This window comes from Streptomyces sp. NPDC059897, from assembly GCF_042730865.1.
In the GTDB taxonomy this organism is placed as follows: Bacteria; Actinomycetota; Actinomycetes; order Streptomycetales; family Streptomycetaceae; genus Streptomyces.
Genome location: NZ_JBHWKQ010000014.1, coordinates 1 through 208,739, shown reverse-complemented (window position 1 = coordinate 208,739; position 208,739 = coordinate 1). Strand labels below are relative to the sequence as shown.

The 208,739-nt window shown below is 71.5% G+C and carries 208 protein-coding genes; 96 read left to right on the top strand and 112 right to left on the bottom strand.

Annotation, left to right across the window (positions count from 1 at the left end):
• Positions 1 to 588: 588 nt before the first annotated feature.
• Genes ACFV9W_RS18530 through ACFV9W_RS18520 form a run of 3 tightly spaced genes read right to left on the bottom strand, consistent with a single transcriptional unit; the run spans position 589 to position 2,989 of the window.
• The gene (locus tag ACFV9W_RS18530; RefSeq protein WP_385761903.1) at positions 589 to 1,164 is read right to left on the bottom strand and encodes a transcriptional regulator; all 576 of its coding nucleotides are present in this window, start codon (positions 1,162 to 1,164) and stop codon (positions 589 to 591) included.
• Between the two features lie 2 nt (positions 1,165 to 1,166).
• Entirely contained in the window at positions 1,167 to 2,744 is a 1,578-nt protein-coding gene (locus ACFV9W_RS18525; RefSeq protein ID WP_385761900.1) for a helix-turn-helix domain-containing protein, read from the bottom strand.
• Positions 2,741 to 2,989, bottom strand: coding sequence for a hypothetical protein (locus ACFV9W_RS18520; RefSeq protein WP_385761898.1), 249 nt, complete (start codon positions 2,987 to 2,989; stop codon positions 2,741 to 2,743). The genes ACFV9W_RS18525 and ACFV9W_RS18520 overlap by 4 nt, the downstream gene beginning before the upstream one ends.
• Positions 2,990 to 3,875: 886 nt before the next feature.
• Here ACFV9W_RS18520 and ACFV9W_RS18515 point away from each other — a divergent pair.
• The gene (locus tag ACFV9W_RS18515; protein WP_385761895.1) at positions 3,876 to 4,148 is read left to right on the top strand and encodes a hypothetical protein; all 273 of its coding nucleotides are present in this window, start codon (positions 3,876 to 3,878) and stop codon (positions 4,146 to 4,148) included.
• A 935-nt stretch (positions 4,149 to 5,083) separates the two neighbouring features.
• Here the strand turns inward: ACFV9W_RS18515 and ACFV9W_RS18510 are convergent.
• The 9 genes from ACFV9W_RS18510 to ACFV9W_RS18470 all read right to left on the bottom strand — a co-directional run bounded on the left by ACFV9W_RS18510 (position 5,084) and on the right by ACFV9W_RS18470 (position 10,609).
• Complete coding sequence (locus ACFV9W_RS18510) at positions 5,084 to 5,470, bottom strand: hypothetical protein (RefSeq protein WP_385761893.1); 387 nt, start codon at positions 5,468 to 5,470, stop codon at positions 5,084 to 5,086.
• A complete protein-coding gene (locus ACFV9W_RS18505) occupies positions 5,470 to 6,114 on the bottom strand; it encodes a hypothetical protein (protein WP_385761890.1) in 645 nt (214 codons plus the stop codon). Before ACFV9W_RS18505 ends, ACFV9W_RS18510 begins: the two co-directional genes overlap by 1 nt.
• Positions 6,115 to 6,125: 11 nt before the next feature.
• Positions 6,126 to 6,332: a hypothetical protein gene (locus ACFV9W_RS18500; protein ID WP_385761887.1), complete on the bottom strand. Its 207-nt coding sequence runs from the start codon at positions 6,330 to 6,332 to the stop codon at positions 6,126 to 6,128.
• Positions 6,329 to 6,538, bottom strand: coding sequence for a hypothetical protein (locus ACFV9W_RS18495; protein WP_385761886.1), 210 nt, complete (start codon positions 6,536 to 6,538; stop codon positions 6,329 to 6,331). Before ACFV9W_RS18495 ends, ACFV9W_RS18500 begins: the two co-directional genes overlap by 4 nt.
• Entirely contained in the window at positions 6,535 to 6,774 is a 240-nt protein-coding gene (locus ACFV9W_RS18490; protein WP_385761883.1) for a hypothetical protein, read from the bottom strand. Before ACFV9W_RS18490 ends, ACFV9W_RS18495 begins: the two co-directional genes overlap by 4 nt.
• On the bottom strand, positions 6,771 to 6,902 hold the full coding sequence (locus ACFV9W_RS18485; RefSeq protein WP_385761881.1) for a hypothetical protein: 132 nt from the start codon (positions 6,900 to 6,902) through the stop codon (positions 6,771 to 6,773). The genes ACFV9W_RS18490 and ACFV9W_RS18485 overlap by 4 nt, the downstream gene beginning before the upstream one ends.
• A complete protein-coding gene (locus tag ACFV9W_RS18480) occupies positions 6,899 to 7,105 on the bottom strand; it encodes a hypothetical protein (protein ID WP_385761878.1) in 207 nt (68 codons plus the stop codon). The genes ACFV9W_RS18485 and ACFV9W_RS18480 overlap by 4 nt, the downstream gene beginning before the upstream one ends.
• Positions 7,106 to 8,011: 906 nt before the next feature.
• A complete protein-coding gene (locus ACFV9W_RS18475; RefSeq protein ID WP_385761875.1) occupies positions 8,012 to 9,007 on the bottom strand; it encodes an LLM class flavin-dependent oxidoreductase in 996 nt (331 codons plus the stop codon).
• Between the two features lie 279 nt (positions 9,008 to 9,286).
• Complete coding sequence (locus tag ACFV9W_RS18470) at positions 9,287 to 10,609, bottom strand: MFS transporter (protein ID WP_385761872.1); 1,323 nt, start codon at positions 10,607 to 10,609, stop codon at positions 9,287 to 9,289.
• Between the two features lie 431 nt (positions 10,610 to 11,040).
• Between ACFV9W_RS18470 and ACFV9W_RS18465 the strand changes: the two genes are divergently transcribed.
• Both ACFV9W_RS18465 and ACFV9W_RS18460 read left to right on the top strand, forming a co-directional pair.
• The gene (locus ACFV9W_RS18465) at positions 11,041 to 11,223 is read left to right on the top strand and encodes a hypothetical protein (protein WP_385761870.1); all 183 of its coding nucleotides are present in this window, start codon (positions 11,041 to 11,043) and stop codon (positions 11,221 to 11,223) included.
• Positions 11,224 to 12,301: 1,078 nt separating this feature from the next.
• Positions 12,302 to 13,057, top strand: coding sequence for an alpha/beta hydrolase family protein (locus ACFV9W_RS18460; RefSeq protein ID WP_385761867.1), 756 nt, complete (start codon positions 12,302 to 12,304; stop codon positions 13,055 to 13,057).
• A 494-nt stretch (positions 13,058 to 13,551) separates the two neighbouring features.
• Here the strand turns inward: ACFV9W_RS18460 and ACFV9W_RS18455 are convergent, their stop codons facing one another.
• Positions 13,552 to 13,704, bottom strand: coding sequence for a hypothetical protein (locus ACFV9W_RS18455; protein ID WP_385761864.1), 153 nt, complete (start codon positions 13,702 to 13,704; stop codon positions 13,552 to 13,554).
• Positions 13,705 to 13,762: 58 nt separating this feature from the next.
• On the opposite strand from ACFV9W_RS18455, the gene ACFV9W_RS18450 reads away from it, so the two are divergent.
• Positions 13,763 to 15,409 carry an alkene reductase gene (locus ACFV9W_RS18450; RefSeq protein WP_385761861.1) on the top strand — a complete coding sequence of 549 codons (1,647 nt, stop codon included), beginning with the start codon at positions 13,763 to 13,765 and terminating at the stop codon, positions 15,407 to 15,409.
• 916 nt (positions 15,410 to 16,325) lie between these two features.
• Here ACFV9W_RS18450 and ACFV9W_RS18445 read toward each other — a convergent pair.
• The 3 genes from ACFV9W_RS18445 to ACFV9W_RS18435 all read right to left on the bottom strand — a co-directional run bounded on the left by ACFV9W_RS18445 (position 16,326) and on the right by ACFV9W_RS18435 (position 18,841).
• Positions 16,326 to 16,955: a hypothetical protein gene (locus ACFV9W_RS18445; RefSeq protein WP_385761859.1), complete on the bottom strand. Its 630-nt coding sequence runs from the start codon at positions 16,953 to 16,955 to the stop codon at positions 16,326 to 16,328.
• Positions 16,956 to 17,198: 243 nt separating this feature from the next.
• Positions 17,199 to 17,885 carry a response regulator gene (locus tag ACFV9W_RS18440; protein WP_385761921.1) on the bottom strand — a complete coding sequence of 229 codons (687 nt, stop codon included), beginning with the start codon at positions 17,883 to 17,885 and terminating at the stop codon, positions 17,199 to 17,201.
• Between the two features lie 2 nt (positions 17,886 to 17,887).
• Positions 17,888 to 18,841: a HAMP domain-containing sensor histidine kinase gene (locus tag ACFV9W_RS18435; RefSeq protein WP_385761856.1), complete on the bottom strand. Its 954-nt coding sequence runs from the start codon at positions 18,839 to 18,841 to the stop codon at positions 17,888 to 17,890.
• 364 nt (positions 18,842 to 19,205) lie between these two features.
• Between ACFV9W_RS18435 and ACFV9W_RS18430 the strand changes: the two genes are divergently transcribed.
• The 4 genes from ACFV9W_RS18430 to ACFV9W_RS18415 all read left to right on the top strand — a co-directional run bounded on the left by ACFV9W_RS18430 (position 19,206) and on the right by ACFV9W_RS18415 (position 21,483).
• Positions 19,206 to 19,532, top strand: a complete 327-nt coding sequence (locus ACFV9W_RS18430) for a TraR/DksA family transcriptional regulator (protein ID WP_385761853.1) — start codon at positions 19,206 to 19,208, stop codon at positions 19,530 to 19,532.
• 77 nt (positions 19,533 to 19,609) lie between these two features.
• Positions 19,610 to 19,984 (top strand): TraR/DksA family transcriptional regulator, encoded by a 375-nt coding sequence (locus ACFV9W_RS18425; protein ID WP_385761851.1) that lies wholly within the window; start codon positions 19,610 to 19,612, stop codon positions 19,982 to 19,984.
• Positions 19,981 to 20,787: a rod shape-determining protein gene (locus ACFV9W_RS18420; protein WP_385761848.1), complete on the top strand. Its 807-nt coding sequence runs from the start codon at positions 19,981 to 19,983 to the stop codon at positions 20,785 to 20,787. Before ACFV9W_RS18425 ends, ACFV9W_RS18420 begins: the two co-directional genes overlap by 4 nt.
• A 51-nt stretch (positions 20,788 to 20,838) precedes the next feature.
• Positions 20,839 to 21,483: a hypothetical protein gene (locus ACFV9W_RS18415; RefSeq protein WP_385761845.1), complete on the top strand. Its 645-nt coding sequence runs from the start codon at positions 20,839 to 20,841 to the stop codon at positions 21,481 to 21,483.
• Positions 21,484 to 21,582: 99 nt separating this feature from the next.
• Here ACFV9W_RS18415 and ACFV9W_RS18410 read toward each other — a convergent pair whose 3' ends face one another.
• Positions 21,583 to 22,743, bottom strand: a complete 1,161-nt coding sequence (locus tag ACFV9W_RS18410) for a DUF2993 domain-containing protein (protein ID WP_385761842.1) — start codon at positions 22,741 to 22,743, stop codon at positions 21,583 to 21,585.
• Between the two features lie 307 nt (positions 22,744 to 23,050).
• Here ACFV9W_RS18410 and ACFV9W_RS18405 point away from each other — a divergent pair, with 307 nt between their 5' ends.
• A complete protein-coding gene (locus ACFV9W_RS18405) occupies positions 23,051 to 23,365 on the top strand; it encodes a hypothetical protein (protein WP_385761840.1) in 315 nt (104 codons plus the stop codon).
• Positions 23,366 to 23,412: 47 nt separating this feature from the next.
• On the opposite strand, the gene ACFV9W_RS18400 is transcribed toward ACFV9W_RS18405, so the two are convergent.
• From ACFV9W_RS18400 to ACFV9W_RS18370, 7 genes are all read right to left on the bottom strand, one after another.
• Positions 23,413 to 23,859: a hypothetical protein gene (locus tag ACFV9W_RS18400; RefSeq protein ID WP_385761837.1), complete on the bottom strand. Its 447-nt coding sequence runs from the start codon at positions 23,857 to 23,859 to the stop codon at positions 23,413 to 23,415.
• A gap of 104 nt (positions 23,860 to 23,963) precedes the next feature.
• The gene (locus ACFV9W_RS18395) at positions 23,964 to 25,067 is read right to left on the bottom strand and encodes a DUF4037 domain-containing protein (RefSeq protein WP_385761834.1); all 1,104 of its coding nucleotides are present in this window, start codon (positions 25,065 to 25,067) and stop codon (positions 23,964 to 23,966) included.
• A 41-nt stretch (positions 25,068 to 25,108) separates the two neighbouring features.
• Positions 25,109 to 25,498 (bottom strand): hypothetical protein, encoded by a 390-nt coding sequence (locus ACFV9W_RS18390; RefSeq protein ID WP_385761831.1) that lies wholly within the window; start codon positions 25,496 to 25,498, stop codon positions 25,109 to 25,111.
• A 273-nt stretch (positions 25,499 to 25,771) separates the two neighbouring features.
• Positions 25,772 to 26,974 (bottom strand): Gfo/Idh/MocA family protein, encoded by a 1,203-nt coding sequence (locus tag ACFV9W_RS18385; RefSeq protein ID WP_385761828.1) that lies wholly within the window; start codon positions 26,972 to 26,974, stop codon positions 25,772 to 25,774.
• Between the two features lie 32 nt (positions 26,975 to 27,006).
• The gene (locus tag ACFV9W_RS18380; RefSeq protein WP_385761826.1) at positions 27,007 to 28,347 is read right to left on the bottom strand and encodes an ABC transporter substrate-binding protein; all 1,341 of its coding nucleotides are present in this window, start codon (positions 28,345 to 28,347) and stop codon (positions 27,007 to 27,009) included.
• Between the two features lie 10 nt (positions 28,348 to 28,357).
• Positions 28,358 to 29,281, bottom strand: a complete 924-nt coding sequence (locus ACFV9W_RS18375; RefSeq protein ID WP_385761823.1) for a carbohydrate ABC transporter permease — start codon at positions 29,279 to 29,281, stop codon at positions 28,358 to 28,360.
• A 16-nt stretch (positions 29,282 to 29,297) separates the two neighbouring features.
• Positions 29,298 to 30,239 carry a carbohydrate ABC transporter permease gene (locus ACFV9W_RS18370; protein ID WP_385761820.1) on the bottom strand — a complete coding sequence of 314 codons (942 nt, stop codon included), beginning with the start codon at positions 30,237 to 30,239 and terminating at the stop codon, positions 29,298 to 29,300.
• A gap of 167 nt (positions 30,240 to 30,406) precedes the next feature.
• Between ACFV9W_RS18370 and ACFV9W_RS18365 the strand changes: the two genes are divergently transcribed.
• From ACFV9W_RS18365 to ACFV9W_RS18355, 3 genes are all read left to right on the top strand, one after another.
• Positions 30,407 to 31,615 (top strand): ROK family protein, encoded by a 1,209-nt coding sequence (locus tag ACFV9W_RS18365; RefSeq protein WP_385761817.1) that lies wholly within the window; start codon positions 30,407 to 30,409, stop codon positions 31,613 to 31,615.
• Positions 31,616 to 31,645: 30 nt separating this feature from the next.
• Entirely contained in the window at positions 31,646 to 33,190 is a 1,545-nt protein-coding gene (locus tag ACFV9W_RS18360; RefSeq protein WP_385761814.1) for a purine-cytosine permease family protein, read from the top strand.
• 112 nt (positions 33,191 to 33,302) lie between these two features.
• Complete coding sequence (locus ACFV9W_RS18355; RefSeq protein WP_385761811.1) at positions 33,303 to 33,779, top strand: nucleoside deaminase; 477 nt, start codon at positions 33,303 to 33,305, stop codon at positions 33,777 to 33,779.
• 33 nt (positions 33,780 to 33,812) lie between these two features.
• Here the strand turns inward: ACFV9W_RS18355 and ACFV9W_RS18350 are convergent, their stop codons facing one another.
• On the bottom strand, positions 33,813 to 34,859 hold the full coding sequence (locus tag ACFV9W_RS18350; protein WP_385761808.1) for an enoyl-CoA hydratase/isomerase family protein: 1,047 nt from the start codon (positions 34,857 to 34,859) through the stop codon (positions 33,813 to 33,815).
• Positions 34,860 to 35,043: 184 nt separating this feature from the next.
• Between ACFV9W_RS18350 and ACFV9W_RS18345 the strand changes: the two genes are divergently transcribed.
• From ACFV9W_RS18345 to ACFV9W_RS18325, 5 genes are read left to right on the top strand one after another with little or no spacing between them, the layout of a single operon-like run.
• The gene (locus ACFV9W_RS18345; protein ID WP_385761805.1) at positions 35,044 to 35,916 is read left to right on the top strand and encodes a MurR/RpiR family transcriptional regulator; all 873 of its coding nucleotides are present in this window, start codon (positions 35,044 to 35,046) and stop codon (positions 35,914 to 35,916) included.
• 59 nt (positions 35,917 to 35,975) lie between these two features.
• Positions 35,976 to 36,845 (top strand): NAD(P)-dependent oxidoreductase, encoded by an 870-nt coding sequence (locus ACFV9W_RS18340; RefSeq protein ID WP_385761803.1) that lies wholly within the window; start codon positions 35,976 to 35,978, stop codon positions 36,843 to 36,845.
• A gap of 13 nt (positions 36,846 to 36,858) precedes the next feature.
• Positions 36,859 to 38,415 (top strand): aldehyde dehydrogenase family protein, encoded by a 1,557-nt coding sequence (locus tag ACFV9W_RS18335; RefSeq protein WP_385761801.1) that lies wholly within the window; start codon positions 36,859 to 36,861, stop codon positions 38,413 to 38,415.
• Positions 38,416 to 38,425: 10 nt separating this feature from the next.
• Positions 38,426 to 39,643 (top strand): M20 family metallopeptidase, encoded by a 1,218-nt coding sequence (locus ACFV9W_RS18330; protein WP_385761798.1) that lies wholly within the window; start codon positions 38,426 to 38,428, stop codon positions 39,641 to 39,643.
• A gap of 4 nt (positions 39,644 to 39,647) precedes the next feature.
• Positions 39,648 to 40,994: a DUF3100 domain-containing protein gene (locus ACFV9W_RS18325; protein ID WP_385761795.1), complete on the top strand. Its 1,347-nt coding sequence runs from the start codon at positions 39,648 to 39,650 to the stop codon at positions 40,992 to 40,994.
• 35 nt (positions 40,995 to 41,029) lie between these two features.
• On the opposite strand, the gene ACFV9W_RS18320 is transcribed toward ACFV9W_RS18325, so the two are convergent.
• Both ACFV9W_RS18320 and ACFV9W_RS18315 read right to left on the bottom strand, forming a co-directional pair.
• Positions 41,030 to 41,341 carry a WhiB family transcriptional regulator gene (locus tag ACFV9W_RS18320; protein ID WP_385761792.1) on the bottom strand — a complete coding sequence of 104 codons (312 nt, stop codon included), beginning with the start codon at positions 41,339 to 41,341 and terminating at the stop codon, positions 41,030 to 41,032.
• Positions 41,342 to 41,507: 166 nt separating this feature from the next.
• Positions 41,508 to 42,956, bottom strand: coding sequence for an adenine deaminase C-terminal domain-containing protein (locus ACFV9W_RS18315; protein WP_385761789.1), 1,449 nt, complete (start codon positions 42,954 to 42,956; stop codon positions 41,508 to 41,510).
• Here ACFV9W_RS18315 and ACFV9W_RS18310 point away from each other — a divergent pair.
• On the top strand, positions 42,877 to 43,854 hold the full coding sequence (locus ACFV9W_RS18310) for a LacI family DNA-binding transcriptional regulator (RefSeq protein WP_385761786.1): 978 nt from the start codon (positions 42,877 to 42,879) through the stop codon (positions 43,852 to 43,854). The genes ACFV9W_RS18315 and ACFV9W_RS18310 overlap by 80 nt on opposite strands.
• Before the next feature lie 24 nt (positions 43,855 to 43,878).
• Here ACFV9W_RS18310 and ACFV9W_RS18305 read toward each other — a convergent pair whose 3' ends face one another.
• Genes ACFV9W_RS18305 through ACFV9W_RS18285 form a run of 5 tightly spaced genes read right to left on the bottom strand, consistent with a single transcriptional unit; the run spans position 43,879 to position 48,633 of the window.
• The gene (locus ACFV9W_RS18305; protein WP_385761783.1) at positions 43,879 to 44,691 is read right to left on the bottom strand and encodes an MOSC domain-containing protein; all 813 of its coding nucleotides are present in this window, start codon (positions 44,689 to 44,691) and stop codon (positions 43,879 to 43,881) included.
• A 14-nt stretch (positions 44,692 to 44,705) separates the two neighbouring features.
• The gene (locus tag ACFV9W_RS18300) at positions 44,706 to 45,692 is read right to left on the bottom strand and encodes an aliphatic sulfonate ABC transporter substrate-binding protein (RefSeq protein WP_385761780.1); all 987 of its coding nucleotides are present in this window, start codon (positions 45,690 to 45,692) and stop codon (positions 44,706 to 44,708) included.
• A gap of 52 nt (positions 45,693 to 45,744) precedes the next feature.
• Complete coding sequence (locus ACFV9W_RS18295) at positions 45,745 to 46,524, bottom strand: ABC transporter ATP-binding protein (RefSeq protein WP_385761918.1); 780 nt, start codon at positions 46,522 to 46,524, stop codon at positions 45,745 to 45,747.
• Positions 46,525 to 46,553: 29 nt separating this feature from the next.
• Positions 46,554 to 47,366 (bottom strand): ABC transporter permease, encoded by an 813-nt coding sequence (locus ACFV9W_RS18290; RefSeq protein ID WP_385761777.1) that lies wholly within the window; start codon positions 47,364 to 47,366, stop codon positions 46,554 to 46,556.
• A gap of 19 nt (positions 47,367 to 47,385) precedes the next feature.
• The gene (locus tag ACFV9W_RS18285; RefSeq protein WP_385761774.1) at positions 47,386 to 48,633 is read right to left on the bottom strand and encodes an ROK family protein; all 1,248 of its coding nucleotides are present in this window, start codon (positions 48,631 to 48,633) and stop codon (positions 47,386 to 47,388) included.
• A 302-nt stretch (positions 48,634 to 48,935) separates the two neighbouring features.
• Here ACFV9W_RS18285 and ACFV9W_RS18280 point away from each other — a divergent pair, with 302 nt between their 5' ends.
• From ACFV9W_RS18280 to ACFV9W_RS18270, 3 genes are all read left to right on the top strand, one after another.
• Entirely contained in the window at positions 48,936 to 50,258 is a 1,323-nt protein-coding gene (locus ACFV9W_RS18280) for a family 43 glycosylhydrolase (RefSeq protein ID WP_385761771.1), read from the top strand.
• A 109-nt stretch (positions 50,259 to 50,367) separates the two neighbouring features.
• Positions 50,368 to 50,574 (top strand): DUF2180 family protein, encoded by a 207-nt coding sequence (locus ACFV9W_RS18275; protein ID WP_385761768.1) that lies wholly within the window; start codon positions 50,368 to 50,370, stop codon positions 50,572 to 50,574.
• Positions 50,574 to 51,020, top strand: a complete 447-nt coding sequence (locus ACFV9W_RS18270) for a Fur family transcriptional regulator (RefSeq protein ID WP_385761765.1) — start codon at positions 50,574 to 50,576, stop codon at positions 51,018 to 51,020. Before ACFV9W_RS18275 ends, ACFV9W_RS18270 begins: the two co-directional genes overlap by 1 nt.
• 43 nt (positions 51,021 to 51,063) lie before the next feature.
• On the opposite strand, the gene ACFV9W_RS18265 is transcribed toward ACFV9W_RS18270, so the two are convergent.
• The 4 genes from ACFV9W_RS18265 to ACFV9W_RS18250 form a co-directional block, all read right to left on the bottom strand.
• Positions 51,064 to 52,077, bottom strand: a complete 1,014-nt coding sequence (locus ACFV9W_RS18265) for an MASE1 domain-containing protein (protein WP_385761762.1) — start codon at positions 52,075 to 52,077, stop codon at positions 51,064 to 51,066.
• 91 nt (positions 52,078 to 52,168) lie between these two features.
• A complete protein-coding gene (locus tag ACFV9W_RS18260; protein ID WP_385761760.1) occupies positions 52,169 to 53,014 on the bottom strand; it encodes a PP2C family protein-serine/threonine phosphatase in 846 nt (281 codons plus the stop codon).
• A gap of 103 nt (positions 53,015 to 53,117) precedes the next feature.
• Entirely contained in the window at positions 53,118 to 54,557 is a 1,440-nt protein-coding gene (locus ACFV9W_RS18255; protein WP_385761757.1) for an MFS transporter, read from the bottom strand.
• A 67-nt stretch (positions 54,558 to 54,624) separates the two neighbouring features.
• On the bottom strand, positions 54,625 to 55,134 hold the full coding sequence (locus tag ACFV9W_RS18250; RefSeq protein ID WP_385761755.1) for a nucleoside deaminase: 510 nt from the start codon (positions 55,132 to 55,134) through the stop codon (positions 54,625 to 54,627).
• A gap of 150 nt (positions 55,135 to 55,284) precedes the next feature.
• On the opposite strand from ACFV9W_RS18250, the gene cynR reads away from it, so the two are divergent.
• From cynR to ACFV9W_RS18235, 3 genes are all read left to right on the top strand, one after another.
• Positions 55,285 to 56,226: a transcriptional regulator CynR gene (gene cynR / locus ACFV9W_RS18245; RefSeq protein WP_385761753.1), complete on the top strand. Its 942-nt coding sequence runs from the start codon at positions 55,285 to 55,287 to the stop codon at positions 56,224 to 56,226.
• Between the two features lie 87 nt (positions 56,227 to 56,313).
• Entirely contained in the window at positions 56,314 to 56,391 is a 78-nt protein-coding gene (locus tag ACFV9W_RS18240) for a 50S ribosomal protein bL37 (protein WP_370443954.1), read from the top strand.
• Positions 56,392 to 56,580: 189 nt separating this feature from the next.
• Positions 56,581 to 56,907 (top strand): hypothetical protein, encoded by a 327-nt coding sequence (locus ACFV9W_RS18235; RefSeq protein ID WP_385761751.1) that lies wholly within the window; start codon positions 56,581 to 56,583, stop codon positions 56,905 to 56,907.
• Between the two features lie 22 nt (positions 56,908 to 56,929).
• Here ACFV9W_RS18235 and ACFV9W_RS18230 read toward each other — a convergent pair whose 3' ends face one another.
• On the bottom strand, positions 56,930 to 57,748 hold the full coding sequence (locus ACFV9W_RS18230; RefSeq protein WP_385761749.1) for a phytanoyl-CoA dioxygenase family protein: 819 nt from the start codon (positions 57,746 to 57,748) through the stop codon (positions 56,930 to 56,932).
• A gap of 126 nt (positions 57,749 to 57,874) precedes the next feature.
• Between ACFV9W_RS18230 and ACFV9W_RS18225 the strand changes: the two genes are divergently transcribed.
• The gene (locus tag ACFV9W_RS18225) at positions 57,875 to 58,795 is read left to right on the top strand and encodes a helix-turn-helix domain-containing protein (RefSeq protein WP_385761747.1); all 921 of its coding nucleotides are present in this window, start codon (positions 57,875 to 57,877) and stop codon (positions 58,793 to 58,795) included.
• Between the two features lie 42 nt (positions 58,796 to 58,837).
• Here the strand turns inward: ACFV9W_RS18225 and ACFV9W_RS18220 are convergent, their stop codons facing one another.
• Both ACFV9W_RS18220 and ACFV9W_RS18215 read right to left on the bottom strand, forming a co-directional pair.
• Positions 58,838 to 60,808: an FAD-dependent oxidoreductase gene (locus ACFV9W_RS18220; RefSeq protein ID WP_385761744.1), complete on the bottom strand. Its 1,971-nt coding sequence runs from the start codon at positions 60,806 to 60,808 to the stop codon at positions 58,838 to 58,840.
• 79 nt (positions 60,809 to 60,887) lie between these two features.
• Positions 60,888 to 61,466, bottom strand: coding sequence for a TetR/AcrR family transcriptional regulator (locus tag ACFV9W_RS18215; RefSeq protein ID WP_385761741.1), 579 nt, complete (start codon positions 61,464 to 61,466; stop codon positions 60,888 to 60,890).
• Positions 61,467 to 61,742: 276 nt separating this feature from the next.
• On the opposite strand from ACFV9W_RS18215, the gene ACFV9W_RS18210 reads away from it, so the two are divergent.
• On the top strand, positions 61,743 to 63,269 hold the full coding sequence (locus ACFV9W_RS18210) for a cellulose binding domain-containing protein (protein ID WP_385761739.1): 1,527 nt from the start codon (positions 61,743 to 61,745) through the stop codon (positions 63,267 to 63,269).
• Positions 63,270 to 63,271: 2 nt separating this feature from the next.
• On the opposite strand, the gene ACFV9W_RS18205 is transcribed toward ACFV9W_RS18210, so the two are convergent.
• The 3 genes from ACFV9W_RS18205 to ACFV9W_RS18195 are packed head-to-tail and all read right to left on the bottom strand — an operon-like array spanning position 63,272 to position 66,308.
• Positions 63,272 to 64,096, bottom strand: a complete 825-nt coding sequence (locus ACFV9W_RS18205; protein ID WP_385761736.1) for a carbohydrate ABC transporter permease — start codon at positions 64,094 to 64,096, stop codon at positions 63,272 to 63,274.
• Between the two features lie 5 nt (positions 64,097 to 64,101).
• Positions 64,102 to 65,052, bottom strand: a complete 951-nt coding sequence (locus ACFV9W_RS18200) for a carbohydrate ABC transporter permease (protein ID WP_385761733.1) — start codon at positions 65,050 to 65,052, stop codon at positions 64,102 to 64,104.
• A gap of 14 nt (positions 65,053 to 65,066) precedes the next feature.
• Positions 65,067 to 66,308: an ABC transporter substrate-binding protein gene (locus ACFV9W_RS18195; protein ID WP_385761914.1), complete on the bottom strand. Its 1,242-nt coding sequence runs from the start codon at positions 66,306 to 66,308 to the stop codon at positions 65,067 to 65,069.
• A 368-nt stretch (positions 66,309 to 66,676) separates the two neighbouring features.
• Here ACFV9W_RS18195 and yicI point away from each other — a divergent pair, with 368 nt between their 5' ends.
• Positions 66,677 to 68,899, top strand: a complete 2,223-nt coding sequence (gene yicI, locus ACFV9W_RS18190) for an alpha-xylosidase (RefSeq protein WP_385761730.1) — start codon at positions 66,677 to 66,679, stop codon at positions 68,897 to 68,899.
• A 7-nt stretch (positions 68,900 to 68,906) separates the two neighbouring features.
• Here yicI and ACFV9W_RS18185 read toward each other — a convergent pair whose 3' ends face one another.
• The 3 genes from ACFV9W_RS18185 to ACFV9W_RS18175 form a co-directional block, all read right to left on the bottom strand.
• The gene (locus tag ACFV9W_RS18185) at positions 68,907 to 69,761 is read right to left on the bottom strand and encodes an aldo/keto reductase (RefSeq protein ID WP_385761727.1); all 855 of its coding nucleotides are present in this window, start codon (positions 69,759 to 69,761) and stop codon (positions 68,907 to 68,909) included.
• An 86-nt stretch (positions 69,762 to 69,847) separates the two neighbouring features.
• Positions 69,848 to 70,609, bottom strand: a complete 762-nt coding sequence (locus tag ACFV9W_RS18180) for a sulfite exporter TauE/SafE family protein (RefSeq protein WP_385761726.1) — start codon at positions 70,607 to 70,609, stop codon at positions 69,848 to 69,850.
• A gap of 58 nt (positions 70,610 to 70,667) precedes the next feature.
• On the bottom strand, positions 70,668 to 71,393 hold the full coding sequence (locus ACFV9W_RS18175; RefSeq protein WP_385761723.1) for a GntR family transcriptional regulator: 726 nt from the start codon (positions 71,391 to 71,393) through the stop codon (positions 70,668 to 70,670).
• A 276-nt stretch (positions 71,394 to 71,669) separates the two neighbouring features.
• Here ACFV9W_RS18175 and ACFV9W_RS18170 point away from each other — a divergent pair, with 276 nt between their 5' ends.
• The 3 genes from ACFV9W_RS18170 (at position 71,670) to ACFV9W_RS18160 (ending at position 74,091) form a co-directional block, all read left to right on the top strand.
• Complete coding sequence (locus ACFV9W_RS18170) at positions 71,670 to 72,464, top strand: SAM-dependent methyltransferase (RefSeq protein ID WP_385761721.1); 795 nt, start codon at positions 71,670 to 71,672, stop codon at positions 72,462 to 72,464.
• A gap of 151 nt (positions 72,465 to 72,615) precedes the next feature.
• Positions 72,616 to 73,359 carry a hypothetical protein gene (locus tag ACFV9W_RS18165; protein ID WP_385761718.1) on the top strand — a complete coding sequence of 248 codons (744 nt, stop codon included), beginning with the start codon at positions 72,616 to 72,618 and terminating at the stop codon, positions 73,357 to 73,359.
• Positions 73,360 to 73,437: 78 nt separating this feature from the next.
• On the top strand, positions 73,438 to 74,091 hold the full coding sequence (locus tag ACFV9W_RS18160; RefSeq protein ID WP_385761715.1) for a dihydrofolate reductase family protein: 654 nt from the start codon (positions 73,438 to 73,440) through the stop codon (positions 74,089 to 74,091).
• A 28-nt stretch (positions 74,092 to 74,119) separates the two neighbouring features.
• On the opposite strand, the gene ACFV9W_RS18155 is transcribed toward ACFV9W_RS18160, so the two are convergent.
• Entirely contained in the window at positions 74,120 to 75,358 is a 1,239-nt protein-coding gene (locus tag ACFV9W_RS18155; protein WP_385761712.1) for an NADH:flavin oxidoreductase, read from the bottom strand.
• A gap of 265 nt (positions 75,359 to 75,623) precedes the next feature.
• On the opposite strand from ACFV9W_RS18155, the gene ACFV9W_RS18150 reads away from it, so the two are divergent.
• From ACFV9W_RS18150 to ACFV9W_RS18135, 4 genes are all read left to right on the top strand, one after another.
• The gene (locus tag ACFV9W_RS18150; protein WP_385761709.1) at positions 75,624 to 76,592 is read left to right on the top strand and encodes an LLM class F420-dependent oxidoreductase; all 969 of its coding nucleotides are present in this window, start codon (positions 75,624 to 75,626) and stop codon (positions 76,590 to 76,592) included.
• Positions 76,593 to 76,599: 7 nt separating this feature from the next.
• On the top strand, positions 76,600 to 77,175 hold the full coding sequence (locus ACFV9W_RS18145; protein WP_385761706.1) for a cysteine hydrolase family protein: 576 nt from the start codon (positions 76,600 to 76,602) through the stop codon (positions 77,173 to 77,175).
• 198 nt (positions 77,176 to 77,373) lie between these two features.
• Positions 77,374 to 78,963: a maltose/glucose-specific PTS transporter subunit IIBC gene (malX, locus tag ACFV9W_RS18140; RefSeq protein ID WP_385761704.1), complete on the top strand. Its 1,590-nt coding sequence runs from the start codon at positions 77,374 to 77,376 to the stop codon at positions 78,961 to 78,963.
• Positions 78,964 to 78,966: 3 nt separating this feature from the next.
• Positions 78,967 to 80,133 (top strand): MalY/PatB family protein, encoded by a 1,167-nt coding sequence (locus tag ACFV9W_RS18135; RefSeq protein ID WP_385761701.1) that lies wholly within the window; start codon positions 78,967 to 78,969, stop codon positions 80,131 to 80,133.
• Positions 80,134 to 80,142: 9 nt separating this feature from the next.
• Here ACFV9W_RS18135 and ACFV9W_RS18130 read toward each other — a convergent pair whose 3' ends face one another.
• From ACFV9W_RS18130 to msrA, 3 genes are all read right to left on the bottom strand, one after another.
• Positions 80,143 to 80,325: a hypothetical protein gene (locus ACFV9W_RS18130; protein WP_385761699.1), complete on the bottom strand. Its 183-nt coding sequence runs from the start codon at positions 80,323 to 80,325 to the stop codon at positions 80,143 to 80,145.
• 71 nt (positions 80,326 to 80,396) lie between these two features.
• A complete protein-coding gene (locus tag ACFV9W_RS18125; RefSeq protein ID WP_385761696.1) occupies positions 80,397 to 82,124 on the bottom strand; it encodes an MFS transporter in 1,728 nt (575 codons plus the stop codon).
• 87 nt (positions 82,125 to 82,211) lie between these two features.
• The gene (msrA, locus tag ACFV9W_RS18120) at positions 82,212 to 82,721 is read right to left on the bottom strand and encodes a peptide-methionine (S)-S-oxide reductase MsrA (protein WP_385761694.1); all 510 of its coding nucleotides are present in this window, start codon (positions 82,719 to 82,721) and stop codon (positions 82,212 to 82,214) included.
• A gap of 252 nt (positions 82,722 to 82,973) precedes the next feature.
• Here msrA and ACFV9W_RS18115 point away from each other — a divergent pair, with 252 nt between their 5' ends.
• Both ACFV9W_RS18115 and ACFV9W_RS18110 read left to right on the top strand, forming a co-directional pair.
• Positions 82,974 to 84,338: an FAD-dependent oxidoreductase gene (locus tag ACFV9W_RS18115; protein ID WP_385761692.1), complete on the top strand. Its 1,365-nt coding sequence runs from the start codon at positions 82,974 to 82,976 to the stop codon at positions 84,336 to 84,338.
• A gap of 153 nt (positions 84,339 to 84,491) precedes the next feature.
• Positions 84,492 to 84,908 carry a 5-carboxymethyl-2-hydroxymuconate Delta-isomerase gene (locus ACFV9W_RS18110; RefSeq protein ID WP_385761689.1) on the top strand — a complete coding sequence of 139 codons (417 nt, stop codon included), beginning with the start codon at positions 84,492 to 84,494 and terminating at the stop codon, positions 84,906 to 84,908.
• On the opposite strand, the gene ACFV9W_RS18105 is transcribed toward ACFV9W_RS18110, so the two are convergent.
• From ACFV9W_RS18105 to ACFV9W_RS18060, 10 genes are all read right to left on the bottom strand, one after another.
• Complete coding sequence (locus ACFV9W_RS18105) at positions 84,905 to 86,272, bottom strand: FG-GAP repeat domain-containing protein (protein WP_385761686.1); 1,368 nt, start codon at positions 86,270 to 86,272, stop codon at positions 84,905 to 84,907. The genes ACFV9W_RS18110 and ACFV9W_RS18105 overlap by 4 nt on opposite strands.
• A gap of 94 nt (positions 86,273 to 86,366) precedes the next feature.
• Positions 86,367 to 86,963 (bottom strand): bifunctional 4-hydroxy-2-oxoglutarate aldolase/2-dehydro-3-deoxy-phosphogluconate aldolase, encoded by a 597-nt coding sequence (locus ACFV9W_RS18100; protein ID WP_385761683.1) that lies wholly within the window; start codon positions 86,961 to 86,963, stop codon positions 86,367 to 86,369.
• Positions 86,964 to 86,992: 29 nt separating this feature from the next.
• Positions 86,993 to 87,256, bottom strand: coding sequence for an HPr family phosphocarrier protein (locus ACFV9W_RS18095; RefSeq protein ID WP_385761680.1), 264 nt, complete (start codon positions 87,254 to 87,256; stop codon positions 86,993 to 86,995).
• Positions 87,253 to 88,356: a DgaE family pyridoxal phosphate-dependent ammonia lyase gene (locus ACFV9W_RS18090; RefSeq protein ID WP_385761678.1), complete on the bottom strand. Its 1,104-nt coding sequence runs from the start codon at positions 88,354 to 88,356 to the stop codon at positions 87,253 to 87,255. Before ACFV9W_RS18090 ends, ACFV9W_RS18095 begins: the two co-directional genes overlap by 4 nt.
• A 28-nt stretch (positions 88,357 to 88,384) precedes the next feature.
• Entirely contained in the window at positions 88,385 to 89,128 is a 744-nt protein-coding gene (locus tag ACFV9W_RS18085; protein ID WP_385761675.1) for a DUF4310 family protein, read from the bottom strand.
• A gap of 13 nt (positions 89,129 to 89,141) precedes the next feature.
• Positions 89,142 to 89,930 carry a DUF4311 domain-containing protein gene (locus ACFV9W_RS18080; RefSeq protein WP_385761673.1) on the bottom strand — a complete coding sequence of 263 codons (789 nt, stop codon included), beginning with the start codon at positions 89,928 to 89,930 and terminating at the stop codon, positions 89,142 to 89,144.
• Positions 89,931 to 89,934: 4 nt separating this feature from the next.
• The gene (locus ACFV9W_RS18075) at positions 89,935 to 90,270 is read right to left on the bottom strand and encodes a DUF4312 family protein (protein ID WP_385761670.1); all 336 of its coding nucleotides are present in this window, start codon (positions 90,268 to 90,270) and stop codon (positions 89,935 to 89,937) included.
• Entirely contained in the window at positions 90,267 to 90,635 is a 369-nt protein-coding gene (locus ACFV9W_RS18070) for an SFCGS family glycine-rich protein (RefSeq protein WP_385761667.1), read from the bottom strand. The genes ACFV9W_RS18075 and ACFV9W_RS18070 overlap by 4 nt, the downstream gene beginning before the upstream one ends.
• 23 nt (positions 90,636 to 90,658) lie before the next feature.
• Positions 90,659 to 91,054 (bottom strand): hypothetical protein, encoded by a 396-nt coding sequence (locus ACFV9W_RS18065; protein ID WP_385761664.1) that lies wholly within the window; start codon positions 91,052 to 91,054, stop codon positions 90,659 to 90,661.
• A gap of 45 nt (positions 91,055 to 91,099) precedes the next feature.
• On the bottom strand, positions 91,100 to 92,260 hold the full coding sequence (locus ACFV9W_RS18060) for an amidohydrolase/deacetylase family metallohydrolase (RefSeq protein ID WP_385761661.1): 1,161 nt from the start codon (positions 92,258 to 92,260) through the stop codon (positions 91,100 to 91,102).
• Positions 92,261 to 92,441: 181 nt separating this feature from the next.
• Between ACFV9W_RS18060 and ACFV9W_RS18055 the strand changes: the two genes are divergently transcribed.
• Positions 92,442 to 93,188 (top strand): IclR family transcriptional regulator, encoded by a 747-nt coding sequence (locus ACFV9W_RS18055; protein ID WP_385761658.1) that lies wholly within the window; start codon positions 92,442 to 92,444, stop codon positions 93,186 to 93,188.
• Between the two features lie 56 nt (positions 93,189 to 93,244).
• Here the strand turns inward: ACFV9W_RS18055 and ACFV9W_RS18050 are convergent, their stop codons facing one another.
• From ACFV9W_RS18050 to ACFV9W_RS18040, 3 genes are all read right to left on the bottom strand, one after another.
• Complete coding sequence (locus tag ACFV9W_RS18050) at positions 93,245 to 93,550, bottom strand: hypothetical protein (protein ID WP_385761655.1); 306 nt, start codon at positions 93,548 to 93,550, stop codon at positions 93,245 to 93,247.
• A 112-nt stretch (positions 93,551 to 93,662) separates the two neighbouring features.
• A complete protein-coding gene (locus ACFV9W_RS18045; protein WP_385761652.1) occupies positions 93,663 to 94,127 on the bottom strand; it encodes an SsgA family sporulation/cell division regulator in 465 nt (154 codons plus the stop codon).
• A gap of 287 nt (positions 94,128 to 94,414) precedes the next feature.
• Positions 94,415 to 94,621: a hypothetical protein gene (locus ACFV9W_RS18040; RefSeq protein WP_306321985.1), complete on the bottom strand. Its 207-nt coding sequence runs from the start codon at positions 94,619 to 94,621 to the stop codon at positions 94,415 to 94,417.
• A gap of 149 nt (positions 94,622 to 94,770) precedes the next feature.
• Between ACFV9W_RS18040 and ACFV9W_RS18035 the strand changes: the two genes are divergently transcribed.
• Complete coding sequence (locus tag ACFV9W_RS18035) at positions 94,771 to 95,244, top strand: peroxiredoxin (RefSeq protein ID WP_385761648.1); 474 nt, start codon at positions 94,771 to 94,773, stop codon at positions 95,242 to 95,244.
• Positions 95,245 to 95,257: 13 nt separating this feature from the next.
• Here ACFV9W_RS18035 and ACFV9W_RS18030 read toward each other — a convergent pair whose 3' ends face one another.
• From ACFV9W_RS18030 to ACFV9W_RS18020, 3 genes are read right to left on the bottom strand one after another with little or no spacing between them, the layout of a single operon-like run.
• Complete coding sequence (locus ACFV9W_RS18030) at positions 95,258 to 97,312, bottom strand: iron ABC transporter permease (RefSeq protein ID WP_385761647.1); 2,055 nt, start codon at positions 97,310 to 97,312, stop codon at positions 95,258 to 95,260.
• Positions 97,313 to 97,316: 4 nt separating this feature from the next.
• Positions 97,317 to 98,300: an ABC transporter substrate-binding protein gene (locus ACFV9W_RS18025; protein WP_385761645.1), complete on the bottom strand. Its 984-nt coding sequence runs from the start codon at positions 98,298 to 98,300 to the stop codon at positions 97,317 to 97,319.
• Complete coding sequence (locus ACFV9W_RS18020; RefSeq protein WP_385761642.1) at positions 98,297 to 99,169, bottom strand: ABC transporter ATP-binding protein; 873 nt, start codon at positions 99,167 to 99,169, stop codon at positions 98,297 to 98,299. Before ACFV9W_RS18020 ends, ACFV9W_RS18025 begins: the two co-directional genes overlap by 4 nt.
• 143 nt (positions 99,170 to 99,312) lie before the next feature.
• On the opposite strand from ACFV9W_RS18020, the gene ACFV9W_RS18015 reads away from it, so the two are divergent.
• The 5 genes from ACFV9W_RS18015 (at position 99,313) to ACFV9W_RS17995 (ending at position 104,363) form a co-directional block, all read left to right on the top strand.
• A complete protein-coding gene (locus ACFV9W_RS18015; protein ID WP_385761639.1) occupies positions 99,313 to 99,870 on the top strand; it encodes a Dps family protein in 558 nt (185 codons plus the stop codon).
• Positions 99,871 to 100,001: 131 nt separating this feature from the next.
• Positions 100,002 to 100,166 (top strand): hypothetical protein, encoded by a 165-nt coding sequence (locus ACFV9W_RS18010; RefSeq protein WP_385761637.1) that lies wholly within the window; start codon positions 100,002 to 100,004, stop codon positions 100,164 to 100,166.
• Positions 100,167 to 100,301: 135 nt separating this feature from the next.
• The gene (locus ACFV9W_RS18005) at positions 100,302 to 100,790 is read left to right on the top strand and encodes an HPP family protein (protein WP_385761635.1); all 489 of its coding nucleotides are present in this window, start codon (positions 100,302 to 100,304) and stop codon (positions 100,788 to 100,790) included.
• Positions 100,791 to 101,004: 214 nt separating this feature from the next.
• A complete protein-coding gene (abc-f, locus tag ACFV9W_RS18000) occupies positions 101,005 to 102,639 on the top strand; it encodes a ribosomal protection-like ABC-F family protein (RefSeq protein ID WP_385761632.1) in 1,635 nt (544 codons plus the stop codon).
• Positions 102,640 to 102,722: 83 nt separating this feature from the next.
• Positions 102,723 to 104,363: an ABC-F family ATP-binding cassette domain-containing protein gene (locus tag ACFV9W_RS17995; RefSeq protein WP_385761630.1), complete on the top strand. Its 1,641-nt coding sequence runs from the start codon at positions 102,723 to 102,725 to the stop codon at positions 104,361 to 104,363.
• Positions 104,364 to 104,373: 10 nt separating this feature from the next.
• Here the strand turns inward: ACFV9W_RS17995 and ACFV9W_RS17990 are convergent, their stop codons facing one another.
• On the bottom strand, positions 104,374 to 105,108 hold the full coding sequence (locus ACFV9W_RS17990; protein ID WP_385761628.1) for a nitroreductase family protein: 735 nt from the start codon (positions 105,106 to 105,108) through the stop codon (positions 104,374 to 104,376).
• A 173-nt stretch (positions 105,109 to 105,281) separates the two neighbouring features.
• On the opposite strand from ACFV9W_RS17990, the gene ACFV9W_RS17985 reads away from it, so the two are divergent.
• The 3 genes from ACFV9W_RS17985 (at position 105,282) to ACFV9W_RS17975 (ending at position 107,800) form a co-directional block, all read left to right on the top strand.
• Positions 105,282 to 105,644, top strand: a complete 363-nt coding sequence (locus ACFV9W_RS17985) for a hypothetical protein (protein WP_385761625.1) — start codon at positions 105,282 to 105,284, stop codon at positions 105,642 to 105,644.
• 72 nt (positions 105,645 to 105,716) lie between these two features.
• Positions 105,717 to 106,298, top strand: coding sequence for a carbonic anhydrase (locus ACFV9W_RS17980; RefSeq protein ID WP_385761623.1), 582 nt, complete (start codon positions 105,717 to 105,719; stop codon positions 106,296 to 106,298).
• A gap of 8 nt (positions 106,299 to 106,306) precedes the next feature.
• Entirely contained in the window at positions 106,307 to 107,800 is a 1,494-nt protein-coding gene (locus ACFV9W_RS17975; protein WP_385761620.1) for a SulP family inorganic anion transporter, read from the top strand.
• 63 nt (positions 107,801 to 107,863) lie between these two features.
• Here the strand turns inward: ACFV9W_RS17975 and ACFV9W_RS17970 are convergent, their stop codons facing one another.
• The 3 genes from ACFV9W_RS17970 to ACFV9W_RS17960 form a co-directional block, all read right to left on the bottom strand.
• Positions 107,864 to 108,271, bottom strand: a complete 408-nt coding sequence (locus ACFV9W_RS17970) for a RidA family protein (protein WP_385761617.1) — start codon at positions 108,269 to 108,271, stop codon at positions 107,864 to 107,866.
• A gap of 65 nt (positions 108,272 to 108,336) precedes the next feature.
• Positions 108,337 to 109,674 (bottom strand): lipase family protein, encoded by a 1,338-nt coding sequence (locus tag ACFV9W_RS17965; RefSeq protein WP_385761615.1) that lies wholly within the window; start codon positions 109,672 to 109,674, stop codon positions 108,337 to 108,339.
• 177 nt (positions 109,675 to 109,851) lie between these two features.
• Positions 109,852 to 110,712: a Cof-type HAD-IIB family hydrolase gene (locus tag ACFV9W_RS17960; protein ID WP_385761612.1), complete on the bottom strand. Its 861-nt coding sequence runs from the start codon at positions 110,710 to 110,712 to the stop codon at positions 109,852 to 109,854.
• Between the two features lie 221 nt (positions 110,713 to 110,933).
• Here ACFV9W_RS17960 and ACFV9W_RS17955 point away from each other — a divergent pair, with 221 nt between their 5' ends.
• The 5 genes from ACFV9W_RS17955 to ACFV9W_RS17935 all read left to right on the top strand — a co-directional run bounded on the left by ACFV9W_RS17955 (position 110,934) and on the right by ACFV9W_RS17935 (position 114,759).
• On the top strand, positions 110,934 to 111,746 hold the full coding sequence (locus ACFV9W_RS17955; protein ID WP_385761609.1) for an alpha/beta fold hydrolase: 813 nt from the start codon (positions 110,934 to 110,936) through the stop codon (positions 111,744 to 111,746).
• Positions 111,747 to 111,755: 9 nt separating this feature from the next.
• Positions 111,756 to 112,523 carry an IclR family transcriptional regulator gene (locus ACFV9W_RS17950; protein ID WP_385761606.1) on the top strand — a complete coding sequence of 256 codons (768 nt, stop codon included), beginning with the start codon at positions 111,756 to 111,758 and terminating at the stop codon, positions 112,521 to 112,523.
• A gap of 93 nt (positions 112,524 to 112,616) precedes the next feature.
• On the top strand, positions 112,617 to 113,630 hold the full coding sequence (locus ACFV9W_RS17945; RefSeq protein ID WP_385761603.1) for a Rieske 2Fe-2S domain-containing protein: 1,014 nt from the start codon (positions 112,617 to 112,619) through the stop codon (positions 113,628 to 113,630).
• Positions 113,627 to 113,800, top strand: a complete 174-nt coding sequence (locus ACFV9W_RS17940) for a hypothetical protein (RefSeq protein ID WP_385761600.1) — start codon at positions 113,627 to 113,629, stop codon at positions 113,798 to 113,800. Before ACFV9W_RS17945 ends, ACFV9W_RS17940 begins: the two co-directional genes overlap by 4 nt.
• A complete protein-coding gene (locus ACFV9W_RS17935; protein WP_385761598.1) occupies positions 113,797 to 114,759 on the top strand; it encodes a PDR/VanB family oxidoreductase in 963 nt (320 codons plus the stop codon). The genes ACFV9W_RS17940 and ACFV9W_RS17935 overlap by 4 nt, the downstream gene beginning before the upstream one ends.
• On the opposite strand, the gene ACFV9W_RS17930 is transcribed toward ACFV9W_RS17935, so the two are convergent.
• The 5 genes from ACFV9W_RS17930 to mdlC form a co-directional block, all read right to left on the bottom strand.
• On the bottom strand, positions 114,743 to 116,293 hold the full coding sequence (locus ACFV9W_RS17930) for an MFS transporter (protein WP_385761595.1): 1,551 nt from the start codon (positions 116,291 to 116,293) through the stop codon (positions 114,743 to 114,745). The two genes, ACFV9W_RS17935 and ACFV9W_RS17930, sit on opposite strands and share 17 nt — an antisense overlap.
• Before the next feature lie 125 nt (positions 116,294 to 116,418).
• Positions 116,419 to 116,904 carry a GNAT family N-acetyltransferase gene (locus ACFV9W_RS17925; RefSeq protein ID WP_385761592.1) on the bottom strand — a complete coding sequence of 162 codons (486 nt, stop codon included), beginning with the start codon at positions 116,902 to 116,904 and terminating at the stop codon, positions 116,419 to 116,421.
• Between the two features lie 67 nt (positions 116,905 to 116,971).
• Positions 116,972 to 118,201 (bottom strand): MFS transporter, encoded by a 1,230-nt coding sequence (locus tag ACFV9W_RS17920; RefSeq protein WP_385761590.1) that lies wholly within the window; start codon positions 118,199 to 118,201, stop codon positions 116,972 to 116,974.
• Between the two features lie 119 nt (positions 118,202 to 118,320).
• Positions 118,321 to 119,778: an aldehyde dehydrogenase family protein gene (locus ACFV9W_RS17915; protein ID WP_385761587.1), complete on the bottom strand. Its 1,458-nt coding sequence runs from the start codon at positions 119,776 to 119,778 to the stop codon at positions 118,321 to 118,323.
• Between the two features lie 2 nt (positions 119,779 to 119,780).
• Positions 119,781 to 121,364, bottom strand: a complete 1,584-nt coding sequence (mdlC, locus tag ACFV9W_RS17910; RefSeq protein ID WP_385761585.1) for a benzoylformate decarboxylase — start codon at positions 121,362 to 121,364, stop codon at positions 119,781 to 119,783.
• Positions 121,365 to 121,492: 128 nt separating this feature from the next.
• Between mdlC and ACFV9W_RS17905 the strand changes: the two genes are divergently transcribed.
• Complete coding sequence (locus tag ACFV9W_RS17905; protein ID WP_385761582.1) at positions 121,493 to 122,401, top strand: LysR family transcriptional regulator; 909 nt, start codon at positions 121,493 to 121,495, stop codon at positions 122,399 to 122,401.
• Positions 122,402 to 122,438: 37 nt separating this feature from the next.
• Here ACFV9W_RS17905 and ACFV9W_RS17900 read toward each other — a convergent pair whose 3' ends face one another.
• From ACFV9W_RS17900 to ACFV9W_RS17885, 4 genes are all read right to left on the bottom strand, one after another.
• Entirely contained in the window at positions 122,439 to 124,724 is a 2,286-nt protein-coding gene (locus tag ACFV9W_RS17900; RefSeq protein ID WP_385761580.1) for an FtsX-like permease family protein, read from the bottom strand.
• Positions 124,721 to 125,404, bottom strand: coding sequence for an ABC transporter ATP-binding protein (locus ACFV9W_RS17895; RefSeq protein WP_385761577.1), 684 nt, complete (start codon positions 125,402 to 125,404; stop codon positions 124,721 to 124,723). The genes ACFV9W_RS17900 and ACFV9W_RS17895 overlap by 4 nt, the downstream gene beginning before the upstream one ends.
• Positions 125,401 to 125,925: a PadR family transcriptional regulator gene (locus ACFV9W_RS17890; RefSeq protein ID WP_385761575.1), complete on the bottom strand. Its 525-nt coding sequence runs from the start codon at positions 125,923 to 125,925 to the stop codon at positions 125,401 to 125,403. The genes ACFV9W_RS17895 and ACFV9W_RS17890 overlap by 4 nt, the downstream gene beginning before the upstream one ends.
• A gap of 99 nt (positions 125,926 to 126,024) precedes the next feature.
• Positions 126,025 to 126,612, bottom strand: a complete 588-nt coding sequence (locus tag ACFV9W_RS17885) for a TetR/AcrR family transcriptional regulator (RefSeq protein ID WP_385761573.1) — start codon at positions 126,610 to 126,612, stop codon at positions 126,025 to 126,027.
• A gap of 114 nt (positions 126,613 to 126,726) precedes the next feature.
• On the opposite strand from ACFV9W_RS17885, the gene ACFV9W_RS17880 reads away from it, so the two are divergent.
• Positions 126,727 to 127,512: a glucose 1-dehydrogenase gene (locus ACFV9W_RS17880; RefSeq protein ID WP_385761570.1), complete on the top strand. Its 786-nt coding sequence runs from the start codon at positions 126,727 to 126,729 to the stop codon at positions 127,510 to 127,512.
• 21 nt (positions 127,513 to 127,533) lie between these two features.
• Here the strand turns inward: ACFV9W_RS17880 and ACFV9W_RS17875 are convergent, their stop codons facing one another.
• Positions 127,534 to 127,938: a tautomerase family protein gene (locus ACFV9W_RS17875; RefSeq protein ID WP_385761567.1), complete on the bottom strand. Its 405-nt coding sequence runs from the start codon at positions 127,936 to 127,938 to the stop codon at positions 127,534 to 127,536.
• Positions 127,939 to 128,135: 197 nt separating this feature from the next.
• On the opposite strand from ACFV9W_RS17875, the gene ACFV9W_RS17870 reads away from it, so the two are divergent.
• Positions 128,136 to 128,588: a hypothetical protein gene (locus tag ACFV9W_RS17870; protein ID WP_385761565.1), complete on the top strand. Its 453-nt coding sequence runs from the start codon at positions 128,136 to 128,138 to the stop codon at positions 128,586 to 128,588.
• A 77-nt stretch (positions 128,589 to 128,665) separates the two neighbouring features.
• On the opposite strand, the gene ACFV9W_RS17865 is transcribed toward ACFV9W_RS17870, so the two are convergent.
• Complete coding sequence (locus ACFV9W_RS17865) at positions 128,666 to 131,059, bottom strand: ATP-binding cassette domain-containing protein (RefSeq protein WP_385761562.1); 2,394 nt, start codon at positions 131,057 to 131,059, stop codon at positions 128,666 to 128,668.
• Positions 131,060 to 131,409: 350 nt separating this feature from the next.
• On the opposite strand from ACFV9W_RS17865, the gene ACFV9W_RS17860 reads away from it, so the two are divergent.
• The 6 genes from ACFV9W_RS17860 (at position 131,410) to ACFV9W_RS17835 (ending at position 138,233) form a co-directional block, all read left to right on the top strand.
• Positions 131,410 to 132,285 carry an SGNH/GDSL hydrolase family protein gene (locus ACFV9W_RS17860; protein ID WP_385761559.1) on the top strand — a complete coding sequence of 292 codons (876 nt, stop codon included), beginning with the start codon at positions 131,410 to 131,412 and terminating at the stop codon, positions 132,283 to 132,285.
• A 216-nt stretch (positions 132,286 to 132,501) separates the two neighbouring features.
• On the top strand, positions 132,502 to 134,724 hold the full coding sequence (locus ACFV9W_RS17855; RefSeq protein WP_385761556.1) for an FUSC family protein: 2,223 nt from the start codon (positions 132,502 to 132,504) through the stop codon (positions 134,722 to 134,724).
• A gap of 96 nt (positions 134,725 to 134,820) precedes the next feature.
• On the top strand, positions 134,821 to 135,588 hold the full coding sequence (locus ACFV9W_RS17850; protein WP_385761553.1) for a nucleoside phosphorylase: 768 nt from the start codon (positions 134,821 to 134,823) through the stop codon (positions 135,586 to 135,588).
• The gene (locus tag ACFV9W_RS17845) at positions 135,585 to 136,877 is read left to right on the top strand and encodes an amidohydrolase (protein WP_385761550.1); all 1,293 of its coding nucleotides are present in this window, start codon (positions 135,585 to 135,587) and stop codon (positions 136,875 to 136,877) included. The genes ACFV9W_RS17850 and ACFV9W_RS17845 overlap by 4 nt, the downstream gene beginning before the upstream one ends.
• A complete protein-coding gene (locus ACFV9W_RS17840; RefSeq protein WP_385761547.1) occupies positions 136,874 to 137,485 on the top strand; it encodes a sulfite oxidase-like oxidoreductase in 612 nt (203 codons plus the stop codon). Before ACFV9W_RS17845 ends, ACFV9W_RS17840 begins: the two co-directional genes overlap by 4 nt.
• On the top strand, positions 137,478 to 138,233 hold the full coding sequence (locus tag ACFV9W_RS17835; RefSeq protein ID WP_385761544.1) for a ferredoxin reductase: 756 nt from the start codon (positions 137,478 to 137,480) through the stop codon (positions 138,231 to 138,233). The genes ACFV9W_RS17840 and ACFV9W_RS17835 overlap by 8 nt, the downstream gene beginning before the upstream one ends.
• Positions 138,234 to 138,236: 3 nt before the next feature.
• On the opposite strand, the gene ACFV9W_RS17830 is transcribed toward ACFV9W_RS17835, so the two are convergent.
• From ACFV9W_RS17830 to ACFV9W_RS17820, 3 genes are all read right to left on the bottom strand, one after another.
• Positions 138,237 to 139,559, bottom strand: a complete 1,323-nt coding sequence (locus tag ACFV9W_RS17830) for a S28 family serine protease (protein ID WP_385761541.1) — start codon at positions 139,557 to 139,559, stop codon at positions 138,237 to 138,239.
• A gap of 163 nt (positions 139,560 to 139,722) precedes the next feature.
• The gene (locus tag ACFV9W_RS17825) at positions 139,723 to 140,214 is read right to left on the bottom strand and encodes a peptidylprolyl isomerase (RefSeq protein WP_385761538.1); all 492 of its coding nucleotides are present in this window, start codon (positions 140,212 to 140,214) and stop codon (positions 139,723 to 139,725) included.
• A 112-nt stretch (positions 140,215 to 140,326) separates the two neighbouring features.
• The gene (locus tag ACFV9W_RS17820; RefSeq protein ID WP_385761536.1) at positions 140,327 to 140,806 is read right to left on the bottom strand and encodes a DUF4188 domain-containing protein; all 480 of its coding nucleotides are present in this window, start codon (positions 140,804 to 140,806) and stop codon (positions 140,327 to 140,329) included.
• Positions 140,807 to 140,906: 100 nt separating this feature from the next.
• Between ACFV9W_RS17820 and ACFV9W_RS17815 the strand changes: the two genes are divergently transcribed.
• Positions 140,907 to 141,548: a MerR family transcriptional regulator gene (locus tag ACFV9W_RS17815; RefSeq protein ID WP_385761534.1), complete on the top strand. Its 642-nt coding sequence runs from the start codon at positions 140,907 to 140,909 to the stop codon at positions 141,546 to 141,548.
• A gap of 75 nt (positions 141,549 to 141,623) precedes the next feature.
• Positions 141,624 to 141,908: a zinc-ribbon domain-containing protein gene (locus tag ACFV9W_RS17810; protein ID WP_385761532.1), complete on the top strand. Its 285-nt coding sequence runs from the start codon at positions 141,624 to 141,626 to the stop codon at positions 141,906 to 141,908.
• A 188-nt stretch (positions 141,909 to 142,096) separates the two neighbouring features.
• Here the strand turns inward: ACFV9W_RS17810 and trpS are convergent, their stop codons facing one another.
• The 3 genes from trpS to ACFV9W_RS17795 all read right to left on the bottom strand — a co-directional run bounded on the left by trpS (position 142,097) and on the right by ACFV9W_RS17795 (position 145,699).
• Complete coding sequence (gene trpS / locus ACFV9W_RS17805; protein WP_385761530.1) at positions 142,097 to 143,167, bottom strand: tryptophan--tRNA ligase; 1,071 nt, start codon at positions 143,165 to 143,167, stop codon at positions 142,097 to 142,099.
• Positions 143,168 to 143,356: 189 nt separating this feature from the next.
• Positions 143,357 to 144,580 carry a cytochrome P450 gene (locus ACFV9W_RS17800; RefSeq protein WP_385761527.1) on the bottom strand — a complete coding sequence of 408 codons (1,224 nt, stop codon included), beginning with the start codon at positions 144,578 to 144,580 and terminating at the stop codon, positions 143,357 to 143,359.
• A 78-nt stretch (positions 144,581 to 144,658) separates the two neighbouring features.
• Positions 144,659 to 145,699 carry an NAD(P)-dependent alcohol dehydrogenase gene (locus ACFV9W_RS17795; RefSeq protein ID WP_385761525.1) on the bottom strand — a complete coding sequence of 347 codons (1,041 nt, stop codon included), beginning with the start codon at positions 145,697 to 145,699 and terminating at the stop codon, positions 144,659 to 144,661.
• 310 nt (positions 145,700 to 146,009) lie between these two features.
• Between ACFV9W_RS17795 and ACFV9W_RS17790 the strand changes: the two genes are divergently transcribed.
• Together ACFV9W_RS17790 and ACFV9W_RS17785 are read left to right on the top strand one after the other, a co-directional pair.
• Positions 146,010 to 147,008 (top strand): Dyp-type peroxidase, encoded by a 999-nt coding sequence (locus ACFV9W_RS17790; RefSeq protein ID WP_385761522.1) that lies wholly within the window; start codon positions 146,010 to 146,012, stop codon positions 147,006 to 147,008.
• 5 nt (positions 147,009 to 147,013) lie between these two features.
• On the top strand, positions 147,014 to 147,838 hold the full coding sequence (locus ACFV9W_RS17785) for a family 1 encapsulin nanocompartment shell protein (RefSeq protein WP_385761520.1): 825 nt from the start codon (positions 147,014 to 147,016) through the stop codon (positions 147,836 to 147,838).
• Between the two features lie 4 nt (positions 147,839 to 147,842).
• Here ACFV9W_RS17785 and ACFV9W_RS17780 read toward each other — a convergent pair whose 3' ends face one another.
• The 5 genes from ACFV9W_RS17780 to ACFV9W_RS17760 all read right to left on the bottom strand — a co-directional run bounded on the left by ACFV9W_RS17780 (position 147,843) and on the right by ACFV9W_RS17760 (position 152,866).
• Complete coding sequence (locus ACFV9W_RS17780) at positions 147,843 to 148,343, bottom strand: FBP domain-containing protein (RefSeq protein ID WP_385761517.1); 501 nt, start codon at positions 148,341 to 148,343, stop codon at positions 147,843 to 147,845.
• Between the two features lie 56 nt (positions 148,344 to 148,399).
• Complete coding sequence (locus tag ACFV9W_RS17775) at positions 148,400 to 149,278, bottom strand: universal stress protein (RefSeq protein WP_385761514.1); 879 nt, start codon at positions 149,276 to 149,278, stop codon at positions 148,400 to 148,402.
• 60 nt (positions 149,279 to 149,338) lie between these two features.
• Positions 149,339 to 150,649, bottom strand: coding sequence for a hypothetical protein (locus tag ACFV9W_RS17770; RefSeq protein ID WP_385761511.1), 1,311 nt, complete (start codon positions 150,647 to 150,649; stop codon positions 149,339 to 149,341).
• Between the two features lie 207 nt (positions 150,650 to 150,856).
• Complete coding sequence (locus tag ACFV9W_RS17765; RefSeq protein ID WP_385761509.1) at positions 150,857 to 152,242, bottom strand: FAD-binding oxidoreductase; 1,386 nt, start codon at positions 152,240 to 152,242, stop codon at positions 150,857 to 150,859.
• Between the two features lie 174 nt (positions 152,243 to 152,416).
• Positions 152,417 to 152,866 carry an ATP-binding protein gene (locus tag ACFV9W_RS17760; protein WP_385761506.1) on the bottom strand — a complete coding sequence of 150 codons (450 nt, stop codon included), beginning with the start codon at positions 152,864 to 152,866 and terminating at the stop codon, positions 152,417 to 152,419.
• Positions 152,867 to 153,032: 166 nt separating this feature from the next.
• Between ACFV9W_RS17760 and ACFV9W_RS17755 the strand changes: the two genes are divergently transcribed.
• From ACFV9W_RS17755 to ACFV9W_RS17745, 3 genes are all read left to right on the top strand, one after another.
• Positions 153,033 to 154,991: a hypothetical protein gene (locus ACFV9W_RS17755; protein ID WP_385761503.1), complete on the top strand. Its 1,959-nt coding sequence runs from the start codon at positions 153,033 to 153,035 to the stop codon at positions 154,989 to 154,991.
• A 92-nt stretch (positions 154,992 to 155,083) separates the two neighbouring features.
• Complete coding sequence (locus ACFV9W_RS17750) at positions 155,084 to 156,634, top strand: SDR family oxidoreductase (protein WP_385761500.1); 1,551 nt, start codon at positions 155,084 to 155,086, stop codon at positions 156,632 to 156,634.
• A 41-nt stretch (positions 156,635 to 156,675) separates the two neighbouring features.
• Complete coding sequence (locus ACFV9W_RS17745) at positions 156,676 to 158,037, top strand: cryptochrome/photolyase family protein (protein ID WP_385761497.1); 1,362 nt, start codon at positions 156,676 to 156,678, stop codon at positions 158,035 to 158,037.
• On the opposite strand, the gene ACFV9W_RS17740 is transcribed toward ACFV9W_RS17745, so the two are convergent.
• Positions 158,012 to 159,010: a MerR family transcriptional regulator gene (locus ACFV9W_RS17740; protein WP_385761494.1), complete on the bottom strand. Its 999-nt coding sequence runs from the start codon at positions 159,008 to 159,010 to the stop codon at positions 158,012 to 158,014. The two genes, ACFV9W_RS17745 and ACFV9W_RS17740, sit on opposite strands and share 26 nt — an antisense overlap.
• Before the next feature lie 158 nt (positions 159,011 to 159,168).
• On the opposite strand from ACFV9W_RS17740, the gene ACFV9W_RS17735 reads away from it, so the two are divergent.
• Together ACFV9W_RS17735 and ACFV9W_RS17730 are read left to right on the top strand one after the other, a co-directional pair.
• The gene (locus tag ACFV9W_RS17735) at positions 159,169 to 159,765 is read left to right on the top strand and encodes an RNA polymerase sigma factor (RefSeq protein ID WP_385761492.1); all 597 of its coding nucleotides are present in this window, start codon (positions 159,169 to 159,171) and stop codon (positions 159,763 to 159,765) included.
• Positions 159,766 to 159,938: 173 nt separating this feature from the next.
• Positions 159,939 to 161,171 (top strand): GNAT family N-acetyltransferase, encoded by a 1,233-nt coding sequence (locus ACFV9W_RS17730; protein WP_385761489.1) that lies wholly within the window; start codon positions 159,939 to 159,941, stop codon positions 161,169 to 161,171.
• Positions 161,172 to 161,194: 23 nt separating this feature from the next.
• Here the strand turns inward: ACFV9W_RS17730 and ACFV9W_RS17725 are convergent, their stop codons facing one another.
• The 4 genes from ACFV9W_RS17725 to ACFV9W_RS17710 all read right to left on the bottom strand — a co-directional run bounded on the left by ACFV9W_RS17725 (position 161,195) and on the right by ACFV9W_RS17710 (position 163,021).
• A complete protein-coding gene (locus ACFV9W_RS17725) occupies positions 161,195 to 161,563 on the bottom strand; it encodes a peptidase inhibitor family I36 protein (protein ID WP_385761487.1) in 369 nt (122 codons plus the stop codon).
• Between the two features lie 31 nt (positions 161,564 to 161,594).
• Positions 161,595 to 162,113, bottom strand: coding sequence for a hypothetical protein (locus ACFV9W_RS17720; RefSeq protein WP_385761485.1), 519 nt, complete (start codon positions 162,111 to 162,113; stop codon positions 161,595 to 161,597).
• Between the two features lie 7 nt (positions 162,114 to 162,120).
• Complete coding sequence (locus ACFV9W_RS17715) at positions 162,121 to 162,492, bottom strand: hypothetical protein (RefSeq protein WP_385761482.1); 372 nt, start codon at positions 162,490 to 162,492, stop codon at positions 162,121 to 162,123.
• 94 nt (positions 162,493 to 162,586) lie between these two features.
• Complete coding sequence (locus ACFV9W_RS17710; protein WP_385761481.1) at positions 162,587 to 163,021, bottom strand: hypothetical protein; 435 nt, start codon at positions 163,019 to 163,021, stop codon at positions 162,587 to 162,589.
• Between the two features lie 245 nt (positions 163,022 to 163,266).
• Here ACFV9W_RS17710 and ACFV9W_RS17705 point away from each other — a divergent pair, with 245 nt between their 5' ends.
• Positions 163,267 to 163,767: a DinB family protein gene (locus ACFV9W_RS17705; protein ID WP_385761478.1), complete on the top strand. Its 501-nt coding sequence runs from the start codon at positions 163,267 to 163,269 to the stop codon at positions 163,765 to 163,767.
• A 170-nt stretch (positions 163,768 to 163,937) separates the two neighbouring features.
• Complete coding sequence (locus tag ACFV9W_RS17700) at positions 163,938 to 165,635, top strand: chitinase (RefSeq protein ID WP_385761476.1); 1,698 nt, start codon at positions 163,938 to 163,940, stop codon at positions 165,633 to 165,635.
• Between the two features lie 40 nt (positions 165,636 to 165,675).
• On the opposite strand, the gene ACFV9W_RS17695 is transcribed toward ACFV9W_RS17700, so the two are convergent.
• Together ACFV9W_RS17695 and ACFV9W_RS17690 are read right to left on the bottom strand one after the other, a co-directional pair.
• Positions 165,676 to 166,116 carry an OsmC family protein gene (locus ACFV9W_RS17695; protein ID WP_385761474.1) on the bottom strand — a complete coding sequence of 147 codons (441 nt, stop codon included), beginning with the start codon at positions 166,114 to 166,116 and terminating at the stop codon, positions 165,676 to 165,678.
• A gap of 334 nt (positions 166,117 to 166,450) precedes the next feature.
• Positions 166,451 to 166,945 carry a hypothetical protein gene (locus ACFV9W_RS17690; RefSeq protein WP_385761471.1) on the bottom strand — a complete coding sequence of 165 codons (495 nt, stop codon included), beginning with the start codon at positions 166,943 to 166,945 and terminating at the stop codon, positions 166,451 to 166,453.
• 179 nt (positions 166,946 to 167,124) lie between these two features.
• Between ACFV9W_RS17690 and ACFV9W_RS17685 the strand changes: the two genes are divergently transcribed.
• The 4 genes from ACFV9W_RS17685 (at position 167,125) to pgm (ending at position 175,161) form a co-directional block, all read left to right on the top strand.
• Positions 167,125 to 171,465 (top strand): discoidin domain-containing protein, encoded by a 4,341-nt coding sequence (locus tag ACFV9W_RS17685; RefSeq protein WP_385761469.1) that lies wholly within the window; start codon positions 167,125 to 167,127, stop codon positions 171,463 to 171,465.
• A 128-nt stretch (positions 171,466 to 171,593) separates the two neighbouring features.
• On the top strand, positions 171,594 to 172,628 hold the full coding sequence (locus ACFV9W_RS17680) for an aldo/keto reductase (protein WP_385761467.1): 1,035 nt from the start codon (positions 171,594 to 171,596) through the stop codon (positions 172,626 to 172,628).
• A gap of 75 nt (positions 172,629 to 172,703) precedes the next feature.
• Complete coding sequence (locus ACFV9W_RS17675; RefSeq protein WP_385761465.1) at positions 172,704 to 173,447, top strand: Clp protease N-terminal domain-containing protein; 744 nt, start codon at positions 172,704 to 172,706, stop codon at positions 173,445 to 173,447.
• 88 nt (positions 173,448 to 173,535) lie between these two features.
• On the top strand, positions 173,536 to 175,161 hold the full coding sequence (pgm, locus tag ACFV9W_RS17670; protein ID WP_385761462.1) for a phosphoglucomutase (alpha-D-glucose-1,6-bisphosphate-dependent): 1,626 nt from the start codon (positions 173,536 to 173,538) through the stop codon (positions 175,159 to 175,161).
• Between the two features lie 9 nt (positions 175,162 to 175,170).
• On the opposite strand, the gene ACFV9W_RS17665 is transcribed toward pgm, so the two are convergent.
• Positions 175,171 to 175,860: a phosphonatase-like hydrolase gene (locus ACFV9W_RS17665; RefSeq protein WP_385761459.1), complete on the bottom strand. Its 690-nt coding sequence runs from the start codon at positions 175,858 to 175,860 to the stop codon at positions 175,171 to 175,173.
• Positions 175,857 to 176,645 (bottom strand): GntR family transcriptional regulator, encoded by a 789-nt coding sequence (locus tag ACFV9W_RS17660; RefSeq protein WP_385761457.1) that lies wholly within the window; start codon positions 176,643 to 176,645, stop codon positions 175,857 to 175,859. The genes ACFV9W_RS17665 and ACFV9W_RS17660 overlap by 4 nt, the downstream gene beginning before the upstream one ends.
• A gap of 127 nt (positions 176,646 to 176,772) precedes the next feature.
• Between ACFV9W_RS17660 and ACFV9W_RS17655 the strand changes: the two genes are divergently transcribed.
• The 3 genes from ACFV9W_RS17655 to ACFV9W_RS17645 all read left to right on the top strand — a co-directional run bounded on the left by ACFV9W_RS17655 (position 176,773) and on the right by ACFV9W_RS17645 (position 180,582).
• Positions 176,773 to 177,960, top strand: coding sequence for a TIGR03364 family FAD-dependent oxidoreductase (locus tag ACFV9W_RS17655; RefSeq protein ID WP_385761454.1), 1,188 nt, complete (start codon positions 176,773 to 176,775; stop codon positions 177,958 to 177,960).
• A gap of 262 nt (positions 177,961 to 178,222) precedes the next feature.
• Positions 178,223 to 180,064 (top strand): asparagine synthase (glutamine-hydrolyzing), encoded by a 1,842-nt coding sequence (asnB, locus tag ACFV9W_RS17650; protein ID WP_385761451.1) that lies wholly within the window; start codon positions 178,223 to 178,225, stop codon positions 180,062 to 180,064.
• A 128-nt stretch (positions 180,065 to 180,192) separates the two neighbouring features.
• The gene (locus ACFV9W_RS17645) at positions 180,193 to 180,582 is read left to right on the top strand and encodes a VOC family protein (protein ID WP_385761449.1); all 390 of its coding nucleotides are present in this window, start codon (positions 180,193 to 180,195) and stop codon (positions 180,580 to 180,582) included.
• 61 nt (positions 180,583 to 180,643) lie between these two features.
• On the opposite strand, the gene ACFV9W_RS17640 is transcribed toward ACFV9W_RS17645, so the two are convergent.
• The 3 genes from ACFV9W_RS17640 to ACFV9W_RS17630 form a co-directional block, all read right to left on the bottom strand.
• Entirely contained in the window at positions 180,644 to 180,988 is a 345-nt protein-coding gene (locus ACFV9W_RS17640; RefSeq protein ID WP_385761446.1) for a VOC family protein, read from the bottom strand.
• Positions 180,989 to 181,094: 106 nt separating this feature from the next.
• Positions 181,095 to 181,331, bottom strand: coding sequence for a hypothetical protein (locus tag ACFV9W_RS17635; RefSeq protein WP_385761443.1), 237 nt, complete (start codon positions 181,329 to 181,331; stop codon positions 181,095 to 181,097).
• Between the two features lie 74 nt (positions 181,332 to 181,405).
• Positions 181,406 to 181,942 (bottom strand): SRPBCC family protein, encoded by a 537-nt coding sequence (locus ACFV9W_RS17630; RefSeq protein ID WP_385761440.1) that lies wholly within the window; start codon positions 181,940 to 181,942, stop codon positions 181,406 to 181,408.
• Positions 181,943 to 182,090: 148 nt separating this feature from the next.
• Here ACFV9W_RS17630 and ACFV9W_RS17625 point away from each other — a divergent pair, with 148 nt between their 5' ends.
• Together ACFV9W_RS17625 and ACFV9W_RS17620 are read left to right on the top strand one after the other, a co-directional pair.
• Positions 182,091 to 183,062 carry a glutathione S-transferase family protein gene (locus tag ACFV9W_RS17625; protein WP_385761437.1) on the top strand — a complete coding sequence of 324 codons (972 nt, stop codon included), beginning with the start codon at positions 182,091 to 182,093 and terminating at the stop codon, positions 183,060 to 183,062.
• Positions 183,063 to 183,099: 37 nt separating this feature from the next.
• Positions 183,100 to 184,248, top strand: a complete 1,149-nt coding sequence (locus ACFV9W_RS17620; protein ID WP_385761434.1) for a dihydrofolate reductase family protein — start codon at positions 183,100 to 183,102, stop codon at positions 184,246 to 184,248.
• Here the strand turns inward: ACFV9W_RS17620 and ACFV9W_RS17615 are convergent.
• A complete protein-coding gene (locus tag ACFV9W_RS17615) occupies positions 184,162 to 185,121 on the bottom strand; it encodes a DMT family transporter (RefSeq protein ID WP_385761431.1) in 960 nt (319 codons plus the stop codon). The two genes, ACFV9W_RS17620 and ACFV9W_RS17615, sit on opposite strands and share 87 nt — an antisense overlap.
• 108 nt (positions 185,122 to 185,229) lie before the next feature.
• Between ACFV9W_RS17615 and ACFV9W_RS17610 the strand changes: the two genes are divergently transcribed.
• From ACFV9W_RS17610 to ACFV9W_RS17600, 3 genes are read left to right on the top strand one after another with little or no spacing between them, the layout of a single operon-like run.
• Positions 185,230 to 185,850, top strand: a complete 621-nt coding sequence (locus tag ACFV9W_RS17610) for a TetR/AcrR family transcriptional regulator (protein ID WP_385761429.1) — start codon at positions 185,230 to 185,232, stop codon at positions 185,848 to 185,850.
• Positions 185,851 to 185,855: 5 nt separating this feature from the next.
• Positions 185,856 to 186,284, top strand: a complete 429-nt coding sequence (locus ACFV9W_RS17605; RefSeq protein ID WP_385761911.1) for a protein phosphatase — start codon at positions 185,856 to 185,858, stop codon at positions 186,282 to 186,284.
• Between the two features lie 58 nt (positions 186,285 to 186,342).
• The gene (locus ACFV9W_RS17600; RefSeq protein ID WP_385761427.1) at positions 186,343 to 187,011 is read left to right on the top strand and encodes a DUF4230 domain-containing protein; all 669 of its coding nucleotides are present in this window, start codon (positions 186,343 to 186,345) and stop codon (positions 187,009 to 187,011) included.
• A 39-nt stretch (positions 187,012 to 187,050) separates the two neighbouring features.
• Here ACFV9W_RS17600 and ACFV9W_RS17595 read toward each other — a convergent pair whose 3' ends face one another.
• From ACFV9W_RS17595 to ACFV9W_RS17580, 4 genes are all read right to left on the bottom strand, one after another.
• Positions 187,051 to 187,791 (bottom strand): dienelactone hydrolase family protein, encoded by a 741-nt coding sequence (locus ACFV9W_RS17595; RefSeq protein WP_385761424.1) that lies wholly within the window; start codon positions 187,789 to 187,791, stop codon positions 187,051 to 187,053.
• Between the two features lie 139 nt (positions 187,792 to 187,930).
• Positions 187,931 to 188,806, bottom strand: coding sequence for a PhzF family phenazine biosynthesis protein (locus ACFV9W_RS17590; protein WP_385761421.1), 876 nt, complete (start codon positions 188,804 to 188,806; stop codon positions 187,931 to 187,933).
• A gap of 84 nt (positions 188,807 to 188,890) precedes the next feature.
• Positions 188,891 to 189,262, bottom strand: a complete 372-nt coding sequence (locus ACFV9W_RS17585; protein WP_385761418.1) for a hypothetical protein — start codon at positions 189,260 to 189,262, stop codon at positions 188,891 to 188,893.
• Positions 189,263 to 189,349: 87 nt separating this feature from the next.
• The gene (locus ACFV9W_RS17580; protein ID WP_385761416.1) at positions 189,350 to 190,153 is read right to left on the bottom strand and encodes a putative protein N(5)-glutamine methyltransferase; all 804 of its coding nucleotides are present in this window, start codon (positions 190,151 to 190,153) and stop codon (positions 189,350 to 189,352) included.
• Positions 190,154 to 190,427: 274 nt separating this feature from the next.
• Between ACFV9W_RS17580 and ACFV9W_RS17575 the strand changes: the two genes are divergently transcribed.
• On the top strand, positions 190,428 to 191,153 hold the full coding sequence (locus tag ACFV9W_RS17575) for a 2OG-Fe(II) oxygenase (RefSeq protein ID WP_385761415.1): 726 nt from the start codon (positions 190,428 to 190,430) through the stop codon (positions 191,151 to 191,153).
• Positions 191,154 to 191,264: 111 nt separating this feature from the next.
• Positions 191,265 to 192,068: a slipin family protein gene (locus ACFV9W_RS17570; RefSeq protein WP_385761413.1), complete on the top strand. Its 804-nt coding sequence runs from the start codon at positions 191,265 to 191,267 to the stop codon at positions 192,066 to 192,068.
• A gap of 12 nt (positions 192,069 to 192,080) precedes the next feature.
• On the opposite strand, the gene ACFV9W_RS17565 is transcribed toward ACFV9W_RS17570, so the two are convergent.
• From ACFV9W_RS17565 to ACFV9W_RS17555, 3 genes are all read right to left on the bottom strand, one after another.
• Positions 192,081 to 193,478 (bottom strand): MFS transporter, encoded by a 1,398-nt coding sequence (locus tag ACFV9W_RS17565; protein WP_385761908.1) that lies wholly within the window; start codon positions 193,476 to 193,478, stop codon positions 192,081 to 192,083.
• An 8-nt stretch (positions 193,479 to 193,486) separates the two neighbouring features.
• Positions 193,487 to 193,942 carry a MarR family winged helix-turn-helix transcriptional regulator gene (locus ACFV9W_RS17560; protein WP_385761410.1) on the bottom strand — a complete coding sequence of 152 codons (456 nt, stop codon included), beginning with the start codon at positions 193,940 to 193,942 and terminating at the stop codon, positions 193,487 to 193,489.
• 96 nt (positions 193,943 to 194,038) lie between these two features.
• The gene (locus ACFV9W_RS17555) at positions 194,039 to 194,665 is read right to left on the bottom strand and encodes a TetR/AcrR family transcriptional regulator (protein WP_385761408.1); all 627 of its coding nucleotides are present in this window, start codon (positions 194,663 to 194,665) and stop codon (positions 194,039 to 194,041) included.
• A 142-nt stretch (positions 194,666 to 194,807) separates the two neighbouring features.
• Between ACFV9W_RS17555 and ACFV9W_RS17550 the strand changes: the two genes are divergently transcribed.
• Positions 194,808 to 196,256, top strand: coding sequence for a cytochrome P450 (locus tag ACFV9W_RS17550; RefSeq protein WP_385761405.1), 1,449 nt, complete (start codon positions 194,808 to 194,810; stop codon positions 196,254 to 196,256).
• A gap of 54 nt (positions 196,257 to 196,310) precedes the next feature.
• On the opposite strand, the gene ACFV9W_RS17545 is transcribed toward ACFV9W_RS17550, so the two are convergent.
• Positions 196,311 to 197,057 (bottom strand): MgtC/SapB family protein, encoded by a 747-nt coding sequence (locus tag ACFV9W_RS17545; RefSeq protein WP_385761402.1) that lies wholly within the window; start codon positions 197,055 to 197,057, stop codon positions 196,311 to 196,313.
• Between the two features lie 93 nt (positions 197,058 to 197,150).
• Here ACFV9W_RS17545 and ACFV9W_RS17540 point away from each other — a divergent pair, with 93 nt between their 5' ends.
• The 10 genes from ACFV9W_RS17540 (at position 197,151) to ACFV9W_RS17495 (ending at position 208,463) form a co-directional block, all read left to right on the top strand.
• The gene (locus tag ACFV9W_RS17540; protein ID WP_385761399.1) at positions 197,151 to 197,399 is read left to right on the top strand and encodes a hypothetical protein; all 249 of its coding nucleotides are present in this window, start codon (positions 197,151 to 197,153) and stop codon (positions 197,397 to 197,399) included.
• A 250-nt stretch (positions 197,400 to 197,649) separates the two neighbouring features.
• Positions 197,650 to 198,903, top strand: a complete 1,254-nt coding sequence (locus ACFV9W_RS17535; RefSeq protein WP_385761396.1) for a cytochrome P450 — start codon at positions 197,650 to 197,652, stop codon at positions 198,901 to 198,903.
• Between the two features lie 51 nt (positions 198,904 to 198,954).
• Positions 198,955 to 199,767 carry an arylamine N-acetyltransferase gene (locus tag ACFV9W_RS17530; RefSeq protein ID WP_385761394.1) on the top strand — a complete coding sequence of 271 codons (813 nt, stop codon included), beginning with the start codon at positions 198,955 to 198,957 and terminating at the stop codon, positions 199,765 to 199,767.
• Positions 199,768 to 200,048: 281 nt separating this feature from the next.
• Entirely contained in the window at positions 200,049 to 201,215 is a 1,167-nt protein-coding gene (locus tag ACFV9W_RS17525; protein ID WP_385761392.1) for a substrate-binding domain-containing protein, read from the top strand.
• A gap of 103 nt (positions 201,216 to 201,318) precedes the next feature.
• Positions 201,319 to 202,659, top strand: a complete 1,341-nt coding sequence (locus ACFV9W_RS17520) for an ABC transporter substrate-binding protein (RefSeq protein WP_385761389.1) — start codon at positions 201,319 to 201,321, stop codon at positions 202,657 to 202,659.
• A 31-nt stretch (positions 202,660 to 202,690) separates the two neighbouring features.
• Positions 202,691 to 203,674: a carbohydrate ABC transporter permease gene (locus tag ACFV9W_RS17515; protein ID WP_385761386.1), complete on the top strand. Its 984-nt coding sequence runs from the start codon at positions 202,691 to 202,693 to the stop codon at positions 203,672 to 203,674.
• Positions 203,671 to 204,534: a carbohydrate ABC transporter permease gene (locus ACFV9W_RS17510; RefSeq protein WP_385761385.1), complete on the top strand. Its 864-nt coding sequence runs from the start codon at positions 203,671 to 203,673 to the stop codon at positions 204,532 to 204,534. Before ACFV9W_RS17515 ends, ACFV9W_RS17510 begins: the two co-directional genes overlap by 4 nt.
• A complete protein-coding gene (locus ACFV9W_RS17505; protein ID WP_385761382.1) occupies positions 204,531 to 205,538 on the top strand; it encodes a hydroxyacid dehydrogenase in 1,008 nt (335 codons plus the stop codon). The genes ACFV9W_RS17510 and ACFV9W_RS17505 overlap by 4 nt, the downstream gene beginning before the upstream one ends.
• 2 nt (positions 205,539 to 205,540) lie before the next feature.
• Complete coding sequence (locus ACFV9W_RS17500) at positions 205,541 to 207,418, top strand: DUF2264 domain-containing protein (protein WP_385761906.1); 1,878 nt, start codon at positions 205,541 to 205,543, stop codon at positions 207,416 to 207,418.
• Positions 207,419 to 207,515: 97 nt separating this feature from the next.
• Complete coding sequence (locus ACFV9W_RS17495) at positions 207,516 to 208,463, top strand: Gfo/Idh/MocA family protein (RefSeq protein ID WP_385761379.1); 948 nt, start codon at positions 207,516 to 207,518, stop codon at positions 208,461 to 208,463.
• The last annotated feature ends 276 nt before the right edge of the window (positions 208,464 to 208,739 follow it).

The following is a 208,739-nucleotide window of genomic DNA, read 5'->3' as shown; positions in this document are numbered from 1 at the left end:
CCGCAGACACGACGCGCCGTCGCTACGCGACGGATCCGGTGCTCCGCACCGGAGTAACTCGCCGACTCCGTCGGCGAGTTGGTGTCACTCCGTGACACCAAGTCAGTAACGCTCCGCGTTACTGACGGCTCGGACCGCTCCGCGGTCCGGCCTGCCGGGTCCACGCTCCGCGCGGCCCCTCAAAAGCCGCCGGCTGCAGGGGTGGGGCCGCGTATACGTCCCGTCCCCCGTTCGAGGTATGGGAACAAAAACCTATCTGGTCTATGGGAATCGGCGCTGTACTCCACTCGCTCGTGTCGGAGTGGTGCCTTCCATCAACTGCGCCTGATCTTAAGGTAGTTGACTTGCCTTTAGTTTCACACGTGTCTTACAAAACCAGGGGTCGATCATGACATGGCCGTCGTCGGCTTGGAGCCACTCCCTGGGTGCGGGGAAGGCCGCGAGAGTTCGGCCGTCTTGGTGAAGGAGTAGCGGGATGTTTGGTTCATCTTGCTTGTCATTAAGGTTGTTTGACGGTGTATCAGGCTGAGTTCAGTGTTGAGGGGCCGCTGTTGGAGGTGAGTTCGGATAGCGGGCTTTGTCAGTCCCTCACGCGGCGAAGCCGATGTTCATGACGTATTCGTAGGCGCCGTAGTCGGAGCCGAGGTCGGCGGTGATGTCGTCGAACCAGGCTGTGTCCATGGCCCGGCTGTCATCGGCGGCCCATGCTTGGATCATCCGGTCCCAGTGCCGCACGTTCAGGGTGCGGAAGGAGACGTCCCGTTGCAGGGGGCGGCTCACTTGGGACTGGTTGAGGGGGTGGAATTCGACGCGGGTGCCGCGGCCCTGGCGGTTGAGGCGCTGTACGAGGTAGCGGGCCACGTTGTGGCGGCGTACCCGTACGTACACGGTTTCCAGTTGCGTGAGGCTTTTCTTGGACGGGGTGGCTTTGCCGTCGGCCCAGCGTTTGAGGGTGCGGTCGGAGATGGTGAGGCCGGCGGCGCGGGCGGCGGCTTTGGCGTGCGGGGTGCGGGTGAGGTAGTTGAGGCGGGCGAGCATGCCGCGGCGTTGGGTGATGGGGGTGGCGATGAAGCCGGCGAGTTGGTCGAGCTGGCGGGCTGCCGCCTCGTGGCCCTTCATTCCTTGGGCGCCGTATTTGCCGAATTCTTTGTTGCGGTCGGGCATCTCTAGTCCTCCTCCCCTGCCTGTGGCGTGTCGTCGTGCTCCGCGCCTGCCGTGTAGATGTCTTTGATTTTGACCTCGGTGACGCCGCGGCCCTCGTTAAAGACACGCCGCCAGTCGCCGATGACGTGGAGTTCGTCGGTGCCCATCGCGCGGACGACGGTGAGGCCTTCTTCGTGGGCCTTGAGGGTTTTCATCCAGAGGTTGGCGAAGGCCTGGGAGCGGATGAGGTGCATCCAGTCGGGGCGGTTGAGTTCCCGGTTGTAGGTCGAGGTTCCCATGGTGGAGACGAACTTGGAGTACATGGCCTTCACGTACTCGAGGGTGACCTCGTCGTCGTCGGCGAGTGCGTGCTCGCGGGCGTCCTTGAGGGCGATGCGGAATTTTTCCAGCAGGCCTTCGGTGGCGCCCGAGGTGTAGGACTCGTGGATCGCCGGGGGCTCGCAGAGCCCGTATTTGGGGCCGGACAGGCGCAGCAGGAGGCGGAGGGTGGGTTCGGTGACCCATAGGGGGCCGGGTTCGTCGCGTTGGCCGAGTGGGTTGGGCAGTAGGTCGTTGTGGTCCCAGTGGGGTGGGGTGATGAGGTGGACGCCGGCCTTGCGGCGGTCGTGGTGGCCGTCGGTGGAGTGTTCGAGTTGGCCGATCGGCAGGTGGGTTTTGAGGGCGGACAGGTAGGCGCCGTTGATGTCGAGTGCGGTGATTTCGTGGGTGCCGGGGGGCAGGTGGGGCCGGGTCCATTTGGGGCGGGCTTCCCAGATCTGGTCGGCGTCGTGCTTGGTTTTCTTTTTGAGGATGTCCGGCAGCCAGGGGTGGGCGATGACGTCGTAGCGGCCGCCTTTGCGGGTTTCGTCCAGTAGGGCCATCGCGTCGGGGATCGCCTTTTTGAGCAGGGCTGCGGTGGCTGCTTCGATGTCGCCTGCGTGGGCGGTGAGGGCGGCCTGGACGGAGGAGGTGATGAGGCCGGCCGGTTGGTCGGCGGGCTGGAAGGCGCGTCGGGTGGGCGGTTTGGTGCTGTGGGGGGTGTGGTGCGGTGCGCGTGAGGCCGTGTCGGCGGGGCGGGTCGGTGGTGGCGTGGACGCGGGCTGCGCTGCGGCGGAGGCGGCCTGTGCGGGCGTCGTGGTGTGGCAGTCGGCCGGGTTCAGGTGTTGCGGGAAGCCGGCGACGCGTTGCGTGGCGGGTGTGCCGCACAGGACGCAGGGCTCGGGCACGGCAAGGGTTTCGACGTCGTCCCCGTCCCCGTCTCCGTCCCCGTCGACGGTGTCGGTCGTCATTGGTGGTGGCGGGGGTGTCGTCTGTGGGGTGGCGGGGGGCTGTGTTTTGTGGGCCTCGGGGGCGGGGGCCGGGGTGAGTTTCGCGGCCAGGCCGTCCAGGAGGTAGGCGTACCTGGTGCGGGTCTGTCCGGCGGGGTCGCGGCCGGCTTCCCATCCGGCGACTGTGGACGGGCCTACTCCCAGTGTGCGGGCCACCTGTGCCTTTGACAGGCCTGCCTGTTCGCGCAGTTCGCGGCGTACGGCTGTGTCGGGCAGTTCGGCTTCCGGGACGAGGGAGTCGAGCAGGGAGTCGATTGCGTCGAAGTCGCTCATCGCCGGTTCCCCGTGTCCTTGCTGTCCCGCTTGGCCCTGCGCCGTTCCGCGAGTGCCGGGGTGACCGTTTCCTTGACTCGCTGTTCTCCCCAGCCTGTCAGTTGCGCGGCGCGCCCGATCCGTCCGTGCACCGGGCGTCCCGTGACCGGGTCCCGTGCCAGGAATGCGCGCAGCGCCTCGGCGACCCGCTCTTCGGCGGCCTGCAACTCGGCCACTGCCGCGGCCAGTTCGCGTTCATCACCCACATCAGACACCATCCCATCATGGCAGATTCTGCGATCGGTAGCAAATTGCTGATGGTCGGCGATATTTTGAGTGTCTTGGATTTGATTACGGTCGCTCAGTCACTCGGTTCGCTCAGGGCACGCACCCTGCTGCCCCGTGTGCGGCGGCTGCTCCTGGTCCCGGAGGGGGGGGCGGGTCCACGGGTGCTGCTGTCGCGCCGTTCTTTGGTGGTGCTTCAACCGGCCTCGTCCGCCAGGGAATGCGAGGCGCGGGGGCAGGGGTGGAGTGCACCGGCCGGCTGTCCTCCCGTCCGCGGAGGTGGTGCCGACGGGCCGGGCGCCATTCGTACGTTCTGGCGCATGCGCACCCCGGTCGTGTGCGTGCCACGGCGGCGGAGCGGAGGTCCTGGGCGTCATCGCAGTGGGCCCCGCGCCCTGGGCCACGACTGGGCCACGACGCGAAAGACCGTCGGTGCGGGAGGATCCGCCGCAGGTGGTCGAATTGCCCGTCTCCGGTGCGGAGTTGCCCATTGTTTCAGCCTGGTGCGGGCTTGTGCTCGAAGCGGGTGCCGGTGTTCATCGGGGAGCAGGGCCGTTCCGAGGCTCGGGGCAGGGCCGAACGGTGGACGCCCGACCGCCCCGGGGCGTCCGCCGTGTGACGCCGGTTTCGCGCGGGGCGCGCTCCGGGGCGTGGCCGAGGCCGGCCGCACAGTCCGTGCGTCTTCCACGGAAGGGCGTCGCGCGCGAAGGGGCGTCGGCGCGCCCCTCGAGTCGCTACCGGTCGAACCTTCTCGCGCCCGCCCCGGCGCGCTGCCTGCGGGCGAGGACGCGCAAGCCCACTCCGGCGGCGACGAGCATCGCGGCGAGCGTCCCGAGGATGAGGGTGTGGCTTCGGGACTCCTGTCCCGTGTCGGCGAGCTGCGGACCGCGGGAGGGCGGGGCGGCCGGCGGCGTCGGCGGTGCCGTGGCCGTCGGTGTGGAGGAGGGAGCGGTGGACGGCGTGGAGGAGGGGGCGGCGGGCGGCGTCGACGGGGCGGTCGTCGGGGCGGTCGCGCTCGTACTCGGGGTCGGGGTCTGGCTCGCGGGTGGTGTGGTCGGCCCGCTCGGGGTCGGGGAGGGGGTGGTGGGTGTTCCCACCGACGAGGACGGTGTGGGCGAGGGGGTCTCCTCCTCGCCGTAGCCGGAGGGCTCCTCCCCCGGGCCGTAGCCGTGGTCCTCGTCGCCGTACCCGGTCGCGGGTCCCCAGTCTCCCGGAGCGTCCGCGGCCCCGTACCCGTACCCCCCCTCTGGTGCGCCGGCCGGGGGCGGACTCGCTTCGCCGGCGGCGCCCGGCGCCCCGGCGGCGACGGACAGTGCCGAAGCCGGGGCCGCGGCACAGCCGATCGCGGCGGCCGTCACGGCCCCCACCACCGCCCTGCGCACACCGGCCCGCAGGCCTCCGCAATCAAGATATGTGTAGTTTTCGCGCATACCGGTGATAATCGGTCGGCGGCCCGGCGCAGACAAGGCAACGCGCCGTCGGGCCACTTGGCCTGCGAGGGCAGTCGTGGCGCAGCGCGCGCCGGCATCTCCCTCGGCCGGCAGTGATCCGGTGGTGGGGAGTCTGTGGGACGAAGTCCGGTGCGCTGTTTGAGAGGCCCGGCTTCGGGTGGGCGGGTCTCTCGGGCGGGCCGGATTCGGGCGGGCGGCTTGTCGGCGGGAACGGGCTTCGGTCCGCTTCTGTGGTTGCGCACGCAGCATGGCGTGCTGTCGGCCTCTGGTTGACGGCTGACGCTGTCGCCCGGAGAACGCCTGCGGTGAGGAGGGGCCGGCCACGGGGGGCGCCGCTGACGAAGTCCGGGTCATGGCTCCACGAGGCGCGGCTCTCGCCCGCGGAGGGCGTCCATGTCGTGGTACTCGCCGCGGCCGGGCTGGTGTCGAGGTGGGGCTTGCGGACGGCCGGGGTCTCCTCCCCCGTCTGGCTACCAGTCGACGGAGTCAGCGGCACGGGACGCGGTCGGGAGGAAGGCGTTCCGCTCCGTTCCGGCAGAGCCGGGCCGGTGTGGGTCGGCGGACGGGGTGGGGGCTGAAGTTGAGTGGTGGGTGTCGTGGGTGTCGTGGGAATGTGCGTGCAGGTCAGCGTGTGTGAGGGAGGACCACGACCTGTACATCGTCCTCGTAGATCACGTGCCCTGGGTCGGTCGATTTCACCGCGTGGCAGTCCACGTCGTGCGCTGACAGGATCTCCAGGTAACCCGCCACGCGCTCGATGAGGTGGGATGCCGAGGGCTTGAACCAGGCCGTGGCTCCGGGGTTGACCGCCGGGTCGTACACACTCGGGTCCACCGTGGACGGGTCCGTATACGCGGCGTCGTACCACGCGTTGTTCTCGCTTCGGAACCGATCCTGCTCGGCCGTCAGCCGCCCGTTGCGGGCAAGGTTGTTGACCAGTCCGAACACTCCCTTGAACTGGCCCCGCTCGTCGGACATGGTCGACTGGAACCGCACATACTCGATGGACATCACCCGATCCTGCCACGCGCCTCCGGGGGCCGGGAGGGTTCCCGGGCCGTGCCGAAGCCATGCCAGGGCGAGCGGGCCCGCGGGGGACGGCTGGCGCCAGGAGGCCGCTGCTGAAGGGGTGTTGGGGCTCTGTCCCGCGGTTCGGGCGCCCGGATCCGGCCGGATCGCCGGCAAGGCTGTGCGAGGGCAACGGTGCTGAGGGCGAACTCCCCATGGCTCTCCCCCTCCCCCTGCGCTACTTGGGCCTCCGCCGTGGGCTCAGTGATGCCGTCCCGTGCACCCCGTCCACGGGCTCGTGCCTGTGCGGCTACCAGTTCATGTGGCGGGGCATACGGCACTTCCCGGCGGAGTCCGTCGAGGCAGTCGTCGTCGCCGATCGCGATGACGAGCGCCGCGCACAGCGCCAGCACGGCGAGGACGGCCACCAGGCCGGTACGGGTGAGCAGGAACCGGCTGAAGCGGGTGCCGGTGCGGCCGGGGCGCCGGTCGCGGGGCACCGTGGCCCGGCGCAGGTTCCAGACGGCGCAGCCGGTGACGGTCACGGCGCCGAAGGCCGCCGACACCCAGCCGTCGCGGAAGAGGCCCTGGGCGACGTAGGCGACCATGCCGCCGAAGATCAGCGCGTACATGCTCCGGACGAGCACCTTATTGATCATCAGTACTGGTCGCTGTCCTGGTCCGTGTACCGGTAGAGGATCGTGAGCAGGACGTGGAGGACGGCGCTGCCCACGAGGACACCCACGACGGTCTGCCGCCGCCCTGTGACCACACCGGCAATGCCGCCAAAGCGCAGGAAGCCGCCCGCTGCGGCGGTGCCACCGGCGGCGGGCATCGCTGCGAGCTTCTTCAGGCGCTTGATCACGTGGGGTCCTTCGTCCATGCGCGCCGCATGCGCCACCAGTTCCAGGCGGACGAGGCAATCAGCGCGCCCATACAGGCCTCCTGCACCGGGTAGCGCCGTACGGGGGGCTCGATGCCACCCGCGATGCAGTAGCCCACGGCGAGCCCGATCTGGACGGCGTTGCATCTCCGGCTGCGCGGCGGCCCGCTGGGCGAGATCCACTTCATCGGCGCTTCACCTCGCGGCGCATGAGGCGGTCGAGGCGGGTCAGCAGGGCCTGGCGCCCGGCGCGGTGCTTGCGGCGCTTCACGTGCCGTTCCCGGCCCCAGGCGCTGGCGGCCAAGAGGCCGAGGGCCGGCCAGAGCGCGCGGGCCCAGCCGGAGCAGTCCGCGGCGATATCGATGGTGCAGATGGCCAGCCAACCAATGGCGACGGCCTGCCACTTGTCTTCGCTCAGCTTCACCCGGGCCCCCACAAGCCCCAGGCGCAGAGGCCTGGCGCCACGCCGAGCACGAGCAGGCCGAGCGGCAACCGCGACCAGTCCGGGAGCGCGTCGATCCATTCGGTGCGGGTGTACGCCAGCTCGGTCACTTGCGCCCCCTGCTCATCTCGGCGAGGGTGCGCAGTATCTCGGCCCGCCCCATGCCCAGTGCACGGCGGGTCTTGCCGAGGCTGCGGAGGCCCGCGACCAGCCCCACGGCTGTCGCGACGAGAAATACGATCGCGAGCGGCACAGCCGGCCAGTCAGGGAGCAGCTCGCCGACGAGCCTCCCCGCCCCGCGTCCGTGTGCCACGTAGATCACTTGGGCCCCCGCGTGCCCCAGACGCAGATACCGATCAGCAGGGCCAGAAACAGCAGCGCGAACGGCAGCTCCGCCCAGTCGGGAAGCGCCTCGTCGTATCGTTCGCCGAATGCCATGGGGATCACTTGGGCCCCCGAAAGAAGTTGCCCCCGATCACGACACCGGCCCCCGTGGCCAGCAGGACGATCAGTGGCCACCCCCCGTGGCCCGCACGGCCGTATACCCCTCTCCCGGCGTATGCGTCGTGTGCCAGGTGGTTCACTGTCGCTCTCCGCTCGGTAAGCCCCCCGGCTGTCGATGTGTCCGGGGGACGCTAGGCGGCGGGCGGGGCGCGGCGGAAATTGATCATGGGGGGTTCGTTACGGGTCTCACACCGGCCCGGGACGGGCGATGTGCCGGACGGCTCCCTGCCCGAACCGGTGCCGTTGCGACTCGGCGCCGCCCTGCCCGCGAGCCCGCCTCACGGTCCGCTGCGCCATGCCGTCGGCTGCTGCGGCCTTCCGGGGGCGAACTGTCCTGGCGAGGGTGACTGCCGGCGTCTCCTGCGACACCCCGCGCGGATCGCCGCGTCGTCTGTCGCGCGGAGACGGTCATCGAGGCATCGGGCCCCATGAGTACGGCAGCCGAGCCGGGGGGCTGGGGTGGCGGTGTGCCGGGGGCTCGGGAAGGGGCGGAAGTGCGCGGCATGTCCAGGCCCCTTGAGGGTGTCCGAGGGGGCGGCCGTGGTCTCGGCGTCTGCGCCGCGGGCCTCGGTTTCCTCCGCTGTCGGACTGCTGATGCCCCCCCCCAGGGCTGCCCCTCTCGACGGTCGTCGCCGGGGAAGGGCGGGTGGCGCTCACGGATCTGCTCCAGAAACGTGTGCTGGGGATTCCTTCCGGTCCGGTGGTGGTGTGGGTGTCAGGGGGTGAGGGTGCGGGCGAGGGAGTCGAGGGACGTGTGGGCGCCGGGGCCGGCGGGGGAAAGGATCACGCTGGTCGCGCCGGCGGTGTGGCGGGCGGTGATCGCTGCGCGGGCCTGGCCGGGTGTGCCGGCGATGCTCAGCTCGCGGACCCAGGCGGCGGGCAGGGTCCGGGCGAACTCCCGGGCGTCGCGGCAGGCGGCACGGTGGGCGCGCAGCTCGGCGGCGAAGGGCAGCGGGTCGATGTGGGCCGCCCAGCCCGGCTCCCCGATCGCTTCCAGGCCGGCGCGGACGCGGGCGAGCGCCGTTTCCTCGTCGTCGTCGACGGCCGCGGCGTCGTAGGTGACGATCTCCGGGGTTCCTGTGGCGGCTTGGGGGTTCAGATGGTTCAGGGAGGCGGTGATGTAGGCGGGGGCGGCGGGTTCGGCCAGGAGGAGTCCGTCGGCGACCTCGCCCGCGGTCTGCTGGGACCGGGGGCCGCGCACGCCCCAGACGATGGGCGGGAGGGCCTCGGGGCCGGGGGGCTCGGTGAGGACGACGCCTTCACAGTGCACGTAGCGGCCGCCTGCGGGACCGGGCTTGCCTCGCAGGAGCAGGCGCAGCGCGGTGGTGTATTCCTCGAGGAGGGTCAGGGGGCTGTCGGGCCAGGCTCCGGCCTGGCGCATCCAGTCGGGCATGCCGTGGCCGATGCCGGCGATCAGGCGGCCGGGATGGAGCCGGGCGAGGGTGGCCAGCTCCATCGCGGCGAAGCACACGTTGCGGGCGCCTGCGGGCAGGATGCCGATGCCGACCGTGATGGTCTCGGTGCCGGCCAGGACGGAGGCGGCCTGAGCGATGCCGCCGCGCCGGCCGAGGTCCTCCACCACCCACAGCTGATCGAAGCCGAGCTCTTCGGCGCGCCGGGCGTAGGACAGCACCTCGCGGGCGGGCAGGTCCAGGGGCAGCAGGACACCGACCCGGCGGGCGCGGGCGGACCAGGCGTGAGGACCGGGCATCGGACTCCTTCTCCTTCGGGCACGGGGGCGGGGCAGGTTTCAGGGACCGTGGCGTACCAGCGGTCAACACGCAAGGGCGTACACGGCGTCCGCCCTGTCATCACCACCGGCGTGCGGGCCCCCCTACGGTCGAGGCCGGCCGCCGGGCGTGAGCCGAAGGAGCGTGCTCCGCCCGTCGCGGCACTGCGCGCCGTGTGATCCGTTCACTCAGACGTCCTTGCCCCTTGCCCGGCTTCGACCGGGGCGACCGTGGAGGGGCCGAGAGCTCCTGGCACCCGCTCACGGGCCCGTCCCCCGGAAGCCGCCAGTGCTGTGACCGGGAACGTTCACCGGGTTCCGGCCGAGGGCTGTCCGGAGGGGGTGTGGACGGGGGCCGCCGTCCACGGTTCGGCGGTACGCTGCCCATCGCCCCGCCGCCAGGACGGTCATCGCCGGCGAGGCCCCGAGAGTGAGGGCGAATCCACCGTTGGCGCCGTCCGCGTCCACCGCGTGTCCGGCCACCGCGGCGGCGGCCGCGGAACCCGCCGCGCTCGCCGAGTTGAGCCAGGTCAGCGCCTGAGTCAGGACGGCCCGGTGGACACCCGCCTCGGTCAGCACCGAGAACAGCACCAGGACCGGCGGGATCATCCCCTCCACCACCACCACCGCCCCGGCCAGCTGCACCGGGGACCCCGCGACCAGCAACAAAGGGCAGCCGGCCGCCAAAGCCGCCGTGGCCAACGCAAGTTGGGCGGACGGCGCCCTCCGCCACCGGCGCAGCCCGTACAGCCATCCGGCAAGCAGTGCGCCCACGCTCCCGGCCGCGAAGAGGGCCGGGGCGGCGGTGGCGGCGCCGCGCTCCACCACAAAAGCCGTCACGGACAGTCCCATGGCGCCGAAGTGCACGCCGATGGCGAGGTTCAGCGCGACCAGCACCACGAACCCGGGGCGCAGCAGGGTGCGTGCGGCACGGCCGCGTTCCGCCGCGTCGACGACGGAGCGGGGCGCGGTGCCGCGCTGAACGGCCAGGCCCAGACCGCCGGCGGTGATCAAAGTGGTGGCCACAGCGGTGGCGGCGGCGGGCCGCCCCAGCGCGCCGAGAAAGCTGACGAGTACCGGGCCGATCAGGAAGGCGGTGCCGTTGGCCATCGACTCGAGTGAGAAGGCAGTGGGCAGTGCCTGCGGGCCCGGCCGTCCAGGCTCCTGTTGCCGCAGCATGGCCGCCCACCGTGCTGCGGACAACGCCCCCAACTGCGGCACGGCGGCCCCCGCCAGTGCCCCGCAGGAGACCAGCGCCCACCGCGGCGCGGATGCCGACAGCAGCAGTCCGCCCACCGCCGCGGCATGCGCCACTACCGCCGGCGGCAACACCCGGACCTGACCGAACCGGTCGATCAGCCGGGCCAGTTGCGGTCCGGCAAGCGCCTCGGCAACGGCGAAAGCCCCCACGACCAGACCGGCCACGGCATAGGACCCGCTGCGATGGTGGACCAGCCAGACCAGTCCCAGACCCGTCATGGCGATCCCGATGCGGCCGACGGCCGCGGTGAAGAAGAAGGCAGCGGCCCCCTGGAGGCGCAGCAGCCCCCGACAGCCCGGCTGTGCCGGGGATGCGGTGCTCACGAATATCCCGGAATTCCCCGGCCGGCAGGAGCGGACCGCAGCAGGGTCGCCGGCGCCCGGACGGTGCAGGATGCCTGCACCGTGAAGAGTGCGACCCGCGGTCGACGCCCGGAGCCTTCCACCCCGGGTGCGGCGCGGGGACACACGCGGCCGCACCGGCTCCGTCACCGTCCGGCTTGGGTACTTGTCAGTGGCGGTCCGGGCGAGCGCCCGGACACCACGAGCGTAGTGAACACAACGTTTCCGGTCACCGGATTAGCCCCCGGCCGTGGGGTTGTGACGGTGCCCCGGCCGTGTCGTCACCGGCCGCCCCTGGCCGCCCCGGTTCAATGACCCTGCCAAAGCCACTGATCGGCGACGTGCTCGCCCCGCACCACCCCCCGCCCTCGGGGCCGGAGGAGAGGCGGGGCGAGCCGAGACGGGAGAACTCCATGCGTATCCGCACCCTGTTCGTGTCCACCCTGCTGGCGGCCTGCGCCGTCCTCGGCGGCGCCGGTATGGCGGCAGCCGACGACGGCCCCCAGGAACTCACCCCCAGAGAGCAGGCCGGCCTGGAAGCGGCCACGTCGATCGTCGACGCGCTGCTCGGCGGAGGCGTACCGATCGCCCGGTAGCGTCACGCGGAGCCCGGTGCCGTCACGGCCCTGCCCCCCGGCCCCTGCCCCACGCACGACCCGGGGGGCGGGGGCCCGGGGGGGCGGGGGGATGCTGGTGGCGGGGTGTCAGGAGCAGGGACGGTAGAACTGCTTCCAGCCGCCGGGGCATGCAAGGCGAGTCCGTCATGCCCTGGCCGTACGTGGCAATCACGGCGGGGCCCGGCGTCGCCCGGGCCGCCGCCCGGCCCGGACAGCAGGACCCGGCGCTCCTCGACGCCGCTTTTCCCTGCGTGGACGACGAAGACCGGGCCCGGGCGGGCATCCTTGTCACAGCCGGCGACCTGGGCCTCCTCCATCTCCCCCGCCTCGCCCCTGCCGAAGCTCACAGGCCGCCGAACGGAGGCCAAGTCGCCGCGGCCGCGCGGTCCGGGCGGTACTCCGAGACACCCGAGACACGGGAAGCCTGCGGGTCACCGATGCCGCAGGGCTCGACAACGCTGACGAACACGCCCACATGCCAACGCTGCCGACACTGCCGACGAAACCAGCCCCCTACCGCGGCGGTCTCGCCCGCAGCCGCACCGAGCAGCGGCGCCACCCAGGAGGCGGGAGGCTTCTCGCCGAACGAGCCATCCTTGGAACCCCAGCCGAACGAGCCGCCCACCGCCCCCCATCGGACACTCGCAGCGGTGCCGGTGCGGTCCGGGCCGGGGGGCCTTGTCCGGGCAGGGGCCGTCATCGAGCCGACCCACCAGGGCTGGGCCGTCGGCGAGGCAGCGCTTCTTCGCACCGGCAACCGTCAGGGCCGGCGTGGCGATGACAACCCGTGCGGCAAAGACAGCAGAGGACGCCTCCGGCAAAGCCGCAGAACCGTCCGGTGCGCGCCGGCGAAGACCGCCAAGGCCCGCTCCGGGGCGAGTGGGCGGGTCCCGGCAGGGGCCGGGCGGGGGCCGGGCGGGGTCCGGGCTGTCGAAAGTGGTGATCCGTACATGGCATGCTGCTCACCGGCCCGCGCACGGCACCCGCCGGTACCGCAGCGCGTCCGCCCGTCCCCCGACCGGTTCCTGCCTAGGTGAGCACCACAGTGAAAGAAAAAGTGAGATTCCCCAGCGTCGTCGGCCCCGAACTGGCCGGCGTGATCGACCTGCCGGAGGGCGAGGTCCGCGGCTGGGGGCTCTTCGCGCACGGGTTCACCCTCGGCAAGGACTCGCCGGCCGCCTCGCGTGTCAGCAAGCAACTGGCCCGCGAGGGCATCGGCATGCTCCGTTTCGACAACCTCGGCATCGGCGACTCCGACGGCGACTGGGGCGACGGCTCCTTCACCGTCAAAGTCCAGGACACCATCCGCGCCGCCGCCTTCATGGCCGACCGCGGCACCCCCGTCGACCTCCTCGTCGGACACTCCTGGGGCGGCGCCGCCGCCCTCGCCGCCGCCCCCGAGATCCCCGGCCTGCGCGCGCTCGCCACCATCGCCGCACCCGTCGACCCCAGCCACGTCGAGCGGCAGTACGACACCGTCCTCGACCGCGTCCTCAGCGACGGGGCACACGAATGGTTCGTCGGCGGACGCACCCTCGTCCTCAAGCGCGCCTTCGTCGAGGACGTCCGCAAGGCCCACCTGCGTGACCGGATCAGTGAGCTGGACCTTCCGCTGCTGGTCGCGCACTCCCCCACCGACTCCACCGTCGGCATCGACAACGCCGCGGAAATCTTCCAGGAAGCCCGCCACCCCCGCAGCTTCATCTCCCTCGAAGGGGCGGATCACCTGCTGACCGCGCGGGGGCAGGCGCAGCGCGCCGCACACATCATCAGCGCCTGGGCCGACCAGTACCTCGACGAACCCCGCCCCTGACCACACCACCCCGTACCGCCGTGGATGTCTGAGCCGGTGCCGGGCACGCCGGGCCCCGAAAAGGGGCCGGCGCCCGCCGGGCGAGGCGCATGGGACCGTGCACCCGCCGGGCGAAGTGCATGGGACCGTGCACCCGCCGGGCGAAGTGCATGGGACCGTGCACCCGCCGGGCGAAGTGCATGGGACCGTGCACCCGCCGGGTGAGGTACGTGAGGCCGTGCGCCGTCGTGCCGGCGCCGGCCGGCGCCCCGGATGCGGCGCGGCAACGGGCCACCGTCCGCGAACCGACTGCGAGCGGGGGCACCGGCAGCGCGGCACCCCTGGACGGTGCGTCAGTCTCCTTGGGCAGTGGCGCGGCACCGCCACCCGCGATGAGGAGACCGCACCCCTCTGCCCGGCCGGTGTTCACCTCGCGGGGATCCATCATCTTCCTGTGGCCCCCCTGCTGACCCGGGTGAGCATCCTCGGAGGCGGCCTTCAGCCCTGCGGGTTCGTCAGCCCGCCGCCGCCGTGATGACCTCGTCCAGGACCTCGCGCGTGTAACGCAGGCCCTCCATCGAGCGGTCGATCCGGCCGCGCTCCGCCACCAGTTGCCCGACCAGCCACGCCGTCGCCGACATGGCCGGGCCCCCGTCGTGGTCCCGCATGCAGGGAAACACCCTCGCGATCTGGCCGGCGCTCAGCCCGGCGGCCGGCACATGCTGAATGAGGATCACACGGCCGACAGCCGCCCCGGAGCACTCCCGGTGCCCGCCGGCCGTGCGCCCGTGCGCCCGCAGGCAAGCATGCACGTGTGCTCGCAGGAGCGCAGCGACCGCACACTCACGCCCGTACCGCGGGACAACTCACCGGTCTTCACGGGATTCCAGCCCTGCACCCGGCCCAGCGGTTGAACCTGACACCGGTGTCAGATCCTACGGTTCCCGCATGACGCACACGGCCACCTCACCACTCCTCGCCCCCTACACCACCGGCAGCCTCCACCTCCCCAACCGCCTCGTGATGGCCCCCATGACACGGTTTCGCGCACACGAGGACGGAACCCCCCTCCCCGTGGTCGCCGCCTACTACGCGCAGCGCGCCGAAGCCGGACTCCTCATCACCGAGGGCATCTGGCCACACCGCCGGGGACAGAGCGGCTGGCGCATCCCCAAACTGGAAACCCGGGCCCACATCGCCGGCTGGCGCACCGTGACCGAAGCCGTGCACGCACGCGGCGGACGCATCTTCGCCCAGCTCATGCACGGCGGACGCCAGGAACACCCGCGCTCACGGCTGCTCGGCGACATCCCGGCCGGACCGTCCGCCGTGCCGGTCCCAGGACCCGTGCACGTCAAGGACGGCAAGGCCCCCGCGCCCATGCCACGCGCGATGACCAAGCACGACATCCGCACCGCGATCGACGACCACGTCGCCGCCGCACACAACGCCCTGCAGGCAGGCTTCGACGGCGTCGAGCTCCACGGCGCCAACAGCTACCTCACCCACCAGTTCCTCGCCGACAACACCAACCTGCGCACCGACACCTACGGACACGACAAAACCCGCTTCGCCGTCGAACTGCTCACCGCACTCGCCGAAACCACCGGAGCACACCGCCTCGGGCTCCGCCTCTCCCCCGGCAACCCCCAGTCCGGCATGCTGGAGCACTCCCCCGCCCCCGTCTACCGCGCCCTGCTCCACGCGCTGAACCCACTCGGCCTGGCCTACCTCCACCTCACCGACAACGACACCTACCCCGCCCTGACCGACCTGCGACCCCACTGGAACGGCCCCCTCATCGCCAACATCGGCGAGAACCACACCCCCACCCCCCAACCCCAGGCAGAACACGTACTCACACAAGAACACGCCGACCTCGTCTCCCTCGGACGCGCCTTCCTCACCCACCCCGACCTACCCGCACGCATCGCCGCGAACGACCCCCTCACCACACCCATCAACACAGAACACCTCTACACACACGACCCACAGGGCTACACCGACTACCCCACCCTCGAAGAACAACACACGAAACAACCCACCACCACAACAACAGCAACAACAGCGGCGGCAGCAGCACAGTGCCCCCCCCCCCGGCCAGGCGCACACCGGCAACGAAAACAGCGAGGCCGTTGCAGCACGCCAGGAACGCAACCCGCTCCCCCAAACCCCTCACCGGGGAACAGCCCCACACCACAATGCAGCCCCCCGGGAGGGGAGAGGAGGGTAGCGGGCCCGCACGACGAGCACCCCGAACCCATGCCACGGCCCAGCGTGACCCCAGAGGCGCAGCAGGCCCGCGCAATGAACACCTCGAGGCAATGCCACGGTACGGCGCGATCCCAGAAGCGCAGCGAGCCCGCGCAATGAACACCTCGAGGCATTCGAGGCATGGGGACCGATGAAACATGGGGGACCGATGCGATACTGGGGACCGGAAGGTATGGACACGCGGTGAGCACCGTCACGCGGCCACCGTCATCAACTCCCCCCGCCCAGTGCCGCATTGAACGGCCGGCCGCTGCCGCTCACACCGTTCGCCGCCACCCCACGAGAGTCCGGACCAGCCCCGTGGCGTGCCGCGCGACCCGGGACATCACACCTTGTTGATGCTGCTGCCAGGCAACCACGCAGCACGACCGCCACAGAAGACACGGCAACCCTGGTACGGAAGCGGCATACGGCACCGCGCCGCCACGCCACGGGAAACCACACCCCGGCGGCGATCGATGCACTCGACCGAGACGCCGAGGCCGCCTTCCTCGAACACCGCCCGAAAGCACCCGCCCCGGCCCAGCTCTTCACAGCCCCGCGCCGGAATCCCGGCCAGGCACCGGCAGCGGTCACCGCCGGCACCGCCGACACACCGCCGCGGTCGACCGCCAGATCCACCGGCCGCTGCCGTTCACACCGTTCCACACCACACCGCACCACGAGAGTCCACACCGGCCTCGTCGCGTCCCGCGCGGCCCCCGGGACACTGCACCCTGCCGATGTCGATGCTGCTGCCAGACGGCCACGCAGCACGACCGCCACGGAAGACGCGGCGGCCGCGAAGGCGAGGCGGCCCCGCAATAGGAGCGGCATACGGCACCGAACCACCCCGGCACGGGAAGCCACACCCGCCACAAGCCGTACGCCCCGCACCGGCGCACTCCAGCAACCCCTACCGGCGCCCTCCCCAGACACCGACGAGCACACCCCCTCGGGCAGACGCACAAAAAAGGGGAGGGGCCGGCCCCGAACGGGCCGGCCCCTCCCCATCACCCCACGCCGCCCCCGGCGCCTACAGCGACGGCAGCGTCTGCACCGGGTCCACACCCGGCAGCGACGGCAGCTTCGGCAGACCCTTCAGATCCGGCGCCGGCAGATCACCACCCAGCACGATCGCCACCACCACGTTCACCGTGCCCGTCAACGCCGCCTGCAGCGCAGCCGCCGTCGCCTTCGCATCCCCCGCAGCGGACGCCTTCACCAAAGCGTCCACCTTGGCCTGCAGGTCCGCCGCCGCCTTCGCAACGAGCTCAGGCCCCGGCGCCTGCGCACGGCCACCCGGCACACCCGCCGTGCCGGCCGCACCCTTCGCGCCCGCCGCCAGAGAGTCCAGCGCCTTCTTCACCTCGGCCGCATGCTCGGCGGCCTCGTCCTTGGGCAACTTGCCGTCCGGCGCCTTCAACACCCCCGCAACCAGATCAGTCACCGGCTGCACCACCGCACCCGCCCCCGCCAGCGCCGCGTTCTGCTTCGCCAGCGCCTCAGCACCCGGCACCGGAGCAACAGACACACCGGACCCACTACCAGCCGGCACATCCCTAACCGACGAAAACGCCGCACCGGCCGGACCAGCCACACCCAACGCGAGCGCCCCACACAGGGCAGACGAAACAAACAGACCGGCTTTCCGGGAAACACGCATGAATCAATCCTTTTCCACGGTTGACGAACACTGCTCCCCACAACCCTCCAAAAACCACACACACCACGCAATCCCAACAACACAAACAGACGCACCCAAGCAGCCCAACACCACCCACACACCAGCAACACCAGCACAGGCCGCCGGACGCCAGGACACACCCACGGAAGCCCCCCCCCGGCACGCCGAACAGCACCACCACCCCGGAGAACACGCCCAACAACAACCAGCCGAATCAGCCGATCACGGCTCGATCAACCCCGACCGGATCGCGTACCGCGTCAACTCCAGGCGGTCGTGCAGGCCCAGCTTGTTCAAAAGGTTGGCCCGGTGGCGGTGCACCGTCTTGATGCTGATGAAGAGGAGTTCGGCGATCGCCTTCGAGGAGTGGCCCTCCGCCACCAATTTGAGGACCTCCTCCTCCCGCGGGGTCAGAAGTTCGGCGGAGGCCTCCTCACCCTGCCGCACCCGCTCCAGATAATTGCGGATCAAAGCCGTCACCGCCCCCGGATACAGGAACGGCTCATCACGCACCGCCGCCCGACACGCCGCCACCAGATCCCGGTCGGCGACCGACTTCAGGACGTAGCCGCACGCCCCCGACTTCAGCGCCTGGAACAGGTACTGCTCGTTGTCGTGCATCGTCAGCATCAGGATCCGCAAACCCGGGTGCCGCGCCGCCAGTTCACGGGCCGCCTGCAGACCGGTCAGGCGGGGCATGGTGATGTCCAGAACCGCGAGGTCTACGCCGTGCGTCCGCGCCATCTCGATGGCCTCCGCACCGTCACCCGCCTCCGCGACCACCTCGAGGTCCGGTTCCCGGTCGAGGATCAGGCGCACCCCGCGGCGTACCAGCGCATGGTCGTCGGCCAGCAGAATACGGATCGGTCCGGCGGGCCCGGGCGGGGTGGTACGGGACGGGTCGTGCATGGTCACAGCTGCTTCCTGGCCACAGGGGCCGTCAGCCGGACACGGGTGCCCGTACCCGGCGTGGACGTGATGTCGAGGTCGGCGCCGATCAGCAGAGCCCGCTCGCGCATGCCACGAACACCAGCACCCTCACACACCGTCTCCATGCCCCGGCCGTCGTCCGTGATGCTGAGTGTCACCGCGCCGCCACTGCTTTCCAGGGCCACCTCGAGACGCTCGGCGTCGGCGTGGCGGGCGGCGTTGGTCAGGCTCTCCTGCGCCACCCGGTACAACACCAGTTCCCCCTCGTCGTCCAGCGCCGGCAGACCGGCATCGAACCTGCGCACCACCCGCAGCCCGGTATGCGCCGCGAAATCGTTCACCAGCGAGGACAGCGCGCTGACCAGGCCGAGGTCGTCCAGGACTCCAGGGCGCAGCCGTCGCACCAGACGCCGTACCTCGTCCAGGCTCCCCCGGGTGATCTCCTGCGCCTGATGCAGTTCCTCGCGCAGCGCCCCGTCGGCCTCGTCCGCGGCCCGCCCGAGTACCAGCAGGACCGCCGTCATGCTCTGGCCGACCTCGTCATGCAGCTCCTGCGCGATCCGGCGCCGCTCCGCCTCCTGCGCCAGCAGAACACGCGCACTGCTCGCCGCCCGCTCGCTCTCCAATCGCTCGAGCATCGCGTTGAAACCACGGATCAGTTCGGGGACCTCGCCGCTGCCGGCCGCCGGCAGCCGCTGCCCCGGACGCAACAGGTCAACGGTCGCCATCAGAGCGGTCAGCCGGGCCAGCGGAGCCAGACCCAGCCGCAGCAGGGCACCGTTGGTGACCAGCATCACCCCCATGCCCACCACCAGAACGACGGCCTCCGTCAGCAGGATCGGCACCGAAACCGTCACCGGCGCCCACAGCAGCAGAGCCGTCGCCGCACCCAGCACCACCGCGTTCAGCCCGAAGATCCGCCAGAACAGCGACACCTCAAACCCCTCCCTCAACCACACACCCACCACCCCGTACCACTCCACTGTCCGTCATCGCGCGGCCGAGACGGAAACCGCGGTCCTGGCGGCCGGCGACCGAGCATCCCGACAGCCTCTCCCGACCCAGCCCTGTATGGCGATGGGGCCCAGCACCCATATTCCGGGGTGCGGTCTACCCACCCCTCCGTCGGGTGACCGGGCGCCCTCGTCGGGAGGCGGATGGATCCCGTGTTCCGGGGAAATGGGGCTCGCGCCCGATGGGTTCCATCCGGCGGCCGGGCCAGGGTGGACGGTGAACGGGCCCCGACGGTCCGGCACTCGGCATATCCACGTATCCCCGGCCCCGAAGGGACCCCGCACCGTGTCACTCGACTCATCCCGCACCGAACCCCGCCCCGAGCGGCCCGCCGCGAACGAAACCCGCCGGCGGCTCGAACACGCCCGCACCACCAGCCTCACCCAGCTCCAGGCCCTCGCCGCGGACGGTCACACCGACGAGCAGTTGATGTCCACGCAGAAGACCGCGATCGAGCAGACGCTGCAGGACATCGACGCCGCCCTCGCCCGCATCAAGGACGGCACCTACGGCACCTGCCAGAGCTGCCACACCCCCGTCCCCGAAGAACGGCTCGAGATCCTTCCCTACACCCGGTACTGCGTCACCTGTCGGCGTCGCACCACCACTTGATCCCCCGCGCATCGTCTCCCCGACCGCCCCTGTTTGTGCCGACCTGTCCCTCCCGCCCTGCCCCAAGGGGTGAAGTGGTGAATCACCAGACCATCATCAGCGACCACACCGCGCAGTTGTCGCTCCAGGACCTCGTAGCCCTGCGGGACGACCTCCACGAGCAGCGGCGCTTCCGTGAGGACCAACTACGCCTGCTCGCCGAGGCGGCCGCCTCCCGGCCCCGTCGGTCCCTCCCGCAGCACTCCCCTGCCCACTCGCAGGTCGACCAGGCGCTCGCGGCCTGCGCCCGCATGGTCCTCACCGACGTGGAGGCGGCCCTCGACCGCATCTCCGAGGGCCGTTATGGGCGTTGCCACCACTGCCGTCGAACCATCGACCGCGACCGGCTCATGATCGTGCCGCAGGCCCGCTACTGCGCCCGCTGCCCGCACACACCGGAGACCGGACCATGACCCTGCTCCGTCACCGGCCCTGGCCCGGGGCGCTGCGCCTGCAGCATCCCCGCATCGCTCTCGACATGGGCAGTGCACGCACCCGCGCCTGGATCGCCGGTCGGGGGCTGATCCTCGACGTGCCGACCGTGACGTTCCCCGGCGCCGGGGCCGTCCGTCCCATCCAGCGCGGCACCATCATCGATGTGCCCGGCACCGCGCGGATGCTCCAGCGGCTCCTCGCGCACCGGCTGCCCCGCCTGGCCCGGCCGCTGATCGTGGTGGCCGCACCGGTCCTCGACGGTCTCGCCTACCGCTCCCAGGCCCGCGCCGCCGTCCAGGCCCTGCGTCCGCGCAGCGTGCTGACCATTCCCAGCGCCCGCGCCATCGCCCACGCCGCAGGTGCCGACCTGTCCCGGCCGCTGATCGTCATCGACATCGGCGCCCACCTCACCGAGGTCACCCTCCTCGTCGACGGCGCCGTCCACGACGCGCGCCGTACCGCGCTGGGCACCGACGACACCCGCGACCAGACGGCCGGTCCCACGCGGATCGGCGAGGCGCTCGCCGACATGACCGCCTCGATGCTCCGCCAGGACCGCACCAGTCTGACCGCCGACGCCCTGGCCCTAGGTCCGCTGCTGGCCGGCGGCGGTGCCCTCCACCCCGACATCACCCACCGTCTCGCCGACCGGCTGCACGTGCCGCTGCGTCCCGTCCCCGCACCCCACACCGCTGCCGTCCGCGGCGCCGCTCTACTCCTCAAAGCCGTACACACCCATCCCACCACCGCGCACACCCACCCGTCGGACCCGCCGCGTTAGTCCGCGCCGTCGCTCCGGCTCACCACCCGCCGCCAGAAAGGAGGCACCCCCATGACCGGTGAGAATCACCCGGCCCAGCCACCACCCACCGGCCCCCGCCCCGCACACCGTCCCCGGACCCGCCGCCTCCCGCGGCAGTGGAGACGGTCGCCTCTCCGTCGGCCCAGCGACCGTCTGCACGCGTGGATCACCCTCACCCTCGCGCTCGCCGTGCTGGTCACCGCACCAGCCGCGATGTTCGCCGCCGGAAGCAGCGCCCAACGCCATTACCAGAGCACCGCCCAGTACGAGGCGCTCACCCGCACCCAGCGCCCCGCGACCCTCACCCATGACGCACCGCGTCACCCCGAGCCGGGGTCGGACGAGGCGAAGGAGGCCCGCTACCCGGTTCCCGTCCGCTACACCGACGCGCGCGGCAACACACGCACCGGAAAGGCCGAGGTCGCGCCGTCGCTGCCCGCCGGCCGCACAGTCCTCATCTGGACCGACGCCGAGGGCGCAGTCACCCGGCCTCCGCTGAGCACGGACGAGGTCCGCAACCACACCATGGGCTGGGCGCTCCTCGCCTTCTTCGCCGTCCCTCTCACCGGCCTCGCGGCCCACGCCGTGGCCGGTCGCCTCATCCACCGCCACAACCTCGCGCAATGGGACACCGCCTGGGCCCGCACCGCACCCCACTGGACCACCCACCCGTGACCCGCATAACCGCATAGCCGCATGACCGCAATCCACGACGACGCCCGGGCGCCGAAGTCACCCGGGCGTCAGCACCCGAACAGCAGGCGACAGTGCGTGTCACGTACCCAACGGCACATCCCTGCCTGCCAGTTGGGCGCGGATGCCGTCCTTCGTGACGGCGACGTCACGCAGCCGCAGGTCGCCCGGCAGGTCCTCGGGGAGCTGTGCCGAGAACTCCATCTTCTGCGCGACCTTCGGCTCCTGCAGCTTCCGCAGGCCTTCGATCAGCGACGGATCGATACCCGCGGGCTTCAGCAGCTCAGGGTGGTCGGCCAGCGCGTCCAGAGCGCCGCCCTTCACGAGCCTGTCCGGCCGGAGCGGCTGGCCCGTGGCCTGTTCGGTCTCGCGCTGGTCCATTTTGCTGATCACGGGAGCCGTCAGCTGGAGGCCTCCGCCCTCGCCCGGCGTGTAGGTGAGCAGTCCCGGCACCACGATCCGAGTGTCCTCCACCGACAGGGCCAGGCCGTGGTCCCCGGTCCGCTCCAGGTGCGCACGGCCCTGGATGGCGGCCTGCTTGCCGCCCACCGGGAGACCGCCCTTGGCCTGCACGGTGTTCGGCTGCTTGCCGGGGGCCAACTTCACCTGGGAGGCGCCGATTTCACGGTTGAGGTCGTCGAAGTCGAGGAGTACGTCGCCGCGCACCTTGCTCAGCACCGCGCCCTTCACGGAGGCCGGGACGCTTCCGACGATCCGGATGTCGTCCACGGAGCCCTTCACCTGCGCGACCGAGACGGGGCCCGCGGGCACGTGGGGCACATTGACCTCCACATGGTCGATGTTGCCCATGAGGACCTGCCCCAGGAAGGGGAAACTGTCGATGTGCACCTCGGGTTCGGCGTGCAGCTTAAGCGCTTCCTGGACCTTCTTCGCCGCCATGTTCTCCGCGTACAGCACGGCCCACCGGTCGCCCAGCGCGAGGAAGCCGAGCACCACGACGAGGGCGACGATCAGCTTCGCCGTCGTGCGCGCGGGAGAGCGGAGCACCTTGCGCGCCTCGCGTCGACGCGCCTTGCGGGCCTTGCGGTCCAAGGGGGGCCCTGAGGAGCCGGTGGCGGTCTCGCCGTCCGCGGACGTCGCGCCCGTTCCCCAGCCCTGAGTCTGGGTGCGCCCGGTCGACGGGGCGCCAGGTGTCTCGTCGTACCGGTCCTTGTCGCCGGAAGCGGTGCGGGTGCCCGGGATGTGGGCCGTGGAGTCTTCGGGAGGGCCGTTCTCAATCACCGCCACATACGAACACACGACCCCGCCCGCACCCAAGTCCCCGCTCCTCCACCGGCGCCCGCCGCGCAGACCTGCGGGAACACGTAGGTTTACGTACATCAACTTCCCTCGATGGGCTGGCCGTTGGCCACACCGGTCACGGCAGCCACCACCACGTGCACGTCGGCCCGGAGGCCTGTGCCTCACTCGTGAAGATTGCGTATCGACCCCGCGCCCAGTGGGAAGGCTCGCAGTTCACGATGCTTACCTGCCGAGGTACGGCCCACCAGCCGGCAGCAGACCGATCGCCAGAACGGGGAGCAACATCATGGCCAATCTCCACCTGAAGACGCTCAAGTGCATCGAGACCGAGGACTGGGTCGGCGACGACGACCCCCAGCTCGCCGTGAACGGCGAGAACGTCCCGCTGCCCAGGATGAGCGGTGGCCAGAAGTACCCGGTCGACACGTACCACGCCTTCGACGGCGAGGTCACCGTCGCGCTTCACGAAGCCGATCGCCTGCCCGGTAACCGTAGTGACTCCCTGGGCTCGCACACGCTGTCCGAGGAAGGCAGTGGCATCCTGAACTTCACCAAGGACGGCGCCAACTACCAGCTGTCGTACACCCTCACCCAGCGCTGACGCCTTCGGCCCGCTTCACGCCCGGGTCTCCCCGGGCGGTCGTCGTCTCAGCCCGCGTCCGTCAGTTCCAGCGCGAGGCGCGCGGCCACCGAGTCCGCGAGGGCCTGTGCGGCGTCCTCCCCGAGCCGTGCCGCGTGTGCGTGGGCGTGTACCAGGTGGCGTACGGCGTCGAGTTGGGCCGCGGTTCGGCAGCGGAGTTCGGGTGGGGGCTGGGGTGGGCGGCGGAACAGGTGGTACACGAGTGGCTTGCGGCGGGCGGCCTTGCAGGTGGTGCCGCGGGCGGCCTCGTCCAGTGCCAGCCACAGCACCGGCGTGACGGGCGCGGTGACGTCGACGTGGCCGCATTCGATCGGTTCCGAGTCCTCGACGCTCCGCGCGAACAGGCGGGTCACCCGGCCCTCGTCCAGGTTCGCCAGTCTGTCCAGCAGCAGGACCTCGTCCGGCGCCACCTCGGCGACCACGTCCCGCACCACGTCACGCACCCTCGCGCTCACGACGGCCCTCCGCGTCCGACCACCGGACCATCGTGCCCGGTGTCCGCGGGGTTCGTCAGGATCAGTTCACGCCGGTCCCGAACGGGCCCCGGTCTCCAGCGCGTTCACTGGATCGCGAGCGTCGCGGCATGCACGGCCAGGGGCCGGTGCAGCAGGTCGGTGCTGTCCGCCCATTGGTCCACGCCTCCCACCAGGGGCCGTTCGCGAAGGGCCGGGTGTGTGAGGGTGCGGGCCAGGGCCTGGGCGAAGTGTTCGGCGTGCAGCACCAGGAAGGGGCGGGAGTGGTACGGGCGTCGGGTCGGGTCCAGTGGAGGGGTGAGTCCGGTGGCGTTGTGCAGCGTGGCCACGGCCTCGTAGGCGTCGCACAAGTGGCATTCCCTGGTGGGGTGGTCCGGCGCCGTGAGCGCGCCGCGCAGCGACGGGGTCAGCGCCCGCGCCGCCGGCAGCCGGCCGAAGGCGCTGCCGAGCCACTTGCCGTACGGGGCGTAGCGTCGGTCCAGGAGCAGGCACAGGCGCATGAGGTCGCGCACGAGGCGGCCTGCGACCAGGGCTGATCCGAGGTCGTCGGCGCTCTCCGCGCAGCGTCCCACGAACGCCTCTTCCTGGGAGATGCGCTGCCACTGGCAGGCCAGCAGGTACCGCCACACCTGGTCCGGATACCAGGTCAGGGTGCGTCGCAGGGCGGTGAGGGTCCCGTGGTCGTCGTGGAAGACGGTGCCGGCAGTGGTCTCGAGGAGTCGCTGCTGGGGCATCGCCAGCCATTCGGTCACGCTCGGCTGCGCGTCGGCCGGGCGCAGTCCGAGGCGCTCGGCCGCCCAGTCGTCCACCGTGTGCACGTCGACGCGGTGGTTGACCGGGCCGTCGGTGGCCCGCATGCGGCCGACCGGGTCCAGCGGGTTCGCGCTCTCCTCGAAGTGCGTGGGCCAGCCCCGTACGTGCTTGGGCAGTCGCTCCCTGAGGACGCGGTGGATGTGCGCGCCGTGCTCGGCCCGGTCCGCGGGTGTCAGGAAGAGTTCGAGCCGCGGGCCCCATTCGTGGTCCGCGGAGCGTGGTGTGTCGAAGCCCAGGACCTCGGATCCGCCGCCGATGCGGGCGGCCGCGTGGCGCAGCCCGGGGAACGTCTCCCGCAGGATCGGGCGCACCGCCTCCTCGTACAGGGCCCTGGAGAGTTCGATGCCGGGGATGAACCGGGCGTCCGAGTGCGTCATGGCATCACTGTGCTGCACGCGGTATCGGGTGCGCGCGGGGTTTATCGCAGTGCGGAGCCCGAGCCCGCGCCTGCGTCCCGGTCACCCAGGGTGTCGGCCGTCCAGCGCGAGATCTCTTCGAGGGCGGCGGCGACATCGTCGTGCACGCCAAGGCTCAGCCGGTCCGCTCCTGCCGCGCGCAGCACGGCCTGTTCGGCGGCGTCCGCGACGACGGCCAGCGCGCTGCCGTCCGCCGCCATGGCCAGGCCCGCCTCGACGAACCGCCGTGCCCCGTCGGCGTCGCAGTGTTCGGCGTCGTGGAAGTCCACCACCAGGCCGGACTGGCCGGTGGCGTCCAGGCGCCCCATCAGCGCGCCCAATTCCGCCGCGGCGTCGGCGTCGAACCGGCCCACGACCTGTACGACCAGGACACCTCCGTCTTCCCAGCGCACAGGGAACCGCACCCGAGCCTGCCCCATAACCGTCCCTTCAGCCGTCGAGGCGCCCTTTTCGCCTCGCAGCGCCTCGGCGGCGCACCTACCCCCTCCCCGTCACTCCACGCATGCCGAAGTCCGGCCCTGCGCCGCTCCCCCGGCACACGGGCCCCATGATGCCCGCGCCGACGTGCTTTCGCGCGCCCCCGTGGCCGCCTTCTCGCAGTTCAGGCCGTCCGCGATACGGCACGGACGGCCTGACGTACGCCGCGGCAGGTGTGTCTGACGGCCTCAGGCCTCGGGCGCATCGCCGAAGTCCGGGATCTCCAGGCGCTGCCCGCCCTGGCGTGCCGAGTCGTGGGCGACGATGCCCGGCAGTGTGTAGCGTGCGGCCACCCACGCGTTCACCGAGGGCAGGGTGCGGGTGTTGACCGCGGTGACGAAGTCGTCCACCAGGAAGTGGTGGCTGCCCTCGTGGCCGTTGGGCAGACGGTCGTAGACGCGGGGCAGCCGGGAGCGGTCGTGGACGGGGGCCGAGCCCGAGGTGAACGCGGCGCGCAGGGCGGGTGCGATCTTCGCCAGTGAGGGGTCGTCGGGGCTGAGCGAGGGCTTCGGTTCGAGGAGTTCGGTGATGTCCTGCACACCCTTCTTGTCCTGCCAGAAGCTGGCCGTGGCGACCTGTTCCATGCTGGCGTCGGTGCCGAAGAACCGGAAGCGTGACTCCCTGATGTGCGAGGGGTAGCCGACCCTCCGGAACTCGTTCGTACGGAACGATCCGCCGCCTGCGACCTCGAAGAGCGCGGTGGCGTTCGAGATGTCGTTGCCGAACTGGCTGACCTCGGTGTCGAAGACACCGTCGCCGCGCTCGTCCTTCACACCGATCGCCGAGACACTGACGGCGTGGGTCCGCCAGGCACCGAGCACGCCGCCGACCGCGTGCGTGGGGTAGAGCAGCGGTGGATAGCTCGCCGTCTCCTTCCAGCGTTCGCCGCCGCTGTACTGGTACGCCTCGTAGAAGCCGAGGTCCATGTCGTGGACGTAGTCGCCCTCCGCGTAGAAGAGCCGCCCGAAGGCGCCGTCGGCGATCTGGTTGCGGGCGTGCACGGTGGCCGGGTTGTATTCGCTGGTCTCGCCCATCATGTAGGTGAGGCCGGTGCGGCGGACGGTGTCGATGATCGCGGCGATCTCGTCGCGTGTGACGGCCATCGGGACGGCCGAGTAGACGTGCTTTCCGGCTTCCAGGCCTTGCAGGACGAGTGGGCCGTGGGTCCAGCGCTGCGTGAAGACGGCGACGGCGTCGATGTCGGGGGACTCCAGCATCGCCTCGTACGAGGGGAAGGTGCCGGCGAGGCCCTCCTTCGCCGCCAGTTGTTCGGCTCGCTCCGGCAGCAGGTCGGTGACGTGGACGGCGTCGACGCCGGGGTGGGCGAGGAACAGCTTGGCGAAGCCGCCGGCGAACTGTCCGGCGCCGACGATGCCGAGGGTGAACGTCATGTGCGCATGCCTTTCGGTACGTGCTGCGGGGGTCACTGGTCGAGCAGGAGGTTGATCTGGTCGTTGGTCTCGTCGAGGCGGCTCGCGGGCGCCCCGTTGCCGAAGACGTCCTGCATGGCGGGGTGCATCAGGGCGTACACGTCGGCGGCGTAGTTGGTGAGCGGGAAGGAGAAGGTGCGGTACTGCCTTCGGTCGTCGACCGGGGTGGTGAAGGACGAGGTGTCGATGCCCTTCTTCTTGTAGGCGGCGACGGCCGCGTCGGTCCCCGACGGTGTCGCGGGGAAGACGATCCCGTACCGGCCGACCGTTTTCTGGCAGGCGTCGGAGGCCAGGTAGGAGACCCATTTCTTGGCGCCGGGCTTGTTGCGGGCGCCCTTGGTGACGGAGTCGGCGAGGCCGTTCATCATGGTGGCTCGCTTGCCGGTGGGTCCTGTGGGGTTGCGGACGGTGCCGGAGTCGATGCCCTTGAACCCGGCGTACGTGGAGAGCATCCAGGCGCCGTCGAAGGCGGTGGCGGCGCGGCCTGCGGCGAACTGGGCGTTGGACTGGTTGAGTCCGGCGTTCCAGGCGGTGAAGGGTGCCATGTATCCCTTCCTCGCGAGGCCGAAGTACCAGTCGACGACGGACTGGAAGGTCTTGTCTCCGTATTGGTACTTCTCGCCCCAGCGCTTCTTGTCCGTGTAGGACCATCCCGCCGAGCCGGTGAAGGGGCTCCACTGGGTCTGGCCGTCGCCGTCCCCTCCGCCGTTGGTGGCGAGGCCGTAGGTCTTGACGTGGTGTTTGTCGAAGCCGGGTTCGTCGCCGCGTTTGCCGTTGCGGTCGACGGTGAGGTGGGCGATGGCCTCCTCGAAGGTGCCGCCGTCCTTGGGGTTCCAGTTCAGCGCGTCGAGGTCCTTCGGCGTCAGGTCGGCGTCGTCGAGCATCTTCTTGTTGTAGAAGAGCGCGACGGTGTCCCAGTCCTTCGGCGCGCCGTAGCGGTGGCCGTCCTGGGCGACCCAGTTCGCGGCGAGGCCCGGCTGGTAGTCGGTGTCCTCGATGCCGAGGTCGTCGAGGGGCTCCAACACCTCCAGGTCGGCGAACTGGCCGAACTTCTGGATGTGGTTGGTGAAGACGTCCGGCTCGGTGCCGGAGATGAAACTGGCGGTGAGCTTGGTCCAGTAGTCCTCCCAGCCGATCTGGGTGAACCGCACGTCCAGGCCCTGGTGCTGTCTCTCGAAGTCTTTGGCGCAGGCCTCGTAGGCGGGCAGCTGGTTGGCGTCCCACAGCCAGTAGGTGACGGTGCTCGACGAGCGGGCTCCCGGGTCGCTTCCCGCGCATCCGGTCAGCGACAGTGCCAGCGCTCCGGTCAGCGCGACGAGCGTACGAAATCGCATCCGGTGCCTCCTACTTGAGTCCGGTGAAGCTGATGGAGCTGACGATCCGGCGCGCGAACACCCCGAAGAGCAGCAGCATCGGGAGGGCGGCGATGAGGGTCGCCGCCATGAGCCCGGACCAGTCGAAGCCGGACTGCGGGGTCTGCGCGCGGAACATCGCGAGGGCGACGGTGAGGACGCGGGAGCTGTCGCTGTACGACACCATCAGCGGCCAGAAGTAGTCGTTCCAGGAGGTGATGTACGTGAGGACGGCGAGGGTGATGACAGGGGTGGACGCCATCGGCAGCAGCACCCGGAAGAAGATCCGGATGCGGCCCGCGCCGTCCAGGAGCGCCGCCTCCTCGACCTCGCGCGGGATGTTCATGAAGAACTGGCGGAGGAAGAAGACCGCGAACGGGGTCATGAACATCGTGGGCAGCGCGATCCCGAGGAGGGAGTCGATGAGTCCGAGTTCCTTCACGAGGACGAAGTTGGGCAGCAGCGTGAAGATGGTCGGCACCATGAGTCCGCCGAGGAACAGCGCGAACACGGTGTCGCGGCCACGCCAGTTGAGGCGGGCGAACGCGTAGGCGGCCATGGCGGAGAACAGGATCTGGCAGACGGTGATCAGCGTCGAGACGCCGATCGAGTTGAGCAGATAGCGCCAGAAGTCGAGGCCGCCGCCCGCGCCGCCCTGGGCGACGGCCTCCTTCGTCGACTGCAGGCCGAGCGCGCGCTCGAAGCCGCCGCCCGTCGGGTCGACGGGGAGCACGGAGGTCGGGTCGGCGGCGACGCCCGGGTTGGAGGAGAGCGCGGTGCGCAGCACCCAGTAGAAGGGCAGCAGGGTGATGAGCACGATCGCACCCATCGCGGTCCAGGCGGCGGCGCGGCCGAAGGAGGGGCGGCGCCGGGCGGGCCGCCGTACGGCGTGGGCGGGTGCGGTGGTGGTGGCCATGTCGGTGCTCCTCTCCTCAGCCGAGGTCGGTGTGTCCGGCGCGGGTGATCCGGTACTGGACGATGGTGATCGCGCTGAGTACGACCAGGAGGGCCACGGACATCGCGGAGGCGTAGCCGAACTGGAAGCGGCCGAACGCCGAGCCGTAGATGTAGAACTGCAGGACGTTGGTGGCGTTGGCGGGCCCGCCTGCCGTGGTCACGGCGACGGTGTCGAAGACCTGGAAGGAGCCGATCACGGTCATGATGAGGACGACCGCGAGGACCGGCCGCAGCAGCGGCATGGTGATGCGGGTGAACATCCGCCATTCGCTCGCGCCGTCGACGCGGGCCGCTTCGTACATGTCGTGGGGTATCGCCTGGAGCCCCGCGAAGAGGAGCAGCGCGGTGTAGCCGACGTGCCGCCACACGTTGATGAGGGCGATGGTGGGTATCGCCCAGGTCTCGTCGGCGAGGAACGGGATGCGGTCGAGGCCGACGGCGGCGATGATCTCGTTGCCGATGCCGAGCTGGGTGTCGAGCATCCAGAGCCAGACGATGCCGGCGACGACGTTGGACATCAGATACGGCGTGAGGACGATGCCGCGCAGGAGCGAGGACTGGGTGAGCCGGTGGAGCAGGACGGCGATGGCGAGCGCCGACACCGTCTGTACGCCGATGTTCACGACGACGTACTCGATGGTGACCTTCAGCGAGTCCCAGAAGATGGGGTCGTCCAGCATGCGCTGGTAGTTGGCGAGGCCGACCCACTCCGGTGGGGTGAGGAGGTTGAAGCGGGTGAAGCTCAGCCAGATGCCGCGCAGGGTGGGCCACAGCAGGAAGACGGCGAAGCCGAGCATGGCCGGGGCGATGAAGAGTGCGGCGATCGCACCGTCCCCGAGGGGGCGTTTCTTCTTCTCCCGTGGTGTGCCGTCGGCGAGCGGGAGGTGTCTCGGCGGGCTGCTGGAGGCGACGGTCATCGGGGGACTCCCTCGTCCGGGTTTCGGCCTCGTCCTCGGCATGGTTACTTTCGCGGCAGAACTTTTGAACCGTCAAGACGCGTGCAACGACTACCTGAAAGCGATTGCCGCCGCCTAGAGTGGCAGCATTCCTTTCGCAACAGAAGGAATGGGGAGAGGAGTTGGCGATGGACGCGGAGACCGACACCTGGGAGCCGCTCAGTGCGGGCGAGCGTGCCGTGGCGTTGGAGGTGCTCACGCGGGGGCCGCTGTCGCGCAGCGAACTCGCGCGGCGCCTCGACCTGTCGGCGGGCAGTCTCACCCGGCTGACCAAGCCGCTGATCGAGACGGGGCTGCTGGTCGAGGCGCCGGAGGGACCGGCGCGCGCGGAGTCCCGGCAGGGCCGGCCGTCCCGGCCGCTGGACATCGTCGCCGAGTCCCGCGCCTTCGCCGGATTCAAGATCACCGAGGACACGGTGTACGGAGTCGTCACCACGCTCAAGAGCGACATCGTGGCCTGTCGCGACATCCCGCTCGCGAGCCGGGAGCCGGGCGATGTCGTTGCGGCCATCGGCGAGTTGACCGATGCGTTCGCCGACGCGTTCCCCTCGCTGTGCGGCATCGGGATCGGGCTCGGCGGCCGGGCGCAGGACCGTGCGGTCGTCGACGAGTCGGCGTTCCTCGGCTGGCGGGACGTGCCGCTCGCGCGGCTCGTGCGGGAGCGCACCGGGCTGCCCGCGGTCGTCGACAACGATGTGAGCGCCCTCGTCGAGGCCGAGCGCTGGTTCGGGGCGGGCCGTGGCCTGGACCGGTTCGCCGTGCTCACGATCTGTGCGGGGCTCGGGTACGGCCTGGTCAGCGGGGGCAGGCGGGTGGAGACCGCCGAGGACGGGCTCGGCGTGGGCCGCTTCTGGATCGTCGACCCGTCCGGTCCGCTGTCCGCCGACGGCCGGCGCGGCAGCGCCGTCGCGCTCCTCACGATCCCCAGCATCCGCTCCCAGGTGCGGGCCGCCACCGGCGAGGACGCGACGTACGAGGAGATCCTCGCGCGCGCCGTCGAGGGCGAGCCGCTTCCGGCGCGGGTCGTCGCGGAGGCGGCCCGCGCGCTCGGCACGCTGGTCGCGCAGATCGCCAACTTCGCGATGCCGCAGAAGATCCTGCTCGCCGGGGAGGGCGTGGGCCTCGTCGATGTGGCGGCCCCCGCGATCGAGGAGGCGATCCGGGCGAACCGTCACCCGCGGGCCGACCCGGTCAATCTGGAGACGAAGGTGTCCGACTTCCACGACTGGGCGCGCGGCGGGGCCGTGCTGGCGATTCAGGTCCTGGTGCTGGGGGCCGCAGAGTCCGGACCCGGCGGCCCCCAGCACCAGGAGACACGGGTACCGTCGCCCCGTTGAAGTCCGGCAAGATCCAAAAGGCGGTTACGCATGGCCGACGCGACACCCGGCGCCACAACACCCCCCGGCGTCACGGAAGTTGAGACCCACGGTGTCGAGCGGATCCCCGACGCGGACCGCACGGCAGGGCCCCTCGACCTGTTCCGGCTCGCCTTCGGCGGTGCCAACACCTTCGCCACGTGTGTGCTCGGCGCGTTCCCGATCCTGTTCGGCCTGTCTTTTTGGCAGGGGCTCGCCGCGACCGTTCTGGGTCTGGTGGCGGGTTCGCTGCTGCTGGCGCCGATGTCGGTGTTCGGTCCGGCCAACGGCACGAACAACGCGGTGTCCTCCTCGGCACACCTCGGTGTGCACGGCCGGGTGGTCGGTTCGTTCCTGTCGCTGCTCACGGCCATCGCGTTCTTCTCGATCTCCGTGTGGTCGTCGGGCGACGCGCTGATCGGCGCGGCGCACCGGCTGGTGGGGCTGCCCGAGTCCGATGTCTCGTACGCGGTCGCGTACGCGGTGTTCGCGGGGCTCGTCCTGACGGTGTGCGTGTACGGCTTCCGGTTCATGCTGTTCGTGAACAAGATCGCGGTGCTGGCCGCGTCGGCGCTGTTCGTGCTCGGTGTGTTCGCCTTCGCCGGGGACTTCGACCCCGGGTACACCGGCTCGTTCGCCTCGACGTCGACGCCGATGTTCTGGCCGTCGTTCATCGGCTCGGCGCTGATCGTGCTGTCCAACCCGGTGTCCTTCGGCGCGTTCCTCGGTGACTGGTCGCGGTACATTCCGGCGGCCACGCCGCGCGGGCGGGTCATGGGCGCGGCGTTCCTGTCGCAGATCGCGACGCTGCTGCCGTTCCTGTTCGGGCTCGGCACGGCATCCGTGATCGCCGCGAAGGCGGAGAAGTACCTCGATCCGGCGGCCCCGAACTACGTGGGCGGGCTGCTCGCCATCTCCCCCGGCTGGTACTTCCTCCCGCTGTGCCTGATCGCCCTGATCGGCGGCATGGCGACGGGCACGACCGCGCTGTACGGAACGGGCCTCGACTTCTCGTCGGTGTTCCCGCGCTTCAGCCGGGTGCGGGCGACGGTCTTCATCGGTTCGCTGTCGATCGCGTTCATCTTCGTCGGCCGGTTCGTCCTGAACCTCGCGCAGTCCATCTCCACGTTCGCCACGCTCATCATCACGTGCACGGCGCCGTGGATGGTCGTCATGGCCCTCGGATATGTGACCCGGCGCGGCTGGTACGACCCGGAGGCCCTCCAGGTCTTCAACCGGCGCCAGCGGGGCGGGCGTTACTGGTTCACGCACGGCTGGAACTGGCGGGGCCTCGCGGCGTGGCTGGTCTCGGCCTGCCTGGCGCTGCTGTTCACGAATCTGCCGGGGCAGTTCGTCGGCCCGCTCGGCGGCCTCGCGGGCGGCACGGACATCTCGCTGCCGGTCGGCCTCGCCCTCGCCGCCGTCGTCTACCTCGCCCTGCTGTTCGCCTTCCCGGAACCGCGCGCGGTGTACGGGCCGGCCGGGCCGCGTCTGGTGCGTGCCTCGGAGGCGGAGGTGCCGCCGATCACGGCGGACGCACCGGCGCCCGCGGCCTGACGGCCATGACGAGGGGCGCACTGACAGGATGGCCACGACGCGGTCGACACCTGATCCGCGACACCTGATCCGTGATACCCGATACCCGATCCCCGTAGCGAAAGAGGCCGTCGTGGAAGAGCGTGAACTGGACCATCTGCGCCGGTGTGTGGAGCTGGCCGCCGAGGCGTTGGACGCCGATGACGAACCGTTCGGCTCCGTCCTGGTGGACGGCGCCGGGAAGGTCCGGGCCGAGGACCGCAACCGGATCGCCGGTGGTGACTCGACCCGGCACCCCGAGTTCGAGCTGGCCCGCTGGGCGGCCGAGCACCTCACGCCCGAGGAGCGGGCCGCCGCCACCGTGTACACCTCCGGCGAGCACTGCCCCATGTGCTCGGCGGCGCACGCCTGGGTCGGCCTCGACCGGATCGTGTACGTGGCGTCCTCGGCGCAGCTCTCCGCGTGGCTGGCCGAGTGGGGCAGGCCCCAGGGCCCGGTGAACGCCCTGCCCATCCAGGAGGTCGCTCCGTCGGTGAAGGTCGAGGGACCGGTGGACGAGCTGGTGCCGGCGGTGAAGGAGCTGCACCGGCGGCTTGCGCAGGGCGCCTGAGGCCCGCACCCGAGCCGCCGTACGGCTGGTCGGTCAGTCGAGGCCCAGTTCCCGCTCCCCCAGCGGCGCGAAGTAGCGCTCCACGTCGGCGGCTCCGACCTCGGTCAGGGTCGCCGGGGACCACTTGGGGTCGCGGTCCTTGTCGATGATCTGGGCGCGGATGCCCTCGGGCAGATCGTGGGTGTGCAGGGCCGCGCAGCTCACCCGGTACTCCTGGTCGAGGGTCTGCTCCAGGGAGTCGAGGCGGGCCGCGCGGCGCAGGGACTCGAGCGTCGCCTTCACGGCCATGGGTGACCGGGACAGGATGAGGTCCGCCGCTTCCTTGGCCGCCACGTCTCCGGTGGCGAACAGGCGCTCCACGATCTCCTCGACCGTGTCCGCCGCGTAGCACGCATCGATCCAGGCGCGCTGCTCGGCGAGGACGCCAGGCGGCGCCTGCTCGGCGTGACGCGCGACCACTTCGTCGGGCCGCGCCCCGGCCAGTTCGCGCAGGAGCCCGGGCAGCACCGCGGACGGTACGTAGTGGTCGGCGAGGCCGCACAGGAGGGCGTCGGCCGCACCGATCGCCATGCCCGTGAGCGCGAGGTGGGTGCCAAGGTGTCCGGGCGCCCGCGTGAACAGATACGTGCCGCCGACGTCGGGGACCAGGCCGATGCCGACCTCGGGCATCGCGACCTTCGAGCGTTCGGTGACGATACGGATGCCGCCGTGCGCGGACAGGCCGACGCCGCCGCCCATGACGATGCCGTCCATGACCGCGACGTAGGGCTTCGGGTAGTGCGCGATACGGGAGTTGAGGCGGTACTCGTCGCGCAGGAAGTCCTGCGACGGGCGGTGGTCGCCGCTGCGCGCGTCGTCGTGGAAGAGCCGGATGTCGGCCCCCGCGCACAGGCCCCGCTCCCCCGCCCCCTGGAGCACGACGGCCTCGACGGCGGGGTCGTGCTGCCAGGTGTCGAGTGCCTGCGCGACGGACCGCAGCATCGGGTGGGTGAGGGAGTTCAGGGCCCGGGGCCGGTTCAGGGTGAGGTACGCGGCGCGTCCCTCCACGTCCTGGAGCACGGGGGCGGCGTCGGAGCTCAACGGTGGTTCCTTCCGGTGAAGATCACGGCAGGACCATCTCTATCACCTGGGACATGGACGGCGGCGCCGTGTACGACGGGCCGAACAAGGGGGTTCCCGCAAGTGAAATTGCGAGGTACGTTTATGCAATCGCACTTGCAGATTGCTCGCTCTCTCAGACTGGCTCTCTCAGAAAGCAACGCCCGTGCCTTCATCCCGCACCCCCAAGACCCCCGGCCAGGCCGACTGGCTGGGCGACGCCCTGCCCGATGTGCCGCTGTCGAAGGCCCAGGCCCGCGTCGTCGATGTCATCGTGCGCAATCCTCAGCTCGCCTCGTACGCCGAGATCGCGCAGATCGCCGAGCGGGCGGACGTGAACAGCTCCACCGTCGTCCGCGCCGCGCAGACCCTCGGCTACCAGGGCTGGCCCGACCTGCAGCGGGAGCTGCGGGCGCGGTACCTGGTGCAGATCTCGACGGAGGACACCCTCACTGAGCACGGCGAGCACCGCAGCCCGCTGCACGACGCGCTGACGCACGACCTGGAGAATCTGCGCCAGACCCTGGAGAGCAACTCCGCGGCGGAGGCCGAGGCCGCCATCGCGGCGCTGGCCGAGGCCCGGTCGATCCTCGTCGTCGGTGTCGGTTCCTTCGCGGGGCCCGCCACCGTGATGGCACACCTCGGCTCCACCATGGGCTACCCGATCACGCTGGAGACCCGGGCCGGTGTGCACCTGGCCTCGGCGGTGAACAGCGTCGGGCCGGGCGATGTGCTTCTGGTCGTCAACATGTGGCGCTCCACGAAGCAGGTCATCGCCGCCGCGGAGGCCGCGCGCGAGGCCGGGGCCACCGTCGTCGCGATCACCGACATGCGCCGCGGACGGCTGGCCACGTCCATCGCCGAGCACCTCCTCGTCGTGCCGTCCGAAGGCATCTCGTTCTTCCAGTCCGTCACGGCCGCCACGTCGGTCGTCTACGGGCTGCTCGCCGGCATGCAGGAGGCGCGGCCGGAGCGCAGCCGCGCCGCGATCCGCCGCACCCAGCAGCTCTGGCGCGACCTGGACATCTACCTCGACTGACACCCCGGGCGGCGGGGCTTCGCATCCTCCCCGCCGCCTCCCTCCCGCAAGGAGCACAGATGAGCAAGCACATCGCCGTCGTCGGCCTCGGGTCGATGGGCGGTGCCATGGCCACCGCGCTGGTCGGCGCCGGCTGGCAGGTGCGCGGTTACGACCCCTCCGCCGCCGCGCGGGCCACCGCCCGGGAGGCCGGTGTGGACGCCGTCGGCACACTGGAGGAGCTCGCCGGCATCCCGTACGTGGTGTTGTCCCTGCCGTCGGCTCAGGTCGTCGAGGCGAGCCTGCCCGTCCTGCTGGGCCGCCCGGGCACGGTCGCGGTCGTCGACACCACGACCTCGGAGCCGGACACCTCGGCGGCCTGTGCGGAGCTCGCGGCGTGTCATGGTGTGTCCTTCGTCGACGCCCCGGTCTCCGGTGGCCGCACCGGCGCCGTGGCCGGTCGTCTGACCGCGTTCGTCGGCGCCGAGCCGGACGCGCTCGACGCGGCGCGGCCCGTCCTCGACGCCCTCACCGGAGGCCAGTTCCGGCACCTCGGCGGTCCCGGGTCCGGCAATGTGGTCAAGCTGCTCAACAACATGCTGGCCGCCGTCAACCTGGTGGCGGTCGGCGAGGCCCTCGCCGTCGCGAAGTCCTACGGCGTCGACCCGGCCGCCTCGGCCGCCGGTATCAGCGGCGCGTCCGGTGCCAGCAGGGCGTCCGCCGCGATGTATCCGGACTGGGTGCTCAGCGGCACGTACGACTCCGGGTTCTCGCTCGGCCTGATGGCACGCGACGCCGCCCTGGCCGTCGAGACCGCGAAACAGCGCGGCGAGACACCTCAGTTGCTGGCCGCCGCGAGCGAGCGGTGGCAGGAGGCCCTGGCCGAACTGGGCCCGGCCGCCGACTTCTCCGAGATAGCCCGCACCGTCGCCCCGACCCTCACGCGTTAAGGACCGACGCACCATGAACACCACGACCTTCTCGATCGGCTCCGCCGCCTCCGGTGCCGCGACGGCCCGCGCGGCGCTGGACGCCCACTTCCCGCAGGGACTCGGCTCGTTCGTCGACGGCCGTGTCGTCCCCGGCCGCGGCGAGGCCGTCCGCCTCACCTCCGCCGCCACCTCGGAGTGGGTGGCCGACTACGCCGACGCCGGTATTGAGGGCGCCGACGCCGTCCTGGCGAGCGCGGCCCGCGGCGCCGAGGTGTGGGCCGCGACCGACCCCTTCGAGCGTGCGGCGATCCTGCGCGAGGTGTCCCGCACCGTTGCGGAGCACGTCGAGGAACTCGCCGCGCTGGAGTCCGCCACCACCGGCAAGCCGATCCGTGACACCCGCGGCGAGGCCGCGAAGGTCGCCGAGATGTTCGGGTACTACGCGGGCTGGGCGGACAAGCTGCTCGGACACACCATCCCGGTGCCGGGCAACTGGCACACGTACACCGAGCGGGTCCCGTGGGGTGTCGTCGTCGCCATCACACCGTGGAACGCGCCGCTGTTCACCGGCGGCTGGAACTCGGCGGCGCCGCTCGCCGCGGGCAACGCGGTCGTCGTCAAGCCCAGCGAGTTCACGCCCGCGTCGACCGTGCGCCTGGCGCAGCTGGCACACGGGGCGGGGCTGCCGGACGGTGTGTTCAACGTCGCCACCGGCCTCGGCTCCACCGCCGGTGCCACCCTGACCACGGACGCCCGCGTGGGGAAGGTGTCCTTCATCGGCTCGGTGGGCACGGGGCGGCGGGTGGCCGTCGCCGCGGCGGGCGCGGGCATTCCGACGGTTCTGGAGCTCGGCGGCAAGAGCGCCAACATCGTGTTCGCCGACGCGGATCTGGACCGGGCGGCGGACGGTGCGGTGTCCGCGATCTTCTCGGGGGCCGGGCAGTCGTGTGTCGCCGGTTCGCGGCTGCTGGTGGAGCGGTCGGTGCACGCCGAGTTCGTGGCACGGGTCGCGGAGCGCGCGGCCCGGCTGCGGGTCGGCGACCCCCTCGACCCGCAGACCGAGGTCGGCCCCATCATCACGGAGTCACAGTTCGCGACGGTCACCTCGCTCGTCGCGGCGGGCATCGAGGGCGGCGCCCACCGCGCGACGGCGGCGCACCTGCCCACTCAGGTCACCAACTCCGCACTTGCGGAAGGGCGTTGGGTGCTGCCCACTGTCCTCGACGGGGTCAGCCCCGCCAATGTTCTGGAGACCACCGAGGTGTTCGGTCCGGTCGTCGGCGTCGACTCCTTCTTCACCGAGGCCGAGGCCATCGACCGCGCCAACGCGACCACCTTCGGCCTGGCCGGAGCGGTGTGGACGCAGGATGTGGCACGGGCCCACCATGTGGCCCGCTCAGTGCGGGCAGGTACCTTTTGGATCAACTCGTACAAGACGATCCACGTGGCCGTGCCCTTCGGTGGCTTCGGTGACTCCGGGCACGGCCGGTCCTCCGGCCCCGGCGTGCTGGACGAGTACACCCAGACCAAGGCCGTGTGGACACCCACGCGTGCCGCCGGTTCCCCGTTCCCGTCGCTGAGCTACTGAGGAGTCCTCGATGAGCCAGACACACACCGTCGCCGAAGGCGACCGACTCAAGAAGGACACCTCGGCCGGTGTCACCGCGTGGGCAGGGAAGGTGCTGTCGCTCGCCCGCGGTCTGCACGCCCGTCCCGAGCTGTCCTTCGAGGAGACCGCGTCCGCCGCGGCGATCACCGAGCTGCTCGCCGAGGGCGGGCTCACGGTCGAGCACGGCACCGGCGGCCTGCCCACCGCGTTCACGGCGACCGCGGGCAGCGGCGAGCTGACGGTGGCCCTGTGTGTCGAGTACGACGCGCTGCCCGAGGTCGGTCATGCCTGCGGGCACAACCTCATCGCCGGTGCGTCGGTGGCAGCGGCCCTCGCCCTGGCCCCGTACGCCGACGAACTGGGCATCACGCTCAAGGCCATCGGCACCCCGGCCGAGGAGCACGGCGGCGGCAAGACACTCATGCTGGAGGCCGGCGCGTTCGACGGGGTGGGCCTGGCCCTGATGGTGCATCCGGTGCAGGACGGTGTCTCGTACAACCCGGCCGGGACCACCGCGCAGGCCGTCGGCCGCTACCGTGCCGTGTTCACCGGCCGTGCCGCGCACGCCGCTGCCGCACCCCACCAGGGTGTCAACGCTGCCGACGGTGCCACCATCGCCCAGGTCGCCATCGGTCTGCTGCGCCAGCAGATTCCCGGTGACCATCGCGTGGCGCTGTTCGTGTCCGAGGCCGGTGTGGCCACGAACATCATTCCGGAGCGCGCGGTCGTCGACTTCGAGTGCCGGGCGTTCACCCTGCCCGAGTACGAGTCACTGCTCGCCCGGGTGCGGCGCTGCTTCGAGGGCGCCGCGATGGCGAGTGGTACCGAGGTGACCATCGAGGCGACCGAGCCGCTGTACGAACCGCTCGTCCAGGACGACGCGCTGGCCGGGTACTGGACGGCCGCGATGGAGTCGTTCGGCCGTGACACCACGTCCGGCGGCCGGCTCGGCGGCGGCTCGACCGACATGGGCAACATCAGCCAGGTCATCCCGAGTCTGCACCCCTGGCTGAGCATTCCCGGGGCCGAAGTGCCCATCCACTCCCACGGCTTCGCCGCCGTCGCCGACACCGACGCGGCGTACGAGCTGATGCTCGAAGCGGCCCGCGCGCTCGCGTGGACCGTCGTCGACGCGGCGGGCGATCCCGAGCAGCGCGCCCGGTTCGTCGAGGCCGCCTTCCACCGTGACATCAGAAGGGCCGGGTGACGACATGTCGACCCTCCTCAAGCCGGACGACCGCGGCACGCGGACCCGTCAGACGCTGCCGATCGCCGGGCTCGCGCTGGTGATCGCGCTGGTCGTGCAGTTCGTCGGCGAGCTCGACATCGATCTGGGCATCGGCTCCATCATCATCTTCCCGATGGTGTGGGGTCTGCTGCTGGGCCTGCTGGTGTCGCTCCAGAAGTTCCGGCCGCTCGGCATCGATCTGCAGAAGGTGGCGGCCGCGCTCGTCGGTGTCGCCGTGATGATCCTGGTGGCCCGCCTTGCGTTCAACATCGGGCCCAGCCTGCCGACGCTCGCCGACGCCGGTCCCGCGCTGCTGCTCCAGGAGATCGGGCATCTGCTCGGCACGGTCGCCGTCGCGCTGCCGCTGGCCGTGCTGCTGCGGATGGGCAAGGCCACGGTCGGCGCGACGTTCTCGCTCGACCGTGAGCCGTCGTTCGCGATGGTCTCGGAGAAGTACGGGCCGGACTCGGACCAGTACCGCGGCGTCCTCGCCATGTATGTGTTCGGCACGATGTTCGGGGCGGTCTTCATCACGCTCCTGACCTCGCTGGTGTCGAACTGGAACATCTTCGATCCGCTGGCCCTGGCGATGGGCGCCGGTGTCGGCTCGGGGTCGATGATGGCCGCGTCGTCCGCCAGCATCGTGGCCGCCTATCCCGGCGACGAGCAGGCCATCCTGGGCATGGCGGCGGTCTCCAACCTGATCACTACAATCCTCGGCGTGTACGTCGGGATCTACCTGGCGCTGCCGCTGGCGGACCGCTTCTACCGGTTCCTGACGCGCCGTGGGCGCACGGAGACGGCGGAGGACGCGGCGGCCGAACCGGGCGGGCCGGAGAGCAGCGCGGCGGAGAACCGCGCGTTCCGCGAGCAGGTGGCGGCGGCCGGTGGCGAGATCAAGCTCCCGCTCTGGCTGTCGCTCGGGGTGCTGACGGTGCTCGGCCTCGGCACCGCATCCGTCGCGGCGGGGCACGTGAGCCTCGACATCGTCGGCGGCTACGCCGTGCTGCTGGCCCTGGTGCTCGTCGGGCTCGTGCTGGCCAAGGTCAGCCGGAAGATCTCGGCGATCGTGTGGATCACCACCGTCGGCGCGTATGTGTCCAGCCCGTGGTTCTTCGCCTCGGACACGCTGAACCGGCTGGTGTCCTCGGTGGACTTCCTGTCCATCGCGACCATCATGCTGACGCTGGCGGGGCTCTCCCTCGGAAAGGATCTGCCGCTGCTGCGCCGCATCGGATGGAAGATCGTCCCGGTCGGGCTCGTCGCCATCACCGCGTCGTTCATGCTCTCGGTCGTCATCGCCGAGTTCACGCTCGGGGCGTGGGGCTAAGGGCCTGTCCATGGGGTCAGCCCTGAGGGTGCCCCTCAGGACACCCCGACGCGGTCCGCTCGGACAGGCCGCTCGTGCTCGGCGCGGGCGGCCTCGAGCAGTCGCCGCCAGGAGGTGACGGTCGGCCGCCGGCGCAGCAGGGCTCGGCGCTCGCGCTCGGTCATGCCGCCCCAGACGCCGTGCTGGATACGCTGATCCAGCGCGTGGGCCAGGCATTCGGTCTTGATCACGCAGCCCCCGCAGATGCGCTTGGCGCTGCTCTGCGCGGCTCCCTCGACGAACAATTCGTCGGGGTCCGTCGTACGGCATGCCGCCCGGTCCCACCGTGAAGCCTGTTCGTGACGCACTGCTCCGCCCCCATTCCCGTACTCGCCTCTTAGAGTAGTCGAGTCGTCACTTTAGGCCATACGTGCAGCTCGCGCACCTCACCCCCTCTGAACACATGGTCAATTGCGGCTGCGAAACGGACAAAAGGCGCGCAACTGCGGGCAGTTGCGCGCCTTCGTACGGGAGTCAGTTCGCGGTCGTCGCCCCCACGGCCTCGCGGCGTACGACGTCGACGAGGGACCGGTCGGTGATCTTGAGGGCGGGCGAGACGGCGAGGGTCAGGGTCGACACGCTCATGAACGGGTTGAGGTGGCGCCAGCCCCAGCTCTCCAACGCGCCCCGCACCGCGGCCGCCTGGTCGGCGACGTCGCCCGCCGGGCGGGCGGACAGCACACCGCCCACGGGCAGCGGCATCCGTGCGGCGATCGTCCCGCCCTCGGGGCCGCGGACCACGGCGACGCCTCCCCCGTCCGCGACGACGGTCGCCGCGGCGGCGGCCATGGCGGCGCGGGAGGTGCCGATGGTCAGGAGGTTGTGGCTGTCGTGGGCGTACGTCGAGGCCACCGCGCCGTCGGTCAGTTCGCGGCCGAGCAGCGGGGCGAAGGCCGCGCCGTCACGTCCGTACCGGTTGCGGACCCGGACGACGGTGGCACGCCCCTCCCACTGCACCTCGCCGTCCTGGACCGGGAGTTGGAGCTCCGCGGCCTCGGTGTAGGTGTCCCGCTCGTTGACCCGCATGGCACGGAAGGTGTGCACACCGTCGGGCAGGTCGACGGTCCAGCGGAACGTGTCCGGGTCCTGCGGTTCGACGTCGACGCGACTGCCGAGCGGCGCCACGGCCGGAGCCTCGGTGTCCCCCTCCGAGCGTGCGGGCGCGCCGTCGCGGCCAGCCACCCGGCCGCCGGACAGCACCAACGCCGAGTCGAACGCGGCGAGTTCGCCGCGCAGCAGCACCAGGTCGGCGCGCTTGCCCGGGGAGACGACACCGCGGTCGTGCAGGCGCAGACGCTGGGCCGGCGTCCATGTCAGGGCCTTGAGGACGACGTGTGCGGGGAAGCCCGCGGCCACGGCCACCCGTGCGATGTGGTCGAGGTGGCCCTTGTCGACGATGTGGTCGGCGGCGAGGTCGTCGGTCACCAGGCACAGCGGCGGGAGCTGCGGCAGCGCGAGGAGGGCCTCGGCCACCTCCTCGTTCAGGCACTTCTCCTGGAGCATCATCGTCATGCCGAGGCGGGCCTTCTCCAGTACCACCTCGGTGCGGTTCTTGGTGTGGTCGGAGTCGACACCGGTGGCGAGGTAGGCGCTGAGTTCGGCGCCGGTCAGGTTCGGGCAGTGGCCGTCGAGGATGACCTCCTGCGCGCGGGCGGCGGCGGTGACCTCGTGCATGCGGCGGTCGCCCGCGACCACGGCCCGGTAGTCCATCACTTCGCCGAGCGCGATCACTCCGGGCCAGCGCAGCATCTCCGCGATGTCGTCGGCGGAGAGCGCGGCTCCGGCGTGCTCAAGCCCTTCAAGCGCGGGCACACACGAGGGCACGCCCCACAAGGGGGCAGCAGTGGCGACGCTCATGGAAGTGGCGCGGGCGGCGGGGGTGTCGAAGGCCACCGCCTCGCGGGCGCTGCACCGCCCCGACATGGTCGCGGCGGGCACCCGGCTGCGGGTGCGGGAGGCGGCGGACCGGCTCGGCTTCCAGCTCAACGCGGCGGCGCGCGCCCTGACCACGGGCCGTACGGGCCTTGTCGGGCTGATCGTGCCGACGCTCTCGAACCCCTTCTTCGCTCCCCTGGTCATCGGCGCGCAGCAGGCCGCGGAGGACACCGAGAGCCATCTGCTGATCGCCGTGTCCGAGTACGACGCGGAGCGCGAGGCCGCGCTCGCCGACCGGCTCTCCGAGCAGGCCGACGGGCTGATCATGGTGACTCCGGTGGGTACGGACGCGGCGCTGCGTGAGCGTTTCAAGCGCCAGCCGCTGGTGCTCGTCGACCGCCAGGTGGGCCGCCTCCCGGCCGTCGTGGCCGACACGGCGGCGGGGCTCGCCGAACTCCTCGGGCACCTCCTGGAGCTCGGCCACCGCGAGATCGCCTACGTGTCCGGGCCCGCGGGCTCGTGGGCGGACGAGCAGCGGCGGGCCGCGCTCACGGCGCAGGCCTCGGAGGCGGGCGCCCGCATCCATGTGCTCGGGCCGCTGCCGCCCACGTTCGACGCGGGCATCGAGGCGTCCCGGTCCCTGCCCGGCGCCGCCACGGCCGTCCTCGCGTACAACAGCTATCTCGCGCTTGGCCTGCTGCACGGGCTCGGGACGACGGGGCGGCGCGTGCCCGAGGACATCAGCCTGGCGGCGGCCGACGACCTGAGCACGCTCGGCGCGACGACCCCGCCGGTGACCGCGCTCGATGTGCCGTTGCGGGAGGTCGGCACGCTCGCCGTCAACCGGCTCCACGAACTGGTCGACGGGCAGCGCCGCACGGTGACGTCGCGGGTGCCCGCGGCGCCGGTGCTCCGTGCGTCGACGGCGCCGCCGCGGGTGTCGTGAGAGGGATCGGGTGGGCGGGCCCGCTCAGTGGCTCGACGCCACCGGGGCCGCGTCCAGCTCCAGTGTGTCGCCGACCTTGATACGGCCCGGTGTCACCACGTCCGCGTATACACCGAACAGGACACCGCGACCCAGGGTGCTCCGGCCCAGGCCCCGGTAGCCCTTGATCAGGGAGAGCGCGCGCACTCCCCCGGAGCCGTCGGCCGGGTCGCGGTTCACGGCGCCGCAGCGCTTCACCGGGCCCTCGACGCGCAGCACGGCCTCGCCGACACGTACCGTGCGGCCCTCCCAGGTGTCCTCGGCGTGGGGTTCGCCGCCGCTGAAGCCGAGTGTCATGCGGAAGCGTCGCCTGTCGACCGCGTCGAGGCCTGACCTGCGGGCCAGTTCGTCGACGGAGGCGTCGCCGAGGAGGGTGACGGGCCGCAGGTCCACGCCGCCGTTCTCGGCGTCGGGGCGCACCAGGCGCACCGGTTGGCCCACGCGGTCCGAGAAGAGTTCGGCCCACGGACCCTCGACCACGCGCCCGGGCACCTTGTGGTGCCGGAAGAAGTCGACCTCCAGCGCGTCGCCGAGGCGCACCTCGCCGGTGACCTCCGAACCGTCCGGGGAGGTCACGGTCAGGGTCCCGGACTCCTGCGCGTAGTGGGCGGTGTGTCCGGCCCATGCTCCCGTGCGGGTCATGGACAGCAGGTCGCCCTCCGCGTCCACCATGAGGAAGGCCCGGTCGCCCGCGACTCCCGTCCTCGTCAGCTCGACCTCGTCGCGCGGCACGACTCCGAGTCCCTTGATGGCGGTGCTCGTCAGCGAGGTGACCTGGAGTCCGTGAACGGGTGTCATGGGCCTGTGCTCCCCTACTTGGCGTATGTCTCCGAGTACAGATCGGCCACGTAATACTTTCCCGGGTCGGTGTTGTCGTCCAGTTGCTTGTTACGGACGAAGAAGTCGCCGAGCTTCTTCAGCCATGTGTCGACCTCGCCGCTCTTGGTCTTGGCGACCAGGTCCTTGGTGGAGAGCGTTTCGACGTGGGAGGCGTCGGCCCTGGCCTGGGCCTCGGTCACCTGGAGCATCTTGGCGGTGAGGGCGACGGTCTCGTCGGGGTGCTCCTTGCGCCAGTCGTTGGCCTGCTGGAGGACCTTGATGACCTTCTTGTTCTTGGCCTCGGGCACCTTGTTCCCGGCGACGAACGCGGTGGGGAAGGAGTCCTCGGTGTCCTTGGTGCTGGCTATCTCGTGCAGGCCGGGGACCTTCTTCTTGATGGTGTCGATGGCGGGGTAGAAGAAGCCGGCGCCGTCGATCTTTCCGGAGGAGAAGGCGGAGACGATGGTGGACGGGTCCATGTTGACCTTGGTGATGTCCTTGGTCGTCATCCCGGCCTTCGCCAGGGCGATGTTGAGGATCATGTCGCCGGAGGTGCCCTCGGGGACGCCGACCCGCTTGCCCTTGAGGTCCTTCATGGACTTCATGCCCGGCTGCCCGATGACACGGTCCGCGTACGTGAGGGTGTCGATGGCGATGACCTTCGACTTGCCGGAGGCGGGCAGCCACATGGCGCCGGGGCCGATGTAGCCGTAGTCGAGGCTGTCGGCGCTGAGCGCCTGGATCTGCACCGGGCCGTTGTTGAACGCCTTCACCTTCGCGGTGAGGTCGGCCTTCTTCCACAGGCCCTGCTTCTCTGCGATGGCGAGCAGGCTGGCGCCGTTGTAGTCGGCGATGTAGCCGAAGCGGACCGTGTTGTCGTCCCCCGAGCCGCCTCCGGAGCAGGCGGTGACGGAGAGCGAGAGCATCAGGGCGGCGGGCAGCGCCGTGCGGGCGGTGCGCCTGATCCTGCTTCTGGGCATGCTGGAGGTCCTCTCGGGGCGGTGCGCGGGAATGTATGAGCGGGGGGGTGGATCAGGCGGCGTGGGGTGGCGCGTCCTGGTGGTAGACCGAGGTCCACACGTCGTTGCGGATGCGGCGGAACTCTGGTGAGAGCCGGATCTGTTCGGTGCGCGGGTAGGGCAGGTCGACGTCGATGACACGGTGGATGCGGCCGGGCCGCGCGGCCATGACGACGGCGCGGCTGGCGAGGTAGACCGCCTCGTCCACGTCGTGCGTGATGAACAGGACGGTGCGCTTCTCCTGGCTCCAGGTAGCGAGCAGCTGGTCCTGCAACTGCACCCGGGTCAGGGCGTCGAGGGCGCCGAACGGCTCGTCCATCAGCAGGACTTGAGGGTCGACCGCGTAGGCTCGGGCGATGGCGCAGCGCTGCTTCATGCCGCCGGACAGAGTCTTGGGCAGAGCGTCGGCGAACTCGTCGAGGCCGACGAGGGCGATGGCGGCCGCGGCGCGGCGGCGGCGCTCCGCGGTGGGTACGGAGGCCAACTTGAGGCCGAATTCCACGTTCTGGCGGACCGTCAGCCACGGGAACAGCGCGTACTGCTGGAAGATCACACCTCGGTCGGGTCCAGGTCCCGACACGGGTGTGCCGTCGACGAGGACGGAGCCCGAGTCGGGTTCCTGGAGTCCTGCGGCCATGCTCATCAGGGTGGACTTGCCGCAGCCCGAGGGGCCGACGACCGTGACGAACTCCTGGTCGGCGATGTCCAGACTGATCCCGTCCAGCGCGGTGAAGGTGGTCCCCTTGAGCGGGAAGGTCTTCACCACGTCCCGAAAACTGATCTTGCTGTCCATCGTCGTCCCGTCGTGCGCTGCCTTGCCGTTCATCGACGCTCCTGCCAGCCGGTGAGCCGCCGTTCGGCCAGCAGCAACAGCCGGTCCATGACGAGTCCGAGCACACCGATGGAGATCAGGGACACGAAGATCGTGTCCATTTCGAACCAGGTGGACGCCTTCTGCATCCGGTACCCCAACCCCTCCTGCGCGCCGATGAGTTCGGCGGCGACCACGGTCGCCCAGGACGCGCCGAGACCGATGCGCATGCCGACGAGGATGAAGGGGGTGGAGGCGGGGACGACCACCTTGGCGAAGATGGTGCGGTCCGAGGCGCCGAGCACCCGGGCCGCGTTGATGAGTGTCTTGTCGACGTCGACCACCCCTTGGAAGGAGGAGACGACGCAGGCCATGAAGGACGCCAGGAAGATCACGGCGATCTTCGGCACCTCGCCGATGCCGAGCAGCACCACGGCCAGCGGGATCAGCGCGAGCGGCGGGATGGTGCGGAAGAACTGGATGTACGGCTCGACCAGGGCGCGCACCGTCGGGTACCAGCCCATGAGGAAGCCGACCGGCACGGCCGCGAGCACGCCGAGGGCGTAGCCGAACAGGACGCGGCGCAGGCTGGCGAGGGTGTCGTCGGCCAGCGTGCCGTCGGAGATCATGGTGCCGGCCTTCTCGGCCACGGCCGCCGGTGTGGGCAGGTTCTCGACCCAGCCCAGGGCGGCCACCGCGGCCCATACGGCGATGCCCGCCAGCACGGCGACGATGTTCAGGATCAGGGGTCGGCCGCGGCCGCGGCGCGGTGGCTGCCGCCGGGCCTCGGTGGTGGTCTTCTGAGCGGGGGTGATCACAGCCATGGTGTCCTCGCTGATGGCTTCACGCGTGCTCCTCGGAGACGGGCGGCGGGTAGTGGGTCAGGAGGGGGGATTCGTGGAGGACGAGGGCGATGCCGCCGAGCGCGCTGCCGGCCTCGCCGAGCGTCGCGCGGCGCAGGTCCACGTGGTGGTGGGCCATCGGCATCAGGTGCCGGCGCAGGGTGCGTTCGACCGGGTCGAGGAGGGCGGCTCCCGCCTCGGCGAGTTCGCCGCCGACGACGATGACGCCCGCGCCGACGACGTGGCAGACCGCGGCGAGCACGGTGCCGACGTCGGTGCCGACGCGCTCCAGTACCGCGAGGGCCGTCGGTTCGGCGGCGGTGACCGCTTCGAGGAATCCGGCGTGATCCTGGGCGCGGCCGCCGGATTCGCGGTAGCGGCACAGGACGGCGTCGAGTGCGGCGCGGGTCTCCAGGCATCCGGTTCCGCCGCACTCGCAGGTACGGCCCATGGGGTCCACGGTGATGTGTCCGAACTCGCCGGACAGGCCGTACCGGCCGCGGTGCAGTGCGCCGCCGACGACGAGTCCGCCGCCGACGCCGTGCGAGAGGCGCAGGTAGAGCACGTCGCTGCTGTCGGCCGCCGCGCCCCAGACGGCTTCGGCGAGGGCGGCGAGCCGGGTGTTGTTGTCCAGCAGGACGGGCACCCCGAACCGTTTGCGCAGCAGGTCGGGGAGGCCGTCGATGCCCTGGGCGTGGGCGTGTTCGCTGCCGGGGTCGGCGATCGGTCCGACGACGCCCACACCGATGGCGCTGAGCGCGTCGAGGTGCACGCCGCGGGAGCGGCCCTGACCACCGGCCGCGCCCGTATCGGCAGCGGGCGGGCCGGTGGCCAGGGCGTCGAGGAGCCGTTCCGCGAGGTCGACGCGTTCGGGCCAGGAGAGATCCGGGGCGTGCGGCTCGCTCGCCGAACCGACCACCTCGTGGGCGAAGTTGACGGCCGCGACGTGCACGGCGCGGCGCGCGAAGTCGATGCCGACCGCTTCACCGGCGGCCGGGTTGAGGCTGAGCTTCTCCACCGGGCGGCCGCGCTTGCGTGTCTCGACCTGCGCGGGGGCGGCGACCACGGCGCCGCTGGCCAGCAGGTCGGCGACGATGTCGTGGAGCGTGGTGCGGGAGAGTCCGCTGCGGATGCCCAACTCGGCGCGGCTCAGGGGGCCTTGTTTGCGCAGCAGTTCGAGGACGGACTGCTCGTGGCCGCGCCGGAGCCGCGTCAGCGGGCCGTCGTGTTCGTGCATGCCGGACAGCATGTGAGGGCCGACGATTTTCGTCAATGAGTCGGACCGAAATACTCGCGACGCTCCCTTCCCCCAACACCTCTCCCCCGCACTGCACTTGACCTGCGGCAACGCGACGACGCCCCACGGGCAGCCGGTACGGGGCACAGTCCCGGAACGCCATACGACTGCAACATTCGGCGCTGACCAGCCCCCTCTCGGCCACCGGCCCGCCCCTCACGCGTTCATTTATGTAGGAACTCTTGACTTAAATCCCGGGCACGCTGAAGCATGCTGCGCACACACCGGACCGTCCAGCCGAGGAGCCACGCCTGATGCCCCGGGAAGAGACCAACGCAGCGCACATCGGCCGCCGCGGAGTGCTGGCCGGCCTCGCCGGAACCATGGGAGCGGTGGCGCTCCCCTCGGGTTCCGCGCTCGCGGAACCCGCCCGCCCCGCCACGAGAAGGCCTTATCCTCCCAACTGGCCGACGCTTGAGCCGTACGGGCTCGCGGACACCCGCGAGGATCTGTGGCCGCGCGAGGACAACTCGTTCGTCCTGCCGCTGGAACTGCGGCCGCGCGACGAGGAGTTGGGGCGAGTCTGGCTGCGCGACACGTACGTGAACTGCTTCGTCGTGGGCGGCCGTCCGCTGTACGTGGCCACCGGCACCACCCGCGCGCCCGGCCTATCGGCGGCCGGGCCCTGGAACGACGGCATCTTCGTGTGGACGGCCCCGTCGCTGCACGGCCCGTGGCGCCTCGCCGACACCACCGGCATCCGGCCCGGGGCCGAGCGCGGCAAGGTGTGGTCTCCGGAGTTCGTGGACGAGAACCGGCCGGGGCGCACGGTCGTCGCACCCTGGCAGGAGTACTGGCACGACGAGCAGTTCGGCAAGCGGGCCAACGCCTGGGCGCCCGAGCTGCACCGCTTCCGCGGCAAGTGGTACATCGTGGCGTGCATGGGCGACCACTCCCAACTGGTCGGCTCCTTCATGCTGGTCAGCGACGGCGGGGTCGAGGGCCCCTACCGGCTCGTCGAGGGCAATCTCGACAAGCCGTTCGGCGACGTGGTGCCCGGCGGGCCCGCGTTCATCAAGCCCGGCGCGTACCACCACATCGACGGCGGCCTGTTCACCGAGGGCGACGACGCGTGGCTGGTGCTGCACAACCACGTGTACGCGAAGTTCCGCGACGACATGGAGGACATCGCCCCGACGACGGGCCTCCCGGCGTTCAGGCAGACCCCGTACACGCCCGAGCCATACCTGGAGGGCGCGTACATCTTCAAGTACGGCGGCAAGTACTTCCTGGTGCACGCGGCGTGGGACCGCGCCTCGACCGCAGCCGACGGCAGCACGCGGCACGCCTACGACCCGCCGGGCGCCGGCCGCACGCAGTACCAGTACGACGCGGTCGTCGCCGTCGCGGACCACCTGGAGGGGCCGTACTCCAAGCGCTGGACCGCGGGCGTCGGCGCCGGGCACAACAACTTCTTCGAGGACCACCGCGGCGGGCTCTGGGCGACGTTCTTCCGCAATCCCGCCTTCGGGTACTGGTCCGATCCGTCCCGCTCCGGCGACGCCGCGGTGGCCGGTGTCGTGCGCCTGGAGTGGACGGGCCCGAAGGGGAACCGCCTCTACGTGAAGCGGACCTAGATTGGACTCGATCCAAACTGGGACGTACTGTAAAAGAAACCGAGGTACATATCAGCGCAGCCAGTGACGTCTGCCACCTCCGGTAACACATCACCACGGAGGCCCCGACATGGCTTGCTACGACTGCATCCAGGAAAACCGCCACGACTCGACCGGAATCGGCATCTGCACCCGCTGCGGCCTGGCCACCTGCCACGACCACGCGCGCGTGCTCCCCACGCACGTCCAGCGGGCGAACGGCATGAGCCGCTCGACCAGCCGCCTCGCCGGGCGGCGCGTCGTCTGCCGCACCTGCCTGGCCGCCGAGGCCGCGTAGTGCCTGGCCGGGACGCGGGCGAACTGCTCCGGGACAGGGGCCTGCGCAGCACGGCGCAGCGGCGCGCCGTGCTGGCCGCGCTCCAGGGACTGCCGCACGCGTCCGCGGCCGACCTGGAGGAGCGGATCAGGGCGGGGGCCGAGGGCTCCGCGGGGGGCCTGTCGCGCCAGGGCCTCTACAACGTCCTGGAGGACCTCACCCGGGTCCACCTCGTGCGCTGCATCGAGCCGGCGGGCTCCCCCGCCCGGTTCGAACTGCGCGTGGGCGACAACCACCATCATCTGGTCTGCCGCTCCTGCGGCCGGATCGAGGACGTGGACTGCGCCGTCGGCGCGGCCCCCTGCCTCGACCCGGTCGAGGACAGCGGCTTCGCCGTCGACGAGGCGGAGGTGACCTGGTGGGGCCGGTGCGCCGACTGCCGCCGCGCCTCCGAGCGGCCCGCCTGAGGCACGGCCCGGAACTACGCCGCCGATCCGCCCTTCGAGCCGCTCACCGCCCGTCGTCCCTGAGCTCGGACGTCCCGTCGGGGGCCTCGGGCGCGCGACGGCCCGAGGACTCCGTCGGGTCCTCGCCCGCGGCGAGGTGTTCCAGGAGTTCGGCGAGTTCGTTGCAGGCGTGCTGCACCGAGTGCCGGGTGGCGCGCTGTTCCGTGACGAGCGCGGACAGCAGGAGCGCCGTCAGCGCGGCAGCACCGTTGAAGGCCTGCAGCTTGGTCATGACCTCGATGTTGGACAGGTCGATGAACGTGCCGCGGTCATCGTGCGCCGCGAACGTGGTGAGCACGGACGCGAACAGCGCGCAGACCATGCTTCCGGCCAGCTCGAAGCGCAGCGCCGCCCAGATCAGCAGCGGAAAGACCAGGAAGAGCATGCTCGGCGAGCTGAACACGGCGTACGGGACGATCAGCAGGGACGCGATCCCCAGGCACCCGGCCTCCACCCAGCGCCGGACGGGTATGCGCGCCGCCGACTGCCGGCGGGGCAGGAACGTGCCCCGGGCCAGTACGAGCAGCATCGGGGTCACGAGCAGCACCCCCATGGTGTCGCCCACCCACCAGGCCAGCCACACCGGCAGGAAGTCCCCTGGGGCCAGCGACCCCGTCCACACCTGTGGCGCGACGCCGGCCGTCGCGCTGATCAGCATGGCGCCGAGCCCGCCGAGGAAGACCAGACTGGTCCCGTCGCGCAGCCGTGACACCTCGGGCCGGAAGCCGACCGCCCGAAGCAGCAGCAGGGCGCACAGCGGTCCCGCGGTGTTGCCCGCGACGGTGACGATCGAGGTGAGGTCGGGGGTGGTGAGGGAGGTGATCACGAGGAAGGAGCCCAGTGCGATGCCGGGCCACACCCACACGCCGAACACCAGCAGGGCGGCCACCGAGAGGCCGGTCGGCGGCCAGATCGGGGTGACCACCACGCCCTCGACGCCGACCTGCCCGAGCAGGCCGAGGCGCCCTGCCGCGTAGTAGCAGGCAGCCACGGCAAGTGCCTTCAGGGCCATCTCCATGGCCGGTCGGAACCGCCGAGAAACCACCACAGCGCCATCAGACACCGACCGGGTCTCCTCGGCCACGCGAAGCCCTCCGCTCGTGTGGGCCTCAGCCGTCCTGCGGGCGTCTCCCCGCCGAGCCGACGTCGTGGCCGACGACGAGGACGGCCGCGTCGTCCTCGTGACCCACCGAGTCCGCCAGTTTCATCACTCCCCCGGCGAGTGTGTCGACGCCCAGACCGGCCGCCGCGGTCACCTCGGCGAGCCGCCGCACCTGGCCGAGCCCGTCGTCGAGGTCGAGCGAGGGGCCCTCGACGACGCCGTCGGTGGGCAGGACGAAGACACCGCCGGTGGTCAGCCGATGGCACGCGACGGGGAACGTGGCCCCCTCCAGCACGCCGAGCGGGGGCCCGCCCTCCGTGTCGTCAATGCCGGACCGGCCGTCGGCGGTGGCCCAGATGTGCGGGATGTGGCCGGCCCTGGCGGTCTCCAGGGTGCCGCTGGCCGGGTCGAGCCGCAGAAAGGTGCAGGTGGCGAAGAGGTCGGTGTCCAGGGAGACGAGGAGGTCGTTGGTGCGGCCGAGCAGTTCGCCCGGGTCCCCGGTGACGGAGGCCAGCGCGCGCAGCACGACACGGACCTGGCCCATGTACGCGGCCGCCTGGATGTTGTGCCCCTGGACGTCGCCGATGGACAGGCCGATGCAGCCGTCGGCCATGGTGAAGGCGTCGTACCAGTCGCCGCCGACGTTGAGGCCGTGGTTGGCGGGCATGTAACCCACAGCGAGGCGGACGCCGTCGGGGCGGGGCAGGTCGCGGGGCAGCATGCCCCGCTGCAGCGCCACCGCCAGTTCGACCCGTGAGCGCTGCAACTGCGCCAGCTCCCGCGCCCGGGCGGTGAGCGCACCGAGCTTGGTCAGCAGTGCCTGACCGTCCTCGAGGGACTCGCTGCGGAACATCGTTCGCCCCGTTCCAGGAGATTTTTCCCCACTGTGCCCGGCGAGCGGCCCGGTCGCACGTCAACGGCCCGCGCGAGCGGTACGGCCGTTTTCCTCGCCCGCGCTATTTGGCGGGGTGCCGGGGCCGGGCGAGCACCGCCGCACCGAGCGCGGCCACCAGCAGACCGGCCAGCGGCCAGCGCACCGCCGTGGTGAAGCCGTGCAGCAGCGCGGTGCGGTGCGGGGCCGCGAAACCGGCGGCCGCGCCAGCCGCCACGGTGTTGAAGACCGCGGAGCCGATCGAGCCACCGACCTGCTGGGCCGAGTTGAGCGCCGCGGAGGCGATACCGGAGTCCTCGGGCGGGAGGTTCGCGGTGGCGGTCGTCATGAGGGCGAGGAAGGTGGCGCCCATGCCCATGCCGAACAGGGCGATGCCGGGCAGGATGCCGGTCGCGTAGTCGGCGTGCACCGTCAGGCGGCTGAGCCACCACAGGCCCACCGCGGAGACGCACAGGCCGCTCACCATCATCACGCGAGCACCGAACCGGGGCAGCAGGCGGGTGCCGAGCTGGGTCGCGGTCAGCGTGGTGATCACGCTCAGCGGCAGGAAGCCGAGTCCGGTGCGGGCCGCCGACCAGCCGAGGACGGTCTGCAGGTGGAAGGTGAGGAAGAGCGAGAGGGACAGCTGCGCCGCCATCAGGCAGGCCCCCGCCACGAGGGCCGCCACCCGGGACCGGTCGCGCAGCAGCCGCGGCGGGAGCAGCGGGGTGCGGGCCTTGCGCAACCAGAGTGCGAAGAGGAGGAGCAGCACGAGGCCCGCCGACAGCGCCGCGACCACGGGCCGGCCCGTCCAGCCGCTGTTCTCCGCCGCGCTGAACCCGTAGACGAGCAGTGCCAGCCCGCCACAGGCGAGCAGCGCCCCGGGCACGTCGAGGCGGCCGCGGGTGCGGGGCGCCGTATCGGGCGGCATGAGCACGCTTCCCGCGAGGGCCGCGCCGGTGAACAGGACATTGACGTAGAGGCACCAGCGCCAGCCCGCGGTCTCGGTGAGTACGCCGCCGAGGGTGACACCGAGGGCGCCGCCCGCGCCGCCGAGTGCGCCGAAGATCGCGATGGCGCGGCGGCGTTCGCGCAGGTCGGGGAAGGTCGTCGTAATCAGGGCGAGGGCGCTCGCGGCGAGCAGCGCGGCGAACACACCTTGCAGGGCGCGGGCCGCGAACAGGGTTCCGGAGCCAGGGGCCATGCCACCCGCCGCAGAGGCGACGGCGAATCCTGCCAGGCCGGTCAGGAAGACCCGCTTGCGTCCGACGAGGTCGGCGATCCGGCCGGCCAGCAGGAGCAGCCCGCCGAAGGCGAGGGTGTAGGACGTGATGGCCCAGGGGCGGGCCGCGTCGCTCATGCCGAGGTCGCGCTGCATGGAGGGCAGTGCGACGTTCACGATGGTCGCGTCCAGCAGGATCATCAGCTGGGCGAGACCGAGCACCGCCAGGCCCCACCAGCGGCGGGGCGGGGCGGGCGGTGCCGGTGCGGCGGTGGCCGCGGCGGCGGCGCAGTCCTGTGTCATGTTGTGTGGTGGTCCGTCGGTGTCCGGTTCCGAAAGGGCGGGATGATCTTCGCACCCCGGCAGGGCCTCAGGCGCTGGTGGGGGCGCCGGGGACGCGGCGGTCGCCGCCGTTGCGCCGCTGCCACTCGCGGTAGACGTCGACGGCGTCGGCGTGCGGCTCGTAGGTCATCGGCAGCCGGCGCTCGTCCCAGTCCTTGGCGAACTCGCCGTAGAAGGTGTCGAGCTCGAAGTACTTGCGGTCGTCCACGTAGTGCGGGGCGTAGGCGTCGCGGGTCGTGACGAAGACGACCTCGGCGGGGCTGCAGTAGTAGAGCGCGGCGAGGCACATCGGGCACGGGTGGGCGAGGACGTAGATCGTGGCGTCGGTGAGGTGCTCGGTGCCCAGCTTGGTGCAGGCCTCGCGGATGGCGAGGATCTCGGCGTGCGCGGTGGGGTCGTTGGTCTGTGCGACCTGGTTGGGGCTCTCCGCGAGGATCTCGCCGTTCTGGACGATGACGGTGGCGAAGGGGCGGCCTCCGTCGGCGACATTGGCGCGGGCGATGTCGATGGTGCGCTGTGCGAAGTCCTTGACGTCCATGGCGAGCTCCTTCTCGTGCCGTTCCTGCCCGGTCGCTCCCGAAGGAGCGAACCGATGGATTCACCGTGCATCAACTGCATCCATAGCGTCAAAGACTCGATGAGCCTGACTTCTATTGGAGTTCTCTATGCCTGCTCCTACGCTGGAGGGATGTCCGTCGAACTGCGCCAGGTGCGCTACTTCATGGCCGTGGTCGAGCACGCGGGGTTCACCCGCGCCGCCGAGGCGCTGCGGATCTCGCAGCCGACGCTGTCCCAGCAGGTCAGACAGCTGGAGCGGAACCTGGGCGTACAGCTGCTCGACCGCGGCGGGCGCACCGTGCGGCCGACCGATGCGGGGCGCGCGTATCTGGACCACGCGCGGCGGGCGCTGCGGGACCTGGCCGCCGGGGAGCGTGCCATCCATGACGTACGGGACCTGTCGCGCGGGCATCTGCGCCTGGGGGTGACGCCGACGTTCACCGCGTATCTCGTCGGGCCGCTGATCGCCGCGCTGCGGGAGCGCCATCCGGGCATCACGGTCTCCGTGCGGGAGCTGACGCAGGACCTCCTTGAGGCCGAACTGCTCGCCGACGCCTGCGATGTGGGGATCGCGTTTCAGGGCGGTGAGCTGCCGGGGGTCGCGGTGGAGCCGCTGTTCACGGAGAACCTGAGCCTGGTCACGGGCGGCGGGGCCGATTCCGACCGTGCGGCGGACGGGCCGTGGGCGGCGGCCGACCTCGACCGCCTGCATCTCGCGCTGCTCAGCAAGGACTTCGCCACGCGCGGGCGGATCGACGCGTACTTCGCCGACCACGGGGTGCGGCCCTTGATCGCGGTCGAGGCCAACTCCCTGCAGACGCTGGTCGACATCGTGCGGCGCACCGGTCTCGCCACCGTCCTCCCGGACCCGGTCACCCACGGCCATCCGCACCTGACGCCGCTCCCCGTCGACCCTCCGCTGCCCACGCGGACGGCCGCCCTCCTGCGGCGCGCGGACGGCTATCGGAGCGCGGCGGCGGACGCCTTCGCGGGGCTCGTTCGCGCGCACGTGGCGGCCCACCCGTTCCGCCCTCCCGAGCCCGAACCTCATGTGACGCAGGACACACATTAAGCATGCATGATCACGGGTATGAGCCCGGGCGCTGCCTGGACAGATCCAGGGAGAACCACAAGAAACACCACACCCTGGGAGGTATCGATGTCCTCGAAGCGACGCCGTAAGAAGAAGGCCCGCCGCAAGAACGGCGCCAACCACGGCAGCCGTCCCCAGTCCTGAGGACTGACGGCAGCGATACGGAGCGGGGCGGCAGAGCACTTCTGCCGCCCCGCTTCCGTTTTCCCGGGCTTACACCCCGCCGCGCCCCACTGTGTCCCGCCGGTTCTGAACGCGCCCGCCGGGACGCGCGTATCTCTGTGCGACGCACTGCTCACTACGCGCCGCGAGGCGTGGAGGAGGACCGTGGAGATGACGGAAGCCGGCCGACCATCGCTGCACGCACTGCCCGACGGTGAGGCGGAACTCGCCGTGGTGTTGCGGCTGACGTGGGAGGACGTCGCCGCGATCGGGCAGGAGGCGAGCAGGCTCGCCGCGCGGGCGCAACGGACCGTGACCCTGGACGAGGCGGTGAGCCACCGGCTGCGCTCCCGTCCGCCGACCGCCTCCCACGCGAAACCCACCCAGGCCGCCTCGACGGCCCTGCCGGCCTTGGCACCGAACGGACACGCACCGGGTGAGCAGGCACGCCAGGCCATCGACAAGATCAACGGCAGGCCGGGCCCTGACACGGTGTGAAGCGTGCGGCGTGTGTGGGCCGTCAGTGCGGGTCCGGTGCGAACTCCGTTCCGCACGGGCCGCCGCCGGTGCTCTCCCGCGCCCGCACCACGTGGCCGTCCATCGTCTGCAATGCGTAGTAGCGGGCGATGCGTTCGGCGGACCGGCCGACGTAGTGGCAGATGAAGGATCGGCGGAAGCGGTCCTTCGTGCGGTTGGGGCCGGAGCCGTGGACCAGTGTGCCGTTGAAGAAGAGGACGTCGCCGGGCTCCATGTCGACGGGCTCGGGGACGAGTCCCGGGGGCGGCGGCACGTACTCGCGCGCGAAGGACAGGCTCGCGTCCGCCTCCTGCGGGCAGAACAGGTCCATCAGGTGGGTGCCCGGGACGACTTCGAGTCCGCCATTGTCCCGGTCGATGTGGTCGAGGGCGACCCAGGCGGCGACGCAGGTGCCGGGTTCGACCCGCAGGTAGAAGTTGTCCTGGTGCAGGGCCTGGCCGCGGGCGCCGGGCGGCTTGAAGTAGAACATGCTCTGCGCGGCGAGGGGTTCCTCGCCGAGGAGTCCCTCAAGGATGTCCGCGAGGCGCGGGTCGAGGAGGCGGCGCCGCGCGAGGTCGTTGAAGCGGTGCGGCTGCATCACGCGGGGGTACGCGAGGAGGGGGTCGAGCTCGCCGTCGACCGGTTGCGGCTTGGGCTCGAAGTGGCCGGGCACGGGGCCCGAGGCCTGCAACCCCATGAATTCCTCGGTCAGTTCGCGGGTCTCCGCTGGATCGAGGAGGGCTCGGGCGATCGCGTAGCCCCGGGTGCGGAACCGCTCCTGGAAGGCGTCGGTGTCACGGACGTCGAACGCGTCTGTCTGCACGGGATGTTCCTCTCGGCCGTCGGGCATCTCTTGAGCGCACACACACCGTGTGCTGGACTGCTGCGGACTCGTGGTCCGCGCGGCGGCGGACCGATCCGAACCTACGGCCGGGGTGGTTGACTCCGAATGACGGGCACCAGCGCGCACCTGCCTGAAACTGCTGCCGACACACCGTCCCCGCCGGCCCAACTGCTCGTCGCCTCACGGTTCTCGCAGCCTTCCGACTACCGGGTGACGCGCGCCGCGGGCGCCGCCAACTGGCTGCTCATGTGGACCGCCGAGGGGCGTGGCCAGGTGCGGGGAAGCGGCCCCTGGATCGCCCAGCGGCCGGGCGACCTCGCCGTGCTCCCGGCCCGCCGCCGACACGCCTACCGCACCGACCCTTCCGTACGTTCCTGGGGCGGCTGGTGGGTGCACTTCCAGCCGCGCGCGGCCTGGCCCGCCTGGCTGCGCGACCACGCGCGGGACGGCGGGGTGTACTGCGTCGCGGGGGTGCCCGGCGCGGCGCGCGGCCGGGTCGAGGCGGCCTTCCGGCGGCTGCACGCCGACGCACGCTGGGCCGGCGGGGAGGCGCCGCCCGTACAGGACCCGACGGGCATCGCCATCGCCGCCGCCGGGCCGGGCCGGGAACTGGCGCTCGGCGGGATCGAGGAGGTGCTGCTGCTGGCCACCGGTTCCACCGCCGCCGCGGGCCGGGCCGCCACGGCGCTGCGCGATCCGCGCGTGGTGCGGGCCGACGCGGCCATCGCAGCGGATCCGGGCGGCCCGCACACGGTCCGTTCCCTGGCGGGCCAGGTCGCCCTGTCGCCCTCACGGTTCGCGCATCTCTACGCCGAGGAGACCGGCCGTACGCCGATGCAGGCGGTGCGGGACGCGCGGCTCGGCCACGCCCAACGGCTCCTCGACGCCACCGATCTGGACATCGGTCAGGTGGCGCGGGCCTCAGGTTTCGCGAGCCCCTTCCACTTCAGCCGGGCCTTCCGGGAACGCTTCGGGGTGCCGCCGAGCGCGTACCGGACGGGCGCTCCGCAGACGCCGCGCGGATGAACGGGCCGCATGCACAGGCCGGACGAACGGGCCCGCCGTCGGTCACACCGAGGCGCCCGCCCTCAGCCCCTCGAGGACCGCTTCCTCCACCGACCGGGGGCTCACGCAGTCGCCGATCGCGACGGCGTCCGGGTGGTCCGTGAGGTCGGTGACGGGTGTGTGGCCCTGCGCGAGGACGACCGCCGCGATGTCGTCGAGGACCACGGGCTCCTCCGTCAGGGTGTGCTGGAGGTAGGCCGTGTCGTTGTCGGCGCCGTAGAGGCGGACGTTGGGCAGGACCTCGATCTTCGCGCGGACGGCGGCCGTGAGCACGGCCGCGCGTACGTACTGCTGAAGGTGTTCCCCGGCGGCGAACCCCGTGACGCCCAGGGTGACTCGGCGGCCCTGCTGGGCCAGGAGGAGTGCGACGCCGAGGCCGACCCAGTCGCCGCGCCAGTCCGCGACGAGGATGCGGCCGCGCGGCGTACGGGCACCCTGGATGACCTGCCAGGCGTCGAGCACCACCGGATCGTCCAGGCACTCCAGTTGAGGGCGCAGTGGCTTCGCGCCGGTCGCCACGATCACGGTGTCGGGTGCGGTGTCCGCGAGCAGGGCGTGGTCGACGCGGGTGTCGGTGACGATACGGACTCCGGCGCGCCGTGCCTCGCCCTCCAGGTTGGTGGCCGCTCCCCCGAACTCCGCGCGGCCCGGCAGTTCTTGGGCGAGCAGGACCTGGCCGCCGGGGCGGCGCCCTGCCTCGTACAGGGTGACGTCGTGCCCGCGGCCTGCGGCGACGGCCGCGGCCTTCAGGCCTGCCGGGCCGCCGCCGACGACCACGACACGCTTGCGCCGTGCGATCAGCGGCAGGGCGCCGAAGCGCAACTCGCGTCCGGTCTCCGGGTGTTGGATGCAGGAGATGGGGTGGCCCGACTGGAAGTGGCCGATGCACGCCTGGTTGCAGCCGATGCAGGCGCGGATCTCTTCGGTGTCACCGCGTTCGGCCTTGCCGGGCATGGCGGGGTCGCAGATCAGCGCGCGGGTCATGGCGCAGGCGTCGGCCTGACCCTTGGCGATGATGGTGTCTGCTTCCTGGGGCTGGTTGATGCGGCCCGCGACCATGACGGGGACACCCACCACCGCGCGTACGCGCGCGGCCATCGGCGTGGTGTAGCCGGCCGGGTGGGCCATCGGGGGCGCGATGTGCTGGGCCGCGGACAGGGTGGCCGAGCTTCCGGCGCACACCGACACGTAGTCGACGAGTCCTTCCGCGTCGAGCCGGGCGGCGACGTCGCACACCAGCTCCGGGCTCAGTCCGTCGTGGGCGAGTTCGTCGCCGGAGACGCGCAGGCCGACGACGAAGTCTTCACAGGCGTGCTTGCGTGCGGCCGCGAGGGATTCGCGCAGGAAGCGCAGCCGGGCGTCCGCGCTGCCGCCGTAGCCATCGGTGCGCCGGTTGACCTGCGGGTTGAGGAACTGGGCGGGCAAGTAGCCGTGGCTCGCGACCACTTCGACGCCGTCGAGGCCCGCGGCGCGCAGTCGGCGTGCCGCCTCTCCGTAGCCCTCGATCACCTCGTCGATCTCTACGCCGGTCATCGCGCGCGGCATCACGTGGAAGCGCTCGCTGGGCACGGCCGAGGGCGCCCAGGCGACGGGGGCGCTGCCGTCGGGCGATTCGAGGATCTCGCGGCCCGGGTGGAAGACCTGGCCGAAGACGGTGGCGCCGTGCCGGTGTGCGGCCTCGGCGAGGCGCGCGTATCCCTCGACGCAGGAGTCGTCGTCCGCCATGAGGACGTGCGAGGTGTAGTGGGCGCTCGCGTGCACACCGCCGACCTGGACGACGATCAGGCCGACACCGCCCTCGGCGCGCGCCGCGTGGTAGGCGACGAGTTCGTCGGTGACCTTGCCGTCGCGCACCAGGACCGTGTCGTGCCCGGACGACACGACGCGGTTCTTCACACTCAGGCCTGCGATTCGCAGCGGGCTGAACAGATGCGGGAATTGCGACTGCGGCTGCGACTTCGACTGCGGATCCATGTGGCTTCTCCGTCCCGGCGCACGACGGCGCCCTGCGGTCGGTGCTTCAACTGCCTTGCGTGTCGGCCCTGTTCATCTCTCAGCGCGCGCGGACTCCGAACATCGCGCGGGCCGTGCCGAGCAGCAGATCCGCGTACCGCTCCGGTGTCATGCCACCCCCTGCCGCCACCGCCATGTCGCAGCCGTCGACCAGCGCGGCGACGGCTGCGATGGCCGTGTCCACGGGGACCACGGGCACGAAGTCCCCCTGGGCGACGCCGTCCTCGACGATGCCGGTGAGCAGCGTGAGCCACTCGTCGTGCACGGAGCGCACGCCGTCGCGGAGCCCTGGGTGGCGGGCGGCGCTCGCGCAGAACTCCGTCCAGGTGGCGCATCTGCGCTCCAACTCCGGGTCTCCGGTGAGGGCTTGGACGAGCAGCTCGAAGCGGTGCCAGGGATCGGGCTCGTCGGCCGCCGAGGCCCGCCAGCGGGCGATCAGCTGCTCGATGGACCACTCGAACGCCTCACGGAACAGCTCATCGCGCGTGTCGAAGTGATGCTGCAAGGCACCGATGGAGACTCCAGCGGCACGGGCCACATCACGCAGCCGGGCGGCGTCCAGGCCACGCTCGGCCAGCACGCGCGCCGCTGCCCGCAGCACATCCTCACGGTCGACCACAGGCCCTCCCCGGCGTTGGCGAATGTCTCAGCGCTCTCCACCTCGCCGCGGAATAATAACGCATTATTGTGAGCTGCCCCACAGGCCTGACCACCCCAATCACCCTCAGGGGCGGCCGATTCGCACCGACCATCCCGATACATCACAGATGCAGTGCTGCCGTAACTCCCCATACTCCAGGGGCAGTTGTGAGCGGCCACACACCAGGCGGACACACACCGGACACAGCGCCTACGATGTGCCGCCGTGCCCCGCACCCGATCGTGAAGGACCCGCATGGCGCCCCCGTCCCGAGGCCCCGCCGGAAAGCGGCGCAAGCCGCGCACCCCGCTGGCCGCGTGGCTGTCCACGCGCGCGTCCGCCGGGGGCGGACGGTTCAGCCGCCGCACCGGAGCGTGCGTGGCAGGCGGTGCCGTACTGGTCGCGGGCACGGTCGGCGGAACCTTGCTGGCCACCGGCGACGGCGACGACTCTGGGGCACTGACCGCGCGCTACCAGGGCACGGCCACCTCGCAGAGCGCTTTCACCGGCCGCTACGTCATCCACAACGACGGCGAGTCCGCGGCCCCCGACTGGAAGCTGTCCTTCACCCTTCCGAAGGGCGCCGCCCTCTCGTCGCTGTCACCCGCGCACTACGCGGTGAAGGGCCGACACGTAACGGCCGAGGCCCGCCCCGACGACTCCCCGCTCGCGCCCGGGAAGTCGCTCACCCTCACCCTCAAGGCCCGCTCGTCGTCCGGTGCGCGCCCCACGGACTGCTCGGTCGACGGCACCCCGTGCACGATCGGCGCGATACCCGCACCGGACCCCGCCAAGAGCGCCTCGCCATCCGCGAAGCCCTCCCAGTCCCCGCCGAAGAAGCACACCCCGAGGCCGAGCCACTCGGCCCCGCCACCCGGGCCGGTCCCGTTCGCCCCGTACGTCGACACCTCCCTCTCCCCCGCCTTCGACCTGCCCCGGACCGCCCGGAGCACGGGCGTGAAGACCTACACCCTCGCCTTCGTGAAGCCCAAGGGCGACTGCACCCCGCAGTGGGGCAGGTCGACGCTCGACGGCAACCCGGTCGCCGCCAAGATCGGCGCACTGCGCTCCGCGGGCGGCGACGTACGTGTCTCCTTCGGCGGCCAGAGCGGCAACGAACTCGCCCGCACCTGCACGTCGGTGTCCCGCCTCACCTCCGCGTACGAGGAGGTGATCGACCACTACGGGCTGACCAAGGTCGACTTCGACATCGAGGGCGACGCGCTGACCGACCGCGCGAGCGTGGACCGCCGCAACCGTGCTGTCGCGGCACTCCAGCGCCAACATCCCTCCCTGGACGTGTCGTTCACCCTGCCGGCGCTCCCCCGCGGCCTCACCGCGGACGGCCTCGCCCTGCTGCGCGACGCGAAGAAGCACGGCGTCGACATCGGCGCCGTCAACGCCATGGCCATGAACTTCGGCTCCTCCCCCGCGCCGCACCCGCGCGGCCGCATGGGCGCCTACGCCATCGACGCGGCCGAGGCCACCCACGCCCAGCTCAAGCACATCATCGGCGGCTCCGACCGCGCGGTGTGGAACCGCGTCGCCCTCACCCCGATGATCGGCGTCAACGACATCGACGAAGAGGTCTTCACCCTCTCCGACGCGGCAAAGCTCGGCGCGTTCGCCAAGTCCAAGGGCATGGCCTGGATCTCCCTGTGGTCGGCGACCCGCGACCGCGCCTGCCCCGACGGCCCTGGCGGCCCGGCGGCGGCGACGTGCAGCGGGGTGGGGCAGTCGGCCGGCGCGTTCATGAAGGCGTTCGCGTCACAGCTGGGCTGACCTCATTTGATGGACCCGCCCGTGATCCCAGCGGCGATGTACTTCTGAGCAAGGACCAGCAGCACCGCCGCCGGGATCGCCGACAGGACGGACGCCGCCATCACCGAACCCCAGTCGCCCACATGTGCGCCGATGTACTGGTAGATGCCCAGGGTCACCGGCTTGACGTCGTCCGTCGTGTTCAGTGTGAGGGCGAACATGAAGTCGCTCCACGCGTACAGGAAGGAGAAGAGGCCCGCCGTGATCAGGGAGTTGCGGCTCATCGGCAGGACGACCTGGAGGAAGGTGCGCAGTTTGCTCGCGCCGTCGGCCTCGGCCGCCTCGATGACCTCCTTGGGGATCGCCACCATGAAGGAGCGCATGAGGACGATGGCGAAGGGGATGCCGAGCGAGGCGTCGGCGAGCATCAGGCCGAAGTAGGAGTTGACCAGGCCCAGGTCGACGTACGCGCTGTAGAGGGCGTTGGCGATGACGATGCCCGGCACCATCTGCGTGATGAGGGTGCCGAAGACGATGGTGCGGCTGCCGCGCAGGCGGAACTGGGCGAGCCCGTAGGCGGCGGGCGCGGCGACAGCCAGGCAGATCGCGACGGCGCCGAGGGCGACGGCGAGCGAGGTCAGCAGGTGGCCGCCCTGTTCGGTGATCGCTGAGGTGAAGCCGGACAGGTCGAGCGACTGCGGGACGGGCGAGACCTCGAGGAGTCCCGACTCGGGCTGCAGGGCCGTGTTGATCATCCAGTACAGCGGGAACAGCATCACGCCGAGGATGACGATCCCGGCGACGGTGGCGCCCCAGCGGCGCCCGGACGCGGTGGTGGCGTTCGCCATGCCGGTCACTTCCCCTCGGAGCGGTTGGCCCGCAGGTAGAACACCGCGAAGACGGCGGAGATGAGGATGAGGACGTTGCCGACGACAGCGCCCGCGCCGAAGTCGAGCTGGACGAAGGAGTTCTGGTACGTGAGCGTGCCGAGCGTCTGGGTGGCGTCGGCGGGGCCGCCGTCGGTGAGGGCGAGGATCAGGTCGAGGATCTTGACCGTCGACATGAAACCCAGGACGAGCACGACCGTGATGACGGGCTTGAGCAGCGGCAGCGTGATCGAGCGGAAGGTGCGCCAGGCGGACGCGCCGTCGAGCGAGGACGCCTCGTACAGTTCCTTGGGGATCTCCTGGAGGCCGCCGTAGAGGATCACCATGTTGAACGGGATGCCGATCCAGATGTTCACCATGATCACGGAGAACAGGGCCATGCCGGGACTGGTCAACCACGGGGTGGCGCCACCGAGGCCAATGGTCTCGGCGAAGGAGTTCAGCACACCGGTGTCCTGGTCGAGGATGCGGCGCCACACGATGCCGGAGACGACCATGGGGACGAGCCACGGCAGCAGGATCAGGGAGCGCAGGAACCCGTTCAGCGGGAACCGCTTGGTGAAGAAGACGGCGAGCGCGAGCCCGATGCCGAACTGGCCGAGCAGCGAGCCGACCGTGAAGACGATGGTGTGCCACAGCGCCTTGCCGAAGAGGTCGTCGTGGAAGACCTTGCTCCAGTTGTCGGTGCCGTTGAAGGGGGACTCGCCGTCGAAGAACGTGGACGGTGAGAAGTCCTGGAAGCTCATCACGACGTTGCGGACGAGCGGGTAGCCGAAGAACAGCAGCATGAAGACGACGGCGGGGGCGATGAACCCCCACTGGCCGATCCTGCGGCGGCGCCGGGCGCGTGCCGGGTCGGTCGGCTTCTGGACCGCCGTGCGTTGAGCGGCGGGTGCGGTGGCCGTGGTGGTCGACATGGTGTGAGTCCCCCTCAGTTCCCGCTCGTGGCGCGGGTCTGCGCCTTCTTCAGCGCGGCCTCGCTGGACTGCCCGGTGAGCGCCGACTGGAAGGCGCTCTGGAGGGCGAGCGACACGGACGACCAACGCGCTCCGACCTTCGCGGTGCGGGAGCGGGCGGTGGCCACCTGGTCGGCGAGCGCGTCGAGTTCGGGCACTTCCTTGCGCCAGGTCGCGGCGGCCTTCTCGTTGGCGGGGACCATCCAGCTGTTGCGGGCGTAGGTGATCTGCTCGCGCTCGGAGGACATACAGCGGATGATCTTCGCCGCGGTCTTCTGGCGCCCAGTGTCCTCGGTCTTCGGGACGGTGAGGACGGCGCCGCCGAGCGGGCCGACGGACTTCGCGCCGCGGTTCGGGACGGGGATCTGGGCGATGCCCCAGTGCAGGTTCTTCTTGGTGTTCAGGGTCTCCACCTGCCACGGGCCGTTGATCATCATCGCGGCGTTGCCGGCCATGAACTGGTCGTTGACGTCGGCCTGCGTCCAGTTGACGGTCGACTTGGAGAGCGAGCCGTCCTTGACGAGGCCCTTCCAGTAGTCGAGGGCGCCCGCGACCTTCGGACCGGCGAGGTTCGTCTCGTCACCGCCGTTGGACCACATGAACGGCGCGAACTGGAAGACACCGTCCTCCGCGCCGCCCGCGCTCAGCGCGATGCCGTACTGGCTTCCCTGGGTGAGCTTCTCGGCGCTCTCCCGCATCTCGTCCCAGGTGGTGGGTACTTCGACCCCGGCCTTCTTGAGGGTGTCCTTGTTGTAGAAGAGGGCGAGGGTGTTCACCGTGCGCGCGGCCCCGTAGTACGTGCCCTGGTACGAGCCGAAGTCGACGATGCCCTCCGGGACGTCCTTCGTGGACAGGCCGAGCGAGCGCAGGTCGACGAGGCCGCCCGCCTCCGCGAACGTCGGCATCTCGGAGGCGTCGAACTGGATGACGTCCGGGAGCGACTTCGACGACGCCATGCGCAGCGACTTCTGCATGACCTGCGCGGCGGGCACGCTCTGCTGCTCGATGGTGAGGCCCAGCTTCGTGCCGCAGCGCTTGAGCGTGGCCGCGTCCCAGCCGTGGTACGAGGCGTCGGTCGAGGAGTTGAGGACGGTGAACACACCGGGGTCGCGCCCCGCCCCGCAGCCGGTGAGCGCCGCGCCGGCGACGAGCGCGGAACAGGCGGTGAGTGCCGCGGTGGTGCTTCGGCCGCGGCGGCCGCGCCGGGGGCGCGACACGTCCGGTGGAAGTGCTGCTGTCACGGTGGATACCCAAGCCTTGAAGGGGTGGCCGGTCCCGACGGAACTCCCGTGTCCCGACGAGGTGTTCGCATCGCGCGGTACGGCTCCGGCCCGCGCCGCACACGCAGAGCGCGTTTTTGTTTTCCGCCATGACTAATACGTCATCAAGCGCTTCGACACCAGACCTTGCGGCCGACTTCATCGCTTGCGCACGGCCCGCTACACCCTGTCGTAGAGGGATCGAAGAGCCTGTCGAAGCGCTTCGACGATTCCTGCTTCCGACCTCTTGATCTTTCGATGTCCGTGAGCTCAAATGCGGTGTAGCGGCGCCTTGCCCACGCACCTTGCCCACCCCGAGGAAGATGATGAAGTTCACCGACGGCTTCTGGCTGATGCGCGACGGGGTCCAGGCCTCGTACGCCACCGAGGTCCGCGACCTGCGCGTCGACACTGACCGTTTCACCGCGTTCGCCGCGGTCAAGCGGATCGAGCGGCGCGGCGACACGCTCAACTCCCCCTTGCTGACCGTCGATTGCTTCACCCCCGCAGAGGGTGTCATCGGCGTCCGCGTCACCCACCATGCGGGGAAGCGGCGCCCGGGGCCCGACTTCCGGCTGCCGGGCGAGGACGCCGGCACGGGCGTCGTGCGCCGCGACGGCACCCGCGTCGAGCTGTCCAGCGGCGCGCTCTCCGTGTGCCTCGACGAGGCCGCGCCCTGGGAGCTGTCCTTCCGCGACGCCGACGGCCGCGAGATCACCTCGTCGGGCCACAAGGGCACCGCCTTCTTCCGGACCGGCGACGGCGAGCACCACATGGCCGCGCAGCTGGCGCTCGGCGTCGGCGAGCAGGTCTACGGGCTCGGTGAGCGCTTCACCCCGTTCGTCAGGAACGGCCAGGTCGTCGACATGTGGCAGGCCGACGGCGGCACGAGCAGCGAACAGGCGTACAAGAACGTCCCGTTCAGCCTGCACGTCTCCCCGGCGGGCGCCTACGGCGTGTTCGTCGCGCACCCCGGCCGGGTCAGCTACGAGATCGGCTCGGAGTCGGTCGGCCAGATGCAGTTCAGCGTCGAGGACCAGTCACTCGAGTACTACGTCGTCGCGGGCCCCACCCCGAAGGACGTGCTGCGCCGCTACACCGCGCTCACCGGCCGCCCGGCGCTGCCGCCCGCGTGGTCGTTCGGCCTGTGGCTGACGACGTCGTTCACGACGCAGTACGACGAGGAGACGGTGACGTCGTTCGTCGACGGGATGGCGGAGCGCGACATCCCGCTGAGCGTCTTCCACTTCGACTGTTTCTGGATGCGCGAGTACCAGTGGTCGGACTTCGAGTGGGACCCCGCGGTCTTCCCCGACCCGGAGGGCATGCTGGCCCGCCTCAAGGAGCGCGGCCTGCGCATCTCGGTGTGGATCAACCCGTACATCGCCCAGAAGTCGACCCTGTTCGAAGAGGCCGCGGCGCACGGCTACTTGGTGAAGCGGGCAGGCGGCGACATCTGGCAGTGGGACCTGTGGCAGGCGGGCATGGCGCTCGTGGACTTCACCAACCCGCAGGCCCGCAGCTGGTTCCGCGGCAAGCTCAAGGTGCTGCTCGACCAGGGGGTCGACTGCTTCAAGACGGACTTCGGCGAGCGCATCCCCACGGACGTCGTCTGGCACGACGGTTCCGACCCGGAGCGCATGCACAACTACTACACGCACCTGTACAACGAGGTCGTCTTCGACCTCCTGGAGAAGGAGCGGGGCCGCGGCGAGTCCGTCCTGTTCGCCCGCTCGGCGACGGCCGGTGGGCAGCAGTTCCCGGTGCACTGGGGCGGCGACTGCTTCTCCTCGTTCGGCGCGATGGCGGAGTCGCTGCGCGGCGGCCTGTCCCTGTCCCTGTCCGGGTTCGGCTTCTGGTCGCACGACATCGGCGGCTTCGAGGGCACCCCGGACGCGTCGGTCTTCAAGCGCTGGCTGGCCTTCGGTCTGCTCTCCTCCCACAGCCGCCTGCACGGCTCGTCCTCGTACCGGGTGCCGTGGGAGTTCGGCGACGAAGCGGTCGACGTGGCACGGCAGTTCACTCGCCTCAAGCATCGCCTGATGCCGTACCTGTACGGTGCGGCGGCCGAGGCGCACACGACGGGTGTGCCGCTGATGCGCCCGATGCTGCTCGACTTCCCTGGCGACCCCACGGCGCGCGCCCTCGACCGCCAGTACATGCTCGGCCCCGACCTCCTGGTGGCCCCGGTGTTCTCCGAGGACGGCGACGTCGAGTTCTACGTCCCCGAGGGCACGTGGACCCATCTCCTCACCGGCGAGCGGGTCGAGGGCCCGGCCTGGCGGCGCGAACGGCACAGCTTCGACAGCCTGCCGCTGTACGTGCGGCCGGGCGCGGTCCTCCCGATGGGCGCGGACGACGCGCGCCCGGACGCCGACTGGCTCACCGGCCTCACGCTGCTCGTCGCCCCGGACGCGGACGATGTGACGGTGACCGTGCCTGACCTGCACGGAGGTGTCGCCGCGACGTACCGCGTGGTGCGCGACGGCGCGAGCGGGTCGGCGAGGATCGAGGAGGGCGACGGCGAGGTGACGCTCCGGGAACTCTGAGGAGCCGTCAGGACACGGGAGGGGCGCCCGGAACGGCCAGCCGGTCGAGGAGGTCGCGGTGCTCGGGTGCCAGGCGCAGGGCGTCGGCGGCGAGGTTCTCCTCCAAGTGCGCGATCCGGGCGGTGCCGGGGATCGGGAGGACGGCCGGTGAGTGGCCGAGCAGCCAGGCGAGCGCGACCTGCGTGGGTGTGGCGTCGAGCGACTTCGCCACGGCGGCGATGTCGGCTTCGGCCCCCGACTTCCCCCATGCGACGGGGCGCCACGGCAGGAACGCGATGCCCGCCGCCTCGCAGGCGGTGAGGACGGGTTCGTGTTCGCGGTCGAGCAGGTTGTAGCGGTTCTGGACGCTCGCGATGTCGACGATCCGCCGGGCCCGGTCGAGTTCGTCGACGGTGACCTCGGACAGCCCGATCCGGCCGATCTTTCCCTCGTCGCGCAGCTCCCGCAGCGTTCCGAGCTGGTCGGCGAGCGGGGTCCCTGGATCGATCCGGTGAAGCTGGAGCAGCTCGATCCGCTCGACCCGCAGCCGGCGCAGCGCCTGCTCCACCTGATCGCGCAGCACGGCCGGGCGCCCGTCGAGCCGCCACTCCTCCTCGGGGCTCGACCGCGCGATGCCGACCTTCGTGGTGACGAGCATCTCTTCCGGGTACGGGTGCAGGGCCTCGGCGAGGAGTTCCTCGTTGGCTCCCCCGCCGTACATGTGCGCGGTGTCGATCAGCGTCACGCCCAGTTCGACGGCCCGCCGGGCGACCGCGAGGGAGTTCGCGCGGGCGGGCCCCGGCTCGGTCGGCAGGTGCATGGCCCCGAACCCGAGCCGCCGTACGCCCAGATCCCCGCCGATGCGGAACGTGGTCGATGTCATGTGCCCCTCCACCCCTCGGTCAACGCGGCAACGTTAACAGGGCAGTTGACCGTGGAAAGCGTGCCGAGGACAGGCCGTCGGGGGCTTCAGTGGAGGGCCAGGAACGGCGCCGACGCGAGGAGGAAGGCCACCATCGCGTACTTGAGGCGGCGGGCCGGGAGGGCGTGTGCGATGCGCCAGCCGATGAGCACGCCGACCAGCTCCGGCACTCCCACCAGGGCCGCGAGCCGCCAGTCGACGGCTCCGTGCATGACGTACGCCACCGTGCCCACGCTCGCGATCACGATCGACTGGGCCTGGGCGGCGGCCAGCGACGACAGGACCGGCAGCCCGGCCACCACGAGCAGGGGCACGCTCAGCATGGGGCCGCCGAGCCCGAAGAGGCCGGCGACGACCGCGACGACGACACCGATGAACGCGGTGCGGCCCAGGGGAATGTGCGCACGCTCGGCGCCGTCCGGGGCGCGCCGGTCGCGCACCCACACGAGGATGCCGGTGACGACGACCGCGCAGGCCAGCAGGATCCCGAAGCCGCGCCCCTCGACCAGGGTGTTGCACAGCACGCCCAGCGGCGCCCCCACGAGCGCCGCGCCGGCGAGCACGGCGGCGCAGCGCCGGGTCCCGGGGTCGCGGAGCTGTCCCGACCGGGCGTACGCCGCGGTGCCGAGCAGGCCCGTGGCGACGTGGGTGACGATCGCCGTGCCGGCCACACCGGAGGGCGTGAGCCCGGAGAACAGGAAGAGGCCCATGGTGGGCAGCACTCCGCCGGGTCCGATGGCGGTGATGCCGATGCCTCCGAGCAGCCCGGCCACCGCGAGGAGGACGAGGTGTGTCGTGTCGAGGGTCATGTGCGCTCCCGCCCGGGCCGCCGGTCTCTTCGTCGTTCGCTTCGCATGTACCGCTCCTTCAGTCCCTCGGCAGGACGGCCCGCAGGGCGAATCGGTCGGCGCGCACCCGCAGTGACTCGGCGTCGACGGGGCGGCCGTCCGCGAGCCTGGTCAGCCGGTCGATGGTGAACAGCGCGGCGCCCTCCGCCACGTCCAGCAGGCGTGCCGTGTCCGGGTCGGCGGTGACGGCGTGCACGGTCACCTCGGCGCTGCCGAGCCGGGTGCCGCTGGTCTCCTCGATGAGCGCGAACAGATCGCGGCCCGCGAGGTGGCGGTCGAGCAGCGGGCGGCCGATGTCGGGCGCGAGCCAGGTCGAGTCGAGGGAGAGCGGGTCCGCGTCGAGTGAGCGCAGGCGCTCGATGTAGACCGCCTCGGAGTGCTCCGGGAGGCCGAGGCGCTGGGTGATGGCGGGCGGGGCGTGCGGCACGACGCGTGCCTCGCGCACCTCGTTGGTGACCGTGCCGTACGCGGTCAACTCCTCGGCGAGGCCCACCAGTCGGGACAGCCCGTGTCCGGCCTTGTGGCCGGTGACGAGGGTGCCGATGCCGCGCCGCCGCGTCACGACACCCTCGTCCCGCAGCATGTTCAGGGCCTCGCGCACGGCGTTGCGGGTGGCTCCGAGCGAGTGACCGAGGCGCCGCTCGTCCGGCAGCACACCCTCGTACACCCCGTCGACGATCCCCTGCCGCAGCACATCGGCGACCCGGCGTGCCCGGTCGGCCCGGGATCCGTCACGGTCTTCCATGCCCGTCCCTTCCTCGTGGTGCATGTGACGGCAGACCGTACGCCCTCCCATGTTTCGCGGGTGTTACGCCACCCCCTCCGACCTGGGCAAACGTCTGACCTGCGGTGGAGCGGCGACGAGGCGCCGCAACGCCGGTTGGCCCGGGTGACAGCCACCGGCACACCCACCGCTCCACCCACCTGCTCGCCCCACGCCACCCACACGTACCAACTGCCGCATGGAATACCCTGGTTGACCCGTGATCCACGGCGACCCATCGACCCTTCGGAGCGACTCGTGCCCCAGGACCGTCCGCTGATCGACAGTGACGCACCGCATTCGGCCCGCATCTGGAACTACTGGCTCGGCGGCAAGGACTGCTACGAGGTCGACCGCCAGGTCGGGGACGCCATCGCGCAGGTCAACGCGGAGATCGTGCACGTGGCACGCGCCCAGCGCGCCTTCCTCGCGCGCACCGTCACCCACCTCGTACGGGACGTGGGCATCGACCAGTTCCTCGACATCGGCACCGGGCTTCCCACCATCGACAACACCCACGACGTGGCGCAGCGCCACGACCCGGCCGCGCGGATCGTCTACGTCGACCACGACCCGGTGGTGCTGCGGCACGCGGAGGCCCTGCTGACCAGCACTGCGCAGGGAGCCACCGACTACATCGAGGCCGACCTGACCGACCCCGCCGACATCCTCCGGCGGGCCGCGGACACGCTGGACTTCGGTCGTCCCGTCGCCCTGATGCTGCTCGGGGTCGTCGCCCATGTCACCGACGACCGTGCCTACCGCATCGTCGAGGAGCTCAAGAGCGCGCTGCCCGGCGGCAGTCACCTGGTCCTGTGCGACAGCACCGAGGTGTACCACCCCGAGGCCACCCGTGCGATGGTCGAGCAGTGGAACAGCACCAGTGACAACCCGCGGACCAATCGAACCCCGGAGCAGATCGGCCGGTTCTTCACGGGACTTGAGCTCGTCGCACCGGGTCTGACCTCGGTTTCCCAGTGGCGGCCCGAGGGTAGCGAGGGTGAACTCCCGGAGCCCGTCAGCAGCTTCGGTGGCATCGGCCGCAAGCCCTAGCGGGCGTCAACACGCCAACTCCCTTACCGTAAAAGGTGACCGATCTGTGCTGACGTGCCACGCGATGGGCACCCGGGTGAGTACCATCCGGCCCTACAGCACACACGTACACACACCGACAGATCACTCCTTGCCACGAAAGCGAGCCACCATGTCGGACACCACGCCTCAGACCGAGCTCAAGGCCCGTTACGCCGACCGGATCCGCGACGACATCGCGCACAACGAGAGCGAGTTGAAGCGGATCAGCGAGGAAATCACCTCGCTGCAGGCCGAGTTGGGCACCCTCGAAGAGAACCGCTCTCTTCTGGAGAGCATGCTGAAGTCCATCGGCAGCGGCGAACTGCCGCCCCTGCCGGCGCCCGCGCCCAAAAAGGCGCCCGAGAAGACTGCGGGCAAGGCGGCGGCCAAGGTGCCGCGCCAGAAGTCGCGGGCCACGACGGCCGCCAAGCCCGCGCAGGCCAAGAAGGCGGCCGGCGCCCCCGCCAAGTCGGCCAAGGCCGCGAAGCCCGCCAAGGCCGAGGCGGCGACCAAGCCCAGCGCGCCCGCCGCCGAGAAGACCGCTCCGCAGGGCTCCACGCTGGTCGAGCTGATCGTGTCCCAGCTGGACTCGGAGACCAGCCCGCGCTCGGCCGCCGAGATCACGTCGACGCTGCAGAAGGCACACCCCAAGCGGGAGTTCAGCACCAAGGTCGTCCGCAACACGCTGGAGGCCCTGGTCGCCAAGGCCCGCGCCGAGCGCACCCGGCAGCAGCGTTCGGTGTTCTACGTCGCCTCGCCCGGCGCCGACAAGCCCGCGAGGAACGCCGCCGACACCAAGGCCGGCGCGGACACCAAGGCCGGGGCGGACAAGGCGGTGGAGAGCAAGGCCGGGGCGAAGGGCGGCGCCGCGTGACACCCCGCCCGGCGCCTGCGCGATGAGTTTCGTTCGCCGTGGCAGTCTCACAGTTGTCGATCACGCAGGAGGAGCCCCGTGAAACAGCAACTGCTGAAGGTCCAGAATTTCAACGTGTCCGCGGACGGGTTCGGCGCAGGTCAGGGCCAGAGCCTGGAGCGGCCGTTCGGCCACGCCGACCCCGGGCAGATGTTCGCCTGGGCGGGGGCCACGGCGAGCTGGCCCAATCGCACGGAACCGGGAGGCTCCCGCGGCATCGACGACTATCTGACGCGGGACTACTCCCACAACATCGGCGCCGAGATCATGGGGCGCGGAAAGTTCGGGCCGCAGAACGGGCCGTGGCAGGACCACGAGTGGCGCGGGTGGTGGGGTGAGGAGCCGCCTTTCCGCACCCCCGTGTTCGTCATGACCCACCACACGCGCCCGTCGGTCACACTCTCCGACACCACGTTCCACTTCGTCGACGCCGACCCCGGCACCGTCCTCAAGCAGGCGAGGGTGGCCGCGGAGGGCAAGGACATCCGGCTCGGCGGCGGGGCCACCACCATCCGCGAGTTCCTCGAGGCGGACCTCGTCGACACGCTGCACGTGGCGGTCGCGGACGGTGTCACGCTCGGCTCCGGCGCCAAGCTCTGGGACTCCCCCGACGAGCTCCTGGACCGCTTCCACCTCGATGTCGTGCCGAGCCCGACGGGCGCGGTGCGGCACCACCTGTTCTGGCGGAAGTGACACCCGGCGCGCGGGGCGGGTCAGCTGCTCAGCGGCCCCGCGCGTGGAAGGGTTCCGGCTCGATCAGGACGCAGCGTGTGCCGGTGTAGATGGTGGGCATGCAGCGGTTGCAGTGAATGCACAGCGAGTGCGTGGGCCGGCCCGCCGCACGGTCCTCGGCGAAGCGGTTGATGAGGTCGGGTTCGCGCAGCAGTGCGCGGCCCATCGCCACGAACTCGAAGCCCTCGGTCATGGCCGCTTCGGCGGTCGCGCGGTCCGCGATGCCGCCGAGCAGGATCAGCGGCAGTTTCAGCGCGGCCCTGAACTGGCGCGCCGAGGGCAGCAGGTACGCCTCCTCGTAGGGATAGGCGCGGATGAACTTCTTTCCGACGCGCTCGATGCCGAACCGCTGGGGCTGGGGGAACGTCGCCGCGAACTGGCGCACGGGCGCGCCCCCGCGGAACAGGTACATGGGGTTGAGCAGGGAGCTGCCCGCGGTGAGTTCTAGGGCGTCGACGCTGCCGTCGGCCTCCAGCCAGGCGGCGGTGCGCAGGCTCTCGTCGAGCCAGATGCCGCCGGAGACACCGTCGTCCATGTTGAGCTTGGCGGTGATCGCGATCTCGTCGCCGACCTCGTCCCGGACCGCACGGGCGACGCCCCGGGCGACCTTGGCCCGGTTGGCGAGGGTGCCTCCGTACTCGTCCTTTCGCTTGTTGAGTTTCGGGCTGAGGAAGGCGCTCGCGAAGTAGTTGTGGCCGAGGTGGATCTCCACCGCGTCGAACCCGGCCTCGACCGCGGTGCGGGCCGCGCGGGCGTGGGCGCGGGTGACACGCGCGATGTCGGCGCGGGTGGCCGGGCGGGCGAAGCGGAAGGACTGGAGGTTCAGGAAGCGGCTGGGCGCGAGCGCGGGCAGGCCGTTGGACACGGGGTCGGCGACGGGTCCCGCGTGGCCGATCTGCGCCGAGACCGCGGCACCCTCCGCGTGCACGGCGTCGGTGAGCCGGCGCAGGCCGGGAACGGCCTCGGGGCGCATATGGATCTGGTCGCGTTCGGTGCGGCCCTCGGGGGCGACGGCGCAGTACGCGACGGTCGTCATGCCGACGCCGCCGGCCGAGGGGCGCCGGTGGTACTCGATGAGTTCGTCGCTGACCAGGGCGTCCCGCGTGACACCTTCGAAGGTGGCCGCCTTGATGACGCGGTTGCGCAGGGTGAGGGGCCCGAGGCGTGCGGGGGCGAGCAGGTCGGGAGCGGGCCCGGTGGTGTCGCGGGTGGAGTCGGCTGTGCTCATGGCTGTGCAACTCCTCAACTGTCGGTCCACGGACGGGCGTCGAGGCCGCCACGACGAAGGGGAGACCGACACCTGCTCGTACCCCTTGGTGGGCACCGGCGCAGGAAAGCACGGCGCGGCACACTTTTCAATCAGTGATGGAGAACCGCGGAAGGGCTCGCACAGAAGGGCCCGCGCGCCGTTTCGCCCCGTGTTCGGCGGTCGGCATTACCGAACACAAGCACCCAAACTGTTAGATATCGCTCCGATCGGGAACGCGATGTCCATGGACATCGGATACACCTTGATGACCGAGCAGGCGGGACCGCGCGAGCTGGTGGGGCACGCGGTCGGGGCCGAGGAGGCCGGATTCGACTTCTCGGTGACCAGCGACCACTACTTTCCCTGGCTGCGTTCCCAGGGGCACTCCCCCTACGCCTGGAGCGTGCTCGGCGCCGTCGCGCAGGCGACGTCGCGGCTCCCGCTGATGACGTACGTGACCTGCCCGACCTTCCGCTACCACCCGGCGGTCGTGGCGCAGAAGGCGGCGACGATGCAGCTGCTGTCGCAGGGCCGCTTCCGCCTCGGGCTCGGCTCCGGGGAGAACCTGAACGAACACGTGGTGGGCCGCGGCTGGCCCGCGGTGGACGTGCGGCACGAGATGTTCGAGGAGGCCGTCACGATCATCCGCGCCCTGTTCGAGGGCGGGCATGTCACCCACCACGGCAAGCACTACGACGTCGACTCGGCCCGCTTGTGGGATCTGCCCGAGACCGCCCCGCCGATCGGCATCGCCGTGTCCGGCGAACAGTCCTGCGCGCTGGCGGGCCGCCTCGCCGATCTGCTCATCGCCACCGAGCCCAAGGCGGACCTCGTGACCGCGTTCGACCGGCACGGCGGCGAGGGCAAGCCGCGCATCGGCCAGCTGCCCGTCTCCTACGATCCCGACCGCGGGGCCGCGGTCGCCCGCGCGCACGAGCAGTTCCGCTGGTTCGCCGGCGGCTGGAAGGTCAACGCCGAGCTGCCGCACCCGGACTCGTTCGAGGGCGCGACCCAGTTCGTACGGCCCGACGATGTCGCGGACTCGATCCCGTGCGGCGCCGACGTGGACACGTTCGTGAAGGCGGCACGCCCCTTCGCGGAGGTCGGATTCACCGGTCTCGCGCTGGTCCAGATCGGCGGTGACCAGCAGCGCGACTTCCTGCGGTGGTCCACAGAAAAGCTGCTGCCCGCCCTGCGCGAGGCCTTCGGGTGAGGCGGCGATGACCGAGCACACACCCGCCCCGCCGGCCGACCGCTCGGCGCTCGTCGTGATCGACATGATCAACACCTACGACCACGACGACGCCGAGCTGCTGCTGCCCGCGTCCCGCGCCATCGTCCCCGCGGTCGTGGAACTGCTCGACCGGGCCCGTGCGGCCGGTGTCCCGGTGATCTACGTGAACGACAACTTCGGCGAATGGCGCTCGCACCACGGCGAATTGGTGGACACGGCGCTCGCCGGGCCGCACGCCGAGCTGGTGGAACCGCTGCGGCCCGACGACGACTCCCTCTTCGTCGTCAAGGCCCGGCACTCGATCTTCTACGAGACCCCGCTCTCGTATCTGCTGTGGGAACTGGGCGTCGGGCACATCGTGCTGTGCGGCCAGGTCACCGAGCAGTGCGTGCTCTACTCCGCGCTCGACGCGCACATCCGCCATCTGCGGACCACGGTGCCGCACGACGCGGTGGCCGCCATCCATCCCGAGCTCGCGAGCGCCGCCCTGGAGATGATGCGGCGCAACATGGGCGCACACATCGTCCCGACGTCGGACGTGACGTTCGACAAGCAGGTCTGAGCCCGGCGCGAAATTGCCCATGGACATGGTGCGAGCTGCTGTGATCTCATCCGTTGCAGCGGATCGGACACCCTCGACGCTGCTCGACGGGCGATCCCTGTGTGTGGCACGTGACCCGACCGCTCGCGTCGGCTCGTGACCCCTGTGGGCCGGCTTCCCCACGCCTCCCGCACAGGTCCGAAAGACGACACACCTCCCATGCAGAAGACCAAGGCCGCGCTCTGGGAGTTCCTCCAGAGCCTCGGCAAGACGTTCATGCTCCCCGTGGCGCTGCTCGCGTTCTGCGGCATCATGCTGGGCATCGGCTCCTCGCTCTCCAGCGAGGCCGTCACCGGCAATCTGACCTTCCTTCAGGGCCAGGGCTTCCACCTGGTCTTCACGTGGATGGCCAACACCGGCCAGGTCGCCTTCCAGTTCCTGCCCGTGATGTTCGCGATGGCCATCCCCCTCGGGCTCGCCCGCGAGGACAAGGGCGTGGCCGCGTTCTCCGGCTTCGTCGGCTACGCCGCGATGAACCTCGCGGTGAACTTCTTCCTCACCGCCAAGGGTGTGGACTTCGACGACGAGAAGGCGATCGCCCACTACGGCATCGCCGATGTCATCGGCATCCAGTCCATCGATACGGGGCTCCTCGGCGCGGTCGCCGTTGGCATCGTTGTCAGCCTGCTTCACCAGCGGTTCCGTACGCAGCGGATGCCCGACGCGCTGGCCTTCTTCGGTGGTCTGCGCTTCGTGCCGATCGTCTCCGCGCTCACACTGAGCGTGCTCGGTCTGCTCATCCCGCTGGTGTGGCCGACGTTCAACGGCTGGATCACCGACCTGGGCCGCGCGATCGGTCACGCCGGGGTGTTCGGACCGTTCTTCTTCGGCATGGGCGAAGTGCTGCTGCGCCCGGTGGGCCTGCACCACATCCTCGTCGCCATGTTCCGGTTCACGGATGTCGGTGGCTCGGGCGCGGTGTGCGGGGACCAGGTCTCCGGCGCGCTGAACATGTTCTACGCGCAGCTGAACTGCGCCAAGCCGCCCACGGGCGCCGTCACCGACGCCACCCACTTCCTGTCGCAGGGCAAGATGGCGGCCTACCTCGGCGGGCTGCCGGGCGCCGCGCTCGCGATGTACCACTGCGCCCGCAAGAACATGCGCCCCGAGATCAAGGCGCTCCTGGTCTCCGGTGTCGTGGCCTGTGTCGTCGGCGGCATCACCGAGCCGCTGGAGTTCCTGTTCCTGTTCATCGCGCCGTGGCTGTACGTCCTGCACGCCGTCCTCGTCGGCCTCGGCTTCCTCGCCGCCGCCGTCCTCGGGGTGTTCATCGGCAACACGGACGGCAATGTCATCGACTGGCTCGTCTTTGGAGTGCTGCAGGGGACGACCACCAAGTGGTATCTGGTGCCGGTGATCGCCGCCGTGTGGTTCGCGGTCTACTACTTCCTGTTCCGCTGGGCGATCGTGCGCTTCGACCTCAAGACGCCGGGCCGCGAGGAGGAGACCGCCGAGGAGCCCGCGCAGGAGGACGAATCCGGGGCTCCGCGTGAGCTGGTCGCCGGGAAGTACGACGCCGTGGCGATCCTCGACGCGATCGGCGGCGCGGACAACATCACCTCGCTCGACAACTGCATCACACGGCTCCGGCTGACGGTCGAGGACGCGGAGCGCGTGGACGAGCCGCGCCTGAAGAAGCTGGGCGCCGTCGGCGTGGTGAAGCTCGACGCGCACACGGTGCAGGTGGTCATAGGCCCGCAGGTGCAGTCCGTGAAGGACGCCATCGCCACGATGATCCCGGTGGGCTGAGCCGTGCACATCCCCTCCCCCACCTACGACTTCGACACGGTCGTCGACCGGCACGGCACCTGGTGCACGCAGTGGGACTACGTCGAGGACCGCTTCGGCGTGCCGGACCTGCTGCCGTTCACGATCTCCGACATGGACTTCGAGACGGCCCCGGAGGTCCTGGCCGCGCTGCGGGCCCGGCTCGACCACGGCGTCCTCGGCTACTCCCGCTGGCGGCACGGGGACTTCCTGTCCGCGATCGTCGACTGGTACGCCGCCCGGCACGGCACCCCCGTGGACCCGGAGTCGATCGTCTACGGTCCGTCCGTCATCTACCAGGTCGGGCAGCTGCTGCGGCTGTGGTCGCGGCCCGGCGACGGTGTCGTGACGCACGCACCGACGTACGACGCCTTCCCCAAGACGGTCGCCGCGCACGAGCGGCGGCTGCTCACCTGCCCGCTGGGCGACTGGGCGGAGCTGGAGCGCCTGCTGGCGCTGCCCGACACCTCGGTGCTGCTGCTGTGCTCGCCGCACAATCCCACCGGTCACGTGTGGACGGCCGCGGAGCTGGACCGCATGGCCGACCTGTGCGCGCGCCACGGCGTGGCGGTCATCAGCGACGAGATCCACTCGGACCTCGCCCACCCGCCGGCCGTGCACCGGCCGTGGCCTCTGCACGCGGCCCCCGGCACCCGGTGGGCGCTCGTCACGTCCGCGTCGAAGTCCTTCAACATCCCGGCGCTGACCGGCAGTTACGGCATCGTCGGGGACTCCGGTTCCCGGGACGCGTATCTGCACCGGCTCAAGGAGGCCGACGGCCTGTCGTCCCCCGCGGTGCTGTCGGTGGTCGGCCACATCGCGGCCTACCGGGAGGGCGGCGCCTGGCTGGACGCGCTCGGCACGTATCTGCGCGGCAACCTGTCCTCCGTGGCGGAGCGGCTGACCGAGGCGTTCCCCGAGCTCGCCTTCACGCCGCCCGAGGCCGGCTATCTGGCCTGGATCGACCTGCGCCCCCTCGGCGTCGACGAGGAGGCGCTCCAGCGCGAGCTGGTCGAGCGGCAGCGCGTGGCGATCATGCCGGGCACCGCGTACGGCGCGGCCGGTCATGTGCGGCTCAATGTGGGCTGCCCGCGCTCGAAGGTCGAACGCGGGGTGAGCGCCCTCATCGACGGCGTACGCGCGATCCGCTGAGGTGTGGGCTCAGCGCACGAGTGCGTAGACGAGCCAGCCGAGGACGAACAGCGCCACGATCCCGGTCAGGATCGCGGTGCCCTTCCCCGGTTCCCTGCGGAGCTCCTGCTCGAGCTCCTTCTCCTTGATGAAGGCCTTCGTGTCCTCTTCGGTGCGTGTGCGCACCCATTGCCCGCTCGCCGGTCCGAACATCCCCGTGCCTCCCCGTTGTCAACTGATCCTTCGCCTCACCGAATCGAGCCGGATCAAACGTGGCGGGCGCCTCAGGCCCCGGCGCCGCGGAGTTCGGCCAGTGCCGCCGCGGTCAGTCGGCGCGGCGGGGCGTCCGTGCCGGTGCCGACGAGGACGACCGTGCAGGCGCAGGCGTGGGTGAGGGCGGTGGTGAAGCTGCCGTCGGCGAACTGGGTGAGCGGGCCGCGCGGCGAGTGCCCGACGGCCACGACGCGTGCGCCGGTGTCGGCCGCGTGCCGGGCCAGCGCGCGCCCGGCGGCGGCGTGGTCGCCCACGCTGTCCAGCACCTGCCCGGTGGCGGCCACTCCGTGCGCCGCGAGCCGATCCAGGTGGTCCTGCACGGCCGCGCGGGCCTGGGCCAGGTCCTCGGCGTCGGCGGCCTGGTCGTCGACCACCGCGGTCCGCCGGACGTGCACGACCTCCAGCGGGCCGCCGGTGTCCCGGGCGAGGCGCGCGGCGGCGTCGACGATGGCGGGCGCCCTGTCGTGGTCCCCGACGGCGACGACGACACGCGGGTCGGCGCCGCGGGCCACGGCTCCCACGGGCGTGAGCGACGGCTGCACCGGCTCGCCGCCACCCGGGTCCGTCTCGGCCCGCACCAGCAGCCGGTGCCCGCTGGCGAGCACGGGGATGGCGAGGAGGAAGGTGAGCGCGGCCAGGTAGAAGGGCACGCTGAGGTCCATGGCGTCGGCCAGCCTGCCCGCGACGTACGGGGCGAGGCCGCCGCCGATGAACCGCAGGAAGCCGTACGCGGACGAGGCGACGGGCCGCTCCACCGGCGAGACGAGCATGACGGCCTGTGTGGTGAGGGTGTTGTTGATGCCGATGAAGGCGCCGCTGACGACGACCGCGACGATCACCACGGTCGGCGTCGAGACCCCGGCCGCGATGACCGCCATCACGACGGCGAGGCAGAACAGATTCGCGTAGAGGACGGCAGCGGTGCCGTGGCGGGCCTGGAGGCGCGGCGCGAAGTAGACGCTGAAGAGGGCGACGAGGAGTCCCCAGCCGGTGAAGACGAGGCCGAGTTCGTGGGCGTCGAGCTCCATGGGGTACGGCGCGTACCCGAGCATCGTGAAGAAGCCCCAGTTGTAGAGCAGCGCCATGACGCCCATGGTCAGCAGTCCGCGGTGGCGCAGCGCCTTGAGCGGGGCGAGCGGGGACGTGATCCTCTTGGGCCTGGGCAGATCGGGGACGAACGCGATGGTGGCGACCAGTGCGATCGCCATCAGGACGGCGACGCCGAAGAACGGTCCGCGCCAGCTGATCGCCCCCAACTCGCCGCCGAGCAGCGGTCCGACGGCGATACCGAGGCCGAGCGCGGTCTCGTAGAGGATGATCGCGCCGCCGAAGCCGTCGCTCGCGGAGGCGACGATGACGGCCAGGGACGTGGCGATGAAAAGCGCGTTGCCGAGTCCCCAGCCGGCGCGGAAGCCCACGATGCCGTTGATGGAGCCCGTGGCCCCGGCGAGCGCCGAGAAGACGACGATGACGCTCAGGCCGATGACGAGGGTGCGCTTGGCGCCGAACCGGCTGGAGAACCAGCCGACGACGAGCATCGCGACCGCGGTGACGATGAGATAGCTGCTGAACAGCAGGGACACCTGGCTGGGCGTGGCATGCAGGCTGTCGGCCAGGGCGGGCAGGATCGGGTCCACGAGACCGATGCCCATGAAGGAGATGACGCAGGCGAACGCGACGGCCCAGACGGCCTTGGGCTGCTTGAAGGGGCTCGTGCTCTTCGGCTCCCGCTGATGCATGCAGCCATCATGTATTTACGTGTACACGGAAACAAGATGCCTGCGGGCGCCACTCCCCGAAAGAAGTGACGCCCGCACGGTCAGGACTCAGGCGGCCCGCTTCGGCAGCTTCCAGTTCGGCCGCGGGAAGTGGCAGGTGTACCCCTCGGGGTAGCGCTCCAGGTAGTCCTGGTGCTCCGGCTCGGCCTCCCAGAAGTCACCGACCGGCTCGACCTCGGTCACGACCTTGCCGGGCCACAGGCCGCTCGCCTCGACGTCCGCGATGGTGTCGACGGCCACCTGGCGCTGCGCCTCGTCCGTGAAGTAGATCGCGGAGCGGTAGCTGCGCCCCAGGTCGTTGCCCTGGCGGTCCCTCGTGGTCGGGTCGTGGACCTGGAAGAAGAACTCCAGCAGATCCCGGTAGGTGATCACCGAGGGGTCATAGACGATCTCGATGGCCTCGGCGTGGTCCCCGTGGTTACGGTACGTGGCGTTCGGGGTGTCACCGCCGGAGTAGCCCACGCGCGTCGACAGCACGCCCGGCCGCTTGCGGATCAAGTCCTGCATTCCCCAGAAGCAGCCGCCCGCCAGCACGGCCTTTTCTGTTACCTCCAACATACGTCACTCCCTGCGCTACCTGATGACACGACGAGCAGATCCAACAGGTCCAACAGACCGCGACCCACAGATCTTCCAGCTTAAGCCGGACCCCTAAAGCGAAGCTATCGACCCCCATAAGGCAGCCTTATGTGCCCATAGACCGGACCCGCCTACTTTCTAAGGCTTGCCTTACTTTAGGCTTCCCCTCAAGCACTCGTGGCCCGACCAGCACGTACGGACCACGGGAACCACTCGAAGGGAACCTGAACCATGCCTCGCCCCCTGAGGGTCGCCATCGTCGGAGCCGGCCCCGCCGGCATCTACGCCGCCGACGCCCTGCTCAAATCGGAAGCGGCCTCCGAGCCGGGGGTGTCCATCGACCTCTTCGAGCGCATGCCGGCCCCGTTCGGCCTGATCCGCTACGGCGTCGCGCCCGACCACCCGCGCATCAAGGGCATCGTGAAGGCCCTGCACCAGGTCCTCGACAAGCCGCAGATCCGGCTGTTCGGCAACGTCGACTACCCGCGCGACATCGACCTCGACGACCTGCGCGCCTTCTACGACGCGGTCGTCTTCTCCACCGGCGCCACGGCGGACCGGGCGCTCGACATCCCGGGCATCGAACTCGAGGGCTCCTACGGCGCCGCGGACTTCGTCTCCTGGTACGACGGCCACCCCGACGTCCCGCGCACCTGGCCGCTGGAGGCCGAGAAGGTCGCCGTCCTCGGCGTCGGCAACGTGGCGCTCGACGTGGCGCGCGTGCTCGCCAAGACGGCGGACGAACTGCTGCCCACCGAGATCCCGGCCAACGTGTACGAGGGCCTGAAGACGAACAAGGCCCTCGAGGTCCACGTCTTCGGCCGTCGTGGCCCCGCGCAGGCGAAGTTCAGCCCGATGGAGCTGCGCGAGCTCGACCACTCGCCGTCGATCGAGGTCATCGTCAACCCCGAGGACATCGACTACGACGAGGGCTCGATCGCCGCCCGCCGCAGCGAGAAGCAGACCGACATGGTCGCCAAGACGCTGGAGAACTGGGCGATCCGCGACGAGGGCGACCGCCCGCACAAGCTGTTCCTGCACTTCTTCGAGTCGCCCACCGAGATCCTCGGCGAGGACGGCAAGGTCGTCGGCCTGCGCACCGAGCGCACGGAGCTGGACGGCACCGGCAACGTCAAGGGCACCGGGAACTTCACCGACTGGGACCTCGGCGCCGTCTACCGCGCGGTCGGCTACCTCTCCGACGAACTGCCCAAGCTGCCGTGGGACATCAAGTCCGGCACCGTCCCGGACGAGGGCGGCCGGGTCATCCAGGAGAACGGCGAGCACCTGCAGTCGACGTACGTGACCGGGTGGATCCGGCGCGGCCCCGTGGGCCTCATCGGGCACACCAAGGGCGACGCCAACGAGACGGTCGCGAACCTGCTCGCCGACCACGCCCAGGGCCGCCTCCAGGAGCCCGTCTCCCCCGCCCCCGAGTCCGTCGAGGAGTTCCTCGGCGAGCGCGGCATCCGGTACACGACCTGGGACGGCTGGTACAAGCTGGACGCCGCCGAGAAGGCGCTCGGCGAGCCCCAGGGCCGCGAGCGCGTGAAGCTCGTGGAGCGCGAGGAGATGCTCAACGCCAGCGAGGCGTGACACCACGGGGTGTGTTCACCGGCTCTCAGGGCCCGGCCGACGTTCGGCCGGGCCCTGACCCGTACCCGCGGGTTCGAGGCACGACGGGCGACGGGATAAAGTGGTGTTCAGGTAGATGTAAAACCCACCCACCTTGTCCGCCGCGGAGGCGCCGTGCCTCAGATCACCGTCGACTACTCGCCCCGACTCTCCGACACGCTCGACCGGCGCGCCCTCGCCACGGAGCTGCACGCCCTGGTCGTCGAGGGGGCCGGTTCGCGCGGCACCTGCAAGACGTTCTTCCGCGCCGCCACGGAGACGTATGTCGTCGGCAGCGAACACGACGACGTGCCGGTCGTGCACGTGGAGGTGGCGCTGCTCCCGGGGCGCAGCGAGCGGACCATGACGCGTCTTTCGCAGCGGATTCTGGCGCTGCTCCTGGAGCACGTGGGCGCGTGCTCCGGTGCCGACGTGGTGTGCTCGGTGGAGGTGCGGCCCCTGGCGGCGTACAGCCTGTACCCGACGCGCCGCGAGTGGAGCGCGCGGACGGGCCCCCGCCCCGAGCACCGCGGGTGCACACCGGCCGCCTAGCGCTGCGGCCGCGCCACCTTCCGGACGTCGAACGACACCCTTTGCCTCCCCGAGCCGTCGACCACCCGCCAGGCCTCGCCCTGCGCGAGGACCAGTTCGTCGCGGCCGTCGCCGTCCACGTCGGCGGCGGCCTCCAGGCGGCCCGCGCCCGGCAGCCGGTGCCACGGCCGGGATCCGAGTCCCGCCGATCCGCCGCGCAGCACATCGACGCGGTCGTGGCCGCCCACCCGGTCGTCGTCGCCGCGCACGGCGAGGTCGTCGCAGCCGTCGCCGTTGGCGTCCGCGGCCATCAGGCCGATGCCGAAGCCGCCCTTGCGGGTCCCTCCGTCGAAGACGACCGGGGCCGCGGGCGCCTTGCCGTAACGGATCGTCACCTTGCCCTTGCGGTCGCGCGGTGCGAACTCGTCGTCCATCGGGATGCCGCTGTCGCCGAGCGCGATGTCGGGCCTGCCGTCGCCGTCGAAGTCGCCGACGGCGACGTTCTCGCCCGTCGGCAACCGTTCGGCATGCGCGGCGAGGCCGCTCGCGGTGTCGGATCCCCCGGCCAGCAGTTTGGGGCGTTCCGGTTCGCCCACGTCGTACACCAGAAGATCGGTGGCTCCGTCGCCGGTCATGTCCGCCGCGAAGATCCGCAGGCCGACGACGGCGTCGGCCGAATCCGCGTACGGGTCTGAGCGTTCGGTGATCCGCGCGGGTTTGCCGCCGCGGGTGAACGGGCCGTGCAGCACCACGAGGTGACGCTCGTGCAGACCGGTGCGGTAGGTGGCCAGGTCGGCGTGGCCGTCGCCGTCGAAGTCCCCGGCCACCGGCGGGTCCTCGTAGGCGTCGTTGCCCCTGCTGATCCGCACCGGATGCCCCTTGCCGATGTGCGGCAGCCGGACGCGCGCGGCCTGGTGGCCGGGTCGCGGCCCGTGCGGTCCGCCCCACTGCACATGGGCGCTGCCGCCCGCCACGAGGTCCAGGTGGCCGTCGCCGTCCAGGTCGGCGAGGACCGGAAGGGACTCTCCGTCGGTCATGGCGTCGTGCTCGGGCAGGTCGAGGTCGGTGGGTGTGAACACCGTGCGGTCCCCCGGCCGCGCGCCGTGCAGCAGGGCGATCCGGCCGGTCTGGTAGACGTCGCCGTTGCTCGCCGGTACACCGAGCGCGAGGTCCGGGCGGCCGTCGCCGTCGAGGTCGGGGGCGGGTCTGCCGGAGTTCTTCGCGACCGCCGCCGACGCCGCGCAGGCGCTGTCCGGGACGGAAGGGTATCCCTCCTGGTGGCGGGCGCCCGTGGCGGTGCCCAGGAGCAGCGCGGTGGCGAGCAGACCGATGCCCGGTCGCCACCGCGATCCGCCTCGGGGTGGTGTGGCCGGCTCGCGTGTCATGGGGCCACTACAACGGATGCAGTCGCCCGGCATCCAGTGCCATGATCACCCTGTTACATCCATGGGACATCGGCGTCGCACTTCGGAGGGTTCGTCAGCGCGCGACGCATTCCTTCAGCCGCGCCACATTGGCCGCCACGTCGCCGCGTGTCAGGCCGCTGCCGATGCTCACGGTGAAGGCGCCCGCGGCGAGCCACGAGGCGGCGTCGTCCACGCTCACACCGCCGGTCGCCATGATCCGGGCGCCCGGGAGCACGGAGAGCACCGACTTCAGGTAGGCGATGCCTCCGACGTGGGCGGGGAACAGCTTGGCGACGCCCCGGTCCGCCGCGACGCGCAGTTCGCTCGGGGTGAGGCCGCCCTCCACCAGGAGCCGGCCCGCGGCGTCGGCGACGGGACGTACCTCGGGCACCTGGAACGGACTCACCAGGAAGTTCGCCCCGGCCGCCAGGGCGCGCTCGGCGATGTCGGGCGAGGTGACGGTGCCGAGGCCCAGTGTCACCTCGGGGAACTCCTTCGACCAGGCCGCGACGAGGCCCTCCCACCCCGGGGTGGTGGCGGTGAACTCGAAGGCGGTGAGGCCCGATTCCACGAGGGTGCGGGCCACCGCGTCGGCGGTGTCCGCGTCGGCCTCGCGCACGGTCGGGGTGACGCGGGCGGCGCGCAGGGCGTCGATGACTTCGGCGTGCATGGGTGTCTCCGGTCGGGTACGGGCCGTGGTCATCCCGGGGCGGCGATCTCGGCGAGGGCGTCCAGGGTCGACTCGGCGTCGGCCCCACGCGCGCGCAGCACGATGGCGTCGCCGCAGCGGATGTTGAGGGTCATCAGGGACAGGACGCTGCGGGCGGGCACCTCGTGGCCGTCGTCCCGTGCGACGGTGACGTCGGCCGCGGCGCGGGCGGCGATCTGGGCGAAGGCGGTGGCAGGGCGGGCGTGCAGTCCTGCCTCCTCGGTGACCACGAGGCGGCGTTCGACGACGGTCATCGGTTGAGCTCTCCGTCCAGCAGGGCGGTCAGCCGGTCCACCAGCTGGTCCTCTTCGTCGGGGTTCATGGGGCGCGGGTCAATGGCGAGGCGGCCCGTGGCGGCGTGATGGTCCCTCAGGTACACACCGGCCGCGGCGAGTTCGGCGGCGAGGCCGGTCGCGTCCCGGCCCGCCGTCCCGGGGTCGACGGTGAGTTCGGTGCGGTGGATGTCGCGGCCCGCCTCGTCGCCGACGACGCGGGTGGTGAGGCCCGGAAGGTCCGCGAGGCGTGCGGCGAGCTTCTCCATGCGGGTCCGGTGTCCGCCGGCCTGGATGCTGCCGTATTCGCGGAGGGCTTGGACGAGGCCGAAGAGGGTCTCCTTGCCGACCTTCATCGGGCGGGCGATGCCGCCGTACTGGGCCCGGCACGCCGCCATGCGCGCGGCGCTGCCGCAGATCATGCCGGAGGTGGGTCCGCCGACGGCCTTGCCGCCGCTGTAGATGACCAGGTCGGCGCCGGTGGCGGGCCAGCGGCGCAGTTCGCCCTCGGCGGCGGCGTCGACGATGACCGGGAGGCCGTGGGCGCGGGCCACCTCGACGGTCTCGGCGAGGGACACCATGCCCTTCTGTACGGCGTGGTGGGACTGGACGTAGAGCAGGGCCGCGGTGCGCGGGCCGATCGCGCCTGCCAGGTGCTCGGCGCGCACCTTGTTCGCGGAGCCGACCTCGACGGCACGTCCGCCGCCGAGTGCGACCATCTGCCGTACGGGCGCGCCGAAGTGGACGGAGTGGCCGCGCGGCAGGATCACCTCGCAGGGGGCGTCGCCCGGGTCGGGCAGGGCTTCGATGCGGGACAGGTCGGTGCCCGCGATGACGGCTGCGACCGCGATGGCGATGCCGGACGCGGCGCCCGTGGTGGGACAGCCGTCCTCGGTGCCGGTGGCGCGGCCGATCTCGCGGCCGACGGCGGCCATCAGGTCGTCCATGACGACGTGGTGTCTGGCGGCCTCGCCCATCGCGGCGACGACGCCGTCGCTGAGGACACTGCCGCCCAGCGCCGTCATCTTGCCGCTGGCGTTGATGGCGGGCGGTGTGCCGAGGTCGTGGTGGAGAGAGTGCACGGTGTGTCCTAAGGCCAAGGGGAGGCGGTCACTTGCCGGGGATCGGGAAGAAGAGGCCCGCGATCATCGCGCCGATGATGGCTCCGCCGGTCAGCGGCTTCTGCCACTTGTAGAAGAGGGCGGCGCCGATGGTCGAGCCGATACCGACCGGCAGGGACGCGGTAGCGGCGGAGATGATGACGAGCGGGCCCAGATAGCGTCCGGCGGAGTTGCCCGCGCCCATCATCACGTCGGCGCCGAAGGTGGAGGTGCCGCCCGTCGAGTTCACGGTGGCGCGCCGGATGGCGAGGATGGCGACGCCGATCAGCGCGCCGAGGAGGGCGCCCACCGGGATGGCGAGCCAGAAGTGTTCGAGCGGTGCGGTGAATCCGGCGCCGAGCAGCATGGCGGGGATGCCGATGCCGACGCCGGTCTGCAGGGAGCCGCCGATGTCGAGGATGCCGACCATGGGCCCCTCGATGACGCGGGCGAAGAGGAAGCCGGCGCCGAAGGCGGCCGCGGCGCCGTAACTGCCGTTCTCCATACCGGCCTTGAGCATGGAGGCGACGGCGACGTCGCTGAACACGCCGGTGTGGTACACGTAATACAGGTGTGTACCGGTGAAGATGCCGGAGGCCAGGCAGGCCACGAAGACGGGGAAGGCCCATTCGGCGAGCCAGAAGCTGCCCTCCCCCGGGACCTTGCTCAGGAAGCCGCCCGTGGGCCGCCGCTCGTCCGAGCCGGAGTTCTGCGCCGGTATGCCGCCCGAGGCGGTGGTGGATGTCTCGGTCATGTCGCTGCCTGCCTCACTCGGGCTTGGTGCCGGTCACATCGTGGAAGTGCGCGAGCCAGTGCGGGACGTGCACGTTCAGCTGCTCGAGCAGGGTGAGGTCGGCGCCGCGCAGGACGGTGCTGGCCGCGAACAGCGTGATGACCACGCCTGCGAGGGACTTGGTGACCTTCGTCCAGCCCAGGTCGTCGACGCCCTTGCCGATGACGATGCCGAGCACGATGCCCGGCACGGCGTTGCCCATCACCAGGTGACCGAGGCCGCCGAGGACGGTGCCCCAGGCTCCGGTGCGCCGGCCCGCGTCGACGGCGGCCATCCAGAAGATGATCGGCATCACGGGGTTGATGAGCCACTCGGACGCGGGCCCGAGCACCTTGGCCGCGACCTCCTGCAACGAGTGCGGGATCGAGGCGGCCGTGGTGTTGAGCAGGGTGACCAGGACCATGCCGACGGCGGTACCGGTGATGGCCATGCGCCGGGGGTTGTGCAGGGTCTCGGCGAGCCTGCGGTTCTTGATCATCGCGACCGACGCGGTCCAGTGCGGCACGATGCGGTGGTCCACGTCGGAGGTGAGCGCACCGGTGCCGACCGCGCTCGACCAGGCGTTGAACAGAAAGCCCAGGCCGAACGAGAAGTGCGCGACCGGGTCGTTCTGACAGGCGTTCAGTTCGCCGAGCGTGCGGAAGGCGCCCATGCCCTGGACCTTCGGCGCGTGGAACATGCGGGCCACGCCCGCGGAGGCACCGAAGCCGATGAGTCCGCCGATGACGAGGGACTCCAGCAGGACGGTGAGGGTCTCGTTCATCGGGTCACCTCATGTGCAGGGCGTGCTGGACCGGCGACAGCCGCTCCTCGCGCACCGTGAAGTCGACGGATTCGAGGTCGAGGGAGGCCACCTGCACCTCGACGCGCAGGGTGAGTTCGAAGCGCCGCCGGGTGCGGGGGAAGAGGAGACCGAGGAAGCGTTCCGTCCAGCGGTGCTCCACGGCCGAGACGACGTCAAGTTCGAGGGGCTCGACGCGGAAGCACACACCGTCGGTCAGCTTGTCGACCGCCGACTGGACCTGGCCGATGGCGGTGGCGAACGCCTTGTCCCTGGTGGCCCCGGAGCCGGTGAGCCGCAGGGTGTGGCGGTGCTGCTTCACGAGGCGTCCTTCCCCAGCTTCTTGATGAGTGCCTCGGTGACCTTGAAGCCCAGTTCCTCGCTGTCGAGGAAGCCGAAGCCGAGGACGGTGCGGCCCTGCTCGACGGCGGTCACCCCGGCCTGCGCCGAGCGCATGCCGAACTCGATCTCGTGGCCGTACTTGGCCTTGGCGGTGACGGCTCCGGCGCCGCCGCTGCCGCAGAAGGAGATGCCGAGCGCGGCGCCCTCCGCGGCCATCACGTCGCCGACCTTCATGTCGGCGCCGGGGCCCGCGATGAGGACGGGCTCGCCGCCCGCCGCGCGTACGCCGTCGGCGACGGCCTGGCCCTTGCCGAGCCGGTGTCCGATCACGATCTTGACTGTCATGGCGGTGCTCCCTGGTGTGTGGGTCAGGCCTGCGATGTGGACTGGTGCTGGAGCTGTGCCGCCGCCTCGAAGTGCAGGGCGAGCAGCAGGACTTCGGTGTCCCCGGCGAGGAATTCGCGTGGGGCGCAGTAGGTGTCGATGAGGGTGCGGGCGGACGCGATGCGGTCGGCGCGCAGTTCGGATGCGAGTTCCGGGTCGAGCGGGTCGAGGTGTTCGACGGTGCGCACCCGGCGTACGAAGGCGAGGGCGTGCACGGCGAGGGCGAGCACCCGTGTCTCGTCGAAGTCGATCCCGGCGAGCTGCGCGTGGGCCCGCGCGAGCGGCAGGAACTCCGCCAGGTCGGCCCGGTCCTCGTCGGTGACGGGCTGCGAGGTGTCCTGGACGGCCGTCGCGAGCCGTTCGATCAGGGGCGTGCTCATTCACGGGCCTCTCGGTGGTTCGGTGGAGCGGTCGGTGTGCGGCACTCAGCCGGTGGCGGCCTTGAGGGTGTGCGGGCGTCCGGCGCGCACCGTCAGGGCCGCCTCCAGGTGGGTGTGGGTGGTACGGGTGTGGCCCTCGGCGTCGGTCAGGGCGAGCGGGCCCTCGGCGAGCCTGAGCAGTGTCAGGTCGGCGGCGGAGCCGACGCACAGGGTGCCCAACTCCTCGTCCAGGCCGAGGACTTGTGCGGGGTGCAGCGTGGCGCACCGGATCACCTGGTGCGGCGAGAGGCCGAGGGCGAGCAGTTTGTTGAGCGTGGTGACAAGGGAGTGCACCGGTCCCTCGACATTGCCCACGTGCACATCGGTGCTGATGGTGTGCGGGGTGAAGCCCGCGGCGAGGGCCCGCTCGGCGGTGACGAGGCTCAGGCTGGCGCTGCCGTGGCCGACGTCGAGGCGCACCCCGCGTGCCACGGCCCGGCGCGCGGCGTCCTCGCTGCCGAAGAGGCCGCCGGGCTTGCCGTGGAAGGCGTGCGTGACGACATCGCCCTCGCCGAGCAGGTCGAGTACGTCGGCGAGGCGCGGCGGCTCGTTGCCGACGTGCACCATCACCGGCCGCCCCACCCTTGCGGCGACCCGCTTCGCGGCCTTCAGGGGCGCGAGGCCGCTGTCACCGAGGACGGAGGAGCTCATCCGCACCTTGATGCCGCGCACCCGGTCGGGGTGTTCGCGCAGCAGCTTCTCGGTGGCGGCCTCGTCGATGTCGCCGGGGCCGCCCGCGAGTTCGGTGCGGCCGTGGACGAGGCCGTGCCGGGAGATGTTGAGCCAGCTCAGTACGCGGGTCGCGGCGGCCTCGACAACGTTGCCCTGGAAGTCGTCCCAGTGGTCGCTGCCGCAACTGCCCGCGTCCACCACGGTGGTGACACCCTGCTCGACACCGACCCTGTCGGCGGGCACACCGAGGGAGGTGCCGGGTGCGTAGACGTGGGAGTGCAGGTCGATCAGGCCGGGTGCCACGAGCAGTCCGGTGGCGTCGACGCGCTCGTCCCCGACCAGCGTGCCGGGCTCCCCCGTCGCGGCGATCCGGCCGCCCCGCAGGGCGAGGTCGCCGGCGTAGGGCTCGGCGCTCAGCGGGTCGGCCAACAGCCCGCCCGAGACGACGACATCGAATCGTTGCGGACCTTCGCAAGGAGCTGCGTGCACGGCCATGGACGGCGACCTTTCCCCGGCATGAGAGTGGTGCGTGTGACGACGGACGCAGCGCGGCGCGGCAGGCGCGTCACCGCTGCTGGACACCCGAGTTGAAGACCCGAGTTCGTTCCGTGGAGTAGAATGGCGTTCCGCTCGGCGGATCGAGTGGAAACATAGCCCGCGTCTCCTCGGAGGGTCAATGGAAGCGAGCAAGCCCGCGAATTCCGTCGTCAAGGCGCTGCGAGTGCTGCACGCGGTGGCGCGTGCGGACGGACCGCACCGGCTCGGCGACATCGCGGAGCGCTCCGGCGTCTCCAAGGCCAGCACGCACCGGGTCCTCGCCACGCTCGTCGAGGAGGGGTACGCGGCCGCCGACGGCGAGGGCCGTTACGGCTGCGGCAACCAGCTGCGGGCGATGGCCGCGCAGGTGCTCGCGGACGACGCGGTGGGCATCGACGCCGTGCTGCGCGCGCTGCAGCAGCGGCTCGGGCAGGCGGTGCACCTGGCGGTGCCGAGCGGGGACCACGCGACGTACACGCACAAGGTCGACCCTGGGCACGCCTACCGGATCGCCACCGACGTCGGGGCCCCGCTGCCGCTGCACGCGACGGCCGCGGGCAAGGCGCTGCTGGCCCATCTGCCCGCCGAGGAGGCCGCCGCCGTCCTCGATCGCACCGGTCTGCCCGCCCGTACCCCGCACACGCACACCGACCGGGCGGGCCTCGTCGAGGAGTTGGCGGCGATCCGCGATGCCGGGTACGCCACCGACTACGAGGAGGCGGACGCGTCGATCTGCTCGATCGCCGCCCCGGTCCTCGACGCGGACGGCACTCCGGTCGGTGCCGTCTCGGTCTCCTCGCTCACCTTCCTCGTCACCGAGGAGCAGCTGGCCGGGTTCGCCCCGGCGGTGCGGCAGGCGGCCGAGGACGTGTCACGCCGCCTGTGACGACACACCAGGGCCCCTCCGCGCCAGGTGCGGAGGGGCCCGTGGTCACGGCGGGGTCAGGCCGCGCACCCGCACTGGCCGCAACACCCCAGCCAGCGGCGCAGGGCGGCGTGCACGGCGTCCGGGAGCGAGCTGAGCTGCTCGATCGCCTCCGTGTCGCCGGGCGAGGGGGCGACGCCCGACGCGGTGAGCACCGCGTGCAGTTCGAGGCGCCGCATGTCCTTCGGGTCCACCCGGGAGGGCAGCCGGTCCACCCGGGAGGGCAGGCGGTCCGCCGGGTTCGGCGGGGCGAGCAGCCAGTCGTCGGCCCAGTCGATGGCACGGATCTGCTCGTCGTCCAGCCCGGTCGTGATGGTGTGCATGCCGGCCTCCTTGGTGGCGTACGCCGTTGTCTCGAAGGCAGAGAGACATCGGGGCCGCGCGCCGGTTGCAGCCGGAACCGAGGATCACACGAAGGGCGCAATGCACGGGTTATCACGCATTCCCGGCCTCTTCCGCCGGACCTCCCTCGTCGAGGAAGAGCTCCAACTCCCGCTCCATCGCGCCGTGATCGGCCTCCGTCCCGAAGGGCACGAGGGCGTGACTGCGCTCCAGGTAGGTGAGCAGCGCGCGGTGCCCCATCACGAAGCGGACCGGCTCACCGGCGGAGCGGACCTCGATCTCCACGCTCAGCGGCGCGCCCTCCTGGGCGACCGGCCGTACCGTGACGTCACCGATGCCCGCCGCGCCGGAGAGGCCCGCCGAGAGCAGATCGCGGGACAGTACCCAACTCCCGCCGCGCGCCCGGTTCCCGGGAACGACGACGCGGACGACCAGGGGGTCGTCCGCGCTGTACCGCAACTGAACCTCGCACGCGAGCCGTTCGCCGTCCGGGTAGGCGAGAACTCCCGTCGCCAGCGCCTCCAGGCGCCCATGCGTGTGCCGCTCGTCAGGGCTCACCCTGACCCACCTCATCCCTGCCGTCGCACCTGTGCGGGAGCGCTCGTCACTCCTTGCCCCGCCCCCGGCGGCACCGCCCGGTACGTGGGGTCGCCCGGCCCATCACCGCTCCCGCCGGACTGTGCTGTCATGCCATCGCCCGAAAAGGGCGACATTCCAAACCTTAGGCCAAGGGGTATACACCGAGTGGCATATGCGCGAATGCCCCTGCGGCCTTCACAACCAGTTCGACGTGCGGGGCGGGCACCGCAGAAACGTTCGACCGCGCCGCTCCCCCGCGAGGCCGGTCAGACGTCGTCCTCCGCTCCGGGCAGGTGGGTGTCACCGTCCGACCAGTGGTTGATCCAGCCACATGCGCCGCACGCGTAGCGGCCGTTGATGCCCGCCACCACGGTCCCGCAGCCACCGCACTGCTTCTCGGTGACCTGCTGCCCGGAGAGGAAGGCGGCAGCGGCCACTGCCGTCTCCACGTTCTGGTCATGCGACACGTCCATGAGCCGCCCCTACCCAGCCGGCTCCGGCTCAACATCCCTGGGGCACATTCTGTTCGGTACGACTTACCGTCCGGTATACGTGAACGGCACACGCGTCCACGGTCGCGCGTCCCCCGTCGTGCGTCCACCGTCGAGCCCTGGGAGGCCCCATGCCCACGTCCGCCCGGATCCGAGCCGGATCCGTCGTCGAGGACTTCACCCTGCCCGACGAGACGGGGGCACCCACGACCCTGTCGTCCCTGCTCTCCGAGGGGCCGGTCGTGCTCTTCTTCTACCCGGCCGCGCTCACCCCCGGCTGCACCGCAGAGGCCTGCCATTTCCGGGATCTGGCGGCCGAGTTCGCGGCGGTCGGCGCGCGCCCGGTGGGGATCAGCTCCGACGCCGTCGAACGCCAGCGGGAGTTCACCCAGCGGCACACCCTCGGGTTTCCGCTGCTTTCGGACCCGGAGGGCGAGGTGCGCCGGCGGTTCGGGGTGGCGCGCGGGTTCGGGCCGCTGCCGACCAAGCGCGCCACCTTCGTGATCGGCACCGACCGGCAGGTGCTCGAGGTGGTCCGCAGCGAGTTCAGGATGAGCGCGCATGCGGACCGGGCCCTCGAGGTGTTGCGTACGAAGGCGGGCTGAGGGCCCGCCTCCGCTACCGCCGTCCGCGTACCAGCAGATACACGAAGTACGGCGTGCCGACGACGGCCGTCATCAGGCCCGCGCCCAGCTGGGCCGGGGCGATGACGGAGCGGCCCAGCAGGTCCGCGACGCAGACGAGGGCAGCGCCGAGGAGCATCGATACGGGCACGACACGCACGTGCTTGCGCCCGACCAGGGCGCGGGCCGCGTGCGGCGCGACGAGGCCGACGAATCCGATCGTGCCCGCCGCCGCGACCGCCGTGGCGCTGAGCAGCACGCTGAGCATCAGGAAGCCGAGACGTCCGCGGGCGAGGTCGAGGCCGAGCAGCCGGGGCGTGTCCGCGTCGAGGGAGACGAGGTCGAGCTCCTTGCGCCGGGCGACCGCGATGACGGCGCCGACGACGAGCACGGCCGCGACCGGCAGCACGTCGGAGAAGCCGCGCCCGTACGTCGAGCCCGACAGCCACACCAGGGCCTTGGTCGCGCTGAACCGGTCGGTGAGCACGATCAGGAGGCTGATCAGGGCCGCCGTCCCCGAGGCCGTTCCGATGCCGACCAGGACGAGGCGGCTCTGCTGGAACCCGCCCTTGGCCGCGAGGCCGAACACGACGGCGGAGGTGGCGGCGGCGCCCGCGAACGCCGCGCCGGCGATGCTCCACGAGTCCGCGCCGGGCACGGTGGTGACCAGCAGCACGGCGCCGAGCGCGGCGCCGCCGGACACCCCGAGCACGCCGGGTTCGGCGAGCGGGTTGCGGGTCACGGACTGCACGAGGGTGCCGGACAGGGCGAGCGCGGCGCCCGCGCACAGCGCGGCGAGGACGCGCGGCACCCGGGTGTCCAGGACGAACGTGATGGCCTGACCGGCCTGTCCGCCCGCCCAGTTGGCGACGTCGCCGAGGAGCAGGGTGCTGTCGCCGAGGAGGACGCCCGCGACGGCCGTGCCGACAAGGACCGCCGTCAGCGCGGCCACGGTGACCGCGAAGACCTTGCGGCTCGGGATGCGCATCCGGTCCGGCTGCGCGGCGGCGTCCCCGTCACGCAGGCGCAGCGCCATCACGACCAGGAACACGGCGCCGACGACGCTGGTGACCACGCCGGTCGGCACGGTGACCGCCACCTCGGGGGAGGTCACGGCGCGCAGCAGCAGGTCGGAGCCGAGCACGAGCGCGGCGCCGACGAGGCCCGCGACGGGGATGCGCACCCGGTGCCGTACGAGCGAACGCACGCGGCGGGCCACCGGCCTGACCAGGGCCGGGGCGCACAGGCCCACGAAGCCGATCGGTCCCGCGAGGGTGACGGCGGCCGCCGAGATCAGCGCGGCGAGCACGACGGCGGTGACACGGGTGCCGCGCACCGGGATGCCGAGGCCGCGCGCCGCGTCGTCGCCGAGGGCCAGGCCGTCGACGCGGCGGGCGAGCAGCACCAGGCCGATGAGCGCGGCGACCACGATGGGCGCCATGCGGGCCACTCCGGCGAAACCGTTCTGGGCGATGCTGCCCTGGTTCCACTGGTAGAGGCCTTCGGTCTGTTCGGGGAAGAGCAGGATCAGCGACTCGGTGACGGCGCCCAGGCCGAGCGCGAGGGCGCTGCCCGCGAGGACCAGGCGGACGGTGGTGGCGGCGCGTCCCGCGAGGCCGAGCACGACGGCGGCCGCGGCGAGTCCGCCGACGAAGGCGACGGCGGAGGACGCGAACACGGAGGCGGTCGCGCCGGTGGTCGCGAGCACGCCGAGCGCGAGGTACGAACCGGCGTTGACGGCGAGGGTGTCGGGCGAGGCGAGCACGTTGCGGCTGACCGCCTGGAGCACGGCGCCGGCCGCGCCGAGCGCCACGCCGACGAGCAGCCCGGCCACCATGCGCGGCAGCCGGGAGGCGACGACGACGGAGGCGTCGCCCGCCTCGGCCTGCCCGGTGAGGGCCTGCCACACCTGATGGGCGCCGACGTCGGCCGTGCCGTAGGTGATGTCGGCGACGGCGAGCACGGCGACGAGCAGCACGAGCCCGGCCGTCACCCCGACGGCGCCGAAGGACGGCGCCGTCAGGGTGCGAGAAGGTGCGGTGACGGCCACGTGCCTACTTCTTCGTCAGGGCGGCGACGACGCCGTCGATGTACTGCTCCATGGACTTCGGGCCGCCGAACAGCCAGGTTCCGTCGGGCAGTCGGTGCACGTCGCCCGCCTTCACGAAGGGCAGCGACTTCCACACGGAGTTGTCGGCGAGGTCCTTGGTGAAGACGTCGGAGCCGCCGGCCTTCTTGTTGCCGATGTACGTGAACCGCACGTCGTCGCCGAGCCCGGTGAGGCCCTCGACGTCGGTGGTGGCGAGGCCGTAGTCCTTGTCGCCCTTGACCTTCCAGGCGTTCTCCAGGCCGAGGTCCTCGTTGACGGAACCGAGCAGGGAGGCGCTCGTGAAGGCGCGTACGGAGACCTGGTTGGAAGCGGAGTAGCCGTCGGCGGTGGCGATCCTCGTGCCGTCGGCGCCCGCGTCCTTCAGGGCCTTCTTGCCCTCGGCGAGCTTCGACTCGTAACTCTTCTTGGCCGCCCTCGCCTCGTCCTCCTTGCCGGTGGCCTTCGCGAGGGTGTCGAGGGTGTCGAACATCGTGCCGACCTGGTCGGCGCCGTCGGCCGACTTCACCTGGAGCACCGGGGCGATCTTCTTCATCTGCTTGACCGCGGAGGCCGACAGGTCGGTCGTGGCGACGATCAGGTCGGGGGTGAGGCCCGCGATGCTGTCCATGCTGGGCTCGCCCCGGGTGCCGACGTCCTTGGGCGAGTTGGTGAGCGGTGCGGCGGTGTCCCAGGCCTTGTAGCCCTTGACGTCGGCGACACCGGCGGGGTCGACGCCGAGCGTGACGAGGGACTCGACGACGTTCCACTCGGTGCCGACGATCTTGGTGGCCGGCCCGTCGAGGGTGACCTTGGAGCCGTTGGCGCCGGTCAGGGTGATCGGGTCGGCGCTGCGGTTGGGGTCGGTCTGCGTGGGCTCGGAGCTGCCGCAGGCGGACAGCACGAGGGCGGCGGCAGCGGCGCTCGCCGCGGCGATCAGGGGGCGTCTCATGAGGTGCTCTGGAGCCTTTCGCTTCTGCTGTGGTGACGGCCTATCGCGCGGGTGCGCAGCCGTCCGGTGAAGGGGTCGGTGTCGACGTCGACCCGGATGCCGTACGTCTCGGTGAGGCGCTCGGAGCGCAGGACCTCCTCGGGGGCGCCGTCGGCGATGACGCGGCCTTCGCTGAGCAGCGCGATCCGGTCGGCGACGGCGGCGGCCTGGTCGAGGTCGTGCAGGACGACGCCGACGGCGATCCCGCCGTCGTCCGCCAGGTCCCGCATCAGGTCGAGGAGTTCGATCTGGTAGCGCAGGTCGAGGTAGGTGGTCGGCTCGTCGAGGAGGAGCACACCCGTCTGCTGGGCGAGACAGCTCGCCAGCCACACGCGCTGCAACTGTCCGCCGGACAGCTGGTCGACACCCCGCTCCGCGAGCGCCTCGACCCCGGTCATCGCGAGGACCCGTCCGACGACCTCGGTGCCGTCGGGATCGGCCTGCCCCCACCGTCCGCGGTAGGGGTAGCGGCCGAACTCGACGACGTCGCGCACGGTCAGCCCGCCCGGCGTGGGCCTGCTCTGGGTCAGCAGCGCGACCCGGCGGGCGAACTGACGGGCGGTGAGGTCGAAGCCGTCGGCGGCGTCGGACGTTCCCGCGTCGATGCTGAGCGTGCCGTGCCGGGGCTTTTGCAACCGGGCCACGGTTCGCAACAATGTCGACTTGCCGCTGCCGTTCGGTCCGACGAGGGCGGTCACTTCGCCGGGCTTGAGGACGAGGGCCGCGTCGTGCACGACGTCGACGCCGTCGTACGACACGGTCACGTGCTCGGCCGACAGTTCGTGACCGCGCGGACGAGGGGCGCTACCTGCGCGTTCACCAGATCTCACGTGCCGAAGGTTAGCCTAACCTTACTGATCAGGGAACCCTGGGGCCGGCCCACCGATCGGCGCCGATCAGGAATGGATCTCTCCTGCGGGGTAGTCCGACAGGGCAGCTCGAACCGCTCGAAGTCCGAAGGGAGACACGCACCATGGCTCTGCGGAGCAACCCGAAGTACACCATCCCCGGCCTCGCCGTGTCCGAGGCGGGCGAGCTCATCGACATCCTGCAGCTGCGCCTGCACGCCCTCAACGATCTGCACCTCACGCTCAAGCACATCCACTGGAACGTCGTGGGACCGCACTTCATCGCGGTGCACGAGATGATCGACCCGCAGGTCGACAAGGTCCGCACAATGGCGGACGAGGTCGCGGAGCGGGCCGCGGCGCTCGGCGGCGTCAGCCACGGCACGCCCGGCGTGCTCGTCTCCGCGCGGACCTGGGAGGACTACAGCGTCGGCCGGGCGGACGCCATCGCCCACCTCGGCGCCCTCGACATCGTCTACACCGGCCTCGTCGAGGACGTCCGCAAGGCGGTCGAACGGACCGGCAGGATCGACCTGGCCACCCAGGACCTGCTCATCGGGCAGCTGCGCGAACTCGAGAAGTTCCAGTGGTTCGTCCGTGCCCACCTGGAGACGGCGGGCGGCGCCCTGCGCACCGGCGACGCCGACACCGAGACGGAGGCGGCACACCAGGCCGTACGGTGAGGACCGCGGACCCGATCGTGTGACTGCGCCCCGCCGGTGCGCCCGGCGCGCCACCCGGTGTGCCTACCGTGGGAGTTCGTCAATCGTTGAGCCGACGCGGCACAGCGCCGCGTCGGCCGTGAGGAGCTCTCATGTCCGACGAAGAGCCACAGCGCACACGGAAGTTGGGCGTCGAGATGCGGCAGGTGTCGCTGGACGACGGCAGCGTGATGACGATCGTGTGCGACGCGGGACTGTCCGAGGCGGATGTGCGCTCGCGGGCGACACGGATCGCGGAGGACAACCGGCGGCAGTAGCGGGCCCGGGGGGTCTTTGCCCGCGAGGCGTTCTGGCCGAGAGGCGCTTTTGCCTGAGAGGCAAGCAAAATGCCAGCGCTTCAACATTTTGTTTATGATCACCGGGTCCCCGCTCCCCCCCTGCCCGGAGATCGCATGTCCACGCCCCCGTCCGCCGTCCCCCGCCCTCACCCCTTGCACGCGCTGCGGGCCACCGTCTTCGCCATCGGTGCCCTCCTCGTGCTCGTCGGTGTCGGCGTGCTGCTGCGGCAGCCGCTCCTGATACCCCCGCTCGCCGCGAGCGCCGCCCTGGTGCACGGCGCGCCCGGGCTGCCGATCTCGCAGCCGCGCAACCTCGTCGGGGGCCAGCTGATCTCCGCCGCCATCGGGTTCGCGACGCTCGCGGTCACCGGGAGCAACGGCTGGGGCGCTGCAGTCGCCGCGGGGCTCTCGCTGGGCGCGATGATGCTCACCCACCTCTCCCACTCCCCCGCGGCCGCCACGGCCGTGATCGTCGTGCTGCAGGCCCCGCACCCGGTCCCCTTCCTCTCCCTCCTCGCCCTCGGCACCGCGCTGCTCGTCCTGATCGGGCTGCTGCCGGCCAGGATCGGCGGACACCCGGTCCGCTATCCATTGAGCTGGTGAGCCGTCGGCCGTAGCTGTTAGTGTTCTTGGACCTTTGGCGTATATGAGGAGAACGAACATGGCGGTGGACGACGACATCTCCGGGTGATCACCCGGCTCTGACAGGCCAGCGGACGGTGCGCGGATGCATCGCCGGTGTGGCCTCACAGTCGTCCCCTCTTCCTGTTCCGGGCAGCCGTATCGGCCTGCCCGTCTCCCACGCGAGGTCTCTTCCGTGTCCGACGCTTCCGTCGTCTGCTCGAACCTGTCCTTCTCCTGGCCCGACGACACCCCGGTGTTCGACGGTCTGTCCTTCTCCGTGCCGTCCGGCCGCACCGGGCTCGTCGCCCCGAACGGCGCGGGCAAGAGCACACTCCTCAAGCTGATCGCCGGTGAGCTGACACCCACCGGCGGCTCGGTGACCGTGCACGGTGTGCTCGGCCACCTCCCCCAGAACCTGCCGCTGGCCGGCTCGCTCAGCGTGGCCGAAGTGCTCGGCGTCGCCGACATCGTCCGCGCCATCGACGCCGTCGAGTCCGGCGACGTCGACGAGGAGCACTTCACCGTCATCGGCGACGACTGGGACATCGAGGAACGCACCCGCGCCGAGCTCGACTCCCTGGGCCTCGGCGCCCTGGACCTCGACCGGCGCCTCGACACGCTCAGCGGCGGCCAGATCGTCTCCCTGGGCCTGGCCGCCCAACTGCTGCGCCGCCCCGACGTGCTGCTCCTCGACGAGCCCACCAACAATCTGGACCTCGACGCCCGGCACCGCCTCTACGACGTGCTGGAGCGCTGGAACGGCTGCCTGCTCCTGGTCAGCCACGACCGCGCGCTCCTGGACCGCATGGAGCGGATCGCCGAACTGCACCACGGCGAACTGCGCTGGTACGGCGGCAACTTCACGGCCTACGAGGAGGCGGTGGGTGCCGAGCAGGAGGTCGCCGAGAAGAACGTGCGCAACGCCGAACAGGAGGTGAAGCGCGAGAAGCGGGAGATGCAGCAGGCCCGCGAGCGCGCCGAGCGCCGTGCGAGCAACGCCGCGCGCAACCTGAAGAGCGCCGGACTGCCGAAGATCTTCGCCGGGACCATGAAGCGGGGCGCCCAGGAGTCCGCGGGCCGGGCCGGGCAGACACACGCGGCACGCGTCGGCGACGCGAAGGCGCGGCTCGACGAGGCGGAGCGCGCCGTGCGCGACGATCCGCGCCTCGTCCTCGACCTGCCCGACACCAAGGTGCCCGCGGGACGCACCCTCGTCCTGGCCGAGCACGCACAGGTCCGGCGGGGTGACCAGGATCTGTTCGCCGCCGAGGGCGTCGACTTCGCGGTGCGCGGCCCCGAGCGGATCGCGCTGACGGGTCCCAACGGGGCGGGGAAGACCACCCTGTTGCGGCTCGTGAACGGCGATCTCCAGCCGAGCGGTGGCAGCGTGAAGCGGGCCGACGGCCGGATCGCCTATCTGTCGCAGCGCCTCGACCTGCTCGACCCCGAGCGCACCGTCGCGGAGAACTTCGCCGCGTTCGCGCCGGGGCGCCCGGAGGCGGAGCGGATGAATCTGCTGGCCCGGTTCCTGTTCCGCGGCCCGCGCGCACATCTGCCGGTCGGGGTCCTCTCGGGCGGGGAACTGCTGCGGGCCACCCTGGCGTGCGTGCTGTGCGCCGAGCCTGCGCCGCAGCTGCTGCTCCTCGACGAGCCGACGAACAACCTCGACCTGGTCGGCGTCGGCCAGCTGGAGAGCGCGCTCGCCTCGTACGAGGGCGCGTTCATGGTGGTCAGCCACGACGAGCGGTTCCTGGCCCGGATCGGGGTGGAGCGCGGGCTGCGGCTCGCGGACGGGCGGCTGACCGAGGTGGGGGCCCCTGAGATGTGATCCGCCGGCGTGACGACATGGCCCGCCCCGAGGCGTACGCCCGGCGGGCCTCACCGCTCCTCACGTCGAACGGAACACACCTCATGCCCCAGCCCGCCCTCATCGCCCGCGACCTGACCCGCACCCTCGACACCCGCCGCGTCCTCGACGGTGTGTCGCTCACCGCGGCGCCCGGCCGCCGGATCGGCCTGATCGGCGAGAACGGGGTCGGCAAGTCGACCCTGCTGCGCCTGCTCGCCGGGGTCGACACCCCCGACTCGGGCAGCGTCGTACGCCCGCCCGACCTCGGCTTCCTCCAGCAGGAGGCGCCCTACGACAGCACGGCCACGATCGCGGAGGTGCTGGACGACGCGCTGCGCGAGACCCGCGCCGAACTCGCCGAGCTCGACCGGCTCGGCGCGCGGCTCGCCGATACACCGGAGGACTCCGACACCTACCCCGAACTCCTCGACGCCTACGGCCAGTTGCTTGAGAGCGCCCAGGAGCACGAGGCGTGGGACGCGGACCGGCGAGCCGAGATCACCCTGGCCGGTCTCGGCCTCGGCGCGCTCGCGCACACCCGCACCCTCGGCTCGCTCTCCGGCGGCCAGCGCGGGCGGCTCGCCCTGGCGGCGCTGCTCGTGCGCCGTCCCGCCGCGCTGCTTCTCGACGAGCCGACGAACCATCTCGACGACGACGCGGCGCTGTTCGTGGAGGAACAGGTGCGGGCACTGCCCGGCGTGGTGGTGCTCGCCAGCCACGACCGGGCGTTCCTCGACGCCGTCTGCACGGACCTCGTCGACCTCGACCCGGCGGTGGACGGCCCCGTGCGGTTCGGCGGCGCCTACAGCGCCTACCTCGCTCAGAAGCGGGCCGAGCGGGAGCGGTGGGAGCGCCGGTTCGCCGAGGAACAGGAGGAGTTGGTGGCGCTGCGGCACGCGGCGGGTGTCTCGGCGCGGCGTGTCGCCCCGGACCGCGGCCCGCGCGACAACGAGAAGATGGGCTACGGCGTCCGCGCCAACCGGGTCCAGAGCCAGATCTCCCGCCGGGTCCGCAACGCCACCCGGCGCCTGGAGGAGCTGGAACGCAACCAGGTCGCCGCGCCCCCGCCGCCGCTGCGTTTCCGGCCCGACCGGCTCGCCGCCATGTCCGGTGACGACATCGACGACGAGCCCCTCGTGTCCCTGCGGGCGGTACGAGTCCCCGGGCGGCTGACACTGGACCGGCTCGACGTGACACCCGAGGACCGGCTCCTGGTCACCGGCGCCAACGGCAGTGGGAAATCGACCCTGTTGGCGGTCCTGGCCGGTCTGCTGCCCGCGCGGGGCGAGACACGGCGGCGTACCGGCCTGTCCGTGGGGATGCTCGCCCAGGACTCCGTGTTCACGCGCCCCGGGCTGACGGCCCGGGACACGTACACACGGGAACTCGGGTCCGCGCGGGCCGAGGCGGTGCCGTTGGCGGACCTCGGTCTGCTGGCCCCGGCCGATCTCGCCAAGCCCGTGGGCCGGCTCTCGGTCGGTCAGCGGCGCCGGCTCGCGCTCGCGCTGCTCGTGGCGAACCCGCCCGAGCTGCTGCTGCTCGACGAGCCGACGAACCATCTGTCGCCCACGCTGTGCGACGAGTTGGAGGACGCGCTGGGCGCGGGCCCCGGCGCCGTCGTCGTCGCCTGCCACGACCGCTGGCTGCGGATGCGCTGGAAGGGCCGCGAGATCCGCCTTGCACCGGGCGCGGCCGACGGGTGACCGTGCGGGCCTACCAGCGGTCGCGGTGCACCACGTCCGCGACGGACCTGCGGCGCACCGGGCCGAACCGGCCGAGCGGCCACCCGATCGGGATGGCGGCGAACGTCCGCATGTCGTCGGGGATGCCGAGCGCGGCCTTCCACTCGTCCTCCAGCATCAGGTGCCAGATGGTGATGTTGGCGGCGAGGCCGAGGCCGCGCGCGGCGAGCAGCAGGTTCTGCACGCCGGGGTAGACGCAGGAGCCCTCCGCGAGCGCGGCGAAGCGATCCTGCGTGCTCGCCATCGTGGCGGCCGCCTCGGGGCCGAGCGCGGTGACGGAGGCAAGCAGCCCTTCCTCGTCGACGCGGGGCGGCGGGAACTGGTAGCAGGGGATGACGAGCGCGGGAGTCTCGGCGAAGTGGTCGCGCTGGTACTCGATGGCGGCGACCATCCGCGCGTACGCCGCCTCGTCCATGCCCTCGGGCGCGTGTTTGCCGGTGGTCGCCAAGTAGGCGTCCACGCAACGCTTCCACAGCGGGGCCAGCTCGGCCATGACCGCCGGGTCGGTGACGATGACGTACTCGTAGCGCTGCATGTTGCCGCCGCTGGGGCCCCAGACGGCCGCCTGTATGAGCCGGTCGAGCAGTTCCTCGGGCACGGGTTCCGGGCGCAGCCGGCGCATGGCGCGCATCGTGGACATGGTGTCGAACAGGGCGGGCGCGTCCGTGTCCGCGGGCGCGTCGGTGGGTGTGCTCAGGTCAGTCATGATCATGAGTCTAGGGGTGTCGATCCGGCCAAAACACCCTCGGATTTCACGCATCCTGCGAGCCGAAACACCTAGTTAACCTCGCAGTCACCTTTGCACAGTTAACCTATCTCTTGACCTTCAGTTGACCGTACGTTGACGAGTTCTTGGCGAGAGAGGCGTGAGGGGGGAACATGTCCCGAGGTGGGAAGAAGCGCTCAGTGGTGGCCCTTCTGGTCGCCGTACTGCTCGCGCTTCCCCTGCCCGCGTCCGCACAGGCGTTCGCGCCCGCACACACCCCGGTCGTGACCCCGGCCGAGGTGCGGGCGTGCACCGGCGAGGTGTCGGCGCCCCAGGGACCGGCCGAGGTGATCCGCGGCCGCGACCGGCACCGGACGGCAGCACGCACGGGCCAACTCCCGTACCTGTGCGCCCAGTCACCGGCGCCCGAAGCGCCCTGCGCGCACGCACACACCTCCTCTCGCGCCTCGTACACCCGCCCGGACAGATCCATCGACGAACTGTCAGCGGCTTCGCTCCAGGTGTTCCGCTGCTGACAGGACCAGCTGTTCCGACCTGTCCTGCCCGTCCGACGCGCCATGCAGGCGCGCCAGGAGGAATCACCACACATGCAGCCCCTCATCGACAACGCCCGTACCTTCGGCTCGCGCCCTGAGGAGTTCGCCAGTCACGCCGACGGCCAGTCCCCGCAGGTTCTCTTCATCACCTGCTCCGACTCTCGCGTCGTGCCGGCCCTGATCACGGGCGCGCGCCCCGGTGAGCTGTTCGAGCTCCGCACCGCGGGCAACATCGTGCCCCCGTACACCAGCGGCAGCCCCAGCGGGGAGACCGCCACCATCGAGTACGCCGTGGAAGTCCTCGGCGTCCAGGACATCGTCGTGTGCGGGCACTCGCACTGCGGGGCGATCGGCGCGCTGGTGCGCGGCGACGACCTCGCGGCCGTGCCCGCCGTCCGCGACTGGCTCGCGCACGCCGCGGACGAGCCGGGAGCGTGCGACCCGGCCGATGTCACGGTCTCCGCGGCCGTTCAACAGCACGTCCTCGCCCAGCTGCTGCGGCTGCGCTCCTATCCGTGCGTGGAGCGCCGGCTCGCCGAGGGCAGCCTCACCCTGCGCGGCTGGTACTACGAGGTGCACACCGGCGGCGTCCGCGAACACCGCGTCGACACCGACGCGTTCGAGACTCTGTGAGCGCCGCCATGACAGACACCACCCCCCACACCCCCACACCCGGACCCACGTCCAAGTTCCCCCACCTCAAGGCGGACTTCACCGCCTCGCTCGTCGTGTTCCTGGTGGCACTGCCGTTGTGCGTCGGTGTCGCCGTCGCCTCCGGTGTGCCCGCCGAACTCGGCCTGATCACCGGCATCGTCGGCGGAATCGTCACCGGACTGATGCGCGGCAGCAGTCTCCAGGTGTCCGGTCCTGCCGCCGGTCTCACCGTGCTCGTGTACGAAGCGGTACGCGAGTTCGGCCTTCCCATACTCGGCGTCATCGTGCTGGCCACCGGCCTGCTGCAGATCCTCATGGGCGTACTGAAGGTGGGCCGATACTTCCGGGCCATCTCGGTGTCGGTCGTCGAGGGCATGCTCGCGGGCATCGGCCTGGTCCTGATCGCCGGTCAGATGTACTCGGTGCTCGACGCCAAGGCTCCGGAGTCGGGGCTCGGCAAGATCGCGGGTCTTCCGGAGGCGTTCTTCGACGCCCTCGGCAGCACCCGTGCGCTGGCCTCGCTCGCCCTGGGCGCCGGGACCGTCGCGGTCCTGGTGTTCTGGAAGTACATGCCGCGAAAGGCCCGCGTCGTGCCGGGTCCGCTCGCCGCGGTGGGTCTCGCGATGCTGGCGGCGTTCGTGTTCGACGCGCCCGTCGCCATGGTCGAGGTCAACGGCCTGCTCGGTTCGATCCAGCCGCCGCCCCTCGACGCGTTCGGTGAGCTCGCCGCCGTCGGTGTGCTCGGCACGATCGTGGCGTTCACGCTCATCGCGTCCGCCGAGTCGCTGTTCAGCGCGGCGGCCGTGGACCGGATGCACGACGGTCCGCGCACCCAGTACGACAAGGAACTGCTCGCGCAGGGTGCGGGCAACGCGGTGTGCGGTGTGCTCGGCGCGCTGCCGATGACCGCGGTGATCGTGCGCAGTTCGGCCAATGTGCAGGCGGGCGCCAAGACCAAGGCCTCGCGTGTCATGCACGGCGTGTGGCTGCTGCTGTTCGCGGCGCTGCTGCCCGCACTGCTCGCGTACATCCCGATCCCGGCGCTCGCGGGTGTGCTCGTGCACGCCGGGGCGAAGCTGGTTCCCGTACGGGCGCTGGTGCGGCTGTGGCGCGAGCATCGCGGTGAGGCGCTGATCCTGGTCGTCACCGCGGTGTCGATCGTGGCGGTCAGCATGTTCGAGGGTGTGCTCATCGGGCTCGCCCTGTCGGTCATCAAGACCGCCTGGGACGCCTCGCACGTGAAGCTGGAGGTCATAGACAAGGGCGCGGGCCCGATCCAGGCCCACCTGACGGGCAATGCCACGTTCCTGAAGCTGCCGAAGATCCTCGACAGCCTGGAGGCACTGCCGCAGAACCGCCCCGTGGAGCTGAACCTGTCCGGAGTCCACCACCTGGACCATGCGTGCCGCACGGCCCTGGAGAACTGGGCGGAACGGCACAGTTCGGCGGAGACGGAGCCGGTGAAGGTGACACCGGCCTGATCGGTTCGAGCGCATCGGCCCCGACTCCCGTGTCCGGCACGGGAGTCGGGGCCTTCGCATGTCTCAGTCGATCACCGCGGCGACCGCCTCGACCTCGACGAGCTGGTCCGCGTAGCCGAGCACGGTGACACCCATCAAGGTGCTCGGTACGTCATGGTCGCCGAAGGCGTCGCGTACCACCTGCCACGCTGTGACCAGGTCCTCCTGCCGCGTCGACGCGACGAGGACGCGGGTGCTGATGACGTCCTCGAGGACCGCGCCGGCGGCATCGAGGGCGACGCGCAGGTTCGCGACGCACTGCGCCGCCTGACCTGCGTAGTCACCCACCGGGACGGTCGACCCGTCCTTCGCCAACGGGCAGGAACCGGCGAGGAAGACGAGCCGCGCCTCGGCCGGCGCGGTGGCCGCGTAGGCGTACTCGGCGACATCGGAGAGTGCGTCGGAACGGATCAGGGTGACGGCGCGGGGCACGGGGTTCCCTTCGGACGGGTGCGGCGGGCGGTCATCGTGCCACGGCCCCGCACCCGCCCGCGCGGTCATTTCCGCGACGGGAGCTCGGCACACGTGGAGCCGGCCGGTTCGCCCGACAGGCGGTCGGTGAGCCAGTTGATCGCGGGCCCCTGGTCGGTGAGCAGCGGGGCGAAGTGGTTGATCAGCGCGCGGCCGACGTCGGGGATCCGCACCGGCTTGTACGTGACCTGGGCGCCGCGGCCGCACCAGTCGACGGCCAACTGGCGTGCCTGGGCGTGCGGGACGAGGTTGTCGCTCACGCCCGTGGCGACGCGGACCGGGCTCTGCGGCTGGATGGCGCCGATGCGCTGCTGGGCGAGGAACTCCTGGAGGCGCGGTTCGGCCTTGATGATGTCCTCGAGGCTCTTGCCGTCCTTCGTCCAGGTCGAGCTCTTCTTGGACGAGTAGCCGAGGATGGCGTCGCCGACGCAGGCCGTGGAGAGGTCCTTCAGGGCGGCCCGGCCCTTGTCGCTCAGGTACTTGTCGGCGATCGCCCGAAGCTCCGGGTCGGACTGCAGGAACCCGTTGAGCGACCAGCCGAGCGCGCCGACGAGGTCGGTGCCGTCGATGGCCCTGGTCGTCGCGGTCAGGTCGGCGGGCGGCGCGCCCGCGTAGGTGCCGGAGAGTGTGACGTCGGGCGCGTAGGTGGGCTGGAGTTCGGCGGCCGCCGCGGTGGCGCCGCCGCCCTGGCTGTAGCCGAAGAGGCCGACGCGCGAAGCGGTGGTGACACTGGCGTCCTTGAGGGCGCGGGCCGCGCGCACGGCGTCGAGCACCGCGTGGGCCTCGTCGAGCCGGTTGACGTAGGTGTGCAGCCGGTCGGTGGTGCCCAGGCCGATGTAGTCGGTGACGACGACGGCGACGCCCTTGGCGAGGAGCCGGTAGATCGCCAGGTCCTCGTAACCGGCCACCAGTGTCTGCCCGTTGAACACGATCGGGTGCTCAAGGCCCATCGACGCGGCGCACTGGTCACCCTGCCCCTGGGTGCCGGGTGCGAGCGCCACGAGCGGCCGGGGCCCGGGGCCGCGCCACTTGGCGCTGGGCTCGATGTACGCGCCCGTGGACGCGGCGGGCTTCCCGTTGGAGTCGGTGGTCCGGTACATGATGCGGGTCGCCTTGCCGGGCAGCGGCCCGTTGAGGCCGGGCAGGCTGAGGGCGAGCGGGAGCCCCTCGCTGCGGATCAACGCGCCGTTGGCGCCGGGCAGTTCGGCGGGCGGGTTGTAGAACGCGGGGATGGTGACACCGCGCGAGACCGTGTCACCGGAGGTGCCGGAACCGGTGGCGGCCGCTGCGGGCACGGCCTGGGCGCCGACACATGCGGCGACGGTGACGGCGGCGGCCAGCAGTCGGGTGGGGGCGGCGGGCATGGCGAACCTCCGGTCTACGGGCGGGGGTTGACCCCCGCCTGGCGGCTGTCGGCCGGAAATTCGGGCAGGCCGACGACGCGCTCGAGGCGGTCGTCCCACCGCCACCACGCGCCTTGGCGGACGTTATCCACACCGGAGTTACCGCGGGTAGCACCAGGAAGGTTACGGTTCAGTAATTTAAGCCTGCACCGCAAGTCCGAGCACGTCACGGACCGTGCGCACGACGCCGTTCTCGGTGTTGGCCGGGGCACGCAGGCGGGCGCGGGCGAGGACGTCGGGGTGGGCGTTGGCCATGGCGTAGGACCAATCGGCGGTGTCCAGCATCTCCAGGTCGTTGCGGTAGTCGCCAAAGACCATGGTCTGCGCGGGCGTGATGCCGAGGGCGTCCTGGAGCCTGCGGACGGCGGCACCCTTGTTCGCCGCCGGGTTCATGACGTCGATCCAGTGGTGGCTGGAGACGACGACCTGGTGGGTGTCCGCGAGCGGGGCGAGGAGCGGGGCGGTGGTCTCCTGCGCGCTGCCGAAGTCGAAGAGCGCGACCTTGACGAATTCGTCCTCGACGGCGGCGGCGTCCTCGACGATCTCGTGGGCTGCGTAGTACGTGCGGACCTGCTTCATGAAGGCCTCGTCGGAGCGCTCCACGTAGGCGGACCGCTTACCGCAGACGACGACGCCGGCGTCGACCCCGCCCTCGTCGACGAGCTGCCGCATCGACTTCACGATCCACTCGACGACGGCCGGCTCCAGCGGGTCCGAGCTGAGTTCGGCGCCGCCGCGCACGACGTACGCGCCGTTCTCCGCGACGTAGACCATGCCGCCGTCGTCCACGGCGCCGAACTGGCCGGCGAGGGTGGCGTACTGCCGGCCGCTGGCGGGGCAGAAGGCGATGCCGCGGTCGCGCAGTTCGGTCAGGAGCGGCCAGAGGGAGTCCGGTACGTTTCCGTCGCCGTCCAGGAGCGTGCCGTCCATGTCGGTGACGACCAGGCGGATGTCGGGCGGGGTGGCGGTGGCCGTAGGCCGGTGGTGCTGGACGTTCACGGTGGATCCTGGTTCGGTGGTGCGGGTGTGCCGGGCGCCGTGGCACGGCCCTGCGGCGTAATGCCACCAGTGTATGGAGGGGCCTTACCCAGGGGTTTCGCGCCCTCCGGGACTCCCCCGTCGCCCCCGCTCCGGCCGGTTCCCGCTCTTGATCATGCCCACGCCCGCGCCGTACGGTTCCGGCACACCCCGCGCGGGACCAACCCGACCAGGAGCAGGCAATGCCCCGATTCACGCTGGATGGCACCGTTTTGCGGTACGACGATTACGGCCCCGCGGACGGGGTGGCGATCGTGCTGATCCACGGGCATCCGTTCAACCGGACCCTGTGGGCCCCGCAGGCCGAGGCGCTCGCGGCGGCCGGGTACCGGGTGCTCACGCCCGATCTGCGCGGGTACGGGGAGAGCGATGTCACTCCGGGGGTGGTGCTGCTCGCGCGCTTCGCGGACGATGTCGCCGCGCTCCTGGACGAGCTGGGCCTCGGCACCGCCGTCGTCGGCGGGGTGTCGATGGGCGGCCAGATCGCCATGGAGTTCCACCTGCGGCACCCGGACCGCACCCGCGCCCTCGTCCTGTCCGACACCTCGGCGCCGCCCGAGACGCCGGAGGGCAAGGTGCACCGCAACCGGCTCGCGGTGCGGCTGCTCGCCGAGGGCATGAGCGGGTACGCGGACGAGGTCATCGACAAGATGCTCGCGCGCTACAACGTCGCCGCGCTGCCCGAGGTCGCCGCCCACGTCCTTGGCATGATGCAGGTCACCGACCCGCGCGGGGCCGCGGCGGCGCTGCGCGGGCGGGCCGAACGCCCCGACTACCGCGACAGCCTCGCGGCGGCCAAGGCCCCCGCACTCGTCGTGGTCGGCGCGGACGACGCGTACACGCCGGTCGCGGACTCCGAGGAGATCGTGAAGCTGATGCCGGACTCGGTGCTGAGGGTGATCGACGGGGCCGGGCACCTGCCGGGCGTGGAGCAGCCCGAGCTGTTCAACGCCGTGCTCCTGGACTTCCTCCGCGACCGCTGCCCGACCGGGTAGGACGCGACCGTGACCCGTTCCGCGAGCGACCGGCTGCTCGACGCGCTCGGCGCCTTCGACCAGGACCACCCCTCGCTCACCCTGACCCAGCTCGCGCACCGCGCCGATCTCCCGCTGCCCACCGCGCACCGGCTCGTCGGCGCGCTCTCGCGCTGGGGCGCCCTGGAGCGCGACGAGGCGGGCAACTACCACGTGGGGCTGCGGCTGTGGGAGATCGCGGCGCTCGCCCCGCGCGGCCTCGGTCTGCGGCAGGCGGCGCTGCCGTTCCTGGAGGACCTGTACGAGTCGACGCACGAGAACGTGCACCTCGCCGTGCGTGACGGCCGGGAGGTCGTCTACATCGAGCGCCTGTCGGGGCGCTCCGCGGTGGGCGTGCACTCGCGGGTGGGCGCGCGCTGGCCGCTGCACGCGACGGGTGTCGGCCTCGTGCTGCTCGCGCACGGCGGCCCCGAACTCCAGGACCGCTACCCCGAGGGCGGGCTCGACACGTTCACGCCCTTCACCGTCACCGATCCGGTGCGGCTGCGCCGGATGCTGGCCGAAGTGCGGCGCAGCGGAGTCGCGGTGAGCGACCGTCAGATCACCGACGACGCGCTGTCGGTGGCGGCCCCGGTGCGCGGGCCGCGCGGTGATGTCGTCGCCGCGGTCTCCGTCGTCGTACCGGTCGAGGGCGCGCGGACGCCTGCGCTGATTCCGGCGGTGCAGCTGGCCGGACGCGGGATATCGCGCGCTCTGGGCTGGCAACCCGTCTCGTCCGCGCACCCGGCTTCCGTCTGACGGAAGTGGCGTTGTGGGGGTGTGGCTCAGGTCACCAGGGTGTTCGGTAACGCGCGGCGACGGTGCCGCGCGGTGACAGGAGGGACGCCCGTCATGACCGTCTGTTCGGCCTTCGCCCGCAACCAGTGGTACGTCGCCGCGTGGTCGAAGGAGGTCGGCAGGGAACTGCTCGGCCGCACGATCCTCGGCGAGCCGATCGCCTTCTACCGCACCGAGGCCGGGGAGCCGGTCGCCCTCGCGGACCGCTGTGTGCACCGCCGCTACCCGCTGTCTGCAAGTGGTCTCGACGGAGACCGGGTGGTGTGTGGGTACCACGGCTTCACCTACGACACGACGGGCACGTGTGTGTTCGTGCCGGGGCAGAAGCGGGTGCCGCGGACCGCGCGGGTGAGTTCGTACCCGGTCGCGGAGGTCGACGGGATGGTGTGGGTGTGGGTCGGTGACCCGGAGTCGGCCGACACGAGCGTGATTCCGCGCGCCCCGCACCTGGTCGCGGACGGTTTCGTGACCGTGGAGGGCATGGAGCCGATCGACGCCGACTTCATGCTGCTCGTCGACAACCTCATGGACCTGTCGCACGAGACGTATCTGCACGGCGGTTACATCGGCACACCCGAGGTCGCCGAGACACCCATCGCCACGGAGGTCGACGAGGAGTCCGGGATCGTGCGGGTGTCTCGGCACATGAAGGATGCCGAGTGCCCGCCGTTCTACGCCCGTTCCACGGGCATCGAGGGCCGCATCGACCGGCGCCAGGACATCGAGTACCACGCGCCGTGCCTGTATCTGCTGCACAGCACGATCAGCCCGTCGGGCCAGGAGTCCCCCGCGTTCCGCACGGAGATCACGTACGCGATCACCCCGTCGTCGCCGGGCAAGGTGTACGACTTCTGGGCGGTGTCACGGAACTTCGCGACCGAGGACGACGAAGTCACCACGTTCCTGCGGGACTTCAACCACACCGTCGTCATGCAGGACGTGGACGCGCTGAATCTGCTGCAGCGCACCCTGGACACCGAGCCCGAGGGATACCAGGAGCTCAGCATCAACATCGACACGGGCGGCCTGGCGGCGCGCCGCATCCTCGCGAAGCTGGCCGCCGGATGACACGGCCCGTCTTCCGCATCGAATGGCTCCCCGGTACCGATGTCCTCGACGGCCGCTGCCACTGCGGCGAGCGGCACACCAGCGAGGACCCGGTCGCCATGTGGGAGTGGATGCTCGCCCATCCCGACCATCCGCAGACACCACCCGAACCGAAGGACCGCACGCCGTGAGCGAGCCGCTCGACCCCCTCGACACGTACGACCCCCTCGACACGTTCGACCTCGTCGTCGCCGAACGCCGCCAGGAGGCCGAAGGCGTCGTCTCCCTCCTCCTGCGCCGCCCCGACGGCGCGCCGCTGCCCGCGTGGGAGGCGGGCGCCCACATCGACCTGATCCTGTCCGAGGCCGAAGGTCTGGAACGGCAGTACTCGCTGTGCGGCGGCGACACGCGCTCCTGGCGGATCGCCGTGCTGCGCGAGCGGGACGGGCGGGGCGGTTCGGCGCATGTGCACGGCGAGCTCCAGGAAGGCGCGGCGGTACGGGCCCGTGGGCCGCGCAACCACTTCCGGCTCGAACCGGCACCCGCGTACCGGTTCGTCGCGGGCGGCATCGGCATCACGCCGATCGTGCCGATGCTGTCCGCCGCGGCCGACCAGGGAGCGCGGTGGTCCCTGCATTACGGGGGCCGCTCACGGGCGACGATGGCGTTCGCGGAGGAGCTGGCCGACCGGCACCCCGACGGTCGGATCGAACTCGTCGAGGGCCTGCTGGACCTGCCGGCGGTCCTCGCGGAGCTGCGGCCCGGTGAACTCGTCTACGCGTGCGGACCCGAGCCGCTGCTCGCCGCGGTCGAGGAGCTGGTGCCGGCCGAGGTTCTGCGCACGGAGCGCTTCACCCCGACCGCGACCGACACCAGCGGCGACACCGCCTTCGAGGTCGAACTCGCCTCCTGCGGGCGGACGTTGAAGGTACCGGCCGACCGGACGATCCTCGCCACCTTGCAGGAGGCCGGGGTCCAGGTCCTGTACTCGTGCACCGAGGGCACGTGCGGCACCTGCGAGACGGATGTGCTCGCCGGGGAGGTCGACCACCGCGACAGTGTGCTCACGGCCGCCGAGCGGGAGGCGGGCGAGACGATGATGGTGTGTGTCTCGCGGGCCAGGGGCGAGCGGCTCACGCTGGATCTGTGACCGCCGCTTCCGCACCGGCCTCGGCCTCCGGCCGCACCGCGTGTTCCGCGCGGCGCAGCAGCGTGGCCGCCAGCAGGCCCCCGGTCAGCACGGCGGCCGCGCCCACGAGTTGACCGGTCTCCACCGCGGAGCCGAACGCCCGCGTCACCGCGTGGCGTTCGGCCGCCGAGTCACTAGCGGCGAGGGCGGCGGGCAGCGAGGCCGCGGCCACCGGGACGAGCGCGGAGAAGCGGGCGCTGAGCACCGCGCCGAGGACTGCGACGCCGAGGCCGCTGCCGAACTCGGTGACCGTGCCCTGGATCCCGGCGCCCGCCCCCGCCTTCTCGCGGGGGATCGAGCCCATCACGGCGACGGCCATCGCCGGGTTCGCGAACGCGCAGCCGACACCCATGAGCACGAGCCCGACGAGCAGGCCTCCGTATCCGTCCACGACCCGCCCGGCGAGGGCGACGGCGGCGAGCCCGCAGGCGAGCAGGGTCATGCCGAGGGCGACGGACCCCGGGATGCCGAGCCGCTTGCTCAGCCTGGCGGACACACCCGTGAAGTTGAGCAGTACGACGGTGAGCGCGAACGGCGCGGTGCGCAGCCCGGCCTCCAACGGGCCGTAGCCCAGGACGAACTGGAGCTGCTGCGTGAGCAGGAAGAGCGCTCCCCCGCTGCCGAAGGTGATCAGCACGGCGCCGATCACGGCCCCGGTGAACGTCCGGTTGCGGAAGAAGCTCATGTCGAGCATGGGGTCCTGGACGCGCCGCTCCCACAGCACGAACCCGGTCAGCGCGCACACCCCGAGTCCCGCGCCCCCGAGCACGTACGGGGAGGACCAGCCGTGGTCGGGTCCCGAGACGACGGCGTAGACGAGCGAGCCCATCGCGACCGTCGACAGGAGCGCGCCGAGCAGGTCGGGGCGGTGGCTCTGGTCGGCCCGGCTCTCCGGCACCAGGACGCTGACGGCGCACAGTCCGAGCAGGACGACGGGCACGTTGACGATGAACAGGGAGCCCCACCAGAAGTGGGCGAGCAGGACGCCGCCGACCAGGGGTCCCGCCGCGAAGCCGAGGGCGTTGACGGCGGCCCAGACGCCGATGGCGCGGACCCGCTCGTCGTCGTCGAAGACCTGCACGGCCACCGCGAGGGTGGTGGTGAGGAGCAGGGCCCCGCCGACGCCCATGCCGGCGCGAGCGGCGATCAACTGTCCTGTGCTGTGGGCGAGCGCCGCGGCGAGCGAGCCCGCGCCGAACAGCACGAGTCCGGTCAGGAGCAGCTTCTTGCGGCCGTAGCGGTCGGCCGCGGCCCCGGCCGCGAGCAGCAGTCCCGCCTGCACCAGGACGTATGCGTTGATGATCCACTGGACGTCGGCGGTGTCGGCGCCGAGGTCGTCGGTGAGGGTGGGGACGGCGACGTTGAGGATCGTGTTGTCGAGGATGACGACGAGTTGGGCGAGGCAGATCACGCCGAGGATGAGCCAGCGGCGCGGGTCCCGGGGCCTGGCGGGCGTGGGGGCGGTCGGCTGCTCGGCGGCGGGCGTCGCCGTCATGCGGGCTCCTTGAGGGCAGGCAGGGAAGCGGGGACCGGGAACCACCCCGCTGGTTAGGTAACCCTAACTCAACGGATGGTCCGCGTCCGCCCCACCCCACCAGGGCCTATAGGACCTACAGGCCCTTATAGCGCGCGATGCATGATGTGCAGTCCGACCCTGCCGTCCCTCGGGTGCTCGTAGGCCGCGGGCACGGTGCCGAGGATCGTGAAGCCGAGCGAAGTCCACAGCCGGACGGCCGGGTTGGTCTCGACGACGGCGTTGAACACCATGGCGCGGTAGCCGTCCGCCCTGGCCGTCTCGAGGACGTGCTCGGCGAGGGCGCGGCCGTGACCGTGACCGCCCTGGTCGGGGTCGACCATGAACCCGGCGTTGGCGATGTCCCGTGCCGGGCCGCCGTAGTTGGGCTTCACGTACGCGGTGGCGACGACGTCGCCCGCGTCGTCCTCCATGACGAGGACGCGCTTGCCCGCGCCCTCGGTCCACAGGGCGCGGGCCTCGGGCTCGCTGGTGTCGGGGTCCCAGGCATACGTCTCGCCCGCGCGCACGATCCGCCGCCAGAACGGCCAGATCCGCTCCCAGTCCCCGTCCCTGATGTCTCTGATCTTCATGGGGGCGAGTCTGGCACGGGGTCCGGCCGCTCCGTCGGGGGCGTTCGTCTGGTGAACTCGGGGCTCGTCAGCCGGTGTACGCCGCGCTCCGTGTGCTCGCCCGGTCGTCGGCTGTCGGCGCGGCCAGGAGCAGCATCGCCCCGAGGCCGAGCGCCGCGACGCCCGCGAAGAACCAGAAGCCCCACGGGTGCGCGATCCCCGCCGTGACCAGGGCGCCGGTGACGAAGGGCCCGGTGATCGAGCCGAGCCGGCCCACCGCGGAGGCGAGGCCGAGCGCGGTGCCGCGGGTGCGGGCCGGGAAGACATGGGCCACGTACCCGTAGATGAGGACCTGCGCGGAGAACACGAAGACCCCCGTGAGCAGGACCAGCGCGTTCAGGAGCAGGCTGGACTCGATGCGCAGGCTCAGCACGGCGAGCAGTACTGCGCCCGCCGCGAACCAGATTCGGGCGATGCGCCGGATGCCGTACTTGTCGGCGACGACACCCGCGACGACGAGCCCGATGACGGCGCCGATGTTGAGGACGAGCAGCAGCGCGATGGAGCGGGAGATGGGGTAGCCGGCGCTGCGCATGAGTTGGGGCAGCCACGTGTTGAGGCCGTAGACGAGCAGCAAACCCATGAACGAGCCGCCCCACACCGCGAGGGTGGTGCGGCGCACGCGCGGGCCGAGGAGGTCGCGCATGCCGATGCGTTCGGCCTCGGGCTCCTGCTTGGCGGCGAGGTAGGCGGCGGACTCGGGCAGCTTCCACCACATCAGCGGGACGACGACGAGGCCCGCGACTCCCCCGCCGTAGAACAGCCAGTGCCAGTCACCGGCCACGGCGAGCGCGAGCACCGAGGTGAGGACGGCGCCGACGTGGTAGCCGGTCATGGTGAAGGTGCTGGCGCTGGCGCGGCGGTGTTCGGGCAGGTTCTCCGACATGACGGTCAGGGCGACCGGCATGCAGGCGCCGAGGCCGAGCCCGGCGAGGAAGCGCAGCACACCGAACACGGCCACGTTCGGGGCGAGCGGTGTCACGAGGGTGAACACCGAGAACAGCAGCACCGAGCCGATGAGCATGCCGCGCCGCCCGAACCGGTCGGTGAGCGGGCCGAGCCCCGCGGCGCCGACCGCGACGCCGACGAGGGACACGGTGGCGACCGCGGTGGCATCGGCGGCGGTGAATCCGAGGTGGTGCGTCTTGAGCAGGGTGGGAATGGTGGCGCCGAGTGCCACCAGGTCGTATCCCTCGAGCAGGACGGTCAGCCAGCACAGCACCGCCGTGCTGGCTGCCCGCTTGGGAGACGTCGTCATTGGCGTGCTCCTTGCCGGATGAGCGGATGGGGACGGGGACGCGCTGCTCCTGGGGGGGCGGGGGACTTCGGACGGGGCCGGCCCTCTTACGGGGATCGGGCCGGCCCCTTCAGCGGGGATCAGAAGGGGTACGGCGCGATCTGCGGGCGCACGGTCACCCACTGCGTCTCGGTGAACGCCTCGATGTTGGCCTGGGCGCCGCCGAACCGGGAGCCGTTGCCGGAGTCGCCGACGCCGCCGAAGGGTGCGGCGGGCTCGTCCATGACGGTCTGTTCGTTGATGTGCACCTTGCCGGAGCGGATCCGGTCGGCGAGCGTCATCGCGGTGCCGACGTCGCCGAGGATGCCGACGGACAGGCCGTACGGCGAGGCGTCGACGATGCGGGCCGCCTCGTCGAGGTCGCGGTAGGTGCGCACCGGCGCGACGGGGCCGAAGATCTCCTCGCGCCAGGCCGGGCTGTCATCGTCGAGGCCGGTGAGGACGGTCGCCGGGTAGTACGGGGCGTCGGCCTTGCCGCCCGCGGCGAGCTTCGCGCCCGCGGCGACGCTGTCGGTCACCACCTTGTCGATGTGGGCGAGTTGCCGCCCGTCGATGATGGGGCCGAGCGCGACGTCGCCCTGGGCGGGGTCGCCGACGGGCAGGTTCGCGGCCTTCTCGGCGAGCAGCGCCACGTACTCGTCGGCCTGCGACTCGTGGACGAGGTGGCGGCCGGTCGCCATGCAGATCTGGCCCTGGTGGAGGTACGAGCCGAACGCGCCGGCCGAGGCGGCGGCCGGGATGTCGGCGCCGGGGAGGACGACGAGTGCGTTGTTGCCGCCGAGTTCGAGGTGGACCTTCTTGAGGTTCCGGGCGGCGGCCTCGCCGACCTTGCGTCCGGCGGCGGTCGAGCCGGTGAAGGAGACGACGGAGACCTCGGGTGCCTCGACGACGGCGGCGCCGACGCTCGCGTCACCTGGCAGCAGGTGCAGGAGGCCCTCGGGAAGGCCCGCCTCCTCGAAGACGCGGACGATGGTGACACCGCCGCACACCGCGGTGCGCGGGTCCGGCTTGAGGAGGACGGCGTTGCCGAGCGCGAGCGCGGGTGCCACGGAGCGGATGCCGAGGATGAGCGGGAAGTTGAACGGCGCGATGACCGAGACGACGCCCGCGGGCACGCGGCGGGCGAACGACCAGCGGGGTTCGCCGCTGCTGAGCACGTCGCCGAGCGGGTGCGCGGGCAGCGCCGCGTCCTCGTAGCACTCGGCGGCGGCGAAGTCGGTCTCGACGGTCGCCTTGGCGCGGGTCGAGCCGGCCTCGCGGACGATCCAGTCCTTGATCTCCTCGGCGTGCTCGGCGAACAGGTCACCGGCCCTGCGCAGCACGGCGGCCCGCTCGGCGGGCGGGGTGCGGGCCCACTCCCGCTGTGCCTCGGCGGCGCGGGTGGCGGCGCGCGCGACGTCGTCGGCGGTGGCGCTGCCGATGGCACCGAGTTGCTGTCCGGTGGCGGGTTCGACGACGGCGGAGGTGCCCCCGCTTCCGGCGGTCCAGCCGTCGAGGTGGATGCGCTCGTGCCAGACGGGGTCTTCGAGGAGAGTCATGTTCACTCCGGTGAGGTGGGGTGGGTGTCGACCTGGATGAGGCGGGGCCCCTCGGTCGCGGGTTTCTTCAACTGCTCGCGCAGCTCGGCGGGTTCGGTGACGGCGGTGGCGGGCACCCCGTAGCCTGCGGCGAGCGCGGTGAAGTCGAGGCCGGGGATCTCGGTGCCCGGCACGTCGGGGGTGTCGAGCAGCTTCCCGAACCAGCGCAGCGCGCCGTACGTGCCGTTGCGCAGGATGACGAAGGTGACCGGGACCCGGTAGTGGGCGGCGCTCCACAGCGCCGTGATCCCGTAGTTGGCGGAGCCGTCGCCGACGACCGCGACGACCGGCCGGTCCGGGTCGCCCATCGCCGCGCCGACGGCGGCGGGCAGGCCGAAGCCGAGTCCGCCGGAGGCCGGGAAGAAGTAGGAGCCGGGGTGGCGCAGGTCCATCTGCCGCCACCAGGCGCCGTTGGTGGAGGTGGACTCGACGACGTAGCGGGTGTCGGGCGGCTGGGTGTCACGGAGCGCGGCGAAGACCTCCTCCGGGTGGAGGGCCGCTCCCGAGACGGTGGCGGGTTCGGGCGGGACCGTGAACTCCCCTGACCTGCCTGCCCGTTGAGGCAGTCGGTTCAGCAGCGCGGTCAGCACCGGTCCCGGGTCGGCGACCAGCGCCTCCCCCATCGGCGCGCGCGCGGCGGCGCCCGCTTCGTCGGTGACCTGGATCAGCCGGGCGCCGTCCGGAAGGTAGGGGCCCGGCACGTGCTGGTGGTAGCGGAAGACGGGGGCGCCGAGGACGAGCACCAGGTCGTGCCCTGCGAGCGCGGAGGACACCGCGCCGATCCCGGCGGGCAGCACACCGCGCAGCAGCGGATGCCGGTTGGGGAACGGGAGGCGGTGCGGTGACGGCGCCACCCACACCGGCAGGCCGAGGTGCTCGGCGCAGGCCACGGCCAGGTCGAAGTGTCCGAGGGCGTCGATGTCACCGCCGAGGACGAGGACGGGGTTGCGGGCCGCGCCCACTTCCCTTATGAGGTCGTCGAGTTGCGCCTCGTCCGGTGTGAGGCCGCGCCGGATCCGACGCTCCAGGACCTCGCCGGCCTGCGGGTCGAGTTCGGCGTCCCAGTCGTCGTAGGGCACGGAGAGGTAGCTCGGGCGGCGTTGCAGTTCGGCCTCGAAGACGGTCTGGGCCAGCGAGCGCGGGACGTCGGCGGCGCAGGCGGGTTCGGCGGAGTGGCCGACGAGCGGGCGCATCAGTTGGGGCGCGTCGACGTTGGCGAGCATCGCCTCCAGGCCGATGGCCGAGCGGACCTGCTGGCCGGCCGTGAGCACCAGCGGCGAGCGCGCGTACACGGCGTTCGTGAGCGCGCCCATCGCGTTGCCGGAACCGGCGGCCGCGTGCAGGTTCACGAATACGGGGCGGCCGGTGACCTGGGAGTATCCGTCGGCCATGCCGACGACGACGCCCTCGTGCAGGCCGAGGACGTACCGGAAGGACTCCGGGAGTCCCGCGAGGAAGGGCAGTTCGTTCGATCCCGGGTTCCCGAAGATCGTGGTGAGGCCTTGGCGCTCGAGGAACGCGTGGGCGATCCGGCGTGCGGTCGGCATGCGCAGAGTCCTCCTTGACCGGCGGTGATGTGGTTGAGCCTAGAAATAAAGCCGACCGTGCTCCAATCAATGTTGCCTACCTGCTTCATAGACAGCATCGATAACACGACTCGTAGAGTGGACGGATCATGCGGGACTTCGACCTCAATCTCGTGCGCACCTTCGTGCTGCTCTACGAGACCCGGAGCGTGACGGCGACCGCCGAGGCCCTGCACGTCACCCAGCCGACGGTCAGCTACGGGCTGCAGAAGCTGCGCCGCCGCTTCGATGACGAGCTGTTCCGTCGCACGGGCGCGGGCCTCGCCCCGACGACCACGGCTCGCGCCCTGTACGAGCCGCTGCACGGCGCCCTCGCCGAGATCGAGACGACGGTGAGCGGCGCGCACACCTTCGATCCGGCGACGGCGCGCGCCGCGTTCACGGTGTGCCTGTCGGACCTGGGCGAGGTCGCCCTGCTGCCCCGCTTGATGGCCGCGCTGCCGCACGCGGCGCCAGGCACCACGCTCACGGTGCGGCCGCTCGACATCCGTGGCGCCGCCGACCAGTTGGGCCGCGGGGAGATCGACGCGTTCATCGCCTCGACGCCGCTCGGCTCGCCGCGCGTGGAGCGGATCCCGCTGTTCTCGGAGGGGTACGTCGCCGTGGTGGCCCGCGACCACCCGCGGTTGCGCGGCCCCCGCGTGGACCTGGCCGCGCTCGGCGCCGAACAGCATGTGACGGTGTCCGGCCCCGCCGGGCACGAGGGGCCGCGCCGCGCCCTGGAGGCGCACGGGCTGCTGCACCGCGTCCTCCTGGACGTGACCCGGTTCGCGGGTCTCCCGTATCTCATCCAGGACAGCGAACTCGTGGCGGTGGCGCCCCGACTGGTGGCCCGCATGTTCGCCGCCGACCACCGGGTGCGGCTCCTCGAGCTGCCCATCGACATCGAACCGGCGCAGGTCGCGGTCTACGCCCGGCACGCGCACGCCCGCACTCCGGCGCAGCACTGGCTGGTGGACTTCATGCGGGAGACGCTGGTCGACGCGACGGAGACGTGAGGCACGGCGCCCGCCCGCGAGGACGGGCGCCGTGGTGTCAGTCGTTGCGCGCCGTCTCCGGTCCGGTGAAGCGGCGCAGCAACGGCAGCGTGGAGGCGATGACGGCGAGCGAGGCGACGACCCCGGCGAGGGTCAGCCCGTAGTATCCCGCGCCCGGTGGGCGGATCGAGTAGCCGAACTGCGCCTGGAGGAACAGCTGCGCGGTCAGGAAGCCCATCGCGATGGCGAGCGCCGCGACGATCAGCAGTGGCGCCGCGCTCTCCAGGAGGACCACGCGGCGCAGTGTGCGCAGCGGCACGCCGGACAGCCGCAGCAGGGAGAAGGGCCGCTTGCGTTCGTTCAGTCCGCCGGCCAGGGCGACCGCGAGGCCGCATCCGGCGATCGGGAAGCTGATCACGATGACGACGGTGGCCAGTTGCTGGTAGCCCTCGATGCTGCTCCAGCGCTGCGCGTAGTCCTCGGCGACGGTGTAGGGCGGCAGTTCGTGGGGGTACGCGGCGGAGAGGACCGTGCGGACGCGTTCGACGGCCGCGGTGGAGCCGTCCGTCGTCACCACGATCTCGCTCACCGGCAGCGTTGCCAGCCGTTGCGGGCTGATGTCCGCCGCGGGCCATACGGGCGGCCAGGCCCGGTCCTCCCGCGTACCGAAGCGCGCGAAGTCCGGCGGGATCGCGGCCGCCTCGGCGCCGGGACGGCAGTCGTTGTGCGCGGGCATCCGCGCCAGTTCGGCGCAGGAGACCAGGCCCGCCAGGAGCGGCGGCTCGCCCTTCGGCGGGCGCGGCTCGACGGGGTCGGGGATGCGCAGCGGGTTCGTGCGGACGGCCAGCACGCTCCGGACGCCGGGCACGGACTCCAGGTCGGAGCGGGTCGCGGCGGACAGCGTGGGCGGCGGCTCGGCGTTGTCGGCTGCGAACTGCCGGTCGTAATCGGCGACCACCGAGCTGCCGAACGCCGCGTTGTCCTCGGGCACGCCGCTCTCCGCGACGACCGCGGTGATGATGCCGACCGCCGTACTGGTGACGCAGAGTGCGAGGACCAGGCCGCTGACCGCCCGGAATCCGGCCTTCGGGTCGTCGGCGAGGCGCCGCCCCGCGAGGAGCAGCGCCGGCCTGCGGGTGAAGCGGACAAGCAGCCGCGCACCGGCCATGGTCAGCCACGGCCCGGCGAGCACGATGCCGACGAGGATCAGCAGGATGCCGGGCACGAAGGCGAGCAGCTGGCCCGAACTGCCCTCGGGGACGCGCCCGATGACCCACCACAGCTGCCCGATGCCGAGGGCTGACGGGATCAGCCGCCAGGCCCGCGGCGGCCGGGGCGTGGTGCGGCGGGTGACGCCGAGCGGCGAGACCCGCACCCGGCGCAGCGCGACGCGCGCCGCGACCGCCGCGGCCACCGGCACGCCCACGGCCGTTCCCAGCACTTCCCACGCGCCGAGCGACAGGTCGCCGGTGAAGAACGGCGTCCCGGTCAGGTCGGCGCGTGCCACCAAGGGCCGCAGCGCGAACCAGAGGGCGAAGCCCACCGCCGTGCCGGCGACGGCGGCGACCGCGGACTCGACCGTCGAGATCAGCGAGACCTGGGCCGGTGTCGCTCCGACCAGCCGCATCGCGGCGAAGCGCTGTTCGCGGCGGGCGGCGGCGAGTCGGCTCGCCGTGCCGGTCAGGATCAGCACGGGGAAGATCAGCGCCAGGGCCACCACGGAGAGGACGAGTGCCATGCCCTCGGCGTTGATGCCTGCGGCGACGTCGCAGTTGGGTCCGCTGCAGCTGCTGGGCGAGTGGGTCTCGATGGTGGTGACACGCCGGGCGCCCTCCTTCCCCGCCAGTTCGCCGGGGCGGTGCCCCACCACGACGATCAGGGAGTCCGGTCCTGGCAACGCGGCCTTGCCGATGGTGCCCGCCCGGCGGCCGGGGTAGCGGTCGCTCAACTCGGCGGCGGGCGTGGCGCGCAGCAGGTCGGCGAGGGCCGGGGACACGTAGTACTCGCCGGGGCCCGGGAGCCGTGGCAGGCCCGGCGGCACCGGCGCGTCCGGCCCGGTGGCCGCCACGTCGACGCGGCCGATGAGCCCGCCGTCGTAGTGGTCGGCCCGCAGCAGCCACCACAGCGGGTCGGCGTCCGCGTCCCGCGCGTTCTTGCTCCGGGTGAACTCGGCGCCGGTGTTGAGCCAGGCGTTGCGGTCGTTCTGGGTGCGGGTGGCCTGGACGGCGGCGAGCGTGGACAGCAGCAGCGCGACGCCGACAGCGACCGCGGCGGCGATCACGGTCAGGCGCACCAGGGCCTCGCGGCCGCCCGCGACGGTGAGGCGCAGCGCGAGCCGGATCACGAGGCGACCCGTTCGACGGAGAGCGGGGTCACTTTGCCGTCGCGGACGACGACCTCCCGGTCGGCGAACGCGGCGACGCGCGGCTCATGGGTGACGAGGACGACGGTCGTCCCCTGCTCGCGGGCCGATCCGACGAGCAGGTCCATCACCTGCTCGCCGGTGAGCGAGTCGAGTGCGCCGGTGGGCTCGTCGGCGAAGAGCACGCGCGGGCGGGCGACCAACGCCCGCGCCAGCGCGACGCGTTGGGCCTGCCCGCCCGACAACTCGCCGGACCTGCGGCCCTCCAGGCCGGACAGGCCGAGCCGTTCGAACCAGGCACGGGCCTCGCGCAGCGCCGAGGTCCGGCGGCCGCGCGCGAGGAGCAGCGGCAGCGCCACGTTCTCCTCGGCCGTCAGCTCCGGTACGAGCTGGCCGAACTGGAAGACGAAGCCGAAGCGGTCGCGACGCAGCGCGCTGCGCTCGGCCTCCCGCAGGGTGTCGATGCGCCGCCCGTCGTAGTGGACCTCCCCCTCGTCGGGCACCAGGATCCCCGCGAGACAGTGCAGCAGCGTCGACTTGCCGGAACCGCTCGGCCCCGTCACGGCGACGATCTCGCCCTGCGCCACGGACAGTTCGGCGCCCCGCAGGGCGGGGGTGCTGCCGAACGAGAGCTTTACGTCACGTGCCTCGATCAGACTCATGAGCGCACCTCCGCCGCCAGCGCGCCGAGCCGCGCCACGGTCATGTCGATCCAGCGCAGGTCGGCCTCCAGGTGGAAGAGACCGTGGTCGGCGAGCATCCGGTCGACGAGTTCGCCGGTGCGGCGCAGCTCGGTCAGCTCGCGCATCCGCTGCATGTGGGCGGCCCGCTGGGTGTCGAGGTAGTCCTGGGCGTCCCGCTCCAGGAGCAGCGCGAGGACGACCTTGGTGAACAGCGTGGTCTGCAAATGCTGTTCGGGGGCGACCGGCTCGGTGAGCCAGGACTCCACCTGCGTGACACCGCTGTCGGTGATCACGTACCGCTTGCGGTCGGGCCCCTCCCCCGGTTCGGAGTCGCCGACCGCCACCTTCCCGTCCCGGGCGAGGCGGCGCAGCGTCGAATAGACCTGCCCGTAGGGCAGCGGCTTGCCGCGGCCGAAGTAGGTGTCGTAATTCCGCTTGAGGTCGTAGCCATGGCTCGACTCACGTTCGAGGAGCCCGAGCAGCGCCAGTGGAACGGTCATACCTTGATGTATACGCCGGGTGTATACCCCCGGTCCATACGTCGGCGAGCGTAGCCACCCATCACCCAACTGGCCGATCACGCACAGACGTTGAGGCGGTCAGGCCTCCCGGCGCGTGTACGGCAGCGCGTCCACCAGCCCCGCGAGGTCCGCCTCGGTGGGCGCGCTCTCGAGGAAGACCACGCGGTACAGCGCGTAACCGAGCCAGCTGTCGACCACCGACCCGACGTCGAGCCCGGCGGGCAGTTCGCCCCGTGCGATGCCGCGCCGCAGCAGCACGGCCCCCGGCTCGCTCCAGGCGACCAGGAGGTCGCGCAGTTCCGCGCGGCCCGCCTCGCCGCGCTCGACGAGCGCACCGGCCACGACGCTCGGGTCGCCGAGCAGCGTCAGCGTGCGGACGAGGTCGGTGATGTGGGCCAGCGCGTCCGCGCGCACGGAGCCGGTGTCGGGCTGCGGGCCCGGCGCGAGCTGGTCGGTGACGGCCTCGGTGATCACCGCGGCCTTGTTCGGCCACCAGCGGTAGAGCGTCATCTTGGCGACGCCGGCGCGGGCGGCGATCCGCTCCATCGTGACCTTGTGATAGCCGAGCTCGGCGACGAGTTCCCGCGCGGCGCCCAGCACAGCCGCGTGCGCCTGCGGATCCCGGTGGCGCCCGCGCCTGGGCCGGGGAGCCGTCGACTCGTCCATGTCCCACTCCGATCCCCGTGACGGGAATTTGTAGACAGTACGTATCGTCTAAGAATAGTGACAGGCCCGTCGGGCGACGGCGGACCGCGACACAGGCCAATCAGGAGGTCCGCAATGAACAACAGGTTCGACGGCAAGGTCGTCCTCATCACCGGTGGCGGCTCGGGTCTGGGCCGGTCCGCCGCGCTCCGGGTCGCGGCCGAGGGCGCGAAGCTGGCGCTGGTCGACGTGAACGCGGAAGGGCTCGCGCAGAGCGCCGCCGAGATCGAGAAGGCCACGCCGGGCGCCGAGGTCCTGACGCTCACCGCCGACGTCAGCGACGAGGCGGAGGTCGAGCGCTACGTGGCCGGGACCACGCGGGCCTACGGCCGGATCGACGCCTTCTTCAACAACGCGGGCATCGAGGGCAAGCAGAACCTCACGGAGGAGTTCGGCAGCGACGAGTTCCAGCGCGTCGTCGACATCAACCTGCGGGGCGTCTTCCTCGGCCTCAAGCACGTCCTCGCGGTCATGCGCGAGCAGGGCGGCGGCACGGTCGTGAACACCGCGTCCGTGGGCGGCATCCGCGGCGTGGGCAACCAGTCCGGTTACGCGGCCGCCAAGCACGGCGTCGTCGGCCTGACCCGGAACTCGGGCGTGGAGTACGGACAGTTCGGCATCACCGTGAAGGCCATCGCGCCCGGCGCGATCATGACGCCGATGGTCGAGGGCTCCCTCAAGCAGCTCGACCCGGTGAACTGGGAGGGGGCCGGCCGCCAGTTCGTCAGCACCAACCCGATGAAGCGCTTCGGCCGCCCCGAGGAGGTCGCGAACCTGGTGGCCTTCCTCCTCTCCGACGAGGCGTCCTTCATCAACGCCACGGTCGTCGCGATCGACGGCGGCCAGTCCGAGCAGTACTGAGCGCACCCCGGAACCAACGTCTCAGCGCCGGCCGTCCACCTCGGCCGGCGCGTACTGGGCGATTCCGTCCCCGAACGACCAGTCGATCGACTGGTTCTCGGTGATCGTGACGAGCACGTTGCGCGGCTCGGTTCCCGCGTACTCCTGCGCGAGCTCGGCGATCCGCCGGTACAGCGCCCGCTTCTGCCCGTCGGGCCGCCCGGCCCGCATGGTGATAGCGACGAACACCACATCGTCGTCCCGCCGCACCCCGAGGTAGTCGTCGAAGCGGAGGGTGCCGCGCACTCCGTCGTGACTGGTGAGCACCTGGAACAGATCGTCGGCCGGGAAGCCGAGCGCCTCCCCGAGGGCGTCGTGCACGGCGCGCCCCAGTGCCCGCAGGCGGTCCCGGTCGGCCCCGAGGGCGTCGATGCGGACAAGCGGCACGGGTGGGCTCCTTCGTCGTGGGCACGGAACGCGGCGCGGCTCGACGGGCTCGACACCGTTGTCGTACATACTAGTAGTTACAGTTCCTGGTCCCGCAACCCCACCCCGGATGTACCCACGTCACCTGATCGACGTAGGGTCCCCTTTTGTTCACCCGCAGGGTGACATCAGGACCTCGACGACCAGGAGCTCTTCCCGTGCCCGCACCGTCTACTGCCCCGGCGCCCATCTACGACCGACTCGTCGACGAGCACGGTGATGTGCTCGCGGACGCGCGCGAGGCCGCACACAAGGCCGAGCGCACCGCGGAAGGCGTGCTCGACTTCGGGCACGGAGGTGCCCCTCAGGAGCCACAGGCCCCCCAGGCCCCGCAGTCCCTCCAGGACCAGCAGTCCGCACAGGCCACCGGCCCCATGCAGGCGCAGGCCCCGCAGGGCCACCAGGCGCCGCAGATCCCGCAGGCCCCGCAGGCTCCCCTGGGTCAGCAGGCTCCGCAGGACCAGCAGACCGCACAGGACCAGCAGGCCGCACAGGGCGGGCAGGCGCCCCAGAGCCGGCAGGCCCCGCAGGGACAGCAGGGCCAGCAGGCCCCGCACTTCCCGCAGGCCCTTCAGGCCCCGCAGCACCCCGCTCCCCCGCAGGAGGGCTGACCGCGACAGCGGCCGCCCCTCCCGCTCGGCACCACCGCCGCGGCCCTCCCCCACGGGCCGACGGCAATGGGTCGGGCTCAGGCGCCCACGTACTGCGCCAGGTGCTCGCCGGTGAGGGTGGAGCGGTCGGCGACGAGGTCGGCCGGGGTTCCCTCGAACACGACCTTGCCGCCTTCGTGCCCCGCACCCGGGCCCAGGTCGATGATCCAGTCGGCGTGCGCCATCACGGCCTGGTGGTGCTCGATGACGATGACCGACTTGCCGGAGTCCACGAGCCGGTCGAGCAGCCCCAGCAGTTGCTCGACGTCCGCCAGGTGCAGACCCGTGGTCGGCTCGTCCAGGACGTAGACGCCGCCCTTGTCGGCCATGTGCACGGCGAGCTTGAGCCGCTGCCGCTCGCCGCCGGAGAGCGTGGTCAGCGGCTGGCCGAGGGTCAGATAGCCGAGCCCGACATCCGCGAGGCGCTCCAGGATCTTGTGCGCGGCCGGGGTGCGCGCCTCCCCTGCCCCGAAGAACTCCACCGCCTCGGTCACCGGCATCGCGAGCACCTCGCTGATGTCCTTGCCGCCGAAGTGGTAGTCGAGCACCGAGGCCTCGAACCGCTTGCCGTCGCACTCCTCGCAGGTGGCCGCCGCGCTCGCCATGATCCCGAGGTCGGTGTAGACGACCCCCGCGCCGTTGCACGTCGGGCAGGCGCCCTCCGAGTTGGCGCTGAAGAGCGCGGGCTTCACGCCGTTGGCCTTCGCGAACGCCTTGCGGATCGGCTCGAGGAGCCCGGTGTACGTGGCCGGATTGCTGCGCCGCGAGCCGCGGATCGGGGTCTGGTCGACCGCCACCACCGCGTCGTCGGCCGGAATGGACGCGTGCACCAGCGAGCTCTTGCCGGAACCCGCGACGCCGGTGACGGCCGTGAGCACCCCGAGCGGGATGTCGACGTCGACGTCCCTCAGGTTGTGCGCGTTCGCCCCGCGGATCGCGAGCTTGCCGGTGGGCTCGCGCACGGTGTCCTTGACCGCGGCCCGGTCGTCGAGGTGGCGCCCGGTGATGGTGTCACTGGCGCGCAGCTCCTCGACGGTGCCCTCGAAGCAGACACTGCCGCCACCGGTGCCCGCGCCGGGGCCGAGGTCCACGACGTGGTCGGCGATGGCGATGGCCTCCGGCTTGTGCTCCACGACCAGCACGGTGTTGCCCTGGTCGCGCAGGCGCAGGAGCAGCTTGTTCATCCGCTGGATGTCGTGCGGGTGCAGGCCGATGGTGGGCTCGTCGAAGACGTACGTGACATCGGTGAGCGAGGAGCCGAGGTGGCGGATCATCTTGACCCGCTGCGCCTCACCGCCGGAGAGCGTGCCGGCCGCCCGGTCGAGCGAGAGATAGCCGAGGCCGATCTCCTCGAACGACTCCAGGGTGTGCCGCAGCTTGGCGAGCAGCGGGGCGACCGAGGGCTCCTTCAGTGCGCGCACCCACTCCGCGAGGTCCCTGATCTCCATCGCGCACAGGTCGGCGATGCTCTTGCGCTTGATCTTCGAGGAGCGGGCCAGCTCGCTGAGCCGTGAGCCCCCGCAGTCGGGGCAGGTCTGGAAGGTGACCGCGCGGTCCACGAAGGCCCGGATGTGCGGCTGCATCGACTCCCGGTCCTTGGCCAGGAAAGTCTTCTGGATCTTCGGGATGAGGCCCTCGTAGGTGAGGTTCACACCGTTGATCTTGACCTTGACGGGTTCGCGGTAGAGGAAGTCGTGCCGCTCCTTCTTGGTGTACTTGCGGATCGGCTTGTCCGGGTCGAAGAAGCCGGAGTCCCGGATGACCCGCACCACCCAGCCGTCCCCGGTGTACGTGGGGATGTCGAACGGGTCCTCGTTCAGCGACTTGGAGTCGTCGAAGAGCTGCGCCAGGTCGATGTCGGAGACCGTGCCCCGGCCCTCGCAGTGCACGCACATGCCGCCGGTGCGGCTGAAGGACACCTTCTCCGTCTTGGTCTTGTCGGCGCCCCGGTCGACCGTGAATCCGCCCTGCGCGGAGACCGACGCGACGTTGAAGGAGTAGGCGCCGGGCCCGCCGATCTGCGGCTTGGCGAGCCGGCTGTAGAGGATGCGCAGCATCGCGCTGGCGTCCGTGGCGGTGCCGACCGTGGAGCGCGGGTCGGAGCCCATCCGCTGCTGGTCGACGGTGATCGCGGTGGTCAGTCCGTCCAGCACGTCGACCTCGGGCCGCGCGAGCGTCGGCATGAAGCCCTGGACGAAGGTGCTGTACGTCTCGTTGATCATCCGCTGCGACTCGGCGGCGATCGTGTCGAACACCAGCGAGCTCTTGCCCGACCCGGAGACGCCGGTGAACACCGTCAGCCGCCGCTTGGGCAGTTCGATGCTGACGTCCTTGAGGTTGTTCTCCCGCGCGCCGTGCACGCGGATCAGGTCGTGGCTGTCGGCGGGGTGCGACGTTGACGACGGGGTCCCCGTCCTCGCGACCTTGCTCATCATGTCTCCATCGGGTGTCCGCGGCCTCGCCGGGAATCCGCGGCGCCGCCAGTCTCGAATCGGTGTGTTCGATTGTCTCCGCCCAGGCCACCCGCGCCACCGCAATCGGTGAACACGCCGGGTGGCCTGCCGACGGGTCTGCCATCCGTCTGTGAGGCTATCGAGCACCACTGACAACCCGGTGTTGCACGACTCTCCCCTGGTCACGACCCTGTGCACGCCTATTGACTCAAATTCAAACCCGTCGGTAGCTTCAACTACCAGCGCGCTGAACCCCCTTGCCTCAAACGGAACTTGGCCATGCCTGTGGCCCCGTTCCGCCGGTCCCCAAGGCTTCGAAGGAGCATCAGATGGCGAAACGCGCGTTCAGCGGCAGACTCACCGCCCTCGCGGCAACGACCGGCGCCACCCTCGTCACCCTCGCCGCGCCGGCCCACGCGGCCCCCGAGCCCCTCTCCTACGTCGCCCTGGGCGACAGCTACAGCGCCGCTTCCGGCGTGCTCCCGCTCGACCCGAAGGCCAGCCCGCTGTGCGCCCGGTCCACGGCCAACTACCCGCACGTCATCGCGAAGCGCACCGGCGCCGCCCTCAAGGACGTGACGTGCGGCGCCGCGCAGACGAAGGACTTCGCGGGGTCCCAGTACCCGGGTGTGCCGCCGCAGCTCGACGCGCTCTCCCAGGACACCGACCTGGTGACCCTGACCATCGGCGGCAACGACAACAGCACCTTCATCAACACGATCCTGTCCTGCGCCTCCGCCGGGCTCGCCTCCGCGGGCCAGGGCCACCCGTGCAAGACCCTGTACGGCGACAAGTTCAGCGACGACATCGATGCCAAGACGTACCCGGCGGTGAAGTCCGCCCTCCAGGCCGTCAAGAACAAGGCGCCGAACGCGCGGGTCGCCGTCCTCGGTTATCCGTGGATCATGCCGCCGACCGCGCAGAAGGGCTGCTTCGTGAAGATGCCGATCGCGTCCGGCGACGTGCCGTACGTGCGCGACATCCAGACGCATCTCAACAGCGCGGTGCAGCGCGCGGCGAGCGAGACCGGCGCGACGTACGTGGACTTCTCGCAGTCCTCCGAGGGCCACGACGCCTGCAAGCCGATCGGCACCCGCTGGGTCGAACCGGCGCTCTTCGGCACCAACTTCGTCCCCGTGCACCCGAACGCACTGGGCGAGACGGCGATGGCCGACGCCACGATGGGTGCGCTCGGGATGCGCTGACCCGTCGCCGCCGCCCCGACTGCCCTCACCTTCCCGTCGGGGGAAATCCCCCAGATGTCACCAAGTCACCATGTGCCCGGCCAGGTCGCCGTCCACCAGTCGATACTCGTGTCAAGAGCGCGCCCACCTCCTCGTATGCTCGGGGGCGACGCCGACGGACTGATCTTGGAGTGAGCACTGGTGGCGCGACGGCCGAGGGACACCTGGGACCGCTTCATGGCATCCGATCCGGGGCTGCTGCGCCTGACGGCAGGGCTGCGGATCGTCGCGGCGATCGGGCTGACGCTCGCCGTGCTCGCGCTCCTCGGCACGGATGTGACCCACATGGTCGCGGGCGCGATGGCCGCGATGGTGAGCACGTTCGCGATCCGTGAGAAGAACCTGCGAGGGCAGGCGATCACGCTCGTGTGGGGGTTCCCGGTGGCACTCGCCGCCGTGTCCCTCGGCGCGCTGCTGCACAGCAGGGTCATCGCCGGTGACCTGTTCTTCATCGCGCTGATCTTCGGCGCGGTCTACTTCCGCCGGTTCGGGGACCGGGGCACGGCCCTCGGCCTGATGGGCTTCCAGGTCTACTTCGTGTCGCTGTTCGTGAACGCGACCACCGATCAACTGCCCGTCCTCGCGGGCACGTTGGCGGTGGCGTTCGCGTGCAGCGCGGTGGCCCGGTTCGCGCTGGTGCCGGAGACCCCGCAGCGCGTCCTGGACCGGCTGCGGGGGGCGTTCCGGGCGCGGCTCGCGCAGTTGGTGACCGCGCAGACGCGGCTGCTGGACGCCGCACCGGAGGAACTGGACGACGTACTGGACGATCTGCGGCACCACACCTCGCGGCTGCACGAGACGGCGCTGATGATCCAGGGGCGGCTCGAGGACGGCACCCGGGACGCGGCGACCGCCTCGCTGATCCAGCGCCGCATCGCCGACGCGGAGATCTCCGCCGAGCGCCTCGGCATGCTGCTGCTGAACGCGCGCAGCGCCGAACGCGCCGACACCCTCACCCTGCACCTCCCGCACGCGCCCGCGCCCGCCGCAGGCAAGCTGCTGCGCCACGAGGACGAGTCGACGGCCACCCTGCGCCGCGATCTGGGCGCCCTGCACCTGATGGTGGTGCGCCCCGCCGACGCCAACCGGGGCGCGGCCGTCGCCCAGATCCGCAACCGGCTGCTCGGCTACCGCGACGAGGAGCGGATGCCTCCGGGCGCCACGCTCGCCGTGCAGGACGTCTTCCGCGGCATCGGTGAGGCGGCCCGCGCGGTGATGGGTCTGCGGATCGCCCTCGACGGCCCGCAGGACGAGTCGGACGACTCCCCCGCCACGACGCGTTCGCGTGAGGAGCTGGAGGCGGAGGACATGTCGATCACCGGCACCGTCGCCCTGACCAGCACGGACAAGGAGGCCGCCGAGGAGGACGACCGCTCGGGCCTCGACCGGCCCACCACCCGCGCCGCCTTCCAGGTCGCCGTCGGCTCCGCCCTCGCGATCGTCGGCGGCGAGTTCCTCTCCAGTCAGCGCTGGTACTGGGCGGTCCTGACCTGCTGGGTCGTCTTCCTCAACACCGCGTCCACGGGCGAGATCGTCATCAAGGGCTACCGCCGTGTCCTCGGCACGGTGCTCGGTGTGGTCGCCGGTGTGCTGCTCGCGGGGGCGGTCGGCAATCACACGTGGGTGGCGTTCGTGCTGGTCCTGGTGTGCGTGTTCGCGGCGTTCTTCACCGCCCCGTTGTCGTACGCGCTGATGTCGTTCTTCGTGACGGCGATGCTGGGGCTGCTCTACACGCTCCTGAACACCTACAGCTTCGACGTCCTGGTGCTGCGCATCGAGGAGACCGCGCTCGGTGCGGCGTGCGGCATCATCGCGGCGATGCTGGTGCTCCCGGTGCGCACCGACAGCCGCACCGACGAGCTGCTCGCCACGGTCCTGGAGCGGCTGGGCGATGTGGTGGCGGGCGCGGTGGAGCAGCTGAGCGGCGGTCCGGCCGCGGATCTCCTCGACCGGGCCCGCGATCTGGACACCGCCCTGGACGACCTGCGCGCGTCCACGAAGCCGCTGACCCACGCCATCGCCCCGCAGCGCGAGCGGCGGCAGACCGTGCGCTATCTGGTGGCGCTCCTGGAGACGTCCGCGTACCACGCGCGTTCCCTGGCGGCGACCGCCGAGCTCGTCCCGTACAGCAAGCATGTGGCCGCCGATCCGCGGCTCGGCAGGGCGGCGCGGCGCATCGCGCACAACATCGACGTGCTGGTGGCGCAGGTGAACGACGAGGACCTGACCGGCGCCGTCGAGTCGGGCGCGAGCATCGCGGCGATGCTGGAGACGGACGGCCTCGGGGTGCCGGCGGCGAACACGGTGACGTTCCGTGTGCTGCGGCACCTTCAGCGGCTCGACGAGGGGATCTCCGGTCTGGCCCGGCCGCTCGGTGTCCCTGTGGGACCGCGCACATAGCGCGGTCCTGCCTTCCGACCCACTCTGACCTGGGGATACGATCCCAGGATCCCCTACGAATCCGATGTCGCGCCGCCCCATGACTGGAGCCACCTCGTGAGTGCCCCCGCACCCGATCCCCACTCCTTGCTCCCACTGAGCCGGGTTCCGCGGACGGGACTGCCGCCGCGCGCCGTCGTCGTGGGCGACCCGGCCCGCGCCGCGGCCGTCGCCGCGCTGCTCGACGACGCCGTGGAGGTGGCGCACAGCCGCGAGTACCGGACGTTCACCGGTACGTGGCGCGGGGTGCCGGTCGTCGTCGCCTCGCACGGCGTCGGCGGGCCCGGAGCGATCCTGCTGTTCCAGGAGCTGGCCGACGCGGGCGTGCGGACGTTCGTGCGGTTCGGTACGGCGGGTGCGATGCGGCCGGGGATCGGCGACGGCGACCTGGTCGTCGCGGAGGCCGCGGTGCGCGACGACGGCGTGACCGGCCAACTGGTGCCTGCCGAGTACCCGGCGGTGTCCAGCCCGGAGGCCGTGTTCGCCCTGACGCGCGCGGCCCGCGAGGCGGGGGCGCCGCACCACCGGGGAATCGTGTGGACCCGTGCGGCGTTCCAACCAGGGCTCATCCCGCTGAACCAGTACGACGGGGCGGGCCTCGCGGCCATCGAGATGGAGGTGTCCGCGCTGTTCGTCACGGCGTCGCTGCGCGGCCTCGTCGCCGGCGCCGTGCTCGTCGTCGACGGTGTGAACGCGGACGAGCTGGTGGACCAGGAGGGCACGGGCGGCTACGACCCGCACCGCGACGTCGTCGCGGAGGGCGTGCGGCGTGGCAGCGTCGTGGCTCTGGAGGCCCTGCGCATTCTGACCGAGGAGCAACTGTGACCGAGTCCGTCGATCTGCTGGTGCACGGCGGCACCGTCCTCACCGTCGACGACGCGTCGACGGTGCTCACCGACGGCGCGGTCGCCGTGCGCGACGGCGCGATCGTGGCGGTCGGCCCTGCCGACGAGCTGCGCGAGCGGCACACCGCCGCCGACACCATCGACGCCTCCGGCGGGCTCGTCGTCCCCGGCCTGATCAACACGCACACGCACCTCGCGATGACGCTGCTGCGCGGCACCGCCGACGACGTGACGCTCCAGGAGTTCCTGGGCCGTGTCGTCCCCGCCGAGGCCCGCCTCCTCGACCCCGCCACCGTCGCCTCCGCCGTCCGCGTGGCCGTCGCGGAGAGCGTGCGCGCCGGGGTGACCTCGGCGCTCGACATGTACTGGTTCCACGAGGCCGCCGAAGGGGCCGCACGCGCGGCGGGCTGGCGGCTGCACACCGGGCCGCTGTTCATGGACGTCCCGGAACCGCCGGACGGGCGGCCGTACAAGGAGCGCATGGAGTGGGCGCGCCGGGACCTGGCCGCACGCCCCACGGGCACCCGCCCGGTCATGTTCGCGCACTCCACGTACACGCTCTCCCCCGAACAGCTCGTCGAGTGCTTCGCGCTGGCCCGTGAGTACGGTGCGCTGATCCATCTGCACGCGGCGGAGAACGCCGCCGAGGTGGCGAACGTGGAGGTGGCGCACGGCCGTCGCCCCGTCGAGCTCCTGGATTCCCTCGGCCTGCTGGGTCCCGACGTGGTGCTCGCGCACGCCGTCGACCTGACCGGCGGCGAGATCGCGGCGATCGCCCGCGCGGGCGCCTCGGTCGCCCACTGCCCTGTCTCGAACCTGAAGCTGGGCTGCGGCATCGCGCCGGTGCCCCGGCTGCTGAGCGCCGGTGTCACGGTCGGGCTCGGCACGGACGGCGCGGTCAGCTCGAACACGCTCGACGTCCTCGGCGCCGTGCGGCAGGCGGCGCTCGTGCACAAGGCGGACGGGGACCCGACGGCGGTCGGCGCCGAGCAGGCCGTGCGGATGGCGACCATCGAGGGCGCCCGCGCCCTGGGTCTCGGCGACGAGCTGGGCTCCATCGAGGTCGGCAAGCGCGCCGACCTGGCCGTCCTCGACCTGAACCGGCCGCACCTCACGCCGCGCCACGACCCGTACGCGATGCTCGCGTACGCCGCGCAGGCCTCCGACGTGCGGGACACCGTCGTCGACGGCAGGATCCTGATGCGCGACCGTACGCTCACGACCCTCGACGAGGGCGCGGTCCTCGCCGATCTGGAGGCCCTCGCATGACCGGCCACACGACCCGCGGCTTCGTCGGCCGCCCCCGTGTCCACAACCCCGGCCTGCCGCCGGGCCAGTACGACGCGGGCGACGACTGGCCGGTGCTGTCCGCCGAAGTGACACCGCAACTCGACCGCGCGGACTGGACGTTCACCATCGACGGCCTGGTCGCGGAACCCCGCACCTGGACGTGGGACGAGGCGCAGGCGCTGCCCCCGGCGTCGTACAGCGGGGACATCCACTGCGTGACGACCTGGTCGAAGTTCGGGGTGCTCTTCGGTGGTGTCTCGCTCGACACGTTCCTCGACGCCGTCCGGCCCTCCCCCGCCGCGACGCACATCATGGCGTACTCGCACACCGGCTACTCGGCGAACCTCCCGCTCGCCGATGTGACGGGCGGCAAGGCATGGCTCGCGTTCACCTACGAGGACGAGCCGCTGCCGACCGAACACGGCGGGCCCGCCCGCCTGTTGGTGCCGCACCTCTACTTCTGGAAGAGCGTGAAGTGGGTGGCCGGCCTTCGGCTCCTCGATCACGACGAGCCCGGTTTCTGGGAGCAGAACGGGTACCACGCGCGGGGCAACCCCTGGGAAGAACAGCGATACGCAGGTGACTGAGACCGTGCCGCAGACCACCGCCTTCACGCCGCCGACCCGGTTCGCCGTGCCCGGCCGCATCGCCGCGGGCCAGGGCGCCGCGCTCTGGCAGCGCGCCACGATCGCCGAGATCCGCCGGGAGACGGCGAACGCGTCGACGTTCCGCTTCGCGGTGCCCGGCTGGCAGGGCCATCTGCCGGGCCAGCATCTGATGCTGCGGCTGACCGCCGAGGACGGGTACACCGCCCAGCGGCACTACTCGCTGGCCTCCGCGCCCGACGACTCGGGGCACATCGAGCTGACCCTCGACCATGTCGAGGACGGCGAGGTGTCCGGCTTTCTGCACACCGGGGCGCGGGTCGGCGACGAGGTCGAGGTGCGCGGCCCGCTGAGCGGCTTCTTCGCGTGGCCGGGCGACCGCCCCGCACTGCTGCTCGGTGCCGGTTCGGGTGTCGTGCCGCTGATGTCGATGATCCGCCACCACCGCCGGCACCGGCTCGACCTGCCGCTGAAGCTGTTCGTGTCGGCACGCACGCGTGCGGACCTGATCTACGCCGAGGAGTACGGGGCCGAGACGACGCCGGTGCTCACCCGTGAGGGCGAGCGCCGGCGCCTGGCCGCCGATCATCTGGCGCCGTGCTTCGGCGAAGGGGCGCCCGAGTGGGAGGCGTACGTATGCGGTTCCAACTCCTTCGCCGAGCACGCCTCGCAGCTCCTTGTCGGCCTCGGTCAGCCGGTGGACCGCATCCGTATCGAGCGGTTCGGGTGACGGCTAGCGCACTCCGGCCCACCGCTTGATCGTGGCGGTCGCGGCGTCCCGCTCGTTCGCGGGCAGCGCGGAGATCCGTGCGCCGTGGTTGGACTTCGGCACGACGTACTTGTAGGAGTCGTTCTTGCTGGGGGTGAACTGCTCGGCGCTCCACGGGTCGTTCTGCCCGTAGACGAACAGCATGCGCTGGGACTTGGTGCGCACCCACTTGTCGACGCCCTTGATGACGGTGCCGTCGTACGTGGTGCGCATGTCGGCGGGGAGCACGGAGTTCGGCTGGTAGATGTCCGGGTAGTGGCGGACGCCCTTGAGGTTCTTGAACTTCAGGTCGGCCCAGCCGAGTTGGGCGGCGGCCTGCCGGTAGTAGGGGCCCGAGCTGTTGGCGCCGAGGGTGGAGTCCTCGTAGATGGACAGGCCGTGGTCGAGGGACCACTTGTACAGGTCGTCGTCGGAGACCTTCTTGGCGTCCGGAACGGTCGGGCAGTTGTCGACGGTGCCGGACTGCCAGAAGTTCCACACCTGGTCGAGGACCGCGAACTCGTAGGCCCGGTCGGTCGTTCCGAGCGTGTTGGTGAAGGTGTAGCCCTCGTCCTTCGCGGTCTGCTCGAACTTGGGCAGCAGGGTGTCGCGGCGCGCCAGCATCTCGCGCTGCACGGCGGCGAGCGCGTCGCGGCACTCCTGGGTGCCGACCCGCTTGAAGAAGTCCTCGTAGCCGCTGTCGTCGTCGTTGTTCGCGTCGTTCGGGGCGACGTAGGCGACGACGCCGTCGTAGTCCTTCGGGTAGTAGCGGTAGTGGTACGTGGCCGTCATGCCGCCCTTGGAGCCGCCGGTCGCGAGCCACTTGGAGGTCTTCTCGTACAGCGGGCGCACCGCCTGCACGATGCCGTGCTCGTCGGCGGCCTCCTGCTGCACCGTCATCTTGTTCCAGGGGGTGCCGCCGGACGGTACGGACTCTTCGAAGAAGCGGTGTTCGACGCTGAGTTGGTTGGCGTCGAGCAGGGTGGTGGGCTCGCGGGTCGAGGAGGACAGGCCGTAGCCGCCGGTGTAGACGACGACGGGCTTGGCCGTCGACTTGTGCCAGAGCGTGAAGCGCTGCTCGAACGTGCCCGCGCCGGGTCTGGCGTGGTCGACCGGCTGCGTGATCGACAGGGAGTAGAGCGGGAAGCCCTCCTTGTCGGTGACACCGGTGACGCGCACTCCGGGCAGGGCCCGCAGCCGGTCTTCGAACGAGGCGGGCGCGGCGGTCGCCGGTGCCGCGGTGGCGGCAAGGGCGCCCGCCGTGAGGGCGGCGGACAGCAGCAGCGTGGGTATGGTGCGCAGGCGCACGGGTGCCTCCCTGGGTCGAGGAAACGGTGCGGCGGATCGGTGATCCACCGACCGAGACCTTAACCCGCTCCGTGCGCCCGGGAGTTGGGCTCGCGCCGAAATGCGAGAAGCCGGGACCCCGGTTGACGGGGTCCCGGCTCCTCGCGCCGGATGTCGGCCTGGATCAGAGCTGGCCGGACTCGGCGATCGTGATCTTGGCGGAGGTGCCGCCGCTGCGCGAGCCGAGGGACTCGATCTTCTTCACGAGCTCCATGCCGTCCTCGACCTCGCCGAAGACGACGTGCTTGCCGTCCAGCCAGTCGGTGACGATGGTGGTGATGAAGAACTGCGAGCCGTTGGTGTTCGGGCCGGCGTTGGCCATCGAGAGCTGGCCCGGCTTGGTGTGCTTGAGCTGGAAGTTCTCGTCCTCGAACTTCTCGCCGTAGATGCTCTTGCCGCCGGTGCCGTTGCCGGCGGTGAAGTCGCCGCCCTGCAGCATGAACTGCGGGATGACGCGGTGGAAGGACGAGCCGGCGTAGCCGAAGCCCTTCTCGCCCGTGCACAGGGCACGGAAGTTCTCCGCGGTCTTCGGGACGACGTCCTCGAAGAGGTTGAACGTGATCCGCCCGGCGGGCTCGTCGTTGATCGTGATGTCGAAGTAGGTCTTGATTGCCATGGACGCAATCCTTTCATCACGGAGCCCGGAATGCCGATTCGGCCCGTCGGGATGGCCGTTTTCGTACGCCATTCGCACGCTGCGTGACGCTTCGCTTGCGGGGCGCGAGCATTCAAGCCGCCAGCCGGTCCCGCGCGTGCACACCGTCACCCAGCGGACGCACGCCGTACACCTTGCCGAGGCCGTGCAGGGGCATGTCGCCGTAGATCGTCTCGTAGGCGCCCGCGGGCACGACGTAGGTCTCGTGCCAGATGCCGACGTACCCCTTGCTCTTGCGCGCGTACCGGTTGACGCGGGCCCACCAGGGCTGGTGCCGCTTGTCCGAGGCGGCCGCGTAGGCGAGCAGCTTCTCCTTCGACTCCCAGTACTGGATCACGTAGTAGTTGCGCGGGTCCGAGGTGCCCAGGACGTGGTGCAGCATCCCGGCCGTGCGATCCTTGCCGAGTTCCCGCAGCATCATCGGCATCGCGTACATCACCGGCAGCCAGCGGTGGGCCGCCCAGAACCGGTTGATCCGCATGCCGATGACGAAGATCACGACGTCGCCGTCGGCGGCCGCGGTCACCCGTCCCCTCTCCAGCTTCGTGAACACAACTCCCCCGAATTCGTTGGTCGTTGGCAGGGGGTCAGGGGTCCCCCGATCCCCTGACCCGTGTTTGGATAGTGACACTTTCCAAGAAGGGGCACAAGGCATGCGACTGGCGGAGTTGAGCGAGCGCAGTGGGGTGCCGGTCGGCACGATCAAGTACTACCTGCGCGAGGGCCTGCTGCCGCCGGGCGAGCGCGTCAGCGCCACGCAGGCCGCGTACGGCGAGGCGCATCTGCGGCGGCTGGGCCTGATCAGGGCGATGATCCAGATCGGGCGGATCCCGGTGGCCACCGTGCGCGAGGTGCTCGGGCACGTGGACGACGAGTCCCTGGGCACGACCTTCCGGCTCGGCGCCGCGCTGTGGGCGATGCCGCAGCCGCCCGAGGCGCCCGCCGACGACCCGCTGACGGCGCAGGTGACCGAGGCGGTCGACCGATTCCTCGACGGCATGGGCTGGCACAACGCGCGCGAGATCGGGACCCTCTCCCCCACGTACCGCACCCTGGTCACCACGATCGTCACGCTGACCCGGCTTGGCTTCTCGCGGGGCCCCGAGGTCCTCGCGCGGTACGCGCACCTGATGGAGGAGGTGGCCCGGCTCGACCTGGACCAACTCGACACCTACGAGGACGACTCCGAGAAGGTCGAACTGGCGGTCGCCTCGGCGGTCCTCTACGACCCCCTGCTGATCGCCCTGCGCCGGCTCGCCCAGGAGGAGCACTCCACGCGCCGCTACGGCTTGTGAGGCTCAGGGGCGGGCCGCATACGATGAGGCCGGACGCCGAACGCACCGCGGCGGCCACACCACGGGAGGGAACCAATGATCATCTTCGGCACGCGGGGCTACGCGTACCAGCTCGCGATCCTCACCTTCGTCTGCGGCAGCTGCGGCAACCCCGCGGCGCACACGCTGCGGAAGTTCGTCACGAAGTTCACGCTGTTCTTCGTCCCGCTGTTCCCGGTCTCGACGAAGTACCAGGCGCAGTGCACGTTCTGCGGCGCCGCGCACCAGGTTCCCAAGGACCACGTCGACGGGATGCTCGCGCAGGCCGCCGGGCCGCAGGCCGGGGCGCCGCAGCAGCAACAGCAGCACCACCAGGGATAGTTCGCCGGGTAGGGGCCGCGACAAAAAGGTGGCCCCGCCGCCTCCCAGGGGGGAGAGGGGGCGACAGGGCCACAGGCTCGAGCGCCCGGGGGGGGTGGGCTGCTTGAGCGTCTGTTCTCCTGCTGCCCGGGATCGGGCCGGGCATGCATGCCGTAGGCAGAATCGTCCCGGCGGCTTTTCCGCCCTTGTCAGTAGTCTGCGTTCATGGCGGCCCGCACCTCCTTGAGCGTCGCGTCGGCGATCGCGCCCGCCCGCTCGTTGCCCGCCCGCAGCACGCCCCTGACCAGGCCACGGTCCTGCGCGTACGCCTCACGGCGGGCCCGGATCGGCGCGAGGTACTCGTTCACGGACTCCGTGACGCGGCGTTTGAGCGCCGCGCCTCCCCCGTCCCCGATCTCCCGCGCGACCGCGGCCGGCTCCACGCCCTCGCACAGCGCGGCGAGCAGGACGAGCGAGGAGACCTCGGGGCGGGCCTGCGGCTCGTACGTGATGTGGCGCTGGGCGTCGGTCTTGGCGCCGCGGATCAGCCGCGCGGTCTCGTCGGGTGTCGCCGACAGGGCGATGGCGTTGCCGCGGGACTTGCTCATCTTGGTGCCGTCGGTGCCGAGCAGCAGCGGCGCCGTGGACAGCAGGGCCTCGGGCTGCGGAAAGACCGGAGTGCCGTCGGCGTAGCGGTCGTTGAAGCGGCGGGCGACGGTGCGGGTGACCTCCAGGTGCGGCAGCTGGTCCTGGCCGACGGGGACGAGGTTCGCCTTGCAGAAGAGGATGTCCGCGGCCTGGTGCACGGGATAGGTGAACATCAGGCCGCTGACCGCGGACTGCCGGGAGTGGGCGATCTCGTCCTTGACGGTGGGGTTGCGCTGGAGCTCGGCGACGGAGACGAGGCTGAGGAACGGCAGCAGGAGCTGGTTCAGTGCGGGCAGGGCACTGTGCGTGAAGATAGTGGAGCGCTCGGGGTCGATGCCGATGGCGAGGTGGTCGAGGACCAGTTCCTCGACATGCTCGGTGAGGTTCTCGGCGACGTCGCGGTCGGTGAGGACCTGGTAGTCGGCGACCAGGACGAAGGTCTCGACGCCGAGGTCCTGGAGCCGGACGCGGTTGTGCAGGGTGCCGAAGTAGTGGCCGAGGTGCAGGCGCCCGGTGGGCCGGTCGCCGGTGAGGATGCGGAACTGTCCCGGGTCCTTGCGGATCAGCTGTTCGAGCTCGGCGCTGCGGGTCTGCGCGGCGGACGTGCCGAGGGCGTCGGTGGTGCTGCTCATGGTTTCTCTCCCCTGGGTCACGGGCGCCCTCGGGACGGCGTGACCTCCGGTGGGAGGACATGGGAAAGGGCCGTCCGGGGACGGCCCTTGTACGTGCTTGAGTGTGCGGCCGCCTCTAAGTGAGGCGCCACCAGTTCAGGCACGAAGATCGATGCATGACGCAATCGTACACCTGACGGGCGGTGCGGGTCAGGAATTCACCGGTGTGAACCGCACCGGCAGCGCTTGCGGGCCGCGCGTGAAGACGCCCTGCTCGACCGGGTCGAAGCCGTCGGCGAGCCGCACGTCGGGCATCGCGTCGAGGAGCTGGTTCACCCCGGTCTCCACCTCCGCCTTGGCGAGCAGCGCGCCGACGCAGAAGTGCCGGCCGAGCGCGAAGGCGAGGTGGTCCGCGGCGGCCGAGAACGCCGTCGTGGTGGTCAGGTCCTCGCGGAACAGGTCGAAGCGGTCCGGGTCCTTGTACCGGCTCTCGTCCCGGTTGGCCGATCCGATGAGGCAGGTGACGGTGGCCCCGGCGGGGACGGTGCCGCCGGTCAGCTCCACGTCGACGGCGGACTGCCGCATGATCATGTGGACGGGCGGGGTGACGCGCAGCGTCTCGGCGAAGGCGCGCGGGATCAGGGACCGGTCGGCGCGCACGGCGGCCAGCTGGTCGGGGTGCGCGAGCAGGTTGGCGAAGATGCTGGCGATGGCCTTGTCGGTGGTCTCGCCGCCCGCCGCGAGCAGCAGGCTGCAGAACGCCTTGATGTCCTCGTCGCTCATCCGCACCCCGTCGACCTCGGCGGCGCACAGCGCGGAGAGCAGGTCGTCGCCGGGGTTCTCGCGGCGCTCCTGGATGACCGGGATCATGTACTCGGCGAACTCGACCCGGGTCCGCTCCCCCGCCGCGGCGACATCCGGGTCGCCCGCGAGGTTGCCGAGGAAGTCGATGACGGCGGTGTACCAGCCGTGGAAGCGGGCGTGGTCGGCCTTGTCGAGGCCGAGCATGTCGGCGATGACGTTGACCGGGAGCCGGGTGGCGTAGTCGGCGACGAGGTCGGCCTCTCCCCGGTCCCTGAACTTGTCTATGAGTTCACGGGAGTTGCGCTCGATGACGGGCAGGAACTTGTCCTGCAGTTCGCTGCCCCGGAAGGCGGGCGCGACGAGCGCGCGGCGTACGGCGTGCTCGCGGCCGCTCATCTGCAGGATGGTCCTGCCGTGCACGGGTTCGAGCTGCCAGTCGTAATTGTCGGTGGTGAACGTCGCCTCCTTGTCCTTGAAGACGCGCTCCACATCGGCGTACCGCGACACGATCCAGCTCCGCGTCGCCTCGTGCCACAGCAGCGGGGCGCTCTCGCGCATCGCACGGTAGGCGGGGTACGGGTTCGCGGCGAACTCCGGCGAGAGGATGTCGGGGACCTGCGCGGTGGACATGGGGCTCCCTGTGGGGGGGTAACGGGCGGTAGCCCTCAGACTATTGACCGCCCGTCAGCCCGTACACCCCACCCCGGGTCAGCCGTTCGGCAGGATCACCGCGCGCCCGTTGATCTTGCCGTCGTGCAGCAGCTGGTACGCCTTGGGGGCGTCGTCGAGCGAGAAGGTCTCGGTGTGCACGGAGACGGCGCCGGCCCGCGCCAGATCGAGGACCTCGATGAGTTCGGCGCGGCTGCCCCAGTACGGGGCGGAGACGTTGACCTCGAAGTTGGTGGTGCCGAAGCCGACGGGCAGGGTGCCGCCGCCGATGCCGACGATCGTGACGTCGCCCTCGACGGCGGCGACGGCGCCCGCGGTCTCGACGGTGGGCTGGACGCCGACGAAGTCGAAGACGGCCTCGGCGCCGCGCCCGCCGGTCAGCTCCTTGACCTTGCCCGCGGCCGCCGCGTCCGACAGGACCGCCTGGTGGGCGCCGACCTGTCGGGCGAGGGCGAGCTTGTCCTCGGTCACGTCGAGAGCGATCACGCGGGCGGCGGTCATCGCGCGAAGCAGCTGGATGGCGACGTGGCCGAGGCCTCCGGTGCCGATGACGACGGCGGTCGAGCCGGGCACCAGCTTGGGCAGCGAGCGCTTGATGGCGTGGTACGGGGTGAGTCCCGCGTCGGTGAGCGGCACGGCCGCGACGGGGTCGAGGCCCTCGATCGGCGTGAGGTGCCGCGCGTCGTCGACGATCATGTACTCGGCCATCGAGCCGGGGGCGCCGAGCCCGGGCGGGCGGATGCCGAGCTCCTCGGCGCGCAGGCAGTAGTTCTCCTTGCCCTCCGCGCACTTGGCGCAGGCGCCACAGCCCCAGGGCCCGTACACGGCGACCGAGTCGCCCTCCACGAAGCCGGTCACCCCGGCGCCGAGGGCGGCGACGGTGCCGACGCCCTCGTGCCCGAGCGTCAGCGGCAGCGCGTAGGGGAAGTTCTCCGCCGGCCAGCTCATCACGGCGATGTCGGAGTGGCACACACCGGCGGCGGTGACCTTCAGCAGGACCTGTCCGGGGCCGGGCTCGGGATCGGGGACGGTGACGACCTCCGGGGCGTCTCCCACGGACCGGTACTGGAGTGCCTTCATGTTCGGGCTCCTTCGTGGCTGACCCCCGCCACCCCATGCAACCCCAGGCACCCACCGCGCGCACGCCCGCGCACAAAAAAGGACCCCGACCGTACGGGGGAGAACGGTCGGGGCCTGGTTCAAAGTTTAACAGCATTCGGCCGGTGCCCGACGCCGGTTCCACACCGGCCGGACGTGAGGTCGGACACAACAGTTCATCTGGGCTTTAGGTCGCACATTTCGGACGCGAGTGCCATGGGGCGCCACAGCCCATATGGTGACAGCAGCCAACTGAAGCCGACCGACGCCCTCCCTCGCCATCGGAGCACTCGTGGCCGAACCCCAGCCCGTCCTCCTCACCCCGCCCGCGAAGGCCGCCGTCTTTCTGGTGGTCACGATCGCCCCGGGCGGCGAGAGCGCCGTCCGCGACACGCTCGAGGAGGTGTCGGGGCTGAGCCGCTCCGTCGGCTTCCGCGACCGCGACGCCGCCCTCAGCTGCATCGTCGGCATCGGCTCGACCGCGTGGGACCGCCTGTTCAGCGGTCCGAGGCCGCGCGAGCTGCACCCGTTCCAGGCGCTCACGGGACCCCGGCACCTGGCCCCCGCGACCCCCGGCGACCTCCTCTTCCACCTGCGTGCCCGCCGCATGGACCTGTGCTTCGAACTGGCCCGCGTGCTCATCGGCCGGCTCGGCGCCGCCGTCACGGTCGTCGACGAGGTGCACGGCTTCAAGTACTTCGACGACCGCGATCTCCTCGGCTTCGTGGACGGCAGCGAGAACCCGACCGGGCGGGCTGCCGCGGCGTCCGTGTTCGTCGGCGACGAGGACCCGGACTTCCAGGGCGGCAGCTACGTCGTCGTCCAGAAGTACGTGCACGACATGTCCGCCTGGGAGGCGCTGCCCGCCACGGAGCAGGAGAAGGTCATCGGCCGCACCAAGACCGCGAACATCGAGCTGGACGACGACGTGAAGCCCGCGAACTCGCACGTCGCGCTGAACACCATCGTCGACGAGGACGGCACGGAGCGGCAGATCCTGCGCGAGAACATGCCGTTCGGCAGCGTCGGCCAGGGCGAGTTCGGCACGTACTTCATCGGCTACGCGCGCACCCCGGACGTCACCGAGCGGATGCTGCGCAACATGTTCCTCGGCGACCCGCCCGGCACCCACGACCGGATCCTCGACTTCTCGACCGCGGTCACCGGATGCCTCTTCCACGTGCCGAACGCCGACTTCCTCGACGACCTGCCCGAACCGCCGGCCGGCGCCGCCACCACGGCCGACCCCGCCGCCGGATCCCTCGGCATCGGCAGCCTCAAAGGAGCCTGAAGACCATGAGCAGCGACCCGAACCCCGCCCCGAGCAACAATCTGCACCGCGAGCTCGCCCCGATCACGCCCGCCGCCTGGGCCGAGATCGAGGAGGAGGCGACGCGCACCTTCCAGCGCCATGTCGCGGGCCGCCGCGTCGTGGACGTCACGGGCCCGGACGGCGCCGACCTCTCGGCCGTCGGGACCGGACACCTCGCCGAGATCGCGCCGCCCGCGCCCGGCGTCACCGCGCGCCTGCGCGGCGTGCAGCCGCTGGTCGAGCTGCGGGTGCCGTTCACGGTGAGCCGCCAGGCCGTGGACGACGTGGAGCGCGGCTCCAAGGACTCCGACTGGCAGCCGGTGAAGGACGCGGCCCGCGCCATGGCCTACGCCGAGGACCAGGCGATCTTCGACGGGTACGCGGCGGCGGGCATCCAAGGCCTGCGCGAGCGCACCTCGAACCCGGTCCTGAGCCTGCCGGCCGAAGCCCGCGACTACCCGGACACGATCAGCCGGGCGCTCACCTCGCTGCGGCTCGCCGGTGTGGCGGGCCCGTACGCGCTGCTGCTGGGGGCCGACGCGTACACGGCGGTCAGCGAGACGTCCGACCACGGCTATCCGGTCGCCAATCACCTGGGCCGGATCCTGGACGGCGAGCTGATCTGGGCGCCCGCGCTGAACGGGGCGTTCGTGCTGTCGAAGCGGGGCGGCGACTTCGAGCTGCGGCTCGGCCAGGATCTGGCGATCGGCTACAGCTGCCACGACGCGCGCGGCATCGAGCTGTACTTCCACCAGACCCTGACGTTCCTGCCCTACACGGACGAGGCCGTGGTCGCGCTCAAGGCGTGAGCGTTCAGCCCTGGACCCTGGCGATGAACGCGTCGAGGTTGCCGAGCGCCCGGTCCACGCGCTCGTCGAGCGTGAGCGACTCCTCGTAGCGGCCCGCGCGCAGCTTCGGCTGCTTCTTGCCGCGCAGGTACAGGGAGCAGGCCAGGTCGGCGCAGACGTACAGGCCGACCGTGTTGCCGTCGCGGCCACGGGCTCCGGCGAGCGGCGCGGCGAACAGGGAGACGCCCGACGAGGCGTGTCCGGTGAGGCAGATCTGGCACAGGCTCGACTTCATGGCGCTGGTGCGCCCGCTCTGCGGCACGCGCAGGGTGATGCCGACAGGACCGTCGTCCGTGGGCCGCACGAGGTGGGCGCGCAGCGGCGCGCCCGGGTCCACCCAGCCGAGGAAGTCCAGGTCGTGCCAGGGCAGCTCGGCGAAGTCGAGGGGCAGCCGCATGCGGGTCGCCTCACCCTTGGTGCAGTTCACGAAGGACGAGCGGATCTGTTTGTCGCTGAGTGGTTCCACATCGTGGACCTTACAAAGCCGCTCGCCGATCATGCATCCGGATATTCGCGCACCGGTCAGCCGAGGTTCGGGATCACCGCCACCGGGCACGGCGCGTGGTGCAGCACCGCGTGCGCGACCGAGCCGATGCGGGAGCCGATCGCGGTGCGGCGCGCGCGGCGGCCGACGACGAGCAGCTGGGCATCGGCCGCGACCGAGAGCAGTACCTGGCCCGCGCTGCCGATCTCGACGTGCTCGCGGACCGGCACGTCCGGGAAGCGCTCGCGCCAGGGGGCGAGCGCGGCACCGAGGGCCTTCTGCTCGTACGGCTCCATGCCGCCCGCGTCGTCGAGCAGCGCGAAGGAGCTGGGGCTGTAGGAGAACACCGGCGGCAGGCTCCACGCGCGCACCGCCCGCACGCCGACGCCGCGGGCCTGCGCGGTGGTGAAGGCGAACTCCATCGCCGCGGCGCTGTCCTCCGGTTCGCCCTCCTGCCCGACGACCACGTCGCGCCCGCTCGCCTCGGCCGACGCCGCGTCGTCCGCGCGGACGAGGACGATGGGCCGCTCCGCCTTGGCGATCACCTGCTGGCCGACCGAGCCGACGATGAACCCGACGAGCACGCCGTGCCCGCGCGAGCCGAGCACCAGGGAGTCCCCGTCGCGCGCGGCCGCCAGGAGGGACTCGGCCGGCCCGTCCCCGTCGAGGACGTCGGTGGTGACCGCGAGCCCGGGGTGGCGCTCGGCGATCTCGTGCTCGGTGTCGGAGAGCAGATCGCCCGCCCACTGCGTCAGCGCGGACTCGTCCGCGGCGAGCACCAGGGTGTCGGGGGCCGGCTCGCCCACGTGCACCAGGCGCAGCGGCAGTCCGCGCCGCACCGCCTCGCGCGCCGCCCAGGCTGCCGCCGCCGCGCTCTCGGGGGATCCGTCCACGCCCGCGGTGATGGGCCGGGTCATCGCACCGCCTCCTCGTCCGTCCGGACTCGGTCGGTCCGGTCTCGGTCTGTCCGGTCTGGTCTAGTGAGCTGTCTGTCCGGGTGCGCCGGTTTTAGTCTTCGTACCGGTGCCGCTCGTCGCGCCGGGCACCGCCGCGTTCTTCGACGGTCGCAGATACCGGTTCCAGCCGCCCGCCGGGCGCTCCCCCACCTGCAGCGCGCGCAGCCGGGCCAGGACGGCCGGGTCCTGCACGTCGAGCCAGTCGACGAACTGCCGGAAGGACACCAGTCTGACGTCGCCGCCGCCCGCCTTGTCGGCGATCCGCTTCAGCGCGTCCTCGACGGCGTCCATGTAGATGCCGCCGTTCCACTCCTCGAAGTGGTTGCCGATGAAGAACGGCGCCCGGTTGCTCTCGTAGGCGCGCTGGAATCCGGTGAGATACGCCTGCGTGGCCTGGGCGCGCCAGCCCGGATAGTTGTGGGCGGGGGCGCGGGTGGAGTTCTTCGACTGGTTGGCGAGGATGTTGTAGTCCATCGAGAGGACTTCGAAGCTGTGGCCGGGGAAGGGGATGCCCTGCAGCGGCAGGTCCCAGATCCCGTGCCGCTTGTCGGGCCAGCGCTGGAGTCCGCCCGGCGAGGAGGCGTCGTAGCGCCAGCCGAGTTCCCGGGCCACGGGCAGCAGGTTCTCCTGGCCGAGCAGACAGGGCGTGCGGCCGCCGACGAGTTCCTTGTCGTAGTCGAAGGGCAGGGCAGGCTGGTCGTGCCAGCCGGTGTGGGTGCGCCAGGACTTGACGAAGGTGCGGGCCTGTTCGATCTCGCTGCGCCACTGCTTGGAGCTCCAGTTGGCGACCGAGCCCGAGCCGCCGCAGAAGTGCCCGTTGAAGTGGGTGCCGATCTCGTGCCCGTCGAGCCAGGCCTGATGGACGTACTTCAGCGTGTCCTTCACGTGCGGGTCGCTGAGGTAGCCGATGTCGGAGGCCCCGACGGGGTTGTTGGGAGGCAGGTAGCGGCGCTTCTGTGCCTCGGGCAGCAGATAGAGCCCGGACAGGAAGAAGGTCATGCGGGCGTCGTGCTGCCGGGCCAGTTCGAGGAAGCGGGGGAACAGGCCGTTGCCGACCTCGCCCGCACCGTCCCAGGAGAAGACGACGAACTGGGGCGGCGTCTGGCCGGGTTCCAGGGGGACGGGAGCGGCGGGCTGCTTGGGCTGGCGTCCCGTGTACGAGGTCGAGCCGTCGCCGATCAGGCGGGGCTGCGCCTTCTTCTTGGCGGGGCGCTCGGGGTGACGGGCGGGGCCTGCCGGGGGCGCGCTCTCCTTCTCGCCGCCGCTCGTCCCGCAGCCGGCGAGCGCCCCGGCCGCGGCGCCGAGACCGACGCCGAGGCCGAGACGTGCCACACGTCTGCGGCTGATTTTGCTGGACCGACCGGCTTCTTCGAATTCCATGGGCAACCCAATCCGCGCCCCGGGCAGGGGCGTTGCGCGTCCCCCCGCACGGACACCGACCCCCGCACCGTAGGGCGGATAAACGGACAATTGCCTCATTTGGGACGGCGTGCCGCGGAAAGGGACGGCACTCGCGATGGGCTGCCAGGAGCCGGCGGCTCAGTCCTCGCCGACGACCTTGCCGGGGTTGAACAGGTCGAGCGGGTCCAGGGTCTGCTTGACGGCCCGCTGCAACGCGCAGACGGCGGGCCCGAGTTCGCTGCGCATGCCGCCGCGCTTGAGCAGGCCGACGCCGTGCTCGCCCGTGACCGTGCCGCCCGCGGCGATCGCGGCCTCGAGGAGTTCCTCGAAGGCGGCCTGCGCGGCGACCCGTTCGGCCTCGTCGCCCGGCTCGGTGATCAGGAGCGGGTGCAGATTGCCGTCGCCCGCGTGCGCGATGGTCGCGATCCGCACGCCGTGCCTGCGGCCGATCTTCTCGATGGTGGCGAGCATCTGCGGCACGGCGGAGCGCGGCACGCACAGGTCCTCGGTGAGCACCGGGCCCAAGCGCTCCAGCGCCGGATACGCCAGGCGCCGTACGTCGAACAGGGCCTCGGCCTCGACGGCGTCGGTGGACTGCTCGGCCCACAGCGCGCCCGCCTCCCGGAAGGCGTCGGCGATCGCGCTCGCCTCGGCCTCGCCCGCGTCGCCCGGGGCGTCGATCCGGGCGAGGAGCATCGCCTCGGCGCCCGGTTCGATGCCCAGGTGCTTCCAGTTCTCCACGGCCTCCATGCAGGCGCGGTCGAGGAGTTCGAGAGCGGCGGGGGCGAGGCCCCGGCTCGTGACGAGGGCGACGGCGGCGCCCGCGGCTACCAGGCTGTCGAAGTTGCCGACGACGGTGCGCGGCTCGGCGGCCGGCGCGGGCCGCAGCTTCAGGGTGATCTCCGTGATGACGCCGAAGGTGCCCTCGGAGCCGACGAACAGGCTCGTGAGGTCGTAGCCCGCGACGCCCTTCGTGGTGCGCCGGCCGAGCCGGACCCGGCTGCCGTACTCCCCCGCCGGGCCGCCCATGACGACTTCCATGCCGAGGACGTAGTCCCGGGTGACGCCGTACTTGAGGCAGCACAGGCCACCCGCGTTCGTCGAGACGTTGCCGCCGATCGTGGACCAGGGGGCGCTGGCCGGGTCCGGCGGGTACCACAGGCCGTGTTCGGCGACGGCGGCCTTGAGGTCGTTGTTGACGACGCCGGGCTGGACGACGGCGATCAGGTTCTCGGTGTCGATCTCCAGGATGCGGTTCATCCTCGACACGTCGAGCAGGAGACAGCCGTCGCTCGCGTTGGCCCCGCCGGACAGGCCGGTTCCCGCGCCCCGCGTGACGACCGGTATCCGCCGGGCCGCGCAGACCCGCACCACGGACTCGACCTCCTCGGGGGACGTGGCGCGCACCGCGGCGAGCGGGCGGCCCATCGGCGCCCACTCGGCGTCGTCGTGGCCGAGGGACGCGAGGACGTCCGGGTCGGTGACGAGGGTGCTGTCCGGGAGCGCGGCGGCGAGCTCGCCCACCGTGCCCCTCGTGTCTGCGGTGTCGATGTCGTCCTCCTGAACAGATGTCCCTGACCGGCGCGTTCACGGGTCAGGCACACCATCATGGAACACCGCCTCGCGCCGCCGGACGGCGCGGGTCGTTCAGGGGACGAGGTCGTTCAGGAGACGGAGTCGGTCAGGAATCGGGCTCGGTCAGGACGCGAGGGTCAGTACGGCGCGCACCCGCTTGCCGACCGGGACCTGCTCGACGGAGACGGCGGCGAGGGCGTCCACGATCTCCAGGCCGTGCCCGCCGACGCGCGCCGGGTCCCGCGGGAAGCGCACCGGCACGGCGGCGCTGCTGTCGTAGACGGTGACCGCGACGTGCCGCGACGTGCCCTCGAGTTCCAGGACGTACGGTCCCGCGCTGTGCCGGTCCGCGTTCGTGATCAGTTCGCTGACGACGAGCAGGACGTCGCCGGCCGTGCGGGGGTCGAGTTCGACGCACCACTCCTGGCGCAGCCGGGTGAGGAAGACGTCGGCGAACCTGCGCGCGTCGGCCAGGCACCCCTCGTCGCCCGCGTAGTGGGTGGCCTGCATCAGTGGCCCGACTGCCTCGTCGAAGCCGGTGGGGATCAGAGCCCCGTCCATGTACTCGGTCATTCGTGTCTCTTTCACGCCTGCGGGACTCCGCGATGGACACCCGCAGCCTGCTGATACCCCGCATGAGGCCGCGCAGTCCTGCCGGATTCAACCGGGTGACCGGGTCCCCGGCGCGTCGTTTGAAGGACGACACCGCGTCCCTTCGGACTTCCGGGAGAGGCCAGCCATGCCCCAGCTTCGCCGCGCAAGCATTATCCCCCGCTCACGGAGTGCCACCGACCAGGCGGAGACGGCCCTGCTCGAGCAGTACACCGGCCTCGTACGCCTCGCGTATCTCACCCTCCCGGCCGCCTTCACGCGGCACCGTCGGGTGCTGCTGGCCCACTCCGCAGTGCAGCGGGCGCTGCCGGGGCGCCGGGCCGCGGTCGTGCCCGCGCCCCGTGTCCCCGACGGCGGCGTCGATCCCGCCTCCGACGCGCTGCGCGTACGGATTCTGCGGACCGCCCTGTCCGTCGCGCACCGGCCGGCCGGCTGGCCCGCGGCGCTGCCGCCGCCGCGCGTCCTGCTGCCCCGGCTCCCCGTGGTCTGGGGGCTGCGGCTGTTCCCGCGCTCCGGCGGCGCCGAGGAACTCGCGCTGGTACGTGCCCTGTCCGGCGCTTCGGCCGCGGCGCGCGGCGCGTTCGTGCTGCGGCACGTCGACGGCTTGGACGCGGACCGGGCGGCGGCGCTCCTGGCCGCGGCCGGGGTGCCGCGGGCGGAGGCGGCGGTACAGGAGTCCGTCGGCCTCGACGCCGAAGCGGGGCCCGCTGCCGCGGCGTTGCTGCGCTCCCAGGAGTTCGACGCCTGCTCCGTGCAGACGCGTCCCACGGATCTGCCGCGCCGCGCACGGCGGACCCGGGCGGCGCTCGCGGCCGGGGCCGTGGCCGTCGTCGCGGCGGCCGCGCTGCTCGCCCCGGACTCCGCCCCGAGCGAGGAGGCGGCGGGCGGCGACGTCCCGGTCCGGACGGCGTTCGGCGCGGGTGACCTCACCCGCGCCGAGCCGGGCGCCTGGGCCGACACCTCGCGGGTCGACTTCACTGCGTGGCCGGCGCGCGGCGACCGGACCGGCGACACGGTCCTGCTGGACCGGGCGCTGGCAGCGTGGGCCGTCCCCTCCGACTCCGTGCGCGTCACCCGGACCTCGGACACCGCGGCCGATCCTCCGGCGCGCGCCCCGCAGCTGCTGTTCGCGGGCGACGTCGACGACCGCGCCGTGGTGCTCCTCAGCGACGGAGAACGGCTCGCCCGGTACACCGCGCCGGACGGCGACGACCGCGCCGGTCTCGCCCTCGCCCGGGTCGACGACGCCGACGTGACCACGGCCGCGGCCGTCGTCCTGAACCGGGGCGACGGCTCAGCCCGCTACCTGGCGGCGCCGTGGATCACCGACGCGAGCACCCGGGACCTCCTGCGGCCGGACGCTCCGGGACGGCCGCTGGACGTGTCGGACGACGGGGTGACCGACGCCGTGCCCGTCGCGCCCGCGGACGGCTGCGCGCGGCGCCCCGTGCTCCAACTGCGGTCCTCGCCGCGCATCGTGGAGGACCACGCGTTCCTGCTCGCCGACCTCGGCGGCCTGTCGCCGGTGCACCTCACGTACACGCCGCTGCCGGGCCACGGCACGCCTCCGCCCCGCCAGCCCCGCGAGGCCACCGGCAGCCAGGCCCTGCTCGCGTGGGCGCGCACCGCCTGCCGGCTCCAGCCGTGGCGGGGCGGCGCCGTACGGGCCGTGAACGCGTGGGACTTCGCCGAGCAGCGGTTGCCGCAGGACGCGGGCCGAGCGGTGTGGTCGTGTGTACGCGCCTCCACGTGGCGCGGTCCGGGCGATGTCGCGCTCCTGCTGCGCACCCCGGACGCGGCCACCGAACCGGCGCACCTGGTCGGCCGGGCGCGGGCCACGGCGGCGTGCAGCCGGTTCGGTCAGCACGTGGTCGCCGACACCCGGTGGCGGGCGCCGGACGGCCGCTGGTATCTACTGGCTGCGGGCAGCCGGGCGGTCACCCGGATCGAGGCGAGCGGCGCGGTGACCGGGTCCCGCACAGGCCGCACCCTCGCCGTGCGCGCCCCGGAGCGCGGGGCCGTCCGGGTGGCTGCCCGGCTCGACACCGGCGAGCGGCTGCCGGAGGTGGCACCCGGGCGGCCGTGAGCGCTCGGGTCCGCCGCATCCGCCGGCGCTGTTGATGCGGAAGTCGGTCAAGGGGCGGACGGTGGTGGACAGGGGGCGAGCGAAGGAGACCCATGAACGCGGAACGTGCCGGGCAGCGGTGTCTCGTCACCGGGGCGAGCGGCTACATCGGCGGCCGACTCGTGCCGGAACTGCTGGCTGCCGGTCATCAGGTGCGCTGCCTGGCCCGCTCCCCCGGCAAACTCCGGGATCATCCGTGGTCCGGCGATGTCGAGGTGGTGGAGGGCGATCTCACGGACCGCGGCTCGCTCGGCGCCGCGCTGCGCGGCATCGACGTCGCCTACTACCTGGTGCACGCGCTCGGCACCGGCAAGGACTTCGAGCGCACCGACCGGGAGATGGCGACGGCGTTCGCCGAGGAGGCCCGGCGTGCGGGGGTGGGGCGGATCGTCTATCTGGGCGGTCTGACGCCCGCGGGCGTGCCCGAGCGGGAGCTGTCGCCGCATCTGCGCTCGCGGGCCGAGGTCGGGCACATCCTGCTGGCCTCCGGCGTGCCGACCACGGTGCTGCGGGCTGCCGTGATCATCGGGTCTGGCTCCGCCTCGTTCGAGATGCTGCGCTATCTGACCGAACGGCTCCCGGTGATGGTGACGCCGAGCTGGGTGCACACCCGGATCCAGCCGATCGCGGTCCGCGACGTGCTGCGCTGTCTGGTGGCCGGGGCGACGCTGCCGAGCGAGGTGTCGCGCGCCTTCGACGTCGGCGGCCCCGACGTGCTCACCTACCGCGACATGATGCTCCGGTACGCGGCGGTGGCGCGGCTGCCGCGGCGCGTCGTGATCGGGGTGCCGATGCTCAGCCCCGGCCTGTCCAGCCACTGGGTGGGCCTGGTGACGCCCGTGCCCGCCGCCATCGCGCGCCCGCTGACCGAGTCGCTGCGCCACGAGGTCGTCTGCCAGGAGCGCGACATCGAGGAGTGGGCGGCCTACCCGCCGGGTTCGCCGGTCGGGTTCGACGAGGCGGTCCGGCTTGCGCTGCGCCGCGTCCAGGAAGCGCAGGTGGCCACCCGCTGGTCGTCCGCCGCGCTGCCGGGCGCGCCCAGCGACCCGCTGCCCACCGACCCGGACTGGGCGGGCGGCAGCCTCTACACGGACGAGCGGGAACGGCTCGTCGAGGCCTCGCCCGACCGGCTGTGGGACGTGATCGAGGGCATCGGCGGGGAGCACGGCTGGTACTCGTTCCCGCTGGCCTGGGCGGTCCGCGGGTGGCTCGACCGGCTGGTGGGCGGCGTCGGGCTGCGGCGCGGGCGGCGGGACGCGGCGCGGCTGCGGGCCGGTGACTCGCTGGACTTCTGGCGCGTCGAGGCGATCGAGCCGGGACGCCTGCTGCGGCTGCGCGCGGAGATGCGGCTGCCGGGGCTCGCCTGGCTCGAGCTCGCCGTGGAGCCGACGGACGACGGGCATGCCCGCTACCGCCAGCGGGCGCTGTTCCATCCGCACGGCCTGGCCGGCCAGGCGTACTGGTGGAGCGTGGCCCCGTTCCACTCCGTGGTGTTCGGCGGGATGGCGCGCAATATCGCGGCCGCCGCGGAGCACGGCCCCGACGGGGGTGCCCCGTCCGGCCGATCGGTGCATCCGCGCGCGTCCTCGGCCGGGAAGGGCTGACACAGCCCGCTTACCGTCCCCTGCCCACCTGGAGCCCCGCTGTGCGTGTCCGTGTCGTCCTGTTCACCTCCGATCTCCGCGTGCACGACCATCCGCCCCTGCGGGCGGCGCTGAACTCGGCGGACGCCGTGGTGCCGTTGTTCGTCCGCGACGCGGGGGTCGCCGGGTTCCTCGCCCCGAACCGGGAGGCGTTCCTCGCGGACTGTCTGCGGGACCTGGACGCGGGGCTGCGGGAGCGGGGCGGGCGGCTCGTGGTGCGCACGGGCGACGTCGTCGACGCGGTCGCGAAGGTGGTGGCCGAGACGGACGCGTGCGCTGTGCACGTCGCGGGCGGCGTGTCCGGCTACGCGCAGCACCGGGAGGGCCGCCTGCGGGACACGCTGGGCCGTCTCGGCTGCGACCTGGTGGCGCACGACGGGGTCGTCACCTGTGTCCCGCCCGGGGCCGTCACGCCCGCGTCCAAGGACCACTTCGCGGTGTTCACGCCCTACCACCGGCGCTGGGCGCAACACGGTCTGCGGGCGGTGGTCCGGGCGCCGCGCGCGGTCCGGGTCCCCGACGGCGTCGGCTCCGAGGCGCTGCCCGAGCGGGCGGACGTGACCGGGGTGTCGCCGGGGCTCGCCGCCGGGGGCGAACGGGCAGGCCGCTCGCTCCTGACCTCCTGGCTGCGTTCGGGAATCGCCGCGTACGAGGACCGGCACGACGACCTGGCGGGCGACGCCACCTCGCGGCTCTCCCCGCATCTGCACTTCGGCACGATCGGCCCCGTCGAGGCGGTGCACCGGGCGCGTACGGCGGGCGGGGCGGGCGCGGAGGCGTTCGTACGGCAGCTGGCCTGGCGGGACTTCCACCATCAGGTGCTCGCGGCCCGGCCCGACGCTGCGCACGCCGACTACCGCACCCAGCACGACCGTTGGCGCAGGGCCCCACGGGACGTCGAGGCGTGGCAGGAGGGGCGTACGGGCTATCCGGTGGTGGACGCCGCGATGCGGCAGTTGCGGCACGAGGGCTGGATGCACAACCGGGGGCGGCTGCTCACCGCGTCGTTCCTCGTCAAGACGCTGTACGTGGACTGGCGGGTGGGGGCACGGCACTTCCTGGAGCTGCTGGTGGACGGGGACGTCGCGAACAACCAGTTGAACTGGCAGTGGATGGCGGGCACCGGCACCGACAGCCGCCCCAACCGGGTGCTCAATCCGGTGACCCAGGCCAAGCGCTACGACCCGGACGGCGCCTATGTGCGGCGCTGGGTACCCGAGTTGGCGGACGTCGAGGGATCCGCGGTGCACACTCCGTGGAAGCTGACCGGGCTCGACCGGGCCGCGCTCGGCGACTATCCGGACCCGATCGTCGAACTGCCGGACGGGCTGGCCCGGTTCAGGAGGGGCCGGGGGCTCGACTGACCTCCGGGTAGTGGCGGGCGATCTGGTCGAGGGCCTGCGGCAGCGTCGCCGGGTGCAGCGCGCCGCGCACTCCCCTGCCCGCCCAGCCGGGTCCGGCCAGCATCACCGCGGGTTTGCCGCGGGCGCCGCGCACACCCCAGCGGGTCTCGGCGAGGTGCCGGGCCAGCGGCAGGGACGCGGTGGACCGGGCCTGCGCCCACAGCACCACGACGCGCGGACCCGTCCTGCGCACCGCGGCCGACACCGCCTCCACGGGCACGGCGGCGCCGAACATCCGCTGCGGCACGCCCAGTTGGCTCAGCCCGGCGCTGAGCGCCTCCAGGGCGAGCACGTGCTGCTCGGCGGGGACACAGGCGAGGACCAGCGGCGGCAGCGCGAGCGTGGACTCGACGGGCGCGGCGGCGCGGTGCAGGGTGCGCGAGACGTGCCAGGACAGCAGGTGCTCGACCTCGACGTACCGGTCGCCCGCCTCCTCCCACTTGCGGCCCACGGCGTGCAGCACCGGCGCCATCACGTCCTGCCAGGCCGTGACGAGCCCGTGCTGGGCGACGGCTTCGGTCAGCAGGTTCTGCACGGTCGGCGCGTCCATGCGGGTCGCCGCGCGGGAGATGCCCCGGCACTGGCGCTCCAGCGTGGCCGGTGACGCGGGCGCGGCGGGTGCGGGGCGTTGGGCCGGCAGCCCGGCGGGCTCCCTCGCCAGCCGTTTGCCCGCGAGGCGCGCGGCCTCGGCGGGCGGCAGGCCCGTCGTGGTCAGCCGGCACATCTCCTCGACGGCCGCGATGTCCTGCGCGGTCCAGCGCCGGTGGTGTCCCGCCGAGCGCTGCGCGGGCCCCAGACCGTAGCGCCGGTCCCAGCTGCGCAGCGTCGTCGGGGAGACGCCCAGCCGCCTCGCGAGGGCGCCGGTGGTGACGCCCGCCTCCTGGGGTGCCGCTGGTGACCCTGCCGCTTCGCGCACGTGCCGCCCCTCGTCCATCGGCCCACGATACGACGCACAACCGATGCGGGTTGTCGTGCGGCGGGAGCCGTTTCCAGGATGACCGGGCCGCGACCCGGCGGGCGCCGCGCGTGTCCGGTCCGGGTCGTTGACAGTCGGGTTCGGGACCGTTTCGAGGAGTTGACGGGGCGTTGAGGATGCCAGGCTTGCTGTCGCGGGGCGTCGACCCGCGCGAGGTGTCGGAGGCCGCCCTTGCGGAGGGCCTCGCGGCAGGCGACGTCGCCTGCCTCGCCGAGGTGTACCGGCGGTGGGCGCCGCTGGTCCGGGGCCTGGCCCAGCGGGCGCTCGGCGACCGCTTCGAGGCGGAGGACGTGATGCAGCAGGTCTTCCTCGCCGCCTGGCGCGGCCGGTCCGGGTACCGCCCCGAACTGGGCCAGCCGTCCGCCTGGTTGACGGGCATCGCCCGGCACCGCGTCGCTGACGCGCTCGCCGCCCGGAGCCGTCGCGCTGCGCTGTTCGAGGCGGCGGCCGGTCGGCACGCGGTCCTGGTCGGCCGCGAACCCGCGAACGACGCGGGGATGGACGCGGTCGTAGAACGGCTGCTGCTGTCACAGGAGTTGGCACGCCTGCCGAGCACGCAGCGCACCGTGCTGTCCCTCACGTTCTACGAGGATCTGACGCAGCCCCAGATCGCGGAGCGCACCGGCTGGCCGCTGGGCACGGTCAAGAGTCACGCCCGGCGCGGCATGCGGCGCCTCGGCGACCGGCTGCGCGGCCGGGGCGAGCGCGGGTGAGATTTCCGGGAATCGGGTGCATCCGTTCGGCCCCTTCGGGCCGAACCCCCGGTGTGCGGCGCACGAGCACGGCCGCACGGACCCGGGCGGCCCAGACCCCGCCGCCCGCCCATCTCAGCGGGGTCGGCGCCGCTGAGGTGGGTATCGGCGGGGCGCCACTACAGTCGATGATCATGAACATTGGCTCCGTCCGCCTCCGCGACGTACCCGAGTCCGACATCGAACGCGCCCTGGCGCTCGCCTGTCTCGTCTTCCACGAGTCGCCCGACGGCGACCGCCGCAAGCAGCAGGAGCAGACGCTGTCCGGCTGCCTGCGGATCGGCGCCTACGACGGCGAGGAACTGGTCGGCTTCGCCGCGGCGCATCCCTTCACCGTCTCCGTGCCGGGCGGCGGCGACCTCCCCTGCCCCGGCCTGTCGTACGTCTCGGTCGCGCCCACGCACCGCAGGCGCGGTGTCCTGTCGGCGATGATGTCCGAGCTGTTCGCCCGCTGCGCCGCGCAGGGGGCGCCGCTGGCCGCGCTGTGGGCGTCCGAGGCGGCGATCTACGGCCGGTTCGGCTTCGGTCCCGGCACGTACGGGGCGACCGTGGAGATCGACTCCCGGCGCGCGCTCGCGCTGCGCGTGACGCCCGATGAGCGTGCGCTGCGTCTGCTCGACACCGACTCGGTGCCGGCCGTGCTCGCGCCGTACTTCGAGCGGACCCGCGGATGGCGGGCCGGCCGCCACGCGCGCACGCACGCGTGGTGGCGCGAGCAGTGGCTGGCGCGTCAGGACGAGGAGGACGAGAAGCTGTCGCCGCCGCGCGTGGTGACGCTCGGCGACCCGCTCGCCGGATACGCGATCTACCGCACCAAGTCGGGCGACTGGTCCGGTGGCGTCGCCGGGCTCGTGAGCGTCGAGGAGCTGGAGGCCGACACGCCCGAGGTGGCGGCGGCGCTGTGGCGGTATCTCGCGGACATCGACCTGACGGGCACGGTGCGCGCGCACGGCAGGCCGCTGGACGATCCGCTGCCGCTGTTCGCGGCGGATCGCGATCAGGTGACCGTGACGGGGGTCGAACCGGCGCTGTGGGTGCGCCTGGTGGACGTGCGCGCGGCGCTCGCGGCCCGCGCGTGGGCGGCGCCCGTGGACGTGGTACTCGCCGTCCGTGACGTGCGGCTTCCGGCGAACGCGGGGACGTTCCGGCTGACCGCGTCGCCGGACGGCTTCTCGTACGTGCCCACGGAGGACGCGCCCGATCTGACCGTGGAGGCCCCCGATCTGGCGACCGTGTACATGGCGGCGACGCCGGTGGCGGCCCTGGTGCGCGCGGGCCTGGTGGCGGAGCACACGCGAGGCGCGGCGTCGATGCTCGACGCCGCGCTGCGCACGGAGCTACTGCCGCACACCGGCGACACGTTCTGAACTCACCTCACTGGTACGCGGGTTCAGCACTCCATCTTCCACGTGTGCGAGTCGCCGCTGTCGTTCGCCCAGCCGTTGGAGGGGATCTCCTGGCCGGGCGAGAGACAGACGGTGCCGAAGCCGATGAGCCCTGGGTTCTCGTAGACCTGGACGTGGTCCTTGATGCCTGGTCCTGAGATTCCGTGGTTGGCCCAGGACGAGTCCTCGTCCTGGATGCCGTCCTCCCAGTCGTGGTCGTCGCCGGACCAGTTCCAGCGCATTCCGGTGTAGTCGGCGTCGGTCCAGGCGCAGAACTCGCCGCTGGGGCACTGGGCCGCGAAGGCGGTCGCGGGGAGGGCGGCGCCGCCGAGGGCGAGGACGGCGGCGGTGACGAGGGCGATCGGGTGCTTCATGTGGTCTGTTCTCCTTGCGGGATCAGCGGAATCAGTGGGTGGAGGTGTGCAGCACGCGGGTGGACGCGTCGAGCGCGCGGGCCCGCAGGCGCTGCCAGTCGGCGAGGTCGGCGCGGTGCCGGGCGCGCACGGAGGCGAGGCTGAGGTCGCGGTGCGCGGCCTCGGGCTTGAGGTTGTTGACGACGGTCGACACCTGGAACCAGCGTTTCTGGTCGCCGTAGAGGGTGCGTTGGGCGGCGGCCAGGCAGCCGTCGGTGTGGGCGCGCACGGGGATGCCGTTCGCGAGGGTCAGGGAGAGTTCGGCGGGCGGGCGGCCGAAGAGGGCGGCGGCGACGCGCTGTTCCTCGGCCCGGTCCGCGGGGCGCCGTCCCGGCCGGGGCGGTGTGAGGCCCTGCCGGGTGAGGCAGCGGTCGGTGAGGGCCAGGGTCGCGGCCCTGATGGTGTCGTCGGGTGTGCGGGTGGCCGTGTCGGTGCGCTCGGCGGTGCAGCCCGTGAGCGGGAGCAGCAGGGCGCAGGCGAGGACGGCGAGGGCTCGGGTGCGGCGGTTCATGGCGCGCTCAGCCCCGCTCGCACCCCATGGTGGTGTCCGAGACACCGTCGAGTTTTCCGGCCCACTCCCAGTTCTCGGAGTAGTCGTCGCGCCGGATCTCCCGGTAGAGGCAGCCGGTCGCGGTGTAGCTGATGCCGTAGACGGTGCCCGCGACGCGGGAGTCGAAGGAGGTGGCGCGGCGCGCCGTCCCGTTCTCCGCGTCGGCGTAGCCGGGCGGTCCGTAGCACCACGCCTGGCCGTGCATGCCGATCTCGGTCCAGAAGCAGACCTGGCCGGGCGGCACGGCGGCGGGCGCCGCGGCGGCGGTGGGCGCGAGGGCGGTCGTGGCACCGCCGAGGAGGGGGAGCGTGAGGGCGAGCAGCACGGATCTGTGCTTCATGAAGGGTTTCATTTCGTACCCCAGAGTGATCGTTCTTACTGAGCGTGATCACTCTGCCCCGGAGTCGGCGCGGCCAAGCGCCGTGTCACCCTTGTCAGTGACTATTGGTGACCGGCGTGCGACGCCGTGGGCCGCGGCGGCGCGGCTGGGTGCGGGCCATGCGGACCGCGTCGACGGACTCGGCGAGGAGCTCGTACTCCGTGGTCTCGTCGCGGGTCGCGATCCTGACGAGTCGTCCGGAGGCCAACTCCTCCGCGACGTTCTCCTGTTGCTCCGGGTCGGCACACCAGGCCCGCAGCTGTTCCGGCACATCGGGCGCGTCCTCGGCCATGGGCGTCAGCGCACCCTCGGGTAAGTGCGGCAGGCCGGGCTGCGGGTCGAGGCGCTCGGCGATCCACATGGCCCGGTCGCGCAGCCACCACAGGGCCAGCGCGATGGTCGGGGCGCGATATGTGCCGAGCGGAACACCCACGCGCCGGCCGCCGCAGATTCCGTACGCGGTGACGTGGCACAGGAATTCGTCGTGCACGGTCTCCCCCATTGCCTGGCGCCCGACTGCATTGACTGTTGTGCCAAACGATCAGTGATCCACCGCAACGGCGAGAATGTGCCAAGCAATTGGCCCGGAGTCCGCCGCCTTCGAGCAAAGTTCAACCGTTCCCTGATCAAGTATCGGCACTTGAGACACGGTGTCACCATTGCTTTCACGCCAGTCTCCGGGCATATTCACGGCGCGCGTTGGCCGAAATACCCCAGGCCGGAGAGACTGCACGCATGCGCTCACACGACGTACTCATGGACGGTTACAGCCGCATCAGGGAAGAGGTGCACGCGGCCGTCGAGGGGCTTTCCGCCGACGCGCTGAACGAGCGCCCCGAGGACACGGCGAATTCCATTGCCTGGCTGATCTGGCATCTCACCCGCGTTCAGGACGACCATGTCGCCGACGCCGCGGGTCTCGAGCAGGTCTGGCTCGCGGGCGGCTGGGCGGAGCGGTTCGAGCTGCCGCTCGACGAGTCGGACACCGGATACGGGCACACGCCGAAGCAGGTCGGCCAGGTGCGGGTGACCTCGGGCGAGCTTCTCGTGGGCTATTACGACGCGGTGCACGAGCAGACGGTCGGGTTCCTCGGCGGTCTCAAGGACGCCGACCTCGACCGGGTCGTCGACGAGGGCTGGGATCCGCCGGTGACGCTTGGGGTCCGGCTCGTCAGCGTGCTCTCGGACGACCTGCAGCACGTGGGACAGGCCGCCTACCTGCGCGGACTGAGCTGAGGCCACCGACCGTACGCCCTTCTCGGCGGCGCCGGACCACGCGTCCGGCGCCGCCTTCGTGCGTGCCGGAGGGCTTGACAACTCCATTGGTCTGAACCAACTTTGGCGCACACGACGGTGGCCACCGTTCACATCCGCAGCATCCCCACCTCTCCCCAGGAGGCTCCACCGTGGACCGTGCACGCCCCCGCAGACGCAGACCCGGCATCGCGCTCGCCGTCGTGGCGGCCGCCTCGCTCGGCGTCACCGCGCTCGCCTCTCCCGCGCAGGCCGCCGACGTCAACGTGGCCAAGAACGCCGGCTTCGAGTCGGACCTGAGCAACTGGACGTGCTCCGCGGGCAGCGGTTCCGTCGTGTCCTCGCCCGTGCACGGCGGCACGAAGGCCCTGAAGGCCGCCCCCTCGGGCCAGGACAACGCGAAGTGCAGCCAGACCGTCGCCGTCAAGCCCAACTCGACGTACAAGCTGAGCAGTTGGGTGCAGGGCGGCTACGCCTATCTCGGCGCGAGCGGCACCGGCACCACCGATGTGTCGACGTGGACACCGGGCAACTCCTCCTGGCAGCAGCTCACGACGAGCTTCAAGACCGGCGCGAACACGACCTCCATGACGGTCTACACGCACGGCTGGTACGGGCAGAGCGCGTACTACGTCGACGATGTGAGCGTCTACGGTCCCGACGGGGGCGGCGGCACGGACCCGGTGGTGGTCCCGGCCGCGCCCACCGGGCTCGCGGCGGGAGCGACCACCTCGTCGTCCGTGGGCCTGTCCTGGTCCCCGGTCTCCAATGCCACCGGCTACAACGTGTACCGCGACGGCGCGAAGGTCGCCGCCGTCACGGGCGCCTCGACCACGGTCACGGGGCTCACGGCCGACACCTCGTACAGCTTCCAGGTCACCGCGACGAACGCGGCGGGCGAGTCCGGGAAGTCGGCGGCGGTGAGCGCGAAGACCGCCACGTCCGGCGGCGACCCCGGCGGCGGCACCGTGCCCAAGCACGCGCTGACCGGCTACTGGCAGAACTTCGACAACGGCGCGACGGTGCAGAAGCTGCGGGACGTGCAGTCGAGTTACGACATCATCGCGGTCTCCTTCGCCGACGCCACCACCACGCCCGGTCAGATCACCTTCAACCTGGACCCGGCCGTCGGCTACGCGAACGTCGGTGACTTCAAGGCCGACATCGCCGCCAAGCAGGCGGCCGGCAAGTCCGTGATCCTGTCGGTCGGCGGCGAGAAGGGCACCATCTCCGTCAACAGCGACGCCTCGGCGACGGCGTTCGCCGACAGCGCGTACAAGCTGATGCAGGAGTACGGCTTCGACGGCGTCGACATCGACCTGGAGAACGGCCTCAACTCGACGTACATGACGAAGGCGCTGCGCCAGCTGTCGGCGAAGGCGGGCGGCGACATGGTCCTGACGATGGCGCCGCAGACCATCGACATGCAGTCGACGTCCGGGGAGTACTTCAAGACCGCGCTGAACGTGAAGGACATCCTCACGGTCGTCAACATGCAGTACTACAACAGCGGTTCGATGCTGGGCTGCGACGGCAAGGTCTACAGCCAGGGGTCGGTCGACTTCCTGACGGCGCTCGCCTGCATCCAGCTGGAGGGCGGCCTCGACGCCTCACAGGTCGGCATCGGCGTCCCGGCGTCGACGCGCGGCGCGGGCAGCGGCTACGTGGCCCCGTCGGTCGTCAACAACGCGCTGGACTGCCTGGCGCGCGGCACCGGCTGCGGCACGTTCAAGCCCGCGAAGACCTATCCGGGGCTGCGCGGTGCGATGACCTGGTCCACGAACTGGGACGCGACGGCGGGCAACGCCTGGTCGAACGCGGTGGGCCCGAAGGTGCACGCGCTGCCGTAGGGCGCGGAGCCGGTGGCGCGCGGCCACCGGCTCAACCTGGTCAGCCGCCCATGAAGAGCATCGTGCCGTCGGGGCCCAGCGCCTCGACGCGCGCGCCGTGTTCGACGGTGCGGCTGACCGTGCAGTACTTCTCGTGGGTCAGGCGGATGCCGCGTTCGAGCGCCTCCGCGGCGGCCGTGTCGCCCTCGGGAAGGTCGATCTCGTAGGAGACGCGGACGGAGCCGACCCGCCCGTCGTCCTCCGGCCGCGACGCGGATTCGACGGTGATCCGCAGCGCGTCGTGCGGCACGGTGCGGGCCGTGCGGTCCACGACCAGGCCGCCGCAGCCGCCGAGCGCGGCGAGGAGGAGTTCCACGGGGGTGAAGGAGGGCTGCGCGCTCTCGCTGTCGGCGGGGGCGATGCGGACCTCGGCGCCCCGGTCGTTGCGCGCGGTCCAGTCGCGGTCGCCGTTGCGGACGGTCTCAATGCGGTAGTCGGCCATGCCGGAACCGTAACCAGCGGCGGGTCCCGGGGCGCGCATCAACCCCCGGGTGTCGGGGCGGCGGGTCGGGGAGTCCGCGTGCCCCACGCCCACGGACTCCCCGATGGTGCTCCCTCCCCTGGCGACCGCTGCCCGAGTGCGCGGCCGCCGTGCCGCAGAGTCTGCCGGGGACGGCCGCGGACTTCATCCCGCACCCCCGGATTTCGGTAACTTTACGTATTGAATCAGTGGCGAGAAGTTACGGGGGTTTGCCGCCACATCCCGTACATACGGCCGGAGTCGGGGCACGGACCCGGCCGTCTGGCGTGATCCCTTCGCCGCAAGTACGGCCGGATCACCGTGCCTGCACGCGATCCTCCAGGCGCTCCCCGCACCTGGCGCAGAACAGCGCGCCGGCGTCGTCGGCGGCCCGGCCGCACGCCGCGCACACCCGCGGCAGCAGACAGGGCGCCTCGCCGCCCTCGGCCGTGACCTGCGGTTCGGCGCGGCGGATGGTCATGCCGGGCCGCCTGCGGTGCGCCGTGAGGTAGACGAGCCCGTCCGCGCCCGCGCTGACCGCGCGCCGCTCGCCGCGCGGCACGAACGCGAGCGTGCCGGGTGCGAGCCCCTCTTCCTCGCCCGCCCGGTGGAGCGTGCCGTGGCCCTCCACGACGACGAGCAGCACGTCGAGCTCGGTCTCCACGTAGCCGTCGCCGCCTCCGCCCGGTCGCAGCCGGACGACGTTGGCGTCGAGCTGGCGGGCCGCGCCGTCGAGCCGCCAGAGGGCACCGGTCGCCCCGGGAGCGGCGGCGCTCAGGACGTCGGCGAGGGTGACGTGGGCTGCGGGCATCGGGCTGACTCCCCTGACGTGGTGCGTCGAATCGTGGCCGTTCGATTCTCCCTCACCGCAACTCTCTCTGTTCAAACAGTGGACTCGGCAACACGGCTCTGCAATTCTCCAACAACTGAACGCAAGAACCTGATGCACGTCCTTCAATTCGCCCACAACGGCGCAGGGACAGGAGAGGCATGTTCGGACAGTGCGTGTTCAGATCCAGGGACAGACAGGGGAGACAGAGGAGACGGGAGAGGCGGGGATGGCGAGGGACCGCCGTGGCGTTCCTCGTGTGCATCCTGGCGCTCCTCGGCCTGCCCGCCGTGACCGCGCAGGCCGCGGGCGGGCCCAATCTCGCGGCGGGGGCGCAGACCAAGGCGAGCAGCGCCAAGTCCGGCCACGGGGCGGGGAACGTCTCGGACGGCAACCCCTCGACGTACTGGGAGAGTTCGGGCGCCGACTGGCCGCAGTGGGCGCAGGTCGACCTGGGTTCCACGGCTCGCGTCGACGAGGTGACGCTGCGCCTGCCGGCCGCGTGGGAGAGCCGGACGCAGACGCTCTCCGTGCAGGGCAGTGCCGACGGCACGACCTTCGACACGCTCAAGTCGGCGGCGCCGTACGCCTTCTCCCCCGATTCGGGGAACACGGTGACCGTCTCGTTCCCCGCCACGCAGACGAGGTACGTGCGGATCGTCGTGACCGCCAACACCGGCTGGAAGGCGGCCCAGTTGGCGGAGCTGGAGGTGCACGGAGCCACCATCTCCTCGACCAACCTGGCGCGCGGCAAGACGTTCACGGCCAGTTCCGTGACGCAGACGTACACGGCCGCCAACGCGGGCGACGGCGACCTGTCGAGCTACTGGGAGAGCAAGAACGACGCACTCCCCCAGTGGGTCCAGGTGGATCTCGGCGCGTCGGTGCGGGTGAACCGGGTCGTGCTGCGCCTGCCGCCGTCCTGGGAGACCCGGACGCAGACACTCGCGGTGAAGGGCAGCACCAGCGGCTCGGACTTCACGGATCTGGCGGCGTCGAAGGCATACGAGTTCAGCGCGGCGGACGGGCAGCGGCAGAGCATCACGTTCGACGCGGTGACGACGCGCTACGTCCGTGTGCTCGTGACGGCCAACACCCGCCAACCGGCAGGCCAGCTTGCCGAGTTGGAGGTGTACGGGCCGACGACCGGTGACACCGAGGCACCGACGGCGCCCGGCGATCTGGCGTACACGGAGCCCGCTGCCGGCCAGATCAAGCTGACATGGAAGGCGTCCACGGACAACGCGTTGGTCACCGGCTACGACGTCTACGCGGACGGGCAGCTGCGCGCCTCGGTGGACGGCGACACCCTCACGTACACGGACACGCAGCCCGCGTCCGCCTCGCTCACGTACTTCGTGCGCGCCAAGGACGCGGCGGGCAACCAGTCCGCGAACAGCAACTCCGTTACGCGCAAGGGCGATTCGGGTGACACGCAGGCACCCACCGCGCCAGGCACGCTTGCCTTCACCGAGGAGACGAAGGGCCAGGTCAAGTTGGACTGGCGGGCGTCGACCGACAACGTGAAGGTGACCGGCTACGACGTGTACGCGAACGGCAAGCTCCTCAAGTCCGTTTCCGGTGACACCACTTCGTACACCGACACGCAGCCGGCGTCGGCGACGGTGACGTACCACGTGCGCGCCAAGGACGCCGCCGGCAACGAGTCGGCCGACAGCAACTCCGTGACCCGCAACGGCTCGACCTCCGAGTCCGTGAACCTGGCGGCCGGCAAACCGGTGTCCGCATCGTCGTCCGTGTACGCGTACGTCGCGCGGAACGCGGTGGACGACGACACCAGCACGTACTGGGAGGGCACCCCGGGCTCGTATCCCAACAGTCTGACCGTGAAGCTGGGCGCGAACGCCGATGTCTCCTCGCTCGTCCTGAAGCTCAGTCCGGACGCGGCATGGGCGGCGCGCACGCAGAAGATCGAGGTGCTCGGGCGCGAGCAGAGGATGTCGGAGTTCACGCGGCTGGCCGAGCCGAAGGAGTACCGCTTCGATCCGGCGAGCGGCAACAAGGTGACGGTGCCGTTGACCGCGCGCGTCGCGGATGTGCGGCTCGTCTTCACCGCCAACTCGGGTGGTTCGGCTGGGCAGTTGGCGGAGTTCCAGGTGCTCGGCGAGCCCGCCCCGAACCCGGACCTGGTGGTCACGGGCATCACGTCGAAGCCGGAGACACCGGTCGAGTCCGACAAGGTCGCCCTTTCCGCGACGGTGCGCAATGCGGGCAGCAAGGCCGCCGACGCCACCGACCTCGACTTCACGCTCGGTTCGAAGAAAGTGGGCACGGGCTCGGTGGGCGCGCTCGCGGCCGGTGCGTCCGCCACCGTGAGCGCGGACATCGGCGCGCACGAGGCGGGCTCGTACCAGGTCGGCGCGCTGGTCGACGCGAGCGAGCTGGTCATGGAGCGCGACGAGGCGAACAACGGCTACACCAGTCCGACGAACCTGGTCGTGAAGCCGGTGACGAGCTCGGACCTGGTGGCATCGCCGGTCGCGTGGTCGCCGAGCGCTCCCACCGAAGGTGACACGGTCGCCTTCTCCGTCGCCCTGAAGAACCAGGGCAACCAGGCGAGCGCGAGCGGCGGGCACGGCATCACGCTCACCGTCACGGACTCCGGCGGGAACGTCGTGAAGACACTCACCGGCTCCCACGACGGCGCCATCGCGGCCGGTGACACCACGCCGCCCGTGAAGCTGGGCACCTGGACGGCGGGCAAGGGCAAGTTCACGGTGAAGACGGTCATCGCCGACGACGGAAACGAACTCGCGGTGAAGCGCGCCAACAACACTTCCACGCAGCCCCTGTTCGTGGGCCGCGGCGCGCGCATGCCGTACGACATGTACGAGGCGGAGGACGGCACAGTCGGCGGCGGCGCGAAGGTCGTCGGCCCGAACCGGACCGTCGGCGACGTGGCCGGCGAGGCCTCGGGCCGCAAGGCGGTCACGCTCGAATCGACGGGCAGCTACGTCGAGTTCAGAACGAAGGCACCGACGAACACCCTCGTCACGCGCTTCTCGATGCCGGACGCGGCGGGCGGCGGAGGCAAGAACTCGACGCTGAACGTGTACGTGGACGGCCGGTTCCTCAAAGCCGTCGACCTGACGTCGAAGTACGCGTGGCTGTACGGCTCGGAGACCGGTCCGGGCAACTCACCCGGCGCCGGCGCTCCCCGGCACATCTACGACGAGGCGAACCTGCTGCTCGGCACGACGGTCCCGCAGGGCAGCAAGATCCGCCTGCAGAAGGACACCGCGAACGACTCCACGTACGCGATCGACTTCATCAACCTGGAGGAGGCGAAGGAACTCCCCAACCCGGACCCTGCGGCGTACGCCGTGCCGAACGGGTTCTCGCACCAGGCGGTGCAGAACGCGCTCGACAAGGTGCGGATGGACACGAGCGGCAAGCTCGTCGGCGTGTATCTGCCGGCGGGCGACTACGAGACGTCGAACAAGTTCCAGGTGTACGGGAAGGCGGTGAAGGTCGTCGGCGCGGGCCCGTGGTTCACGCGCTTCCACACGCCGTCCTCGCAGGAGAACACCGACGCCGGCTTCCGCGCCGAGGCGAGCGCCAACGGGTCGACCTTCGCCCACTTCGCCTTCTTCGGGAACTACACGTCACGGATCGACGGCCCGGGCAAGGTCTTCGACTTCTCGAACGTCGCCGACATCACCATCGACGACATCTGGAACGCGCACACGGTGTGCCTGTACTGGGGCGCCAACACCGACAGGATCACCATCAAGAACTCCCGGATCCGGGACACGTTCGCCGACGGCGTCAACATGACCAACGGCTCGACGGACAACCACGTCGTGAACAACGAGTCTCGGGCCACCGGCGACGACAGCTTCGCGCTGTTCTCGGCGATCGACGCGGGCGGCGCGGACGAGAAGAACAACGTGTACGAGAACCTGACGTCGCTGCTGACGTGGCGGGCGGCGAGCATCGCCGTCTACGGCGGCTACGACAACACGTTCCGCAACATCCTCATCGCGGACACCCTCGTCTACTCCGGAGTCACCATCAGCTCGCTCGACTTCGGATATCCGATGAACGGCTTCGGCACGGGCCCCACGAAGCTGGAGAACACCTCCATCATCCGCTCCGGCGGCCACTTCTGGGGCGGGCAGACCTTCCCCGGCATCTGGATGTTCTCGGCGTCGAAGGTGTTCCAGGGCATCCGCGTCACCGACGTCGACATCGTCGACCCGACGTACAGCGGAATCATGTTCCAGACCAACTACGTGGGAGGTCAGCCCCAGTACCCCATCAAGGACACGATCCTCACGGACGTGACGATCTCCGGCGCCCGCAAGAGCGGCGACGCGTACGACGCGAAGTCCGGCTTCGGCCTGTGGGCGAACGAGATGCCCGAGGCGGGCCAGGGCCCGGCCGTCGGCGAAGTCACCTTCCACAACCTGAAGTTGAGCGACAACGCGGTGGACGTCCGCAATACGACGTCCACGTTCAGGATCAACCGTCAGCCGTGACCTCCTAAAGGGTCCACGGTTCCATTACGGCCCCACTTCCTGCTAGAGTCACGGCACGCACTAACGGGACCACAATCCTGTTAGTGCGTGCCGCCCGCTCGTTCGACGCAGGAACCAAGGGGATCGACATGGAATACCGACAGCTGGGATCGTCCGGACTCAAGGTGCCCGCACTGAGCTTCGGAGCCGGTACGTTCGGCGGTCGCGGACCGCTCTTCTCCGCGTGGGGCACCGCCGGGGTCGACGAGGCGCGGCGGATGGTCGACATGAGCCTCGACCACGGCGTCACCCTGTTCGACACCGCCGACGTCTACTCGGACGGCGCGTCCGAGGAAGTGCTCGGCGCCGCCCTCAAGGGCCGCCGCGACCAGGCCCTCATCTCCACCAAGGCCGCACTGCCGACCGGCGAGGGCCCGTACGACGCCGGGGTGTCGCGCTCGCGGCTGATCACGTCCGTCGATGCCGCGCTGCGGCGCCTCGACACCGACCACATCGACCTCTTCCAGCTGCACGCGTACGACGCGAGCACACCGGTCGAGGAGGTCCTTGCCACCCTCGACGACCTGGTCCGCACGGGCAAGATCCGCTACACCGGCGTCTCCAACTACGCGGGCTGGCAGTTGATGAAGGGGCTCGCCGAGGCGGACAAGCACGGCCGGCCGCGGTTCGCCGCGCACCAGGTGTACTACTCGCTCGTCGGCCGGGACTACGAGTGGGAGTTGATGCCGCTCGCCAAGGAGGAGGGCGTCGGCGCCGTGGTGTGGAGCCCGCTCGGCTGGGGGCGGCTCACCGGGAAGATCCGGCGCGGGCGGCCGCTGCCCGCCGACAGCAGGCTCCACCAGACCGCACAGTTCGGGCCGCCGATCGAGGACGAGCACCTGTACCGGGTGGTGGACGCGCTCGACGAGATCGCCGAGGAGACCGGGCGGGCGATCCCGCAGATCGCCATCAACTGGCTGCTGCGCCGCCCCACCGTGTCCACGGTGCTGATCGGCGCGCGCAACGAGGAGCAGCTGACGCAGAACCTGGGCGCCATCGGCTGGGAGCTCACACCGGAGCAGGTAGCGAAGCTGGACGCCGCGAGCGAGACCAAGGCCCCGTATCCGTACTACCCGTACCGGACCCAGGACGGGTTCCGGCAGCTGAATCCGCCGACGGTGTGAGCCGACCCATGACTCCACCCAGAAGGGTGTCAACTTCGGGTTGACGCTACGGGGGTGTCAACCTACGGTTGCATCATGACCAATTCCGGCGGCAACACGCCTTCCGTTCGCCTCGACGACCTCATCGACGCCATCAAGAAGTCGAACACCGACGCCCTCGACCAGCTCCAGAACGCCGTCATCGCGGCGGACCACCTCGGCGACATCGCGGACCACCTGATCGGCCACTTCGTCGACCAGGCCCGCCGCTCCGGCGCCTCCTGGACGGACATCGGCAAGAGCATGGGCGTCACCCGCCAGGCCGCGCAGAAGCGCTTCGTGGCCAAGGGCTCCGAGTCCGATCTCGACCCCAGTCAGGGCTTCAACCGCTACACCGACCGCGCCCGCAACGTGATCGTCGCCGCGCAGAACGAGGCCCGCGCCGCGAGCAACGCCACCATCGCCCCCGCCCACCTGGTGCTCGGCCTGCTGCACGAGCCGGAGGGTCTCGCGGCCCGGGCGATCGTCGCGCAGAACGTCCTCCTGGACACCGTGCGGCAGGCCGCGACGGCCGAACTGCCCGCGAAGTCCGACGACATGCCGGCCCTGGTGCCGTTCGACGCGGACGCCAAGAAGGCCCTGGAGCTGACGTTCCGCGAGGCGCTGCGCCTCGGCCACAACTACGTCGGCACCGAGCACATCCTGCTCGCGCTCCTGGAGCACGAGAACGGTTCGGGGCTGCTCGCCGGCCTCGGCATCGAGAAGGACCAGGCGGAGTCGCAGGTCCTCGCGGTGCTCTCGGAGATCGTGAAGAACCAGCAGGAGTCCGGGGAGGACTGAGCGTCTTCCTGGCAAACAACCGTCCGGAACCCGTCTCCCGCCTGTGCCGCCCACTTTTCTTCATAGGCGCAGGTGGGAGACTGCCTCCATGACTGCTGAGCGCTCAGGAACCCCCGCCCTGCCGGGCGATCTCATCGACGTCGACGAGCTGATCGAGGCGTACTACACGCGCGAGCCCGACGTCACGCGCCCCGAGCAGCGCGTCGTCTTCGGCACGAGCGGCCACCGCGGCTCCAGCCTCGACGGCGCCTTCAACGAGAAGCACATCGCAGCGATCACCCAGGCGATCGTCGAGCACCGCACCGCGGAGGGCATCACGGGCCCCCTCTTCATCGGCCCCGACACGCACGCCCTGTCGCTCCCCGCCCTGAAGACGGCCCTCGGCGTCCTCGCGGCGCACGGCGTGCGGGTACTGGCCGACGCCAACGAGGACTTCGTGCCGACGCCCGCGCTCAGCCACGCGATCCTGCGCTGGAACCGGGACGGGTCGGCCGAGCGCGCCGACGGCATCGTGATCACCCCGAGCCACAACCCGCCCCGCGACGGCGGCTTCAAGTACAACCCTCCGCACGGCGGCCCCGCCGACTCCAAGGCGACTTCGTGGATCGCCGACCGCGCCAACGAACTCCTCGAGGACCCGGATTGGACGCCGCGCACGGTCGACGACGCGGCCTGGGAGCCGTACGACTTCCGTGAGCGCTACGTCGAGGACCTCGAGAACATCGTCGACATCGACGCCATCCGCGCCTCCGGCGTGCGGGTCGGCGCCGATCCGCTGGGCGGGGCGAGCGTGCACTACTGGGCGCGGATCGCCGAGAAGTACGGGCTCGACCTGACCGTGGTGAACCCGGAGACCGACCCGACGTGGCGTTTCATGACACTCGACTGGGACGGCAAGATCCGGATGGACCCGTCGTCGGCACCCGCGATGGCCTCGGTCCTCGCGCGGCGCCACGACTTCGACCTGCTGACCGGCAACGACGCGGACGCCGACCGGCACGGCATCGTCACCCCGGACGCGGGCCTGATGAACCCGAACCACTATCTGGCCGTCGCCATCCACTACCTGTTCAGCCACCGGCCCCAGTGGTCGGCGTCCGCGGCCATCGGCAAGACGCTCGTGTCGTCCGCCGTCATCGACCGCATCGCCGCCACCCTCGGCCGCGAACTCGTCGAGGTCCCGGTCGGGTTCAAGTGGTTCGTGCCGGGTCTGGTCGACGGCTCGGTGGCGTTCGGCGGCGAGGAGAGCGCCGGGGCGAGCTTCGTCCGCAAGGACGGCAGCGTGTGGACCACCGACAAGGACGGCATCCTGCTGGCGCTGCTCGCCGCCGAGATCACCGCCGTCACCGGGAAGACGCCGTCCGCGTACTACGCCGAACTCGCCGCCGAGCACGGCGCGTCGGGCGCCGCCTACGCCCGCATCGACGCCAAGGCGACAAAGGAGCAGAAGGCCCGCCTCGCGAAGCTGACCGGGGACGCGGTCACCGCCGACACCCTCGCGGGCGAGCCGATCACGGCCCGCCTCTCCGAGGCGCCGGGCAACGGCGCGGCCATCGGCGGCCTCAAGGTCACCACCGAGAACGCGTGGTTCGCGGCCCGGCCCAGCGGCACGGAGGACGTCTACAAGATCTACGCCGAGTCCTTCCACGGCGCCGAGCACCTCGCCCAGGTGCAGAGCGAGGCGCAGGCGATCGTGGACGCGGCGCTGAGCTGACGTACGTCCTCAGTCGGTCTCCCGGGTCTCCGCGATGCCCGGGAGGTCGGCGACGCCGTCCAACACGTAGCTGTGCGGGTGGGCTTCGAGCTGCTCACGGGTGAGCTGTCCCGTGAGCACGCCGACCACGACGCCCGCGCCCGCGTTGAACCCGGCCTCCAGGTCGACGACGGTGTCTCCGGCCACGAGGACCTTCCGTACGTCGACGGTCCCGGTCTTCTCCATGGCGCGCTGGATCATGTACGGGGCGGGGCGGCCGCGGGGCACCTCGTCGGAGGTGACGACCGCGTCGAGGTTGCCGCCCTCCTCGGTGGACCAGCCGAGCGAGTCGAGCAGGGGCAGCGCCACGTCGGCACTGAATCCGGTGGTGAGGGCCACCTTGATGCCGCGGGCGCGCAGCTGCGCAAGCGCCTTGTCGGCGCGGGCGATCGGCTCCGGCGGCCGCTTCGCGTAGCTGTCGCGCAGGTAGCCGCGGAACGTCTCGTACTGCCGCTCGACGAGCTCCGCGTCGGGGGTGCCGCCGCCGATGCGGACGAGTGCGGCGATGGCCTCGCGCTTGTCGGTGCCCATCCAGGTCTGCAGGTCGACCGGGTCGACGGTGACGCCGGTGGTCTCGACGGCGTGCCGCAGCGCGTCGTACACGGCCCCGTGCTCGTCGATGGTGGTGCCTGCCATGTCGAAGACGGCGAGATCGATCACTGCTGTTCCTCACGTGGGGTGCGGGTGTCTGCGGTGCCGCCGCGAGCGGCGACGGTGCGGCCGTCCATGGTGTTCTCGATGGTGAAGGTGGCCATGGACGGCAGATAGCGGTCGTCCGCGTACTCGACGGGCCTGCCGTCGCCGGTGTACGCCAGCCTCCGTACGCGGAGCAGGGGTTGGCCGGGATCGACGCCGAGGAGTTCGGCGTCCTGGGGGTCCGCTGCGACGGCGTCGATGGTGTGTCGCGCGCGGTGCAGGTCGACGCCGCACGAGGTGAGCGCGTCGTACACCGAGCCCTCGTCGGGGTCGACCGTGAACAGGTGCAGGCCGACGTCGAGGGCGAACGTGGACCGCTCGACCATCGCCGGCACCCCGTCGAGGTGGCGCAGCCGGACGAGATCGACGCCCGGGGCGCCCTCGTCGAGGCCCAGGCGAGCGGCGGCCTCGGGGCTCGCGCGGCGCCTGGCCACCTCCACGGTGTGCTGCCCCGGGGTCCGCCCGATGGACTCGGCCCACTGCGTGAACGACATCAGCGAGGCGAACGGCTGCGAGGGCGTGACCCTGCGCGCGACGGGCGGCTTGCCGCGGCCGCCGACCAGATGGCCGTCGGCCCGCAATTGGGCGAGCGCCTGCCGCACGGGGCCGCGCGAGGTCCCGAACTCCTCGCACAGTTGCGCCTCGCTGGGGACGGTCGCCCCTTCGGGCCACTCCCCCACTTCGATGCGCCGCCGGAACTCGGCGCCGAGCCGCTGGTGCAGCGGCCCCTCCTCGCTACTTGTCTTCACAACTTGAGTTTCTCAGCCCGACGACGAGCTGGGCAAGGGCAGCCCGGGCGCACAGCTGGTAAACAACGAGGAAACTTGTATAGACAACCCTTGCGGGCAGCGGCGAGCGGTCCGCAGGGTTGGTGTCATGAACAACGCATCAGCGCCATCCACCTCCCTCCCCTCCGGCCGCAGCGATCTCGTCGTGGTCGGCGCCGGCATCGTCGGCCTCGCCCACGCCTTCGAGGCGGTGCGCCGGGGGCTCAGCGTCACCGTGGTCGAGCGCGACCGGCGGCCGGTGGGCGCCTCCGTGCGCAACTTCGGCCACTGCTGTGTCACGGCGCAGCGCGGCGAACTCCTCGACCTCGCGCTGCGCTCGCGCACCGGGTGGCTGGACGCCGCGAAGTCGGCCGACCTCTGGGCGCCGGAGGCGGGCGCGCTGGTGGTGGCGCGCTCGGCGACCGAGCTGGCGGTCCTTGAGGAGCTGCGTGACGAGCGCGGCGCGGACGCGGTGCGGCTGCGCACGCGCGACGAGGTGGGCGACGAACTGGGCCGCCCCGCCGGGGACCGCGCGGACCTGGTCGGTGGCGCGCTGCTGCCCGCGGACCTGCGGGTCGACCCGCGCGAGGCGGCGCCGCGGCTCGCGCGGTGGCTCGCCGAACAGCCCGGCGCGACGATCGCCTGGGGCACGAACGTCGTCGGCGTGGAGTCCGGCACGGTGCACACCAGCCGCGGCCCGGTGCACGGGGGCCGGGTCCTGCTCTGCGTCGGCCACGACCTGGACCGGCTGTATCCGGAGCAGGCCGAGGCGCACGGCATCGAGCGCTGCCGCCTGTCGATGGCCCGGGTGGCCGCGCCCGACTCCTTCCGCACGGACTCGGCGGTGCTGACCGCGACGTCGATGCTGCGCTACGACGGGTTCACGGCGATGCCCTCGGCCGACCGGCTGCGCACCGAAGTCACCGCGCACAGCCCCGAGTTGCTGGACGTGGTCGCCAACGCCATGTTCACGCGGCTGCCCGACGGCACGGTCCTGGTCGGCGACTCGCACGCGTACGACGCGACGGAGATCCCCTTCCAGGACGAGGCGACGACGGAGCTGCTGCTGCGCGAGGCCTCGCGCGTCCTGGGCACCCCCTCGGTGCGGGTCACCGAACGCTGGCAGGGCGTGTACGCGAGCAGCCCCCGCGGCCCGCTGCTCGTACGCGAGGTGGCGCCGGGCGTGCGGGCGCTCTCGGTGACCTCGGGGATCGGCATGACGCTGTCGTTCGGGCTCGCGGCGGCGACCTTCGACGGGTCACTTGCCGAGACGACGCCGGGCCCCGCGCAGGATTGATCAATTCTTTGCCCGTGGCCGGATCATTCTGGTCGCCCAAGGCAACTTCTTCCGGGAGGCCCCCACCACAAGGGATTTGCGAAGGGGATCGTTCCGATTGGCGTCACGACCGGCGGCTGAAACCGCTCGGTCGGGCGCCTTCGGCGTGTTACGGGCGCATTGACCGACCCCGCCGCCATGACACACGCTCGACACATAGATGCCGTGTACAACTTGTTGCCCCCGGTTGGCCACGGCCGTACGGCGAGCAGGAGGAAGCGTTATGTGTGGCATCACCGGCTGGGTTTCCTTCGACCGTGACCTGCGGGCCTCGGCCGAGACAGTGAATGCGATGACCCAGACCATGGAGTGCCGCGGTCCCGACGACCGCGGCACCTGGATCGAGGGCCCCGCGGCGCTCGGTCACCGCAGGCTCGCCATCATCGACCTGCCGGGCGGCCGGCAGCCCATGACCGTCGGAACGCCGGACGGGAACGTCGCCCTGGTGTACTCGGGCGAGACGTACAACTACACCGAGCTGCGCGCCGAACTGGAGGGCCTCGGTCACGAGTTCCGCACGGACTCCGACACCGAGGTGGTGCTGCACGGCTACCTCGAATGGGGCGAGGACCTGCCCGAGCGCCTCAACGGCATGTACGCGTTCGCCGTCTGGGACGGCCGCGCCGACAAGCTCGTCATGATCCGCGACCGGATGGGCATCAAGCCCTTCTACTTCTACGAGACCCCGGACGGCGTGCTGTTCGGCTCCGAGCCCAAGGCGATCCTCGCCAACCCGCTCGCCGCACGCCGGGTCACGCTGGACGGCCTGCGCGAGCTGTTCACGTTCGTGAAGACTCCGGGGCATGCCGTGTGGGACGGCATGAACGAGGTGGAGCCCGGCACCGTCGTCACCGTCGACCGTGCCGGACTGCGCCGGCGCGCGTACTGGACCCTTCGGACGAAGCCGCACACCGACGACCAGGAAACGACCGTCGCCAAGGTGCGCGAGCTGCTCGACGACATCGTGCGACGCCAGCTCGTCTCTGACGTGCCGCGCTGCACGCTCCTGTCCGGCGGCCTCGACTCCTCCGCGATGACGGCGATCGCCGCCCAGCAACTGGCCGGGCAGGGCGAGACGGTGCGCAGCTTCGCCGTCGACTTCCTCGGCCAGGCCGAGAACTTCGTCGCCGACGAGCTGCGGGGAACACCCGACACCCCCTTCGTGCACGACGTGGCACGGGCCTCGGGCACCGACCACCAGGACATCGTCCTCGACTCGAACGCGCTCGCCGACCCCGAGGTGCGCGCCCGCGTCATCCGGGCACGTGACCTTCCGGCGGGCTTCGGCGACATGGACGCCTCCCTGTACCTGCTGTTCAAGGCGATCCGCGAGCAGTCGACGGTCGCCCTGTCCGGCGAGTCGGCGGACGAGGTGTTCGGCGGCTATCTCCAGTTCTTCGACGAGGAGGCCCGCACCGCGGAGGCCTTCCCGTGGCTGGTGAGCATGGGCCGGCACATGGGTGACGACTCGGACGTGATCAGGCCCGAACTCGCCAAGCGGCTCGACCTGGAGGCGTACACCGCCGACAGCTATGCCGAGGCGGTGCGCGACATCGAACGCCTCGAGGGCGAGAGCGACTTCGAGTACCGGATGCGCCGCATCTGCTACCTCCACCTGACCCGCTTCGTGCGGGTCCTGCTCGACCGCAAGGACCGGGCGAGCATGGCGGTGGGCCTGGAGGTGCGCGTGCCGTTCTGCGACCACCGGCTCGTCGAGTACGTCTACAACACACCGTGGGCGCTGAAGTCCTTCGACGGGCGGGAGAAGTCCCTGCTGCGCGAGGCGACGGCGGACGTGCTGCCGACGTCGGTGTACGAGCGGGTCAAGAGCCCCTACCCGTCGACACAGGACCCGAAGTACGCGCTCGCGCTGCAGGAACACGCCAAGGAACTGCTCGCGAAGCCCTCGCACCGGGTCTTCGAGATCGTCGACCGGGACCGGCTCAGTGCCCTCGCCCACCGCGAGACACCGCAGATCATGCAGGCCTCGCGGCGCGGCCTGGAGCGCACGCTCGACCTGGCGCTCTGGCTCGACATGTACGACCCGGAGCTGGTTCTGGACTGACACCCAAGCCGAAAACGGCCTGGCACCGGGCCTCGTACCGTGTATAAGCTCCGCGGCAGCATCGCGTGCCGGTCACCGACCGGGTGAGGCATGGAGGTGCCGGAGTTGCCTTCTGGAGGCAATCCACCATGGCAGTTCAGCTCAATCACACCATCGTTCACGCCCGGGACAGCCGGGAGTCCGCCGAGTTCCTCGCCCACATCCTGGGACTCGAAGCAGGGGACGCATGGGGCCCGTTCATCCCGCTCGAACTGAGCAACGGCGTGACCCTGGACTTCGCGACGATCCCCGCCGAGTCCATCGTCATGCAGCACTACGCCTTCCTCGTCACCGAGGAGGAGTTCGACGGGATCTTCGGGCGCATCAAGGCCGCGGGGCTCACGTACTACGCGGACCCGCACGGCAAGCGGCCCGGCGAGATCAACCACAACGACGGGGGCCGTGGCGTGTACTTCATGGACCCCGCGGGCCACGGCATGGAAGCGATCACGCGCCCCTACGGGGGCGGTGAGCAGTAGGACCGGGACCGGGTGGGGCCGTGGCCTGCGGGCCCGGCCCCACCGCCGGCTCCGGGGCCGGTCAGCTGTCCTGGAGCACTCCGAAGACATTGCCGTCCGCGTCCTTCAGGGAGGCGATCCGCCGGCCGGGTCCGACCTCCGTGACGTCCTGGACGACCTCGGCGCCGGACTCGACCAGGGACTTGACCGTCCCCGCGATGTCCTCGACGGTCCAGTAGCCCACGGGGCCCGTCATGCCCTGCTGGTGCCCGTTCGGATTCAGGCCGAAGTGCTGTCCCGCCACGTCGTAGCCCACGTAGTACGCCTCGTCCGAGGACGGCTCCACGCCGAGCAGCTTGGTGTAGACGGCCTTGGCGGCGGCGAGGTCGCTGACGGGGGCGATGATCGTGTGCTGACCGCTGGTCATGGAGTACTCCTTCAATCGATACGTGACTCTCACTGCTACGACACGCGCCACGACGGATGTGTGACGGCTTCCGCGAAGAAATTTCGGAAGCGTCCCCCGGCCGTGCTCAGCCGAAGTTCGTCACGTCCAGAAACAAGAACACCGTCCCGACGACGAACGCCGCGATGCCGAGCGCACCGAGGGCGAGCGCCGTCCGCCTGGCCGGGCGGCACGCCGCCTCGGCATCCTCCTGCCGGACCGAAGCCCCGCACGGGAGCGCCGCAAGACCGTAGGTCACCAGTCCCGCGGTACCGACCGTGAGGCCGAGTCCGAGCCACGTCACACTCGCGGACATAAAGGACATGTGTCCGATTTTGCGCCCGTTCGTGGGATCCCGCTATTCAGAGCGTGACGGCCCGCACACGTGGTGCGGGCAGCTCAGGACTCCTCGTCCAGACCGGGCACGGGCGCGCCGGAGGGGAAGCCGGCGGCGGTGTAGGCGTCGTAGAGCTCCTTCCACGGCGGCGTCGCTCCGGTGTGCTCCTCGGTCAGGGGCTCGCCGCGGTCCGCCGCGTCGAGGGCGAGCAGGCAGACCTCCCAGCCCGCCGCGTTGCGCGCCGCCGCGTCCGCGCTCTCCAGCACGTTCGTGAGCGTCAGGTGCGTGCCGCCGTCGCCGCGCTCCTCAAGGTCGTACTGCAGCTCGTCGCCTCCCCACGTGAAGGAGAAGTGGCGCGGGGGTTCGGCGGCGACGACGGTGCCCACGGATTCCGGCATGTTCGGGTCGTCGAAGAAGCGGATGCTCGCGCCCGGGCCCAGCTCCCCCGCCTCGAACTTGGAGGGGAACCAGTGCGCAAGGTCGGCCGGGTCCGTGACATACCGCCAGACGCGGTCGATCGGCCGCTCGTACGTCCGGGTGAACCGGACCGCGGGTCGGCCGTCGTCCAGGGTGAGGTAGCTGCCGGTGGTGGTCGTCATGCCTGCGCCTTCCGTGCCGTCGCGATCAATGCCCACTGCGACCTTCTCATCGGCCACTGACAGTCGCCTCCGCCGTGGTGGTGCGCGGGCCGTTCCTCGGGCAGGCTCGGGGCGCACGGATCGTGTCAGACCCCGGAGGGAGACCCAGGTGCCCGGCAACGCCTCGTACGGCAAGAAGGCATTCAAACGGTCCCGCAGTCATTTCACCGACCGGATCACCGCCGACGGCCGCGACGGCTGGCCCGTGGAGGCGGGCCGCTACCGGCTCGTCGTGAGCAGGGCCTGCCCCTGGGCCAGCCGCGCCCTCGTGGTGCGCCGCCTCCTCGGCCTGGAGGACGCGCTGTCCCTCGCGGTCGCCGATCCGATCCAGGACGACCGCAGTTGGCGCTTCACCCTCGACCGGGACGACCGCGACCCGGTGCTCGGCATCCGCTACCTCAGCGAGGCCTACGACGCGCGGGAGAGCGGGTATCCGGGCGGGGTCAGTGTGCCGGCGATCGTCGACGTACCGTCCGGGAAGCTCGTCACCAACGACTACCAGCAGCTGACGCTCGACCTGGAGACCGAGTGGACGGCGCTGCACAGGGACGGCGCGCCCGACCTGTACCCGGAGCCGCTGCGCGACGAGATCGACGAGGTGATGGACGGCATCTACCGGGACGTGAACAACGGCGTGTACCGGGCCGGGTTCGCGAGCGAGCAGGACGCCTACGAGGAGGCCTACCGGGACGTGTTCGCGCGCCTCGACACGGTGTCGGAGCGGCTCGCCGGGCAGCGCTATCTCGTCGGCGACACCATCACAGAGGCGGACGTCCGGCTGTTCACGACGCTGGTCCGCTTCGACGCGGTCTACCACGGCCACTTCAAGTGCAACCGCAACAAGCTGGCCGAGGACCCGGTCCTGTGGGCGTACGCGCGCGACCTGTACCAGACGCCCGGCTTCGGGGACACGGTCGACTTCGACCACATCAAGCGGCACTACTACCAGGTGCACACCGGCATCAACCCCACGCGGATCGTGCCGCTCGGCCCGGACCCCTCCGGCTGGTCGGCCCCGCACGACCGGGAGAAGCTGGGAGGGCGGCCGTTCGGCGAGGGCACACCGCCCGCGTCCCGATAGGGTCGGGGCGTACGAACCACCTGGCCACGGAGTCGCCATGTCCCGCCCCCACGTGCTGTTGTCCGCCGCTGTGTCGCTCGACGGGTGCCTCGACGACACCGGTCCCGAGCGGCTGCTGCTGTCGGGCGCGGAGGACTTCGAGCGGGTGGACGCGGTGCGGGCGGCGAGCGACGCGATCCTCGTCGGGGCGGGGACGCTGCGCGCGGACCGGCCCCGACTCCTTGTCTCCTCCGAAGTACGGCGCTCCAAGCGGGTCGACGACGGGCGGCCCGCCTACCCGTTGAAGGTGGCGGTGACGGCCTCGGGGGACCTGGATCCGGGTGACCCGTTCTGGACCACGGGCGGCGAACGCCTCGTGTACACGACGGAGTCCGGTGCCTCGCTCGCGCGTACGCGTGTGGGTGGCGCTGCGGACGTGGTGGAGCTCGGCTCGCACCTCGACTGGGCGGCGCTCCTGGACGACCTCGGCGCGCGCGGGGTGCGGCGGCTGCTCGTCGAGGGCGGCGCGCGCGTGCACACCCAGTTGCTGCAGCTGGGCCTCGCGGACGAACTGCGGCTCGCCGTCGCCCCGTTGGTGGTCGGCGAGCCGGGCGCGCCGCGGCTGTTCGGGCCCGGCTCCTATCCCGGCGGGCCGCGCAGCCGGATGCGGGTGCTCGGCACGGAGCGGGTCGGGGACGTGATCGTCACCCGCTACGCGCCGACCGTCCCCGGCCCCGGGGAGAGCGCCACCGCGGCGGACCGGCACTGGCTGCGGCTCGCCTGCGAACTGGCCGCCGAGTGCCCGCCGTCGAGGACCGCGTTCAGCGTCGGCGCCGTGGTCGTCGCGGACGACGGCACGGAACTGGCGCGCGGCTACTCGCGCGAGGGCGAGGACCCGGTGGTGCACGCCGAGGAGGCCGCGCTCGGCAAGCTCGCCGCCGACGACCCTCGGCTGGCCGCGGCCACCGTCTACAGCAGCCTGGAGCCGTGCGCCCACCGCGCCTCCCGACCCAAGCCCTGCGCCCGGCTCATCGTGGAGGCGGGGGTGCGCCGCGTGGTGACGGCGTGGCGGGAGCCGGACACCTTCGTGCCGGGCGCCGACGGAATCGGGCTGCTCGCCTCAGCGGGCGTCACCGTGGTGGAGGTCCCCGACCTGGCCGACGCGGCGGTGCTCCCCAACCGCCACCTTGTCACGGCCGCTTCGTAGCGGGTACGCGCGCGTGCCGAGCCGCACGACCACGACGGCCGCGAGGCCGAGGACGAGCCCGATGGCCGTGCGTATCCCAAAGGGCTCGCCGAACATCAGCGCACCCCACACGGCGGTGACGGGGGCCATCAGGAACATCAACGTATTGACCTGGGTGAGGCCGCGGCGCCGCAGCACGAGCCAGTAGAGGCCGTAGCCGCCGAACGTCGACAGGCCGACGAGCCAGGCGACCGCCAGCCAGAAGGACGGCTCCGCGGGCGGCGCCGCCTCGCCCAGCGCAAGCGCGAGGCCGGTGAAGACGACGGCGCTGGTGGCGCAGTGCACGGTCAGCGCGACCATGGGTTCGACCCGGGTGCGCGAGCGGCTCTCCACGAAGGTGGCCGCGACCAGCGACAGCATCCCGAGGAACGGGACGCCGTAGGCCCACCACGGCACGCCGGTGACGGCGCCCGCGTCGGCCGTGGTGACGACCACGACCCCGGCCAGCCCCAGGCACAGGCCGAGCCACTGGCGCGCGGTGACGTACTGCCGCAGCAGCGGCCCGGCGAGGGCGCCCGCGACCAGGGGTTGGGTGCCGTCGATGAGGGCGGTGGTGCCGCTGGAGACGCCGAGCTCGATGGCGTAGTAGACGGTCAGCAGGTAGCCGCTCTGCGAGAGGGCGCCGATGACGACCTGCCGTCCGACGGCGCGTGCCCCGAGGCCGCGCCATCGGTCCCTGCCGACCGCCACCGCGACGGCGCCCAGGACCAGCGCGAGCGGCAGGAACCGCCACATGAGCGTGGTCACGGCGCTCGCGTCGCCGGCCCCGAGTTTGGCCCCGATGAAGCCGGAGCTCCAGGTCAGGACGAATCCGATGGACAGAAGGACGTTCATGGCACGGCCACCGCCTCGCGTGGTCGGGTTCAGGTCGAGGGCCGTACGGCCCAGGTATACCGATCGGTTTACCTGGCTCCACTATACAGATCGGTATAGGCTGGGTGCATGCCTACTTCGACGAACCCCGCCCCGCCGGCCGTCGATCCGGACCGGCCCGACCTCACTCCTGCCGCGCGCCGGGTCCTGGAGACCGCCTCACGGCTGTTCTACGAGCGCGGCATCCACGCGGTCGGCGTGGATCTGATCGCGGCGGAGGCGGGCGTCACGAAGAAGACGCTGTACGACCGGTTCGGGTCCAAGGAGCAGATCGTCGTCGACTATCTGGCGACCCGTGACGCCCGCTGGCGCGCCTATCTCGCCCGCCATCTCGAAGACGCCGAACTCTCCCCCGCCGACCGGGTACTGGCCGTCTTCGACGCCTCCCGGGAGTGGATGCGCGACAACAGCGGCAAGGGCTGCAGCATGGTCAACGCGCACGCGGAGATCAGCGACCCTGCGCACCCGGCGTACGCGGTGATCACCGGTCAGAAGCAGTGGATGCTGGAGCTGTTCACCCGGCTCGCGGGGGACGTGGCGCCGGACGCCGCAAGGGAGTTGGGGCGTTCCCTGATGCTGCTGCACGAGGGGGCGCTGGTCTCGGACGGCCTGGACGTGTTCCCGGACGCGTTCGGGCGGGCGCGCCGGATGGCCGCGTTCCTGCTGTCGGCGGCGAAGGACGCGCGGTGACGGCGGTGACGTGGGAGGCCGGCGCTCCGGGTGTGCTGCGGCTGCCGTCGGGGCGGCTCGTGCGTGGCAGAGGGCTGCGCGATCCGCTGCCCGTCGGGCCCCTGCCGACGTACGGGGTGTATCTGCTGGGGGCCGAACCCCCGCCCGTGGACTGGGAGTCGACGTGGCTGCGCTGGCCCGACTTCCGGCTCCCCGCCGACCGGGCACGCGCGCGTACGGTACTCACCGACGCGTGGCGGCGCTGCGCGCACGAGCGGCTGGAACTGGCCTGTGCGGGCGGACGCGGGCGTACGGGGACAGCGCTCGCGTGTCTAGCGGTACTGGACGGAGTACCGGCGGACGTGGCCGTCGCCTACGTACGCGAGCACTACAGGCGTGAGGCGGTTGAGACGCCGTGGCAGAAGCGGTACGTACGACGGTTCGCGGCTTCCTGAAAAGGGCGTGATCAGCGCCTCCTGTGGCATTTCGTAGTCATGGGAAGGAGGCCTCCCCATGACGACGAGGTCCGTACTGCCCCGGTGGGCGAGGGCGGCGCGACTGCCCCTGTGGGCGAAGGCGGCGGCCGTGCTCTTCGTGGTGCTCGCGGTCGTGCTCACCGGCCTTGGCATGGCGCACCGCCTGGGCGACGTGTTCGGCTCCGAGACGCACGACCGCTCGGGGCCCGCGCTGCTCAAGTCCGTGCGGGACCTGAGCCGTTACGACGCCGCGGCCGGGAACTACCAGGTGGTGGTCGACCTGGACAAGGACTCCAAGTACCTGCCGGATGCCATCCAGGGCACGCGCACGCTCTACGTCGGCGCGGGCAGCGTCAACGCGTACGTGGACCTGGGCCGGATCGGCCCGGGCGACGTCCGCGTCAACGACGACCGCACGTCCGCGACACTGCGCCTGCCGCACGCCCGGCTCGCCGCGCCCGTGCTCGACACGGACCGCTCGTACGCCCTCGCGAAGCAGCGCGGGCTGCTGGACCGGCTCGGCGACCTCTTCTCCGACAACCCGGGCGACGAGAAGGCGGTGCGCCAACTCGCCGCCCGGCACATCGGCGAGGCCGCGCGGGACAGCCACCTCACGGGCCGCGCCGAGCGCAACACGACCGAGATGCTGCGTGGCCTGCTGCGTTCCTTGGGGTTCCGCGAGGTGAACGTGTCCTACGGGACGTGACCAGGGTCGTTCGAACTCCTGCCGGCAACGCTGCCTGGGCTAGCTCAGATGCCTGACGAAGAAGGCGCCCGCGTGCTCCCCCGCGGACTGCGGGACGCCCGTGTGTCCGCCCATGCTGGCGAGCAGCGTCTTCTCCTTGGAGCCGAAGGCGTCGAACAGGTCGAGGGCCGCCTGCCGGTCGTTGCCCTCGTCGTCCCACTGCAGTAGGACGTGCAGCGGAATGGTGACGCGGCGGGCCTCGTCGAACATGGCGCGGGGCACGAAGCTCCCGGCGAAGAGGCCGGCGGCCACGATCCGCGGCTCGACGACCGCGAGGCGGACGCCGATGGAGATCACGCCGCCCGAGTAGCCGACCGGGCCGCCGATCTCCGGCTGCGCGAGCAGGGCGTCCAGGGCGGTCTGCCACTCCGGGACCGACTTCTCGACGAGCGGGAGGATGAGGGCGTCGATGATCTCGTCGCCGACCGGCTCGCCGGCCTGCAGGGCCCGGCGCAGGTCGGCACGGGCCTGTTCGGCGGCGGGCCAACGCGGCCGGTCACCGCAGCCGGGGAGCTCGATGGTCGCGGTGGCGAAGCCCGCCGCGGCGCAGCCCTGCGCCCTGGCCAGGAGCCGCGGGTACATCCTGTTCAGGCCGAGTGCGGGGTGGCCGAGCAGGATCAGCGGAACGGGCGCGGACGCCGACGCGGAGGCGGGCGTCCACAGGATGCCGGGGATGTCGCCGAGGGTGAACGCGCGCTCGACGACACCGTCGTCGAGGCGCTGTTCAGAGGTGAAACGCATGGTCGTGCCTTTCGGGAGAGCTGAGATACGGCGCTCCCGGGCGACGACCTATCGCCCGACCGTGACCCCGGAGGAGAGCACCCATGTCGATTCGTTCACGGGTACCACCTCCTCGTTCTCTCGCACGGCCTCCGAAAGGCTAGCACTGGACGCGGACCGCGGCGCCCGTCACCCGCACCCGCCTCTCCCCCGCGCGCAGCTCGACCTCCAGCAGGGACGGGCGGCCCATGTCGTGGCCCTGGTGCAGCGTCAGGCGGGCCTGTGCGGGCACAAGGCCAAGTTCGCGGGTGTACGCGCCGAAGGCGGCTGCCGCGGCGCCCGTGGCGGCGTCCTCCACCACGCCGCCGACCGGGAACGGGTCGCGCACGTGGAAGGTGGTCGGGTTCTCGCGCCACACCAGTTGCACGGTCGTCAGGTCGAGCCTGCGCATGAGGGCCAGCAGGGCGTCGAAGTCGTAGTCCAGCTCGGCCAGCCGCTCGCGGGTGGCGGCGGCGAGGACGAGGTGCCGCACGCCCGCGTAGGCGATCCTCGGCGGGAGCGCCGAGTCCAGCTCGTCGGCCTGCCAGCCGAGCGCGGCGAGCGCCTCCCGCACGTCGTCCTGGGCCACCTCGTGCACACGCGGTTCCACGCTGGTGAGGGTGGCCTTGAGGACGCCGTCCTCGCTGCCGACGGCGACCGGCACGCGTCCCGCCGCGGTGTGGAATTCAAGGTCCCCCGTGCCGAACTGCTCGCCGAGCGCCACCGCCGCGGCGACGGTGGCGTGGCCGCAGAAGTCGACCTCGGCCTTGGGGCTGAAGTACCGCAGCGTGAAGGACCGCTTGTCGTCCGGGTCGGGGCCCGGTGTGAGGAACGCGGACTCGGAGTAGCCGAGTTCGGCGGCGATCTCCACCATCTCGCGGTCACCGAGACCGGTCGCGTCGAGTACGACACCGGCGCCGTTTCCGCCGTCCGGGCTCGTCGAGAACGCGGTGTAGTGCAGCACTTCGGGGGCCGGGGTCGGCGCGGTGTTCGTCATGGAGGCAGAGCCTTTCACGCGGGCGTGCTGTCCTGGGTGCGGTCCTCCGGACCAACACCCGTCGCCCCGCGCCGGATTCCCCGGTCAGTGCCGCGTCATCAGGCGCACGTGAAGCTCCTGTTCCTGGTCACCGGAGGCGGCATTCGCCTCGCTGAGGGTGAAGGCGTTCGCCAGCGCCGCGCGCACATGATCCAGTGCCTCGGGGCCGCCCTGGATGTCCGCGGTGACTGCCTCTGCCAGGGGTTTCGCCTCGGAGGGCTCCGGCGGGGAGGCGGCGTCCAGTGTGGTGAGCCAGACCGTCGCGTCGTCGTCGGGACGCTCCGTGGGTGTGCGGTCCGAGGGGAAGGCGGTGCACAGCACGCGCAGGACCGTGGCGGCGTCCTGTGGTGTGCAGTCGCTGAGGGCCACGCCCACCTCCGTGGGGGCGAAGCCGCTGACGGGAGGCGTGTCGGTCATGGTGCTGCTCCCTCTTCGTCGCCGGTACCCGGACCTGGGTCCGTGGTTCTTGCGGGTACCGGCGACGCGCCGGGTCAAACCCCCACGTCAGGAGACGCGCGTACCGATGACGATCGTGGCGTACAGGTCTTCGTTCGCGACCACGCGTGCGTGCAGGCCCGCCGAGCGGACGGCCGCCTGTGCAGCGGCGGCCTGGCGTTCGCTCGTCTCCACGAAGAGGTGTCCGCCGGGCGCGAGCCAGTCCGGGGCCTCGCCCGCCACCCTGCGCAGCACGTCGAGGCCGTCGTGCCCGCCGTCGAGGGCGATGCGCCGCTCGTGCTCGCGGGCCTCGGGCGGCAGCAGGGCGACGTCGCCGGTGGGGACGTAGGGCCCGTTCGCCACCAGGGTGTCCACGCGGCCCCTGAGGTCGGCGGGCAGCGGCGCGTACAGGTCGCCCTCGTGGACCTCGCCGCCGAGCGGGGCGAGGTTGCGGCGGGCGCAGCGCGCGGCCGCGGGGTCGAGGTCGGCCGCGTGCAGCCGGGACGGGCGGCGGGCGGCCAGGACGGCGGCCACTGCGCCCGTGCCGCAGCACAGGTCGACGACGACGGCGCCGGGCGGTGTGTGCGTGAGGGCCTGGCGGGCCAGGAACTCGGTGCGGCGGCGCGGCACGAAGACGGTGGGGTCGACGGCGACCCGCAGCCCGCAGAACTCGGCCCAGCCGACGACGTGCTCCAGGGGCAGTCCGCTCGCGCGGCGCTCGACCATGGCGGCCAGTTCGGCGGCGTCGCGGGCGCTGGACCGCAGGACGCGCGCCTCGTCCTCGGCGAATACGCAGCCGGCGGCGCGCAGGGACTCGGCCACGGGGACGGAACCGGCCGGAAGGGCTGAGCCGGTCGAAGGGGAAAGCGGCATAAGGGGGTTGCCTCTCGGGATGCCGAGGGGGCTCCCGGTCACCGCGGGGCCGAGGCCACGCTCAGCGCGAGCGGGCGGGGCGTACGGCGGGAGAAGGGAGCTCCCGATCTGACACAACGCTGATCGGACTCACCTCCTCGTTCCTTCGCGGTGCTGCACGGAGCGGCCACATTACCCCACCGAACACCGCGTCCGATTGCCGCCAGCACACCGTGCCGGGGCCGACGAGGCTGGTGGCCTGGCCGCTACCGCCCACCTACGGAGACGTACAGCGATGACTGGCACCACCACTGCCCCGCAGGCCCGGGTGGAGGCCCTCGACTGGGCCGCCCTCGGCGCGGAACTCGACGCGTTCGGGCATGCGCTCACCCCTGTTCCCGTGCTCACCGCCGACGAGTGCCGGTCCGTTGCCGCGCTCTACGACGACGTGCACCGGTTCCGGTCGACGATCGACATGGAGCGCTACCGGTTCGGCCGCGGACAGTACCGCTACTTCGACCACCCGCTGCCCGGGCTCGTACAGGAGTTGCGTGCGGCGTTCTATCCGCGGCTGCTGCCGGTCGCGCGGGAGTGGGCGCGGCGCCTGAACAGGGCGGCGCCGTGGCCGGACACCCTCGACGGCTGGCTGGAGCGGTGCCATGCGGCGGGCCAGACGCGGCCGACGCCGATCCTGCTGCGCTACGGGCCGGGCGACTGGAACGCGCTGCACCGCGACATCTACGGCGAATTGGTGTTTCCGCTGCAGGTCGTGATCGGCCTGGACGAGCCGGGCGTCGACTTCACCGGCGGCGAGTTCCTGATGACCGAGCAGCGGGCGCGCGCCCAGTCGCGCGGCTACTCGACGACGCTGCTCCAGGGGCACGCCCTGGTGTTCACGACGCGTGACCGGCCGGTGCGCTCGGTGCGCGGCTGGTCGAACGGTCCGATGCGGCACGGTGTGAGCACGGTCCGCTCGGGCCGGCGCCACACTCTGGGGCTCGTGCTCCACGACGCGGAATGAGCCCCGCCCCCCTGCCTACTCCCCTCTACTCCCCTTCCGCCCCTCGACTGGACCGGCACACCAGGCATATCGTTGATTAAGCGGTGGATTCGGACACCTGGGGGTGTCGCCATGGTCCAGGAACTGGCGGTCGCGGGCGTGGCGCTGCTCTGCGTCCTTCTGGTGTACGCGGCGGCCGCGGCCCGCGTGGTGAAGCAGTACGAGCGTGGCGTCGTCTTCCGCCTCGGGCGGCTGGCGGGTAGCGCGCGTGAGCCGGGGTTCACGATGGTCGTCCCCGTGCTCGACCGGCTGCGCAAGGTCAACATGCAGATCGTGACGATGCCGGTGCCCGCGCAGGACGGCATCACGCGGGACAACGTCACGGTGCGGGTGGACGCCGTCATCTACTTCAAGGTCGTCGACCCGGCGAATGCGCTGATCCAGGTCGAGGACTACCGGTTCGCGGTCTCGCAGATGGCGCAGACGTCGCTGCGCTCCATCATCGGCAAGAGCGACCTCGACGATCTGCTGTCGAACCGGGAGAAGCTCAACCAGGGCCTGGAGCTGATGATCGACAGCCCGGCCGTGGGCTGGGGCGTGCAGATCGACCGCGTCGAGATCAAGGACGTGTCGCTGCCGGAGACCATGAAACGCTCGATGGCCCGGCAGGCCGAGGCCGACCGTGAGCGCCGCGCCCGTGTCATCAACGCCGACGCCGAACTGCAGGCCTCGAAGAAGCTCGCCGCGGCGGCGAAGGAGATGTCCGCGCAGCCCGCCGCCCTTCAACTCCGCCTCCTTCAGACCGTGGTGGCGGTCGCCGCCGAGAAGAACTCGACGCTGGTGCTGCCGTTCCCGGTGGAGCTGCTGCGCTTCCTGGAGCGCGCGCAACAGCAGCCACAGCCACAGCCACACCCGCAGCCACCGCCGGCGTCCTGAACGGGCACCGGCTCAACTCCTGCGCAGCGCCCGGTCCGTCACCGTCAGGACCACCAAGAGCACACCGAGGACGACGGAGACACCGGCCATCAGGTGCAGGCCGCTGTCGCTGGCGCGCTGCCCGTAGGCGAGAGCGATCAGGCTCGACGCGGTGATGGCCCCGATGTACTGGGCGGTGCGCTGGAGCCCCGCGGCGGAGCCGATGTCGGCGGCGGGGGCGTGCTCCTGCACGGCGGCCTGGTTGCAGGTGCCGACGAACCCCTGCGGGATGCCGAAGCACGCGCCCGCGAGCAGCAGCAGCGCCAGAGGTGTGTCGCCGTCGAGGAACACGAGCAGCCCCGCGCCCGCGGTCAGCAGTAGGCACGCGGTGATGAGCGGGGCGCGGATGCCCTTGGTGCGGGCGCCGAGCAGCGAGCACACCAGGGCGGTGAGCGACATGGGGAGCATCAGCAGCCCGGTGTGCCCGGAGGAGAAGCCGCGGGCCTCCTCCAGCCACTGGGTGAAGCCATACATCACGCAGTAGATGAGCAGATAGCTCAGGCCGTGGCGCAGGTAGGTGCGGGCCAACGGGCCGTTGCCCGCGAGCATGCGGACGTCGATGAACGGCGTCCTGCTGCGCAGCTGCCACCACACCAGCACGCCGGTGAGTGCCACGAACGGCGCGAGCAGCCACCACATGGGGTCGGACAGGTCGAGGAGGAAGAAGACCAGGACGGTGAGGGCGGTGGTGAACAGGCCGATGCCGAGGGGGTCGAGGGCGGGACGCGGTGCCGGTTCCCCGTCCGTGGAGCGCGGGGGATCGCGCGGGATCCACAGCAGGGCGGCGGCGAACGCGATCGCCGCCACCGGCACGTTGACCGCGAAGATGCCGCGCCAGCCGACGACCATGACGAGCAGTCCGCCGAGCGTCGGGCCGACCGCGGCGCTGCCGAGCGCGGCGAAGGAGAGGCGGGCCATGACGGGGCGGGGCGGGCGGCGGCCCACCCGGCGGCCCTCGTCGCGCAGTACGGCCATGGCGGCCGGGTAGGCGGCGGAGGTGCCGATGCCGAGGAGCAGGCGGGAGACGATGAGCCAGCCGAAGGCGGGGGCCAGCGCGCCGACGACCCCGGAGACGCATACGACGACGAGCCCGGCCAGGAAGACACGGCGCGGGCCGAGCGTGTCGGCGAGCTTGCCGAGGACGGGCTGGGCGACGGCGCTCGCCAGGTAGAGGACGGAGATCAGCCAGGCCGTGTCGGCGGCGCCGATCCCGAAGTCGTGCCCGATGGCCACCAGGGCGGTGGAGATCATTGTGGTGTTGAGCGGATTGAGCACGGAGCCGAGGAGCAGGGGCGCGGTGAGCCGGGCCCTGAACCCCTGTCGCAGCGCGGAAGCCTCGCCGTCGCCTGCGACGACGGCGGGGTCTCCCACGCCCTGTGTCACTTGCGCACCAGCCGTTCGAGGAGCGCGGTGGCCTCGGCGAGGGTGTGCCGCTCGGCGGCGTCGAGTTCGTCGGTGAGCGCCCGGGTGAGCCAGCCGTGCTTGGCGGCCCGGACGGCGTCGAGGGTGGCGCGGCCGCTGTCGGTGATCGACACGACGGACTGCCGCCCGTCGGTCGGGTCCGCCGCGCGCGACACGAAGCCCTGTTCCTCCAGGGCGCCGAGGGTGAGCCGCATGGACTGCGGCCGTACGTACTCGCCGCGGGCGAGCGCGGCGGTCGTGCCGGGCCCCTCGGACTCCAGGCGCGCGAGGACGGTGCGCTGGGTGGGCGTGAGCAGGCTGTCCGGCGACGCGCTGCGCAGCCGGCGCGAGAGCCGGCCGACGACGGTGGCGAGATCGGCGGCGATCTGCTCGGTGGGCGGCTCGTCCCCTGCGGCTGACTGCGTTGCTGACATGTCGACACCGTACGAAGTTGACAGGAAGCCTTGCAAGTTACCCTTATGAAACCTTACGAACCCTCCGGGGGCGCCTCCACGCCCCCGCACCGCCGGTCAGATCCCGATCGCCCCCACCAGCGCCCGCGCGCACAGCTCCCGCACCTGCTCCCGCGTGAGCTCCGACGCGTCCAGCCAGTCGAGGCAGACGGCGACGAGGAACGCGAGCCAGCCGCGCACGGCGAGGCGCAGCACGTCCGGCTCGGGGAGGCTGTCGGCGATGTGCGGGTCCGCCGCGAGGGCGGCCATGATCTGCTCCTCGTGCGCGGCGAGCCCCTGCTGGTACGCCGCGCGCACGGCCGGGTCGCCCGCCGCCTCGGCGCGGTGGAAGGCGCGGAAGCCGTGCGCGTGCGTGGCGACGTATTCGAGGAAGGTGTCGAGCCCCGTGCCGAGCTGATCGCGTACCGGAATGCCGGGCACGGCAGCCGTCAAACGCAGCATCCGCTGACTCTCGCGCTCCACGACGGCGGCGAAGAAGTCCCGCTTGTTCGGGAAGTAGTGGTACAGGAGCCCGCGCGAGACGCCGGCGATCTCCGCGACCTCCTCGATCCATACGTCGCCGTAGGGGGCCTGCGCGAACAACTTGGCGCCCACGGCGAGCAGTTGCTCGCGGCGCTCCTGCGTGCTGAGCCTGCGCCGGGTGCGCTCCCCCGTCGCCGACACTCCCGCTCGCTCCCTGGTCATGAGGCGCACCCTACTGGACCTGCCACCCCTTACTTGACGTGAGTTCAATAACAGGCACAGACTGTGGCCCGTTATTGAATCCACGTCTAACAGTGTGGTCCGGGTGCTCCAACAGGGCATCGGTGCAAGGGAGATGGACACGATGACGACGCCGCAGGTGACGCAGGCCGCGGGCACCCCGCTGCCGCGAGGTTTTCGCAGTGCCGAGCAGGGGTGGCCGCGCCTGGACCGCATCCCGCACCCGTCCCGCCGGGTCCCGTTCATCGGTGACGTGGTGGGGGCGAACGTCCGCTCCCCGTTGCAGGATTCGATGAAGCTGGCGTCCGAACTCGGGCCGATCTTCCGGCGCAAGGGGTTCGGCAAGGAGATCGTGTTCGTGTCGGGCGCGGAGCTGGCGGCGGAGCTGGCCGACGAGTCGCGGTTCGCCAAGCACGTCGGCCTCGGCGTCGCGAATCTGCGCCCCGTCGCGGGCGACGGCCTGTTCACGGCGTACAACCACGAGCCCAACTGGCAGCTCGCGCACGACATCCTGGCGCCGGGCTTCAGCCGCGACGCGATGGCCGGCTACCACCCGCTGATGCTAGACGTGGCGGGGCAGCTGATGGCGTCCTGGGACACGAGCGAGGCCGCGGGCCGCACGGTCGACGTGCCCGCCGACATGACCAAGCTGACCCTGGAGACGATCGCGCGGACCGGGTTCGGGCACGACTTCGGGTCGTTCGAGCGCGAGCGGCCGCACCCGTTCGTCACGGCGATGGTCGGCGCCCTGACGTTCGCGCAGCGCCGCAACGTCGTGCCGCCGCTGCTGTCCGTGCTGCTGCGCGGCGCGGAGAAGCGCAACGCGGCGGACCGGGCGTATCTGAACCGCACGGTCGACGAGGTGGTCGCCGCGCGCCGCGCCTCCGACGGCGGGCCCGGCGATCTGCTCGACCGGATGCTGGAGGTGACGCATCCGGAGACCGGCGAGCGGCTCTCGCCGGAGAACATCCGCCGCCAGGTCATCACGTTCCTGGTGGCCGGGCACGAGACGACGTCCGGCGCGCTGTCCTTCGCCCTGCACTACCTCGCGCAGAACCCTGACGTACTCGCGAAGGCCCGCGACGAGGTCGACCGCGTCTGGGGCGACGCCGATGTGCCCGCGTACGAACAGGTCGCCAAGCTGCGCTACCTGCGGCGGGTGCTGGACGAGTCGCTGCGCCTGTGGCCGACCGCACCGGCGTTCGCGCGCGAGGCCCTCGCGGACACGACGCTCGGCGGCACGCACCCGATGCGGCGCGGCGCGTGGGCGCTGGTCCTGACGACGATGCTGCACCGTGATCCGGACGCGTGGGGCGAGAACCCAGAGGCCTTCGACCCGGAGCGGTTCACCCCACAGGCGGTCCGCGCCCGCCCCGCCCACGTCTTCAAGCCGTTCGGCACGGGCGCCCGCGCCTGCATCGGCCGCCAGTTCGCCCTCCACGAGGCGACGCTGGTACTGGGCCTCCTCCTTCGCCGCTACGACCTGAGCCCCGAGCCCGACTACCGGCTCGCGATCACGGAGCGGTTGACGCTGATGCCGCGGGGGTTGCGGTTGCGGCTGACGCGGAGGTGATCCGCCGGGCCCGCACGGGGGAACCGGGGCCTGCCTCTTCGCTCCCCCACCGGGCTACTCGTCCGGCGCCGCCGCCAGCGACGCCACGTCCAGCACCCCGTCCAACTCCGCCAGCACGGCCACCAGGTGCGGGACGTCGGCCGTCCCCTCGATCTCCATGCGGACGGCCATCGTGCCGGCCCTCTCCCGGCCGGGCTCCCAGTCGGCGCTGCCGCCCCGCAGTTCGACGACCCGGAAGCCGCGGCTCGTGCACTCCTCCAGGACGCGGGTGAGGACGCTGGAGCCGACCCGGTAGGCGAGGTGCAGGCCCGAGCGCCGCTCCGTGGCGAAGGTCGGGACGCGGCGCGTCAGCCACGGGTAGCCGCGGACGACCAGGAAGTGGCAAGCCGTCGCGGCGATGGCGAGCAAGGGGAGGCCGCCGCCGCACGCCATCCCTATGGCGCACGTGAGCCAGACGGTCGCCGCGGTGGTCAGGCCGCGGACCGCGTCGCGCCGCACGAAGATGAGACCGCCGCCGATGAAGCCGATGCCGGAGACGATCTGCGCGGCGACGCGTGACGGGTCGAACGACACGCCGTCCATGCCGAGCACGGAGTTGAACCCGTGCTGCGACACCTCCATGAACAGTGCGCTGCCCACGCCGACGAGGGTGTGCGTGCGCAGCCCCGCGCTCTTCTGCCGCACGGCGCGCTCCGCCCCGATCAGCGTGGAGAGCACCAGGGCGAGACCCAACTCGGCGAGCTGACGCGGGCCTTGTCCGGCGGCCGGGTCGAACAGCGAGAACGCGAGCGGCGACGACAACAGCGGCCCCTCCTCTCCCTCGAGTGGATCTTCCCGAGGGTAGTCCCGCGTCGTCGCGGCCGGATTGTCAGACCCATGCGCAAGAGTGGAGGCATGAACGGGACCAGGAACCACGGACAGCTGACCATGAACCCCGAGTTGGCGGCGGCGCAGGCCTGCCTGCGCCTCATGCACACGGCCCGCGCGGCGCTCTCGACATCCGAGTCACCGGCCACGGCCGCGGTGCTCACGGTGCCGATCACCGAGGCGGACGAGGCGTTGAGCAGGGCGGGCCTCGCGGGCAACGAGGCGTGGCTGCTGGAGCGGATCTACGGTCTGGGCCTGGAGTCCGAGTCGCCCTAGGGCCTGTCGTCAAACTCCCGTCGTCGCCCGAAGGGCGGCGTCGCGGCGTCTGGTGCGTGCGATCGCAAGGCGCCGGGAAGTCCTCGTAGCGGAGCTACTCGGGCTTTTCGGCAACGCCGCGAGCGTGCGTGCCAGACGCCGCGACGCAGACGGGAGTTTGAAGACAGGCCCTAGCATCGGCTGCGATCCGCATTCGGTGTGTCGGTCGCGTTCCGGTGCATCGCCATTCCCGGCCTGCAAGGAGCTCGACATGACCGCTGTCTCCTCGGACCAGCCGCACCGCATCGACCCGTCCGGCGGCTGCCCGCACGCGCGCAATGCCCTGCTGCGCACACACGGCGCGGTGGCCCCCGTGGTGCTGCCCGATGACGTGCAGGGCATGCTCGTGCTGGGACACGACGCCCTGAAGGAGTTCCTCGGGCACAGCGATGTGGCCAAGGACGCCCGGCACTTCACGGCGCTGGCAGAGGGCCGCATACCGGCAGGGTGGCCGCTGCGGACGTTCGCGACGGTGCGCGGGATGACGACGGCCGACGGCGAGGACCACCGGCGGCTGCGGTCCCTGGTGAGCCGGGCGTTCACGGCGCGGCGGATCGAGGCGCTGCGGCCACGGGTGGAGGCGCTCACGGACGAACTGCTGGACGGCCTGGCCTCGGCGGCGCGGGACGGGGACGGCGTGGCCGATCTGCGCACCCACTTCGCGCTGCCCCTGCCCATGGGCGTGATCTGCGAACTCTTCGGCGTGGACGCGGAGTTCAGGGACACACTGCACCGGCTGTCCAGCGAGGTCGTGGCCACGAACATCTCACCGGCAAGAGCCGTCGCCGCCAACCAGGAGATGGTGTCGGTACTGGCCCAGGTGGTGGCCGCCCGCGTCCGGGAGCCGGGCGACGATCTGACGAGCGCGCTGCTGGCGGCGCACGAGGCGGACGGCGACCGGCTCAGCCGCGAAGAGCTGATCGGAACGCTCATTCTGTTCGTCGTCGCCGGGCACGAGACGACGCTGAACCTGATCACGAACGCGGTGCGCGCGCTGTGCGCCCACCCCGAGCAGCTGGCCCTGGTGCGCGAAGGGGCGGCGGGCTGGCCGGATGTCGTGGAGGAGACGCTTCGCTGGGACAGCCCCGTCAGCTACTTCCCGTTCCGCTACCCGACGCGGGACCTCACCGTCGACGGCACGCAGATCCCGAAGGGCACACCCGTACTCGCCGGATACTCGGCAGCGGGCCGTGACCCGGCGGCACACGGCCCGGACGCCGACCGCTTCGACGTCACGCGCGCCCTCCCGGGCCGGCATCTCTCGCTCGGGCACGGGGCGCACTACTGCCTGGGGGCCCCGCTGGCCCGGCTCGAGGCGACGGTGGCCCTGGAGCGTCTCTTCACCCGGTTCCCCGCGCTCGACCTGGCAGTTCGTGAGGAGGAGCTGCCGGTGAACGCCAGTTTCGTGGGCAACAGCGTGCGCGAACTCCCGGTGCGTCCGGGCCCGGACACCCACCAGGGCTGACACCCGCCACCGGACGCCGGGCCGCCCGCCGTACCCTGCGACACTGGCGTCATGGATCACCGCCGCACCGACGCCTACCTCCGCCGCATCGGCGCCGAGCGCCCCTCGGCGCCGACCGCGGACGCGTTGCGCGCGCTGCATCTGGCGCATCTGCTCGCCGTACCGTTCGAGAACCTCTCCGTGCACCTGGGCGAGGAGATCGTCCTCGACGCGGACGCGCTCGTCGAGAAACTTGTGGACCGCGGCCGCGGCGGCTTCTGTTACGAGCTCAACGGCGCGTTCGGCGCCCTGCTCTCGGCCCTCGGGTTCGAGGTGACGCCGCTTCAGGCGCGGGTCGCGGGCAAGGACGGCCGGCTCGGCATCCCGTACGACCACATGGCGTTGCGCGTACGCACCTCGGACGGCACGACGTGGCTCGCCGACGTCGGGTTCGGCACGCACACGCACTATCCGCTGGCCTTCGACGACCGGGGCGAGCAGCCCGATCCGGGCGGGGTGTTCCGGATCGGGGACGCCGACGCGGATGCGGTCGAGGGCGCGGCGGCAGGCGACCTCCTCGTCCTGAGGGACGGCGACGTGCAGTATCTGCTCGAGCAACGGCCGCGCGCGCTGAGGGACTTCGAGGCGGGCGCCTGGTACCACCGGACCTCCCCCGCCTCCCACTTCACACGGTCCCTCGTCTGTTCGCTGCTGACCGCGGACGGCCGGATCACCCTCAGCGGTCATACGCTCACGGCCACCGTCGACGGCGAGCGCACCGTCACCGAGCTCCCCACCGACGCCTCCGTCCTCAAGGCCTACGACCAGCACTTCGGCATCGTCCTCGATCACGTTCCGCCGGAGCCGAATCCCACGGAGGGCTGACGCCCGACGCCGCCCGCTGGTTATGCTCGGCCGAAGCGTTCAGCGAAACGCTCAAACGAACAGCGGGACTAGGGTCCTTCTGACGGATCAGGCTGGGCTCGGGAGACCGCTTCGTTCGGCTCCGGTGAGCGGGGTCTGGTGCGTGCAGCTGCAAGGCGGAGGAGGGCGTCAACGCGGAGCGTTGGCAACCGACGACAACGCCGCAGATGTGCGTGCCAGGGCCCGCGACTCCAGCAAGATCCGTCAGAAGGGCCCTAGCGGGACACGAGGGGGCCACCAGCATGCGCGAACCGGTCGATCTCAGGCGGCAGCGGATTCTCGCCGCCGTGCAGGCGCGCGGCGCGACGCGGGTCAGCGATCTGGCCACGGAGCTCGCGGTGTCGGTGGTGACGCTCCGCCGCGACGTCGAGGAACTCGCGCGCGCCGGCAAACTGCGCCGCGGGCACGGAGTGGCCCGCCCGATCCTCCCCGAGCAGGACGAGGGCCACGACCGGCGGCAGGAGCGGAGCACTCCCCCGGCGTCGGCCGAGGACCCCGGCCCGGACGGCGGCCCCGTCGCCGTCGTCGTCCCCGAGCGGCACGCGTATCTGTACGAGATGCTGCACGGCGCCCGCACCGCGTTCGAGGAGGCCGGAGTCCGGATCGCCCTGCACATCGCCCCCGCGGCGCCGGGCGCCGAACAGCCCCTCGTGGAGCGGGCGCTGGCGGACGGCGCCCGCGGGCTGCTGATCGCCCCGCGCTGGCGCAGCCTCGCCACCGAGGAGGCCGACTACGCCTGGCTCGCGCGCGTCGACGTGCCGACGGTGGTGATGGAACGCAGGCCGCGCAGGGGCAGCGCGCTGCACGCCGTGGACACCGTCTGCACCGACCACTGGTACGGCGTGCACCTCGCCGTCGAGCACCTCACGGGCCTCGGCCACCGCCGCATCGTGCTCGCGGCGCGCGACGACAGCCCGACGGCGCGCGCGGTGCGGGCGGCGTTCGCCGAGATCGCGGCGGATCATCCCCAGGTCGACAAGTGGGCCGTCGCCCTCAGCTCGCCCGGCGCCGTGCCCGAACCGGAGGCGGAGCACGCCGAGAGGCCGCTCGAACTGCCGCCCCTGCTGGAGGAGTTGGGCGCCACGGGCGTCCTGCTGCACGGCGACGTCGACGCGCTGATGCTCGTCCAGTCCCTGCGCGACGCCGGGGTCCGCGTCCCGGAGGACTGCTCCGCGATCGCGTACGACGACGTGGTCGCCGGGCTCGGCAGCACCCCGCTGACGGCCGTGTCGCCGCCGAAGGCGGAGGTCGGCCGGGCGGCGGCCGAGCTGCTGCTGCACCGCCTGGGCCGGGGCGGAGCGGCCGGTCCCGCGCACCGGGTCGAGCTGCTGCCGACACTCAAGGTGCGCGGTTCGACCCGTTCCGCCCCGTATCGCGACCCGCTCCCCTCAACTCCCGCCGCACAGTGAGCGTTTGACCGTTTCATTTTCTTCTGATCGGTCTATTGACCGTATCTCGTGAACCGATCAGGATTCCCGTGACTCGAACACGCAGGAGCCGCGGGAGGCGCCCATGCCTGGTCGACAGAGCCGTCGATCGGTGCTCGCCGCGATTACCGCGCTGCCGCTGACGGGCGCCCTGAGCGCCTGCAGCGGGAACGACAGCGCGTCGTCGGCAAGCTCTAGCTCACGCAGGACAGGCAAGACGACCATCACCTTCTGGTCCGCCCTTCGCGGCAGCCAGGAAGTGGTGGACGAGTTCAACAAGACGCACGACCACATCCAGGTCGCTTTCGAACAGATACCGTCGGGCACGGCCGGCGGGTACGCCAAGCTCAGCAACGCGGCCCGGGCGGGCAACGCCCCGGACGTCGCGACGCTCGAATACCCGCAGCTGCCGGGTTTCGCGATCGACGGTGTGGCCCGTGACATCACGGGCCTGGTCAGCGACAAGCTGAAGGCGAAGCTGCTGCCCCAGGCGCTGGGCCTCACCACGTTCGAGAACCGCATCTACAGCGTGCCGCTCGACGTCGAACCGATGGTGCTGCACTACCGCCAGGACCTGTTCGACAAGTTCAACCTCGACGTCCCGACCACCTGGGACGAGTACCTGGAACTGGCCCGCGCCGTGCGCCGCACCGGCGGCCATCGCAAGGTGACCTACTTCGCGGTGGACATGGGCGTGTTCTCGGGCCTGGCCTGGGCGGCCGGTGCCCGCTGGTTCGACACGTCGAAGGGCGCGTGGAACGTGTCGCTGGCCGATGCCCCCACCCGGCGCGTCGCCAGGTACTGGCAGCGGCTCATCGACGAGGACCTCGTCTACGTCAACTCGCCCGGCAGCCGCGCGATCGACGCCCAGAACTCGGGCGGCCTGATCCTGACCCGGCACAGCGGCGCATGGGAGGCGGGCGCTCAGATGAACGCCCACCCCGAGGCCAAGGGGAAGTGGCGCATCGCCCCGCAGCCCCAGTGGGATCCCTCGAAGCCCGGGCTCGGCACCAACGGCGGTTCGACGTTCGCCGTCACCAAGGACAGCCGGCACCCCGAGGCCGCCATGGAGTTCATCGAGTGGCAGGTCTCGCACCCCGACGCCCTCAAGGCGCGGCTGTCCAGCGGCGCGAGCAGTCAGTACCCGGCCGTCAGCGACCTGATCGAGGTGGGACGCGCCGCCTTCGACCGCAAGTACTACGGAGGGCAGGACATCTACACCCTGTTCGAGAAGGAGGCGCACAAGATCCGCGACGATTGGACGTGGGGCCCCCGGATGACGGCGACCGGTCAGGTCATGCAGGACGCGTTCGCCCGCGCGGCGGCCGGCTCCGGAACGCTCGAGTCGTCGATGCGCGCGGCGCAGGACGGCTCGATGCCGGACCTCAAGGCCCTGGGCCTGAAGACCACCGAGCACTCCACGTGAACGCCCGTCCCCGAAAGGCAGGTGACTCCTCATGACCGCGACAGCCCATGCCCCCGTCACGACATCCACGCCGCCCCGTGCCTCGGACGACCCGCAGCGCAGGGCCCGGCGTGCTGCCAGGCGCCGCCGAGGCGGTGCCGCGGGCGTTCTGATGGCCCCGTTCTTCGTCCTCCTCACGCTGGTGTTCCTGATTCCGGTCGGCACGGCCGTGTGGCTGAGCTTCTTCAGCGACGACCAGCCCGGCCTCGGTTTCGGCGCGGAGCGCACGGTCTTCGTCGGCCTGCGCTCGTACGCCTCCGTCATCACGGACCCGTCGTTCCTGTCCGGGCTCGGCACGGTCGCGCTGTACTGCGTGATCTACATCCCGCTGATGACCGTCGGTTCGCTCGCGCTGGCCCTGCTCCTCGACTCGGGTGTCGTACGGCTGCGGTCCTGGGCGCAGTTGGGGCTGTTCCTGCCGCACGCGGTGCCCGGGATCATCGCCGCCCTGATCTGGCTCTACCTGTACACGCCCGGCATCAGCCCGATCATCGAGGTGCTCGGCAAGGCGGACATCACGATCGACTTCCTCGGCCTGCACACGGCACTGCCCTCCATCGTGAACATCGCGCTGTGGAGCAACCTCGGCTACAACATGGTCATCTTCTACGCGGCCCTGCAGGCCGTTCCCCGTGAGGTCCTGGAGGCCTCCGTGGTCGACGGCGCGGGGCCGGTGCGTACCGCGCTCCAGGTCAAGGCACCCCTGGTGCGTTCCTCCGTCGTGATGGTCTCGATGTTCACGCTGATCTGGGCGCTGCAACTGTTCACGGAGCCGATGCTGCTGCACCAGGGCTCCCAGATGGTCGGCGCGCGCTTCTCCCCCAGCATGTACATCTACGACGCCGCCTTCAGCCGCAACAACTACTCGCTCGCGGCCGCCGCCTCGGTGATCCTGCTGATCATCACCATCGCCGTCTCGTACGGGGTCACCCGCTGGACCAACCGTGTCAACTCGGCCGAGGAGGACGCCCGATGAGCGCCACCGACTCCACCCTCCTTCGCCCCCGGATGCTGGGGCGCGCGACGGTCAACGTCGTCGTCGCGATCTCCGTGCTCTATACCCTGCTGCCGGTCCTGTGGCTGGTCCTGGCCTCGGCCAAGTCGCGCGACGCGCTGTTCAGCAGCAGCATCCTGTCCTTCAGCGACTTCTCGTTCGTGCAGAACCTCAAGGACCTGTTCGCGATGGACGGCGGCCTCTACAGCCGCTGGTACGGCAACAGCCTGCTGTACGCGGTGCTCGGCGCGGCCATCGGTGCGCTGATCAGCGTCGCCTGTGGCTACGCCTTCGACAAGTACCACTTCCGGCACAAGGAGAAGCTGTTCGGCCTGGTGCTCGCGGCGGTGATGGTGCCGCAGACGGTGCTCGCGCTGCCGCTGTACCTGATCGCTTCGGCGGCCGGCGTGGTGAACACCTTCTGGTCGGTGTTCATCCCGGTCCTGTTCAATCCGTTCGGCGTGTATCTGGGCCGCATCTTCGCGCAGGGCTACGTACCGAACGAGGTCCTGGAGGCCGCGCGCGTCGACGGTGCGAGCGAACTGGCGACGTACTTCAAGGTCGCGCTGCGGATGCTGGGCCCCGGCCTGGTGACCGTCTTCCTCTTCCAGCTCACCACGATCTGGAACAACTTCTTCCTGCCGATGGTGATGCTGTCGAACCAGGATCTGTATCCCGTCAGCCTCGGCCTGTTCCAATGGAACAGCCAGGCGACCGTCTCTCCCGAGTACTACCCGGTGGTGATCATGGGCTCGCTCCTCGCGGTCCTTCCTCTCGTCCTCGCGTTCGTCTTCCTCCAGCGGTTCTGGAAGTCCGGTCTGACGGCGGGGTCGGTCAAATGAGCAGGCCCCGCGTGGCGCTGGCCATGTCCCCCCAGGCCGCGGCGGCCGTCTTCACGCCGCGGTCCATGGCCGCGCTCACGAAGGTCTGCGACCTCGCGCCCCTGCCCGTGCTCGACGATCTGACGACGGCGCGGGCCAAGGAGGTACTGGCCGACGTCGAGGTGCTCGTCACCGGCTGGGGCTGTCCGCCGCTCGACGCCGAGGTGCTGGCGGCGGCGCCCGGACTCAAGGCCGTGGTGCACTCGGCCGGTTCGGTGCGCGGGCACGTCACCGACGCCTGCTGGGAGCGCGGCATCGCGGTGTCGTCGGCGGCCGCGGCCAACGCGCTGCCGGTCGCCGAGTACACCCTCGCGATGATCCTGCTGCACGGCAAGCACGTCCTGGAGCGGGCCCGCGACTTCCGCCGTCTGCGCGAGCGCGGCGACTGGCTGCTCACCTCGCAGGAGGTGGGCAACTACCGGCGGACGGTGGGCATCCTGTCCGCCTCGCTCATCGGCCGCCGGGTGATCGAACTGCTGCGCCCCTTCGACTTCGAGGTGCTGCTGCACGACCCGTACGTCTCCGAAGAGGACGCGGCGGAGCTCGGGGTGGAGCGGGTGGGCCTGCCCGAACTCTTCCTGCGCAGCGACCTGTTGAGCGTCCACACGCCGCTGCTGCCCACCACGACGGGGCTGGTCAGCAGGGAGCTGCTGAGTTCGATGCGGCCGGGCGCCACGCTCGTCAACACCGCGCGGGGCGCCGTCGTCGACCAGGACGCGCTGACCGACGTGGTCCGCGCGGGCCGGATCCGCGCGGTCCTCGACGTGACGGACCCGGAGGTGCTGCCCGCGGACCACCCGCTGTGGGACTGCCCGAACGCGCTGATCACCCCCCATCTGGCGGGCTCCCAGGGCAGCGAGTGGGAGCGCCTCGCCGACACCGCGGTCGGCGAGGTGACGCGCTGGGCCGCGGGCGACGGATTCGCCCATCCCGTACGACGCGAAAGGCTGGCGTTCCTCGCATGAGCATGAACACCACCCCGTTCGACCTCCCCGCCGAAGACCGCGAATCGAGCCCGTACACCGGTTTCACGCGCGCGCACTGGGAGGCCGTCGCCGACGGGCTGCTCGGGGCCGCTTGGCGGTGGGCGACGCCCGAGGGCGCGCTGCTCGACCTGCCGGGCCGCCCCTCGGGGTCCGGTGTCCGCTCGGACGGGCTCGAGGGCTATGCCCGTACGTTCCTGGCGGCCGGTTTCCGGGTCGCGGGCGCGCAGGGCAAGGACCCGCACGGCCTGCTCGACCGGTACGCGGGCGGCCTCGCCGCGGGCACCCGTACGCCGGGGCGCGACGACGCCGAGTCCTGGCCGCTGATCCTCGACCACCACGTACAGGGCCAGCCGATGGTGGAGTCCGCCTCGGTGGCGCTCGGCCTGTCCCTGACCCGGCCGTGGCTGTGGGACCGGCTCGACGGCGATGTGCAGGACCGGGCGGAGAAGTGGCTGCGCGGCGCGATCACGCACACGCCGGCGCCGAACAACTGGTACCTGTTCCCGTTCATGGTGGCCTCGTTCCTGGAGTCCGTCGGCCGGTCCGACGCGGCGACGACGCGCGCCATTCAGCGGGCACTTGAGCTGATGGAGACCTGGTACGAGGGCGACGGCTGGTACCGAGACGGCGACGGGCGGGCCTTTGACCACTACAACGGGTGGGCGCTGCACCTGTATCCGATGCTCCACGCGCACCTGCAGGGCGACTCCGCGCTGGCGGAGCGGATGGGGCCGCGGCTCCGCGAGCACCTGGAGGGCTTCTCGCTGCTGTTCGGCGGCGACGGGGCGCCGATCCACTTCGGGCGTTCGCTGACCTACCGGTTCGCGGCGTCGGCGGCCGTCGGCATCGGCGCGGTCACCGGGCACACACCACTGTCCCCGGGCGCGTCGCGCCGTCTGATCAGCGGGAATCTGCGCTACTTCCTGGACCGTGGCGGCGTCACGGGCGAGGGTCTGCTCAGCCTCGGCTGGCACGGCCCGCACGACGCGACGCTGCAGAACTACTCGGGCCCGGCGTCCCCGTACTGGGCGTCGAAGGGCTTCGTCGCGCTCCTTGCGGGCGAGGACGATCCGCTGTGGACGGCGACCGAGGAGGCGGCGCCGAGCGAGGGCCCCGACCGGGTGCTCGCGCTGCCCGCGCCCGGGCTGCTGGTGCAGTCGACGCAGGCGGACGGGATCGTGCGGCTGCACAACCACGGCAGCGACCACGTCCGTCCGTTCGAGGGCGAGGACGCGGCAGCCGTCGACGTGCTCTACAGCCGCCAGGCCTATTCCACCCACACCGGGCCCACGTCCCCGGCCAACGCGGCGGACAACCAGCTTTCCGTGGAGTGCGGCGGCATCGGCAGTGTGCGGCGCCGCATCCATCCGCTCGGCGCCGGTCAGGGCGAGGGCTGGGGCTGGGCCGCGTCCTGGCACCGGCCGGTGTTCACGTCGGGCCCGCCGATGGTGCCGGGGCTCCGCGTGGAGAGCGTGACCGTGGCGCGCGGCGCGTACGAGCTGCGGGTGCACCGGGTCGTCGGCGCCCCGCACGGGGCGCGCGTGACACTCACTGGGTGGGCCACGGACGCCCTGCACTCGGAGCTGGTCGGCCTGCGCGGCTGGGAGCGGCGGGACGCGGTGCGCGCGCCGCAGGGCACGGCGTACGAGCCGTGGGTGCGGGTGCCGCGCCTCGCGGCGGACGTGGAGGGGACGGCGGTGTTCGCGGCGCTGGCCTCGCTCGGCGCGCGACAGCCGGGAGCGCCGCTCGCGGACGCCGTGTCCGACGTCGACGTCCTCGACGGGGAGTTGACGGTGCGCTGGGCCGACGGCGCGCGCACCACCGTCGTGTTCGAGCCACTGCGCGTTCAGCAGGACTGACCGGTCTGCGCCGGTCGGGCCTCCACCGCGGGGACCGCTGCCCCGCTCGGCCGGGTCCTCTGTGCATGTGGCACCCGACCGGCAGATACTGCCGCTCATGACCTCTTCCACTCCGCCCACCGCCTCCGGCCCCGCCCGTTTCGGGCTCGTCGGCACCGGCCCCTGGGCCCAGCGGACGTACGCCCCCACGCTCGGGTCGCACAAGGCCGTCGACCTCGTCGGGGTCTGGGGGCGCAGGCCGCAGGCGGCGGCCGAGCTCGCGGACGCGCACGGCACTACGGCGTACGACGATGTGGACGCCCTGTTCGCGGCGAGCGACGTCGTGGCGTTCGCGGTGCCGCCGGACGTCCAGGCCCCGCTCGCCGCGCGGGCCGCCGCGGCGGGCTGCCATCTGCTTCTCGACAAGCCGCTGGCGACCCGTCCCGACGCGGCCCGCGCGGTCGTCGAGGCGGCCGACGCGGCGGGTGTCGCGTCGACCGTCTTCTGCACGCTGCGGCACGCGCCGATCACCGCGGCCTGGATCGCCGAACAGGCCGGGGCGGACGGCTGGTTCACGGGCCGCGCCGACTGGTACGGCGCGCTCTACACCCCCGGCGACGACGCGGAGGTGCGGGCCACGACGCCCTGGCGGGCCGAGAAGGGCGCCCTGTGGGACGTGGGTCCGCACGCCTTGTCCGTGCTGCTGCCGATCCTGGGCGAGGTACGGACGGTGGCGGCGCACGGCGGCCCCGGCGACACGGTGCATCTGGTGCTCCGGCACACGGGCGGCGCCTCCAGCACGGCGACGCTCAGCCTGACCACGCCCCCGGCGGCGGGCGGCGTCGCGGTCGAACTGCGGGGCGCGGAAGGGGTGTCGCCGATGCCGACGGTCAGCGGCGCCGCCCCAGAGGCGCTCGCCGCCGCCGTCGACTCGCTGCTGGAGGCGGCACGCGGCGGACCCGCGCACCCGTGCGACGCCCGCTTCGGCCTCCGCCTCACGGAGACCCTCGCGACGGCCGAACGCTCCCTGGCGTCGGGCCGGGCGGAACCGGTCCCCGAACACTAGGGCCCTTCTGACGGATCAGGCTGGACTCGGCAGGCCGCGCCATTCGGCTCCCCGAGTGGGGCATGGTGCGTGCAGCTGCAAGGCGGAGGAGGGCGACAACGCGGAGCGTTGGCAACCGACGACAACGCCGCAGATGCGCGTGCCAGGGCCCACGACTCCAGCAAGATCCGTCAGAAGGGCCCTAGTAGTGCTTCGTTAGGTTCTGGTTCTGGTGAGTGGTTGGCCGCAGGTGGTGCAGGTGCCGGTCCAGCACCGGAGCATGTCCTGCAGGGTGTC

Excerpts from the sequence above, each read along its gene's own strand:
- ACFV9W_RS18275 (WP_385761768.1), top strand. The coding sequence starts at position 50,368 with ATGGCTTGCTACGACTGCATCCAGGAAAACCGCCACGACTCGACCGGA.
- ACFV9W_RS17945 (WP_385761603.1), top strand. The coding sequence starts at position 112,617 with ATGACCGTCTGTTCGGCCTTCGCCCGCAACCAGTGGTACGTCGCCGCG.
- ACFV9W_RS18305 (WP_385761783.1), bottom strand. The coding sequence starts at position 44,691 with ATGACACCCGTTCACGGACTCCAGGTCACCTCGCTGACGAGCACCGCC.
- ACFV9W_RS17775 (WP_385761514.1), bottom strand. The coding sequence starts at position 149,278 with ATGACCCGGCCCATCACCGCGGGCGTGGACGGATCCCCCGAGAGCGCG.
- ACFV9W_RS17590 (WP_385761421.1), bottom strand. The coding sequence starts at position 188,806 with ATGACGAACACCGCGCCGACCCCGGCCCCCGAAGTGCTGCACTACACC.
- ACFV9W_RS18050 (WP_385761655.1), bottom strand. The coding sequence starts at position 93,550 with ATGCACACCATCACGACCGGGCTGGACGACGAGCAGATCCGTGCCATC.
- ACFV9W_RS17655 (WP_385761454.1), top strand. The coding sequence starts at position 176,773 with ATGAACAACGCATCAGCGCCATCCACCTCCCTCCCCTCCGGCCGCAGC.
- ACFV9W_RS17750 (WP_385761500.1), top strand. The coding sequence starts at position 155,084 with ATGAACGCGGAACGTGCCGGGCAGCGGTGTCTCGTCACCGGGGCGAGC.
- ACFV9W_RS18070 (WP_385761667.1), bottom strand. The coding sequence starts at position 90,635 with ATGACAGTCAAGATCGTGATCGGACACCGGCTCGGCAAGGGCCAGGCC.
- ACFV9W_RS17550 (WP_385761405.1), top strand. The coding sequence starts at position 194,808 with ATGACGACGCCGCAGGTGACGCAGGCCGCGGGCACCCCGCTGCCGCGA.
- ACFV9W_RS17880 (WP_385761570.1), top strand. The coding sequence starts at position 126,727 with ATGAACAACAGGTTCGACGGCAAGGTCGTCCTCATCACCGGTGGCGGC.
- ACFV9W_RS17730 (WP_385761489.1), top strand. The coding sequence starts at position 159,939 with ATGAACATTGGCTCCGTCCGCCTCCGCGACGTACCCGAGTCCGACATC.
- ACFV9W_RS17585 (WP_385761418.1), bottom strand. The coding sequence starts at position 189,262 with ATGACCGACACGCCTCCCGTCAGCGGCTTCGCCCCCACGGAGGTGGGC.
- ACFV9W_RS18130 (WP_385761699.1), bottom strand. The coding sequence starts at position 80,325 with ATGTTCGGACCGGCGAGCGGGCAATGGGTGCGCACACGCACCGAAGAG.
- ACFV9W_RS17720 (WP_385761485.1), bottom strand. The coding sequence starts at position 162,113 with ATGAACCGCCGCACCCGAGCCCTCGCCGTCCTCGCCTGCGCCCTGCTG.
- cynR (WP_385761753.1), top strand. The coding sequence starts at position 55,285 with ATGTCCGTCGAACTGCGCCAGGTGCGCTACTTCATGGCCGTGGTCGAG.
- ACFV9W_RS18240 (WP_370443954.1), top strand. The coding sequence starts at position 56,314 with ATGTCCTCGAAGCGACGCCGTAAGAAGAAGGCCCGCCGCAAGAACGGC.
- ACFV9W_RS18015 (WP_385761639.1), top strand. The coding sequence starts at position 99,313 with ATGGCTCTGCGGAGCAACCCGAAGTACACCATCCCCGGCCTCGCCGTG.
- ACFV9W_RS18510 (WP_385761893.1), bottom strand. The coding sequence starts at position 5,470 with ATGTCCATCGAGTATGTGCGGTTCCAGTCGACCATGTCCGACGAGCGG.
- ACFV9W_RS17940 (WP_385761600.1), top strand. The coding sequence starts at position 113,627 with ATGACACGGCCCGTCTTCCGCATCGAATGGCTCCCCGGTACCGATGTC.
- ACFV9W_RS17785 (WP_385761520.1), top strand. The coding sequence starts at position 147,014 with ATGAGCAGCGACCCGAACCCCGCCCCGAGCAACAATCTGCACCGCGAG.
- ACFV9W_RS17610 (WP_385761429.1), top strand. The coding sequence starts at position 185,230 with ATGCCTACTTCGACGAACCCCGCCCCGCCGGCCGTCGATCCGGACCGG.
- ACFV9W_RS18330 (WP_385761798.1), top strand. The coding sequence starts at position 38,426 with ATGAGCCAGACACACACCGTCGCCGAAGGCGACCGACTCAAGAAGGAC.
- ACFV9W_RS18405 (WP_385761840.1), top strand. The coding sequence starts at position 23,051 with ATGGCCAATCTCCACCTGAAGACGCTCAAGTGCATCGAGACCGAGGAC.
- ACFV9W_RS17895 (WP_385761577.1), bottom strand. The coding sequence starts at position 125,404 with ATGAGTCTGATCGAGGCACGTGACGTAAAGCTCTCGTTCGGCAGCACC.
- ACFV9W_RS18035 (WP_385761648.1), top strand. The coding sequence starts at position 94,771 with ATGCCCACGTCCGCCCGGATCCGAGCCGGATCCGTCGTCGAGGACTTC.
- ACFV9W_RS17795 (WP_385761525.1), bottom strand. The coding sequence starts at position 145,699 with ATGAAGGCACTCCAGTACCGGTCCGTGGGAGACGCCCCGGAGGTCGTC.
- ACFV9W_RS18370 (WP_385761820.1), bottom strand. The coding sequence starts at position 30,239 with ATGACCGTCGCCTCCAGCAGCCCGCCGAGACACCTCCCGCTCGCCGAC.
- ACFV9W_RS17990 (WP_385761628.1), bottom strand. The coding sequence starts at position 105,108 with ATGACTGACCTGAGCACACCCACCGACGCGCCCGCGGACACGGACGCG.
- ACFV9W_RS17995 (WP_385761630.1), top strand. The coding sequence starts at position 102,723 with ATGCCCCAGCCCGCCCTCATCGCCCGCGACCTGACCCGCACCCTCGAC.
- ACFV9W_RS17810 (WP_385761532.1), top strand. The coding sequence starts at position 141,624 with ATGATCATCTTCGGCACGCGGGGCTACGCGTACCAGCTCGCGATCCTC.
- ACFV9W_RS18155 (WP_385761712.1), bottom strand. The coding sequence starts at position 75,358 with ATGAGCACAGCCGACTCCACCCGCGACACCACCGGGCCCGCTCCCGAC.
- ACFV9W_RS18175 (WP_385761723.1), bottom strand. The coding sequence starts at position 71,393 with ATGGAAGACCGTGACGGATCCCGGGCCGACCGGGCACGCCGGGTCGCC.
- ACFV9W_RS18220 (WP_385761744.1), bottom strand. The coding sequence starts at position 60,808 with ATGGATCCGCAGTCGAAGTCGCAGCCGCAGTCGCAATTCCCGCATCTG.
- ACFV9W_RS18185 (WP_385761727.1), bottom strand. The coding sequence starts at position 69,761 with ATGACATCGACCACGTTCCGCATCGGCGGGGATCTGGGCGTACGGCGG.
- ACFV9W_RS17500 (WP_385761906.1), top strand. The coding sequence starts at position 205,541 with ATGAACACCACCCCGTTCGACCTCCCCGCCGAAGACCGCGAATCGAGC.
- ACFV9W_RS18085 (WP_385761675.1), bottom strand. The coding sequence starts at position 89,128 with ATGACCGAGACATCCACCACCGCCTCGGGCGGCATACCGGCGCAGAAC.
- ACFV9W_RS17535 (WP_385761396.1), top strand. The coding sequence starts at position 197,650 with ATGACCGCTGTCTCCTCGGACCAGCCGCACCGCATCGACCCGTCCGGC.
- ACFV9W_RS17600 (WP_385761427.1), top strand. The coding sequence starts at position 186,343 with ATGACGACGAGGTCCGTACTGCCCCGGTGGGCGAGGGCGGCGCGACTG.
- ACFV9W_RS18360 (WP_385761814.1), top strand. The coding sequence starts at position 31,646 with ATGGCCGACGCGACACCCGGCGCCACAACACCCCCCGGCGTCACGGAA.
- ACFV9W_RS18315 (WP_385761789.1), bottom strand. The coding sequence starts at position 42,956 with ATGTCGGGGCGGTGCAGCGCCCGCGAGGCGGTGGCCTTCGACACCCCC.
- ACFV9W_RS18375 (WP_385761823.1), bottom strand. The coding sequence starts at position 29,281 with ATGGCCACCACCACCGCACCCGCCCACGCCGTACGGCGGCCCGCCCGG.
- ACFV9W_RS17740 (WP_385761494.1), bottom strand. The coding sequence starts at position 159,010 with ATGGACGAGGGGCGGCACGTGCGCGAAGCGGCAGGGTCACCAGCGGCA.
- ACFV9W_RS18290 (WP_385761777.1), bottom strand. The coding sequence starts at position 47,366 with ATGGCTGTGATCACCCCCGCTCAGAAGACCACCACCGAGGCCCGGCGG.
- ACFV9W_RS17825 (WP_385761538.1), bottom strand. The coding sequence starts at position 140,214 with ATGGCAATCAAGACCTACTTCGACATCACGATCAACGACGAGCCCGCC.
- ACFV9W_RS17575 (WP_385761415.1), top strand. The coding sequence starts at position 190,428 with ATGACTGGCACCACCACTGCCCCGCAGGCCCGGGTGGAGGCCCTCGAC.
- ACFV9W_RS17505 (WP_385761382.1), top strand. The coding sequence starts at position 204,531 with ATGAGCAGGCCCCGCGTGGCGCTGGCCATGTCCCCCCAGGCCGCGGCG.
- mdlC (WP_385761585.1), bottom strand. The coding sequence starts at position 121,364 with ATGCCGACCGCACGCCGGATCGCCCACGCGTTCCTCGAGCGCCAAGGC.
- ACFV9W_RS18115 (WP_385761692.1), top strand. The coding sequence starts at position 82,974 with ATGCCTCGCCCCCTGAGGGTCGCCATCGTCGGAGCCGGCCCCGCCGGC.
- ACFV9W_RS17630 (WP_385761440.1), bottom strand. The coding sequence starts at position 181,942 with ATGACGACCACCACCGGCAGCTACCTCACCCTGGACGACGGCCGACCC.
- ACFV9W_RS18260 (WP_385761760.1), bottom strand. The coding sequence starts at position 53,014 with ATGTTCCGCAGCGAGTCCCTCGAGGACGGTCAGGCACTGCTGACCAAG.
- ACFV9W_RS17980 (WP_385761623.1), top strand. The coding sequence starts at position 105,717 with ATGCAGCCCCTCATCGACAACGCCCGTACCTTCGGCTCGCGCCCTGAG.
- ACFV9W_RS17695 (WP_385761474.1), bottom strand. The coding sequence starts at position 166,116 with ATGGCCGACTACCGCATTGAGACCGTCCGCAACGGCGACCGCGACTGG.
- ACFV9W_RS17685 (WP_385761469.1), top strand. The coding sequence starts at position 167,125 with ATGTTCGGACAGTGCGTGTTCAGATCCAGGGACAGACAGGGGAGACAG.
- ACFV9W_RS18475 (WP_385761875.1), bottom strand. The coding sequence starts at position 9,007 with ATGCCCGGTCCTCACGCCTGGTCCGCCCGCGCCCGCCGGGTCGGTGTC.
- ACFV9W_RS18450 (WP_385761861.1), top strand. The coding sequence starts at position 13,763 with ATGAGGATCACACGGCCGACAGCCGCCCCGGAGCACTCCCGGTGCCCG.
- ACFV9W_RS17570 (WP_385761413.1), top strand. The coding sequence starts at position 191,265 with ATGGTCCAGGAACTGGCGGTCGCGGGCGTGGCGCTGCTCTGCGTCCTT.
- ACFV9W_RS17760 (WP_385761506.1), bottom strand. The coding sequence starts at position 152,866 with ATGACCGAGTACATGGACGGGGCTCTGATCCCCACCGGCTTCGACGAG.
- ACFV9W_RS18080 (WP_385761673.1), bottom strand. The coding sequence starts at position 89,930 with ATGAACGAGACCCTCACCGTCCTGCTGGAGTCCCTCGTCATCGGCGGA.
- ACFV9W_RS18525 (WP_385761900.1), bottom strand. The coding sequence starts at position 2,744 with ATGAGCGACTTCGACGCAATCGACTCCCTGCTCGACTCCCTCGTCCCG.
- ACFV9W_RS17645 (WP_385761449.1), top strand. The coding sequence starts at position 180,193 with ATGGCAGTTCAGCTCAATCACACCATCGTTCACGCCCGGGACAGCCGG.
- ACFV9W_RS17860 (WP_385761559.1), top strand. The coding sequence starts at position 131,410 with ATGGCGAAACGCGCGTTCAGCGGCAGACTCACCGCCCTCGCGGCAACG.
- ACFV9W_RS18385 (WP_385761828.1), bottom strand. The coding sequence starts at position 26,974 with ATGACGTTCACCCTCGGCATCGTCGGCGCCGGACAGTTCGCCGGCGGC.
- ACFV9W_RS18180 (WP_385761726.1), bottom strand. The coding sequence starts at position 70,609 with ATGACCCTCGACACGACACACCTCGTCCTCCTCGCGGTGGCCGGGCTG.
- ACFV9W_RS17640 (WP_385761446.1), bottom strand. The coding sequence starts at position 180,988 with ATGACCAGCGGTCAGCACACGATCATCGCCCCCGTCAGCGACCTCGCC.
- ACFV9W_RS18395 (WP_385761834.1), bottom strand. The coding sequence starts at position 25,067 with ATGACGCACTCGGACGCCCGGTTCATCCCCGGCATCGAACTCTCCAGG.
- ACFV9W_RS17580 (WP_385761416.1), bottom strand. The coding sequence starts at position 190,153 with ATGCCGCTTTCCCCTTCGACCGGCTCAGCCCTTCCGGCCGGTTCCGTC.
- ACFV9W_RS17975 (WP_385761620.1), top strand. The coding sequence starts at position 106,307 with ATGACAGACACCACCCCCCACACCCCCACACCCGGACCCACGTCCAAG.
- ACFV9W_RS17915 (WP_385761587.1), bottom strand. The coding sequence starts at position 119,778 with ATGACTCTCCTCGAAGACCCCGTCTGGCACGAGCGCATCCACCTCGAC.
- ACFV9W_RS18495 (WP_385761886.1), bottom strand. The coding sequence starts at position 6,538 with ATGAAGTGGATCTCGCCCAGCGGGCCGCCGCGCAGCCGGAGATGCAAC.
- ACFV9W_RS18295 (WP_385761918.1), bottom strand. The coding sequence starts at position 46,524 with ATGGACAGCAAGATCAGTTTTCGGGACGTGGTGAAGACCTTCCCGCTC.
- pgm (WP_385761462.1), top strand. The coding sequence starts at position 173,536 with ATGACTGCTGAGCGCTCAGGAACCCCCGCCCTGCCGGGCGATCTCATC.
- ACFV9W_RS17690 (WP_385761471.1), bottom strand. The coding sequence starts at position 166,945 with ATGCCCGCAGCCCACGTCACCCTCGCCGACGTCCTGAGCGCCGCCGCT.
- ACFV9W_RS18250 (WP_385761755.1), bottom strand. The coding sequence starts at position 55,134 with ATGGACGTCAAGGACTTCGCACAGCGCACCATCGACATCGCCCGCGCC.
- ACFV9W_RS18280 (WP_385761771.1), top strand. The coding sequence starts at position 48,936 with ATGCCCCGGGAAGAGACCAACGCAGCGCACATCGGCCGCCGCGGAGTG.
- ACFV9W_RS17520 (WP_385761389.1), top strand. The coding sequence starts at position 201,319 with ATGCCTGGTCGACAGAGCCGTCGATCGGTGCTCGCCGCGATTACCGCG.
- ACFV9W_RS18440 (WP_385761921.1), bottom strand. The coding sequence starts at position 17,885 with ATGCACGACCCGTCCCGTACCACCCCGCCCGGGCCCGCCGGACCGATC.
- ACFV9W_RS17555 (WP_385761408.1), bottom strand. The coding sequence starts at position 194,665 with ATGACCAGGGAGCGAGCGGGAGTGTCGGCGACGGGGGAGCGCACCCGG.
- ACFV9W_RS18040 (WP_306321985.1), bottom strand. The coding sequence starts at position 94,621 with ATGGACGTGTCGCATGACCAGAACGTGGAGACGGCAGTGGCCGCTGCC.
- ACFV9W_RS18335 (WP_385761801.1), top strand. The coding sequence starts at position 36,859 with ATGAACACCACGACCTTCTCGATCGGCTCCGCCGCCTCCGGTGCCGCG.
- ACFV9W_RS18055 (WP_385761658.1), top strand. The coding sequence starts at position 92,442 with ATGGAAGCGAGCAAGCCCGCGAATTCCGTCGTCAAGGCGCTGCGAGTG.
- ACFV9W_RS18005 (WP_385761635.1), top strand. The coding sequence starts at position 100,302 with ATGTCCACGCCCCCGTCCGCCGTCCCCCGCCCTCACCCCTTGCACGCG.
- ACFV9W_RS17680 (WP_385761467.1), top strand. The coding sequence starts at position 171,594 with ATGGAATACCGACAGCTGGGATCGTCCGGACTCAAGGTGCCCGCACTG.
- ACFV9W_RS18530 (WP_385761903.1), bottom strand. The coding sequence starts at position 1,164 with ATGCCCGACCGCAACAAAGAATTCGGCAAATACGGCGCCCAAGGAATG.
- ACFV9W_RS17800 (WP_385761527.1), bottom strand. The coding sequence starts at position 144,580 with ATGTCCACCGCGCAGGTCCCCGACATCCTCTCGCCGGAGTTCGCCGCG.
- ACFV9W_RS17725 (WP_385761487.1), bottom strand. The coding sequence starts at position 161,563 with ATGAAGCACCCGATCGCCCTCGTCACCGCCGCCGTCCTCGCCCTCGGC.
- ACFV9W_RS18105 (WP_385761686.1), bottom strand. The coding sequence starts at position 86,272 with ATGACACGCGAGCCGGCCACACCACCCCGAGGCGGATCGCGGTGGCGA.
- ACFV9W_RS18415 (WP_385761845.1), top strand. The coding sequence starts at position 20,839 with ATGACCGGTGAGAATCACCCGGCCCAGCCACCACCCACCGGCCCCCGC.
- ACFV9W_RS18065 (WP_385761664.1), bottom strand. The coding sequence starts at position 91,054 with ATGAGCACGCCCCTGATCGAACGGCTCGCGACGGCCGTCCAGGACACC.
- ACFV9W_RS17615 (WP_385761431.1), bottom strand. The coding sequence starts at position 185,121 with ATGAACGTCCTTCTGTCCATCGGATTCGTCCTGACCTGGAGCTCCGGC.
- malX (WP_385761704.1), top strand. The coding sequence starts at position 77,374 with ATGCAGAAGACCAAGGCCGCGCTCTGGGAGTTCCTCCAGAGCCTCGGC.
- ACFV9W_RS17965 (WP_385761615.1), bottom strand. The coding sequence starts at position 109,674 with ATGCCCGCCGCCCCCACCCGACTGCTGGCCGCCGCCGTCACCGTCGCC.
- ACFV9W_RS17540 (WP_385761399.1), top strand. The coding sequence starts at position 197,151 with ATGAACGGGACCAGGAACCACGGACAGCTGACCATGAACCCCGAGTTG.
- ACFV9W_RS18265 (WP_385761762.1), bottom strand. The coding sequence starts at position 52,077 with ATGGAGATGGCCCTGAAGGCACTTGCCGTGGCTGCCTGCTACTACGCG.
- ACFV9W_RS18150 (WP_385761709.1), top strand. The coding sequence starts at position 75,624 with ATGGACATCGGATACACCTTGATGACCGAGCAGGCGGGACCGCGCGAG.
- ACFV9W_RS18165 (WP_385761718.1), top strand. The coding sequence starts at position 72,616 with ATGTCGGACACCACGCCTCAGACCGAGCTCAAGGCCCGTTACGCCGAC.
- ACFV9W_RS18365 (WP_385761817.1), top strand. The coding sequence starts at position 30,407 with ATGGACGCGGAGACCGACACCTGGGAGCCGCTCAGTGCGGGCGAGCGT.
- ACFV9W_RS17620 (WP_385761434.1), top strand. The coding sequence starts at position 183,100 with ATGTCCCGCCCCCACGTGCTGTTGTCCGCCGCTGTGTCGCTCGACGGG.
- ACFV9W_RS18325 (WP_385761795.1), top strand. The coding sequence starts at position 39,648 with ATGTCGACCCTCCTCAAGCCGGACGACCGCGGCACGCGGACCCGTCAG.
- ACFV9W_RS17715 (WP_385761482.1), bottom strand. The coding sequence starts at position 162,492 with ATGAAGCACAGATCCGTGCTGCTCGCCCTCACGCTCCCCCTCCTCGGC.
- ACFV9W_RS17855 (WP_385761556.1), top strand. The coding sequence starts at position 132,502 with ATGGCATCCGATCCGGGGCTGCTGCGCCTGACGGCAGGGCTGCGGATC.
- ACFV9W_RS18095 (WP_385761680.1), bottom strand. The coding sequence starts at position 87,256 with ATGACCGTCGTCGAACGCCGCCTCGTGGTCACCGAGGAGGCAGGACTG.
- ACFV9W_RS18225 (WP_385761747.1), top strand. The coding sequence starts at position 57,875 with ATGACGGGCACCAGCGCGCACCTGCCTGAAACTGCTGCCGACACACCG.
- ACFV9W_RS18285 (WP_385761774.1), bottom strand. The coding sequence starts at position 48,633 with ATGCTGTCCGGCATGCACGAACACGACGGCCCGCTGACGCGGCTCCGG.
- ACFV9W_RS17560 (WP_385761410.1), bottom strand. The coding sequence starts at position 193,942 with ATGTCAGCAACGCAGTCAGCCGCAGGGGACGAGCCGCCCACCGAGCAG.
- ACFV9W_RS18060 (WP_385761661.1), bottom strand. The coding sequence starts at position 92,260 with ATGGCCGTGCACGCAGCTCCTTGCGAAGGTCCGCAACGATTCGATGTC.
- ACFV9W_RS17815 (WP_385761534.1), top strand. The coding sequence starts at position 140,907 with ATGCGACTGGCGGAGTTGAGCGAGCGCAGTGGGGTGCCGGTCGGCACG.
- ACFV9W_RS17890 (WP_385761575.1), bottom strand. The coding sequence starts at position 125,925 with ATGACCGTTCCACTGGCGCTGCTCGGGCTCCTCGAACGTGAGTCGAGC.
- ACFV9W_RS17985 (WP_385761625.1), top strand. The coding sequence starts at position 105,282 with ATGTCCCGAGGTGGGAAGAAGCGCTCAGTGGTGGCCCTTCTGGTCGCC.
- ACFV9W_RS18455 (WP_385761864.1), bottom strand. The coding sequence starts at position 13,704 with ATGCGGGACCACGACGGGGGCCCGGCCATGTCGGCGACGGCGTGGCTG.
- ACFV9W_RS17675 (WP_385761465.1), top strand. The coding sequence starts at position 172,704 with ATGACCAATTCCGGCGGCAACACGCCTTCCGTTCGCCTCGACGACCTC.
- ACFV9W_RS18145 (WP_385761706.1), top strand. The coding sequence starts at position 76,600 with ATGACCGAGCACACACCCGCCCCGCCGGCCGACCGCTCGGCGCTCGTC.
- ACFV9W_RS18205 (WP_385761736.1), bottom strand. The coding sequence starts at position 64,096 with ATGGCGAACGCCACCACCGCGTCCGGGCGCCGCTGGGGCGCCACCGTC.
- ACFV9W_RS17510 (WP_385761385.1), top strand. The coding sequence starts at position 203,671 with ATGAGCGCCACCGACTCCACCCTCCTTCGCCCCCGGATGCTGGGGCGC.
- ACFV9W_RS17905 (WP_385761582.1), top strand. The coding sequence starts at position 121,493 with ATGCGGGACTTCGACCTCAATCTCGTGCGCACCTTCGTGCTGCTCTAC.
- ACFV9W_RS17755 (WP_385761503.1), top strand. The coding sequence starts at position 153,033 with ATGCCCCAGCTTCGCCGCGCAAGCATTATCCCCCGCTCACGGAGTGCC.
- ACFV9W_RS18340 (WP_385761803.1), top strand. The coding sequence starts at position 35,976 with ATGAGCAAGCACATCGCCGTCGTCGGCCTCGGGTCGATGGGCGGTGCC.
- ACFV9W_RS18235 (WP_385761751.1), top strand. The coding sequence starts at position 56,581 with ATGACGGAAGCCGGCCGACCATCGCTGCACGCACTGCCCGACGGTGAG.
- ACFV9W_RS17920 (WP_385761590.1), bottom strand. The coding sequence starts at position 118,201 with ATGACGACGTCTCCCAAGCGGGCAGCCAGCACGGCGGTGCTGTGCTGG.
- ACFV9W_RS18010 (WP_385761637.1), top strand. The coding sequence starts at position 100,002 with ATGTCCGACGAAGAGCCACAGCGCACACGGAAGTTGGGCGTCGAGATG.
- ACFV9W_RS17530 (WP_385761394.1), top strand. The coding sequence starts at position 198,955 with ATGGATCACCGCCGCACCGACGCCTACCTCCGCCGCATCGGCGCCGAG.
- ACFV9W_RS18100 (WP_385761683.1), bottom strand. The coding sequence starts at position 86,963 with ATGCACGCCGAAGTCATCGACGCCCTGCGCGCCGCCCGCGTCACCCCG.
- ACFV9W_RS17635 (WP_385761443.1), bottom strand. The coding sequence starts at position 181,331 with ATGTCCTTTATGTCCGCGAGTGTGACGTGGCTCGGACTCGGCCTCACG.
- ACFV9W_RS17705 (WP_385761478.1), top strand. The coding sequence starts at position 163,267 with ATGCGCTCACACGACGTACTCATGGACGGTTACAGCCGCATCAGGGAA.
- ACFV9W_RS18255 (WP_385761757.1), bottom strand. The coding sequence starts at position 54,557 with ATGACACAGGACTGCGCCGCCGCCGCGGCCACCGCCGCACCGGCACCG.
- ACFV9W_RS17955 (WP_385761609.1), top strand. The coding sequence starts at position 110,934 with ATGCCCCGATTCACGCTGGATGGCACCGTTTTGCGGTACGACGATTAC.
- asnB (WP_385761451.1), top strand. The coding sequence starts at position 178,223 with ATGTGTGGCATCACCGGCTGGGTTTCCTTCGACCGTGACCTGCGGGCC.
- ACFV9W_RS17865 (WP_385761562.1), bottom strand. The coding sequence starts at position 131,059 with ATGAGCAAGGTCGCGAGGACGGGGACCCCGTCGTCAACGTCGCACCCC.
- ACFV9W_RS17595 (WP_385761424.1), bottom strand. The coding sequence starts at position 187,791 with ATGCGTTTCACCTCTGAACAGCGCCTCGACGACGGTGTCGTCGAGCGC.
- yicI (WP_385761730.1), top strand. The coding sequence starts at position 66,677 with ATGAAGTTCACCGACGGCTTCTGGCTGATGCGCGACGGGGTCCAGGCC.
- ACFV9W_RS18210 (WP_385761739.1), top strand. The coding sequence starts at position 61,743 with ATGGCGCCCCCGTCCCGAGGCCCCGCCGGAAAGCGGCGCAAGCCGCGC.
- ACFV9W_RS18025 (WP_385761645.1), bottom strand. The coding sequence starts at position 98,300 with ATGAGACGCCCCCTGATCGCCGCGGCGAGCGCCGCTGCCGCCGCCCTC.
- ACFV9W_RS18420 (WP_385761848.1), top strand. The coding sequence starts at position 19,981 with ATGACCCTGCTCCGTCACCGGCCCTGGCCCGGGGCGCTGCGCCTGCAG.
- ACFV9W_RS17495 (WP_385761379.1), top strand. The coding sequence starts at position 207,516 with ATGACCTCTTCCACTCCGCCCACCGCCTCCGGCCCCGCCCGTTTCGGG.
- ACFV9W_RS17840 (WP_385761547.1), top strand. The coding sequence starts at position 136,874 with ATGACCGGCCACACGACCCGCGGCTTCGTCGGCCGCCCCCGTGTCCAC.
- ACFV9W_RS18200 (WP_385761733.1), bottom strand. The coding sequence starts at position 65,052 with ATGTCGACCACCACGGCCACCGCACCCGCCGCTCAACGCACGGCGGTC.
- ACFV9W_RS17515 (WP_385761386.1), top strand. The coding sequence starts at position 202,691 with ATGACCGCGACAGCCCATGCCCCCGTCACGACATCCACGCCGCCCCGT.
- trpS (WP_385761530.1), bottom strand. The coding sequence starts at position 143,167 with ATGAGCAGCACCACCGACGCCCTCGGCACGTCCGCCGCGCAGACCCGC.
- ACFV9W_RS18300 (WP_385761780.1), bottom strand. The coding sequence starts at position 45,692 with ATGCCCAGAAGCAGGATCAGGCGCACCGCCCGCACGGCGCTGCCCGCC.
- ACFV9W_RS17925 (WP_385761592.1), bottom strand. The coding sequence starts at position 116,904 with ATGAAGATCAGAGACATCAGGGACGGGGACTGGGAGCGGATCTGGCCG.
- ACFV9W_RS17735 (WP_385761492.1), top strand. The coding sequence starts at position 159,169 with ATGCCAGGCTTGCTGTCGCGGGGCGTCGACCCGCGCGAGGTGTCGGAG.
- ACFV9W_RS18465 (WP_385761870.1), top strand. The coding sequence starts at position 11,041 with ATGCGTATCCGCACCCTGTTCGTGTCCACCCTGCTGGCGGCCTGCGCC.
- ACFV9W_RS18380 (WP_385761826.1), bottom strand. The coding sequence starts at position 28,347 with ATGCGATTTCGTACGCTCGTCGCGCTGACCGGAGCGCTGGCACTGTCG.
- ACFV9W_RS17885 (WP_385761573.1), bottom strand. The coding sequence starts at position 126,612 with ATGGACGAGTCGACGGCTCCCCGGCCCAGGCGCGGGCGCCACCGGGAT.
- ACFV9W_RS17930 (WP_385761595.1), bottom strand. The coding sequence starts at position 116,293 with ATGACGGCGACGCCCGCCGCCGAGCAGCCGACCGCCCCCACGCCCGCC.
- msrA (WP_385761694.1), bottom strand. The coding sequence starts at position 82,721 with ATGTTGGAGGTAACAGAAAAGGCCGTGCTGGCGGGCGGCTGCTTCTGG.
- ACFV9W_RS17525 (WP_385761392.1), top strand. The coding sequence starts at position 200,049 with ATGCGCGAACCGGTCGATCTCAGGCGGCAGCGGATTCTCGCCGCCGTG.
- ACFV9W_RS18445 (WP_385761859.1), bottom strand. The coding sequence starts at position 16,955 with ATGCGTGTTTCCCGGAAAGCCGGTCTGTTTGTTTCGTCTGCCCTGTGT.
- ACFV9W_RS18125 (WP_385761696.1), bottom strand. The coding sequence starts at position 82,124 with ATGCATCAGCGGGAGCCGAAGAGCACGAGCCCCTTCAAGCAGCCCAAG.